We start from the raw sequence: 230,686 nt of genomic DNA, 5'->3' as shown, positions 1-230,686 counted from the left end.
CGCATACTAAAAGGTGGCAAAAGGACATCCCCGCACATCACAGTGCTTCAAGGGATGTCCTTTTTTGTTACTTGTCTTTATTTGAATCGATATAGCTGTCACCTTTATGATAGGGGATATCGCCTAATGGAGATTCCATTCCGGCTTCATCCAGTTCGTCTTCATATTCGGCGACTTCTTCATTGTGGACAATGCCGGCCGGTTCACCTGTGATATCGGTTACTGCAAATTCCTCATATTCTTCCGCACCATCTTCATTTTCTTCGTCGTATAGATCTTCATAATCACGATTTTCATTGCCCATGAAGTCTGAGGGCGTTTCGGAAGTTCCTGATTTTGCGATTTCCTGGAAGCTGTCTTCATAATCCCTGGCCTCGCCTTGTCTTCTGGCAGCGAACGAATTAGGCTCCGCCATGATTAACAGATCATCTTCTGCCGGCCTGTCATCAGGGACATCTTTTTGCGCATCCTCGATACACACCGTAGTGTAGGGGATGGCTTCTAACCGCTCCGCCTGTATTTCCTTGCCGCATACCTCGCAAGTTCCGTACGTGCCATCCTTGATAGCCTGGAGCGCTTTCTGGACCTTTTCCAGCTCGCCTTCCGCATGTGTATTGAGTGCGATATCTTTTTCACGTTCATATAATTCTGTTCCCATATCTGCGGGATGATTGTCATACATGGACAATTCGCCCACGTCTTCCTGCGCAGTTTTTACAATATTTGTTTCGCTTTCAGTTTCAGTCAAACGTTCCTCCATATCACGTAATTCTTTTTCTAGTTGCTGTAATTGTTTGGTAGTCAACAAAGTCGTCACGGTCCTTTCTGTATGTCTTTCTTATTTCAGTCATTCCCTTTTTAGGAGGAAGAGTAAACCTTTCCAATAAAAAAACGCCTACCTTTTGAAGTGTAGACGTTTCTATTACAGTTTATTCAGATGAAGTGTGCGATGAGGATACCGATTCCAAGAAGCAGGCCGAACAGTGTATTGGTGACGCCTGTATCTTTCATGGCAGGCATTACCTGTAATGGCTGCTCATATTTTCTGAACGTTTTCACTGCATGTAGCGGTTTGGGTATGCTGATCAGTACGAGTAATGCCCAGGCAGATACATGGTCTGTCAATACAAGTGCAATGATCCAGACATAAGAAACGATGAAGAATGCGGCCAAAATCGTCACGGCATTATTTCGCCCCGTCAGGATCGCCATTGTTTTTCTGCCGCCTCTAGTGTCCTGAACGATATCCCGGATGTTATTCGCCAGCATAATAGCGCCGACTAAGAGCATACTTGGCACGGATAAAAGAATTGCATTCCCTGTAACTGTTCCCGTCTGAATGTAGAATGCAATCAGAATCAGCAGCATGCCCATAACGAATCCTGAAACCAGTTCACCGAAAGGCGTATAGGCGATTGGATAAGGGCCGCCTGTATACAAATAGCCAATCAGCATCGCAACAGAACCTACCGCGGCAAGCCACCAGGAGGTTCCCATACAAATATAAATTCCAAGAAGAACGGCTAAGCCATACAGCAAAAGCGCCAGATTCAATACCGTTTTCGGCTGAACACCATTGCGTACGATAGTACCGCCGATGCCGATAGAATGCTCATCGTCCAAGCCTCTTTTAAAGTCATAGTATTCGTTGAACATATTGGTCGCCATCTGTAAAAACAGGCTGGCGACAAGCATCGCAAGGAATAACGGAAAATGAAGCGGACCGTATTGCAGTGCAATCATAGTGCCTAAAAAGACGGGGGCAAACGCAGCGGTCAATGTGTGGGGCCTTGTCAGCTGCCACCAGATTCGCCAGCCGGTATCTGTTTCTATTGTGTGTTGCACGGGTAATCTCTCCTTATATAAAGTCATCATTAGTTATTATACAACAAAAGCAAGCAGTTAGGTATGAAGAGGCAGCAGCTTAAGATAATTGTCGAATGACCCTAAACTTAACAAGTCAATATCATATAAAGTAAAGGCTTCAATGTGCTAGAATAGAGGTACTTATTGTTCAGTGAACGTATGTCTGAACGTAAAATGTCGAAAAACATATGCTTGATGATAAGGAGAGAGTGGGATGAATCGGAAATTGACCGATCGAGAGAGGACGGTTCCGGCAACAGGCACTGATTCTCGTTTTTTTACGGAAACAATTGAAGTGGAGACGCTCAGTCCGCTGGCTTTTTTTGAAGCGGGTCTGTCACATTACGGCGGCCATCGTTTCTTTTGGCAAAATGCAGATAAAACAGTGAAGCTTGTCGGATTGGGACAGGCAACTGTTCTCACCGCAGAGAACGATCGTTTTCAATCCATTTCTGCACAATGGAAATCATTATGCGAAGGATTGATTAAAGAAGAGAAAGACATAGATCCGGTTTTATTCGGAGGATTTTCTTTTGATCCCGGCACACGTCAGGATGATGAGTGGAATGCGTTTCCTGCCGCTTATTTCACAGTGCCTTTAATTCAATTAAAAATTGAAAAAGGAAAAACGTACGTGTCCATTAATTACATCACAGAAGAACCGCAAGCGGCTGCTGATTTCGAAGCGCTGCGTCAAGAGCGTGACCGGCTGATTCACATTGCCCAAGTAGATGAATTCATATTTCATGGAAAGCCGGCTCTGCTGGAACAAACGGAGCTGGCCACTGATCGCTATATGAAAGCAGTGGAGCAGGCAACATCACAAATCAAAGCACAGGCCGCAGAAAAAGTCGTCATTGCCCGCAAGATAAAATTGACATTTGAAGAGGAATTCCAAAAGGCCGCAGCTTTGCATACGATTACGAATGAACAATCAGCGAGCTATCATTTCGGTCTGCAGATTGGCGATGACATGTTCTTTGGAGCCACACCTGAACGCTTGGTGGAGATTTCAAAAGGACATGCCTATTCTGCCTGTGTAGCGGGTTCCATTAAACGCGGAAAAACGTCGCAGGAAGACCAGCAGTTAGGGGAAACTCTGCTGCGCGATAAAAAGAACCGGGAAGAGCATCAATATGTTGTCGATATGATTACTCATGTCTTTTCGGAATTCTGTACTTCACTTCAAGTGAGCAAAACCCCTAAGCTGCTGAAGGTGCGGGACATTCAGCATTTATTCACGCCTGTCGAAGGAGACCTTGCGGAAGATATGGATATTTTCCGTCTCGTGGAGGCACTCCACCCGACACCTGCCCTTGGAGGGGTTCCGCGTCAGAAAGCGCTGGAAATCATTCGGGAAGAAGAGCAGATGGACCGCGGCTTTTACGCAGGACCGATCGGCTGGGTAGATTCAGCGGGCAACGGGGAGTTTGCAGTAGCCATCCGGTCTGGTCTATTGACCGGCAAAGATGCGTATTTGTACGCCGGCGGGGGGATCGTAGCCGATTCTGCACCTGCAGAAGAATATGCGGAAACATGGGTGAAGTTCCGCCCTGTGTTACGCGCGCTCGGAGGACGTTTACATGAATGATCATGAAACAGGGTTAACCAATTATGTGCTTCGTTTAACGAGTGTTCTGCTGCGTCAAGGAGCGAATAAAGCGGTGATCAGTCCGGGTTCCAGATCGACACCGCTTGCTTATGCCCTGACGGCGTCCAAGGACATGCAGACATATATCCATACAGATGAACGATCAGCTGCTTTTTATGCGCTGGGCTTAGTAAAAGCAACAGGAAAGCCTGTTGTGCTGTTATGTACATCAGGAACAGCTGCCTCGAATTATCACCCGGCGGTTACTGAAGCATTTTACGCACGTCTGCCGCTGATTGTCATCACAGCGGATCGTCCGCACGAATTACGTGAAGTGGGTGCTCCGCAGGCGATCGATCAAATTCGTATGTTTGGGGAGCATGTAAAAGAAAGCGTGGACTTTCCTATACCGGAGCACCGCGAAGATATTTTACGTTATATGGAACAGCGGGCTTTTCGGCTTCTTTCTGTGGCAAAAACTGCGCCGAAGGGACCTGTTCATATGAATATACCGTTCCGCGAACCGCTGCTGATAGATTTAGAAGCCGCTTTGCCTGAAACCCGGGTTCAGCAGCAGCTCGCTGCAGAACTGGCAGTTACTGATGAAATGAAACAACTGCTTCATCAGGCCATTACAAGTTCTGTCAAGGGGATTATCGTAGTGGGCGAACAGCCGCCGACACTCTGCAAAGACCTCTTCTGGAAGTTCGCCAAAGCTCTCCAGTGGCCAGTTTTATGTGATCCGTTATCTAATTTGCGTTCACAAGTGCCGGAGGATTGCCTGGATTTATGCATCGATCAATATGATGCCTTGCTGAAGAGTGAAGTGTTCAGTGCGCGCGTTCAGCCGGATTGTGTCATTCGTTTTGGTCCGCAGCCTGTATCGAAACCATTGCTGTTATTTCTGCAGAAGAGCTGTCCCAAAACGTATATTGTCGTCGATGATTCACCCAACTACCGGGATCCGATTGGCCTAACGACACATCATCTGCAGGCAAGTGATGCGAGTGTCTGGCAACAAGCCCTTATGGAACGTGAACGTACAAGCTACACGCAACGGTGGGTTGAAGCCAATCACATTTCCGCTGAAGTGATGAATGAAGACAAGCAATTTGCCGGAGACGAAGGCCATTTTGTTCGTCAGTTCATTGCCAATCTGCCTGATGGCTCAGATGTCGTATGCAGCAGCAGTATGCCGATCCGGGATCTGGATACCCATTTTCAAAAGACAGGCAGGGACATTTCATTGTTCTGCAATAGAGGAACGAATGGCATTGACGGCGTTGTGTCGACTGCGCTTGGCATTCAGGAAGGCCGGAAACGCAAAACCTATTTATTAATTGGTGATCTGGCATTTTTGCATGATATCAACGGTCTGATCATCTCCAGGCTGCAGCAGACAGATCTGACAATTGTCCTGATTAATAATAATGGAGGCGGCATCTTTTCTTATTTACCGCAGGCCTCTGTGGAAATGCACTATGAGCAATTATTCGGCACGCCAACTAATTTGAAGTTTGGTCATCTCGCCGCGATGTATGAAGCGCAATACGACGAAGTGAATACAATCGAAGCATTTGAACGAACGATGCAAGCCGAAAAAAATGCTGCATTGCGGATGATTGAAGTGGAGACCGTCCGGGCGGATAACGTCGAAGCACACCGCGCTGTATGGCGTGAAATTGCAAGGAGAGTGGAACGCGTTGGCAACTGAATGGCTGAATGTCAGAGGGGTAGAAACGCACATTGCGCGATTTGGCGATGAACGGCTGCCTGCTCTTGTCATGCTGCACGGTTTCACGGGATCAACCGCCACGTGGGAGGAAACTATCGGGGATCTGAAGGAAGAATACCATGTAATTACAGTCGACTTGATCGGCCACGGTAAGACGGAAGCACCTTTGTCAGCTGAACGTTACCGTATGGAAGAACAGGTCGCTGATCTCCGCGAAGTGCTGCAGACGCTTAAAGTGAATCGGCCTGTCTTTCTTGGCTATTCCATGGGCGGACGCATCGCTCTTGGTTACACAGTCAGCCATCCTGAAGACGTGGCATGCCTTATCCTCGAAAGCAGTTCACCGGGCTTGCGGACAGCGGATGAACGGCTTGCCAGGATTTCCGCAGACAGCAAGCTTGCAGACCGTGTGGAAAGTGAAGGAATCGAAAAGTTTACTGACTTCTGGCAGGATATTCCCCTGTTTCATTCCCAGAAAAAACTGTCAGAGAGCCGTCAGCTGGCGGTACGGAATGAACGGCTGAATCAGCGGGCAATGGGTCTTGCGAACAGTTTGCGGGGCGTTGGCACGGGCAGTCAGCCTTCTTACTGGCAACAGCTTGAGCAATTGACACTTCCTGTTTTATTGATCACTGGCAGTAAAGACGAGAAATTTGAAACTATTGCTCGGGAAATGATGAACATCTTGCCGAATGCGCAGCATGAAACGATAAAAGACGCAGGCCATGCAATTCACGTGGAAAAACCGCGACAATTTGCTACAATGGTAAAGAGTTATTTGAAAACAATATAAAGACTGAGGAGGAATTAACTATGACCCGTCAATGGGAAACGCTTCGTACATATGATGATATCAAGTACGAAATGTACAATGGTATCGCAAAAATCACAATCAATCGTCCGGAAGTGCGCAATGCATTCCGTCCAAAAACTGTAATGGAAATGATCGATGCATTCTCACGTGCAAGAGATGATGAGCGGATCGGCGTTATCGTACTCACTGGAGAAGGGGAGAAAGCTTTCTGTTCAGGAGGCGATCAATCCGTTCGCGGTCACGGCGGATATGTTGGAGATGACGAAATTCCGCGTTTGAATGTATTGGATCTGCAGCGTTTAATTCGTGTAATTCCAAAGCCAGTAGTCGCAATGGTTGCAGGGTATGCTATCGGCGGCGGTCACGTACTGCATGTAGTATGTGATTTGACAATCGCAGCTGACAATGCACGTTTCGGACAGACAGGACCTACTGTCGGTTCATTCGACGCAGGCTATGGCTCAGGATACCTCGCACGTATCGTCGGACATAAGAAAGCGCGTGAAATCTGGTACTTGTGCCGTCAGTATGATGCGCAGGAAGCACTTGACATGGGCTTAGTCAACACAGTAGTCCCGTACGAGCAGCTTGAAGATGAAACGGTTCAGTGGTGTGAAGAAATGCTTGGCAAGAGCCCGACTGCACTCCGCTTCCTAAAAGCAGCAATGAACGCAGACACAGACGGCTTGGCTGGACTTCAGCAATTAGCCGGAGACGCAACATTGCTTTATTACACAACGGAAGAAGCGAAAGAGGGACGCGATGCGTTTAAAGAAAAGCGCAAGCCGGACTTCGATCAATTCCCGCGCTTCCCTTAAACAACAAAGCTGCCTGCTACAGGCAGCTTTTTCATTACGTCATTTTTTATTGGAGGGTACATCATGATGATTCCAAATTGGCTTCTGCAACGGGCAAAATTGACACCGGATGCATCTGCATTGGTTACCGGTGAAGTACACTGGTCGTACCGGGAGCTGTATGATCAAGCATTGGAAATTGCACAGCAGCTGCATCATCTGGGTGTCGAGCCTGAAAGCCGGGTGGCACTTCTCAGTCAGTCCAATGAACAAACGGTACTGTTTATCCATGCGTGCTGGCTGTTGAGTGCGGAAGTCGTCTGTCTGAACAACCGGTTGACGGAAGAGGAGCTGCGCTGGCAAGTAAACGATTCGGAAGCGAAGATGGTGCTGATTGACGATCGCATTCATTCTGCGCCTGAATTACTTCGTGCGCCATGCCTGCTTTATTCAACAGTGCGTCAGTCAAATACGGCCGAATTCGCTGTGAAGGAATTATGGATGGAAGATCAGACGCTATCCATTATGTACACGTCAGGCACAACAGGTGTTCCAAAAGGAGTGCGACAGACTGCGGGAAATCATACGGCCAGTGCATTGGCTTCTGCACTCAATCTAGGGCTGACTGACCGGGATTCCTGGCTGTGCATGATGCCTCTGTTTCATATTAGCGGTCTGTCGATCATTATTCGTTCAGTGATTTACGGGATGGAAATGCGGCTGTATGAAAAATTTGATGCAGAGGAAGCTGCGGCACAAATTATCGCGGGACATGTAACCGCCATGTCAGTTGTTGCGCTGACATTGGATCAGATTGTTCGTGTGATGGAAAAGCAAGAGTGTAAAGCACATCCTGTATTCCGGACGATGCTGGTCGGTGGCGGGCCGGTGCCGCTCGATTATCTGGAGCGTGCGGCTGACTGCGGCTTGCCAATTCTCCAGACGTACGGCATGACTGAAACGTCTTCTCAGACAACTGCACTCGGGAAAGCGGATGCGGCCCGTAAACTCGGTTCTGCCGGCAAACCGCTGTTCTTTAATCAAATTGCAATTAAAGATACCGATCATCCAGGAGAAGTTGGGGAAGTGCTGATTAAAGGGCCTCATGTTACGCCTGGATACATTGGCAGTCAACAGGCGAGGAAGGCTTTGACTGAAGACGGCTGGCTTGCGACAGGCGATATGGGCTATCTGGATGAAGAAGGGTATTTGTTCATCGTGGACAGACGGGCAGATTTGATCATTTCAGGAGGAGAAAATATTTATCCTGCCGAAGTGGAAAATATTCTGCTCGCACACCCGTCCGTCAGTGAGGCAGGAGTATGCGGCAAAGAAGATCCGGCGTGGGGACAAGTGCCTGTTGCGTTCATTGTCGGTTCAGCGAATGAAGAAGAACTGCTGAAGTTCTGTGAGCTGCGTCTGGCTCGTTATAAACTGCCGAAAGAATTTCACTTTGTCGAGCAGCTGCCGCGCAATGCGTCCAACAAGCTGATGCGTTTTGAATTGAAAAAATGGCTGTAAAAAAACAGTGGAGGCGAACTCCACTGTTAATTAGTTAACGCTTTTTTCAATACATCCAAATTATATTCCATAAGTGTAAAGTATGTTTCTTCATTTTGGATGTCCTCTTCTGTGAGCACACTCAAATTATGCAGCGTCAATGCTTCGGCATTCAGTTCTTTTTTGATGACTTCAGCTAATTTTGAGCTGACGTTCTGTTCAAATAAGATATACTGAATGTCTTTTTCTTTTGCTTCTTTTACTAGCGCCGCGAGCTGTTTTTGCGATGGTTCATTTTGTGTGTCCAGACCTGAAACTGCCAGCTGCTGTAAACCGTAGGCGTCTGCCAAGTAGCCGAATGCCTGGTGAGAAACAAAGAATGTTTTGTTTGGTGCGGCATCCGCCATCGTTTTATATTTTCGGTCCAGCTCTTCCAGTTCATCATAAAGCGCATCAAAGTTCTGTTTGAAAAAATCAGCATGCTCGGGAAGTTCATCTGAAAGCTCCTGCGTAATTTTTTCTGCAAGCTTCGTGCTGAGGTAAGGAGAAATCCAAACGTGAGGGTCAACTGTATCTTCATGCTGATGTCCCTCATGTTCTTCTTCAGATTCATCTTCATGTGAATGTCCTTCTTCGAGTTCTTCAGGATCAATAGAATCTGCGATCGGAACGAACTGGATATCTTCATTCTGCAAGGTTTTTTCTGTCTTTTGTACAAAGCCTTCTAAACCTAATCCGATATAAAAGAATAAATCACCTTTTGCAAGTGACATCATATCTTTTTGTGTAGGCTCAAACACATGCTCGTCTGTTCCCGGCGGATAGATGGATTTCACATCCACAAATTCCCCGCCGATGCGTTCAGTGAAGTATTGCAATGGATAGACAGTTGTATAAACCAGTAACTTGTCGGACGTCTTCGTATCTTGTTCATTGGTTTTGTTCTGGGTGCATCCGCTTAAAACGAGCAATAAAGCCGCCAGCAGCAGAAAACGTATTTTCATTATAAAGCCTCCGTGACGTAATCGGAATGATTACTATTTAGATTGTTTTCTCATCATACAAGATATGATTTATGATTGCAACCTAGTTATCATTATTTCTTATGAGACTTTTTGGGAGGCACCGGATCAAATCCGCCTTTGTGAAGAGGATGACATTTTAAAATCCTTTTTACCGCAAGCCAAGTGCCCTTAAGCGCACCATGCGTTTCGATAGCCTCGACACCGTAGTGGGAGCAAGTCGGATAAAAACGGCAAGAAGGGGCAGATAATGGCGAAATAAACTTTTGATAGAAACGGATCAGTGCTACTAAGACTTTTTTCAACAAAGAGATCACCTTCCGATATAAGTAGGTTTAGTTTACCGGCTAACGTGGTAAATTAACAGAGAGAAGCTTAAAACAATCAGAGGAGTGTTTTTTTATGTCTAAAGAATTAATTCAAGAGTTAAACAAGCAAGTATCCACGTGGTCAGTGCTGTATGCGAAACTTCATAACTATCACTGGTATGTAAAAGGAAATCAATTCTTCACACTGCATGCGAAATTTGAAGAACTATACAATGAAGCAACTGTGCATATGGATGAAATTGCAGAACGTGTGCTGACATTAGGCGGCGAACCGACTGCGACATTAGCCCAGCATTTGAATGAGTCCGTTGTCGATGAAGCAAAAGGGACGGAAAAGGCGAATGATATGGTCCAAACATTAGTAGACGATTTCGATAAAACGATGAAGTCGCTGAAAAAAGCAATGGAATTTGCATCGAAAGATTCGGATGACAGGACAGAAGATATGCTGAACGCTATTTATCAGAGTGTAGAGAAGCATCAATGGATGCTGAATGCATTCCTGGGTGAAACAAACGAGTAATATTCTTCATTCAGCAAGAAATTGACCGATACTAAGAAGTGAACATGAGAAAGGGGTTGAACGAAATGGATATTAGTTCAATTATGTCCAGTCAGTTGAGAAGTCTGCAGTCAACCGTTCAAATGAGTATTATGAATAAAGCTCTTTCAATGGATGCTTCTGCTGTGTCAGAAATGCTGAATGGCCTTGAAAGTCAGCCTGCGGCACATCCTACCAAAGGTGTGTCCATTGATATCAGGGCTTGATTGGCAAACACACATCTCATGTATGATTTGAGATGTGTGTTTTTTGATGGAAGTAATCAGAAACACTGGTAGAATACATATATGAAACTAAGCAGGAGGTGGGCTGACTATGGCTCAAGGTCAATTTTTGCGTAATGTAATTATCGAAACACCTTCCAAACCGGGAAATTTAGGTAAAGTCACGATGGCAATCGGACAGCTTAACGGTGACATCGGAGATATACAGACAATCAAAGTGGGAACTGTTTCCACAATCCGGGAAATTGCGCTTCAATGTAATGATAAAGAGCATTTAGCAGAAATCGTGGAAGCGATCGAAAACTTGAAGCATGGGATTAAAGTGCATGCCGTGACGGATGATGTGCTTCAGGTGCATGAAGGCGGAAAAATTCATATGAAGGCAGCACATGAGATTCGTTCACTGGCAGATTTGCGCAGAGTCTATACACCGGGTGTTGCGAGTGTCTGCAAAACAATCGAGGAAGATCCGGAACAGGCAAATTATTTTACAGGCATATCGAATACAGTCGCCATCGTTACGGACGGAACGGCAATTTTAGGGCTTGGTAATATTGGTCCGGTTGCAGGCATGCCGGTCATGGAAGGAAAAGCTGTATTGTTTGACCAATTCGTCGGCATCAGCGGGATTCCAATCCTGCTGAATACGAGTGATCCTGATGAAGTGGTAGAGACAATAAAGCATATCCATCAAGGATTTGGTGCGATTTTGTTGGAAGACATCGGCTCCCCGCATTGTTTCGAGATTGAACAGCGCTTAAAAAAAGAACTGCCGATTCCTGTTATGCATGATGATCAGCACGGCACTGCGGTTGTCGCACTTGCGGCGGCACTCACGGCTTGTAAACATGTCGGTGTAGATTTGGAAAACTCCTCAGTCGGTCAGATTGGTTTAGGCGCAGCAGGTCTGGCAATCAGCCGGATGCTTATGGCGTACGGCGTCGCAGAAATGAAAGGCTCCGATCCAAACCCGCGAGCGGCGGACATGCTGGCCGAGTGCGGCGGAACTGTGGTTGACTCAATGGAGGAAATCATGGCAACTTGTGATTTAGTCATCGCGACAACAGGAGTTGCCAATCTGATTAAACCGGAGATGGTGCGCAAAGGACAGATCATTTTAGCTTTGTCGAATCCAAATGCTGAAATTGCGCCGGATGCGGCACTCGAAGCAGGTGCAGCCTATGCAGCAGACGGCCGTCTGGTCAATAACATCCTTGGTTTCCCGGGAATTTTCCGCGGCGCATTAAATGCGAACGCAAAAGAGATCACATACCCGATGCTGATTGCAGCAGCTGAGGCAATTGTGGAAAGTACAAAGCGCGATGATCTCGTGCCGCATCCGCTCGATCCCAACGTGCATATTAATGTGGCGCTGGCAGTGGAAAAAGTCGTGTATGAAGAACGTGGCATGTAATAATACGGAACCTATTAACGTAACAGTTAATAGGTTTTTTAATGCAGAATAATATGTACAAAACAAGCCATGCTACGTTAAAAAAGAAAGTAGGATGATTATGAACGAAGAAAAATACACGATGTATATATCGCTGAACCATAAACAAGTACTTCTTGATCCGCATTCTTCTACGTGGGAATATAAAGTAGAAGTTACGAAAGAAGCATACCCGATTTTCGAAAAGTTATTTGAACAGATTGACCGGCTCGAATTCAGGAACTTTCTGCGCTCGCATTTGCCCTATGTGCCGTATCACTACGACAGGGACAATGATGATATCGATCTTCGCATGAAAAAGGTCTTTGCATTAATCCATGAATATACAGACAATGAATCAAAACGCTTTATAGAGCAGTTACCACTCTTTCGTTGATTCACGACGTCCTTTTCCGCTACACTGAAGAAAAGGACGTGACGTAAATTGCTGAAATTTGAAGATTTGCAAGGGGCTGGCGTTGAATTGACTTTCGGCCCGAATCAACATCATATTGAATCGCGGCACGTGCTGGTCGTCATTAAGCACGACGGCCGCTGGCTGCTGACAAAACATCGCGTACGGGGAATCGAATTCCCGGGCGGAAAAGCTGAGCCTGGAGAGACAATCGAACAAGCGGCTATTCGGGAGACATTGGAAGAAACGGGAGTAACTATTAAAAACGTCCATTCCTTTGCCGAATACGTCGTTTTTACTGATCCTCCATTCTGTAAGGCAGTATTCTCCGGCGATATTACACATGTGGAAAATGAATTTACATTGCTGGAGACGGAAGGGGCCGTCTGGATGACAGACGCCGAACTCGATGCCTGCACAAATCTCAGCTTCCATATGAAAGACCGCGGCATGGCGGAGCTTAGGAAGTGGGTGGAAGCACATGGTCGAACAGACTGACGGCCAGATCATTCGCCGTAAAGAATATCCTTCACCGAATCCCCACGTAACATTAGAGGAAGTTACGTATTACTCAGATGGTTTGCTGGTAAAAGGGATGCTGGCATCACCTAAGGCAGAAGGTTTGTATGACGGGCTGCTGTATTTACGTGGCGGTATTCAGCATGTGGGAATGGTGCGCCCGGCGCGGATTGCACAATTCGCTTCTCATGGGCTTGTGGTATTTGCACCTTATTATCGGGGGAACCGCGGCGGGGAAGGGAAAGATGAGTTTGCAGGAGAGGACCGTAATGATGCGATTACGGGAGTAGAGGTACTTAAGCAGCAACAGGCTGTCAATTCGGACAGAATCCATTTGTTTTCCTTTTCGAGAGGCGGCATCATGGCGTTATGGACGGCTATTTTGCGAGAAGATTTGACGTCCATGGTGACGTGGGCAGGCGTCTCAGACGTCGTGTTTACGTATAAGGAGCGTAAAGATATGCGCCGCATGATGAAGCGCGTGATCGGCGGCACACCGAATAATCATCCCGACGCATATAGAGAACGTACGGCATTGTTCCGGGTGCAGGATATTGATATTCCAATATTGATTATTCATGGAACATTGGATACGAATGTGTCGTTTGAGCAGGCGGTAATGCTGGAAGATGCGTTGCGTGAGGCAGATAAGGAATATGAAACGTGGTATTTGGAGGGCTTTACTCATTATATCCCTCCAGAGATGAACCGGCAGCTGGTGAAGGATGCAGTGAATTGGATGCGGCAGCAGGGTTTTTAAGTGTGCATGGGAGCAGGCAGGGGCCGATTGGTTGTTGAAGTTGGCGAGTTCAATGCTGTTCTGGCTTTGGTGTCTGGGTCGTCGCTCGATCGGTTGTTGGGCATTGAAGGTAGCGAGTGTCCGCTTTTAGGACCCGCGCAGGCACGTGGGGGATTGCCTTACGTCATGAGCCAGCTGGCGAAGAGCGCGCCAGTTGTCTCATGACTTCGGCCGACCCCGCAGTTGTGCCTGCGCTGCTGAGCAGGAGCAATCTAGGTTACTTTTTTAAAAGGGAAGCAGGCCAGTGAGTTCAAGGCTGTTCTGGCTCTGGTGTTGGGATCGTTGCTCGACTAGTTGTGGGGTGTTGAAGTTAGTGAGTGTCCACTCTTAGGACCCGCGCCGGCACGTGGGGGATTGCCTTACGTCATGAGCCAGCTGGCGAAGAGCGTGCCAGTTGTCTCATGACTTCGGCCGACCCCGCAGTTGTGCCTGCGCTGCTGAGTGGATGCAATCCAAGTACTCTTTTAAAAGAGATGAAGTTCAGTGACTACTAGACGACTGGCGTATGCTTTGGCAAATGAAGTGTCATGATCTGCTTCCCCCTAACTAAACGCGGAAGCCATCCGCCAGCGCCGCAGTGAGTTCAATGCCGTTCTGTCTCTGGTTTTGTGGTCGTTGCTCGATCGGTTGTCAGGGATTGAAGTCAGCGAGTGTCTGCTCTTAGGACCCGCGCAGGCACGTGGGGGATTGCCTTTCGTCATGAGCCAGCTGGCGAAGAGCGCGCCAGTTGTCTCATGACTTCGGCCGACCCCGCAGTTGTGCCTGCGCTGCTGAGTGGGAGCAATCCAAGTACCCTTTTAAAGAGTAGAAGTTCAGTGACTGGCAGACGACTAGCGTATGCTTTGGCAAATGACGTGTCATGATCTGCTTTCCACTTATTAAACGGAGGCGCCTTACAAGCGGTCGGCGTAGCGATGAGACAGCCAGGCGCACTTCCTGTCTGGCTCATTGCGGAAGCCATCCGCCAGCGCCGCAGTGAGTTCAATGCCGTTCTGGCTCTAGTTTTGTGGTCGTTGCTCGATCGGTTGTCAGGGATTGAAGTCAGCGAGTGTCTGCTCTTAGGACCCGCGCAGGCACGTGGGGGATTGCCTTTCGTCATGAGCCAGCTGGCGAAGAGCGCGCCAGTTGTCTCATGACTTCGGCCGACCCCGCAGTTGTGCCTGCGCTGCTTAGAGGGGGCAATCCAGGTTGCTTTTTTAATGAAGATGAAGACCAGTGACTGGCAGACGACTAGCGTATGCTTTGGCAAATGACGTGTCATGTTCTGCTTCCCCCTAACTGAACGGAGGCGCCTTACAAGCGGTCGGCGAAGTGATGAGACAGCCAGGCGTTCTTCCTGTCTGGCTCATTGCGTAGCCATCCGCCAGCGCCGCAGTGGGTCCAAGGACGTTATGCTTCTCTTATAACAATGACGGCAACTGGTGTATTCCATTTTCGATGCAAAAAGCAGAAAAACATCTGCACAGCACTTGCTCGTCACATTTCAAAAATCAGTAGCCAAAGTGATTTCCGCTCACTAAACGAAGGCGCCTTACAAGCGGTAGGCGTAGCGATGAGACTGACAGGCGTACTTCCTGTCTGGCTCATTGATGAAGCCATCCGCCAGCGCCGCAGTGAGTTCAATGCCGTTCTGGTTCTAGTGTTAGGGTCGTTGCTCGACTCATTGTCGGGTGATGTAGTTAGCAACAGTCCACTCTTAGGACCCGCGCAGGCACGTGGGGGATTGCCTTACGTCATGAGCCAGCTGGCAAAGAACACGCCAGTTGTCTCATGACTTCGGCCGACCCCGCAGTTGTGCCTGCGCTGCTGAGTGGATGCAATCCAAGTACTCTTTTAAAAGAGATGAAGTTCAGTGACTACTAGACGACTAGCGTATGCTTTGGCAAATGACGTGTCATGTTCTGCTTCCCCCTAACTGAACGGAGGCGCCTTACAAGCGGTCGGCGAAGTGATGAGACAGTCAGGCGTTCTTCCTGTCTGGCTCATTGCGTAGCCATCCGCCAGCGCCGCAGTGGGTCCAAGGACGTTATGCTTCTCTTATAACAATGACGGCAACTGGTGTATTCCATTTTCGATGCAAAAAGCAGAAAACCATCTGCACAGCACTTGCTCGTCACATTTCAAAAATCAGTAGCCAAAGTGATTTCCGCTCACTAAACGAAGGCGCCTTACAAGCGGTAGGCGTAGCGATGAGACTGACAGGCGTACTTCCTGTCTGGCTCATTGCGGAAGCCATCCGCCAGCGCCGCAGTGAGTTCAATGCCGTTTTGCTTCTCTTATCACAAAGACGTCAGATTATGTAATCCATTCATGATGCAAAGGAGCAGAACGCAGGCTGCACAGCCATTCGCCCCCAGCACTGCAGTGAGTTCATAGCCGTTATCCATGCCAAAAAGAGGCTATCGCATGAAGGTCTGATGACTTCATGGATAGCCTCTTTTATTATGGTATTAGTTTCTTACTGGCGGTCCGCCTTTGATTGCGATATCTTCTGACACGTGGTCGAACTTCTTGAAGTTCTCACGGAACGCATCGGCTAAGCGATTTGCTTCTTTATCGTATTCATTCGGATCTTCCCATGCATAACGAGGGTGCAGTACATTGTTTGGCACGCCTTCGATTTCCACAGGCATATTTAATCCGAAGATTTCGTTCTTTTTCGTTTCTACATTATCCAATTTACCGGCGATAGCAGCGCGCACCATTGTGCGTGTGTAGCCTAAGTTCATGCGTGAACCTACACCGTAAATTCCGCCTGTCCAGCCTGTGTTGACCAGGAATACTTTCGCGCCGTGCTCTTCGATTTTCTTCCCAAGCATCTCTGCATATGTCGCAGCAGGAAGCGGCAGGAACGGTGAACCGAAGCAAGTAGAGAATGTTGGTTCAGGTGTAGTAATTCCACGCTCAGTTCCAGCAAGCTTGGAAGTGAAGCCGCTCAGGAAGTGGTACATAGCCTGTTCCTTAGTAAGAATCGAGATTGGAGGCAATACGCCGGAAGCATCAGCAGTCAAGAAGATGATGTTTTTCGGGTGACCTGCAACAGATGGTGTAACAATATTATCGATATATTCGATAGGGTATGCAGCACGTGTGTTTTCAGTCAGCGCGTTATCATCATAGTCAGGAATGCGGGTATCTTCATCCAGCACTACGTTTTCCAATACGGAACCAAAACGGATGGCGCCAAAGATTTCTGGTTCTTTTTCTTCTGAGAGGTTGATGCATTTCGCATAGCAGCCGCCTTCAATATTAAATACGCCGTTGTCGGACCAGCCGTGCTCGTCGTCTCCGATCAGCTTGCGGTTAGCGTCTGCTGAAAGTGTAGTTTTACCTGTTCCGGAAAGACCGAAGAACAATGTTACATCACCTTCATCGCCAACGTTGGCTGAACAGTGCATAGAAAGAATTCCTTGTTCAGGAAGCAAGAAGTTCATAACAGAGAAAATGGACTTTTTCATTTCTCCCGCATATTCAGTACCGCCGATTAAGACAATTCGCTTCTCAAGAGATACAATGATAAATGTCTCGGAATTTGTTCCATCCACTTTGGGATCTGCTTTAAAAGAAGGAGCAGCCAAAATAGTGAATTGTGCTTCGTGTGATTTCAATTCCTCGGCAGTCGGACGGATGAACAGCTGGTGAACGAACAAGTTCTGCCAAGCCAGTTCATTGATGACTTGAATCGACAGCTGGGAGTCTTTATCTGCACCCGCAAATCCTTTAAATACGAAAAGTTCTTCTTTTTTCCCTAAATGTTCAATCACTTTCGTGTATAATGAATCAAAGACTTCTTCAGAAATCGGACGGTTAACGTTGCCCCAGTCTACTTTATCCTTAGACACTGCATCTTCTACGATGAATTTGTCCTTAGGAGAGCGTCCTGTATATTTACCAGTACGCGCAGCGACTGCACCGTCTGCTGAAAGCTGTGCTTCATTTCTTGCTGCTGCTTTTTCTGTCAACTCTGCCACAGACGCTTGGATCGTCACGTTGCTTCCACTTAGAAGACTTTTTAAACTATCATCAATTTTTGCAGATATCATGTTTACATACCGTCCTTTGCGTAGTCGTTTAATTTTTATTTAGATGAGAATATCCTAATTCGTAAATAGTATAACACATTAAGAATAATAATCTATACTAATTGAAAACTCAAGTGATTCAGGGGAAAAAGTTTGACAAAATGCAAACTTTTTAATACGATGTGACATGAACGGATACTCTTATCCCGAGTTGGTGGAGGGTACAGGCCCTGTGAAACCCGGCAACCTGCAAAAGACGTATGTCTCGCGCGAAGGTGCCAAACCTGAAGCAAGGTTTAATTCCTTGGACGATAAGAGTGAAAGGTGCAGCGCGTGAAATTTTGCCTTTTACTCATGGATTGAATATGAGTGAAGGGCTTTTTATATTTTCCGGCCCTGAATCCTTATGGTATATGCTTGACGTCTAGGCGTGGAACTTTACCAGGGACTTATGAGAGTACCGTATCAAGTTGCTTAATAGGGGGAAACATACATGACAAATCGTCGACTGTTTACATCAGAATCAGTGACAGAAGGCCATCCTGACAAGATGTGCGACCAAATTTCAGATGCAATTCTGGATGCAATTTTGCTGGAAGATCCAAATGCACGTGTAGCGTGTGAAACGAGCATCACTACAGGTCTCGTATTAGTAATGGGGGAAATCACTACATCAACGTATGTAGATATCCCGAAAGTCGTTCGTGATACAGTGAAGGAAATCGGCTATGTGCGTGCGAAATACGGCTTTGATTATGAAACTTCAGCTGTGCTGACATCCATTGATGAACAATCACCTGAAATTGCAGCAAGTGTCAATGTGGCGCTGGAAGCACGCGAAGGCTCGATGTCAGATGAAGAGCTCGATGCAATCGGAGCGGGTGACCAGGGGCTGATGTTCGGTTATGCTTGTAATGAAACGCCGGAATTAATGCCTTTACCAATCAGTCTTTCACATAAATTAGCACGCCGATTGGCTGAAGCGCGTAAAGAGGAACTGATTCCTTATTTGCGTCCTGACGGTAAAACACAGGTGACAGTGGAGTATGATAAAGATAATAATCCTGTACGCATCGACACCATTGTTATTTCGACTCAGCATCACCCGGAAGCGACGCTCGATCAAATCGAGAAGGATATAAAAAGAGTAGTCATCGATGCAGTAGTGCCTAAAAACTTGCTCGATGAACAGACGAAATACTTCATCAACCCGACAGGAAGCTTCGTAGTCGGCGGCCCTCAAGGTGATTCCGGTCTGACTGGACGTAAGATTATCGTGGATACGTACGGCGGTTATGCCCGTCACGGCGGCGGTGCATTCTCTGGTAAAGACGCGACAAAAGTTGACCGTTCTGCTTCTTATGCAGCCCGTTATGTTGCAAAGAATATCGTAGCAGCAGGCTTGGCAGAGCACTGTGAAGTTCAGCTGGCTTATGCAATTGGTGTGGCAAGCCCGGTTTCCATTTCCATCAATACGTTTGATACAGGTAAACTGTCTGAAACACAATTGGTCGAGTTCGTCCGTGAGCTGTTCGACCTCCGTCCTGCAGGCATTATCAAAATGCTGGATCTTCGTCGTCCGATCTATAAGCAGACAGCAGCATATGGCCACTTTGGCCGCACTGATATCGAATTGCCATGGGAGCAGACTGATAAAGTAGATGCACTGAAAGAACTGGCTGGTCAAGTCAGCGTAGAACAATAATATCGATTCATGCAGAAAGGGGAGTCAATTTCCTCTTTCTGCATTTTTTTATTTGTCTTCAGCTGCAATGCGCAATGTAATCGTTTCGTACATTGCATGAGCATAAGCAGATTGGAAACCTTGATCCGCTATATCTTTTTTTAGAACAGTTTTTTGTTTCACTTTCACGTCAAAGGTTTCACGGAACGGAAATTCTTCAATCCGAATTGTATGTGGATCAGTATAGCGGATGCCGATCTTTTCCTTCGGCAGTGAAGGGAAAATAAATGGCGATGGAATACCCTGCTGAAAGAACGGATGTTCATTCATTTTATCGGCGCCCGGATCATTCAGGCAGCAGTATAAAGAAAAATTATCGCCAAGCTGCAGCAATGCAAAATGTTTTTCAAATAAAACGGCATCAAATCCTTCTATCTTTTCGGACAATCGCTCCCTGCGCAGGCGTTCATCGTGTATAAACTCTCTGGCTTCTTTTTCTCCACTGCCTTCGATGAACTGTTCGTAATGAACACTGCATAACATAGCTGCATATGCATCAATTTTTTCCACCCTGTCAATACCGCTGCGGTAAAGCAGAATTTTCGGCAGGAGGGGGAAATCCGTAAAGCCGAACGGAACATCCTTTGCATCATTCCAAAAAGGCTGTTCATCAAATGAATGCCAGCCGATGTCATGGTTCGTAATCGCAGTCAGCACAGAATTTTTCCATTTATCATCCGGAAACATATCTTCTCGAAAGTTTTGCATCAAATACCCCGCCAGCTGTCCGTGATGATGCTGTGCAACCAGACTGAATGACTTATCATGTTCTCTTACTATCATGAACCTTCATCCTTTCTTATCTGTATAAAAGGTTTCTTCTTCCTCGACTTCTTTCCATTTAATTTCTTTCATCTTTTCCACTTCTTTTTGATATTCTTCTTCTGCTTCTGTAGTACCGGGAATAATTGGATCTTCATTATAATCTATTCGCTTCCCGTAGCGCAGAAGTTCATAAATAATCATGCCGTTATTCGGTTTGCCATTGACGGTCTTCATGGGAATGGCATCAAACAGCACAAAATAGAAAACGTAAAATATAAAACGGTTCCAGAACGTTTTGGAGTCTTCAAAAAAGTCATTTGCCAACAGGGCGTTAATCACTAATGCCACCGCGGCGTTAATCAGAATCGGACCGGCATAAATACTAATGTATGCGAATTTGCTTTTAGCTTTTATGGAATCAAAAGAGAACCAGCTGTACACGTGATAATATCTGCGTATATCGATAAATTTGAATTTAAAAAACCTGGGGCCTGATCCAATGGTAAGTCTGGGGTTCTTTGCGCCTAACAGACCGCTGATAATGAAATAACCTGTTTCGCGAATGAACGTAACGACAGGCAGAATGATAAAACAAGAAATGATTAAGCCGATGAGATCTTTTAATCCGAACATATACTGTCCGCTCCTTATAGGTTTTTCAGGCCGTGCATAAATTATGGTCTGTAATAGTAAACTACCCCCTTTTCATAAAACAAATCGCTGCGCAAGTCTGCCGAAGCTAATTGTACAACTGTGCACATGTTTAATTACGTGAAGAGCGGGAACGTATAAAACACGAAGCAATAAAGAAATTCTATGAGGAGGAATACACTATGGCTAAAATTGCAGTAGAAAATCCTTTTGATGATGTAAAACAGGCTTTGGAAGAAAAAGGCCATGAAGTGAAAATGTTTGAAAGTGATGAAAATCTGACCGGCTATGATATAGGCGTGGTGCGGGCATTAAGTGATGTCAACATCGACCAGTTTGACTTCCCGGTAGTAAGTATTGAAGGAAACTCCGTGCAGGATATTGTAGAAGACGTTGAAAAAAGACTGCACCGCTAATTACTGAATAAATAATGCGGAACGCTGAAGAACCAATCTGCCGATAGATTCGTTCTTCAGCTTTTTCAATGCTCATTACAGCGGAACTGCTCACTTATGGCAGGCAAGTATATCTGACCGAAAATCAGTTATTGGGTCATATCATTTATAAAAGGTTGACAATACCTGCCAACTGACAGTACACTTGTCGACATTGACTGATGAGTCAATCAATAAAAAAAGTGAGTTGAAATTCATTTTTGTCACATGGTTCCATTGAAAGATTAAAAGAAATACGCGACACACGGCAGCAGCAATTGAAAGATGCGGCCATCGAACTGTTCGGCATGAAAGGGTATGCTGCCACCAAAATCAGCGAATTTACCGACAAAGCCAAACTGAGTCATGGGCTGTTTTACCACTACTTCAAATCAAAAGAAGATCTGTACGTTCAATTGTTTCATGAGTTAGTAGACATTGTTCTCGATACAATTGATGATGCGGAACAAAAGCACAAAAGTCCGCTGAAACAACTGGAACGTCTCACCGAAGTTACTCACTCAGGCTCACTGAGAGATGGTGTGCATCGTCATATTTTGATAATGCAGGCGCTGTATTCCGACCATTTGCCGCAAGAAGTAAAACTGGGGATTGTCAACAAATATCGTACGATTATGGATCGTATTGCGGTGATTATTGAAAAAGGACAAATTGCAGGAGAGTTTATCGACGGCGATCCGGAAGAATTGGCGGTGTACCATGTATCACTAGTACATGGTCTGCTGTTATCGAATGCCCGTAAACTGGTCCCCATTGATGTATCAGCAAGCAAAGTGCTGCGCCAATTGATGCGCTCTCCTGAACAGGGGGCTGAACAATGAGACGTATGCTAAAACCAACTATTATTTCTATTTCAATGGCTACAGTTATGGCGGGGGCGGCCATTTCGCCTGCACTTGGGCTAATTGCAGCAAATTTTCCGGATGCAAGCCCTACGATAATTAAACTGATTTTGACTGCACCTTCATTAATTATTATCCCTTTCACTTTCATTTCCAGTTACTTAACGTCCAGGATATCCAAACGGACGATAGTGCTGATTGGTTTGACTATTTATGTATTAGCAGGGGTCGGTGCTCAATTTACGAATACCATCGGGATGCTGCTGGCATTCCGCTTCATTCTCGGTGCGGGCGTCGGTTTAGTCATGCCGCTGGCCATCACGCTGATCAGTGATTATTTTAAAGGCAGAGAGCAAGTAAAGATGATGGGTTATAACTCAGCATTCAGTAACTTCGGCGGGATTTTAACTATGATGCTTGCGGGGTATTTGGCAACCATCAGCTGGAAAGCGCCGTTTAATGTGTATTTGATGGGTATTGTCATCATGATGTTAGTATTTTTATTTCTGCCGAAAGATAAGCCGGTCCAGCGCGACAGCAATGCACCGAAAAGCAAATTGCCGTTTGCGGTTTTCGGATTCGCTCTCGCTTCGGGAGGGATCATGCTGGTTTATTATTCTGTAGCGACGAATATGGCATTATACCTTGAACAAAGTGCAATCGGAGGTTCCGGTTTGGCGGGAATGGTTATTTCCTTTACGACAGTGGGTGGGATGATTACCAGTCTGACATTGATTCAGCTGCAGGATGTGCTGAAAACGTATATTATCCCCGTCACTTAGCGGTGATGGGTGCGGCATTCACAGGATTGGCATTGAGCCATTCAGTTCCGGTTATTCTGGCCTGTACATGCCTTGTAGGCTTCGGACAAGGAATTTTATTCCCGATTATTAACGTGAAAGCACTTGAACTGGTTGATCCACTGCACAGTGACCGCGTGATAGCGATGGTGTCCAGCATGATTTTCGTCGGACAGTTCAGCTCTCCGTTACTATTGGATGGAATTGCGAGATTAGCAGGCTTCCCTGAGATCCGGTTCCAGTATTTTGTGATAGGCGCAGCACTTGGCGCAGCAGTTGTCCTGATGGTCTTGTATAAGGTCCTCAGGACGTCTAAAGTTTCAGTAAAAGAAGCATAAATATAAAAGAGACGCTGCCAATAAATGGCCCGTCTCTTTTTCATTACATTTGAACATCTGTTTGGCTGAATGCTTCGTATTCCTGCATTAATGATTGAATCGGCAGCTCATACAGTTGTTTCCCATCAATTTTAAATACCCCATTTGAAACGAGCTTTTCAATTATTTCGTCTCGTTTCGACATACCTGACTTCACCTTTTTGTTTGTTTTCATCGTGCATATCCTCCTTGATTCCCCCTCTAAATATAGCCGATTTTACTTCCGATTAAACCGTATAAAACATAGTTGGAACTTTCGGACCCTTCTGAAAATGCAGTCGTTTTATTTTGATAGTCTGCTAGGAGTTTGTGCTTTATTATCGATTCAAATGCAAACGCATCTAAGGAAATGGAACGTTTGCCGGCATCGCCGGCAGGCAAAAGAACAGCTGTAGATGTAACATTTCTTTTTTACAGGTTTTAAGACTAAGGGGTACCATTATGCGGAAAGAATAGATATAATCTAGTTCGTGCATAAATTAGTTTTTCATCATAGGAGGTTGCTATGTTTTTTATCGAGGCGAAGCGTGTCGCAGTTGTATTATTGGGTTCATTTTTAATGGCTTTATCACTAAATTTCTTTCTTATTAACGCCAATGTCTATGCGAGCGGGTTTGCCGGCGCAGCCCAATTAGTTTCCAGTGTCCTGACAGATCAGTTGAATATTACAGTCAGTACAGGGATCCTGCTGCTGTTGTTTAATATTCCTGTGTTTATTCTCGGGTGGTTTAAAGTCGGAAAAGGGTTTACGATTTACAGTATGCTGTCAGTGGCGTTTGCTACCATTTTTCTTGAACTTCTGCCGCTCCGATCGGTATCGGATGATATTATGCTGAATGCGGTATTCGGCGGAGTCCTAGCCGGTGTCGGCGTAGGGATTTCCTTAAAGTTAGGAGCGTCCACAGGGGGAATGGACATCGTCGCGATGATTCTTTCTCGCATGCAGGATAAACCGATAGGCGTATATTTTCTGATTTTAAATGGTATCCTGATTGTATTCGCCGGTATTCTGTATGAACCGGAAAATGCATTGTATACAATGATTGCACTGTACGTTACCACATCCGTCATTGATATGATTCATACGCGCCATGAAAAAGTGACTGCGATGATTATTACAAGAAAAGCGGATGATCTTCAGCAGGCGATCCACCGCCAAATGGTACGCGGAATCACGATTATCCCCGCAAAAGGCGCTTATTCGAAAGAGGACAAAAATATGTTGTATGTCGTCATTACACGATATGAACTGTACGATATGGAACGCATCATCAATGAAACAGATCCTGAAGCTTTCACAAATATCGTACAAACAGTGGGGATTTTCGGCTTCTTCCGAAAAGAAGGCGAAAAACTGGCGTAAGGCCCCGATATATACTTTTAGCTGAAACTAAAGACGAACTCTGAAAAATAGGGAGTTTGTCTTTAGTTTTTTATTTGCCGCCGCTTGAACACTGCGCTTTTCAAAGGCAAGAGTTTTGACGTATAAATTTCATAAATGCGCACGATTTGTTGAATTCTTGTGAAAACGTTGGAAAGTGAGCAGATTTTGTATATACTTGAGAATGACTTTCATTATAATAAAGATAATGAACTGCTTGTCATCATAACCGCCATCGTGCGTAGTAAAGTTGGTTGTAGTATATGAAAACATCTGTATGGTTGAGAGAGATTAGACGCCGCACGAACAGTTGGTTTATTATTACCATGCTCGGTGCGCTCGTTATTATTATGCCGGTTGCTTATGTCATTCTGAGCTTTTTTCAGCCGACGAGTGAAAACTGGCAGCATATAAAGGAATTTTTACTGGCTGATTATATTAAAGGATCGATCCTATTGGTGGGTTCGGTCGGATTTCTTTCCACCGCGATTGGATTACTGCTTGCCTGGATCGTTTCGGTATATGAATTTCCGTTTCGAAAACAATTTAAATGGCTGCTCATTATACCTTTGGCGATACCGCCGTACATTGCAGCCTATACGTACAGTACAATGACAAGCTATACCGGTATTATTCAGTCCTTCTTCCGTAATCAATTTGATTATCATTTTACACCGGGGACGATTGAAATTATGTCGCTTCGCGGGGCTATCTTTGTACTGACGTTATTTTTATATCCGTATGTGTATATGATTGCGCTTAACTATTTTGAGAAGCAGAGCGCCACGTATATCGAAAGTGCGAAAACGCTGGGGCTGAATGGATTTCAGATGTTTTTCCGACTGGCATTGCCAATCGCGCGGCCTGCCATTATAGCGGGTTCGATGCTCATTATTTTCGAAGTGCTGAGCGACTATGGGGTGGCAAGTTTCTTCGGAGTACGGACCATTTCGACGGCCATTTTCCAAACATGGTTCGGTATGTATGATATTCATGCCGCGATGCGTTTAGCTGCCTGGCTGCTTATTATTATATTAGGGATATTTATGCTGGAACGCTTTTTGCGAAAAGGACGGAAGTATGACACGAACGTCACGCAAAGCCGTCCGCTCGCACGGAAAAAGCTGCGCGGCTGGACGGCCTTGGCTGCATTTATTTCATGTGCCGGCATTTTCCTTATCGCCTTTTTACTGCCGTTCGTTCAGCTGATTTATTGGTCAGTCAAAACGTATGAAAAAGTTTGGCGTGCAGATTTCTTAAGTTTGATGACCAATAGCCTCACTGCCGCACTAATCGCAGCATTGATCATCAGCTTCTTTGCGATATTAGCTGCACGTACGATTAATTTGTATCCATCAGTATCATCGAATTTCCTGGCGCGTATCATGACTTCAGGTTATGCCGTACCGGGAGCGGTTGTTGCGATTGGCGTACTGGCCTTGTTTATTACACTGGATGAAAAACTGGCATTTATTTATCCTAAGCTGCTGGGAGCAGAGCCCGGAACGCTCGTGCTCAGCATGTCAATCGGCATGTTGATCACAGGGTACGTCATTCGTTTTATGGCGCAGGGATTCAATGCCATTGAGTCCGGCTATACGAAAATTCCGCCATCCTACCGGGAAGCTTCCTTTTTGCTCGGCCGCGGGTTGACGTATACGTTTTGGAAAGTGGAGTTTCCGCTATTGCGCGGTTCAATTCTCATCGGATTTGCACTGGCTTTCCTTGAGATCATGAAAGAACTGCCGCTGACTTTACTGTTGCGTCCGTTTAACTTTGACACACTTGCTACAAGAACATATCAATATGCCATTGATGAACGCATTTATGAAGCTGCACCATCTTCCTTAGTATTAATTTGTTTAAGCATCCTGTCAGTGATTATTATTTTGCGATTTGAGGAGAAGTGAGAGACATGTTTGTAGAAATTCAAAACTTATCATTTCAATATTCAAAGAAACAGCCGCCAGTCATTGACCGCTTTTCATTTACGATTGAAAAAGGGGAGATTGTCGGAATCATAGGAGCAAGCGGCAGCGGAAAAAGCACACTTCTGCGTTTGCTGGCTGGGCTGGAGGATCCGACGGCAGGCAGTATTGAACTGGATGGAAGAGTTATTGTAGGAGAAAAAACGTATATAGAAGCCGAGAAGCGGGGCGTCGGTATGGTGTTTCAGAACTATGCGCTGTTTCCTCATCTGACAGTCAGTGAAAATATTTGCTTCGGTTTACATAAGATGAAGCGGCCGGAACGTAAACAACGTTTGGATGAGATGCTGGAGCTGGTTCAGCTGCAGGACTTCGCAAAACGCTATCCTCATGAACTGAGCGGGGGACAGCAGCAGCGTGTTGCACTGGCAAGAGCATTGGCGCCTTCTCCGTCGATTCTGCTGATGGATGAGCCGTTCAGTAATCTGGATACGAATCTGAAATCATTAATTCGCATGGAGGTACGGGACATCTTACAGAAAGCGAATATTACCTGTTTATTTGTTTCCCATGATCAGGCGGATGTCGATGCGATTTGTGACCGGACAATTTATATTGACTGCGCAACCTATGTAGGTTCAGATAAAGAGCCGATAACGGTATAATACTATCATTATGAGTGCCGGATATCTTTCCGGCACTCATTTTTTGGTAACAGAAGAAAAGTACAAATAATCACTAGACTTACACTAGGAAGTGTATTACAATCTCTGTAGTAATGAAAATGATTCTCATTATCGCAGTCTGGCATTGGCTGGAATGAGAGACAAGGGAGAGAAACTGATGAAGAAGAATTTATTATGGGCATTTGCTTTATTGCTGGCGGCAGCAGTGTTAGGCGCCTGCAGTTCGAGTTCCGACAAAGGGAAACAAACGGATGAGCCTGCAAAGGAAGAAGCACCTGCCGGGGATGCAACAGACGCAAACAAAGATGAAAAGACCGGCGGAGAAGTAAACATTTATACAGCACGCCACTATGACGTGGATGCCATTTTATATGAAGACTTCACAGAGAAGACAGGAATTAAAGTAAATGTGATCGAAGCCAAAGCACCGGAATTGATAGAGCGCCTAAAGCGTGAAGGTAAAAATACACCGGCTGACTTATTCGTTACAGTCGATGGCGGAATCTTGCACTCAGCAAAAGAAGAAGATCTTTTGCAGGCGGTTGAATCAGAAGTGATTGAAGAAAATGTTCCGGCTGAACTTCGCGATCCGGATAACCAATGGATCGGCTTGTCAACACGTGCACGTGTCATTGTCTATTCAAAAGATCGTGTGAAGCCTGAAGAATTATCAACTTATGAAGACTTGGCGACAGACAAGTGGAAAGACAAATTGCTTGTTCGTTCATCTGACAGCTTATATAACCAATCGTTACTGGCATCGCTTATCGCCATTGACGGGGAAGACAAAGCAAAAGAGTGGGCACAGGGCATTGTAAATAACTTGGCGCGCGAACCTGAAGGCGGAGACCGCGACCAGGCACGTGCAATCGTTGCAGGTGTCGGTGATGTGGCCATCATGAACAGTTACTATGTTGGACGCATGTCCGTTTCAGACGAAGGGGAAGATGTAAAAGTGTTTGATCAGATCGGTGTATTCTTCCCGAATCAGGAAACTACAGGAACACATATTAATATCAGTGGTGCAGGGTTGGTCAAGCACAGTAAAAATAAAGAAAATGCTGTGAAATTGATTGAATACTTAACATCTGTAGAAGCGCAAGAAGAAGTTTCCAAAGAAAACTTCGAATTCCCGGTAAACGAAGAAGCGAAGCTGCCGGAAGTAATGGCTGAGTGGGGAACATTCACACCGCAAAAAGTGGAATTTGCAGACTACGGAAAGTATAATCCGAAAGCTGTAGAATTGATGAATGAAGTAGGCTGGAAATAAAACAGACAAAAAAGCAGCTTTCGGGCTGTTTTTTTGTTGCCTGTAATGTAAATTTGCTGCGAAAAAATTCATAGAAAATTAAACGGGCTGAAACGGGTGTTTGGACAGTTAATTATCCAAACACCCGTCAGTAAAATTATTCAATTGTGCCTATTTTTTGTTGGATTCGTTGCAGACTTTTTTGCCAATTGATTTTGACTGCTTTCAGCAAAGATTCCTTATCTCTTTTTCTCAACGATCCAATGATTTGTTTATGTTCTTTGACTGACTCATGAGAGTGATTGTTTTGGCCGAAATAGTATATCTCCATTCGTTGAACTTTTACTTTCAAGTTATCAAGGATGCTGGCAAGTTCAGTATTCTTCGATAGAAGGACTAAATATTTATGAAAATCATTGTCCAGTTGGAAAGCTGAGGCACTATCATTTTCTTCAAGTTTGGATTGGAATCTGGCATTTAGCAGCTCTAACTCCTTAATATCCTTATCTCTTACATTAGGAAACCCTTGCTCAATCGCTAAAGACTCCAACGTTTCTACAATAGAGTAAATATTAGATGCTTCCTTCAGATCAATGGGAGCAACAGTAGTGGAACTATTTGCTTTTGTTATAACAAGCCCCATGTTTTCCAAACGCAGAAGAGCTTCGCGAATGGGTGTCCTGCTAATCCCGAGCATTTCAGAAAGCTCTTGGTCTTTTAATTTAGTTTCAGGCTCTAACTTACCGGATATGATCAACTCCTGTAAGATATTAAATGCCTGATCCCGCATGAAAGTACGTTTAATCCGTAACGTAGGTTTCGATTCCACGGGATTATCCCCTCATTTCTTTTGATCATTTTTATTCTGAAGATCTACAGATGGTCTTTCATATTCAAATTCCCAGAAATCAGCGTTCTTGATGCCGACTTTTACAGGATCAAATACAGGGTCCAAACCTTGCTTCTTTTGGGATTCATAGTCTTTTAACACCTTCAGCACAGGTTTAGTCAGGAAAAGAACGACTATTATATTAATCCAAGCCATAGACCCGTATCCTAAATCACCTAAAGCCCAGGCAAACGATGCGGATTTCACACTGCCGATATAAACGGATATAAGGAAACCGAGCTTTAATGCATACTCAGGCCATATCCATTTAATATTTAGGCCTCTCTTCACATATGCCAAGCCAGTCTCTGCCATGTAAGAATAGAACATAATACTCGTAAATGCGAAGAATAATATTGCTATCGCCAGGAAAGAAACACCGTAGCCTGGCACAAGTGTATCAATAGCACGTTGTGTATAAACAGCCCCAGGTTCCACGTCGCCTATATTATTTACAATGGCCGCTCCATTTTCCGGTGTAACATTATACATCCCAGTTACTAGAATCATGAAAGCCGTCATCGAACAGACAACTACTGTATCGATATAAGTAGATAAAGCTTGTACAAGGCCTTGTTTAGCTGGGTGGGAAACTTCGGCAGCAGCAGGTGCATACGTTTCACTGCCAAAACCAGCTCCGTTGGAGAATGCTCCCCGCTTTACACCCCATGCGATCGCGGAACCGATAATTCCGCCAAAGCTTGCATTAGCTCCAAATGCACTTGATAGAATCAATGATAACACATTTGGGAATTCAGTAATATTTAGAATGACCATTGTAATGGCTAAGACGATATAAACCATTGCCATTACTGGTACAACTAATTCTGCTACTCTTGCAATACGTTTTACCCCGCCAATAATTATACAGCCCAAAAGAACTGCAAGTACAATTCCTGTAACCGAAGGGGAAATATTGAATGCTTCATTCATAGAAGCCGAGATCGTATTCACTTGAATATTAGGCAGAAGGAATGCACCTGTAATCATAGTGAAAATTGCGAAAATTATAGCTAGCCATTTTAAATTCAAAGCTTTTTCTATATAGTATGGAGTACCGCCACGAAATTGTCCATCTTGCTTACTTTTGTACACTTGGGCAAGTGTTGTTTCTATAAAGGAAATAGCAACGCCGAGAAAGCCCATGATCCACATCCAGAAAACCGCGCCTGGACCGCCATAGGCAATAGCAGTTGCTACACCTGCAATATTTCCTACGCCAATTTTATCCCCTAATGAAAGAGCAAGCGACTGGAACGAAGAAATACCTGCATCGGAACTTTTACTTTGGAATATTAAGCGGAACATTTCAAATAGATGTCTAATCTGTACAAAACGAGTTGCTATCGTAAAGAAAATGCCAGCGCAAAGTAAAATAATAACCAACACGGGACTCCATACATAACCATTTAACCAATCCACTATATTTTGCATGATATCATCCTCTCGAAAAAACAGTTTAATTAAAGTTCATTAATAGTGGATCATAACATTTGAAAGCGTCATATCCATATTTTCTCAGTGGTTGTAAGCAATTCAATACCGGTTTCTGTTACCAGCAAGTTCTGTTCGAAAAACACTGTACCTACATCCTGTCTGTATAATGCTTTCTCAATTGCTATACACATACCAGCCTGAATAATTACTTCTTCTTCTGAAGTAAAATAGGGCTGCTCCCACGTCATGCCTAAACCGTGTCCCCAGTGTGGCGGGTAAGCGGCATACGTCACATTTGGGTCAGTTTGAACCGAAGAAAAGCCTACACCGTGGTCTAGTAAAAATTGATCTCCTGACTGACAAAGGTTTTTAACCAGTCTTCCCGGTTCGATTTGTTTGATTACATGTTCACATGCTGCTGTTACTAGATTCAACATGTCTCGTTGAATAGCTGTAGCTTCTCCGCCAACGACAGTCGTTCTGCCGAAGTCGCTTAGATATCCCTCGTATGCGATTATTAGATCCACTTTAAATAAATCACCATTTTCCAATTTATTTACATGATCATAGCCAGGGAAATCGGAACTATGTGCGAAATACGCCTTTGAACCTGAATTTGTTACCACGAAATAGAGTACAGCACCTTGTGAAATTATATATTCGATTGCTGGTGCAATGACTTCGCTTTCAGTCTTGTCAGCGCTTACATTACGCATCAAAATATCCATTGCCTTGCTTCCTATACGTGCTGCTTCCCGTATACTCTCTTGTTCGCGCTCTGTTTTTACACTTCTAATAGTAGATAGAAGAAAATCCATTGGCGTAAGTGTTAGCTCAGGCAAGTATTCATTTAATCGTGTACTCAATGAATAGGGAAGCACATCGCCGCCAATTAAGCCGATATTACCGTCAGCCATACCGAGCTCCTTTAAAGTTTCAAAACATAGCCTTGGCAAATCAGGACTGAAGCGTACATCTTTCACAGTAATTAAATGTTCCTGATATTCAGGTGAAGATACGAGCAGGACAGGAGCAGATGTAGGAGGTATGAGTAGTACACAATGAGACCGTCCGCTCCAAAATGGCGGATTATCAGGTAAATAGCATCTTTGCTGATAGTAGTTGGCAAGATAATCGACATCAGCATAGCGGTCGAATGCTCCCCCGCCGCGTGACCATACCATTAGACCAGATAACCCTCTTGCTGCAGCTTCTTGCTGGCAATAAGCTATACGATTTGCGAAATCTTCAACTGGTATATTGTTTGCAAACATATTAAGATCGCTCCTTCAAATGGGGTAAAGCATGAGTCGTGCTCATGCTTTAGGTAAATTAGTTAGGTAGTTAGCTAAAGAGACAAAACCTTCCGCCGCTTCGGTTAATTGTTCGATTTCGATATATTCATCGACGATATGCACTAAGCTCGCATTGGAAGGTCCGTAACCGAGTGTAGGTATTTTCGCGACACCAGCGCTGTAACTTCCATTCGTACAAAATTTATAAGTCGTAAGAGAAGGCGATTGCCCAACAGATTCTAAAGCTCTTAAAGCCTGTGGAACAGCAGGGTGGCTGCTATCCAGAAGCCACCCTGGGAAGAAACGCTTCCCGCTTAAGATCTCACCAGTAAAACATGGTAAGTTTACTTCTGCTACTTCAAATGAATAGTTTTCATTTAAAGAAATAAGTTGTTGGTAGGATGCTAGTACGTCTTCTTCTGTCTCGCCAACAAGTAATCTTCGATCTATAGTAATCGTACAAAGATCTGGCACGATTGACACGCCTGGATAGGGTGATGATTTGATATCAGTCACTACTGTAATACCTTTGCCGAGTTTTTCATGGAAAGGTGCAGTGGAGGACTGCAATGCTTCGAGCATAGGCAATAGCTCGTAAATTGCATTAACACCACTTTCGGGTTGTGATGAATGAGCCGATTTTCCATGTGAAGATATAATGATTTCGGCTCTGCCAAGTTGTCCTATACTTAACTGAAGTGCGGATGGTTCCATAATAATTACAATGTCAGGATGTACCTGGTCAATTACTTTACCAAGCGCTCCACCTTCAAAAATTTCTTCATAAACGGAACAAGAGACATAAATATCACCTTTAGGGCGGATACCATTTTGCTTAATTTGCCGGGCGATTGTGCCGCCAGCAATAACAGCAGCACAGATCGCACCTTTCATATCACTCGTCCCACGTCCATACATTTTGCCATCGGCTATTTCAGCACCAAAAGGATCATATGTCCATTTCTCAGGGCTATTGATAGGAACTGTATCCATGTGTCCATCAAACAAGACAGACTGACCCTCTCCTGAACCGTTGATTTTGCCGATGACGTTTCCATATGCATCTATCCAACACTCGTCATAGCCCATGTCTTGCATTTTATTGTAAAGAAGCTCCGCAACTGCGTGCTCTTCACCCGAGTAACTTTGTATTTGAACAGCTTGTTGTGTCAGCTGAATTAATTCGTCATATACTATCATTTGTTTTTATGCCTCCTATTACTCGGTAGGGTATAGCCCGCGCCACACGATGTTTTGATAATGTTCTGGATCTGTGTCGCCTTCTGTGCTGATTACGGCTACTCTTGATGTCTGATCAAGTCCTATGGCTTTTGCAACTTCTGGATCAGCTAATATTTTCAAATAGTAAACAAGGCCAAGTGGTGCTGCACCTGATTCACCTGATATTACGCGATGGTCATTTTCTAACGGGTTTCCAAGTACTCTCATACCTAGAGCAGCAATGCTGTCATCACAAGAAAAGGCTGCTTTCGCATATTGCCCCAAAATTCTGTAAGCACGTGTATTAGGTTCCCCGCAAGCTAGTCCAGCCATGATTGTATTCATATCTCCAGTCACAATCTCCATATCGCCAGTCCCGCTTTCAAATGAACGGTAATAGCAATTTGCCTGATGAGGTTCAACAATAATTACTGTAGGGGCATTTTCTTTATAACGCACTTTAAAGTAAGCGGCTATTCCAGCTGCGAATGAACCTACTCCTGCTTGAAGGAACAAGTGTGTAGGTGGAGCCATTTGTTGTTCTTCAAAGGTTTCAATCATTTCATGAGCTAAAGCGGAATAACCTTGCATGATCCAAAGTGGTATTTCATCATAACCTTCCCACGCTGTGTCTTGCACCATTACCCAGTTATTCTTCTCTGCTAAATCTGCGCAAATGCGAACCGTTTCATCGTAATTCACATCGGTGATTTTGGCGTAGGCACCTTCATGTTTTAGAGCATCGAGACGAACAGGTAAAGACCCTTTTGGCATGTAAATAACCGATTTCTGTCCAAGTTCTCGAGCGGCCCAAGCAATTCCGCGTCCATGATTCCCGTCTGTAGCTGAAATAAATGTAATGTCGCCAATCTGTTTCCGCACTTCTTGTGATTGCAATTCTTCAAATGATAAGTCGTTCACATCGCGGTCTAACTTGTCTGCTAAATACTTAGCAATCGCGTAAATACCTCCCATCACTTTAAAAGCGTTCAAGCCAAAACGATAAGATTCGTCTTTTACATGAATGGATTCAATATCCAAATGTTTTGCTAAAGCAGATAAATTTCTCATTGGAGTATTCGTATATAATCGATGTGTTTTCTGAAAGTTGAGAACGTTTTCAATTTCATCTGCCGTAAAGAAGGCCAACTCCTCTTCATTCATTTCAGTGTTGAACTTTATGTTTTTTGCCCATTGAAACTTATTTTTATTAATTGACAATAAAATCACTCCTGTATCTTTCATATTTAATATCTCAAATGTAATATATCACATTTACTATTGATGTCAATGAGTATATTTAGAAAAAACAAATAGTTGTATATATTTCATACCTTTAGATATTTCGAACATGTAAATTGGGTGTAAGTAATTAAAATTGCCGTCAAGGAACATTTTAACTTTTATTTTAGTCCTATTTGTAAATACATTACTTCGTCAATGAGTGATATAGATGGGAGAAGGTTGGGGTGTATGTTGGTTTCCTGCATTATAACGCAGGATGGGATCCTCCTAAGGAATGAAGACTTTGCTAGTGATAAGGTAAAGTCACACTCCTGAGAGCTTGTATGAACAGCTAGCGGATTTTAGATATGTTGGTGGGGAATGTATCTGATTAAGAAGACTTGCAGCGCATAGTATTCATAGACGGGCAAAGGAGTATGTGAAGCTCATGTACATTGAAGAAGTTTATAAACGCTGCGCCGCCTACAGAGGTTTGCAAAAGTCCAGTCATTACAAAAAGAAGCACCCGCTGAATACGGGCACTTCGATTATTTTTCTTCCTGCAGCGCTTTATACAGCTGTCCTTTTCGTGCGTACTCATTCACAATCCTAGTCATATCCGCACGGTCTTCATCCGTCAATTCGCGTACGACACGGGCGGGCGAACCTATAGCCAATGTGTTTGGCGGAATCTTTTTCCCTGGCGTTACCAGACTGCCAGCTCCGATAAATGCACCTTCTCCGACCTCCGCGCCATCGAGAACAGTGGCCCCCATCCCGACCAATGCGCCGGTTTTAATTGTACAGCTATGGAGCATGACTTTGTGGCCGATCGTCACATTATCCTCTAGGATTAATGGGAAACGCGGGCTTTGGTGAAGGCAGCAGAAATCCTGTATATTTACTTTTCTTCCGATAATCGTTGGTGACACATCTCCGCGGATGACCGTGTTAAACCAAATGGATGATTCGGGGCCAATCGTTACGTCACCTGAAATGGTTACGTAATCTGCAATGTAGACGGATGGGTCAATTTCTGGTAATTTACCTTCGTATGGATAAATCAATCAAATCTCCTCTTTTCTAAAATTTCATGTATAATTTATCCTAACAAACATTAGCGGTTTCGGAAACATAAGAATGAAACAGATAGAATAAGCTAGTCAGATAAGGAGTGATATCTGTGTGGAAGTGGGAAGCAGAAGGTAAGGCAAAAGGTGTTATCGTCATTGTACATAATGCCTATGAACATCATAGAAGATATGCGTGGCTCATTCAAAAGTTTCGTAATGACGGGTTTCATGTCGTATCAGGGGATCTTCCGGGGCATGGCAAAGAAGGGGTAGAGGTTCATGCTGAAGCATTTAGGGATTACCGGAGATTTATCAAGAAAATGATCCGCACCGGTTTGGATGATAATTTGCCGGTATTTTTATTTGGGCATGGTCTGGGTGCAACATTCATTCTTCGTTTACTGCAGATGGAACGCATCGAATGTGCTGGTGTCATTTGTACATCCCCATGGCTGCATTTGGAACACCATCCGCCAATCCGTGCGAAGATGTTTACGAAGTGGTCTCAGACGATGACATTAGACCATGAAATCACACCTGAATTGTTATCACGAAATGAAGAATTTCTAAAGGAGTATGCGGAAGATCCAATGTATGTGCCGATTGTAACTGGCGGCTGGTATAGGGAGCTGCAAACACTTATGAAATCTGTCATGCAGCCTGATTTAATTATCCAGGACGTACCGCTGTTGTTGCATACAGGCGAAGCAGATGAAATCACAAATATTGAACATACGCGTAAGTGGGCATTTGCCCAAAATTTATCCGAACTTCAGCTGAAGCGGTGGAAAGACGTGCAGCATGATATTATTCAGGCGCCTGAACAAGAAGGGATCTATTTGTATACGCAATCGTTTATCAATAATGTCCTTCATTCGCTCGGATATATTATTGAATGAAGTGAGGTCGCAGTGATATGAGAGAACGTCTGTACATAGGTGTAGCCGGAGCATTCGGGGCTGTAACCCGTCTTTTGTCAGGACAGCTGCTGCCGGTCAGCGGCTCTTTTCCTGCCGCAACATTCACGGTGAATATGCTGGGAACATTTATGCTGTGCTATCTGACAGAAGCAGCCCGCCTGCGCGGCCGGTTGAGTTCAGTGGCTGTTACTGGTGTAACAACGGGCTTTCTTGGCGCATTCACTACGTTTTCCGCAGTCAGTTTTGAAACGGTCGGGTTGGTTGATGACGGATTGCTGTGGATGGCGGGGATCTATGTAGCTGCCAGTCTGCTCGGGGGACTGGCCATGGCAGCTCTTGGCTTTCTGTCTGCAAGGAGGATAGGTTCATGATCTGGCATATTTTGGCGGTGGGATGCGGCGGGTTTATTGGAGCGCTGTTGCGTTTTGAAGTGTCAGCCCGCCTGAATCGGAGCTGCTTGCCGTACGGGACATTGCTTGTAAACAGTATCGGCAGCTTTTTCATCGGCTGGATCATTGGGATGGAGCTATCCGTTCAATGGACATTGTTTTGGGCGACGGGTACAGCGGGTGCGTTAACGACCTATTCCACATTGATGAAAGAGATCTGGACGTATTGGACAGAAGGCAGCAAAGGGCGTGCAGCGGGCTATGCTTTGCTGACGTTCGCAGCAGGTACAGGCTTAGCCTATTTTGGCTACAGCATGTAGAAAAGAGGTTCAAATGAATACAAATACGAAACAAGGAACTAAAAAGAACAAACAAAAAAAGTGGATGACTTCATTTTTGATTGCTGTGGTCATTGCCATAGCCGCAGTTTACTTTCCTGAACTGTTCGAGGATGAAGAAAAAACACCTAGCCGCTCAGGATTAATTCCTGTTGAATTGGTCAAAACAATCGACGGCGATACAATTAAGATTATGTATGAAGGCAAAGAGGAAAATGTCCGGTACTTATTGATTGATACACCGGAGACAAATCATCCGCGCCTCGGTAAGCAGCCTTACGGACAGCAGGCAAAAGTACGTAATCAGGAACTGCTGCAAAAGGGGAAGCTGGAAATTGAGTTTGATATTGGCGACAAGTATGATAAGTACGGCAGGTTACTGGCGTATATCTACATAGACGGAAAAAGTGTCCAGGAACAATTGCTGAAAGAGGGCCTGGCACGGGTGGCGTATGTATATCCGCCAAATACCCGTCATCTGGATGCATTTGAAAAAGCCGAACAACAAGCCAAGAAATCAGGCATCGGCATTTGGACACTGGAAGATTACACGACCGACAGGGGCTTTGACAGTGAAAAATATCCTGCCGACTCCGTAAAAATTCCAGTATACGGCGAAACACAGGATTTCAAAAACTGTACGGAACTTCGTAAAGTATATCCTGAAGGGGTGAAGAAGGGCCATCCTGCGTATGCTGACCATTTGGACCGTAACAGGGATGGTCGTGCATGCGAGTAAGCACTGAACCATATACGTAGTAATTTCAGGCTCCCAATCCGCCGGTATAGTGCGGTTGAGTGGATTTGCGCACGCTGTTCAAATTCTGATGCAAAAGACTGAAGCCGTTTCCTTTATAGGGAACAGCCTCAGTCTTTTTTATTTTCATTAAAACACTTCATTATAATTTGTTAATTCCCGCAGCGCTTTTTCCTCCGCGGGAATCCGTACGGACAGCATCCAAATATTTAATAGAAAAAAGAGTCCTGCTGTGAAGTAGGCGCTGAATAATAATGGCAATACAATGAGTTCGGTTGTAACGATGACATAGTTAGGATGACGGATCCAGCGGTACGGGCCTCTCTTCTGTACATTCGCTCCAGGCAAGATCAGGATTTTGGTATTCCAGAACTTGCCGAGTGATGACAGACACCAGACGCGCAGCACTTGCATCAGTAAAAAGATTACGAGCAGCATGCCAGAGACAGGTGATAATGGACGATTGAATATAACAACTTCAGCCAGCAGGGAAACGAAAAACGCCGCATGCATTAATACCATCCACTTATAATGTGAGGCCCCCGCTTCAATTGCCCCTTCGCTGCGCATCCATTGTTCGTTGCGTTTGGCGATAAGGAGTTCGACGAGCCGCTGCATGACAACAATAATGAAGACGAACAGGAACAGCTTGCCCATCTTACTGCCACTCCAGCAGCAGCAGTTCGCCGCAGAAGCCTGGACCGAGTGCTGCCATCAAGCCGTACTCGCCTTCAGCAGGCTGCTGTTCGATAAAATCTTTCAGCACATACAGTACGGTCGGTGAAGACATGTTTCCGTGATGCTGCAGAATCTTTTTAGAAGCGGCGGTTTGTCCTTGATCCAGCTGAAGTGCTTTCTGATACGCGTCCAGCACTTTCTTGCCGCCGGGATGTGCGACAAAATGCAGAATGTCTTTCATCGTCAGGTCATGCTCTCCCACGAACTGATGGACAAACGGACCAAGCCAGCTTTTAATGACAGCAGGAATACTTTTTGAAAACACTACATGCAATCCGTCGCTTTTTATATCCCAGCCCATCACATCTTCAGAGTCCGGCATGAATCGGGACGACGTGGCACGGATTTTCGGCATCGGCCGTGTGCTCTTGACTGTTGACTGCTCGCCTGACACCAGTGCGCAGGCCACGCCGTCCGAGAACAGCGACATGCCGACCAGATTACTCTTCGTCACATCATCACGCTGGAACGTTAAGCTGCACAGTTCTACAGCGAGCACAAGAACATTGGAATCAGGGTACGCTTTGCAGTAATCAAAAGCCCGGCTCATTCCGGAAGCGCCGCCCGCGCAGCCTAGCCCCCATATCGGAACACGTTTGATGTCATGGCGGAACGGCAATTGATTAATCAGGCGAGCATCAATACTGGGAGTGGCGAGTCCGCTGCTCGATACGAAGAAAATCGCATCAATCTCGGCAGGGTCTACCGCGCGTACGAGCGTTGCTGTATTGCTCAGGCATTGTTCGACAGCCTGTTTGCCCAGTGTGACGGCATGCTGAATGTACAAATCGTTTTTCGTTTCAAAATCATGCGCTTGTGCATACCATTCCAGGGGCATGCACACTTGACGTGTGTCGATTTCGCCGTTTTGGAACACTTTTAATAAACGGTCAATGTCTTTAAAGGAATCCGAAAATAAAGAACGGGCAAATGACACAGCTTCTTCCTGCGGCAAATCCACGGGGGGTCTGACTGTGCTGACAGATTGAATGATAGGCATAATTAGTAACCTCCGTTAGAGTAAGTAATGATGAGCATGAGCGGTGTGTTATGCCGCGGCATCTAGTACACTATATGCACTGAACGAGGAGGACTTGTCTTGAAGATAAAATTAAGTATATTAGATCAATCTCCTGTTACATCAGGCAGCAATGCGCAGGAAGCTCTCCGGCAAACAGCTTTTTTGGCGAAGAAAGCGGATGAATGGGGATATCTCCGCTTCTGGGTGTCTGAACATCATGACGCGGTGACGCTTGCAGGCTCATCACCTGAAATTCTGATGGCACATCTGGCAACTGTCACATCAGCTATCCGCATCGGGTCTGGCGGTGTCATGCTACCTCACTATTCCCCTTATAAGGTGGCTGAAAACTTTAAAGTGCTCGAAGCTTTGTTTCCGGGGCGTATTGATGCGGGTGTAGGACGTGCATCGGCCGGAATGCCGCGCGCGACATATGCATTGAACAATGGCCGTTATCAAAATAAAGAACAGTTTCCGCAACAAATTGACGATTTACTGATGTATCTCCATGACGACTTGCCGGCAGATCACCCATACGAAGGTCTGAAAGCTGTACCGCTGACAGACAGCGCCCCGCCTGTCTGGGTGCTCGGCACAAGTGAAGGGGCGGCGGCTTTAGCTGCACAAAAAGGTCTGCCGTATATGTTTGCACAGTTTATTAACAGTGAAGGGGGTGCAGAGGCGGCAAAGTATTACCGGAATCATTTCAAAACTTCTCGATTTGCCGGAGCACCTCAGCAAGCTGTGGCTGTCTTTCTGATTTGTGCCGAGACAGAGGAAGAAGCAGATCGTGTTGCTTCATCATTGGATCTGCTGTTCATTATGCGGCAGCAAGGAATGAAAATTGATGGCACGCCTTCCCCAGAAAAAGCTGCAGCTTATTCATACAGCCAGCTGGAGCGGGAACTCGTGCAGCTCAATCGGGAGCGGATGATAGTGGGTACTCCTGAATCGGCCTATAAACAACTGGTACAATTAGCGGAAGAATTTCAGGCGGAGGAAATTATGCTAGTTTCGATAACGTATGATTTTCAAGATAAACTAAAATCGTATAAACTGATTATGAATGAGTTTTTGAAAGGAGAGAAGAATAATGAAACTGATTGACACAGACTATCGATTAGCAGAAAAGGAAAAGCATGTGCTGAAAGTCGCGAATGTAGAAAATGCGGTCATCATGAATCTTCAGCTGCGCGCAGGCGAAGAAATTGCGGAACATGACGCGGATAAAGAGGTATTCATCATCGTACGTAAAGGAAAAGTGCGGTTTGATGTGGAAGGGGCACCGGTAGAAGTAACGCCGGGAAATGTGCTGCATATGGAGCCGCTGGAAAAGCACAGCTTACATGCACTCGAAGACTCAGATATTCTGGTCATTCAAGTAAAACAGTAAAATAAAAACAGGCCGCCGTTATTTTTGCGGGAGGCCTATTTTTTTACAGTGAGCCAAAACCATCAGGGAGAATGTTACTTATTGCTGAATGGATTGGCACAGCTTTCGTAAACTTGCGATAAAACCTTCTGTCTGTTCAACTGTCCGTTTTTTCGGACCGCGTAAACGTCCGCCTGCACGACGGATCTTCTGTGCTTTATGACGCGCAGCGAGCAATTGATCAATATTGTCATTTGTATACCACCGGCCGTTTTGATCGATAGGTAATCCCTGTTTTGCCAGCGCCATTGCTGCCAGGCCATAATCCTGTGTAACGACAATGTCACCTTTTTTGATGCGGTTCACCAGAACGAAATCCACGGCATCCGCTCCTTTAGAAACCATAATCGTTTCCGCACCTTCCCGATGCATTTCATGTGCTGTATCACAGATCAGCACGCATGGCAAGGTAAATTCTTTGGCGACCTCTATCGTTTCATTAATCACTGGACAGCCGTCTGCATCCACTAAAATCGATGTCAATCACTTCCGCTCCTTTCATTTATCTCAGCAGGTTTAGTATAGCAAATATCGGGAAAAATAAGTGAAAACAGAAAATTGGGGTGACGTAATGGCTGATTTATCAAAAGATCAACGCACTACTGTGGAACAGCGCGAGCAATACGGACGGGAAATGAATGCCAAAAATGCTGCAACAGAAAATGTAGAAGTTCCGCCTGAAACGGCAGCGCTGGCGGAACATGAAATACCGCCGCCGCTGACTGAAGAGGAAATCCGGGCGAAAGTCGGCAATCAAAATTATGAAAATGCGAATGATGACAGCGCACCTACATCTATCAACAGCTGATGAAGCGCGCCAAACAAAAGGGACATGCCAAATGTTCCTTTTTTTGCGTGAAAAAGACAATGAAACCAATCCTGCACGCAATTCGTATACATATTATACAATCAGACTATGGAGTGATCATCTATGAACGAAGGATATTTTGTCGGATGGGGCACATTAGCTTTAATTAATGCAGTATTGGCACAAGGGAAAAACCGAAGCGGATTAAACTGGTTTATTCTTTCGTTATTTCTGGGACCATTAGCAACGCTCTTCTTAGCGCTGTCAGGCAAAAAGTGATAAACTATTTAGGAAACCGAAATAGTGAAGGGAGTAATTAACACCATGCAAATTCATGCAGAAATTTTATTCGCAAATGACGGACGAGTAACTAAAAATCAATTGGTAAAACAATTCGTAGACAATCAGACGGGAGGATTTTCTACATTTGTTCATGACGGAAAACAGCTTGTTGTCATAAAAGATAAAGAGTGGAAGTCGTTAGAAGCGATTCGCAATGTTGCAGGGGAGATGTCCCGGAGTCTTGCCGCACAAAAAGTGGCGTCTGCTTCCATACGTGCAGATCAGCTCGGGCAAAAGTGGTCAGCAGTTGATGATGCAGTCACTGCGTTTGTGGAAGGATGGCACTTGGGGGCATATAATTTCGATCGTTATCAGTCCAAGAAAGCGGATCCAGTAACGAAACTGCAAGTAAATGGAGCAGACTCGGCCGCAGTGAAATCAGGGGAAGTGCGGGCAGCAGCCATGGCATTTTCTCGTGATTTAATGAATGAACTTTCTGATGTCTTAAATCCGGAGACATATCCTGAGATATTGAAAGACCATTTCAAGGATACGAAAGTGAAAATTGACGTACTGACCAAAAAAGAAATCGAAGAGCGTGAAATGAACGGCGTATTGACAGTGTGCCGGGGCAGTAAATATGACCCTTCATTCGTCGAAATGACATTGCAGACAGATGCATCGAAGCCGCTTGTCGCTCTTGTCGGAAAAGGCGTAACGTACGATTCAGGCGGCATCAGCTTAAAAGGCGGCCGTGATGACAGTGATATGCGCATGGATATGGGCGGCTCGGCAGCGGTTAGCGGCGCCTTATCGCTTCTTGCACACTCTGACGCTAAAGTGAATGTCGCAGTGCTTATTCCAATGGTGGAAAACACACCGGGGCCGGATGCAGTGATGCCGGGCGAAGTCATTCAATTTAAAAACGGCACCAGTGTCCAAGTCGGTAACACCGATGCAGAAGGCCGGCTCATTTTAGCGGACGGATTAATCCGTGCAGGAGAACTTGGCGCAGACTACACGGTGGACATTGCGACATTGACAGGTGCAGTTGTCAGCGCACTCGGCACGGAAATAGGCGGGGTCTTCGGTGATGAAGAACTGTCTTATCAAATGAAGAAAATTGGCGACCAAAACGGCGACTTCATCTGGCCGCTTCCGTTGGTGGATGAGTACGAAGAATCGCTGGACAGTGCGTACGCGGATATTAATAATATCAGTTCGTTATCCGTTGCAGGATCGATCACGGCAGCTCTATTCCTGCGTAAGTTTGCTCCGGAAACGAATTGGCTGCACGTGGATATGGCGGGTGTCATGGATAAGCAGAAGCCAAAAGGATACTACACTAAATCCGCAACAGGCTACGGTGCCAGATTGCTCGCAGATTTTACAGCTTCACTGTCTAAATAACCATGTAAAGAATGAGACTGGGACATAATATGAAAAAAGCGTAAAGGAGTTTATATTATTCCCTTACGCTTTTTTTATGTCTATTTTTTAATAAATACTTTGCAAAGCATTTGAGTGGACCGGAGCGGAAAAAGGCCGACTCCTGCGGGATTTAGCGCGAATGTTGAGACCCCGCAGGAGCGCCAGCGACGAGGAGGCTCAAGCGCGCCCCGCGGAAAGCGTGCCTTTTGGAGCGCAGGGGAACCAACTTTATTTTTAATTTTGTCCCAGCGGCATTTTTGTAAGTTTTACTGACATTTCTAATGGAATCCGCTGGCGGATATTTATTGAGATGTGCAAGAAATTGCGGCCTGGCGGCTGTCGTTTTGTGAAAAGAAGCAGTCAGCGAGGAGGCTGTATGATCCCTTGGACGGTGCTTGCGGATCAGATCATGAAAATAATGACGGAGAAGAAATTCCGGCCAGAATGATTAATAAAGCTACAGATGCAATGATAGCCGGTTTCATAAAGACAGGTTCTTCTTTTACTAATGCTTTAATCGCGTAAATTATAGAGATGACAAATATGAAAGGCCAGACGAACCACGTCCATAGATAAAGAATACTAAAAAGCTTCATGAGGCTGATAAACATAGACTTCACTCCTTCGATAATAATAAAACTCCGCAGAAAACTATTCAAAACATACATAGGATACATGCTTTGTTACTTTTATTTCCCCCGTTTTACAAAGTTCACACAGTTCGTAAAATAGAAGGCTATACTGAAATGTCTGAAAAGAAGGAAGATATTTGTAGTATATAGTATAAAATTGTTTTATAAAAGAATTATTTCAAAGGGGAAGTGTCTGCGTGAAAGGTATTTTTCAATTGTTTTGCAGCTTGGCGCTTTGTCTGGCCTATTCACCGGTGAATTTGATGAAATCTATAGGCACCATAGTATTCATAACAGAAGATTAAAGAGCTGAAAATCCTATGCAGGCATCTCGGAATTACCAATACATGGCTGGCATTATCGAAGTGAAATGAAAAAGACGGAGGGAAGAAAAGTTTCCCGTCCGTCTTCCATTATGTACATAAGATGACTTCGCGAGAAAATGTTCCTTTGCGTGCAAGGCACCGGTCCGTAATTTCAAAACCGGCGATTTCAAGCATTTCATCCATGTTCTCAATAGTAATAATCAAACAGCGTTTGGCGATGCGCCGTGCTTCTTTTAATATTTCAAGTTGCCCTTCAGCTGTAATATGCGTAAACAGATTATACGGCATGTCGATAATTGCAACATCGTACATTTCGTTCACTTCCGCAATCGGTCCGATCGTAACGCTGCCTTCTAAACCAAAGTGGGCTATATTTTTGCGCGATCCGTAGACTACAAGCGGATTAATATCCCGGCCTTCAATTGGAATTCCCATCGACAAGGCTTCGACTAATACCGTGCCAATTCCGCAGCATGGATCGATTACCCGTATGTCTTCCGGGTGAGGTACTGCAATATTAACTGCAGTTCTTGCCAATCGTGTGCCAAGTGCAGTGGAGTACATATGCGGCTTCTGCTGATGAACATGCCAGTCGGAAGAACTGTAGAGTAATTCACCCGCATACCAGCGTTCATCGATGTGCATAATTCCAATCAGCAATTCCGGGTCATCCAGTTCGGGTTCACCTGTAATCTGAAGCCCGATTTTACGTTCGATTTCCCTCCGTCTCGCATGGCCAATTCTGGATGTTCCGCTGAGTTCCATATCATTCAGGCAGACGGTTTTAAATAGCGGAGCCACATCCAGACGGGAAGATTTCTCTTCTAATTGTTCTATACTATCCGCTTCCAGCCACACTTCAAGCCGGGCCTGCATAAATGGGCTTCGGGAAGGGTCAACTGCAATATCGCTTTTCAGCACATTGCCGCTGACATCCTTCCCGAAGAAAGCCCGCATTTCCATCCGGCATAATTCTTGCTCATCGCGATGCCGGATATACGTATACAAAAATTGAGAAGTCATTGGTTTTCCGTTCTCATTTCATTCAGGCCGCCAAGTGCGTCATGAAGCAGCTGCAGGGCATCTTGAATCGGCATGCTTTCGTTAAACCCTTCGATTGGATCAAGCGGCATATTCACTTCCCAGAAACCTTCATTGTCTGAAAATGACATGCTAAAACCGGTCAGCTGATGCTGAAGCTTTTCTTCAATATATGAACGGATTGCTTCGCCTTCTTTTTTTCTGCCCTGTAAGCCGAACAGTGCCATATATGTCTTAAACATATCATCTACTTCCAGTACAAGCGAATCGACTTGAATGTTGTCGAAATCAGGAGAATCAATAAAAAGGAATTCAGTGATCTCTGACTTCAAATAAGAAATCGGCTGCTGTAAAAAACGCTCATCTGGGGTACGCTGGATTTCTTCTGTTTCTTTCACACAAATTTCTATCGTGTTGATTGTTAATGGATTCATTTCATTCACTCCTCGATAGTAAGTATAACGGATTATTTTTCGGGATACCACGGATTTAAGTGAATTAACACTTCATCGACATCTTCATTTTCAGCCATAATTAAATTGCGCAATCTGCTGGAGATGATATGTCCTTCCTGAATTGTCAAATCACCAGCGACACCGATGCGAATATCGACCAATACATAGTGGCCATGCTCTCTTGCGCGAAGACGGTCAATTCGTTTCACTTCAGGAATTGAGCAGATCAGCTCTTCAAAGGAGAGAAGACGGTCATCGCAAACACTTTTCTCCATTAAAATGTCGACGCTTTCTTTACCAATTTCCATGGCAATCTTGAATACAAGAATGGATACAATGATCCCCGCTATTGGATCACCATAAGCCAGCAGCGGCCAATCGTAGGCATCACCGAGTAACGCGAGTCCGATTCCGACAACTGCTGCAAGCGAGGCGTAAACATCCGCTAAATGATCATAGGCCGTCGCGATGAGTCCTTTACTGTTTTCAGCCTTTCCGACGCGTATTGTATACACATACAATACATATTTCCACACAAGTGATAAGACTGCCGTGAGCAATGCAATTGTACTCGCAGCTGCCGGTTCTTCAAATAACGCCAGTACGGCTTCAAATGCAATATAAATGGAAGCTAAACCTAAAATAATCGCTACGATACTGGAACCGATGACTTCCGCTTTACCGTGACCGTACGGATGATCTTCATCAGCAGGCCGTTTTGAAATCCGCATGGATGTCAGCGCAGCCGCTGAAGCGACCACATCTCCTGCGTTGTGGAAACCGTCTGCGAGCAGAACGGGGCTCTTGAAAATGAAACCAACGATGAGTTTTAAAACAGTTAACACAATATTACTAATTAGGCTGATCCAGATAGCCAGGACCGAAGAAAAAGAATGTTCCTGTGTACGGGTAGTCATAATAGTTTCTCTCCTCTGCTAGTGTTTCCTTTAAGCAACAAAAAAACCTCGCCTAGTGCAGGCGAGGTTTGGATACATTTTAATTGTTGGTTTGGGACAAAGTTTCTCATTGCCATCACTCATTCATTTGTAGTGCATCTATTATCGCATGACTCCGCTGTTTATGCAACTTTTTGCTGTATAACTGAAAGTAGAAAAATGTCTGTCACTGTGTCATTATAAAAGAATAGAACCGTTACAACTGTGTAACGTCGATATGATTCATACATGAATTCGCATAAAAATACAATTGGAGAGGTTTGATGAACAATGAAACTTTGGGGCGGACGTTTTAGCAGTAAAGCAGATGAAATTATGGAGAAGTTCAACAGCTCCCTGCCCGTTGATTACCGGCTGTACAAAGAGGATATCGCGGGGAGTCTCGCGCATGTCACGATGCAAGTTCATTCAGATCTATTATCACCTGAAGAAGGCGAATTGCTCGTTAACGGATTACAGTCTATTTTAGCAGATATTGAATCAGGCGCATTACCGATCGAAGGCAACTATGAAGATATCCATTCATTCGTTGAAATGCACTTGACCGAACGGGTGGGGGAAGCCGGCAAAAAATTACATACAGCGCGCAGCCGAAACGACCAGGTAGCGGTCGATATGAGACAGTATGCAAGGAATCAAACAGCTGTCGTTATGGATGCATTACAGGTGCTGATCGATTCGCTTGAAGCGAAAGGCAAAGCAAATAATGTCATCATGCCAGGCTATACACATTTGCAGCGCGCACAAGTTGTGACATTCGGACATCATTTGGGCGCTTACGCGGAAATGTTCAAACGCGATAAAAAGCGTGTGCAAAATGCCGCAGAGATACTGAATGAAAATCCGCTGGGCTGCGGCGCACTTGCGGGTACGACGCATGATATTGACCGTCAGGTGACAACGGACTTGCTCGGTTTTGATAAGCCTGTTGATAATTTCCTCGACGGCGTCAGCGACCGCGACTATCTGTTGGAACTACTGTCTGATTTCTCACTGATCATGATGCACATGAGCCGTCTGAGTGAAGAGCTGATTCTTTGGAGCAGCCAGGAATTCCGCTTCGTCACGATCTCGGATGCATATTCCACAGGAAGCAGCATCATGCCGCAAAAGAAAAATCCGGATGCGGCTGAACTGATCCGCGGGAAGACAGGACGTGTATATGGCTCGCTGTTTGCACTGCTGACGACATTGAAAGGTTTACCGCTGACATATAATAAGGACATGCAGGAAGATAAAGAACAATTCTTTGATGCGCTTGATACGGTATTGGATTGCCTGGAAGTGATGTCCAAAATGATAGATACATTACAAGTGAATGCTGATCAAATGAAAGCAGCCATCAAAGGCGGATTTCTGAATGCAACGGAAGTGGCCGATTATTTGGTCGCTAAAGGCACACCATTCCGTGATGCCCACGAAATCGTCGGTAAAATGATCATCTATTGCGAGCAGGAAAACAAAGCGATCGAAGACTTGACAGTTGGGGAGCTTCAGCAATTCAGTGAGCAAATTGAAAATGATATCTACGATTATATTGACTATGAAACAATTATTACAAAGGGTAACAAAGGATTGATGAAAGGCGAGTAAGAGGCAGATGAAGCAGCTTTCTTCATCAACCCGCACCCGCATAATCGGGCAACTTGACCGATCCGCAGTTTCAGGGAACCACTAGGCAAAGCTGCACTTCCAATTTATAGGTATCAAAAAAGCCTGCGGAAATCCGCAGGCTTTTCATCATCAGTAATTATTCATTTGATTATTCAACTAGCGGTTTCCGCTGGGCATAGGCAACGATAAAGCCGATCAGACCGAATACGAGTGCGGGAATGATCCAGCCAAGGCCTTGTTCATATAAAGGCAGAAACTTCAAAAAATATGTAACCGGTCCCAGATTGATTTTGAATGCACTCAGCAGATCAAAGAACCCGATAATACCGGCAGCAAGCAATCCGAGGATATACACTTCGTGATAGCCTTTAAATAACGGGTGAAACAGCCGGAATGAAATCAGCACAATTGCCAGCGGATAAACGCCGATTAATACCGGCAGCGTAATTTCAAGCAATTTTGTTAAGCCGATATTCGCCACGATAGTAGTAAATGTACAAATTACGAATACGAGCATTTTGTATGAAATCCCGGGTATCATCTTGGATAGATAGGTAGAACTCGCGGAGACCAGCCCGACAGCTGTTGTCAAACAGGCAAGTGTAACAGCGAGACCGAGCAGATACAATCCGCTGTTTCCCATCAGCGCATATGCAAGCTTCGCTAAAATATCGCCTCCGTTATCCGCACCTTCCGCCACAATACGGCTTGTCGATCCCAAATACGCAAGGCCTGCATAGACCAGACTTAAGCCCACCACAGCAATGGTTCCGGCTTTCATCGTAATCGAAGTGATTGCTTTGCGGTCTGTAATGCCTTTTGCCTTCACAGCGTTAATGACTATAATCGCAAAAACGAGTGCGGCAATCGCATCCATAGTTCCATATCCTTCAATAAATCCCTTTGCAAAAGGCGCTTCTGTGAATGGCTCCATGGCGGGGCCGGCTTGACCAACAGGCTTTATAATTCCTGTCACGATAATCAATGTAACGATAGCCAGCAGGGCAGGGGTCAGAATACTGCCGAAACGGTCCACAATTTTATTCGGCTTTAATGCCAGCCAAATCGTAATTGCAAAGAAGGTAATGGAGAAAATTGCCAAAGCCAATGTTTCAGCTGAAGCGGGCACAAATGGCGATACCGCAATTTCAAATGATACCGTTGCAGTTCTTGGCATACCAAAGAAAGGACCGATGGAGAGATAGACAATAAGAGGGAAGATCATGGCGAATAAAGGAGATGCTTTACTTGCCAAATCGCTTAATTGATTTCCGCTCATTGTCACAGCGACGACGCCGAGGTAAGGCAGGCCGACACCTGTAATTAAAAATCCAGCCAGTGTGATCCACGTCTGTGTACCGGCCTGCTGACCGAGAAGAGGCGGAAAAATCATATTTCCCGCGCCAAAAAAGAGGGCAAACATCGTTAGCCCTAACTTTATCGTATCGAATTTTCTAAAACTTTTCATTTGGAATTCCTCCTGATGTACTCTGAGAAGCGTATGTATCTTGAAAATGATAAATCGCACAGGTATTCATTATGTCGCTGTAATACTATATGATAAGTGATAATGTTCTGTCAAGTTTGCTGAAAGAGATTCTCAATTAACAGCAATGATGGAAAAAAGACCCTGAAAAAAGGACTCCCCGAAGAGAATCCTTCATCTATTTACCCCATAATGTGATAGCCGGCATCCACATAGATGACCTCACCCGTCACACCGCTTGATAAATTACTGAGCATCGCTATCGTCATATCCGAAACTTCTTCCGGTTTTACGTTTCGTTTCAATGGTGCACGTTCTTCAATCTGGCCGAGAATTGTATTAAAGGAAGGAACACCTTTTGCGGATAATGTACGGACCGCACCGGCAGAGATTGCATTGACACGAATATTTTGTTCACCAAGCTCAGAAGCCAGGTAGCGCACAGACGCTTCAAGAGCTGCCTTCGCCACACCCATTACGTTATAACCTTCGAGAACACGTTCAGCTCCTAAATAACTCATCGTAACGATTGCGCCGCCTTCCGTCATATAATGACGTGCTTCACGTGCTGCCGCCACCAGTGAATACGAACTGGAATCTTGCGCGAATGCATAGCCCTCACGTGTAGTTTCAACGAATGGATTATGCAGATCTTGCTGATGCGCGAATGCGATAGAGTGAACCACACCATGGATGACACCGACCTGTTCTCCGATGGTTTTGAAAGCGTGTTCGATGCTTTCATCACTATTTACATCACACTGCACAATTTGTGCTGCGGTAAATTCATTTTTCTCCAATGCCTTTTCTAGCTTTTCACGTGAACGGTCTTTACGGTAAGTGAAAATGACATTCGCCCCGACTGAAAACAATGCTTTTGCCACGCCCCAGCCTATGCTGCGTTCATTCGCGACACCCATAATTACAATATTTTTCCCTGATAATTTTAATAAATCTACCATAATAGCCTCCTGAAATTCCTGTATTCATTTGATCTTATTATACTCTCCATAATAATAACATATAGTGAAGGGAAAGACGCACCTTTTCTGCAGGACTGGAAAAGAAGTGAGTAAATTAACTGTCAATAAATAAAAATACAGTTGACTTTATAATTATACATCCGTATACTTATCAGTAATGAATAATGAGGTGATGACGTTGAAGGTAGGAATCATAGGAGCGTCCGGGTATGGTGGCCTCGAATTGATTCGGTTGCTGCAAAACCACCCGGAAATCGAACAGATTGATTTATTCACATCCTCTGAAGAGGGGACCATTTTTTCTGAAAAATATCCGCATCTCGTGAGTGTTCACGATCAGCCGATGCAGGCAATAGAACCGGAGTATATCAGCGGGCTGGATACCGTATTTTTCAGTACACCGGCTGGCGTTACGACAGCACTGCTTCCGCCGTTAGTGGGAACAGGTCCAAAGTTAATTGATTTGTCAGGAGATTTTCGATTGAAGGATCCGGCAGTGTTTGAACAATGGTATCAAAAAGACGCGCCCGCACGTGAATTTCTGGAGAGAAGTGTGTATGGGCTTCCCGAATGGAATAAAAGTGAAATCGCTGAAGCAGAATTCATTGCGAATCCAGGATGTTACCCAACGGCAGTACTCCTTTCGCTGTTGCCGCTGCTTAAGAATAAATTGATTGATGGAAGTCAATTAATTATCGATGCGAAAAGCGGGATCTCCGGCGCAGGCAACAAGCCGAGCCAAGCGACACATTTTAGTGAAACGAATGAGAACTTCTCTATTTATAAAATACATCAGCACCAGCATATACCGGAAATCGAGCAGGCGATGAATCTGTTCGCTGATCAGCCGGAACCTGTTACATTCACCACTCATCTTGTGCCAATGACAAGAGGAATCATGGCAACAAGCTATGCAAAAGTGAACGGGCAAGTGACGGAAGAGCAGCTAGTAAACTGCCTGCAAGAAACATATAAGGATAGTCCGTTCGTTCGGGTTTTGACGGGAATCCAAAAAATCGGCACGAAACAGGTCTACGGCTCCAATTATTGCGATATACATGTCAAGGTGGATCCGCGGACGAATCAGGCTACAGTTATAGCAGTGATTGATAATGTGGTAAAAGGTGCTGCGGGACAGGCAATTCAAAATATGAATATCCAATATGGTCTGGATGAAACGACTGGAATTATGAACATTCCATTATGGATTTAATCGGCAGATAATAAGAAACAGAGAATTGAGGGGAGCACTTATATGGAAACCATCGAAAGCATGAAGCGCATCTCGCGTAAAAATATCATTTCACCAAAAGGATATAAAGCAGTCGGTATTCACTGCGGACTGAAGCATAAGAAGAATGATCTGGCTTTATTGGTCAGCGAAGTGCCGGCGAGTGTAGCGGGTGTCTTCACAACGAATGCAATCCAGGCAGCTCCGCTTCAGGTCACAAAGCAAGTTGTGTATGAGACACAAAAAATGCAGGCGATTGTCATTAATTCGGGCAATGCGAATGCATGCACAGGCAAACAAGGCATGAAAGATGCAATTACGATGCAGCAAAAAACGGCTGAACACTTAGGTATTGATCAGCACTTGGTCGGGGTTGCTTCAACAGGCGTCATTGGTGAACAAATGAAAATGGAACCTTTGCTGGCCGGAATTGAAAAACTGAATCCTATGGATACTTTAGAAGGCTCGATTCAGTTTTCGCAGGCGATCTTGACAACGGATACCGTAACAAAAAATACAGCGTATGCAACAGTGATTGATGACCGCGAAGTCATCGTGGCGGGAGTAGCGAAAGGTTCAGGTATGATTGAGCCGAATATGGCGACTATGCTTGGATTCATCACGACCGACGCAAACGTCGAATCAGAACATCTGCAGCTTGCTTTAAAAAATGTTACTGATGTGACGTTCAACTCCATTACAGTTGACGGGGATACTTCAACAAACGATATGGTGCTGGTTATGGCAAACGGCATGGCAGGAAATAAAACGTTGACGCCTGACCATCCTGAATGGCAATCTTTTGTTGACGCAGTACACGCTGTCTCGCGTGACTTAGCGAAAATGATTGCGAAAGACGGCGAAGGTGCAACGAAGCTGATTGAAACAAAAGTAACGGGTGCGGCAACTGATGAAGAAGCACGAAAGATTGCAAAATCCGTTGTAGGTTCACCGCTTGTCAAAACAGCAGTATTCGGTTGCGACGCCAATTGGGGCCGAATTATTGCGGCGGTCGGCTACAGCGGCGCGACAGTTAACCCGGAAGACATCAAAATTTATATCGGTGATACGCTTGTAGTAGACGGCGGCGAACCGATTCCATTTTCAGAAGAAAAACTTCTGGTTTATTTAAAGCAGCATGAAGTGAAATTTGCGATTGAGTTAAACGAGGGAACTGGCCAGGGAAAAGCATGGGGGTGCGATCTGACATATGACTACGTTCAAATCAATGCAACCTACCGTACCTAAACGGCAGGTTATCAAACTCGGCGGCAGCATGCTGGACGAGCTGAGCGAATCATTTTTCCATCGCGTGAAAGAAATGCAGGCAGATGGCATACAATTACTTATCGTCCATGGAGGCGGCCCGAATATTAATCAGGAACTGGCAGAGCGGGAAATCGCTTCAACAGTAGTGAACGGTTTTCGTGTCACGTCTGCAGAAGCAATTGGAATCGTGCAATCTATTTTGATTGGTCAAGTCAACCCCGCGCTGGTCCACCGCTTCAATCAAGAAGGGATACAGGCAGTTGGTTTAAGCGGATTCGATGCAAATTTATTCACATGTGATCTGCTGGATTTCGAAACATACGGCTATGTAGGGGAAATCCGGGAAGTGAAGACGGACATTTTGGATACATTGCTGGATGCAGGTGTGATTCCTGTCATTTCCTGTATCGGCGCGACTGCTTCAGGAGAGGCCTTGAATGTCAATGCGGACACTGTCGCAAGTCAGATTGCATTGGCTGTGAATGCGGAAAGTTTACTGCTGGTGACCGATACACCGGGAATCAGAATTCATGATGAACCGCAGGCAGAAGTAAGACCCGAAGCTATTCGCGGCTGGATTAAGACCGAGGAGATATACGGCGGAATGATTCCGAAAGTAATGGCGGCGATTGACTGTCTTGAAGCGGGGATTCCGTCGGTACAGATTGTTGGTCAGCAGTTAAACGGCACGGTCATTACCAATGAGGAGGCAATTGTGTGACTTCTTTATTTAATAACTACGCAAGACGCGCGGTACATCTCGTCAAAGGACAGGGTACCATCGTGACAGACGACAAAGGGAAAGAGTACCTGGACTTTACGAGCGGCATAGCTGTCGTCAGCTTAGGTCATGCTCACCCTGCGATTGTCAAAGCGCTGCAGGAACAGAGTGAAAAACTATGGCATATTTCAAATCTATTTGAAAGTCCTGAGCAGGAAAAGCTTGCAGAATCATTAACGAAACATACTGACCTGTCCTATGCGTTATTTTGCAACAGCGGTGCGGAAGCGAATGAAGCTGCAATCAAGCTGGCAAGAAAACATACAGGGAAGCATCTGATCCTTACTTTCAAACAGTCATTCCACGGCCGGACGTTCGGCGCAATGTCAGCAACCGGACAGGATAAGATTCAGGCAGGTTTTGGCCCGATGCTCGAGAGCTTTGAAGCGTTGCCTTTTAATGACGTGACTGCACTGAAGCAGGCGGTGAATGGAAATGTTGCCGCAATCATGCTTGAAGTCATTCAGGCTGAGGGCGGTGTCAACTCCGTCGAACCGGCTTTTGCAGAGGAAATCATGGAAGCGTGCAGAGAACACGGCATTCTTCTGATCATCGACGAAGTGCAGACTGGAATTGGCCGCACAGGCACCCGCTATGCGTACGAACAGACTGCATTGAAACCGGATATCATTTCTCTTGCAAAAGGGCTTGGCGGCGGTTTCCCGATCGGTGCATTGCTGACAGGGGAAAAGTTTTTCGATACATTCGGACCGGGTTCACACGGTACAACATTCGGCGGCAATCCGCTGGCTGTCTCTGTGGCACAAACCGTAGTTGATCATGTATTTGATCCCGCTTTCCTGAAAAACGTTCAAGAACATGCAGCCTACCTCAAGAAACAGCTTCAGGCTGAATTGCCCGGCGGAAAATATACCGTTCGGGGCAACGGTTTATTGATAGGTATCCATTCCAGCAAAGAGATTGGGCCGTATATTCAAGAAGCCGAAAAACAAGGCCTGCTGCTTGTGCCTGCAGGAACCCATGTCATCCGTCTGTTGCCTCCGCTGACAGTTTCTAAAGAAGAAATTGATCAGGCGGTAGCCATTTTGAAAAACGTCTTAACGTAACCAATACATGAATTAAGGCAGTCGGTGAACTGCTATTCATATTGTTTACAGATGCCCCGTGAAGTTACAAAACTTCACGGGGCATCTTTTTTGCGTGATTGGTCATGCGAGGGCATAAGCGGGGCACATAGCATCTTCAGCGTTATAACGTACGGATGCCAGCATTGCCTGCAGCATCCGCCTCGCTCAGGAGAAAGTGCCACTTTTTAGAATTATTTCTATACAAAGAAATATTGCTCAGGTATAGTTAAGGCAAATCAATTTAATAGAATGGAAGTGTCTTCACTTGAAAAAAATTTGCGGGCTATTGCTGGCAATCCTGTTGGCCGTATCTGCTTTTCCTGATTCATCCGTCGCTGCAGCCTTCCAGGACGTCAGCTCACAGCACTCAGCAGCTGCTGAAATTCAATACTTGGCCGACCGTGGCGTCATCATTGAACAGCCGAACACCAAGTTTCGTGCCAATGAACCGATTACACGTCTGGAAGCATCGGGAATGATTCAGCGTGCACTAAAGCTGCCGTTAACTAACCGGCCTGATGTAAAATTTTCTGACGTCAGCAAGTCACATCCGCAATATGCATTGATCGCGGCCATGGCCGATGAAGAGATTTTCATGGGCAATGAGAAAAAAGAATTTCAGCCGAATGGGTACTTGAAACGCGGACAAATGGCTGCAGTATTTATTCGGGCGTTTGATCTGACAGGCAAGTCGGCATACAGATTCCGTGACGTGCCTGCTGCTTATTGGGCGCTTCGGGATATCCAGGTGTTATTTGCGAATGCAATCACGACTGGATTTCTAGATAATACATTTAAACCGAATCAAACTTTGACCCGTGCGCACTTCGCAGTGTTTCTTGCCCGTATTCTGGAGCCTGCATTCAGAGAGCAGCCCGCTTGCTATAAGCCGGACAACACATCTGAGCAAATTGTCAATGTGCCTGTCGCGACACTTTGGAAAGAACCGGGAAAGACTCGTCCCGCAGATGCGTTTGCTGTCGCGAAAACACCTGACATTACAAAATGGGTCGCTGCCATGAGCTTGCGCGAAAAGCAGTGGCTCGTCGGGAAATTAGAAACACAGGCACTTTACGGACAAAAAGTAAAAGTTTTGCAGACAAAAGGGGACTGGGTGAAAGTGGCGGTGCCCGATCAAAGCTCGCCGAAGCATGCCGCGGGTTATCCGGGCTGGATGCCCAAGAACCATCTGGCCGCAGTGTATCCCAATTATGCAACATGCGATACGGCCATGGTCAATGCGAAATCAGCGGACCTAACGTATGATGAGAACGGTAAAAAACCATTCCGGACAATCAGCTTCAATACGGCACTGCCCGTTGTGAAAGTGACAGATACCCGGTTTGCTGTGCAGACGCCCGCTGACGGTGTGAAGTATATCGACAGGAATGCAGCAAAACTGGCTGGTGCTGACGGCAGTATGCCAAAGCCGACATCGAAGCAGATCCTTGATACAGCCAAACTGTTTGACGGGCTGACCTATCTATGGGCAGGAACTTCCGGCTTTGGGCTGGATTGCTCAGGATTCACTTACTCTGTTTACAGACAGCACGGCATCAGCTTACCAAGAGATGCTTCTGTACAGGCGGCAAATGGCATAAAAGTGCTGAAAAAAGACTTGCAGCCGGGAGATTTACTGTTCTTTGCCTATAATCAAGGCAAAGGAGCCATCCACCACGTAGGAATGTATGCCGGCAACGGTCAAATGATCCATGCGCCGAATCCGAAACGCACAGTGGAAATCATTCCTATCACAACAGAGCCATATAAGTCCGAATACATTTCGGCGAGAAGATATCTTCAATGAGAAAAGTGCACAGATCCGTTCTGTGCACTTTTTAATAATTCTATAGTTAATAAATTTTAGGGAACGGTAAATATAACCATCGCTACTAGAGCGGTAAAATGCAGATTTACATAGCGCTTATTTTGCGATGGAACAAATGACTGATAATAAAATAAATTGTGACCTTTCTCTTATTCTGTGATATATTCGAGATATAGTATATAAGAACTGAATGAGGTGAAGTCATTGGATAAACTGTTAAAAACACCCTCCGCGAGAAAAGCACTAAGCAAAGTGCAGCAAGTTACGAAACGTATTCAGCCATTAATTGAAAATGAGCAGTCTTTTTCCGTAAATTATCAGCGTCTCCATCAGCTGCTTGATGATCATCTGGGCGATGATGAATATTTCGTCATTGTAGATGAAACAGGACGCAGCTATATTCACACCAACCGCCTATGGGAAGGCACTGTGTTTTCTGATGCCATCGGTTTAAAAGCAGCGAACACGCAGACTCCATTGCTCCAAGTATACGATCGGCAATCAGGGGAGCGGCTTATCGATGCTTCGGCGCCCATCGTAAGGGCGGACGGCAAACAATTTACCTTGCGCCTCGGCAGGATCAACCATCAGAAATATATTCTGTTTGGCACGGTAGCGGCGATTCTGTTGCCTGCCGCCGCCATGGCGTTTATTGCGAATATGTATGGTTTATCGCTGAAACAAGGGGCGGTATTCGCAGTCACTTCACTCATTCTGTCGGGAATTTTCACGATGGGATTATACAGCATTGTCATGAAAGGGATTCGTTCGTGGCGCAGAGTGACCAGAAGAATTTCTGCAGGTGATCTGACGGCGGAAGTTACAGAGCGATCCAGATCTGAATTTAATCAAATCGGCTTTGAAATCAATAAAATCGTAATCGGCACAAAAAATATCGTCACTGAACTCGATCATTCATCAGGAGTCGTGGATCGTATCAGTGAAGTGCAGGCATCGGAAGCAAATCGGCTGTCCGATGTGTTTACTTCCTATGGACAAACATTGCAAAACTTCCAAGGGGGAACCGAACAGCAATTATCCTCTCTACAATCAGCCAATGCCATGGTACAAACAATGATGCAGGGTATTCGTGAAATGGAGGCACGAATTCAGCGGACGCTTGCTGTGTCAGAAAATGCCTCCGCCGCTGCTTCGGAAGGGAATCAGGCCATTGAAGAAACAGAAGAGAAAATGCAGCAAATCAATGATGCTGTCCATATGTCTTCACAAAAAATCATGCGGGTGGCGGATGATATTAATCAAGTGATCCAAAAAGTGTCCCTCATTACCAAGATTGCGGAACAAACAAATTTATTGGCGTTAAACGCCTCCATAGAAGCTGCGCGTGCCGGAGAAGCCGGAAGTGGTTTTTCGGTCGTTGCCAATGAAGTTAGGAAACTCGCGGAAGAAACGAACGACTTTGCAAATGATGTAGTACGGACACTTGAACATACCAATCATGAAGTCAAGAATGCAGTAGAGCAAGTTGAATCCAATACAGCGACTATCCAAGAAGGTGTGGAAATCGTCAAAGTGGCGGGGCAGTCCATCAATCTAATGAATGAAGCCGTAGTTGAGACGAAATCAGCGGTCAGCAGCAACAGCCGCCACGCGGAAGAACTAATGCGGGACGGCGAACAGATTGAAAAGATCATAGAACAAATTACTAAAATCTCTGAACAGTTTACGGAAAGTGTCACAGAGACAGTAGCCGGCATGGACGAACAAGTAGAAGGCATTCAGCAGCTGGCAAGCGATGCTGTGAGACTGACGGACCAGGCAGCAGCTCTGAACCGCATCGTTCACCGGTTTAAATTCTAGCGTCATCATAAAAAAAGGGCAGCTGACTGATCGGTCACCTGCCCGGGCTGAAGACGTATCCTTAGTCAGGACGTTGTCTTCAGTTTTTTTATTGCATGATTCCCTCAAATCTTCTGATGGAACTGATTTTCTATTCCGAATGTATTCGTTACAAACTTGGCTGAACTTTATGTTTTTTATATTGCAGCTCTTCCGCCTTCCGCTTATCCTGAAGACGCAGAAAGATATTGTTTCCAAGAAGCGATGCAATAATAAACACCGTGCCGATATAATCAAAGACAGTCAGCTGATACCCTTGCACAAACGAAATAACCAGCGTTGTTACCGGCACAAAATTAATGAACAGCAAACCGTTTAATGGAGATAAAATACGTACTCCGACATTCCATCCGAGCAATGCAATAATACCGGGGAAAGCAATCATAAACAGCATATGCGGCGTCACAGTCTGCAGCGTCTCAGCAGTCGGAACTGAAATATAGCCTGTCAGTGTAACAAAGAACACTACCACGACAGCTGTTACTGTACCGAGCAGGCAGCTCAGCGTAGAATACCGCAGTGCGGACCATTCACTAAAATGATTGCCGCCCATCGTATAAATCACCCAGCCGACTACAGCGATGAATATGAGCAGTGAAGGAATAATATCGTCAGTCGCCGTCAAAAACGTCCGGAGATCACCTTTCGTAATAACAAGCATGACACCGACAAATGCTGTGAATACGCAAGTAAGTGTAAAACCATGCGGCTTGTGCCGGCTCAGCATCCAGACAATGACAATGGAGATCATCGGCATCATTGCCTCAGAAATCGATGCCACCATCACACCCGGTTCACCCATCAAGTCCTGGCCCCAAAATATAAATAGATTATAAACAACGAATGCCATCGTTCCGAAGAACCAAAGCGAAAGTCCTTTTTTCTCGAAACGAAAAGCCTGTTTCCCTTCCTTCCACAGCAATAAAATTACTAATAGAACAGTTACCGATACATAGCGGATCAATGTAAAATAAAATGGATCAATGGCGTTAAATGCGCTATTGGCAACAGGGAACATCGCACCCCATGACGCGGCTGCAATAAAACAGAGAAATGCACCCCAGATAATTTTGTTTTTCATCAAAGTAAGCCTCCTTGAAGTACTACCTCTAGTTAACTACACTTTCGACATCACGTAAAACGAATTATAATGATGACTACTATCGATTTTAATGATATCATGGAGATAACAGACTATGCAGGAGGGTGACTATGGAATTTAAAGACTTGGAAATATTCCAGATGGTAGCAGAAAAAGGGACTATCACCGCCGCTGCGAAAGAACTTCGCTATGTGCAATCTAATATTACGTCGCGTATACAGAAGCTTGAAACCGAATTGAAAACACCTTTATTCAACCGGCATAACCGGGGAATGATTCTGACGCCCGAAGGCAAGCGCTTGCTCATATACAGCGAGAAAATCCTATCTCTTACCAACGAAATGAGAAAAGTCGTGCAAAACGACAAGGAACCATCTGGGAAATTGGAACTTGGTTCTGTCGAAACCGTCATCAAATTACCGATTATTCTGTCCAGATACAATAAAAAATACAAACAGGTCGATATCTCTTTACTGACAGGCGTAACAGAGCGGCTCCAGTATAAAGTTCTGAATCATCAGCTCGATGGAGCATTTATTTCTGAAGGAACTACCCATCCTGATCTTGCCGTACATGATGTGCTGGAAGAAGAACTGGTGTTATTGTCGAATAAACCGTTCCAATCCATTGAGGGTATTAAAGATGAACCAATTCTATGTTTCAGAAAAGGCTGCGGTTACAGGGCGCGTTTGGAATTATGGCTGGAGGACGAAAAGTTTAAAGCGACGAAAATGATGGAGTTTGGAACGCTTGAGACAATTCTAGGAAGTGTCGCCGCAGGACTTGGTGTGACATTTGTTCCGATGTCGACGGTTTCGCATCTCGTTGAACAGGGGCTGGTCTATTGTTATCATCTGCCGCCAAAATACAGCCGGATTAAAACAGTGTTCGTTCGGCGCGCCGATTCATATTTGACACCTACCATTAAAAAGTTTATTAAAGTAATAGATGAATTCAGAGATGAAAATGAAATGGAATTTCATAAATCGACACAATTATCAACTGAATGATGCGTTACGTATGGTACGATGTAGGGTAGTTATGAATATAGGAGTAGGAGTGTCAATAGATGAATTACAGTAATCAGACAAATGTATCCGGAACGTTCAGGAAACGCAATTACCGTCCGGCGATCATCATTATCTCGGTCATTCTCATCGGTGCAATCGGTGTTTTGGCGGGTATGCCGGGCGTAGACAATTTCACTGCGTTCGATATTACAATTCTGCCTTTATTGAATGCAATATTTAACAGCTTCACTTTCATCTTTCTCGTATGCGCACTGATTGCCATCTTGAAGAAGAATGTCAAAGTGCATCAGCGTTTTATCTACGCAGCTTTTGGAACTACAGCTTTGTTTTTGGTCACTTATGTAACCTATCATTTTTTATCAGAGTCCACTCCGTTTGGCGGAAGCGGCTTTATGGCGGGCTTCTATTATTTCATACTGTTCTCGCATATTGTTCTCGCTGCGGCAATTGTTCCGCTCGCATTAACAAGCGTTGCAAGGGCATGGAATATGGAAAACGACCGTCACCGCAAAATCGCCCGCTGGACTATGCCGATCTGGCTGTATGTCAGTTTCACGGGAGTGCTTGTGTATATCCTAATTTCGCCTTATTATTAAGTCAGCTGGAAATAAGCAAGAGCATCGGTCAGAAGAAGGTGATGACTGATGCTCTTTTTCACAACCTCTTAATCTGAATAGTCAAATTACACGACAGGAAGTGATACAATGAAAACACCGAACTTTATGTCAGACGAATCATTTGATGAAATCTTTAAACAGGAATCCGACCTCATTAACGACCAATTAAAGAAGGAAATACTGATTGCCATGATTGGAGATGTCAATGCAGGGAAATCATCCACACTGAATCGTCTCATGCAAAAAGACGTGGCGGAAGTAGGGGCGCAGCCAGGGGAAACGACGGAAGTGAAAAAGTTTTATTACCGGGAGAATATTTTGTTCGTCGATACGCCCGGACTCGATGATATCAATCAGGAGCATTCTCAGGAAACATTGAAGTTTTATCATCAGGCAGATGTCATTCTGTTCTTTTTGAATGCAGCAGGCACAGTATTGTCAGATACCGAATTGAAATCACTAAATAAGATAGCCACACTCAATAAGAAAATCATCTTAGTATTAAATAAAATCGACGCAGCAGATGACGTGCCAAGTTTAGTGAACTATATTTTGGAGCATACTGGGTTTGCCTATCCTGTCATTCCGATCTCCTCAAAAACAGGGGAACAGATGGAGTTTTTACAAAAGGAAATCTTGCAGCAATTGAAAATGGCTAATAAAGATCTATTGCTGGCAGCCAATATGGCAGATAAGTCTTCCGTAGCTAAACGCTGGATTTTGGCTGCGGGTGCATCCGCGGCTGCGATCGGTGCAGCGCCTATTCCGGGAGCTGATTTTGTGCCGCTGACGACGCTGCAGGTAGGGCTTATGCTTAAATTATCCGCATTATACGGCAAGCCGATTACGAAAGATCATGCGAAAGAACTGATCATTGCAACGATCGTCGGCAATATCGGTAAAACTGCGTTCCGGCAGATTGTCAAAGTGATTCCCGGTGCGGGTATGATTGCGGCGGCAAGCGTGGCGGGTTCCATGACGGTAGCGCTCGGTTATGCGGTCAAATACATGTATGAAAATGATATGGAACTCACACCCGACACATTAAAGAAAGTGTATAAAACGTTTTTGAAAAAACAAAAGTAAAAAGGGGCGGGCTGTATGGAGTGGTTTAACTATGCAACATTTGTGGTCGCATTACTCGCAGGGCTGTATTCCATGGAAAGCATGAAACGAAATAAAGAACTGGAAGAACGTGTGGAGAAATTAGAAAAAAAACAAACGGCCGAGCTGGACAAGCACCGTCTGTAAAACAAGGGGAGATACTATGCAGGACACCTGTCCAATCTGCCAGGGGAATAATGACTGCGGCAGCGGGTTTAAGGAAACAGGAACCTGCTGGTGTACGGAGAAAGCATTCCCGCAAGAAGTGTTTCGCCAAATACCAGAAGAATACCTGTATAAGAACTGTATTTGTGAACGCTGTCTGCACAGAATCACAGAGATGGAACAGGCAAGCAAGGGGTCAGCAGACCGCTAGCTTGCCTGTTTTTTATTCTGCCTCAAATGTTCGTGCTGCCAATTCTTTCTCATAAATAAATAACGCATTTTTATCTTCACGAATCCGCTTTAAGTACTCAATATGTCTGTCGAATGTAGCTTCTTCTTCAACTTGTTCATCAAGGAACCAGTTCAGGAATGAAATGGTGGCATGCTCTTTTTCTTCCCATGCCAAATCCATAATCCTATAAAATGATTTTGTCACTTCTTTTTCTTGTAATAAAGCCACTTCAAATGTATGCACCAAATTGTCAAATGAAGTTTCCGGAGCCGGGGTTGCTGTAATAATTGCACGAATTCCGCGGTCATTCAAATAGGAATAGATTTTCATCGCATGATGGCGCTCTTCTTCTACCTGCTGAAGATAAAAATGTGCGAATCCGCTATAATTGCGGTATTCACAGTAAGATGCCATTGATAAATACGTCTGTGCCGCTGCAAACTCGTTATTCATCTGTTCGTTCAATGCCTGTGCCAGATTTTCGCTGATCATGTGTATCGCCCCTTTTACCAGTAATTTTACTTAGCGCAGTATAAATCAGTGCGCTGCTTATAGTATACTTGGAAACGACATTTTTTGCATACTGATTCTTTAGTTAGATAGTTTATAGTATCTATTGATATACTGATAAATGAACTAAGATCAATGGATGTTCAACACATGAAAGAAGGTAATGAAATGAAGCAGTTTACACTATCACCGCTCGATGCGCAGGCGGGAGCGGAAGCGAAAGCTTATCTGGATACGCTGACAAAGCCGGTTGGAAGCTTGGGCAAACTCGAAGAAATCGTCATTGCATTAGCTGAAATACAAGGCCGGAAGAAACCAGTATTAAATCAGCTCGGCATTCTCGTTTTTGCTGCCGATCACGGAATTACAGCGGAAGGGATTTCAGCATTTCCGCAGCAAGTCACTCGTCAAATGGTCAGTAATATGGCAGGAGGCGGTGCAGCAATCAATGTTTTCGGCAGACAGCAGCAAGCTGAATTTACTTTAGTGGACGTAGGCGTCATGGGAGCTGCATTTACGGAGCCGGTGCTTGACCGCAAGATCCGCCAGGGGACGGATAATTTTCTGCATAGGGAAGCAATGACGCAAGAAGAAGTGGAAAAGGCAATATCAACGGGCTTTGAAGAGGCGCTTGTCCTGTTCGAAAAAGGTGTGGATTGCCTGGTTGTCGGAGAAGTCGGAATCGGCAATACGACGACAAGCAGTGCCGTTGTAGCGGCCATCACAGGAATTGATCCGGCAGAACTTGTCGGCTACGGTACAGGAATTTCATCCGAACAGCATCTGCACAAAATTACCGTTGTCCGGGAGGCGTTAAACCGTCATCAGCCTGTCGCTTCTGACGGCTATGATGTCCTGCGTAAGGTGGGCGGGCTGGAACTTGCAGCTATGTCAGGGGCAATGCTCGCGGCGGCGTCTAAGCGTATACCCGTCATTCTGGACGGCTTTATCTCTACTGCAGCGGCTTGTGCGGCGGAGACGATCAGTGAAGGTGCGGCGGGGTATATGCTGCTTGGCCATCAATCAATGGAGCCGGGCCACCAAAAGGCTTTTGAATATTTGGGTAAGAAACCGGTTCTTTCGCTCGATATGCGGTTAGGTGAAGGGACGGGGGCGGCGGTTGCGTACAGTGTTATTCAGTCAGCAGTCCGAATGGTCAACGAAATGGCGACATTTGAAAGTGCGGGCGTTTCGGGAAAGAACGAATAAAAAAACAGGGAAGAGCGGATTGTCATCCATTCTTCCCTGTTTTTTATTCAGATACAGTTGCTGTGTCTTCCGCTTCCATCGGATCAGCGTGATCATTAGCTGGATTGCTGATAATGCTCGAAAGTACATGAACGCGTAAAATGATACCTTCAATTCGATTCGTTTCATCTACTACGACGAGCGGATACTTAGAACCCAATACCCTCGGAATAATGTCCTGTACATATTCTTCTGGTTTTGCGGTTAAGACGTCTGTCGTCATGACCTCATCCAATGTTTTTTTCATTCTCACACCTTCGATGGCAGCGTCAATCGTCACTAGCCCAAGCAGCTGCCGTTCGCGGTTTGTGATGAAGACACTGGAAATACCGTGTTCTTCCATGTTTTTAATCGCTACATGCAAACCGTCTTTTCCGTTCATGACACTTAACGGTTTAGACATGATATTTTCAGCCTGAAGAACTTTTGAACGGTCAATTTCACGTGTGAAATCGATAATATAATCATTCGCCGGCGTTTCCAATAACTCTTCGGGAGTGCCGACCTGCTCTACGTTGCCGTCTTTCATTACCGCTACACGGTCTCCAATGCGGAATGCTTCGTTGACATCGTGTGTAATAAAGATGATGGTCTTTTGCAGTCGCGTTTGAATATCAAGAAGCTCCATCTGCATTTCTCTGCGAATGAGCGGATCGAGCGCGCTGAAAGGCTCGTCCATCAGCAGGATATCGGGATCATTCGTCAATGCACGCGCAATCCCTACACGCTGGCGCATACCGCCCGACAATTCATCAGGATATTGATTTTCATAGCCTTTCAAACCGACTGTATCAATATGCTTTTGCGCTATAGCCCGTCGTTCATTTTTCGACAAACCGCGAATTTCCAGACCGTATTCAATATTCTCCATTACCGTTCTATGGCTGAATAAACCGAAATGCTGGAAAACCATCGCAATTTTTTTCTGACGGAAGAACTTCAGCTGTTCTTTATTGTATTTAACAATATTTTCTCCATCTACATAAATTGCACCTGATGTCGGCCTGTTCAGCATGTTGAAGCACCGGATCAGGGTAGACTTACCGCTGCCTGACAAGCCCATAATAACGAACGTTTCGCCTTCCATAATTTCCATATTGGCGTTGTAGACACCTACTGTATGTCCAGTTTTATCAAGGATTTCCCGTTTGGAAGCACCTTTTTCAATTAAAGGTACAACTCTCTTGGGGCGGGGACCAAAAATCTTGGTGACATTCTCTACTTTGATTTTAACGGTCATGCTGATCTCCTCCCTGTACTTTGTAGGCGTTCAGCCACTCCGTTTGTCAGACGGTCAATAATAATCGCCAGGAATACGATACTGATTCCTGCTTCAAATCCTAATGAAATATTAATTTGGTTAATTGAGTACAGTACGCGCTCCCCTAAACCGTGAGCTCCGACCATGGAACCGACAACAGCCATGGACAAAGCCATCATAGTGGTTTGGTTAATCCCTGCCATCATAGTCGGCAGTGCTTGCGGCAGCTGTACTTTGACTAACATTTGATTTCTGGAAGATCCGAAAGACTCTGCTGATTCAATGACTTCGGAGTCTACATTTCGGATTCCGAGTTCTGTTAAACGAATAACAGGCGGCAATGCGTAAATGATAGTCGCGATAATTGCGGGTACGTTCCCGAGCGGGAAGAAGAAAATAACGGGAATTAAATAAACGAACGTTGGCATCGTCTGCATAGCATCCAACAACGGACGCATTATGACAGAAAATGTTTTGCTGAACGCCATCAGAATCCCGACCGGAATACCGATAGCAAGGGAAAGGACAACAGAGATTACGATAATCGCAACAGTTGTCATCGTATCGGCCCATAAATCGAAGGAGCCAATCAAAAAGATAAATGCAGCAAACATGAGTCCGCTGAGAATAGTGTTAAAATACCAGCCGAGTAGGAACACCACAATCATGATGACCCACCAAGGTGTAGCCAGTAAAGTTGTTTCAATAGTACGGATCGTCGTGGAAGCAATAGTGAAGATAAAATCAAACAGCCAGCCGAAGTTCATCGCAAGAAAATCGATAAACTTTTCCACGTAATCTCCTACAGGTATTCTAATATTGGGGAATTCATTCATAGGCAATAAGCTAGGCCGTACTAGCTTGTCCCTCTCTTTCTCTGCTTATAATTTTCTAAAATAAAAAAGGGGCGGAGCGGATTGCTGCCACCCCGAATTCTATGATTCTTACAGTGCTGCTTTTACTTTCTCTGCAATATCTTCAGGCACCCATGAAGTCCAGAGATCTTCATGTTCTTTCATAAACCATTTTGCAGTGTCAGCAGGGTTCGCTTCATGTTCGCCCATATAATTTAATGCTTCTTCTGTTAAGTCGTTGCTCGTTTCATAATGTTTGAAGAACTCGACGACTTCAGGAGCTTGTGTTTCTAAATCTTTATGGACAGCGACCACGACATCATTTGGAGGGAATTCAGTGCCTTTATTTTCTTCCCAGACAGCTTCATCAAAAGGCTCGTCTTCCAGTAATGTTAAGTCGTAGGAAGCAGTGACCCAAGTAGGGGACCAATAGTAGCCGACCCATGGCTCACCCTTTTTGTATGCGCTTGCCAAATCCGCCACGATAGATGAGTCTGAACCTGGAGCCAAGTACGTAAATGTTTTGTCCAGGCCGTATGTTTTTATCTTTTCCTCTAAGTGTTTGCTGACTACCCAGCTTGAAGGTGCGCCGATAATCCGGCCCTTTTTAGGATCTTCAGGATCTTTGAACAGTTCAGGATACTTCTCCAAATCTTTCACAGTTTTCAAATCGGGTGCAGTTGCTTCGATTCCGCGCTCGGTATCACCTTTTATGACGTATGTCGGAACATATAAACCTTGCGCATTATCGTCGAAGTTTGTTGCAACGTCTACAATGTCGCCGTTATCAATAGCTTTTGTATACGCTTCACCAAGGTTTTCAGACCAGACCTCCGTCATGACTTGAATATCCCCTTGCTGTAATGCCTGAAACACAGCAGTAGATGTACCATTTACTATTTCAGTATCGTATCCGTAGCCTTCTTCTAAGATGATTTGTGCAATGCTGTTATGCACACGCATACTGTCCCATCCTGCATCTGCCAGTTTGATTACGCTGATAGAATCTTTGCTGGCGCTATTACCGCAGGCTGTTAAAAGCAGTAATGTGAAAATGGAGAAAAACATCATAAATTTTCTCAAAAAATCAAACCCCTTCTACTATATATTTTTTCATCACGAAATGCTGTTTTTTTCGTGGATCTCTTAAAAACCGCCACAAGTAAAAGAATAGGGCGAATGAAGAGATCAAGGAAAAACCATCATTCTTTTTTCGCGATACCATTACACAAGTTTACAGGATAATTAAATTAATATCAATTTAATTATTTAGAAAACTACTGATTCTATGGGCTTTTGAAAGCGTTTTTTATATGATTTTGTGATGAATACAGTAAGCTGGGTGCACCTTTCACAGGTGTATACATGAAGGCGTTATCCTATAAGGGGTATAGGATTTCCTTATGTCGAATAATAGGGGAAGTTGACGTACTGATGTTCAGTCATTTACTGACAAAAAGAGCAAGTAAATTTGTCAGTGCTTTCATGGTATACTGCTGTACAGACAAAGTTCTGTAACAGTTTGTAAGGAATTATCATGTTTTTTTGATTTTGTATTTAAGAAAATGATATAGTTAGAAGTACCAATAGAAACATAAATGAAATGTAACGTAAAAGGAGAACGGAACTCTATGACGAAAGAAGCTCATATTGTATCGGGCACTTCAGAAAGCCGCTCGGCGTCTACCTTCTTCTCGGATATTAAATTTTTAGTCAAAGGACCTGTACTTATTGCAAATATTTTGCCGGTTTTTGCGGGGTTTTGGCTGGCGCTGCATTTTTCGGGCATGACACTCACGGGGAACTGGAGTGTGTTCTGGCTGACTATGATCGGCAGCACGCTGCTGGTTGCCGGTGCGCTTGTAATGAATAACTGGTTTGATTCCGATATAGACAAGGTAATGGAAAGAACGAAACAGCGTCCGACTGTAACTGGAAGCTTCGCTTTAAAAACTGTATTGAATATCGGCTTGGTGTTGTCGGCGATTGGAATGGTATTGCTGTTATTCACTACATTTGAAGCTGCGATTTATGCATTCATCGGATGGTTTACGTATGTAATACCCTATACGATGTGGTCTAAACGTAAATATACATTAAATACGGTAATTGGCAGTGTGTCGGGGGCGGTAACGCCATTGATTGGCTGGGCTGCAATTACGCCGGCGAATCATGTAGTGCCGATTGTATTATGTGTGATCTTGTTCATTTGGCAAATGCCGCATACTTTTGCGATTGCCATGAAGAAGTATAAAGATTACAGTGCGGCAAATGTCGCTATGCTGCCCGTTATCTACGGTTTTGAATTCACGAAACGCCAAATGCTTGTATATGTTATGTGCTTATTGCCTTTGCCGTTTTTATTGACGATGTTCGGCACGGCATTTATTGCGATTGCGACACTCATGAATATCGGCTATATTGCGGCAAGCGTCTATGGTTTTTATGCAAAAGATGACTACAAGTGGGCCAATTTCATGTTTTTATACTCAGTAAACTACATGACGTTATTATTCGGCATGATGATTCTCTGGACATTTTAATTGAATAGCGCATAAGACTTCCCTTCACGCGATGTGATAGGGGAGTCTTTTTTATGTTAGAATTGTTGGGTAGTAACAGTCGGCACTGCATAACCTGAAAGTTACTGAGGGGGTATTTGGATGAGAGAACAGATACAGCTGCTGAAACCGAAATTAGATCAAGTGTTTACATATTTGCACAGTCATCCTGAAGTCAGCTGGCAGGAAACTGGGACAACAAGATATTTGCAGGAGTTTTTGGAAGGTGAAGGATTTACGGTTTCTTTATTTGACGGTATGACGGGGCTGTCGGTAACGCTTGGCGAAGGCAGTCCGGTAGTTGGCTTACGCACAGATATTGATGCGCTGTGGCAGGAAGTGGATGGCGTCTATCAGGCGAATCATTCATGCGGCCATGATGGTCATATGACGATGGGAATCGGCGCACTATTGCTGGCGAAAGAGCGAGGCATTCCAAAGAAGGGAACGCTGAAAGTATTCTTCCAGCCGGCGGAGGAGAAGGGCAAAGGCGCATTGGCGGTTCTTGACCAAGGTATTATAGATGATATGGATTATCTGTTTGGAGTGCACGTACGGGCGGCGGATGAACTCGATGACGGCTCCTCTGCCGCATCTTTGCGTCATGGCGCGGCGAAAATGATCAGCGGAACAATAAAAGGAACGGACGCACATGGCGCGCGGCCTCATCAAGGGAAAAATGCCATTGAAGTCGGGGCTTCATTAGTCAGCGGTCTGCAGTCCATTCATTGTAATCCGGTGATTTCCCATACTGCAAAGATGACGATGTTTCAGGCGGGAGGCGACTCTGCGAATATTATTCCGGGGAACGCAAAGTTCAGTCTGGATTTACGTGCGCAAGAAAACAGTGTGATGGAAGAACTGTATGAAAAGGTGGAGCGGGTCATCCGCGCTGTCGCCGGACAGTATGATGTGCAAATTGATTATGAAGTGATGGCCGAAATGGTGGCGGCGGAAGTAGATTCAGATGCCGAAGAGCTGATGGCGCAGGCGATCACCAAAGTAGTTGGCGAAGAGCGGATGATTCGCACGATCGTTACGCCGGGGGGAGAAGATTTTCATTTTTACTCGGTGCACCGTCCGTCGGTCAAAAGTACAATGCTGGGGCTTGGCTGCGGCTTAACGCCGGGGCTTCATCATCCGCAAATGACCTTTAATCAGGATGCGCTGGCAACGGGTGTTGAAATCCTGACTGCAGCCATTGAATTAGCATTCCAATCCAGAAAATAGGGGGTGACGTTATGACGACCGGCATACAGATCAGAAAAGTGACGGCTGTTGAAGAGATTCTCAAAATGCAGAAACTGGAAAGGCAAATCTGGGGTATGGAGCCGATCCCTGTCCACCAAACCATTACGGCAGTGAAAAACGGCGGGCTGATTGTTGGTGCATTCCTTAAAGAGCGGATGATCGGTTATTCATACAGCTTCGCAGGGTTTACAGATGGGCAAGTATATTTGTGCTCTCATATGCTGGCGGTGGATCGGGAGTTTCAGCTGATGGGAATTGGCAAGCAGCTGAAAGATGAACAGCTCCGTCTGGCGAGGGAAATGGGCTATCAATTGATCGTCTGGACATTCGATCCGCTGGAAAGCCGCAATGCCTATTTAAATACTTCCAAACTGTACGGCGTGTGCTATGACTATATTGTTAATTGTTATGGTGAAATGGATGACGGTCTGAATAAAGGCCTGCCCACTGACCGTTTTCAAGTGGCGTGGTGGATTGACAGTCCGCGTGTTTTGGATCAGTGGCAGCCTGTGAATGTTGTGTACAGCTGTCCTTTTTATACGGACTTACACAGTGACTCGCATCCTGTTCTCCATATGCCGCAATCAGATGAATGGTTAGTGGCAGACGCGATCGAAGTTCCTGTTCCTAAACATATTCAATTAATAAAAAATGAAGATCCTGAACTGGCTTATGAATGGCGGATGCATACGAGAAAAGTATTTCAGCAGCTGTGTGCGGAAGGATTCGCACTAATCGATGTGCGCAGAACGGAAGAATCTGTGCAATATTACCGTTTCTGCAAGCGGTCAATTATTCCATTGCAGAATGAAAGGAGCGTATCCAATGAAAATTAATACAATTACAATTCGCAGAATGAATATGACGATGAAACATCCCTTCACCACGAGTTTTGGAACGATTCAGCAGAAGGACTTCCTGCTGGCGACAGTGGAAGATCTTGACGGACATGAAGGATGGGGAGAGTCGGTTGCATTTACTGCACCGTGGTACAGTGAAGAAACGACAGAAACGACCATTCATATGCTTCGTGATTTTTTGATACCGGCAATTCTTGGGAAGACCATCGGACATCCTGATGAGGTGAGCAGTTATTTTGCATCTGTCCGGAAAAACAATATGGCCAAAGCAACGATTGAAGGGGCTGTATGGGATTTGTACGCCAAACATCACCAGATGACACTTGCTGCGGCGCTTGGCGGAAAGCAGGAACGGATAGAAGTGGGGATCAGCATCGGCATTGAAGAGAATGTGGAAGATCTGCTGGAAACTATCAAAGGGTTTATTAAAGAAGGATATAAGCGCATTAAAGTCAAAATTAAACCGGGCTATGATGTGGAAGTCATTCGTGCGATACGGGAAGTATTTCCAGACATTCCGCTCATGGCAGATGCGAACTCAGCCTATACACTTGATGATACGGAAATGCTGAAAGAACTGGATCAATTCAACCTGATGATGATTGAACAGCCGCTTGCATCAGATGACATTATTGACCACGCCAAATTGCAGCAACAAATACAGACGCCGATCTGTCTCGATGAAAGTATCCATTCATTGGAAGACGCGCGCAAAGCGGTGGAGCTTGGCAGCTGTAAAATCATCAATGTTAAAATCGGCAGGGTAGGCGGTCTGACGGAAGCGAAGAAGATCCACGATTACTGTGCGTCAAAAGGTATAGATGTGTGGTGCGGCGGCATGCTGGAATCGGGAATTGGACGGGCGCAAAACGTAGCCCTTACCACGCTGCCGAATTTCACGCTCCCGGGCGATACGGCAGGCTCTTCACGCTACTGGGAACAGGATATTATCCTCCCCGAGGTCGTAGCGGAAGATGGGTATATTACTGTCCCGGAACAAGATGGCATCGGTTATCAACCAGATATGGACGCAATCGACCGTTTTACAGTGGACAAATGGGTATTTTCAGCTGAATAAATATTCAGTATTGTTATTTTATAATGATTTGTGCTAGACTCTTAGTAATCGAATATGTTTCCTTCGGGGCAGGGTGTAACTCCCTACCGGCGGTGATGAGCTGAAAAGCTCTTAGTCCGTGACCCGGACGCTTTGTGAAAAGCGGAAGGTGGATTTGGTGAAACTCCAAAGCCGACAGTTAAAGTCTGGATGAGAGAAGGAACAATGCGTTTATACTGCACGTGATGATTTTTCATCACTGTTTATAACGTTTATTTTGTCATGACTTCAAGCCCCGCATAATTAGTTTGCGGGGCTTTTTGTATGCGGAATTGTCACTAGAGGAATACAGCAGTTGGAGTGTTGTGCAGTGGGTCAAAAATATATGGAAATCGCTTTGTCGCTCGCAGAAAACGTGGTGGGTCAGACTTCGCCCAACCCTCCGGTAGGCTCTGTCGTTGTAAAAGACGGCCGAATTATCGGAATGGGTGCGCATCTGCAGGCGGGAGAGCGTCATGCAGAGCGGGTGGCACTTGATATGGCAGGTGCGAAGGCGCAAGGAGCAGATTTATACGTAACGCTCGAGCCTTGTTCGCATACCGGCAAGACATCACCATGTGCTGACGCTGTGATTCAGGCGGGTATCCGCCATGTCTATATAGCCATAACGGATCCAAACCCGCTCGTTGCAGGACAGGGCATCGCAAAATTGCGTACAGCCGGAGTAGAAGTAACAACGGACCTTTGTCTGGAACAGGCACAAAGATTATATGAACCATTTTTTCATTTTATTCGAACAAAAACACCTCATGTGACAATGAAAACAGCTATGACAGCAGACGGTAAGATTGCAACTTCAACAGGTGACAGCAAATGGGTGACGAGTGAGCAGGCACGGCTCGACGTTCATCGGCTTCGCCATACGCAAGACGCAATTTTAGTAGGTATTCAAACGCTTCTTCACGATAACCCCCTTCTCACCACCAGACTGCCCCAAGGTGGAAAACATCCTATTCGAGTTATTTTAGATACATCTTTACGAACACCCGAACATAGTCAGGTTATTCAAAACGACGAGGCACCTACATGGATTTTTTGCGGGAGCCACGCGGAAAGCACGCGTGAAGCACTTCTTGCTAAGCCGCATGTCGAAATCATTCGTATGTCCGGCCCGAAACTGACAGTAGAAGAAGTTTTGCTGGAACTGGGAAAACACGGCATCATGACACTGCTTGTAGAAGGCGGTGCGGCAATTAATTCTTCATTCGTTACAGCGCGTGCAATTCAGAAAGTCATTTGCTATATTGCACCGAAATTGCTTGGCGGCATCAGTTCGCTGACTCCTATCGGCGGATTGGATCCAAAGCTGATGAATGATGCATTTCCGCTGCAATTCGAAAGTGTGGAAATGGTCGGTCCTGACATTAAAATCATAGCGGTACCGAAAGAGAGTGATTGAGCAATGTTCACAGGAATTATCGAAGAGATTGGCACTGTCAAACATATACAGCCTGGTGCCCAATCGATGACGCTGACGATCGGTGCATCGACCGTACTGACAGATGTGCAGCTAGGTGACAGTATTGCGGTCAACGGCGTTTGCCTGACAGTCAAACACTTTACTAAAGACCAGTTTGCAGCAGACGTTATGCCGGAAACTATGGCATCCACATCATTGCGGCAATTGTCCGCAGGAAGTCCGGTCAATCTGGAGCGTGCACTTGCAGCGAACGGGAGATTAGGCGGTCATTTTGTGACGGGCCACGTAGACGGCGTCGCCATCATTCGGGAAAAACGCACGGTCGATAATGCGTTATATATACGATTGGCGCTGCCGGAACAATACGGGCAGTACCTATTGACTAAAGGCTCCATTGCGTTGGATGGGACGTCATTGACAATTTTTGAAGTAAAAGATACGGACATCACAATTTCTTTAATTCCGCACTCACAGGAAATGACTGTCATCGCGAAAAAACAGGCAGGGGACACGGTTAATTTTGAATGCGATATGCTTGCGAAGTATGTGGAGAACATGCTGCAGAAAAGACAGGACAGCGGTCAGACGATGACGAAAGATTTTTTACAACAGCACGGATTCATGTAAAGGAGTGAAAGAGGATGTTTCATACAATTGAAGAAGCGTTAGAAGATTTACGGCAGGGGAAAGTGGTTATTGTAGTAGATGATGAAGACCGTGAGAACGAAGGGGACTTTGTGGCACTGGCTGACGGGGTCACTCCTGAAATCATTAATTTCATGGCAACGAAGGGCCGCGGATTGATTTGTGTGCCGGTGACAGAACAAAAAGCTGCACAACTTGGTTTACAGATGATGACTGATCATAATACGGATTCACACGGCACGGCGTTCACGATCAGTATCGATCACTGCACTACACATACGGGCATCAGTGCATTTGAACGGGCGGATACCATTGTAAAAATGATGGAACCTGATGCAGCAGCCGGTGAATTCAAGCGTCCGGGACATATTTTCCCGCTCGTTGCAAAGTCAGGCGGCGTGCTTGAACGTACAGGGCATACGGAAGCTGCGGTAGACTTGGCAAGGCTTGCAGGCAGTGCGCCGGCGGGTGTAATTTGTGAAATTATGAGTGAAGACGGAACGATGGCAAGAGTTCCCGAACTGCGTAAGATGGCTGAAGAGCTTGATGTAAAATTAATTACAATTCAGGATTTGATCCATTATCGTCTGCAGCGGGAACAGCTGGTTATGCGTGAAGCGGAGATTAAGCTGCCGACGGACTTCGGAGAGTTTCGCATGGCGGGCTATACAGAAACGCTTACCGGCAAGGAACATGTGGCGCTGGTCAAAGGTGACGTCACGACGGATGAACCGGTTTTAGTAAGAGTTCATTCAGAATGTCTGACGGGTGATGTGTTTGGCTCTTGCCGCTGTGACTGCGGACCGCAGCTTCAGGCGGCGCTATCGCAGATCGAACAGGAAGGGCGCGGCGTTTTATTGTATATGCGCCAAGAGGGCAGAGGGATCGGTTTAATCAATAAACTGAAAGCCTATGAACTGCAAGAACAAGGGTATGATACGGTCGAAGCCAATGAAAAGCTCGGCTTTGCGGCAGATTTACGGGATTATGGCATTGGCGCACAGATACTTCGGGAACTCGGTATTCGTCAGATGCGCTTATTGACGAATAATCCGAAGAAAATCGCGGGCTTGAAAGGGTATGAACTCGAAGTGGTGGAACGAGTGCCGATTCAGCTGCCTTTTAATGAAGCAAATGAAAAATATTTGCATACAAAAGCGGAGAAACTTGGTCATTTACTAACGATATGAGGAGAGATGGAACGTGGGTAATTTATTTGAGGGACATTTAGTAGGTACAGGGCTAAAAGTAGGGATTGTTGTAGGACGGTTTAATGAATTCATCACGGGAAAGTTGCTGTCAGGCGCACAGGATGCATTTAAACGTCATGGTGTGATTGAAGCGGATGTGGACATCGCATGGGTGCCCGGCGCATTTGAAATCCCGCTGATCGCGAAGAAAATGGCAGACTCTAAAAAGTATGACGCGGTTATCACGCTTGGCACAGTCATCCGGGGCGCGACTCCGCATTTCGACTTTGTCTGTAGTGAAGCGGCAAAAGGGGTAGCGCAGGCAAGCATGCAATCCGGTATACCGGTAATTTTCGGTGTTCTGACAACAGATACAATTGAGCAATCCATCGAGCGTGCAGGCACGAAAGCTGGCAACAAAGGCTGGGATGCGGCGGTGTCCGCTATTGAGATGGCGAACCTGACGAAGCAGTTCAGCTGATAAGTAAATAGAAAAGGCAGCCCGAGAAGTAATTTGACTTCAAAGGGCTGCCTTTTTACTGGTTATGCGTACAAAAAAACTGTCCGGGAAATCACGCTGATTCCCCGGACAGTCCTATTATTTCACTGCTGCTGCAGCTAAACGCTCGCGTGCCTGTTCCGTCGCAATGACCATATGCTTCAATGCTGCGACCGTCTCTTCACGTTTTCTGGTTTTCAGTCCGCAGTCGGGATTGATCCAGAACTGTGAAGGCTCGAGTACTTCAAGTCCTTTGTTGATGATCTCCGTCATCTCTTCGACGGCAGGAACCCGCGGGCTGTGGATGTCGTAAACACCAAGACCGATGCCTTTGTCATAGTGATAGTCAGTAAATGCTTCCACCAAGTCACCGTGGCTGCGTGAAGTTTCAATCGATATGACGTCTGCGTCAAGTGCGCTGATGGCTTCGATGAAATGGTTGAAATCACAGTAGCACATATGCGTATGAATTTGCGTCGTATCTTCTACAGAAGCAGTGGATACACGGAATGCATTGACAGCCCAGTCTAGGTAATGTTTCCACTCGGATTGCTTTAGTGGAAGACCTTCACGAAGTGCCGGTTCATCCACCTGGATCATATGAATGCCTGCTGCTTCAAGTGATTCGATTTCTTTTCGCAGGGCAAGGGCAATTTGATTTGCCACTTCCTCGCGCGATAAATCATCGCGAACGAATGACCAGTTCAAGATCGTGACAGGTCCGGTCAGCATTCCTTTCACCTCGTGGTCCGTCAGAGATTTTGCATAGACAGATTCCTCAACCGTCATAGGGGCAGTGAAAGCGACGTCTCCAAAAATGATCGGCGGTTTGACGCAGCGGGAACCGTACGACTGCACCCATGCCTTTTCTGTGAAAACGAAGCCATCGAGCTTTTCACCGAAATATTCGACCATGTCCGTACGCTCGAATTCACCGTGAACCAAAACATCCAGCCCCAGATCCTCCTGAATATCAATCCACTCTTTAATCTCTGCATTCACGAAGTCTTTGTATTGCTGATCCGTAATTTCACCTTTTCTCCACTTATTGCGTGTTGCACGAACTTCTTGTGTCTGAGGGAAACTGCCGATGGTTGTAGTTGGCAATAGCGGCAATTGGAATTTCTTCTGCTGCTTCACTTTGCGTTCGGCATATGGCAAATTACGCCTGCTGTCGGATAAAATACTGCCTGACGACGCGTCACGGACTTCTTTTCGGTTTCGTGCAGGAAGTGCATTGAAAGCTGTTAACGCTGCCTGACTTGCCTTGAAATCTCCCGTGACTTGTTCTTTGCCTCGTTGTAATGCTTCCTGAAGAATCTTGATTTCATTGACTTTCTCATCTGCAAACGCCAGTGCATGCAAGATAACAGCATCCAGATTTTGTTCAGAACGAGTTGTAACAGGCGAGTGGAGCAAACTGCAGGAAGGCTGAATCCACAAGTTTGCGGATGGAACATGTTGTTGAATCGTTTCCGTCAGCGTCAATTTTGCCTGCAAATCAGAGCGCCAGACATTCCGGCCGTCTATAATACCCGCGGCCAGTACTTTATTTTCAGGAAAACCGTACTGTTTGATGTTCTGCAGATTTTTTTCACAGCCATGGACAAAATCAAGTCCAATTCCTGCTACCGGCAGAGCGATTGTTTCTTCATAATGTTCCACGGAATCAAAGTACGTTTGCAATAAAATGTTCATTCCGTCGAGGTCTTTCGTGAGTTGTGAATAAATCTCGGTCACAGCTTTCATTTCATCACCTGAAATGGAAGTGCACAGAATAGGTTCGTCAATTTGTACCCATTGCACGCCTTCATCCTGAAGCTCCTTCAATACTTTTTGATAAAGTGGAAGTAACTGCAGAATAATTGAAGGTACGTCTTTGTCTTCATACCCTTTAGACAATTTCAGCAATGTGTAAGGTCCAAGAAGAACTGGTTTGCCGTCGATGCCGAGTTCCTTCTTTGCTTCGATGTAGGCGGCAAGCGGTTTGTTTTCTGTCAGTTCAAAGCGCTGTCCTTCATATTCCGGCACGATGTAGTGATAGTTCGTATTGAACCACTTTGTCATTTCAGAAGCGACAGCTTCGTCGTTGCCGCGCGCTATTGAGAAATACGTAGAAGTGGATACAGGTCCGCCTTTCCAATGAAAGCGGGAAGGGATAATTCCGAACATGGCTGATGTATCCAGTACGCGGTCATACAATGTGAAATCACCAACGGCGATCCAATCAATGCCCGCATCTTTCTGCTTCTTTAAATTTGCCAGACGGATTTCCTTTGTTGTACGAAGAAGTTCCTCTTCTGAAATTTTCTTCGCCCAAAATGCTTCGAGTGCACGTTTCCACTCGCGATTATCACCTATGACGGGATATCCCGTGATACTGCTTTTGACCATTTGTTAATTCCCCCTTGAAGTTTTTTTCAATAAAAAAAACATTTCTCGGGGAAATGTTAGATTGTCACGCAAGTGTAAAATACAGGCATAAAAAAGCCTGCATTCCTAGACTGCGTGTGTCTAACACTTCCCTATTCACCGTAGGATGAAGCGTCATGAAAACGGGCAGGTATCTGGCTGGACGCAATAGCGTCTTCACAGTGGCGGGACCGCTCCAAAAGTAAGGATTCCCTTTTAAGAAATGAAATTGCTTCCATTTCACCCGGTTTTCAAACTATTCAATTTAGATGATTGCCTCTAAAGCTATCACAGAGAAAATAGGGTGTCAACTTTCATTTTTCATAAAATAAACAATTCTTATTTATTAACTTGGATAAAAGTGTGATTCAGCAAGATGCAAAGATGTCCAAGAGGAACTGTTATATAACTGATAAATATTGAAAAACGATTCCTTTCTTCGAGATGTGAAAATTTTCACAATTCAGTTGAAAGTTTTCTAGACTTTAGGTATGATAAGTACTAACACATCTTCGAATAGGAAGATCACTCATCATTCATACTTCAGAAATTGAAGATCGGCTATGGGGTACCGCCGGAAACTAATGATGAACAGTGTTCACCGCTGCATGTTATACAACAGAGTGGCGCAAAAAATCTTAAGGGGTGGCTTTATTCCATGACAAACTATGAAAAAGTAGGTAAATTGCAAGTCGCAACAGAACTAGTTAACTTCGTAAATGAAGAAGTTCTACCGGGCTTAGAAATCCAAAAAGATCAATTTTGGACAAACTTTGATTCGCTCATTCATGAACTTGCTCCTGAAAACAAAGCGCTGTTAGAGAAACGCAGTGAACTGCAAAATGCCATCAGCGAATGGCACCAGCAGAATAAGGGGCAAATTGATGCTGCTAAATATAAAGAATTTCTCGAAGAAATCGGCTATCTCGAGCCGGTTGCAGAAGATTTTCAAGTGACAACGTCTAATGTTGATAATGAAATTGCCAATCAGGCCGGCTCACAGCTCGTTGTTCCAATCGATAATGCACGTTATGCATTAAACGCAGCAAATGCAAGATGGGGAAGCTTGTATGATGCGCTGTACGGAACAGACGTAATCAGTGACGAAGACGGAGCACAGGCTGGAGCTGAATACAATCCAAAACGAGGCCAAAAAGTAATCGCTTTCGCGAAAAACTTACTTGACCAGGCGGCACCGCTTGCTGAAGGTTCTCATGCGGATGCAGCAGCTTATAAAATCGCAGACGGAACACTTCAAGTGACACTTGAAAACGGCAAGACAACTGCATTGCAGGATGAGTCCAAGCTGGCAGGCTATAATGGTTCAGAAGATGCGCCCGAAGCGGTATTGCTCGTAAACAATGGACTTCACATTGAAATTGCAATCGACCGTAACCATCCAATCGGAAAAGACGATAAAGCAGGCGTGAAAGATTTAGTTCTGGAAGCAGCTCTTTCTACGTTAATGGACTGCGAAGATTCCATTGCAGCGGTAGATGCTGAAGATAAAGTCGGTGTATACCGAAACTGGCTGGGACTGATGAAGGGTGATCTGGAAGCGTCATTTAAACGCGGAAATAAAACAGTTACCCGAAGAATGAATGCTGACCGAAAATATAAGACTGCAGATGGCAAAGAATTCACATTGCACGGCCGTTCATTAATGTTCGTGCGTAATGTTGGCCACTTAATGACAAACAATGCCATATTGGATGAAAACGGCAATGAAGTGCCTGAAGGAATTCTCGACGGCGTCATTACTTCACTAATTGCTACACACAATTTCAAGAGCGATACGGAATTCAAAAACTCCCGTCATGGCTCAATTTATATCGTTAAGCCAAAAATGCACAGCCCGGCAGAAGCGGCATTTGCCAACAAGTTATTCGACCGCATTGAAGATCTGTTAGGTCTTGAGCGCAACACAATCAAAATAGGTTTGATGGATGAAGAGCGCAGAATGTCTTTGAACCTGAAGTCTGCAATCAATGAAGTAAAAGAACGTATTGCATTCATCAATACAGGTTTCCTTGACCGTACAGGCGATGAAATTCATACATCGATGGAAGCTGGTCCGGTTATCCGAAAAGCAGATATGAAAGCTTCTAATTGGCTGTCTTCATATGAAGCTTCCAACGTGGCAGTAGGAATTAAAGCGGGTCTTCCGGGACATGCGCAAATCGGTAAAGGAATGTGGGCAATGCCGGATATGATGGCTGCTATGCTTGAGCAAAAAGTTGCTCATCCAAAAGCGGGGGCAAGCACAGCGTGGGTTCCGTCTCCGACAGCTGCAACTTTGCACGCTCTGCATTATCATGAAGTAAATGTAAAAGACGTACAGGCAGGAATCGACAGCTCCGTTGATTACCGTGATGGAATCCTTGAAATTCCATTAGCTCCTTCTGTTGACTGGACTCCGGAAGAAGTGCAGTCTGAACTGGATAACAACGCACAAGGGATTCTTGGCTACGTTGTACGCTGGATCGATCAGGGAGTAGGATGCTCTAAAGTTCCGGATATCAATGATGTGGGATTGATGGAAGACCGTGCAACATTGCGTATTTCCAGTCAGCATATTGCAAACTGGCTGCGTCATGGGATCTGTACAAAAGAGCAAGTTCAAGAAACGTTGGAACGTATGGCAAAAGTAGTTGACGGGCAAAATGCTGACGATGAGCTGTATCAGCCAATGGCACCAAACTATGATGATTCCATCGCTTTCCAGGCAGCTTGTGATCTGATTTTCAAAGGGGCAGAACAGCCGAGCGGATACACAGAGCCAATCTTGCACGCGCGCCGTATCGAAGCAAAAGCGAAAGCGAAACAAAAAGCAACAGTTCAAAACTAATGTATTTACAGACAGCCTCACTTCCTGACGGGAAGAGGGGCTGTCTTTTAGTCAGTATCAACTATCGTTTTCTCTAAAGAATCTGTAAATATGCTATACTAGCGGCAATGAGCGAAAGGGGAGGAAGGGCGATGCTAAAAAGAGATCAAACTGTATTTGTTTTGGTGGATGTACAAGGGAAACTCGCACAAATTGTAGAAGACAGTGAAGTGCTGCATGACAATCTGGAGAAACTGATCAAAGGTCTGCAAGTGATGAACATCCCAATTCTTTGGCTTGAACAATACCCGGATGGCCTGGGACCGACAACTGAATCCTTGGCAAGTCTTCTTGAAGGCCAGAAGCCGATTGCGAAAATGACATTCAGCGGGGCGCGCAATGAAGAGTTCATGAAACAATTAAAAGACTTGGACCGCAAACAAATATTGATTGCGGGAATTGAAACGCATATTTGTGTTTATATGACCGCGGCAGATTTGGCAAAGCAGGACTATGAAGTAGAAGTTGTGACGGATGCAGTTACTTCCCGGACCGAAGATAATAAACGGATCGGCCTGCAGAAAATGAATGCGCTCGGGATTGCGGGAACATGCGTGGAAACCGCATTATACGAACTTCTCGGTGAAGCAGGCACGGAAGAGTTTAAGCAAGTATTAAAGGTGATTAAGTAAAAAACATCAAACCGAAAGTAAGTGTTACAGCAGTATACAGCATCGCATACAGCGGTGCTTTTTCTTTTTATTAAAGTTTTTTGTATATTATTGGTATAATACTGTTAAGAAGAAAGAGTGTAATGATTCTAAAATCAGACAACATTGTAAAATGATGCTGCCAGGCGTGATTGCCAACGGATACAACAGCTAGTAATGAAATTCAATCTAAATACACAAAGTTCACATTAATAAACTGTACAGGAGAGGAAATTTAGAGTTTGAAAGGAAGGATACGTTGGGAAAGGAGAATACATGCAAAAGAAGGACAATTCAAAAAGTCTCTTTCGCTGTAATAATGGGTTCCATGGCAATCCTGCTTTTATTACATGTGACAGGATTAGCGACCAAATTTTCTGTAGAAAGTTTGGAAGCATTTCAATTGGGAGGTATTATAATTTCGACTTTACTCCTTATCTCTTCATTTTTCTTTAAAGGGAAATGAAGAGGCAAAGCTGCCATTGTGTTAATCGTCAGCGGCTTTTCCTTTTCGGTAAATAAAAAGTGAGACAACCTGGTTAATAAACGTTCAACCAATGATTATATCTGAGTAAAGTAAATTGTTCCTGAATTGGGTGTGTTTGTGTGATAAGGACAATTCCGCAAACGGGCCATTTTGCGGAATTAAGGCTATATCTTGAAAGTACCTTCTAATGAAAAAGGGGGATGGGTATGAAAAGGATAGGTGTATTTACATTATTTATCGTATTGTGTTTTGCATTAGTTGGTTGTAATCAAGAAGAAACAATAAAAGCACCACAAGAAATACAATCAGTGATTCCACAAACTGAAGATGTTGAAGTAAAACCGTTTACAGTTGAGAAACGCGAAAGTGAAGACTATAAAAATATAAAAGAAGTTGTTAAACCTGATGAAATAAAGACTGTTGCAGAAATAATTGAAAACGCTGAATGGGAAGAGAACGTTGAAGTGGATATGGCATCTCCTCCTGAATATCGTTTTAGCTTGGGTTCGATTAACTATGCTATATGGGTGACTCCAAATAGAGATAGATTAGAGATAGATTAGAGATAATTGCTGAAAGTCAAGCAAAATATATCAAACTTCCAATAAAGGACTCAGAGATTTTATATAAGATAATTACTGAAAAAGAACTTTGAGATAGAAAGTAGAACTACCTTACGAAACGTATGATTTTAGAAGTGGAGTGGATTAATTTGGACTACTTACTAGAAATTCTCCTGTTTTTAATTGGCTTTTCTTTGTTGATAATGATTGTACAAAGCTTAATTGACCGTACATTAAAGCAAAATGGATATCTGCATAAATATAGATTTGACGGAGGTAAAAGATGCGAAAAGTTTATCTAGATAGAACAGAATTAACTGGGGCCATAACTGTATTTTTAAAAGAAACTGAGATTATATCAGCAGGTACAACAATTTATTCTATGAGTGTTTATGATAGAAATGAGGAGTATCAAAAATATGCTAACGATTATATTCCACATTTAGAATTTTATACGGTTCCACATGTAGATATTATGGCAAAAGATAGTAAAGGTGGATTTATCGGAACCGTTGGACAACAATGTGACCTAGAAAGTGACGCACCACTCTGTTATATCAATAAGGATTTAGAATGCTTGCTAATCTCTGAAAACGGAGAAGGTTTTCTGAGTAATATAGAATCATGGCAAGACAACTTGAAACCCTATGATAAAATTACCGTTTATCGTTCGAAAGCAGAAGCAGAAATGGAACTAGAATTTATCGATTTGTCTGAGATAGAAATAGATGAAGTTAATCTATAAATTTTAATGAGCAATATAAATAAAATAGTATCTCTGGAATTGAACCTACACTAATGTCAGTAATTGAATATCCTTCTATAACCTCCATAAAGATACGCCTTGCGTTAGGTGCTTCAATTTCGTCAGGTTCTAATCGTAGAGTCTCCTTGTTCATTTTGTAGCCATAAGGCGGTACGCCAACCCACTTACCTTCTCTGGCACTTTGCAAGCGTCCTAAGTGCATTTTCTTAGACGTTTCTTTATACGCTGATTGGTTAAACATGCCTTTGATAACGGACATCATTTCACCCATGCTATCTGATGGGTTAATGATTCCGTCTAATCGGCTGTGAACAATCATATTATATTTCTCAAGTAGTTCAAATAACTCAAGCTGTTGCTTTAAATTTCGTGTTAATCGTGATAAATCCGTTATGACCAAAACGTAATATTTAGCTGATTCAATTTCCTTGATTAACTTTAAATATTCGATTCGTTCCTCATCGACGCTGAAAGCTATTTCTTCAAAGTAAGCAAAACTAAAATTATTACGTTCACAGTAGGACAATAATTCCTTTTTGTGTTTTTGTAAGTCCTCTAATTCTCCTCTTGATTTACGATTATAGACGATTGCCGAAAGTGTTTTAATTGCTGTTGTCATACGTGTCCACCTCTTATGAGATATGATATCTTAAATGTCCTTTCAGATATGGTAAGCGTCAAATAACCCACACCTATTATTCAGGTATGGGTTTGTTTATACTTTAGTTAAGATTTTATTTTGGGCTTTGACAATGTAATGGAATACTTGCTGACCATGGCAAGAGCTGATCTAATGCCTCTTTATTTGTTGTATCAATATTTGGCAACCGTTCAAATAGATACTTCAAATATTCAAATGGACTTAGTCCATTCTCCTTTGCCGTTTCTACAATACTATAAATAATAGCGCTCGACTTTGCACCTTTCGGTGAATGCCATTCCCTACATTTTTATAGTGCCATAAACAACTCTTATTGACGTTTAATTTAGTTTTATACTAGTGAAATGAACAGGTGACGCGTATGAATTGAGTTTCTTGTCAACACTAATCTGTATATAGAAAAAGAGATTGGGACGAAAAGTTGTTAACGATCTGTCCCCACCCAATTTTCCGACCATTTCTCCATTTCTCTCATAACGGGTTCTAAAGCGATCCCTTTTTCAGTTAACGAATATTCGATGCGAACGGGAGTTTCTGGAAATACATCTCGCTTTATAATTCCCTCGTTTTCCAAATCCTTTAACCTCTCCGACAGGACTCTGCCACTTACACCGATCGATGATTCGATCGTGCAAAAACGTTGTGGACCAGGTAGAAGATGGTAAATAATGAGACCCGTCCACTTTTGGCTTAAATAACCTAAAGCTTTTTCAAATCTTGGACAAATCAACTTCTCCATTTTAATCAACTCCTTACTTAATAGTATACATGGTTATTAATAGTAATCAAATTACTTTTCATCTGATTTTTTCTTGACTATCATAATGTGTCGATGTATAGTTACTTACATAAGGTAACTAACTAACTACTAATTCATATTAATTAATCTACTAGGAGGAAACATAAAAATGAACTTTCATCGTGAACCGATCACATTCGTCGGTCAAGTCAATTTAAAGGTACAAAATATAGAGCGTGCATTAGCGTTTTATCAAGAAATAATCGGCTTTAAAGTATTGGAAAAAACGGAACGAAAAGTTCATTTAACTGCGGATGGAAAGACCGTTTTATTATCAATCGAACAGCCGGAAAACGTTCTTCCAAAGCAAGGAAGAACAACGGGGCTCTATCACTTTGCATTACTTCTACCTGAACGATCTGACTTAGCCAAAATCGTGCAGCATTTTATAGAAAATCGTTTCCAGATTGGATCAGCAGATCACCTTGTCAGTGAAGCTCTTTATTTATCCGATCCAGATGGGAATGGAATTGAGATCTATGTAGACCGTCATCCATCAAAATGGGATTGGGATAAAGGTGAAGTTGCAATGGCAAATGATCCAATCAATTTTCCTGAGCTATTATCTGGCGTAAAACCACATACATGGAATGGTCTTCCGGCAGGCACGGTGATGGGGCATATTCATTTACATGTATCCGAACTAAAAACGACAGAAGAGTTTTACACGAAAGGGCTGGGGTTAGAGGTAGTGAACCGCTATGGTAATCAGGCGCTATTTCTTTCGGACGGTAAGTACCACCACCATATCGCTTTAAATACGTGGAACGGTGTAGGCGCACCTAAACCGTTTCCTAATAGTGCTGGACTAGAATCATTTACTTTAATGCTTCCTAATGAAGAAAAGAAACATAAAATGATCGCTCAGTTGAAGAGCATCGGCGCAACTGTTATGGAAGAAAACGGTTCAGTGATTGCGATCGATCCTTCTGGAAATCGTATTCAATTAAGAGTCTAAAAGTAGAAGAGGAAAAATACGATTATGACTAAAAAAGAACAGTCTGAAAATCCAGGGATTGAAATTGGTCTATATACACTTGGAGATATAGGAGTAGATCCGGTTACCGGAAAAACAATTAGTGCAGGGCAAAGAACGAAGGAGATTATCGAAGCGGCCAAACTCGCTGATGAGGCCGGTTTGGACATCTTTGGTGTAGGTGAACATCATCGATTAGATTATGCTACTTCCTCGCCGGCGGTTGTCTTAGCTGCCATAGCTCAGGTGACGAAACGAATTAAATTGACAAGTGCTACGTCAGTATTAAGTACGATCGATCCTGTTCGTTTATTCGAAGACTTTGCAACTTTGGATTTACTTTCGGATGGACGTGCGGAAATTATTGCGGGTCGTGGCGCATTTATAGAATCGTTCCCACTTTTCGGTTATGACACAAATGACTATGATGCATTATTCACTGAAAACCTCGACTTACTTTTAAAGCTTAACGAAAACGAGAGAATTACTTGGAATGGTCACTTTCGTTCGCCATTAAGGAATGCTGAAATTGCACCTCGCCCTTATCAGAAGGAGTTACGGATATGGGGTGGTGTTGTGGGAACGCCAGAAAGTGCAGCCCGCGCTGGCAGGTTAGGTATTGGGATGGCATTAGTGATCCTCAGCGGTGATCCTAAACGATTTAAGCCATTAGTTGATCTGTACCGTCAAGTTGGCATCGGGGCTGGATATGCTCCAGAAGATTTAAAGGTCGGTATAACAGGTCATGGGTACTTTTCAAAGACAACTCAACAAGCAAAGGATGAGTTTTATCCTTATTATTCGAATTACTGGTCATATGTTAATGAACAACGTGGGATGAGCGGAAGAAGGTTATCGCGTGCAGATTTTGAACAAATGACAGCTCCTGATACTGCATTATTCGTAGGCAGTCCGCAACAAATCATAGAGAAAATCCTTCATCAATATGAACTTTTTGGACATCAACGTTTGATGGCACAGATTGATATAGGTGGTATACCGTTTAAAAAAGTAGCTGAAGGTATTGAGTTATTAGCTACAGAGATTGCTCCAATCGTTCGGAAAGAAACAAGAAGGTAAATTCGCACTGTAAAAAGCATAGGTGGTGTAAGTCATGGGTTTTTTAGAAAAATTATTTGGAAGAACACACAAGGAGGAAGACAAAATGACAAATGAAAAATTAAACATTGGAATTATTTTGGGGAGTACAAGACAAGGGAGAGTAAGTCCACAAGTTGGAGAGTGGGTAAAGGGTATTGCTGACTAACGTGGAGATGCAAATTATGAAATTGTAGATATTGCAGACTTTGAATTACCTTTTTTAGGAACAACTGACGGAACAGAACCAGGAATTACAGCTTGGAATGAAAAACTGGCTAGCTTGGATGGATTTGTATTCATCGTTCAAGAATACAATCATAGCATTTCAGGTGCATTAAAAAATGCTCTTGATTTTGCCAGAGAAGCATGGCATAACAAAGCTGCTGGTTTTGTCAGTTATGGTTCTACTGGCGGAGCCCGTGCAACGGAACATTTACGTGGTATATGTGGCGAGCTAAAAATTGCTGATGTCCGCACACATCCAACTTTATCTTTATTTACTGAATTTGAAAATGGCACTGATTTTAAACCTCAAGCCCTACATGATGAAAATATCTATATGATGCTTAATGAGGTTGTAGAATGGAGTAGTGCGTTAAAAACAGTAAGATCATAAACAGAAAGAGTAGAAATACGAATGTTTAGCTGAAATTCTATCCAATAAAATTTAATAAACAGAAATAAAGGAGAATATAAAATGGGAAAAAATTATGAATTGAGTTTGTTGTTACTTCGTGTCGTTCTAGGGGTTACGTTTCTTATTCATGGGATTGCTAAATTTCAAATGGGTCTTGGTAATGTAGCGGGTTGGTTTGAAAGTATTGGTATTATGGGCAGCTTAGGTTATGTTGTAGCGTTCATTGAATTAATCGGAGGAATCGCTTTAATTGTTGGGTTTGGAACGAGAATCGTATCAGGTTTAATTGCGATCGTATTACTTGGCGCTATTTTTAAAGTAAAATTATCTCTCGGTTTCATGGGTGCTGAAGCGGCAGGTTATGAATTAGATGTAGCGTTATTAACGATGGCGGTTGTACTTGTCATTAGCGGAAGTCAGTTATTATCAGTGGATCGTAAAATGTTCCAGTCTTCAAAAGACTAGATTGATCGTGACCGGTTAGATTCCTGTTGAAGGTAGATACAATTCGAATAAGGAAACGTTTCACAGCTAGCACAAAAAAAATCTGGGCGCACATACTCCAAGGCTATTTTGATGAAACGATATAAAATTTTAGATTGTTTTTAATGTGCGATGTGGACAAAATAAATTTGAAGCTGGAGGAATAAGATCATGAATATTGCAGTTATTGGAGCAAGCGGAAAAGCAGGAAATTTTATTATGGAAGAAGCAATTAATCGGGGACACCATGTCACAGCAGTTGTAAGAGATGCGTCAAAACTTAAGGGCAAGAATGTGACGGTTATTGAAAAAAACATATTGGAACTTACGACGGATGATGTCAAACCATTTGATGTTGTCGTAAATGCCTTCGGTGCTCCACTTGGCGAAGAACAACCACATGTGGATGCAGGTCATACTTTAATTGAGGCGCTTCAAGGAACAAATACAAGAGCAATCATTGTAGGTGGAGCTGGAAGCCTTTATGTTGACGAAAACAAAACCGTTCAGGTCATCGATACACCTGATTTTCCTGATTTCATTAAACCAACAGCAAAAGGACAAGCACGTAACTTGCAAGAATTACGAGAAACAACAGATATGTCATGGACATTTATTAGCCCGTCTGCCGTATTTGATCCGGAAGGGAAGAGAACGGGATCATATGAGTCAGGAAAAGACTACCTTCTCGTTAATTCGAAAGGCGAAAGTTACATCAGCTATGCTGACTACGCTATTGCCATAGTCGATGAGATTGAAAATCCGAAGCACGTGAATGAAAGATTTACTGTCGTTGGTGAATCTGAATAACAGACTAGACGTTCAGAAGAGTTAGTTGGGGAAGTGATTAAAGAAATTGATCGTACTTTCTGATAGTGAATCAACCATGGAAAGAGTGAATAGTATATTTCTAACGGGTTCACCATTCATTCTAATCTGTGCTCGCACAAGAAATAGCATAAAGAAAGGAGCGGAATCTTTCCGCTCCTTTTATAAGTATATCGCAGATTGGCACACACCATTTGCTGAGAATGATCTTAAAGCAGGTGGGAAATTCGTTTCAAGAATGGAAGCAAAAGATGGTAGTATGGGTTTCGATTTTGGTGGAATCTACGATGAAGTAAAATTACATGAGGGTATTTCTTATACCTTAGGAGATGGAAGAAAAGTAAACATTACCTTTAACGGTCAAAAAAATGAAACCGAAGTAATTGAGACGTTTGACGCTGAAACTACACATCCAATCGAGTTTCAACAACAGGGATGGCAGGCGATTTTAGATAATTTTAAACAATACGTAGAACAAACTAATAAGTAAAATGTAAGCGTCAAATAATGCCCACCTAGTTTTTCAGGTGGGCATTAGTGTATTCTTTATCTAACTTTAACAGGAATCCGGCATTCCTCCTGAATTGTCTGTGACCACGGAAGGAACTGGTCAAGTGCTTCCTGATCATCTAGGTCTATTTGTGGTAAATGTTCAAAGAGATAGGTTAAATAATTCATTGGGTTTAATTGATTCTCTTTGGCCGTTTCGACAATGCTATAGATGGTGGCACTGGCAGTTGCACCCTTCATTGATTGGGCAAATAGCCATGCTTTTCTTTCCATAACGAATGGTTTAATCGAACGTTCTGCTCGGTTATTATCGAGTTCAAGTCGCCCGTCTTTCATAAAAGCAATGAGTTTTGACCATTGGTTTAAACTATAATTGATAGCGACACCTAATTTGCTTTTAGGTGGAACTTGAGGGCGTTTGGATTTTAGCCACGCTAAATAGGCATCCAACACGGGTTGACTGCGTTTTTGACGTTCTTCTTGCCGTTGTTCGGGGCTACAGTTTTCAAATTCCTTTTCTATCTGTTTTTCAACTTTAAATAATTGCGTACAGAATTGAAGACCTTCAGCTGCGAGAGTCGTAGATTTATCTACATTGGCAGGTAAAGATTTGAGCGTTTCGTCATATTTTCTTCTAGCATGCGCCCAACAGACAACCAACTCCACGTCCTTCAAATCATGGTATCCCGCATAACCATCGACATGAAGATATCCCTCAAATCCCTTAAGAAATGCCTTCGGGTGCTTACTGTGGCGCGAAGTTTGATAGTCATATAAGATAATTGGTTCCACATTGTGACTAGATCGGTACAACCACATATAGGACTTGGAATTTGCCGCTTTTCCGGGTTCTGCTAAAACTTGAACTGTTGTTTCGTCTGCGTGCAGACGGTCAAGTTGAAGTAGTAACTCGTGCAAGCGATTGTAAAGCGGTGAGAGCCATTTCGTTGCACCATATACTACCCAGTTGGCAATCGTTTGGCGTGATAGAAAGACACCAAGACGTTCAAATTGTTTTTCAATTCGGTATAAGGGCATCCCTTCTACGTATTTTTGATTCATTATATATGCCATTGAAGAAGGTGATGCAAGACTTTTTGGAAAGACTGCCGCTGGCATTTTAGCTGTGACAATCGGTGTTTCTATTCCTTCCCGCTCACATTGACGGCAGCTGTAAATATGTTGAACGTGTTCAACGACTGTCACTTGAGCGGGAACGATTTTCAATTCGCGTCTCGTTTCTGTGCTCATTTCGTGAACTGTTTCGCCACAACACAAACAGACCTGCTCTTTATCAGGTAAACGATAATGGATCGTTTCCGTAGGCAGGTTTTCAAGTTTCGCATCTCGTTGTCCGATATACTTTTTTCGTTGATAAGTAATCGATTCAAGTGTGGGTTCTTCTATATTTTCATCTACTGACAGTTCAGCCTCGTTGAAGAGGAGAAGTTCGATTTGGTCTGGATTTGATTTTTCACTGGAAGTCCCAAATTTCTTTTGTTGGCTAAGTCGGAACTGTTCTTCCAACCATTTAATTTTTGCCTCTAGGACTTCTTTTTGTTTTTCTAAATCCACATTTTTCGCTGCGAGCTCTTCAATTGTTGCTTGTAGTTCAGTCGTATTTTTTTCCATGAGAATATATTAACACAAAGAGAGAAGACATGGGTTGTCAACTCTCTCTAAATGATAGATTTCGCATCAATCTTTGGATGGGCTTGTTTTTGTTCCATGGGAAGCCCGTCCAGTAACCAATTTAATTGCCGTTGGCTAATTTTTAGCGCACTTGCAGTTTTTTGATTAGGCCAATGGAACAGGCCTTCATCCAAACGGCGGTAGTACAACCAAAACCCATTATGATCCCAGTGCAGGATTTTTAATTTATCCCGTTTACGATTGCAGAAAACAAAGAGATTCGATGAAAAGGGATCTAGTTGAAAACTCAATTGAACAATTGCAGCTAATCCGTCAATCGATTTGCGCAAGTCCGTTGGACCGCAAGCCAAGTAAACTTGATCAATCGGGGATCTACTTAACATGATATTGGAGCATTGTAATCACTTCTTGAAAAAGTGCTCGATTAAAATCATCTTGGATCTCAATAGACACATTGCCTATATGGATACGAAGAGATGCGTTCGGCTCGGAGTGTGAGCTGGATTGATTGAGTGCAACCCATTGTGTTGTAGGTTGTTCATCGAAACTTGATTTTGAAGCAAGTTTTTTCATCCATTGATACATACTTTGAACTCCAATTTCGTTATGGTGACACCATGCTTTCACGTTTGGTTCGCCACTTGCCTTGTAGGCATCAATCCGTTGCTGCCATAGTTGTTTTCGTTCATCTGATGACATGGAAAAATAAAACCTCCTAACATTTGATGTTATTGTGATTATCGCAAAACATCGTAGATGTTAGAAGGTGTGGGTTATTTGACGCTTACAGTAAAATAATAAATGGCGGTATCTGTGGTTATTCAATACCCACAGATACCGCCATTTTTTAAATCAAATATTTATTAATTATGCTAACTACTGAATGCTGTAAATGATGGTATGTTAGAAAATGCCATCTAACTTGTAACGGGTTTGGTTCAGGAGTACAAAATATGAAAAGGTAGTATAAAAGGAATTTATCTAGGTTAAATATTTACATTCTCTGTTTTACTTGCCTGTTTTGCATGTATTTTTTTCATTGCATATCTTGCGATGGGCTGTGCAATCAGTAACTCGATCCAAATTGCCACCCCGAAGTTCCTAAACCAATTGTGAAAGAAGTTTTGAAAAGGCTCGATGCCTATTTTCCACATACCAACCCAAGGTCCTATTATTGACATGCAAACAGATAAGACTGTAACCGTCAAAAAGGTATTCAACAATATGTGGGCATTGAATCCATCCGTTCTAGTTGCGAATGTTGGCATTGCTTTACTAACTATCGGTTCAGCGACCAAAGTTACCAACAACACGATAATAACCCATAGGAGAGGGATAATCCGTAACGTTTCCAAATAATTTCCCGTGTTGAATCCTTGATCCAACATCATAATGATAGGAGCAATGGTGTTTACAGAAATAATCGATATAATCATCATAAATAGTATGCCTTCTCTTGGCGATTGAGGCAGTCGATTTTCTTTATGCATTTTGTTACCCTCCGAAATAAGTTTTCAGATGGTAGACGTATCATGTGACATATATTTTTGGTTGAATGAATTGACCAATATCTCTACACACTGTAATAATCATTTTATCGCATGTTTAGTGCAAAATAGAAGTACATAGTTTTGAAATGAAAAAGTACATAACATTGCAACGTAAGTTTCAATAAAAAAAGGCTTGCCAGCCTCTTCAAACTTCTCTACTGTATTGGTGTCGAATCAAAACCAGTGGAGGTTGAAAGGAATGCTGACAATGCCTGAAATTAATTGTATCAAACTAATGAGAAATCAGAAATCATTATCTATCAACAAGATATCTAAAACCTTAGGAATTAATTGGAGAACTGCTAAAAAGTATGCTGATGGTGATCTATTACCTAAAGAAGCAAAGAGAAAAAGATCGGGAATGATGTATAGAGAAAAATGGGGAGAAATTGTTGGAGATTGGCTTTGGGAAGATCAGAAGCTTAAAAGAAAAGATAGAAGAACTAATAAAGGAATTTTTAAGGCCTTGCAAGAGATGGGATTCGAGGGGTCCTATCGGACTGTTTCAAACTATATTCAAGAATGGCGTGAAGGAAGAGAAGACCTGGAGGATGAAACGAAAGACAAAAGCTATGAGAGACTCATCCATCCCCCTGCTGAGGCACAATTAGATTTCGGATTGATGCAAGCTGTGCAGGATGGAAAATACCGAGATGTTCATTGTTTGGTTATGACGCTTCCTTTTAGTAACAGTGCATTTGCCATCCCATTGCCAGCAGAAAATCAAGAGTGTCTTTTACACGGTATGAAACTTATCTTCGATCAACTTGGTGGTATTCCAAGAACAATCCGTATTGATAACATGAAAACTGCAGTGGTGAAACCAAGGAATAGAAATGAAGAGGCTGCTTTTACCCAAGAATTTTTACAGTTCGCCACTCATTATGGATTTGAACCACAAGCCTGTAATCCATATTCTGGTCACGAAAAAGGAAATGTAGAAAATAAGGTGGGATATGTTCGATATAACTTTATCACTCCGGCCCCTGTTATAGAGGACTTAGACCACTTGACAAAGCTACTGCAAGAGCAACTAACGACAGATCGACAACGTATTCACTATAAGAAGCAAGTTCCGTTACAAGAGTTACTGGAGGAGGAGCATCAATATCTTTTAGCATTACCTGAAGAAGAATATCCAGTATTCAAAGAGGAGAAAACAAAAGCGAATAAGTATGGAGAAATCACGTTAGATAAAACGAAGGTGTATGTTCCAAAAGGATATAATTACAGTCAATTATCCGTAGTGAAGTACTGGGATCGCTTTAAGGTGGTGTCTCCTCACGGAGAGCCGTTATATCAAGACAACCGACCCTATATGCATAAGAATCGCGAGATTCCTTGGCAATCCATCTTGAAAGCATGGTTGAGTAAACCACGGGCAGTAAGCTATTCACGTTATTCAGCTTATTTACCTGGTCGACTCTTTGAATATCTAAACATCTCTAATCTTTCGATTCGCAAAGAGCGTATTCAATGGATTATCGGGCTTTTAGCTACGTATGAAATGAATGAAATCAATAATCAATTCTACGAACTCTTAAGTGGTCAATCGGACGAGTTAAAAGAGCCAGATGCGCATCCCTATAACATTGATTGGAGCAAGTATGATCAGCTTCAGAGTGCTCCTCAGATTGAAGGTGAGGGGAAATGACCCAAGATTTACAGACCATGTGCAAAGCATTGCGCTTAGCGCACGTGCATGATGTTTATTCAGATATCCCATTTGAAAATTCTGCTCAATTTCTTGAAGCTTTATTAAAAAAAGAGCTGCAGTTACGGGAAGAAACGAAAGCCGAGAGATTGATTAAGAAAGCAAGATTTCTGCAAAAGAAGTCCCTTTCGGCATTTCAATGGAATGAACAGATTCATTTTCCCTCTCATATTGATTCGCAAGAATTATGTACGTTAAGTTTCATCAGGCGCAAAGAGAATGTCATTCTAACCGGTGCGCCCGGTACAGGAAAGACTCACTTAGCTACGGCCATTGGTTATGATGCGTGTAAAAGAGGGCTTGAAGTACGATTTTACCGGGTTTCAGATCTAGCAGAAGCATTGGAGAAATCCTGGCAGGAGGGAAAGTCAACGCAGTTTAGAGCGCGTTTTAAAAACGTAGACCTTATCATATTGGATGAAATGGGGTACATACCATTCAATAAGGAAGGGGCAGAACTCCTCTTTCAGCTGATTTCTGACTGGTACGAACAAAAAAGTTTAATCATCACATCAAACTTGGAATTTAGTCAGTGGAATCGCGTTTTTAGCGATTCTAGATTGACTGCAGCATTAGTAGATCGGGTGATACATCATGCCCATATATTGAATTTTACGGGAGATAGTTTTAGAGTAACAAACGCTTTATCACGTCAAAAATAATACTGAAATGAAGGCTGGCAAGCTTATGTATTTTACTTTGCATTCTTCTGCACTTTTATCTTGCAAAACACAATCGCATTCTTAAATGAATACCAGTCTTGTTTTTTTTAAAAATATGTGAGCAAAGTCTTAAATAGTCTTCCTCAATCGGGCGCGTTTACGGAATAATGGCTGGGCTACTATCGGGCCATTTTGTTATATAATATAAATAAGTGGTGAGGGAGAAAAGCTATGTTTAAAAGAAAAATCTACGTGGCACTTTTCACTTCGATTCTTGCCATAATTGGTTTGAATATACTGGAACCAGTGCCTTATCAAGATGGTGGGGTATTCCTTGGAATTGTAGTTTATTCGCTATACATAGTTCCCATAGTTTTCATATACGGAATTTCCCCCTCAGTTATTGCGGATAAATTAAGTGTTAAAGCAAAGAAGTTTCAAGAAGTTATCTCTCTAGGGTTCCACATTTTATTTGGTCTTTTGTTTATAATTCCTTACAGTATTTTTTATGAGTACAAACCTTTTGCAACGTTTAATTTCGTTGAGGTTGTTACGCATCCTATTCCCGTATTATGCTTTGTTTTTTCCGTTGTATTCTTTGTGATTGATAGATTTTTAAGAAAATGGGATAAGTCGGGAGAAACTGCTTACAGCTAACGGGCGCAGATTACTGAATAAATTTAGAAGCATATACTTAGTTGATCGGAGTGGAAGCCGGCGACTCCGGGAGGATCAGCGGGACAGGTGAAACACCTAGCGAGCGAAGCGAGGAGTGTGGTTCACCGCCCGCCCTCCGGAACGCGTCCGGCTGCAGCGCAGATCAACGGGTTGCAACCATTATCTCCGTTATCGGGCGCGATTGCAGCATATGATTTATTCGCACTCACTTAGTTGATCGGAGCGGAAGCCGGCGACTCTGGGAGGATCAGAGGGACAGGTGAAACACCCTGCGAGCGAAGCGAGGAGTGTGGTTCACCGCCCGCCCTCCAGAAAGCGTCCGGCTGCAGCGCAGATCAACGAGTTCCAACCGTTATCCCATCTATGGGCTATTTAACCGAATAACTCTTGGTGAAATGAATCCAATTTGTGAAAGGTGTTGTATTGGGAATGAGTAGTGCGAACACAGATGTTTTCAAGCAAGTTATTAAGAAACTCTGCGAAGTCAACAATATTTCGTCCAGAAAACCTGCATTTGAAACCATTGACAACATAGTGGTTATTAGTGTGAAAAATAATTTGAAAGATGGAGTCGAGTTAGATTGCTTTCATATTTTAAATTTAATCTACCAAATAATTACACCGTTAGGAATAAAATTTAATCAGCAATTATATCTGTATCCGAATTCAAAAAGAGTCGCTAGGATAACTGTAACTTTTAAAAAAGAGGACTATGATGTATTAAATATGAGATTGGAGAACGGTAACGTAGATGGCTGAAAAACTTTCTGCGATCTTTATCAACAAAGTCTTATAAAGCAATCGGGCGTTATTGTCGCATACGCTTTTTGTATTCACTTAGTTGATCGGAACGGAAACAGGCGACTGGGAGGATCAGAGGGACAGGTGAAACACCTTGCGAGCGAAGCGAGGGGTGTGGTCCACCGCCCTCCCTCCAGAAAGCGTCCGGCTGCAGCGCAGATCAACGGTTTCAAACCACTATCTAGCTATCGGGCGCGAAGATCACATAAGATTATCCCATAAACTGGGGATTGTATAGAACTGAGGAATGTAAATGAAGTTATTTAAACGAATGAATAAAATAGAACTATTACATAGTAAAAGAGCAGCATTACTTGGCTTCTTTACATATATGCTCATAACAGCCATTAATTATTTCTCTTACCTGTTAATCAACAAAGATTTATTCTCGCCGCCTATCATCTTCTGGAGCGGAATAGCCGTATTCTTTGGATATGATACATTTTTGAATCTAAAAGAAAAAAGGGGGGACCAAGATTCAGACGGCTGAATATATCCTTGCTGTATAAAAGATCTATAGCAGCTGTATAATTCTCGAAATAAAATTAATGAATCCATGCTGATTCAGCAATTGGCCAAGTAATGCAGAAAGAGGTTATTCCCTCACAATTGACACGATCAGCCCAATGGTATATAATTATCTCGAATTCGAGATAAAAAGGAGTAAATCATGGATACTAAAAATACAGAACTATACGAAGAGGATTTGTCCCTAAAAGCATTTATCGTATTAACCCGTGCGTTGCAATCCATTAAAGCGCGCGTGGAAGAAGATATAAAACAATTCAAGTTAAATCCTACAGAGTTCGCTGTGCTGGAATTAGTTTACAGCAAAGGCGATCAGCCGATTCAAAAAATTGGTGAGAAGGTATTGATTGCGAGCAGCAGTATCACCTATGTCGTGGATAAGTTAGAAAAGAAAAAGTTGGTAAAAAGAAAACCTTGTCCAAAAGACCGGCGTGTAACCCATGCTTCTATAACAGCAGAAGGGACCGAACTAATGGATGAAGTCTTTCCTAAGCACAAAAAAGCGATAAAAGAAATTTTTGGCGGGCTGGATATAAAAGAAAAAGAACAGCTCATTGAACAGCTGAAAAAACTGGGTTACCATGCACAAAACATGTGATTTTCGAAGATGTATGGAGTGGGCAATACGTTCAGAAGCTGTCAAAAGAGGTGTTAGCGGAAAGTCTATGGCAATTAACCGTTATCATCAAATGAAAACCGCGTAAAACCGAAGTTTTTATAACTTGGTTTTACGCGGTTTTTTTGAATTCAAGTACCGCTATTTATCTTACTGCCTGTGCTTTCAATTGAAATCCCTTCAAATATCTTGGATGAATTGAAATAGTGCAAGGCATTTTTAGTTACTCCCATTGTTCACGCTGAAGATCTTCAGCAATGAGCTGCAAATCATCCGCAGTAATTGTCAGTAATTCATAATTTGATGTGTCAGCTAATTGTTCAGCCATCTTCTTGAGGAATTTTGGCGAGCCTTCATTATCTTCGTCATACAGAAGTAATAAAGCATCGGAGTTCCGGAGCAAAAACTTGTTTTTCTCTACGAACTGCCAAGGTGCTTCATATGGTTTGTTTGTCAGACTTACTGTGTAATCAGCAAGAGCCAATATTTGTTCGTAGGTTTCCTGTTTTGTTTCGTTCCATTTTGCCTGCTGATCAAGAAACGGAGTAATGACAGCGTATTGTAAATGAGGATAATCTTCCTGCAGTTCCCAGACGCATTCAATCACCCACGTCTCCACGCCCAGCTGACCGCTGACGATGACCCATTCGAGTCCTTGATCGAGAAGCGGCAGAAGCTGGTCGGTCAATGCTTTCTTAATAATCGGAATACCCGGATGCTGGTCATTAAAAATTCCTAATTCATGGGCTTTATAACCGCTCACAAGCAGACGTTTCATCATTTCTGCCCGTCGATTGCCGCCTGCGCGAGCTTGGTGATGGTCATATCATCCATCGGGGGATTATGAAGGCCCGCACGCACATCACGATAATAACGCTGAAGCGGGTTGGATAACTCTAAACTCTTTGCACCAACAATACGCATTGCGAGATTAACGATTTCAATTGCGCTGTTCGTCACGATAGACTTAGCCACGCCCAATTCATTTTGCAAATGAACCCGGCGGGCCGGATTATCATAGATGCCGGCGATATCATACAGCAAATGGCGCGCTTTAATCAATTCCAGGTCCATTTTACCGATCTGCGTCTGGATACTGAAAAGGGATGCGATAGGTTCGTTCAGGCTGTTTGGCTGATAAGTTGAGGCAAACTGCACTGCATAATCACGCGCTGCCTGTGCGATGCCTAAGTAGCAGGAAGGGATATGTAAAATCCACCCGTTTTGCTTATCACCGCGCGGCGCGTCATTTACTTCCACCAGCTGATCAGGCGCAGCTTTTACTTGGTCCAGCACAAGTGTCTGGCTCTCTGTGCCGCGCATGGAAATCATGTGCCACGTTTCTTTAATAGAGAGACCTTCAGATTCGCGCGGGAGCAAAAAGAAGCCGACTTTCTGCTTTTCTTCAATCCAAACGGATACTAAGATATGAGTGAGAGCCGGTGCCATTGTTGTGAACGTTTTTTCACCTGTAATGACCCACCCGTCTGCTGTGCGCACTGCGTTTGTCTGCGGGCGGCCGCCGCGTGTCGGACTGCCGGTCTGTGCTTCGGTCACGGAACGGTTGACCAGAGCGCCTTGCTGAATGGCTTCACTGAATTGGGTCAATTGTTCTTCTGTCCATTTGCGGCTTTCATACAGTTCACCGACGACGCCCTGGTGCCAGCCAATCGCCAGTGCAGTGGCGCTGTCGAAACGTGCAATAGTCTCCTGAAATAAAACCATGTCCGTCACTGTAATGCCTGCCCCTCCGAATTCTTTTGGGAGTGTAAGCGCGGTATAGCCCATTTCTACAAGCTTTTTAATATTTTCTTTTGGGAATTTGGAGAGCCTGTCAGATTGTTCTGAGAAGCTGCTGAAAAACGGACCTGCCTCAGTCAATTCATTGACCCATCGGCGTTGAAAGTCCGTTGTGATAAAAAGTTCTGTCGACACGAGAAACACGTCCTAACTACTTCAGTCTTCTGTTACGTTTATATGCTGTTGCATGACAGATATATGTAAATGCGCAATAGCCCTTGAACATTTTCTTCAAGAGTCATGAAGTTCTAGTATACTAGAAAAACAATAAAATTACCATTCTGACGAAAGAAAAAAGTTATTGTAATATGCTGCTGAAAAGTATAGAAAAATGAAAAAGGAAACGGCAAGCGGTATTCGGCTTATTTTCAGGAGTTCTGTCAATACGGAGGAACAGAAGGGTCAAGACTGTCGATTTTGATCTAGAGCAAATTAGAAGAGTGTTCATTATTCTATCGTAACTTCAAAAAATAATTAAATGGACACACCTTAAAGTGGTGTCTTTGTAACCACGTAATATAATGAATTAATCGCTAGATAAGAACTATTGATCTATTTATTCGGGAGTCGATGGGAAATTCATAAAGGATATGCGTAAAGTTACATTTTTTATCTAATTGAGGAATGTCCTGTCCGAATATAAAAGTATTGGAGTATAATTGACGAGGGTTAGAAGTGTTGATATACACTTCAGTTGAATAAGGGGGATGGGCATTGTGAAGTTTACGGTAGGAAAAAAGCTGTGGCTTGGATTTATGAGTATTGTCATTATTATGATTGTCATTGGAACAGTGGGATTTTTGGCGATTAAGAAAGTTAATGAACAATACACTTTTTTAATCGAAGATCGGATGCATAAAGTGATATTACTCGAGCGGCAGAAAAGTGATCAGAATGACCTTGTGAAAAACATCAGGGGATACATGTTATATGGTTCTGAATCATACATAAATGAACTGAAGGAAATCAGTCAGCGTACGCATGAAAGATTAGACGAATTGGATATCATTCTCAATAGCAGTAAGATGAAAGAATTGCTATCTGAAACCCATGATGCTACAGAAGAATATGAAAAAGTATTGCAAAACATTATAGACGAAACAAAGGCAGGCAATGATGAACAGGCACTCAAAACGGGAACAAACGGCACTGCTTTCCAAGAAGTAATTTCCAAGAATCTTGACGCAATGATTAATTTTCAGCGTGAACAGCAAGAACAACTTGAGAAAGATGTAGCCAGTTATACAAGTTCCGCTGTCCTTATGATGGGTATATTGATTTTAATAGGAATTATTGCCAGCGTCGCGATAACAATTATCATCAGCGGTTTGATCAGACGCCCTGTCACGCAGATGACGAATGCGCTGGCAGAAGTGTCAGAAGGTAATTTTTCCATTGAGGAAGTAAAGATTAAAAATCGCGATGAAATCGGTGATATGTCTGTTGCGCTGAACCGAATGGTTGGAGATTTGCGCGGCATTATCGATCGTGCGAAACATTCCGCTTTGCAGCTTGCTGCGCAGTCAGAAGAGCTGTCAGCCAGTGCCGAAGAAAGTTTAGCTGCTTCAGAAATGGTGGCGGAAATTTCCGAGAAGAACTTGCAGACGAGTGAATCACAAGCGAATATCGTCAATCAATCCACTGTCTCAATGGGAGAGATGGTGACAGCGATTGACGTTATCACACATGACAATGAGGAAATGCTGAACTCATCTGAAGACGTCGCACGACTGGTGAAGGAAGGCTCTTCATTAATGGGTGAGACGAAGGATCAGATGACAAACATCAGTCAAACGATCGGTGATTCAATGGAAACAATCAATCAAATGGCAAAACATACGGAAAATATACGGAACGTTACATCGATGATTACTGCGATTGCTGAACAAACGAATCTGTTAGCGCTTAATGCTGCAATTGAAGCGGCTCGTGCAGGCGAGCATGGGAAAGGCTTTGCAGTTGTAGCCGAAGAAGTACGAAACCTTGCCGAACAGTCCAAACAATCTACACAAGAAATTGGCAGAATGATCGACACTATTATTGAAGATGTCACTAAAGTAGTGTCGAGCACTGGAGAAGGAAGAAAGCGTGTAGATGAAGGATTGGCTTTAACAGAAAAGACTAATTCTATTTTCATGGATATTGAACATGCGACATCAGATGTCAGTGAAAAAGTATCAACTGTTTCTGCAGCCATCGAAGAAATTCGGGCGATGACCGATGAAGTGACGGATGGAGCAAGACAAGTGGAAGAATTGGCCGTTCAGGCAGCAGCTGAAGCTCAATCTACAAGTGCGGCAACTGAACAGCAGCTGGCGGCCAACGAGGAAATTACATCCAGTTCCCAAACGCTTGCTCAACTGGCGGAAGAGCTGCAACATGATATGGGACGTTTTCAAGTGTGAGGACTAGGGAAAGAGCTGACTGCGATTATGCAGTCAGCTCTTTTTTAATGGAAAACGGGCGAACTCTTCATAGGAAGGCTGTTCATTTGGGTGAATCCTGAATAACGTAAATTCTTCTATTAACACAGGCACTGGGTCAATGAGCTTTTTTTCTAACTGCATCTTTTCTTTAGTCTTTCGTTTTTTCGCTATCGTAATATGCGGAACGAACCGGTCATCTCTTTCCAGCTCGAGTATCTTTTCCGTCCGCCTTGCAATCTGTGATTGTAAATCGCAAAGTGCGCTGGAGGATTGAACAGATAAATAGACGACGCGCGGTCCGGTAGATGATCCGAAAAATGATAGTCCTTTGACATACACTGTAAAGGATGTATGAGACTGTGAAATTTTACGCAAGGAAGACGTTAGCCATGATATTTTGGCTTCATCGAGTTCCCCAATATAGCGCATGGTCATGTGCAAATCTTTTTCGTGGGGAAGTACTTTGTATTTGTCATGCAGTTGGTATTCGCTGCGTAATTGCCTGACAACCCCGTGAATCGGATGAGAGATAGAGATGCCGATAAAATAATGTTGTGCCAATTCCAGCTCACCTCCTAATGAATAGTTTCCCTTACATTCAGAAAAATATGCCTGGAATGATAAAATAATTAACATATAGTGCATAGGACAGGGAACGGACTGACAAATCTCTTTGGTAATGTGTATAATAGAAGTGGGATATAACTGAACTATGAAAAACGAGAGAGGGGCTGTGCATATGATTAAAACGCTGATTTTTGATCTGGATGACACATTGATCTGGGATGCAAAAAGTATTTCAACAGCATTTCAGAAAACGTGCGAGTATGCAACTAAGAAAACTGGCGTCAACCCGGTTGAGCTTGAACGTGCTGTACGTCAAGAAGCAAGAGAACTGTATGCTACATATGAAACATATCCACATACGCAAAACATTGGAATCAATCCTTTTGAAGGGCTTTGGGGTGTTTTTGACGATGAGGGAGAAGAGTTTCAGAAGATGAAACAAATCGTTCCAGGTTACCAAAAAGACGCCTGGATCAGGGGTCTCAAGAAGTTGGGTATTGATGATGAAGCGTTCGGCAGGGAACTTGCAGAGGTGTTTCCGAGAGAGCGAAAGAACAGCCCGTATATATATGAAGAAACGTTTGAAGTGCTGGATCAGTTAAAAGAAAATTATCAATTGATTTTGCTGACAAACGGCTCGCCGAGTCTGCAGCAAATCAAGTTAACGATTTCACCTGAGATTCCTCTGTATTTTGATCATATCGTAGTTTCAGGCGCATTTGGAAAAGGAAAACCAGATGCAGCTATATTCCGGCATGTACTGGAATTATGCGGAATACAGGCTGATGAAGCACTGATGATCGGTGATAATCTGATGACCGATATCTTGGGATCGAGCCGTGTTGACATGAAAAATGTTTGGATAAATCGTGAAAATAAGCCGGCAAGCGACGAAGTGATACCGACATACGAAATTGATAATTTAAAAGGCCTGTTCCCGATATTGGATACATTAAAAAACCGATGAGAAAATTTCTCATCGGTTTTCATTCTGCTATACTGGATTCAGGCGGTTCATACAGACAGGAGGTGCGGCATGCTGGAGTATTGCTTGGTTTTTCTTGGGGCTGCGATTCCTTGGATTGAAATTATGATCGTCATTCCTTTAGGTATATTAAGAGGTTTGTCGCCTATGTGGGTGATGATTCTTTCGTTTGCAGGTAATATGCTGACCGTTCTTCTTTTAATTATCGGTTTCCAGCAGGTTAAAGACTGGATTGACCGCAGGAATCAGAAGAAAGGGAAAAGTGAATCGAAACGCCAATTACGCGGCGAACAAATTATGAATAAATATGGATTACCTGTTTTAGCGCTCGCCGGACCCATATTAATTGGCACGCATATAGCCGCTTTCATAGGATTGGTTTTTGGCGCAAAAAAGTTGAATACAGCCGTCTGGTCGGCAATCAGTATCGCCCTCTGGTGCCTGTTATTTGGCATTTTGACTGCGATGGGTTTCGACTTCTTTGTTAATCCCGCATAAAAATCCAGCTGATATAATCATCAGCTGGATTTTTCGTTCTTATAAATCGATTGCTTTCGCATCGTGGATATTTTGAACTTCTTTGATTCGTTTAATGGAAGCAGATTCTACATGATAATCAACCGTCAGCATCATGATTGCGTCTCCGCCTTCAGTGGAACGTCCGACCTGCATCGCTGCAATATTAATATCTTCTTCAGCGAGAAGGGTACCTACGCGTCCGATAGCGCCAGGCTGGTCAATGTGACGGATAAACAATAAGTGGCCTTTTGGAATCGCATCAACTACATAATCGTCTACTTTCACGATGCGTGGTCCAAGACCGTTCAGAAGTGTGCCTGCTACTTTACGGACACCTTTAGCAGTCACGATTTCAACAGTGATCAAGTTCATGAAACCTCTGCCAGTAGTAGTTTTCTGCTCATTCACTTTAATGCCGTAGCGGTCAGCAAGCACTTTTGCATTGACGTCATTGACAGTTTCACCGAGATTACGCTTCAAAAGACCTTTGACAGTATTACGAGTCAGTGCACGTACATCGTAGTTTGCCAATTCGCCCGCATACTGAATGTTGATCTCATCGATAACTGAATTTTGGATTTGAGATAAGAACATTCCAAGCTTCTCTGTCAAGTCGAAGAAAGGTTCGATTTTCGCCAATACATCACGGGATACAGATGGCAGGTTGACCGGGTTACGGACAGAACCGATTGTCAGGAAGTTCACAACGTCGCGGCTGACATCAACTGCTACAGATTCCTGTGCTTCAAATGTGCTTGCTCCTAGGTGAGGCGTTGCAATTACTTGAGGCAATGTAAGCAATTTATGATCCAAGAATGGCTCTTCTTCGAATACGTCCAATGCCGCTCCGGCTACTTTACCTGCAACGATTGCGTCATAAAGTGCATCTTCGTCAATGATTCCGCCGCGTGCACAGTTAATAATTTGTACGCCGTCTTTCATTTTTTCGAATGCCTCTTTATTGATCATTCTGCGGGTTTCTTTCAATAATGGTGTGTGAACTGTGATGAAGTCCGCAGCTGTCAAGACTTCATCCACTGTTCCGATTTCAATGCCAAGCTTTTTAGCAATGTCTTCGGTCAGGAATGGGTCGTAAGCTATTACATTCATGCGCTGGCCTTTTGCACGTCTGGCAACTTCAGCACCGATTCGGCCAAGTCCGATGATACCCAATGTTTTATTTTTTAATTCAACACCAAGGAAAGATTTTCTGTCCCACTTATTGTTTTTCAGTGAGTTGAATGCCTGAGGAATCTTGCGTGCCATTGACATCATCATTGCAACTGTATGTTCAGCCGCAGAGTTTGTGTTGCCGTCCGGTGCATTTACTACGATGATTCCTTTTTCAGTAGCTGCATCTAAATCGATATTATCAACACCTACACCTGCGCGACCGATGATTTTTAACTGATCAGATGCTTCCAATAATTCTTTTGTCACGGTAGTTTGACTGCGCACCAAAAGTGCATCGAAACCTTTGATGCGTTCTTTTAACTGATCTGGAGTTAAGTCTGTTTCAACTACAATTTCAAAACCTTCTGCCTGCCGTAGTGGGAAAATTCCATCCTCGCTGAGTGGGTCACTGATAAGTACTTTAAAAGCCATGTTAATCATTCTCTCCTTCGATTGTTATTGTGGTTTTTTGTTTGGTATTTCATATGATTGACCATTTATGTATGTTTCGCGCTATCCCCCCTACAGGTAAATTAAAAAAAGCCTTCCATCCCTTACTTATACGTAAGGGGCGAAAAGCTCTATAAACTAACGCGGTACCACCCTTTTTTGCTGCATAAGCAGCCTTCATTCAGCATGCGTAACGTGCATGTGACGGACCAGCCTACTATAGTTCAGCCAATCAATTCGGAAGTGCCTCCAACCTGGGAATCTGCTGATTTTCACCAATGCATCAGCTCTCTGGGAAATTCTTTTCAGGAAGGTTTATCTTCGTCGAAATTGTTTTGCATCTATTAAATTAGAACTAATCATAACACGTCAAAAACTATTGTCAATTACTTTTCAAGAAAATATGAAAAACACGTAAATACGAACGTAATTATTGAAATATTTGTGAACGTTCGGTTATGGCTGTTGTTTTATCCGAAATCATCAGTAATTAAAAAAAGTAGCGGTAAATCGCATAAGTCGTCTAATGACAAGAAGTTGCGAAAAACGTGTATAGTGAAGCCTGTACTATTCAATAAAGGAGAGTCGGAAAATGAAAAAGCTAGAATCCATGGAGCAATTTGAGCAACTTAAAACAGAAGAACGAGTGATTTTTTTGTTCACCGCTGATTGGTGCCCTGACTGCCGGGTGATTGAACCATTCTTACCTGCATTGGAAACGGAATTCGCCGAATATCAATTTATCTCTGTAGACCGCGACGACTTCATTGATCTTTGCAGCCAGCTTGATATATTCGGAATCCCGAGCTTCGTTGCATTCAGTGAAGGCAAAGAAACTGGCCGATTTGTCAGTAAAAACCGTAAAACAAAAGAAGAGATCGAAGAGTTTATTAATAGTTTAACGTAATATAGCACGGAGTTTTAACGGGCTGACACATGTCGATATGCGGTAAGACCGAAGTGCTGACAGTCTGCTCAACGCTGAAAACTCATCAAAAAACTGAAGACAAGCTCCTGATTACTGGAGTTTGTCTTCAGTCTCAAACTGTCTCATCACTGAGACGGTTTTTTATTACGTGAAATCTTTCAGCTGTTCCAAAAGGATTTTGGCGCCTTGCGGACTGATGAAAAAGCCGTTTGATAACTCTTTATTTTCGTCCAGTACTTCACCAGTAATGAAACAAGCTCTATTGACTTGGTATTTTCTCAGAATAATCCGGTCATCCTCTGCGAAAATCTCGATAGGGTCTCCCTTATCAATCAGCAAAGAATTTCGAAGTTCTTTTGGAATCACAATTCTGCCGAGATGATCAACTTTACGAACAATGCCTAAAGACTTCATAAGCTCCGCCCCCGGGAAAAGTAGTTAGTAGTATCTATTATACACTAACGGACGCTGTCTACAATTTATGAAACTCGAATGCGCAGAAAAATTTGAAAATTAAACTATACAATTTATTTATTAATGCTATAATAGTCAATAATTAAATATTTCTTATCAAGAGAAGCTGAGGGATTTGGCCTGATGAAGCTTCAGCAACCTCTGTGCAGACAGGAAGGTGCTACCTCCAACAAGATTGTTGTCTTGAGAGATAAGAACGGTGAACGGCAAACCCTGATTTCTTATCTTTAGAAAAAAGGGTTTTTTTATATGGAAATACTAATGAGAAAAGGTCAAGGAGGAATTGGAATGCCAATTAATATACCGAAACATCTGCCGGCAGGAGAGTTATTGAAGAAAGAGAAAATTTTTATTATGGACGAAGAACGTGCGGTCGCACAGGATATCCGTCCGATAAATATTCTGATATTAAATTTAATGCCTGAAAAAGAAAAAACGGAACTGCAGTTGCTCCGTTTGCTGGGAAATACTCCTTTGCAAGTAAATGTTACATTCTTGAATACAGCTACGTATGTTTCCAAAAATGTCAGCCAGAATCATCTGGAAACGTTTTATACGACATTTGAACATGTGAAACACCGCCGTTTTGACGGCATGATTATAACTGGCGCACCAGTCGAACTGATGGAATTTGAAGATGTTGTCTATTGGAAAGAGTTAGAGGAAATTATGGATTGGACGAAAACGAATGTTACTTCCGTCCTGCATATATGCTGGGGCGCACAAGCGGCACTTTATCATCACTACGGTATTAACAAGTTTGAATTGCCAAAGAAATGTTTCGGTGTGTTTTCACATGATATTACTGATGCGACGGTGAATCTCGCCCGCGGATTTAATGACGTTTACGTGGCACCGCATTCCCGTCACACAGGTGTTTCATTGGAAGAAATTAAAAAACATCCTGATTTGACTTTGCTTTCAGCTTCTGAAGATGCGGGTGCATTTATTGTGATTTCCAAGGATTCTAAACATATTATGGTGACGGGTCATTTAGAATATGATGCCCATACGCTGGCAGAAGAATATGCACGGGATGTACAAAAGGGAGCGGACATTGACGTTCCAGAAAACTATTTCCCGAATGATGACCCGACAAAAGAACCGAAAAACACATGGCGTTCACACACGCATTTATTGTTCTCAAATTGGCTCAATTATTATGTATACCAAAAAACGCCATATGTCTGGAATTAAAAGGCGCGGTGAATAGATGCTTCTAGTTTGCACATACTCCGACTAGTGGAGGTGTATGTTGTGAACATTGATGAATTTTGGGAATTGGCTTTTTGGGAGATGACGCTGCGTACAGTCATTTCATTTGTCGTGCTGCTCATTTTGGCACGATTTATGGGGAAGAAGCAAGTGTCCCAGCTGACATTTTTTCATTATGTGACAGGCATCACGATCGGTTCGATTGCAGCCGATTTGGCAGGAGAGTCTGAAACTCCATTTTTGAACGGACTGTATGGCATGATCTTATGGGCATTGCTGACAATTTTAGCTAATTTTTTATCGTTTAAATCCATTAAGCTCCGTGTGCTGCTTGACGACAAGCCGATGATTGTCATTCAAAATGGGAAAATTATCGAAGGTTCTTTGCGAAAATTACGGTTAAGTTTTAATGATTTGAATATGATGCTGCGTGAGCAATCAGTATTTTCCGTGAAAGACGTCAATTTTGCTATTTTTGAAACAAACGGCAATTTAAGCGTCCTGCTGAAAGCGGGTGAAGAACCTGCCACGAAGAAAGATGTAAAAGCAGCTGTCACGCCGCCGAAATATATTCCAACAGAAATTATTACGGACGGCAAAGTAGAAGAGAAGAATATGCGTGAATTGAAACTGACCGACGTCTGGCTGACAGAGCAGCTAAAAAAGCAAGGCATATCCAAACCTGAACATGTATTTTATGCGGAAATTCAGACAGACGGCAGTTTATATATCAATTCATTAAAGTCGCCATAATGAGAAGGGCCCTGATCTTACATCAGAGCTCTTCTTTTTTATAAAATCTCCCAGTTCCGTTTCTTTGCAACAGCTCTGAGTTTCTCGTCAGGACGAACAGCCACGGGATGCCCGACCTGCTCCAGGACGGGCAGATCCGAAATGCTGTCCCCGTAAGCGAAGCTGCCGGCCCAGTCGACGCTCTCTCCTCGCAGGGCATAATTGATTTGCTCGGTTTTTCTTGTGCCCTGAATATGTAAAAACGGCTGATCCATTGCGATATGTTCTCCAGTTGACGGGATGTCCGTACCGATGATTGTATCGAATGTCAAATGACTGGTAACTGCAGTTAAAAAAGGTGTATATGCACCTGAAACGAGTAACACGCGGTAACCTTCTTTGCGGTGTTTTGCCAGGCGGCTGACGACTTGCTCATTAAAGTCCGCCATCATGACGTCCTGCATGCCGGTGAAAAACCCTTTTAGCTCCGTAAGTGTTAATGATTCGAGTGCCTGCAGATAGAGCATCATGGAACGTTCTTTCATTTTGCTTTCAGGAAGAATATTTAATTTATACCGGATATAAAGCGGCAGGATGGAACGATAAAATTTCCCATAGTATTTTTTGTGGACCGGATGTTTTTTTAATTGATCCATCAATAATTTAAACGTTTCTTCTTTGTACAATGTACCGTCAAAATCAAAAATCGCAACTTTCATAGTAGCACCCCTTTAGCTGTATTTCTCACTACAGTATACAAATATAATGTACAGGAAAGCAAAAAAGCAGATGGAGTAATGACTCCACCTGCTGAAACAGAACGGTTATTGAAGGTTTTTGGGCATGGCTGGCTGACCTTGAAATGGGGCGAATGAATTCAATAGCATCTGCATATCATGCGTATTCAGCTGCGGCACTTGGTAATACTGATGCTTGTTTTGATAAATCGCCAATTCATAGGCCATTTCAATACAGTTCGCTACAGAATCGGCAAGTACCCGGCGGACAACAGGGTTACATACTTCCAATGAAGCGGCTGTCTTGCCTGTCGCGCCTTCCTTGGCAGCCCCAAGCAAGAACCCGGATATGATCTCATCAGTGATTTCACTTGTGGAGTGGATTGGCTTGGAAGGGGCTTTTTCCTTTATGCCGTAGACAAAGTCGCTGCCTGCCTTCATTTGGTAACGCTGGGTCGGATGAGAAGGGTCTTTGCCTGATTTGAAGCATTCGACGGTAATATTGTATTCGTCCAGCATAAACCGGTATTGGCGGTCCAGAATATCCAGAAGTTCGGGGTCCTGTACATGAGGACGCAGAATCATTGATTGATTCAAAGCTCCCACTGCTGCATTTAGAACTTCATGAACATCAAATAATTCATGACCGCCATGATTCATCGATGGGGGAACCTGTTCGCCCTGCATGTTTTGAGATGTTTCGAATTGATTTGTCAACTACATTTCCTCCTTCAATTGTCGTTTGCATCGAGGATAGTATGTGAAGCAAAGATGAACGTATACACATAATCAATCGATTGGTTAATTCATGCATAGCGGGCAGTATGTGATCATATTATTGGGGTAGAACTAGAGAAGGGTAGTGGAGTTCATGCAGATTCATGTAGTTTCACAAGGGGAGAGCTTATACAAAATCGGTAAAATATACGGCGTTCCGTACGAGCAAATTGCGGAAGCGAATGAATTAGAAAGCGACACGCGACTTGCAGTGGGACAAGCGCTTGTCATTCCGATTGTCGGCTCATATTATTGGGTGCGGCCGGGAGACAGTCTGTATTTGATTGCCCAGCGATTCGGATTAACCGTCGCACGACTAGCGGAAATTAATTCGATTAATCCTTCCTCACGATTGATGATCGGTCAGCGGCTGTACATCCCTCAGGAAGTCAAAACGCCAATTGACTCGTTACTGTATGTAGAACCGAGAACCCCGGTCAGTCAGGACATGCTGGCTGAAGTGCGCAGACGCGTGGATGGACTGACTTATTTGGCGATGTTCAGTTATGAAGTCCAGCGGGACGGCTCACTGAAGGCGCCCAGTCTGGCAGATATTCCGGCTATCGCCAGCAATGCAGGGGCTGTAAATATGATGGTGCTAAGCAATCTTGAGAATTTTTCGTTCAGTGCAGAATTGGGGCATGTCCTATTCACTGATCTTGAAGCACAGAACCGGATGATTCAAAATGCTATAAAAATCGCCAAAGAAGTCGGCTATAATGATATTCATTTCGATTTTGAATTACTGTTCCCTGAAGACAGAGAATTATATAACCAGTTATTGCGTAATGCACGGGACCAGATTCACAAAGCTGGTCTTACACTTTCTACAGCGCTGGCCCCAAAGGCAGGAGAAGTGACGACAGGAATATATGGCGCGCATGATTATAAAGCACATGGAGAGATTGTGGATTTCGTTACACTGATGACCTACGAATGGGGTTACACATACAGTGCACCGCAAGCCGTCAGCCCCATTGGACCGGTTTCAAAAGTTGTAGAATATGCAGTGAGTCAGATCCCGCGGGAGAAAATTTTTTTAGGCCAGAATTTATATGGGTATGATTGGTCTGCTCCGTTTGGTCAGCCGGACAGTAAAGCTGCCGCGGCGCTCAGTCCCAGAGCAGCGACTAACTTGGCAATCGAGGTAAACGCGGCAATAGAATATGATGCGCTGGCGCAGGCACCGCATTTTACGTACTACGATGCAGAAGGCACACAACATGAAGTATGGTTTGAAGATGCAAGGAGCATTAATGCGAAATTTAATCTGTTAAAACAATTTAGACTGCGCGGCATCATGTACTGGAAACTCGGACTTGCGTTTCCGCAAAACTGGCTGCTGCTTGAAGATCGGTTCACTGTGCGAAAACGGTAAAAACTGAGGCATTGCATCACGCATTATCTGTATGCAGTTAAAATAATGCGCTTTTGACGGATACAATGTTTTACAGAACAAGAGCCTTTCCTGAAATCAGGAAAGGCTCTGTGATACGTTTTTTATTCATTCGTTAATACTTTCATTGCGTTTTGGAACATTTCCATGTCTGGATTTACGAGTAAAGCAGGTAGGAAAGCAAATGTCATGATTAGCAGTAAGTTTGCTCCTAAAAATGAGCGGAATGTATGAGATTTCTTTGTCATGGCGCTTCGCCTCTTTCTTTTCGTAGTAGTTCCCACGCGTTCGGAAACCTATTCAAATCAATAGTTCAACACCAATTGTTTGAATAGTTTAATAATACACTATATTCAATGAAGTGTAAATGAAAATAATCAAGAGAGTACATAAAATTGACACAAAAGTTAAATGGAAATAGAGAAATTAGAAAAAAATCTTGTAACTTGCTCTGTTTTCAGTAATAATATTGAAATACAAAGAAATATTGCGAACAATTAAAATTCAATTTATTAAGCAGGATTTATTCTTTTCATAAACTAACACTAGTGTTTCTGAAGAAATAGGATAGAGAGAGTGAGCGACTAGTCGCTCATGAACGCATAACGAACAACTTGGAAAGGGATGATTGCAGATGACAAAGATTGGTGAAGTAGATTATAACAATCGTAAACGAGCAAATGATTACGTTCATGAAGTATATGAACTGGTAAAGAAAAGAAATCCAGATGAAAAGGAATTTTTACAGGCAACAAGAGAAATATTCGATTCCCTTCGTCCGGTCTTTGCCAAGCATCCCGAATTTATGTCAAACGGTATTCTTGAGCGCATTACAGAACCTGAACGAATCATTTCATTCCGCGTAGCTTGGGAAGATGATAAAGGGAAAGTTCACGTCAATAGAGGTTTCCGCGTTCAATTCAACAGCGATCTTGGACCTTATAAAGGCGGATTGCGTTTTCACCCATCCGTCAATAACAGTATTATGAAATTCCTGGCTTTCGAGCAAATATTCAAAAATGCCTTAACCGGACAGCCGATAGGCGCAGGTAAAGGCGGCTCGGACTTCGATCCAAAAGGAAAGTCAGATCGTGAAATCATGCGTTTTACACAAAGCTTCATGACGGAACTGAGCAGACATATCGGTCCGGATATTGACGTGCCGGCAGGAGATATCGGTGTGGGCAAACGTGAAATCGGCTATTTATTTGGCCAGTATAATCGTATTAAAGGCGGCTATGAGGCCGGTATCCTTACAGGAAAGAATCCGGATCACGGCGGCAGCTTGGGCCGGAAAGAAGCGACGGGCTATGGTACGGTGTATTTCGTGGATGAGATGCTGAAAGAAAACGGACTTTCATTTGAAGGCCAGACAGTTGTCGTGTCAGGTTCAGGAAATGTTTCGACGTATGCAATGGAAAAAGCTATGCAGCTTGGTGCAAAGGTCGTTGCGTGCAGTGATTCTGACGGTTATATTTATGATAAAAACGGCATTGATCTGGATCTGGTGAAAGAACTGAAAGAAGTCGGCAATAAACGGATTTGGGAATATACAAAAGAGCATTTAGAAGCAGAATACCATGCGGATTGCACAGCAATTTGGTCAATCCCTTGTGATATTGCACTTCCATGTGCGACACAAAATGAAATTGATGAAATTGCAGCGCATATGCTGATCGCTAATGGAGTTAAAGCGGTTGGGGAAGGTGCGAATATGCCTTGTACAATTGAAGCCATTGAAATATTCCAAGAGCACAATGTATTATTTGCTCCTGCAAAAGCTGCCAATGCGGGCGGTGTTGCTGTTTCAGCGATGGAAATGTCTCAAAACAGCCAGCGACTGTCGTGGTCAGAAGAGCAAGTAGATATGCACCTGAAAGAAGTCATGCAGAATATTTACAGAGACTGCAAGAATGCAGCAAATGATTACGGCAAGCCAGGCAATTTAGTCATGGGCGCCAATGTGGCGGGCTTCCTTCGTGTAGCTGACGCAATGGTTGCACACGGCATTAGATAATTGAAGAAAAACAGACACATTTTATTATCATGTGTCTGTTTTTTTTATTCTTTTCTATTGTTTTTTACATAAAATGTGGTATTATAAAAATACATCAACTTGAATAAACATACACACGCTTGCGTGAAAGGGGACGTACCCATGGAAAAGAAAAAAGTTGTTTTAGCCTATTCAGGCGGTTTAGACACATCAGTTGCGATTCAATGGTTAACGGAGCAAGGATATAACGTAGTAGCGGTTTGCCTGGATGTCGGAGAAGGTAAAGATCTCGAATTCATCAAGGAAAAAGCGCTCACGGTTGGCGCGGTCAGCAGCTATGTTATTGATGCTCGAGAAGAATTCGCACAGGATTTCGTCCTTCTTTCTTTGCAGGCTCAAACGTATTATGAAAATAAATACCCGCTCGTTTCTGCGTTATCGCGTCCGCTTATCTCTAAGAAGTTAGTCGAGATCGCACATAAAGAGCACGCAACGGCTGTTGCACATGGCTGCACAGGAAAAGGAAATGACCAAGTCCGTTTTGAAGTGGCGATTAAATCACTTGACCCTTCATTGGAAGTTATAGCGCCTGTCCGTTCATGGAGCTGGTCACGTGAGGAAGAAATTCATTATGCACAGCAGCATAATATTCCTATCCCAATTGATCTGGACAATCCATACTCAGTGGATCAAAATTTATGGGGACGTGCCAATGAATGCGGAATTCTGGAAGATCCTTGGGCTACACCGCCGGAAGATGCATTTGGTTTAACTGTATCTATTGAAAATGCGCCGGATACCGCTGATATCATTGAGATCGGTTTCGAGCAAGGTGTCCCTGTTACGATTGACGGAGAAAAGTATTCGCTCAGTGAATTGATTACGAAGCTGAATGAAATCGCAGGCAAACATGGCGTTGGACGTATTGATCATGTGGAAAATCGTCTCGTCGGTATTAAATCGCGTGAAGTGTATGAAGCGCCAGGCGCTATCACATTACTGAAAGCCCATAAAGAGCTGGAAGATTTGACGCTCGTAAAAGAATTAGCGCACTTTAAACCAATCATTTCGCAAAAGCTAGGGGAATTAATCTATAACGGATTATGGTTCTCGCCGCTCCGCAATGCACTGGAAGCGTTCATCAAAGAAACGCAGCAGTACGTTACTGGCACAGTGCGCATAAAGCTGTTTAAAGGCCATGCGCTGGTTGAAGGAAGAAAATCACCGAATTCATTATATGATGAAAAACTTGCAACATACACGTCTGATGACGAGTTCGATCAGGCCGCGGCAGTCGGCTTCATCAAACTATGGGGATTGCCGACTGAAGTTCACAGCATGGTTAATAAAAAACAACTTATCAAACAATCCTAAGAAAATAGAAAAGAGCAGCGCGGCCAAAAGCTTCGCTGCTCTTTTTGAAACTCTTTGATATTCTTTATCTTGGATAAGTATAGAAGAAAGGAGAACGAATGAAAAGAAGATGGATGATCGCACTGCTGATATTCACTGCAGCGGGAATGGGGTTGTTTTGGATGATGCCGGGAGAATGGATAAAGCAGGCACAACAAATGAAAGCAGATGGATCGTATGAATATGCGGTCATTCTTGGCGCCAAAGTAAATGGAGAAACGCCATCGCTTTCATTGCGGTATCGGCTGGAAAGTGCTTTGGATTATGCAACGCGATATCCTCATGTGAAATTAGTACTCTCCGGAGGACAGGGGAAAGATGAAGAAATTAGCGAAGCTGAAGCAATGCACCGCTATCTGACAGAGAACGGTATTGCGAAGGACCGATTATTGCTGGAAGATCAGTCCGTTTCCACTTATGAAAATCTGCAGTTCAGTCAGAAGCTCATTCCTGAAGTGTCCGGCGTGACGATTATCAGCAGTGACTACCATTTGGCGAGAGCAAGGTTTCTTGCGCGGCAGCTTGGATGGGAATCTGATGTCATTGCAGCCAAAACACCTGAATCGGTGAAAGCAAAAGTGGTAGTCAGGGAACGTCTCGCTTTGTTGAAAACGTGGCTGTTCAAAAAATAGAAAATATGCTCATCCAAAAAAGTGACGGAACGCCGAAGAAATATCCGTCACTTTTCTATTAGCTTTATAAAGCAGAGATTTTATGGAATTCTGGTTCGCCTTCTGTGAAAGTAGCCAGATAATTGAAGCCGATGGACTGAAACAGCTCCAGTGATTCTTTAAATTCATGCGCAATATCAGCAGTTTTATGTGCATCAGAACCGAGCGTAATGATTTCGCCGCCGCATTGCTTATAGAGGCGCAAAATATCTTCACTTGGCATGTTATGCGGCAGCCCGTAACGTGTGCCTGAAGTATTGAGTTCAATCCCTTTGCCTTCTGGTATAATGGTATTGAAGATCTTTTCTAAATAATCATGAAATAGATTGGCTGGCGGCTGATCGGTGTAGCGTTTGATCAAGTCCGTATGTCCCAATACATTGTACCGCTTATAGTGCTGGACACAATACAGCAGCTCCTTATAATACGTTTCAAAAGCAGCTTCCGTGGAGCGGTCTTTGAACAGTTCGCGGTAATGAAGCGATTTATTTTCTACCGTATGCAGCGAGCCGATAACAAAATCAAAGCTGTGCTCGTCCATTAATTCTTCGTAGAGATGAAGTAAATCAGGCTGCAGTCCAATTTCAACACCTTTTTTAATGGTCAATTGACCGTTGAATTGTTCATTCAACTGCCGTATTTTTTTTGCGTATTCCAGTTTGTCAAAATCGAAGTGAATAGTTTCGTCGGGATATTCATAATCAATGTGATCGGTAAAGCAAATTTCACTGAGTCCTTTGGCAATCGAAGCTTTGGCCATCTCTTCCATCGGTACTTCGCAATCTGCCGAAAATGCACTGTGCATATGATAATCAAACATAATCTCATGTCTCCTTTTCTATAGTACATATTGTAGCAGATGATGCGTGCAGCTGACAGTTGACAAGCACCTCAAAAATCTTTATAGTAGTAATTAACTTTAGCGTAGTAAAGCAGTGAAGTATAAATTAGACGGAAGGCGGTCGAAAATTCTTGTACTCTGAAATTCTAGGCAATGAACACGAGAAACATGAAAAAATCATCGGCACATTGAGCAAACGTTTCACTACATATGGCTATAAGCGCATCAAAACATCAGCGTTTGAGCAATACGATTTGTATTCCAATGTCCGTACATCCATCAATCAAAATGAAATGATTAAAGTAATCGATTATACGGGGGAAGTGCTCGTATTACGTCCAGATGTGACAATCCCGCTGACACAGCAGCTTGTTCAAATGCACGACAGCCTTCCGGAAGAAATGCGGTATTATTACGTTCAGGAAGTTTTCCGACAGACATTCCAGGAAAATGAACGGATCGGTAAGACGCAGGCAGGAGTCGAGTACTATTGCAAGAGTACGCCCGCAGCAGATGCTGAAACGATTATGCTGGCGTGCCACTCATTGCGCGACGTCGGTTTCACGGATGTAAAAATTGAAATCGGCTATGCGGGATTCTTCAATGAATTAATTGCGGATTCGGACATGACAGCTGAACAGACAGCAGAACTGAAAACATTAATTCAAGCAAAGAATGTGGTAGAGATCGGACCGTTTTTGCAGCGGCTTCCGATCGCTTCAGATATTAAAGAAGTGCTGGAGCAGCTGCCGCTATTATATGGAGCACCCGAAGCCGTTTTTGACAGGCTGAAAAACTTACACGTCAGTGAATCTGCACAGCAGGCGATCGATTATTTGCAGCAAACATGCAATATTGTGGAGCTGTACGGCTTGAAAAAGCATATTGTCATCGATCTTGGATTGATTAACCATATGGGCTATTATTCGGGCATCATTTTCCAAGGATATGTAGAGAATTTCGGGAAACCGGTACTGATGGGCGGCCGTTACGATGCGCTTAGCGAAGAGTTCGGCAAGGCACTTCCGGCGATCGGCTTCGCTTGTGAAATCGAGTCATTAGTGAAAGCCTCGTCCAATAAAGAACTGAAAGAACGTTATAGTATGGACATAACCGTCTTGTATGAAGAGAGCCGCATTAAATATGCAATTGATATAACAAATGAGTTAAGAGAACGTGACTACCGTGTGATATCGAAGCCTATGAATGAGCCTGTGCCTGCAGAAGACAGCCTGTATACAATCCGGCTGACCGAGCAGCAAAATAAATTAGCGGATCAGGAAGAAGAGAAGGAGTTCATCGACTTCAAACAACTGCTCGATTTTATCGCAAGCAAGAAAGGGGTGCCTGAATGGATTATTTAACAGTCGCAATGGCAAAGGGACGGACAGCGGAACGTGCGATGAAGTTCCTCGAGAAATCGGACGTACGGTTTTCCGAATTCACTGATGAAAGCCGGAAGCTCGTTATTTATGATGATGAGCAGAAAATAAAACTTATATTTGTCAAAGCGGTGGATGTGCCGGTGTATGTGGAAAAAGGTGCAGCTGATGTCGGGATTGTAGGCAAAGATGTCATGATGGAAGACCCCCGCGATGTATATGAACTGCTGGACTTGGGGATTGGACGATGTAAACTGGCTGTAGCAGGTTTCCCTGATACACAGGTTGACAATATTCCGTTTTTAACCGTTGCATCGAAATATCCGTTAGTGGCAAAAGAGTATTTCGACAAAAAGGGAATACGTACAGAAGTTATTAAGCTGAACGGCTCCATCGAACTTGCGCCATTAATCGGCATGTCGGACGTTATTGTCGACATCGTGGAAACGGGAACTACCTTAAAAGAGAATGGTCTGGTTGTGCTGCAGGAGATGGCAGATATCAGTGCGCGCCTGATTGTGAATAAAGCAAGTTACGCGACGAAAACAGATAGTATCCAACAATTCATCAAAGATATGAAGGAAGGACTGGAGGTGCGCTCATGAAGAAAATGTACGGGGCAGAATTCATTGAAGAACTTCGTAATCGTGATGATTCCAGTCAGACGGACCTTGAATTCGACCGAAATGTTCTGTCCATTATTGACAGGGTGCGTTCAGAGGGAGACAAAGCCGTTTTTGATTTCACTGAACGTTTTGACGGCGTAAAACTGGAAAGCCTGATCGTCACGGAAGAGGAAATTGCCGAAGCGGAACAAACCGTGACAGAAGATTTCCGCCGCGCATTGCGTTCGGCGAAGCAGCGCATCACTGCGTATCACGAAGCACAAAAAGAGCAATCTTGGTTTCTGAATCAAAATGACGGAATTATGCTTGGCCAAAAAGTTACTCCAATCGACAGTGTGGGCATTTACGTGCCGGGCGGAAAAGCAGCTTATCCATCCACTGTCCTGATGAATGCATTGCCAGCCGCCATTGCAGGAGTTGGCAGGATTTCCATGGTGACTCCGCCCCAGCGTGACGGCAAGATTAATCCGCACGTCCTGGTTGCAGCAAAAGAAGCCGGCGTCGGCCGTATCTTTAAAGTAGGCGGTGCACAAGCAGTAGCGGCACTTGCATATGGAACGGAATCGATTGAAAAGGTCGTGAAAATCACAGGTCCGGGAAATGCTTATGTCGCACGTGCCAAAAAATGGGTGTTTGGTGACGTGGCAATTGATATGATTGCGGGACCCAGTGAAATTTGTGTCGTAGCGGACGCCAATACGAACGCAGTTTATGCAGCGGCAGACTTATTGTCGCAGGCAGAACATGATGAACGGGCAGCGGCAGTGTGTATTACGACAAGTGAGGATTTTGCAGAGAAACTATCAAGTGAAATAGAGCGTCAATTAGCAGAACTGGATCGTAAAGAAATCGCAGAACAATCGATCAGGCAATTTGGCCGCATCATTATTGTTGATACAGTGGAGGATGCATTTGATGTCGTGAATCGTCTGGCACCCGAACATTTGGAGCTGATGATCGACAATCCGATGGAACACCTGGCAGCGATACGCAATGCCGGTGCAATCTTCCTCGGCCAGCACTCACCTGAAGCATTGGGTGACTATATGGCAGGACCGAATCATACATTGCCGACGAGCGGAACTGCGGCATTCTCATCTCCATTGGGCGTGTATGACTTCATGAAGAAGTCGAGCATCATCTATTATTCCGAGGGCGCGTTGGCAGAGGTGGCGGACGATGTCATCACTCTTGCAGAATCCGAGCAATTAACAGGGCATGCCAACTCCATCAAGGTACGAAAGGCAGGATATTCATGCGCAGACAGCAACTAACACGTAAAACAGGTGAAACATCGATTGAAATGGATTTTTCATTGGATGGAACAGGCAAGACAGATATTAACACAGGCATCGGGTTCTTCGATCATATGCTGACGGCTTTTGCAAAACACGGACGCTTTGACCTGTCAGTAACATGCGACGGCGATCTCGAAGTCGACCAGCACCACTCAGTAGAAGACATCGGCATTGTCCTTGGACAAGCTTTCAGCCAATGCATCGGCAATAAAGAAGGAATCGAACGTTTTGCTCTCGTCTCTACACCAATGGACGAAGCACTGTCAACCGCCTCTATTGACATCAGCGGCCGCTCCTTCCTAGTATTCAATGTGGATGGAATGAAAGACAAAGTAGGCGAATTCGACACTGAACTGGTAGAAGAATTCTTCCTGGCCTTCACCAGCAACGCAAAAATCACATTACACATCAACTTGAACTACGGAAAAAACACGCACCACATCATCGAATCCGTATTCAAAAGTTTCGGACGCACACTGCGCGACGCGAGCACCGTCAATCCGGACATAAAAGGCGTTCCTTCTACTAAAGGAACTTTGTAAAAAAGCTTACAATCTTGTGTTCTATAAGATTTTGATTCTATGACAGTACATTAGTTGATCGGAGTGAAAGGCGACTCGGGGAGGGTCAGCCCGACAAGTGAGACAACCAAAGGAAGCGTCAGCGGCCTGGCGGGCCCTCCCGAACGCGTCCGCCTGGAACGCAGATCAACGGCTCCAAAGCAAGCTCAATGCACACTTCATTTATTAGGAGGACTAGTTGATGATTTTATTCCCAGCAATCGATATTAGAGGCGGCAAATGCGTACGCCTCATCCAAGGTGACTACGCACAGGAAATTATCTATAACGACTCACCGACAGACATGGCACAAGAATGGCAGAGCCAAGGCGCCGAGTACATACACGTCGTAGATCTGGACGGTGCCAAAACAGGCGATTCTGCCAACAAAAAAGCAATCGAAGCCATTGCTAAAGCAGTCAGCATACCTGTACAAGTAGGCGGCGGAATCCGCAGCATGGAAATTGTCGACTCGCATATCGCAAGCGGCGTCGCGCGCGTCATCATCGGTACAGCAGCCATTCAGAATCCTGAATTCCTGAAAGAGGCTGTGAAAAAATACGGCGATCAGATTGCTGTGTCCATTGATGCGCGTAATGGGTTAGTTGCAACAGACGGCTGGACGGAAACAAGCGATGTGAAAGCAGTGGATCTGCTGCAGGACCTGGCGAAAATCGGCGTCAAAACAGTCGTCTATACAGACATTATGAAAGACGGCATGCTGCAAGGTCCAAATTTTGAAGAACTGAACATAATGAATGAAGCATCTTCCATCGATATTATCGCATCAGGCGGTGTATCGACAGAAGAAGACATTGAGAAATTAGCGGCAGACAATTTGTATGGTGCCATTATTGGAAAAGCGCTTTATGAAGGCAAATTATCCTTAAAAAAATTATTGGGGGACGACAGTCATGTCAGTAACTAAAAAAATTATTCCGTGTTTGGACGTTGACAACCGTAAAGTCGTAAAAGGAAAGAAATTTTTGGACGTGCAGGAAGTGGCAGATCCCCTGACTTTGGCAAAAAAATATGTAGCCGATGGTGCGGATGAACTCGTATTCTATGATATCTCTGCATCGACGAAAAACCGCGGCATGTTTCTGGATTTAATTGAAGAGATTGCAAAAGAAGTTCCAGTGCCATTTATCGTAGGCGGCGGAATCCGTACACTGGAAGATGTCGACAAATTATTCGAGCTCGGCGGCAATAAAGTTTCCATTAACAGTGCGGCACTGACGAATCCGCAACTGATTAAAGAAGTAGCTGATAAGTATGGCTCTGAACGTGTTATGCTTTCTATGGATGTCCGTCAAACAGGTGAAGGCACATGGTCTGTATTTGCAAAAGGCGGTATGGAAGAGACAGGCATCGATGCAATCGAATGGGCAAAGAAAATGGAAAATCTGGGCGCTGGCGAACTCGTCGTGAACAGTATCGACGAAGACGGCGTAAAAGACGGATACAATCTGGAACTGAACCGTGCGATGGCGGAAGCAGTCAATATTCCAATCATCGCGAGCGGCGGTGCCGGGAAGCCTGAACACTTTAAAGCTGTACTGACAGAAGGAAAAGCAGATGCGGCACTGGCAGCGTCTGTGTTCCACTTCAATGAAATCAATATTCGCGAGTTGAAAAACTACTTGTCAGAAGAAAATATCTCAGTTAGGAATGACTAAAATGACACTAGACATCAAGGCACTGAAGTTCGACGATAAAGGTCTTATTCCTGCAGTCGTGCAAGACGACCGCACTGGGGAAGTCCTAATGCTTGCTTACATGAACGAAGAGTCTATCGAAAAAACAATAGAAACAAATGAAACGTGGTTTTACAGCCGCTCACGACAGGAGCTGTGGAATAAAGGCGCGACTTCGGGAAACACGCAGCAAGTACAGCGTATTTCCGTGGACTGTGATCAGGATACATTACTAATCCAGGTCACTCCAAAGGGGCCGGCTTGTCACACGGGTGAAAAAACATGCTTCTTTACAACGGCTGTGGAAAAAGAAGAATCCTTGCGCGAAGTAGTTTATGAAGTCATTGATGAAATTGCAGACCGCAAAGCGAATCCGGTCGACGGTTCATACACCACATACTTATTCAAGGAAGGCATTGACAAAGTGTTGAAGAAAGTTGGAGAGGAATCTACGGAAGTCGTAATCGGCGCAAAAAATGCGGACAAAGAAGAAGTATCCAATGAAATCGCTGACCTTGTATATCACACACTCGTATTGATGAATATTTTGGACGTTGATCTGAAAGATGTTCAGCAAGTGCTGCGCGAAAGACGCCCGAAAAAGGAAGTGCCGCGAAATGAGTAGATTTCTGAGCACAGTTGCACGCCGTACAGAACCTTATGTTCCCGGAGAGCAATTGAATCAGCCGGACATCATCAAATTGAATACGAATGAAAGCCCGTATCCTCCAAGCCCGAAAGTGCTCGAGGCGATACAAACAGCAGTAAACGGGAATACATTGCAGCGCTATCCGTCGCCGACAGCGGATCCGCTTCGGCACGCTATTGCAGAAACATACGGTCTGACAAAAGAGAACGTATTCGTAGGGAACGGCTCTGACGAAGTATTAGCCTTTTCTTTTATGGCATTTTTCGAGCCGGGTAAAACGATTAAATTCCCTGCAATCAGTTACAGCTTCTATCCGGTTTATGCGAAGTTATTCAATATTCCTTTTGACAAAGTGCCGCTGAATGAAGATTTCACTCTTCCAAAGAAGAAATTCTTCCATTCGCCGGGCGGGGTCATTTTACCGAATCCAAATGCACCGACAAGTATATATGCAAAACTGGATGTAATCGAAGAAATTCTTCAGCAGAATCCTGATCAAATCGTCATTATCGATGAAGCCTATATCGATTTTGCCGGCCCGTCTGCGATGAAGCTGATTGGACGCTACGATAACTTGCTGGTCATTCAGACGACATCGAAATCGCGCGCGCTTGCAGGATTGCGAGTCGGATTTGCACTTGGGCAGCCTGAATTGATTGCTGGTTTGACACGCATCAAAGATTCATTTAACTCCTATACAGTCGACCGCCTCGCTATGGCAGGCGCGACGGCAGCGTTTGAAGACCATGCGTATTTTACTGAAAGTATAAATAAGGTCATTCGAACGCGTGAATCAGCCGTGCAAACTCTGCGAGAAATCGGATTTGACGTTTTGCCTTCCGATGCGAACTTCGTCTTTGCTAAGCCTTTACACAAGGATGCGAAAGCATTATATGAAAAACTGAAAAGCCGCGGGATCTTAGTCCGCCACTTTGACCAGGAAGGTATTCGTGACTATTTGCGAATATCTATTGGCACCGATGAGCAGATGAATACACTGTATTCAGTGCTTAGACAATTGAATAGATGAATAAATCGATAAAAAGCCATTCATGCGTGAATGGTTTTTTATTTGAATAAAGATGTATAAAGCGTCCTAAACCGCTGATATAACGGCCTTTACGTCAATGTTTGACAGTGTTCCCTGGTGTATATGTATACGAATTGATGTATTTTAAAACTTTTCTATTGTATTTTTATACATTCTGTCTTATAATAATAAAAAGAAGCTCGATTGGAGAGATAAATTTATGAAAACAAAAAATATAATCATCATTGGTGCAGCAGGCAGAGACTTTCACAATTTCAATACATACTACCGTAATAAGGAAGAGTACAATGTAGTAGCGTTTACAGCGACACAGATTCCAGACATCGACGGACGTAAATATCCGGCTGAATTAGCCGGCGAACTATATCCTGAAGGGATTCCGATTTATTCACAGGATCAGCTTCCTGAATTAATTAAAGAACTGAAAGTTGATGAATGTGTATTCTCATACAGTGACCTAAGCTATGACAAAGTTATGGGAATTGGTGCAATTGTCAACTCAGCGGGTGCAAACTTCACACTGCTTGGTTCAAAAGCAACGATGATCAAGAGCAACAAGCCGGTTATTTCTGTTTGTGCAGTCAGAACAGGTACAGGGAAGAGCCAGACTTCACGTAAAATTATTGAAACATTACTGGAGCATGACTTGAAGGTAGTGGCAATCCGTCACCCAATGCCATATGGCAACTTGGCTGAGCAGCGTGTTCAACGTTATGCAACAGTGGGAGATTTCAAGAAGCATAAGTGCACCATTGAAGAAATGGAAGAATACGAGCCGCACGTGGACCGCGGAAACATTATTTATGCGGGCGTTGATTATCAGGATATCCTTGACGCCGCTGAAAATGACCCGGACGGCTGTGACGTAATCCTTTGGGATGGCGGAAACAATGACTTTTCATTCTATGAGCCGGACTTGGCGATCACAGTTCTTGACCCGCACCGTCCTGGCCATGAATTGAAATATTATCCAGGCGAAGTTTGCCTGCGTACGACAGATGTATCAATTATTAATAAAATCGACAGCGCATCAGAGGAAGCAATCGAGACTGTCGAAAACAATATTAAATTCGCAGCGCCGGACAGCACCATCATTAAGGCAGAATCTAAAATCACAGTGGACAATCCTGAAATCATCAAAGGAAAGCGCGTCTTGATAGTAGAAGACGGCCCGACGCTGACGCACGGAGAGATGAAACTGGGTGCAGGTGTGATTGCAGCACAGCGTCTTGGTGCAGCTGAAATCGTTGACCCGCGTCCATATGCAGTAGGCAGCCTGATAACAACGTTCGATAAGTATCAGCATATCGAAAATATCTTGCCGGCAATGGGATACGGCGACCAACAGCTGAAAGATCTCGAAGCTACGATTAATGCAGCGGATGTAGATGCAGTGATCATCGGAACGCCGATGGATTTATCACGTGTCATTACTATTAATAAGCCATGCACACGTGTGTATTATGATCTGAAAGAAGTAGGCAGTCCGAATCTTGAAACGGTTCTTGCTGATTTTATCGAAAAGCATAATCTTTCTGCAACAAATGTGTAAATAAATCATTATAACTATGCACCTGTCGGGATGAAACTTCCGCTGCAGGTGCATTTTTCTGCTATACTGTGGAGAGAATCAGTAAGGGGGAAGCATCTTGTTTAATTCAAAAATCATCGATCTTGTCATCGGTCTTGTCATGGCGTATTTTGCCTATGACCGCATCGCTGCGGGACATACGGGAATGGGAATTTTTTTCGCTGTCCTGGCAGCATTGAACCTTCTGGCGTTTTTCTTAAAACTCAGAACTGACAAAAACGTCAGAAATGAACAATCATAAAACGTATCAGTTGTTCCATTTTGCAGCATCTTGTAGTATAATTACAAGATTGCAATTTTGAAAAGAGGCTGGAAACTACATGAAGAAATCCATATACGGTTTGACAATCGAACAATTGACAAACTTCTTTATAGAAAACGGACAACAGAAGTTCCGCGCTGCACAAGTGTGGGACTGGCTTTACAAAAAACGCGTACTGTCATTTGATGAGATGAAAAACATCAGTCAAGAGACGCGCAACTTATTGGATGAGAACTTCTCCATCCAAACGCTGGAACAAACAGTGAAGCAAGTATCGCAAGACGGCACAGTGAAATTTCTTTTTAAAATGACCGACGGCAATTTGATTGAAACGGTCCTGATGAAATTTCCGTATGGTTACTCTGTCTGTGTGACAACACAAGTCGGCTGTAATATCGGCTGCAGTTTCTGCGCAAGCGGGCTGCTGCGCAAAAATCGCGACTTGGATGCAGGAGAAATCGTGGGGCAAATCATGAAAGTGCAAGAGCATCTGGATGGTAAAGGTGAAGAGGAGCGTGTCAGCCACATCGTCGTAATGGGGATCGGTGAACCGTTCGATAACTATAAAAATCTGATGAACTTCCTTCATATCGTTAACGATCAAAAAGGCCTGTCAATCGGTGCACGTCATATCACTGTTTCAACAAGCGGTTTGACAGAAAAGATTAAGGAATTCGCGGATGAAAATATCCAGATCAATCTGGCGGTATCATTACACGCGCCGAATAATGAATTGCGTTCATCTATCATGAAGATCAACAAGGCATTCCCGATTGAAAAGCTGATGGATTCCATTAATTACTACTTGGAAAAGACTAACCGCCGAATTACGTTTGAATATATTTTATTGCGCGATGTCAATGACCATGTCAAAGAAGCGGAAGAACTTGGCCGGCTGCTGGCAGATAAACGCCATCTCTCGTATGTGAATCTGATTCCATATAATCCTGTTGATGAGCATGGACAGTATCAGCGCAGTGAACCGCAGGCAATCAAATCGTTTTATGAGGCACTTAAACGCAAGGGGATCAATTGCGGTGTGCGCCTGGAGAATGGAACGGATATTGATGCAGCATGCGGTCAGTTACGCAGCAAGCAAATTAAAACAGCAAAAAAACAACCGGTCGGAGAATAATCTCCAACCGGTTTTTACTTTTTGCGCAACAATTTAACGATAAATTGAACAATTACGGAAATGGCCAGTCCAAATGATGAAATGATAAACAATGATAATATACCAATTGCTTCAGAGAATTCATTATCCATCATGAGGAAGCTGCGGAACATTTCTGCAAATGCCAAAACGAGTGTCACCATAAACATCTTAAATGCGATCGGCAGCTGATAAAAGAGCAAGAGCGAACTTACTATGCCGACAATCAGGCCGAATACGGCAAATGTTAAGTAGTTATTGACGACCAGGTCATGTCCCAAGATCGTGCGAACGCCCAAAATGAGCAGCACGAATGAAATCAATGACGCAAAAAAACCGACTTTCCAATAACGAGAATCCAACACGTACACCTGCTTTCATTACATAGTATAGCGGAATCAGCGAAATTCGTCACGCAACCCGATCAATGTTTCAGCCGCTTCAAATCAGCTGCCAACTCCTCTTTAAATGACTCGTTTGAGAAGTTATATTCCTTGATAATATAGCCCTCACCATCCAATAAATAAAAATTTGTGCCATGGACTACTTGTGTGGAAGATTCATGCTTCAAAACAAACGACTGAAACTCTTCACGCGCAAACGCTTCGATTTCCTGCTGCGAGTAGCCGGTGAGCAAGTGCCAGTTAGATTCATCCTCTGTGAAATTAGCAATATAGTCTTTCAGTGCTCTCGGTGTGTCATTCTCAGGATCTACTGAAAAGGAAACGAAATTCACGTCAATGCCGCGGTCTTTCAAGTCCTTCTGCACATCCGCCATTTCACTTGTCAGTGTGGAACAAATAGTAGTGCAGTTTGTGAAAATGAAATCTGCAATCCATGGTGTGCCGTTGAGTGACTCTGAATGGAATGGCTTTCCGTCCTGATCGGTGAAAGAGAATTCACGGACATGTTTTCCGCGTTCCAGAGGCTCACTGCAGCCGCCGATCAGCAAGGTGAGCAGCAGCATAAAGGGGACCAGTCGTTTCATCAGCTTTCACTCCTTTGATTTTGCTCCGCCAATTCGATGGTGACCGTTGTTTCATTCATTTTATTAGAAATCGTGAACGACCCTTTATGCAGGCGAACGATTTCTTTCACGATCGATAACCCGAGTCCTGTCCCGCCCGTCGTCCTGTTCCGTGCTTTATCTGTACGGAAAAACCGTTCCCCGATCCGTTCTACATCTTCGTCTTCGATTGTAATTCCGTCATTTGTAATCCGATATTGCACGCCTGATTTAGTGGCTGTCAGATCAATAGAAATCGAGTGCTCCGCGTACTTCGCCGCATTATCAATCGTATTATAAAATACCTGCTGCAGCCGTTTCGGATCACCTTCTACAATACACTCTTCATCAATCGCGGTCTGTAACTGAATCCCTTTATCACGCAGCCGGACTGTAAATAACTCCAGTGTATCGAGCAGCAGCTGGGCAATGGCAATTGGCTCATGCTCTAATGTATACAGATCCTGTTCCAGGTGATTTAATTCGACTAAGTCATGAATGAGCTTTTTTAAGCGTTCTGTTTCTTTTTCGATCGTCGATAAATATTGTTTTACCTCTTCAGGTGATGCATCGATCTTGTCGCGTGAAAGTTGTGCATAGCCGCTAATATACGTTAAAGGCGTCCGCAGCTCGTGGACAATATTAGAAGTGAAATCTTTCTTGCGCTGATCCTGTTCTTCCAGAGAACGGCTCATCGAATCAAATGCGGCTGAAAGCTTGCCGATTTCATCCGTCCGGTCTGTATTGAGCCGGTTAGAATAATCGCCTTTAGACACTTCTTCTGAATATGTCTGCAATGTCTGCAGCGGCTCAAACAGTGAGCGCCAGACACGCTGCAAAATGTAAAACAGGATGAGAAAAAATGCACTGCCTACAAGCAGCATAATCGGCAGACTGTCATGAAACACATCTTGGATGGCAGCAAGCGGAACATAAATATAAATAAAGCCAATCAGCCCGTTTTCCCCTTTGATCGGGAAAATTCCGCCGAAGATTTCTCGGTTCAGCTCTTCAACAAAACCTTCCTTCATGACGGGCTGTCCCATTTCCAATGATTTCTCGTCGCTGTCATTGATCAGTGATTGGTAATCCAGCTGATAGGGGAAGTAAGACGTTAAATCATCAAGACGGTCGACTACGATAATTTCATATTCCGAAACAATGTTATACCATTGAATTTTTTCTATAATGGAATCACTGAGTTCGCCGTAATGATAATGCGCTGCCGTTCTGCTGCCCTGATACATGATCGATTCCTTGATTTGTTCTTTGTACAAATCGGTATATAAATAATGAATGAAAAAAAATGAAAATAAAATCGTACAGGTGATGCTTCCGAGAAAGACAATCATCATTTTTTTGCTTAAATTGAGATTATTCATCGGGATCCTCTAATTTATAGCCGATCCCCCATACCGTCTCAATCATTTCGCCGGCATCGCCAAGTTTTAAGCGCAGTGTTTTAATATGTGTATCAATTGTCCGCTCACTGCTTTGATGATCGTCCCCCCAAATTAATTCAAGTAATTGCTCACGGGAATACGCACGCCCTTTATGTTTGACAAGCAATAGCAGCAGGCCGAATTCTTTCAATGTTAAATTAAGGGGTTTTCCGTCCAGATGTGCTGTGTAGGAATCTTCATTGATTGTCAAAGGGCCTGCCTGCATGATCAGCGGGTCTGGATTACGGCGATACGTTCTGCGCAATACAGCTTCAATGCGGGCAACCAGTTCACGCGGCAAGAACGGTTTCACGATGTAATCGTCTCCGCCCAGTTTCAAACCTTGCACTTTATCCCATTCCTCACCCCTCGCAGAAAGGAATATCAATGGAATGGAAGAAGAGCGCTTCAATTCCTCGGCGAACGTGAATCCATCCATGTAAGGCATCATCACATCCACGATACATAAATCCACATCATGCTGTTTGATGACGGATAATGCGTGAATGCCATCGCTTGCTTCGAGTACACTGTATCCCGCATCTTCTAAAATCATGCGAATTAAATCCCGCATTTGCGGTTCATCATCAATGACTAGTAATTGGTAACTCATGGGAACTCCTCATTTCATTAAATCGTTATAGGTTAATTTTCCGTAAAAGATGTGAAATTCACATGAAGTTTCAAAAAGTTGTTGAAACTTCATAGAAATTTCGCAATCATATCTTATAATCATAACAGCTAAACGAACAGATAGGAGAATGAAAATATGAAACGTTTCGGAATGTTAGTAATGAGCACGGCCATGATTACCGCGCTTGCGGGATGCGGCCAAAAGGAAGAAGTGCCGACGGAGGCTGCATTGCCTGAACCAATCGAAGTGGAACTGACGGTGCCGGAGCAGGCAAATGCCAATGAACCGGTGACACTGACGACGCTTGTGACCCAGGGTGATGAAAAAGTGGAAGACGCATCAGAAGTAGAGTATGAAATCTGGGAAGAAGGCAAAAAAGAAGACAGTATTCATGTGGAAACGACGAATGACAAAGAAGGCATCTATTCGGCAGAGACCACGTTTGAAACAGACGGAATGTATCATGTTCAAGTACACGTAACGGCACGCGATATGCATGTCATGCCTGAAAAACAAATTCAGATCGGTGAATCCGCTCAACATTCGGATGGTCATGAAAGCGCCCAGGAAGGTCAGCATAATGAGCACAGCCATGGCGCAGAAGGTCTCTCACTTCACTTCGTGCAACCTAAAGATGCAACGGCAACAGCTGAGACGGAACTGATGACACATGCTCAACTTGAAGGCACAGCACTTGAAAATACACAAGTCCGCTATGAAGTAATCGATGCAGATAAAAAAACGAAGTGGGTAGACACGGATGAAACGAAGCCGGGCGAATATACCGGTAAATATCAATTTCCGAAAGCAGGCAGCTATCAAGTAATTATCCATGTGGAAAACGAGGATATTCATGAACATGAAGAATATACGGTGGAAGTAAAATAAAGTAATTTAACCCCCTTGCCGCGCTTGCGGCAAGGGGGTTTTTTATGCTTTGTAATGTGTATTCTCTATTTTCGCGGCGGGCGCTCAATGAGGCGGGGGGAAGCGCTCAAAGCACATGGCAAGCGCTCATACCATCTTCGTGAGCGCTCAATGCATCCGGGCAAGCGCTCATACATCTTCGCCAGCGTTCAATGCACGTGTCCAAGCGCTCATACATCTCCGCCAGCGCTCAATGCACGTGTCCAAGCGCTCATACATCTTCGCCAGCGCTCAATGCACATGTCCAAGTGATCATACCACCTTCACAACCGCTCAGTGCACATGTCCACCCGCTCATACCATCGCCGCAACCGCTCAATGCACATGTCCAACCGATCATACCATCTCCGCCAGCGCTCAATGCACCCGGGCAAGCGCTCATACATCTTCGCCAGCGCTCAATGCACGTGTCCAAGTGATCATACATCTTCGTGAGCGCTCAATGCACCCGGGCAAGCGCTCATACATCTTCGCCAGCGCTCAATGCACGTGTCCAAGTGATCATACATCTTCGTGAGCGCTCAATGCACCCGGGCAAGCGCTCATACATCTTCGCCAGCGCTCAATGCACGTGTCCAAGTGATCATACCATCTTCACAACCGCTCAATGCACATGTCCACCCGCTCATACCATCTCCGCAACCGCTCAAAGCCCCCGTCCAACCGCTCAATCCGCCCCGCACTCACTTTACTCAATGTAAAAACTCGATATCACAGGGAAAAAGAGTTACACTAGTAGGGGTGAAAGATTAACATAGGCAGAGGAGTGTTAGCATGACAAATTATCCAAAAAAGACTTGCTCAATCGAAAGACTGGTGACAATTCCTGAAGACGTACAAAAAGTACTGAACGGTGAAAAATGGGCTACAAGACGTAATGGCGTCTACGCTTATCCCGGTGAGACGATGATTTTAGAAGGACAAGAGTTTAGAATCGAAAAGTTATATGAGCAGACACTCGGAGAACTGACAGATGAGGATGCGAAATCAGAAGGCCATGACACAGTGGAGGAATATAAACAGGCTATGCTGTCTATCCATGATAAAATGCCTTGGCTGCCTAAAATGAAAGTATGGGTGCACGAATACAGCCCAATTCAGAAATGATGTAATAGATGAACCTCTATTATGGAGCGATCGTATTTATGCACGTCGTATCGGCTGTCATTGCAGTGGGACCGTTATTTCTCCTGCTGCCTTTGATCCGCCGGCTGCGTACTGCCAAAGCAGAAGCGGAAGACATCTATCTGGCATTCATTCGAGTCATCATCCGGCTGGTTATGCATTCAGGCCATGTTCTGGTCGTGTCGGGCATACTGCTGATTTTATTCGGTCCATGGCCGTGGCACACATCCTGGATTATCCTCACAATCGGTATTATGCTGCTGTCCGGCATATTCCTGGCGACGGGTTTTTCATCTGTATTAAAGCGATTCCACGAGTCCGGGAACGACAGGGAGGCAGTCATCAATAAATTGCAGCGCACCGCCTGGATCTATATCGGATTACTTCTGATCATGCTTTGGCTTATGGTGCAAAAACCGGCAGTTTGGTAAAATTACATAACGGACTAAAAAGATGTGTACAATGCTGCACATCTTTTTAGTTGCAAGACACAGTTTGACAGTGAAAAACAGAGCGCATATGATGAAGACAGCAGTTTTTTGAAAGGACGATTTGAAGATGAAAATGAAAGCATTCAGTCTGCTGATGATTCTGGGCTTATTCCTGACAGCCTGCAGTCCGTCTGACAGCAAAGAAACGATTACATTCGGCACAACAGCTGGCATTTATGCAAAAGTTATCGATCAGGCATTGAAACCCGCTTTAGAAAAACAGGGATACAGCGTGGAAGTGAAAACGTATGTAGATTTGATTGAACCGAATCAGGATCTGGCAGACGGTGAAATTGATGCGAATCTCAGCCAGCAAAAAATCAGTCTGACTCAATTTAATGAACAATTCAACTTGCCAATCACTGCATTGACTGAAGTGCCGAGTGTGGGGCTTGGTTTGTATTCAAACTCGCTGACGTCTATGGATGATATACCAAACGGCGCCTGGATCACGATCCCGAATGACGACCTTGGCACGGCAAGAGCATTGCGTTTTCTTGAACAGCAAGGATTACTCTCATTGGATGCAGAAGCATCTGCATATGGCGTCACCGAAAAACAAATCGACAGCAATCCGAAAGACCTGACAATCCAGCCTGTCCTGACAGCTCAGCTGATCGCATCGATGGCCAGCGGGGATTTGGCGGTCATCCCTGATAACTTCATTATGGCCAATGAAATGGAATTGACAGAGGCGTTGGCTCATGAGGAAATAAGTGAAGAGCTGCAGTACATCGTGGCAGTGAGAGAAGAAGACCAGGATAAAGACTTTGCCCAGGCAATTAAAAAAGCGGCAGCGTCTGAATCATTCAAACAAGTGATTGAAGAGAAATTTCAGAGCTTTGGCAAATAAAAAACACGTATGGACTCAAAAGCTGAGCCATACGTGTTTTTTTCTGTCAATGTTGCTGACGCTTCAAAAAGTCGACATCGGGATAATAAGCATCCTTAACTAATAAGTTTGGCCCGAGACAGCGAACTGCCGGACAATGACAGCTGACACTTTTTGCCAGCGGGTGCTGTTGCCATTTCTCGTAAAGATCCGGCAGTTTATCCGTTTGAATATTTCCAAGCGGCGGCACATCGCCGAAATCAGTCACGATGACGTCACCTGTAAATATATTGACATTCAAGCGGGAACGGCCATCGGGGTCATTACGCACTGTAACGTTTTCACTTGCGGCAAGCTTTGCGAATAATTCCTGATCCCGGTCGTCCTGACTGCAATTGTAAAAAGGTAATGTACCGAACAGCATCCACGTTCGCGGATCGCGATACGACAGCAAGTCAAGCATTGCAGTACGTGTTTCATCCAAAGACAGCACATCCAATGAAGAAGCGAAATCACTCGGATACATCGGGTGTACTTCATGACGGCTGCATTTCATTTCGTGGACAATCTGTTCGTGAATCGTCTGTAAATGAGGCAGTGTCCGGCGGTTGAGCATCGTCTCTGCTGATACCATGACGCCCATCTCAGACAAGGCCCTGCTGTTTTCAATCATGCGCGTAAACTGCGAAGCCCGGCGTTCGCGTGACGGCTGGCGTTCCATACGGGCAAATCCGCCATCGATGAAATCATCGGCAGTTCCCCAGTTATGCGATATATGCAGTACGTTTAAATAGGGGGCAATCCATTCGTAACGCTCAAATGGCATGGTCAAGTTTGAATTCACCTGTGTCTGGATGCCCCGCTCATGTGCATACTGCAATAACGGCACCACATACTGCTCTACAGATTTTTTGGAAAACATCGGCTCGCCGCCTGTCAGACTGATTGTCCGCAAATGCGGAAACTCATCCAGCTTCTGCAGCAATAACTCAATCGGCAAGGCCTGCGGATCTTTCGGCTGCAGCATATAACCGACAGCGCAATGTTCGCAGCGCATATTACATAAATAGGTCGTCGTGAACTCTATGCTGGATAATACCTGCTTCCCATGCAAATCAATATCCTGATAGGCTTCCCAAGCATCTGACAGGCGGGATTGTGATAGTACCATGTCCGTAACTCCTTACATCAATTAATTTTCATCACGTGCGTACTCTGTAAGATCTTTTGCATACTTACTCATCGAAGAAGTTGAAACATCAAAAGCTTCCGCAATTTCTTTGAGTGTCATATTAAGCGGTTCGAAAAATTTATTTTCTTGTCCGTAACGAATGGCACCGGCAGCGATTGCCAGCATCTTACGGGCTTTCGGCTGCTCATCCACTAAAAAGTCTTCCAATACTTCAAGCAGAGCACTCGATTCCCGGTCATGCTGTTTCAAAAATTCTTCCGCCGATTCTATAACACCAGACTCGAATTCTGTAAACTCATCACCGGTATAGCCGTTTTCGCCAAGGGCGATCCAGAATTTCATTACGGAGTCTTTTAATGATGGGTTCTCTGAATCAGCCAGCGTCTTAGCAAACTGTCTGACGGCTTCCGAATGATTTGTCGGAATGAAAATCAAGCTCGATACTGCTAAATAATTCCCTTCAGACGTCCCGTCAGAAAGAATGAAGCAATAGAAGTGTACGCCAATCGGAACAGGCTTATCACTTTCTTTCCAAAGCTCTATCGTTTCATCACCAATAATACTTTTAGCTGTTAAATATGTATTCCCCACAGCAGTCACTTTTCCGACAAATACGCGGGGTTCTGACCAGCGATCCAGTAATTCAAGAATAGAAGGGCGCACTTGCTTTTTCTTCTGCCTTGCCACATAATCTGCCCAAATATCCGTCCGCTCGTGGAAGAAAAATTCATCCAGTGCAATCGCTTCAATCATTTCTTCTGGCAGATAACTATTTAATGAGGCTTTCCATTTATTTGCGAATTCCACGAATGCCGGCACATCGGCACGATGCGGATGAACATCATAAAAAGTCTGCAATAAATGTTCCATTTCATCTGTCAACAGATCTTCAACGGTGACTGCCTGCTTTCGCTCGCAGCACTTCTTATATTTTTTGCCACTGCCACATGGACATGGATCATTACGTCCAACCATAAAAACACTTCCCTTTAGTAAATTCCTACATAGCCTAGTGTACCAAACGAATGAAGAGTTCGCATGAAATTTATCTAATCGAACAAAGCAGAAAATAGAAAAAACACTCTCTGAATCAACTGAAGTCAAAGAGTGGAATGCAACCTGAGATCAACTGTCCAAACCTTTAATATATTGCAGACTACTAATCAGAAAAGGTTAGGAAAAGGGGGATTTATCTTAAAAAATTCTTGTTTTGTCAATGTACACGAGGTATGCAAGGGTCGACGCGTTTCTAACGTCTGCCCTCTACTATTCAACCCCCGATGGACATGATAAACTATTTGGACTGCATGCTTTTGCATGGAAGTGTAATTACCGTCATAAAATAAGAGAGAATTTCCGCGCGTGTTGTATACAAACTAAATTGGACAGGGGAATGATTACATGGGATTGTTTGATGCTCTTTTAGGAAATGCTTCCGTTGTAAATAAGGAAGAAGTAAAGAAAGAACTGAACGTAATTTTGGCAGAAGGCGAAGAAGTGGAAGCGGCATTTAAACTGGTGCGGGACTTAATTGTGTTCACGCAGACGCGATTAATTTTAGTTGACAAGCAAGGAGTTACAGGAAAGAAAGCAGAATACCATTCAGTGCCATTCAAAAGCATCTCTCATTACAGTGTAGAAACTGCGGGTACATTCGATATGGACGCAGAATTAAAAATCTGGATATCCAGCTCACTGACACCGCATATTGAAAAAAAATTCCGGAAAGATAAAAGTATTTACGATATCCAAAAAATATTGGCAACCGTTTGTGTGTGATGGCAGTCTGAATGAAAGACGCGGTATTTTCCATAATAGAAAATACCGCGTCCCCGTCATTTTGTATTGGACGAATTCACATTTTCATACGCGACGAGAGTCACACCCAATTTTTCTTCCAGATGATTCAGTGCATGTAAATCCTCAGCACTTAATGTCGCAATCGATGCTTCTTTATTGGCCATATAAAAGACATCCTTTCCCGGTTTCCCTATAAGATGGCTGAATCATATCAAATTATACATACAAGTAAGGAGGCCGCACTATGTATGATCCGACTGTATTTGAAAACTTGAAAGTTGCGTTTGAAAATCATATGTATGACATGGATAATCTGGAACAGGCGATTCATATAACCAACCGCACCGATCAGCTCGATTTGGCTGTGATGGCCAGATCATTTACTGTGCAATTTTCAAAAGTCGGCTATCCGTCGGTTCTCGTCGATCTTACGCTGGATTCATCACTGAGAGAATTGGCAGATGAAATACTGGAAACAGAAGGCGCGAATCCAGGCTGTATGCTGTCATTGCTGGTGCACACAACAGTTCAAGATGTCGACGCGGAGTGCAAGAAAATCAAAAATATTGTTTTCGAGGTCTGGGAAAATGATATCGACTGCACACAGACACTCAGCTTTGGTCATGAGCAAACAGAGCCGGGATTCCTGAACCGCGTGCATATACGTTTTAAACCGAAAGTAACAGAAGAGCATATGGGGGAAATTGGACTGTTTTTAGAAAGTGTCTTAGAAATGATGGAGCGGATTGGGGAAGTATCATAAAAGCAAGTAAAAAAACGCCCGAAAAGGAGCGTTTTTTACTTGCTGCACAAGAATATGTAACAGAGCTTATTTTTTAAATCGGTTACCCGTATTCGAGTAGACAATAGCAAACACGATCAACCCAATGAACAGAATAAGTCCCGCTATAAAATACTTATCATCTTCCAGCAGTTCACTCACTGCGAATAATCCCACACAAAAACTAAGGGCGAACATGATCTTCGCCATGAATTTGCATAGCGCCCGTTCATTAATTCGCAGCTTTTTCTCGATCGGCATCGTATTATAGCCCGAAAGCAAAGACGCACCTTTACCATTCCATAGTGCAATACCATACACAATAAATGCTGTCATCACCACCACATCCAGTAACAAGCCAAGCATAACATTCCCTCATTTCCTGACATAGAGTCAAATACCAATAAAAAATGGAGTCAGCTCTATGACGAGTTAACTCCATTCTACCTCATTATACAGCCGGCTGCTTAGCCTTTACGGCGATTGACAATGAAATTGCCGCACAAATGAACGCAATAATGACGATGATGCCTCCAACAGCCGGCATGCTTGTGACACTTCCTGTCTGACTGTAGACCATGCCGCCGATACCCGAACCGAGCGCAATACCGACTTGCAGTGCGGAGTTATTGAAACTCTGATGCACATCGGAAGTCACCGGATCACTTTGAATGATATAATCCTGCTGGGCAGGTGCTAATGCCCAGCTCAAGCCGCCCCATACCATCATGAAAATGATGAATAAAGGAATCGAAAAAGTTGAATAGGGCAGTGCGAATAAGCTGAGTGCAAATGCTCCTAAAATGAGTAAAATGCTTTTCTTTGAACCGAGGCGTGATGCCAGGCCGCCGCCGAACGCCCCGCCGGAAACTGCGGCAAGTCCAAAGATAAAGTAGAACACGCTGATCCAATACGGGCTCAATTGCATCGTTGTCTCAAGAAAAGGCGTGAAGTACGCGTACACCGTATAATGGCCTGCCAGCATAAACATAGTGGCCAAATGAGCGAAAAAGATTTTTTTATTTGCCAATGCTTTAATTTGAACAGAAAGCGGCTGCACGTTGCCGTTTGGTATCTTATCCAGGAACGTTGCTATCAAAACAATCGAACCAAGCGTCATGATCGCAATGCCCAAAAATACTGAACGCCAGCCGAACGCATTCGTGACGACAATACCGATCGGGACACCAAGTACGAGTGATGAACTGATCCCCATATAAATATAGCCAAGCGATTTTGCCCTGACACGCGGTTCGACCATTCGTGCGGTAATCGTCAGGGACAATACAATAACGAGCGCGGCACTTGCAGCCGTCAGTACACGTGCCGCCATCATTAACCCAAACGTCGGGCTCAAGTATGTCAGTATGTTGCCCACTAAAAATACGCCGAGCGTAATCAGATACAGTTTCTTGCGTTCTATTTTTGCAGTCAGCGACAATAATACAGGTCCTGCCACTGCATATACCAGCGCAAAAATGGTGATCAGCTGACCCGCTGTCGCAATTGATACATTCAAGTCATCAGCAATCACCGGTAAAATACCGCCGACCACTAATTCCACAAGTCCTACCGTAATAGCGGAAACCGCCAATAATAATACACGCACATCCACAATAATTCCTCCTGCCAGTGTATACACACCCGTATATAAATAAAAATCCCGATTACAAAAATGACTTTGTAATCAGGATTTAACGGTTCCTGGTAGAGACCCCCGAACCATATTATCGGGGTTATACATGTTGATTCCGTAATGAGATTTTCTATTGTACAATTTATCATGGAATCGGGGAACGGGCAAGCAAGAAGGCGTCTGATCTATGAAATCCGACAGCATTTCTTGCGGAAAAGCAATAGAAACAGACATATGAAGACAGCAGGCAGCGGCTTTTAGAATATAATCCCGAAAGTTGTAAAATCCGCCGCAATCAAGTATACTTTTCCCGATAAACCGCGTGAATAGTAACAAATATAAAGGATGGATAAACATGACATTTGAAGAAGTGCTGCCTCGTTTGAAGGCTGGCGAAAAAGTAATCCGCAGTAATTGGGGCGGAGCTGAATTATATGTGAAGCTCGTTGGTGAAAGTGAGCATGACGGCAAAAAACTGAATCCGTATTTCCTGATCAATGTAACAGGAGAAGGGTACACGATGTTTACACCGACAGTCTGTGATCTGCTGGCGGAAGACTGGGTAATTGTAGAGTAAGATGATGGAGTAAAGCTCATGAGCGTTCATGAGCTTTTTTATATAGGAGGCTGCTATGAAATTTGAAGAATATAAAAAGAAATCCGTACTGGTGACAGGTGCCGCTTCAGGTATTGGTCAGGCTCAGGCACTTGCGTTTTTAGAAAATGGTGCAAATGTCTTCGCCTTTGATCTGAGCGAAGGTGATATGCAAAGTGTGAAAAAGGCGTATCCTTCCAAGTTTGATTACACCACTGGCAATGTCAGTTCAAAAGCCGATGTAAACCGGGCTGTTGAACGTGCGCTTCAGGCATTTGGTGCGGTGGATATATTATTGAATACAGCGGGAATACTTGATGGTTTTGCAAAAACACTGGACACCGATGAAGCACTGTGGGATCGGATTATGGATACGAATGTGAAAGGCACCTATTTTATGACGAATGCGGTTTTGCCTCACATGACGGCGCGGAAGTCCGGTGTCATTGTCAATATGGCATCCATTGCCGGGCTTGTAGCCGGAGGCGGCGGTGCAGCTTATACAGCGTCTAAGCACGCCATTGTCGGCTATACGAAGCAGCTGGATATGGATTATTGCCGCGAAGGGATCCGGGCGAATGCCATTGCGCCGGGAGCAATCCGAACGCCTATGAATCAGGCAGATTTTGAAGGAGACGGGGCCATCGCTGAGTGGGTGGCGGAAGAAACGCCGGCCGGACGATGGGCACAGCCTGAGGAAGTGGCTGCGCTGACATTGTATCTGGCAAGTTCGGCTGCTGATTATATTCACGGGGCAGTCGTGCCGATTGACGGAGGCTGGACTGCAAAATAAGGCTTTTGTAATCGATGAAACTCTGTTATACTACGCAAGCAGGCAAATTCTGTTTGCACTACGGCACTTTTGAATGAGCGGCAGGCTCTTTCTTCCTTTGGCCGTAGTTATTACTGGAATAGCCATTGGGCTGTTTCACAAAGGAGAAAATAATATGAGTATGTCTTATGTGAAAGATTCACCGAAGAGTACGGTGAACGAACTCACGAAAACAGCGCTCGTTGCAGCATTGTATGTAACGGTGACGTTCATGTTTTCAGTAATCAGTTTTGGCGCAGTTCAGCTGCGATTGTCAGAGATGTTCAACTATCTGGCTCTGTACAATAAACGGTATGTGATCGGCGTCACGCTAGGTGTAATGTTTGCGAACTTTATGTCGCCAACCTGGCTGCTGGATGTGCCGGTCGGTTCTATGGCTACGCTTCTTGCATTATTGCTATGCCGTGCACTGACAAAGAATATCAAAAACGATATTCTGAAAATGGTAATTACCGCAATTGTATTTGCGTTGTCGATGTTCACAATCGCCGGACAACTGACGATCCTGCTAGGCCTTCCATTCTGGGCAACTTGGCTGACAGTCGGAATCGGTGAGTTATTGTCCATGACAATCGGCGGAATGATTATATATGCGCTGAATAAAAAAATAGATCTGTCCAAATAAGAAAAGCACATCCGTAACGTCGCGGATGTGCTTTTCTGTGTTTTCTAGAAGTAACTGTCAGGATACGCTGCAGCACAGCAATTTAAATCCAGGAAAGCATGCAGCGATTAAGCTTTCGCTTTCCGTTCATTTCTTCTTGGATCTTTAATTACAATTGATACAATCAAACCGGCAATAGAAATAAATCCTGCCACAAGGAACGCTGTATTCACTCCTTGGATTTGACCCGCAACGGTCCCGTTATTGAGCTCCGCTGTAACCATTACGGTAACGAGGACTGCAGTTCCGACGGATCCTGAAATCTGACGGAATGTGTTGTTCATGGCGGTTCCATGAGGGATTAAGTGATTAGGCAGCTGATTCAGCCCGAGTGTAGTAGAAGGCATCATGACCATTGCAATTCCTGACATACGAATCGCATTCAGAACTGCCAAATACGCGAAAGACGTTTCCTCAGTCAAGTTAGAAAACATGAATGTAGTGACCGTCAGAATTGAAAATCCGGTGAGCAACAAATATTTCGCGCCATATTTATCAAACAGTGTTCCTGTGACGGGATTCATGATTCCCATGATGATCGCACCCGGCAGGAGCATGAGACCGGAATGAAATGCACTGAACCCGAGCATCGTCTGCATGAACAGAGGTAAAATGACGGTCGTTGCAATCATCGAACCAAACACAATCATTCCGAGACTCGTTGCCAATGTGAATACACGGTATTTGAACACCCTGAATTCAAGAATAGGCTCCTTCAATTTCAGCTGTCTGCTAATAAACCAGACCAGTGAAATAACACCGACAAGTATGGAAATCATGACATTGGCATGCAGCCAGCCAGTATTGCCCGCAATACTAAAACCGTAGAGAAGGCCGCCGAAACCGAATGTGGAAAGTACAATCGATAAATAATCCATTTTGGGATCCGTCAGTTTCGTCACATTCTTCAGGAGGAAGAAGGCCGCAATGATGTTTAATAAAGTGAACGGCAGCACGACGTAGAACACGCTGCGCCATGGGAATTGATCAACAAGATATCCTGACAGGCTGGGTCCGATTGCCGGCGCAAACGCAATCACGAGACCGTAATAGCCCATCGCCTTTCCGCGCTGCTCCACAGGAAACAGCAAAAACATAATTGTCTGGAGAAGCGGCATCATAATCCCTGCACCGGCTCCCTGAAGCACGCGCCCTGCCAAAAGCATGGAGAAATTTGGAGATACAGCAGCCACCAATGTGCCGGCAGCGAAAATGCTCATTGCTGTCAGAAATAATCGGCGGGTCGTAAACTTTCCGATTAAGAATGCCGTAACCGGAATCATAATCCCGTTTACGAGCATGAAAATTGACTGCAGCCACTGTACCGTACTTTCGCCGATAGAAAGGTCTTTCATAATGGGGGGAAGAGCTGTGGCAAGCAGTGTTTGATTCAGAATGGTAATAAACGCCCCTGATAATAGAACAATCATCAGCGGGAGATTCTTTTTAAAGTCAAATGTCTGCGAATTTTCCATAGGGATGCATCACCTCATAGTTTATTTATAAGTTATTGAATAATTCGAAGTCCGTTATAATCATGTATATGCCATGTTAGTAGTTATTCAGTCAGAGCTCAATGATATTGCCTAACTGAACTGCTGAAATCAGCAATAGCAGAGTGATGCTTTGTATAAAACAGTACAGTCAGGATATCATGACAACAAGTCATGTAAAGGAGTGGAACGTCTATGAAGAAAGCAGTGTTTCTTGACCGGGACGGTGTCATCAACGAAGTACTGACGGATAGAGTGAAATTTGTCAATGAACCCGATCAGCTATACTTTTTACCCGGTGTGCCGGAAGCGATTACACAATTGAATTCAGTATTTGATTATATTTTTGTTGTAACAAACCAAGGCGGTGTAGGGCTTGGTTTTATGAAGGAAGAAAAGCTGATTGCGATTCATGATCATATGGTGGCGGAACTCGCAAGGCAAGGAGCCGTTATTGATGAAGTTACGTATTGCCCGCATAAGCCTAAAGCGGGCTGCGGCTGCCGCAAACCCCACAGTCGACTGATCGAGAATCTGGCGCAGCGGTATGATGTGGATTTGTCAGCGTCGTATATGGTCGGTGATACTGATACAGATATTGTGGCCGGTAAGCGGGCCGGAACAAAAACCGTATTTCTCGGCACATCTGATCCATTGGCAGATGCAGTATTTCCAGATTTGCTTCAGGCAGTGCCTTGGATTATCAAAGATGCCACATAAAACTGCAAGAAGCTAAAGCCGCCATGATTAGGCGGCTTTAACGTTACATTTTTCCTTGCAGAGAGATATGCTAGTGATAAAGTTTTATATTGTGATATAATTAATACAAATAAATCATTCTATGTTACTAATTACCCTAATGCGAATGAAATTTATAAATGGGCACTAGTCTGTTTCCGCTAATCTCGTATAAGGTGAGAGTCTCATAGTTGAAGGGGGTCGAAAAATGAAAAAAGTAATATTGTTGTTTTTTGTCGTTGCATTCATAGTATGTATTCCTGTTGGATTATGGCTAATGCAAAGCAATCAGCCTGTCAGAGTAGCCATTATCGATAAATCACCAGTGGAAGATTCGCATCGTCAGCATCTGGGAATCAACTGGGTCCTGAATTATGCCAAAGTGAAAGCGCAGCATAACAAGCCATTCGACCCCGCCCGTGATTATTATGGCGGATTCACTGCAGTGGAAGACAAAGGAATCTCCGAATTGCGTCCGCTGCCTGAAGAGTATGCAGACACCGATATTATTTACATAGCCAATACAGCAAGCACCAATGAAACGATACAAGATCCACAAGATCCGTTGCTCGCTTCCTACGAAAAAACGCACGGCGGACTCGGGGAAGTGGAATGGCAGCGGATTGTAAAGCGCCTTAACACGAATAAGCCTTCTATGGTTGTAGCGGAGTTTGATTCATTCTCTTCACCAACCTCTGAAAAAGTGCGGACACAAGCAGCTGATCGCTTCGGTATTAATTTCTCCGGCTGGAAGGGCCGGTATATGGAAGAGTTGGATCCGCAAAAAAATGAAGAGTTACAGCAGATGCTTTCGGGACGCACAGCTGACTGGGGCTACAGCGGATCTGGTTTTCTATTAGTAAATGACAAGAATGAAGAATATGTTGTGTTGCAGCAGGATCAGGAAATTTCAGCTGAAGGGATTCAGATGGAATACACAGAAAAAGGAACAAAGCGACTCGGCGTAGCTGGCTCACACCGTTTTCATTCATGGTTTGATATTGTGACCGTCAACCAGGGAGAGTCATTAGCAAAATATCAATGGGAACTGACAGCTAAAGGGAAAAGTTTGCTGGCTGAGAAAGGGATACCGGCACAGTTTGATGCGGTGATCCGAAACATATCAGGTGTTTCGGAAAGCTTTTATTTCGCAGGAAATTTTAACAGTGTATCTGATGTTCCGCGTATCTATCAAGCCAAGGGCGTCGTAAACGTCTATAAAACGCTCCAGAGATCTTCTGAGAAATCGTTCTTTTGGTCAGCTTACGTGCCTATGATGCAGGAAGTCCTCGCAAAGTTTGGGCAAGTGAAAGAAAAGCAAGTGAAAAATCCGGTACGGGACGGAATTCAGATGAATGCCCGGATGAATGGAAAGTATCTTGAAGTTTTGCAGGACGGCAAATGGACACCGATGACAGTCAAAGGGGTGAATATCGGGATGGGGAAGCCAGGAGCATTCCCCGGTGAAGCGGCTATTACTGAAGAAGTATTACCGATGGTTTGAAGCAATAGGGGAAATGAACGCCAATACGATACGAGTTTATACACTCCATCCGCCTGATTTTTATCATGCATTGAAGGCGTATAACGAAGCGCATGATACTCCTATTTATGTGATGCATGGCGTCTGGATCAATGAGGAAAGTCTGGAGGAGTCATTGGATGCATTTGAGAAAGTGAATCTCAAAGACTTCCGAAAAGAAATGATCCAACTGGTGGATGTCATTCATGGAAATGTGACTGTGCCGGCACGGCCTGGCCATGCATCCGGTGTATACGATGCAGATATTTCGCAGTGGGTCACTGCCTGGATGATTGGAATCGAATGGTACCCGTTCATGGTAGAGAATACCAATAAGATTCATCCGGATTTGGGTGAATATAAAGGAAAGTATTTTGAAACAAAAGGTGCGGCCGCATTTGAATATTGGCTGGCGGAGCAGATGGATATTCTTGTTTCACATGAAGTGAGCAGCTACCAACAAATCCGGCCAATGAGTTTTGTTAACTGGGTGACGACGGATCTGCTGACACACCCGTCTGATTCTTCCGGTCAGGAGGATATTGTTTCGGTAAATCCGAATTTGATATATACAAAAGACGAGATGAATAAGCCTGGGCAGTTCGCTTCATACCATGTATATTCATACTATCCGGACTTTTTGAACTATGAGAAAAAGTACCGTGAATTCATTGATTTCAGAGGCGCCAAAAATAACTATGCCGGCTATTTGAAAGATTTGCACGAAGCGCACCGCCTGCCTATCCTGGTAGCAGAATTCGGAATTCCAGCATCAAGAGGGAAAACACATGATAATCCATTTGGCTGGAATCAAGGGTTTATATCAGAAGATCAGCAGGGAGAAATCCTGACACATTTATATGAGGATATCTTACAGGAAGGTTTAATGGGAGGACTCGTATTTTCCTGGCAGGATGAATGGTTCAAACGGACATGGAACACGGCTGATTACGACAATCCGGACAGACGGCCATACTGGTCCAATATACAGACGAATGAACAAAAATTTGGCTTAGTCAGCTTTGATCCATTAAAGATCAAAGTGGCGGGTTATGAAGAGGAATGGCCGACAGATCCATTGTATGAGAAAAAGAACGGTTTGCTCAAAAAAATGTATGCAGATCATGACGAAACATATCTGTATGTACGAGTGGATTACGATGAATCGGTATTTAATGAAACAGATGCATTGAATATAGTGTTCGACACCGTACCTGGCAGAGGAAATAACCGTGCAAGCCGTATGCAAGATATTCGATTTACAAATGGCTTAGAGTTCATTGCGAAAATTAATGGCGCAAAATCACGGATGCTGATCGATCCCCATTATGACTTGTTTCATCATGACTATGGGAAAGATGCAGGCTTTGTGCCCGATAAAGCTGTGAAAGATCAGACGGACCAATTTATCCCAATGAATTATGCGCTTAATAAAAAATACTTGGTGAAGAATGAAAAGCGTTATATTCCATTCAGCTACTATGAAACCGGCAAACTGCGTGAAGGCAACGGAGATCCCGCTTCAGCGGAGTATGATTCGTTAGCGGATTATCATATGCGCGACGGAATGCTGGAACTGCGGCTTCCTTGGCTGCTGCTGCAGGCAACAGATCCAAGCAAAAAAGAGTTCATCGAAAACTTGCTGGATGATAGAACGAGGACGAGAATAAACGTCGATGAAATATTCATAGGCGCTGTTCTGACGTCAGCGAATGGAGAAGTACTAGATTCATTTCCGGCAGTAAAAAAAGGAAAAGTGGATCTGCTTGAGAGTTATACATGGGATAATTGGCAAGTCCCTATGTATGAAGAGCGGCTGAAAAAGTCATACTATTACTTGCAGGAAGCATTTAAGACAGAATAATAGGCAGAACACAAGAGCAAAAGTCCTTTCTTACAGGGGCTTTTGCTTTTTGCATATAGCGAGTGCATGGATTCGTCAGATCGTAAATGTATTGTAAACTAAGAAAAGATTTATGATATAGTAGACAGTAAGCCCGTAATCAAACAACGCATATATTTTCAAAGCGCCTCCCGGTAAGATCAAATTATTATTTGATTTGGGAGGTGCTTTTCATGCCAACAATAAAACCGTTAACGATTGTCCCCGTGACTTTACATCCGATTTCCTCTCCCAGCCTTCCGGCTGCCCCTGCTAGCAGTTCGCCGGGCACTTGCTCCGTCAAGATAGCGAACGCGGAAATCCATTTCCATAACGGCGTAGAAGAGCGCATCATCCGAGCCGTCATGAAGGAGCTGATGCATCCATGAAACAGGATTATACGGATGTGCAGAATATATATATTGTCTGCGGAAAGACCGATATGCGAAAAGGCATTGATGGACTGGCGACATTAGTCCAAGACTCTTTTGAACTTGACCCTTACAGCGACTCCATCTTTTTGTTCGCCGGTTGGAAAAAAGACCGCTATAAATGTCTCTACTTTGATGGGGATGGATTTGCGATGTTGTATAAGCGGCTAGACACAGGCAAACTGCAATGGCCACGGAGTGAAACGGAGGTCAAGAACCTGACACAACAGGAACTGCGCTGGCTGCTCGAAGGGTTGTCCATCCAACAGCCAAAAGCGATTCCCCCTTCTGCAAGAGGTGTGTTTTAAAAATAGCTATTCACGTCCTGTGAAATCCGGTATACTACTCACAACGAGAAGGAAAGCGGTGAAGGAAATGGCCAAGCGTTCAGCAGAAGAATCATTGGAAAAAGTCATTGCGCTATTGGAAGAACAACTGGCGTATTCCAATGAACAAAATGAAAAGCTGTCCCGACAGGTGGAGACATTGACTCAACAGGTACAGTATTTGACCAAGCAATTATTTGGTTCCAAAACAGAGAAATCCAAGTATCAAGTGCCCGACGGGCAAGGATCCTTATTCGATGAGGACGAGAACCCTTTTCCCGATTCTGAGCAGACAGAAGAACAAAGCCAACAGATGATTTCTTACACTGTTGTCCGAAAACGTCCGAAGAAACGAAATGATCTATTTGATGAGGGGATCCCCACAGAAGTCATTCATCATCATCCCGAGCAGTTGGAATGCAACTGCTGCCTGCATCCATTGACAGAGATGGGTGAGGGTCAAGTCGTTCGGGAAGAGGCAGAATTCATCCCAGCTAGCCTGAAACGTATTCAGCACGTAGAACATACCTACGAATGTACACACTGCAAGACAGATTCGAACACTTCCTCCATGATTGTCAGAGGAAAGGCCCCGCAGCCCGCCATTCAAAGAAGCGTCGCTGGACCGAGTGTCTTGGCCCACGTCATTTACCAGAAGTTCATGCAATATCTTCCCCTTTACCGACAGGTAAAGGAATGGGCACGTCATGGGCTCAAAGCTAATGACAAAAATTTGTCTAACTGGGTCATCCGTGCAACCGAAGACTGGTTAGCTCCTCTCTACGAGCGAATGAAAGAACTGTTGACTTGTCGGAACGTCCTGCATGTGGATGAAACCTCAGCTCAGGTACTCTTTCGCACAGACGGTAAACCGGCTCAAAGCAAGGCTTATAATTGGGTGTGCAAAACGATTCCTTGCCAAGGTCCTGTCATGGTGCTGTTCCATAGTTCCCTGTCGCGTTCTCGTGCCGTTTTGGAATCTTTCATCCAAGGATTTCGGGGAACCGTCATTTGTGACGGATATTCTGCTTACGGTAATCTGCCGGATATACAATTCGCCAACTGTTGGGCGCACGTCCGTAGGTATTGGCTGAAAGCCAACTCCAAGAATGGACAAATCGGCGTGGATTTCTGTAACCAACTATATGCGTTAGAACGAGAGTTTCGCCAACTACGGCCAGGGAAACGCCGACGGATGCGGAAAAAGTATTCCAAGCCGATCGTGAAAAAATTCTTCGCATGGATAGAAGAGAGTCCTTTTTACGGAACGAATGCGCTGGCAACAGCCGCAGACTATACGTTGAAGCGGAAAAAAGAGCTTCAGCTATTCTTAACAGATGGTCGTCTGGAAATCGATAACAATCCGGCAGAAAACGCTATCCGTCCGAACGTGATCGGTCGAAAAAATTGGCTATTCTCTGTCAGCGAAGCGGGCGCGAAAGCGAACGCCATCTGTCTCAGCCTAGCAGAGACCGCCAAATTACATGGGATTGATTTCTATATGTATTTGAAAAAGGTCTTTTCGGAACTTCCGAATCTGGAATTCGGCCAGAATCCTTCACGACTGGATGACTATCTGCCGTGGTCGCCACAAATCCAACTGGAATGTAAAAAATAACAGCCCGCTGCTTCAAAAACAGGAAGCAATCGGGCTATTTGTGATGACGTACCAAATAGGTACGTTTTTTTATATTACGGGCTTACAGTAGACAATGCATTTATACTTAAAAGAGATGGTTTAATTGGGGGAAGTTTATGAAAGATCTGAAGTTGCCTAAAAAAAGATTTCGCCCTGAAATTGAAGGTGTACGAACCATCGCGACATTACTGATTGCTGTGTATCATATATGGTTCGGCAAAGTATCAGGCGGCATCGATGTATTCTTCGTGTTATCAGGATACCTGATGACACTTTCCATTTTGTCGCGAATTGAAAAAAACGGCAGTGTGAATTTTGCCGATTATTTTCTGCATTTAACGAGAAGGTTGTTCCCGCAGGCTATCATCATCATCATTTTCACTGGAGTTTGTGCAGTCATTTTTCTTCCGCAGTTTGAGTGGGGAGAAATTATAGCACATATGATGGCTTCTACTTTCTATTATGAAAACTGGCGGCTGGCTCTGGATTCAGTCGATTATTTGGCCCGGGACAATTCAGCCAGTCCGTTTCAGCATTTTTGGTCATTGAGTGTTCAGGGTCAATTTTATATTATCTGGCCAATCTTGCTTGCTGCCGTTTACGGTCTTGCGCGTAAAGTTTGGAAAACACCTGTGCGCAAAACATTGCTCGGCTCATTGATTGTCGTATTCGTCTGTTCGATAGCCTATTCAATTTATCAGACGAACATCAATCAGCCATTTGCGTATTTTCATTCATTCACCAGGATGTGGGAATTTAGTGTCGGCGGGATCTTCGCTTTACTGTCTCCGTATTTATTTTTTACTAAACGAATCAGTATTGCACTGGGATGGCTCGGATTGCTGATTATTTGTTTCACGGGAATTATCGTGCCTGTATCGACGGTGTTTCCGGGATACTTGGCCCTGCTTCCTATCAGCGGTGTGCTGCTCATACTGATTGCTTCTGAAAGTATTACGGTAATTGGAGTCAATCGATTCCTTGCGGTCAAACCATTACTTTATTTAGGGAGTCTGACGTATGGAATTTATTTATGGCATTGGCCGCTGCTGATTTTCTATCGTTCGTATATGGAAATAGAAACGGTTCCTGTGATGGATGGTATTCTTCTGTTACTTGTTACCATTTTACTCTCTATCGTTACGACTAAGCTAGTGGAGAAACCGGTGCTTGAGATGGACAGAGGACAGAATAAAGGGAATTTAGTCGTTGTGCTGACTGCCATGTTTGTGCTTGCATGTACTTCAATTTTCACGATTTCCGCTTATATTGAAAAGGCTACAGCAAACTCGGAATTCATCTCCGGCACTGACTATCCGGGCGCTCAGTCTGTGCTCTATGAGATCAATACGGCGACGGATGTTGATCCAATACCGCCGCCGTCAATCATTAAAACAGATTTGCCTGCCTTTTATGAGGATTTAGAATGTCAGTCGGTTAATCGGACAGAAGTCAGAAAGTGCTCTTATGGCGTTTTGGAAGATGCTGATTTCACCATAGCACTTGTGGGCGGATCTCATTCCGGTCATTGGTTTCCGGCATTAGAAGAACTGGCGGAAGAGATGAACTTCACCATTGATTTGTACAGCCATGACGGATGCCGCTTTACTGATGAAGACCCAAGCGGAAGTTTAACGGAAGAGTGTTTGCCATGGAATGAAAATTTAATCGAAGTGCTGACAGAAAATCCGCCTGATCTCGTCTTTACCACGTCGACAGTGAATAAACACCCGGAAGTGCCGCAAGGGTTCATTAATCAATGGAAAAAGCTTGAAGGAATTACGACTGTGTTTGCAATCCGGGATAATCCGCGGATGAAAAAAGTAGTTCCAGTTTGTTTGGAACAGGCGGAAGATCCGCTGGAATGCGCGGTAACGCGAGATCAGGGTGTCTCCAAAGAAGTGCCATGGGAAGTCACTGAAGGCATTCCGTCGAATGTGTTTTTTGCTGACCTAACCGATTATTTCTGTGATGACACGACTTGTTATCCGGTAATAGGAAACGTTATCGTATATCGTGATGATAACCATCTTACGGCTGAATATTCAAAGACGCTTGCTCCCGCATTAAAAATTCCGCTGCAGCAAGCATTAGACAGTTTAGATAAAACATCAGCGCGTTAACTCGATAGTTAGTCATGGATGGTTCCGTATAGTTGAACACGTTTTGGGAAAGCTATCTTACAGAAGCAAAATACTCATAAAGGAGTGTCTGTGATGGCGAAAAATTATCCGAAACCGAATGATCCTGCTGATAATAAAAAGAGATTGAAAAAAACGATCAGCAATATGGAAGCCGCGGAGGATGCGATGAAGTTTGCTGAAGGCAAAGAGCTGGAGCGGATCCAAAAGAAAAATGAACGCAGAGCTGAAAGTATTGAGGATTTAAAAGAAGAAATCAGTGAAGAAGATAAATCCAGAATTAATGGCTACCTGTAAACTATTCACTTAAATTAGCAGTTCGGCCCTCGCTTTGAAAGCGAGGGTTTTTTCTGTTTATTGCGGTTTATAAGTAAAAAAGGGACTGAAGGCCGTCTGCTGTACAGATAGAGAAGTATCTGTGTAACTAACGTTTGTGCATTATAAGGAGGAATGCTTCATCCGAATACGGTACAATATATATAATCCTCCTGAATTCCTTATTTTGTATGAAATACTATACTGATAGGAAACAGTGCTGCAGCGGACAGCAAGTGTTTTAGAAAAAAAGTATCGGTGAAGAAGTTCATAGGTGCGTAGTCATTCCATAAAACAATCCACTGACAGAATGAACGAACCAAAAGGAGTCCTGATGATGAGTTATTTGTTTCCAAGAATTTACGATATCGCGATGAAGCCGCTGGAAGCGACACGCTTTAAAAAATACGTACAGACCTGGTGCGGAATGCTGAAGGCACGGTCCTTGAAATTGGGTCGGGTACAGGCATTAATTTTCCGTACTATCAAAAAGCAAAACAAGTGGCGGCTGTTGAACCGAATCCGCAAATGAGCCGAAGAGGTGTCAGCCGCGGACGAAATGCCCGGGTTCCGATTACATTATATGAAGCATCGGCAGAATCATTGCCATTTGCAGATGATACGTTTGATACAGTCATTGCCACATTAGTTTTTTGTACAATTCCTGATCCAGTCCGTGCACTAGAAGAAATTCAGCGGGTCAGCAAACGGGATGCCGCGGTTTTATTTTTTGAACATGTACAATTGAAGCAGAAAACACTGGCAAAATTCCAGGATATTCTGAACCCGTTTTGGGAAAAGATTTGTGATGGATGCCAAATAAACCGGGATACGTTATCTATTATTTCTGATTCTGGACTTTATACAGAACATGTGGAATCACTATATTCCGGTTTGTTTTTATCTATTGAATGCAGAAACAGGAAGTGAAAGTACGTCTATACCGTCCAGCAATTTGCCGGTTATGAAATAATACAAAGACTAAGCGGGATCAGATGATGAAGGATGGGGGAAAATCGAAATGGCAGGATATATATTCTCATGTATTATAACGATCGGACTGCCGTTGTTACTGTGTATATATGCAGTCTATACACGACGATGGATTCCTTTTTTACTGGGCGTTCTGGCATTTACTGTTTCACAGCTCTTCCTTCGGCTCCCGCTTTTAGGCTATCTGGAGAAAAACAGCATCGATTATCTGTTTTTCAGCAGTCAGCATCCAATCTGGTATGCAATCGGCCTTGGGCTTTCTGCTGCCTTAGCGGAAGAGGCGGCACGTTATGCAGCCATCAGATATTTCATGAAACAAAGAGACTGGCTGTCCGGATTTTTATTTGGAGCGGGGCATGGGGGGATTGAATCCGTCATACTGGTCGGCATTCCCATCGCGACGATGTACTTGACGGCAGGTGATGCTGGAATGCCGGCAATAGCAGGAGTCGAGCGATTTTTTGCGATATTGTTACATATCGGCCTGTCTATCTTAGTTTTGCAGGCCGTGACGCGTAATCGTTTACTCTATTTAATCCTAGCTATTGCTGTACATACCGGCATTAATGCTATGATTGGCATATTGCCATTGTTTATTCCAAGAGAGTATATGATACTATCAGTGGAGAGCATTCTTGCGATAGTATCTGTCAGTTTGTTTATCTGGTGCATCTTGATTAAAAGGAAGGAAGTCATCGAATGAAGAAATTTGCAGCGCTTATACTGTCTGCGATCTTTCTGCTCGCTGCATGCGGCGCAGCTAAAGTGGATGAATCAGCAGCCGAAGAGTATATTGAAAAATCAAAAGAAGTTATCACATTATTAAATGAAGAGAAATTTGAGGAAATGCGCACGATGTTTGATGCAACCATGAAAGAGGCTTTGTCTGTCGGACAGCTGCAGGAAGTGGCGGATATCGTGAAGGAATCAGGGGAATTCGTCAGTTTTGAAAAGGAATCTGTTGCTAAGAAAGAACAGTATTTCGTTGCGACTATCGCTGCACAATACAGTGAGGACAATAGAGTCTACACGATTACATTTGACGACAAGCAACAAGTGGCCGGTTTCTTCGTTAAATAAATCCATTGTTATAAGTGAGCTCTGACAGAAGGATGTCCCTTCCTGTTGGAGCTTTTTCTATAGTTTCATTCATAGAATCATCTGATCAGATAAGATAATAGCTAAATATAAAGACTTTATAAAATTGAAAGAAATGAAATTATTGCGTGATATATTATGAATACAGGAGGAGTTCAACATGTCAGCACATCTGTTACTTGTAGAAGACGATCCTGAAATTGCCCGCGTAATCCAAGACATGCTGCGTGCGGAAGATCATGAAGTAACATGGGCCACCACGGGTCTGGAAGGATGGGAAGATTTCCAGCAAGGAAGTTATGATCTCGTTCTGGTAGATTTGATGCTTCCTGAGATGGATGGTTTTACACTCTGCCAAAATATTCGGTGGGAAAGTGACGTGCCGATCATTATTATCAGCGCCAGAACGGAAGATGGTGACAAAGTGGAAGGTTTGCAGCTCGGAGCAGATGATTATGTAGAAAAGCCTTTCAGTTTAACAGAATTAAGCGCACGCATTCAGTCACAGCTTAGAAGATGGAAGCGGTATAACGGAGAGGATGCCACAATTGAGAATAAAACATGTTACACTCACGGGCTGACCATCTTTTGGGATCAGCATAAAGTGCTGAAAGCAACCGAGGAAATAAAGCTGACGGTTACCGAATTTGATTTATTAAAAGTGCTTGCACGAAATTCCGAGCGTGTTTTCTCCAAAAAAGAATTGTATGAGCATGTATGGAATCAAGTAGACGCTGAAGATGCGCATACTGTGACCGTTCATATTAAGTCGCTCCGCAGAAAACTTGGCGATCCTGTAAAAGCGCCGCTATTCATTCAGACGGTATGGGGTTCAGGCTATCGCTTCATTGGAGAACGTCTATGAAGCTGAAAACATGGCTGCTGTCTTCTTATTTACTTGTAATGGCGCTGCCGCTGCTTCTCGCTTACCTATTGTTCGCATGGATCAATGACTACAATGAAGATCAAAAAGTGAAGGAGTTTTTCACCACCACTGTGGAGATGAAAGACATCCAACGGGTACTGGATGACCCCGGCCTGTATCAAACAGGCAGAACGTATCACGAAGTGGCACGTCTTTCCAATGACAAGCTGTCGATTCAGCTTTTTAATCATAATGGCCTGACACTCTATTCATCCAGCCCTGTGCAAACTTTAGCGGTGCCGGTGAATCGGGAAAACCTGTACGAAGATTTGTTTTCACTGCAGCAAAATTTCCGGTCGCACCGTTACAAAGCCCCCGTATTCGACAAAGGCAAGCTGGCCGGTTTTTATCAAATTGAGTTGGCGCGCGAAGGATGGGTGGAAGCGGTCAGTAAGAGAACGAAATGGATGATGATTCTGTTTTCAGTTCTGTTTATTCTCCTTTATGCATCGGTGGCGCTATTCGTCAATCGAAAAGTAAACCGCAGACTGACGAATTTACAAAATGAAATGACAGCTTTTGCACGAGGTCATCAACCTTCGCATGAAAAAGTCACCGCACAAGATGAAATCGGACAGTTGCAGCAACATTTTTATGATATGCAGAAAAAAATAGTGGAAGCCAGAAGATTGATAGAAAAAGATCAGCAAGAGAGAGAGTATATGATTGCGGCCATATCACATGACTTGAAAACACCGTTGACATCCATTCGGGCCTATGCTGAATCCCTTGAATTAAATGAAAAGCTCACAGATGAAGAAAAAGGTGAGTACCGGCAAATCATTATTGAAAAGTCGAATTTTATGAAACAAATGCTCGACGATCTATTGATGTTCACATTGCTTCAGTCACCTTCCTATGAAATGGAGCGGACTGCAGTAGACGGCAGTGAGTTTTTTGATATGCTCGTTTCGGACTATGAACCGTTATGCCGAAACAAACAAATTCAGCTCTGCTCTTCAGCCAACGTAACAGGGGACTGCGCGGTGAATCCGAAACAACTGATGCGGGTCGCAGACAATTTGATGACGAACGCGATTCATCATACGGAAACAGGCGGCAAGATTTGGATTGCTGCAATATCCGAGCAATCAGCAGACTGGCTGTATGAATTTGTGAAAGCCGCTTATACGTTTGATTTCGGGGAGAATATCTACGTAATTGTTCAAAATGAAGGAATAGGGATTGCTGAGGATCAGGTTGAATATATTTTCAACCCGCTCTATCAGGCAGATAGGTCAAGGAGCAAAAGAAATGCACACGGAACAGGATTAGGGCTGAGTATTGCGAAGCAGATGATGGAAAAACATAACGGGGATATACAGCTGTTTTCTAAAGAATCGGTCGGTACATGTGTAATTTGCAGGCTTCCAAAATACGTTGAGAATGAAAAGGAGTAGAGTGATATGAAAATTGTAAAGAAACTGCTGGGCGGAGCAGCTGCAGCCGTCTTGGTGTTAGGGCTGGCTGCTTGTTCATTTGAAGACAATCAGTATTCGCCTGAGCAAGTGATTAACAATGCGATGAAAGAAAACAAAGAGCCTTTATCTTATTACGGAGAAGCTACAATGCGCATGACCGCGGAAAAAGAAAAAATTCAATTGAAAGAATGGCGCAGTAAAGACGGAAAATTCAAAGTGGAAACCGAAGGAGCTGCCCCAGATGAACATGCTGTGACAGTGAACGACGGAAAGACCATTACGATGTATCAAGAAAGTTTGCATCAGGCAATGATCAGTAAAGATGGAGAAGCGGTAACCGCTTTGGCTCCTTCCCCAAAAGATCAAGCACATCAATTATTAAAAATGATCGGCGATACTCATACGATTTCCATTGATGGAGAAGAAAAAATTGCCGGGCGCGACGCCTATCACCTCGTAGCAAAAGCCAATGAAAAAGACACGTTATTCGGTGATCAGGAGCTGTGGGTGGATAAAGAGAATTGGTTTGTCTTAAAATCGATCTCACATTCAGGAGACAATCAAATAGATTTGGAGTATACGAAAATTGAATTCGATAAGGAATTCCAAGATGATATTTTTTCAATTGAACTCCCCGAAGGAATTACTATCCAAAACATTGACGAAATGAACGAAACGGAAGAAGTTTCACTAGAAGAAGCCGCACAACATGTAGGTCAGCCGGTACTCTATTTCCCTGAAGAGGATGGCAGAAAAATAGAGCAGATTGGAATGGATGACTTAACAGCTGAACTGAACAGAGTGGAAATCAATATAAATTATGTCAAAGATGACACGCCATTGCTGTCTCTTTCATTATTTAAAACCCCCGAAAATCTTGAAGGCGATGATCTGAAGATGCCGGGCCAAGAAGTGGTGAAAGTTCGGGGCATCGAAGGAACGATGATAGACATGGAAGGATTTCGCAATGTTTTCTGGAAAGAAGACGGAGTCAGCTACTCTATAATACTGAATAATCCTGATGTTACAATTGAAGAAGTGATTGAATGGGCACAGGATATGGAATGGTCAGAATAAAATGAATGCCGCAGAAATATGGCGGAAGCAAAAGTCATTCAGCGGAGCGAGAAGGCGGGAGAGAACCTATGAAGAAAGCAGTTTGGCTGATCGCCGCGGTTTTACTGCTGGCGGCTTGCGGGAACGCAAGTGAAACGAAGAAGGACAGTTTTACGACAGTTGATTTAGCGGATATTCCAGTGCTTCAAAATGACGGAGCGATCGTGTTGGATGTACGGGAAGTAGATGAATACGAGGGTGGTCATCTCATTGGCGCCGTCAATATGCCGTTATCCAAATTGCAAAAAGGCGAACGGTACGAACTGGATAAAGATCAGAAATATGTTGTAGTATGCCGCAGCGGAAATCGCTCAAAAACGGCCAGTGAGATTCTGTTTAAGGAAGGCTATGAAGTTACCAATGTTTCAGAAGGCATGTCAAAATGGCAAGGTGAAACAGAATAAATAAAAATGAAGGATATCCGGAAAAAGAGTCATTTCCATGGATATCCTTTTTCAGTTGTTCGAATCAGAAATGAAACTGCGTATTTACACAGCAGGCGGACCAATCAGCTGGGAAGGGGGAATATTCTGAACCGCGGCCTTCCATTGTTCTGCATCGAGGCCATAGGAATAAGCAAAGACATCAGCGGGTGTGGCAGTTAAGATATCGGAACCTACTACGACTTCGGGTGTGCCGGTATTGAAAATTCCCTGCAGGTGCGTGTCATCCGAATGTGCGATTTGGTAATGCCACCAGCCCTGGGGGATATTGACTACCTGGCCGGGAGTAATTCGGTAGTGCTGGAATTCTTTCGTTGAGATATTCATTATAGAGATCGTCGCAGCGCCTGATACACAATAGGTCAGCTCATCACCATTTGGATGATAATGAGGTTCGATTATATGGTCTTTGGCGAGAAATATATCCAGCATGGATACATTGTCCAGTGTATTCAGCTGTTTCACATTCACAATGTTTATATAGTTTTTGTCGTCTTGTTTGAAAAAGGGGCTTTTATTCAAATCCGCTGCGTACTGGGCTTCGTGTGAGATCAGATTCATCAAACCTTTCCTCTGTATTATTGATACAGTATGCGGCCGCAAATAAAATGTGCAGCGGACGGTATGATTCTTGGCACGTGTAAAAAAGGAGAATAGAGGGTACTTCATAACAGAATACAAAAACAACGTATGTATTTACATTTGAAGGAGGTAATGGAGTATGTTGAAAGAATATGACTTGATTGTAATTGGAACAGGAAATGCAGGGTCCATCACTGCGGTGAAATGCAGGAAAGCAGGCTGGAGTGTGGCAATGATCGATGACCGTCCGTTTGGAGGCACCTGTTCTCAGCGCGGCTGTGATCCGAAAAAAATACTGGGGGGTGCTGCTGAACTGATTGATTGGAATAAACGGATGCGCGGAAAAGGTATCGACGGGGACAGTAAAATTAATTGGCCGGAATTAATGACATTTAAGCGGACATTCACAAAATCTGTCCCGGAAGATACAGAAGAAAAGTTCAAGAAATTGGGCATGGATGTGTACCACGGAAAAGCAGTCTTCCAAAGTGAAACGGAACTGAAAGTCTGTTCGGATGTGCTAAAAGGAAAGCATATTTTGATTGCTTCAGGTGCTAAACCCGTGAAACTTAACATTCCCGGAGAAGAATACCTGACTGCAAGCGACGAATTTATGGAGCTGGATCACTTGCCTAAACGCATCGTATTTATAGGCGGCGGGTTTATTTCATTTGAATTCGCGCATATCGCCGCAAGGGCGGGGTCAGAAGTGCATATTCTTCACAGAAGTGAGAAACCGCTGAAGCATTTTGACCAAGACTTAGTGAAACTGCTGATTAAACGCTCCGAAGAAATTGGAATTCATGTGCATTTGAATACGCCTGTCAATGGAGTGGAGAAGTGCGGGAGCTCATTAATTGTAAAAGGTGAACAAGATGACCGTGAAGTGGAGTGGAAAGCCGATCTTGTTGTGCACGGGGCAGGCCGGGTGCCTGCTTTAGATATGGATTTGGAAGCAGCGAGTATTCAGCGCGACAAACAGGGGATCAGTGTCAATAAATTCATGCAGAGCATTAGTAATCCGCATGTATACGCGGCGGGGGATGCAGCTTCCACAGATGCACCGCCATTGACACCGGTTGCGACGACAGAGTCCCATGTCGTGGCGGCCAATTTATTAAAAGGTAATCATAAAACTGCGGATTATCCTGTAGTGCCATCTGTTGTTTTCACTGTGCCGAAATTGGCGTCAGTAGGGATGAGCGAACAGGAAGCGAAGGAATCGGGATTAAAAGTGTACGTTAAGTCACAGGATGCAACAGAGTGGTTTACGTATAAGCATACCAATGAAGGGGCGGCTGCATTTAAAGTAATTATCGATCAGGAAAAAGACGTAATACTTGGCGCGCATTTATTGAGCGGTGAAGCAGATGAATTAATTAATCATTTTGCACTTGCGATACGTTTGCAGATTCCGACGATTGAATTGAAAAAAATGCCTTTTGCATATCCGACGTCTGCCTCAGATATACCGTATATGCTGTAACTGGGCGAAGCGGAATCTCTCTGTCTGCCGGGCAGAGAGGTTTTTTGCGGCAGTCAGCATCTGACAGTGCAGCATAACAAAAAAGACGGGGAGTATAATCCGCTCCCCGTCTCTTCTTTTACATATATGTCGTAATCGCATCAATCGGCAGCCGGGTGGAACCGTAAGCAGGGGCTGCAGCTTTACCTAATGCAATCAGCACCAGCGGTTCATAGCGGGATTCCAATTCAAATGATTCCGCGAACTGCTTCTTGTCGAATCCGCCCATAGGCACAGTGTCATATCCTCTGTCCTTTGCAATAAGCATGAGCTGCATGGATACTAAACCGGCATCGAATGCCGCAATCCCGCGTCTCGTTTCCAGCGGGGCATTCGGATATGCGCCTTTGGCATTTTGAATTTGAATCTTTACATGTTCTTCATCAATATTTCCTGCGGCTAAATTAGACAGATAAATCTCATCGATATTATGATACATCTCTGTATCGCCAATCACTGCGATGATGGCAGATGCAGTTTCAATCTGTTCTTGATTGAATGAAAACCGGTTGATTTTCTTTTTCAGATCCTGGTCCGAAATGACAAGAAATCTCCATGGCTGCAAGTTGCTTGAAGAAGGGGCAAGTGTCGCTTCCTCGAGCATGGATGTAATTTCCTCTTGCCCGATTTTATAATTCGGGTCAAATTTTCTGACCGATTTTCTTGCACGGATCAACTCTGAAAAATCTGTGTAGTTTTGTGACATGCTGTAAACTCCCTCGCTGAATAGTGTTCATTTACTTACTAAAAGTAAGTTCTTATTAAGATTACTATTAGTAAGCTTGTTTGTCAAACGCAGGTGTGATAAAGTGAAAGAAGTACAGGATTGGGGTTTTGCTAATGAAGAAGAATGAAGAGTTTGTTCAGTCGGTAAATCCTAAAGGTCAAAAAAGTTGTGACAGTTTCCATAACACTATCGAGTTTATCGGAAAGCGCTGGATGGGAATTATCATTTATCATTTATTAGACGGACCGAAACGGTTCTTTGAATTATCATCGGAAATCGACGGAATATCAGACCGGCTTTTAACGGAGCGATTGCGTGACTTGGAAGCGCATGGTCTGGTAGTCAAAAATCAGTCCGATCCGACAGTCAGAAAAGTGGAGTATGAACTCACGTCAAAAGGAAGAGAATTAGAAGGCATTATTCAGGCCGTTTTCGAGTGGGTGAAGAAAAACGGCTGCTGTTATAAGGAGTGAATGAATTGATTAGAGAACAAGCAAAACAATGCAGCGGAATTCCGTTATCGATATTAGATTTAGCCATGATCAATGAAGGGAGTCATGCAGGTCAGTCATTTAAAAATAGTGTGGATCTCGCGCAGCATGCAGAAGAATGGGGATTTAACCGCTACTGGCTAGCAGAGCATCATAATATGCCGGGTGTTGCAAGCTCCGCCACTTCCGTCATTATTGGCCATGTGGCACAGATGACAAAGGACATTCGTGTCGGGTCAGGCGGCATTATGCTGCCGAATCATGCATCGCTTGTTATAGCGGAACAGTTCGGAACACTCGATGCCATGTATCCGGGGCGTATTGATCTGGGGTTAGGCCGTGCGCCGGGAAGCGATCAGGCGACAGCATATGCTCTTCGCCGGACACTGCAAAGCGGAGGAGAAGATTTCCCGCAGCAACTGGAAGAGCTGCGCAACTATTTCACCGGCAACCCAACAGACCGGGTTCGTGCATTTCCGGGGGCAGGTCAGGATATTCCTATTTGGCTGCTTGGTTCTAGCGGCTTCAGTGCACAGCTGGCCGCGCAGCTTGGACTGCCATTTTCGTTTGCCAGTCATTTTGCGCCGCAGTATATGATGCAGGCGCTGCAGCTTTATCATCAGAACTTCCGTCCGTCGAAAGTTCTTCAGGAGCCTTATGCGATGATGGGTGTGAATCTGATTGCTGCAGATACTGATGAACACGCACACTATTTGGCCACGTCGATGCAGCAGCAGTTCCTGAATATCCGTCAGGGGAAGATGACTCAGTTCCAGCCGCCGATCGAAGACGTCGATGCTGTGTGGTCGCCGTTTGAGAAAGAAGCGGTTGCGCAGCAGAGTGAAGCGCCTTCTGTCATTATCGGGGGGCCTGACACTGTAAAACGCCAGCTCGAAGACTTCATCGAAATGACAAAGGCGGATGAGCTGATTATCAGTTCCGGCATCTTCGACCATGAAGCCCGTCTCCGTTCGTATGAGATTTTAAGCAACTTGATGAACTAAATGAAAAAGCATCTGTCAGTCAGGAGACGTTCCTGAACGGTAGATGCTTTTTGTTTAGTTATTGTGCGTCAATTTCTTCTGTCAGTTTTTCAATTTGATCAATCAGTTCGCCGATGTAGGAAATCGTATCGCGCAGCGGTTTTTCTGTCGTAATATCGATTCCTGCCATCTTTGCAAGTTCCGCCGGTTTTTTGGAGCCGCCTGCACGCAGCGCCTGGATCCAGTCTTTAACGGCAGGTTCACCTTCATGAAGGACGCGCTTTGCCATTTCAGTGGAGATGGTCAGTCCGGCACTGTAGGTATACGGATATAAGCCCATATAATAATGCGGCTGCCGCATCCACGTCAATTCCGCACCTTTATTGAGCGTAATACTGTCACCCCAGAACTCTTCCAGCACGCCGCGTTTTAATTCATTTAAAATAGAGGCGTTGACGTTGCCGCCTGCATCTGCCAGCTCATACACTTTACGCTGGAATGCGGCTTCAAGCAAATGCGTGACGAAGTTATGATAGTACGTCCGGGATACGATTGATGACAGCACCCAGCGCTTAAATTTCGGGTCGTTAGAGTTCTTCAGTAAATGATTGGCCATCAGCATTTCATTCATCGTAGACGGTGCTTCGATAAAATACAGTGAGGATTCGGAGTTGAAAAGGTTTTGCGCCTCGTTCGCATGATGGAAGTGTCCGGCATGACCCAGTTCATGCGCCAGCACAAAGACGTCTTCCATGCTACCTGTCCATGATATTAAAATGAACGACCCGCTGCCATAAGGACTGGCACAAAATGCCCCCGTAGATTTCCCTTCATTCTGCGCAAAGTCAATCCAGCGCTCTGAATACGCACGGTTGACCATGTCGAGGTAATCCTCTCCCATCACAGAAAGGGCGCCGGTCATATACTGTTTCGACTCTTCCACTGTGATGGATGGCTCATACGATGGATCAACCGGTATTTTTAAGTCGGCAAATGTCATTTCGTCAAGTCCATATATTTTCTGAAGAAGCTTCGCATACTTTCGCATATGCGGCGCCAGATCTTTCATAATGACGTCGATTTGCCGATTATACATGGAACGGTCTACGTCCTGTTCCATCAATAGATAGTCAATAACCGAGTCATAGCCGCGCAGGTCAGCGGTCGTTTTTTCCATCTGCACATGCATATCATATGTTTTTGCAGTCGTGTGCTGATAGTTTCGTAACGTGTCGGAGAAGGTTTCGAAAGCTGCCCGTCTGACTGCTGTCTCAGGTTCAGACTCCCATTTTCCTTCAAATGAAACATAGCTCAGCGGATAATTTTTTCCGTCGGCTGTAAAGTCAGGGAAACGGATATCCGCCATTTTCGTTGTATTGTAAAGCGAATACGGAGCCTGGAAGGAAGAAGAGAGGGCAGCGAGTGTTTTCTCTACTTCGGGATGCAGCTGATATGGTTTTTCACGTATGATTTTTTCAAACAAAGCCGCATAATCATCCGACTGCTCACTCGCCTGCTTCAGTGTTTCCTCAGACAGTTCCGTTAATTCGCTCATAACGAAAGAAGTCTGGCTGGCAATTTTTGCAGCAATGGAGCCGAATTGACTTTCTCTCATTTGCGCTGCATCATCTGTCAAATCGACACTTGCCGCCAACTCTGCATAACTCGAAATTTTCACGAGTTTCTCTTGCAGGCTGCGGTATGCATCCAGCGCGCGAATGGCCGAATTCGCATCGGTGATAGTTCCTTTATAGTCCCGGCTAAAAGCAGCCGCCTGACTTTCTGCATCTTTTACGGCCTGCTGATAAGCCCGTTCATCTTCAAATAACGTGTTCAGATTCCACGTTTCTTGTTCGTTTACAGCTGTTCGTTTAGGCAAGCTTTTGACCACTGTGAATCTCTCCTTCAAGTCAATTATTCGATTATCGAATTAATTACAGTATAATATACCAACTCGCCGCAATACAAAATTATGGTTTATTGGAAAGGATGAATTCCATCAGCCAATCCACTTGCATAGGACCATTGACGACTTGATAATAAAGGCGGTCATTTTGGATTAAAATCCCTTCCTCAATCAGAATGGTCATACGGTTGCCCGTTTCATCAAGCAGATCAATGGTGAAGAGCGGCTGATCATCAAATAATTGCAGTGTATCCGGATCTACACGCTCATAATCATAGGCTTGAAGAAATTGAAGCAAACGGTCGGCTTCATCGATTTGTTCCACTTTCCAGGTGACGACAGTCTGCCCGTGAATGCCAGGCTGTTTAAAAATAATAGTTGAATAAGGCGACGCGCCATCTAATTGTTGTTTCTGTAATTGATCAAAAGGACGGGAGGCAGATTCGTTAACTGTCTGAATCATGACATAGAAACCGCCAGCCACTAATAAAGCCAATAAAACCGCACGAAATTTCATTGGATGTTCCCCCTTCCTTAACAATATGTTTCTCACTAGTATATGAAAGGGTATGACTGAATAGGCACTCTGCAGACGTTTAGCAGACAGATATTTTGTTTTAGGTCGATATTTCAATATTCGGAATGTATAATAGAGAGACTTCAACGAAAAGGGAGGCAGTTTATTTGAAAGAATATGTGACGCATGCGATTCAAGATGATTATCCGGACGACTTTTCGTGGTGCTATGGCTGCGGCAGCCTGAATGAGAAGGGAAACCATTTCAGGACGGGCTGGGAAGGTGAACACACGGTAACGTATACGCTGCCGCCTGAAAAATATACAGCAATACCCGGCTTCGTGTACGGCGGATTCCTTGCCTCGTTTTTGGATTGCCACGGAACGGGGTCATGTTCGCTGGCCTTACACCGAAAAAATGGCCATGAGCCCGGTGACGGTTCTGTACCGCCGCGATTTGTAACGGCTTCATTGCAAATTACATACAATAAGCCGACTCCGCAAGGGAAACTATTGAAAGCAGTCGGACGGGTGACGGAAATTCATCCGAAAAAGTGGAAAGCAGAAATAGAGATTTTTGCAGAAGATGAATTATGCGCCGCTGGAGAAGTCATTGGCGTAGTGATGCCTGCTACATTCACGAAGTAGAACAGACAACTAGAGAAGGTGTGAATAGATCGTATGAACAAATCTCCGCAAGCCGCCGCAGCAAATCCTGTGTTTCCGATTATGATCGCCATTGCAGTGTGTCATTTATTCAATGACACATTGCAGGCAGTCATTCCGGCGATGTTGCCGATTTTGGAGAAAGAATTTCAATTTAGTTATAAACAATTAGGTTTCATCGTGTTTTCTCTGAATATCGTGGCCTCATTACTGCAGCCGGTTGTCGGATATCTCAGCGACCGCAAACCAAAACCATTTGCTCTGCCTATTGGCATGACGTTTTCTTTGATCGGAATGGCGGGACTGGCACTGGCTCCAAGCTACTGGCTGATTATTCTGTCCGTAATGCTGCTCGGGCTCGGCTCAGCAGTCTTTCATCCGGAAGGTTCACGTGTGTCATTTTTAGCAGCGGGAGATAAGCGGGGGCTTTCACAATCCATTTATCAAGTCGGAGGGAATACGGGACAGGCACTCGCTCCATTGATCAGTGCTTTTGTGCTCGTGCCTCTCGGTCAAATCGGGGCAGCAGTTTTCGTGCTGGTTGCAGCCGCAGGAATTGCTTTATTAACACGTATCTCTTTCTGGTATAAGAGACAGTTGGACGAAGAAAGACTGGGTAAGCGCAAGAAAGCATTACTGACAACTATGGAAAGCCTGACAAAGAACCAAGTGATGATTGCACTTATACTATTAATGATTATCATTTTTGCCCGTTCATTCTATGTAACGAATATTACGAGCTTCTATATCTTTCATCTGATGGACAATTATGGCATGACGATTCAGCACGGGCAGCTGTATGTCTTTATATTCCTCGTGCTTGGCGCAGTCGGAACATTTTTCGGCGGGCCTATGGCGGACCGGATCGGGCGAAAGAAAGTAATTGTTCTGTCGCTGCTTGTTCCATTGCCGCTCAGTCTTTTGCTGCCTTATGCACCGGTGTGGGCGATTATTGTCTTGCTGATCACTATTGGGTTTTTCATTATGCTCAGCTTTTCGGTCACCGTAATTTATGCGCAGGAACTGGTGCCTTCTAAAATTGGTACGATGGCCGGACTGACAGTAGGACTCGCATTTGGAATGGGTGCAATAGGTGCTGTTGCCATCGGGTCATTAATGGATGTAATCGGTGTATATGAGACGATGATTATCACTTCATTCCTGCCGTTCATTGGTTTGGTCGGCCTGGCTTTGCCGCGTGATCAAAAAATCACTTCAGCTTCGTAACAGCAAAACTGCAGTTGTTTTGCAGGCAAAAGCACGAATGGAGTGAAAAAACCGTATGTTCTTTGACGTATGGAACGTGATATTCTTCATTTTTTAGCAGATAGAGTAAAATCATTAAGAAAAGCAGGTGTGCGAAATGAAAGTAGTTAATAATATGGCAGAATTAATTGGTGATACGCCGCTCGTGAAAGTGCGGACGCTCGGAGAAGCTGCCGGTGCAGCAGTCTATGTGAAACTGGAGTATTTTAATCCGAGCCGCAGCGTGAAAGACCGTGCGGCATATGAAATGCTTGCGAAAGCTGAACAAACGGGGCTATTGAAGCCTGGCGCAACGATTATCGAGCCGACGTCAGGCAATACAGGCATCGGATTGGCGATGAATGCGGCCGCGAAAGGCTATCCTGCGATATTCGTTATGCCGGACAATTCGACCATCGAGCGCATAAACCTGATGAAGGCTTACGGAGCTAAAGTCGTGCTGACGCCAAGTGCGGAACGTATGCCGGGAGCCATCGCCAAAGCAAATGAAATCGCCGAATCGATCGGCAACAGCTTTATCCCGATGCAATTTGAAAACGAAGCGAATCCGGACAGTCACCGAGAGACAACGGCAGTAGAAATTATTAAAGCGATGGAATCTGCCGGCCGAAAATTAACGGCCTTCGTCTGTACGTCAGGGACAGGCGGCACGGTGACTGGAACCGGCGAATCATTGAAGCAGCACGACCCTGCAATTACTGTTCACGTCGTGGAGCCGGCGGGATCGCCGGTATTATCGGGCGGTAAACCAGGCAAACACAAACTGGTCGGGACAAGCCCAGGTTTTATTCCTCCGGTGTTAAACACGAAAGTGTATGATGAAATTTTCCGTATTGAAGATGAAGATGCCTATAATACGGTCAGACAATTCGCAAGACAAGAAGGGGTCTTACTCGGACCTTCTGGCGGCGCTTCTCTGTTTGCGGCACTGGAAGTAGCTAAGCGTCTGACACCTGAAGATACAGTGGTCTGTATCGCACCTGATTCCGGAGAAAGATATTTATCCGGGGATTTATTTCAATAAGAAATTACAAAAACACTTCTGCTCAGATGCGCAGAAGTGTTTTTTTATGTCCAGGAACTGGTGATGCACAGAAAAAAGCTTCAGTAATCAGGTAGATGAAGGGTGTTCTGCGGAGAATGAAATTGATTGAAAAATAAAACGATAAATACTATTGACAAATCCTACGACAATGGTAGATTATATATATACAAAACATATAAAGTTAGTAGGGATTGAAAGTTGCAAGCAAGTAAAGGGAAAATCTTTGCAAGGGGGAATCGGCATGTACTTAACAATTAAAGGGATTGAGAAGAGCTTTCCCCATAAAGAAAAAGGTACGGTCAAAGTATTGGACAATATTGATCTGGAAGTGGAAAAAGGTCAGTTCGTTTCCATCGTGGGTCCGTCAGGCTGCGGCAAGTCCACTATGCTTTATTTGATCGCGGGTCTTGAGAAAGCAGATCAGGGGAAAATTAGTATTAATGGCAAAGAAATTAAAGGCTCCGGTTCCGACCGGGTAGTAGTCTTTCAGGAAGCAGGACTATTCCCATGGCTGACAGTACTCGATAACGTCACGTACGGGCTGCTTTTAAAGAAGATGCCAAAGAAGGAAGCTGAAGAAAAAGCGATTGAAATGCTGAAGATGGTCCACTTGGGAAATTATATTAACTCCTATCCGCACCAGCTGTCAGGCGGGATGAAGCAGCGGGTATCCATTGCACGGGCATTGGTGATGGAGCCAGATATCCTGCTGATGGATGAACCGTTTGCAGCGCTTGACGAACAGACGCGTATGGTGCTTCACAGAGAGCTGCTTGATGTTTGGAAGAAAACGAAAGTAACCATTTTCTTCATTACACATAATATCCGTGAAGCCGTGCTGCTTTCACAGAAGATTGTAGTGTTTGCGACACGGCCGGGGAAAATTAAAGCAGTCTTTACATCGAATGACTCGAAGGACGGCGTGGAACCGAATGATATAACGCTGCAACTGGAAAAGCAGATATTAGCTGAGCTGCAAGATGAAATCGAAAAAGTGCTGAAGGAGGAGATGGGCGATGACTACAGCTTTAAGACGAATAGTGTTTCTCGGGATACTAGTGGCGATATGGGAAATCACATCTAGAGTATCGGATTTGCCAGAATTCATGTTTCCAAGTTTCACACAAGTCATGGCGACGCTCTTTTCGGGCCTCTTCTCCGGTCAGATTTTGACTGCAATCGGTGCCAGTCTTAGCCGGCTGCTGATCGGCTTCACCATTGCATCCATTCTCGGTCTTGTACTTGGTTATCTGATTTGGCGCTATAAGCTGGTGGAAGACACACTTGGTTTTCTCGTAACAGCATTACAGTCGATTCCAAGCATCGTTTGGTTTCCGCTTGCGATCATCTGGTTTGGCCTCAATGATTTTGCTATTTTATTTATTGTTACATTAGGGGCTACTTGGACGATGATCGTTAATGCGACAAGCGGATTTAAAAATGTGCCCGTCCTCTATCAGCGGGTAGCGAAATCACTGGGATCAGGCGGATTTCACTTTTTGCGGACAGTGATTCTGCCGGCATCTGTCCCGCAGCTGATTTCGGGTCTCAGAATAGCCTGGGCGTTCTCCTGGCGGGCGCTGATGGCAGGGGAGCTGCTCGGTGCAAGTGTCGGTCTCGGCCAACTTCTTGAAGCAGGACGCGCACTTGGTCAGATGGATCTGGTTATTTCCGTCATGATTATTATCGGTGTTATCGGTACGATTATGGACAATGTTTTATTTTTACGTTTAGAACGCAGTGTGGAAAGAAAATGGGGAATTCGGGCGTAATTTGCGCTTAGAGAAAAGGGGAAAACATATGAAGAAAAAACTTTTGGGTATATTGCTTTCAGCAGTGGCAGTTGCAGGAATTTTATCCGGATGCGGAAAAACTGATGCAGGCAGTGAAGAAAAAAATGAAGTGAAAATCGGGTACTTCCCGAACCTGACGCATATCGCTACGATCATTGGGCTGGAGAATAATTATTTCGCTGAAGAATTTGGTGAAGATATCAAGATTACGACAAAGACGGTCAGCAACGGCGGATTATTCATGGAAGCAATGGCATCGAATTCAATTGATATAGGAACAGTAGGACCGGGCCCTATCATCAACTACTACGTAAAAGACCCGAAATACCATATTGTTTCCGGAGCAGTAAACGGCGGCGCTGTGCTAGTGGCAGACGGTGAGAGTGGAGTTAATGAACTGGCGGATCTAGACGGCAAGCGCGTGGCGATTCCCGTAATCGGCAGTACGCAGGATGTCATGCTGCGCAAAGCATTGAAAGACGTCGATCTGAAAGCAAAAACAAACGGCGGAACTGTAGAATTATTCGCGGCAGCTCCGGCGGATACTGCAACACTGTTCATTCAGGATTCAGTTGACGGCGCGGCGACTCAGGAGCCGTGGGGATATATTTTACAAAATCAGGCAAACGGCAAATTGATTCTTGACTGGGAAGACTTTGCGTGGGGGAAGGAATCCACAAATACAGTAGTCGCAACGAGTGAGGCGTTTCTTGGCAATGAGAAATTATTGAACGCGTATTTGGCAGCACATGCCAAGGCAGTTCAGTTCGTTCGTGATGAGCCGGAAAAAGCGCAGGAATTGGTTGTAAAACATATTAAAGATTTGACTGGTAAAGAGCTGAACAGTGACGAACTGGAAGCCGCGTTCAGCCGAATCGAAGTGACGACGGAAGTGAATGAAGACGTCCTGCAGGAAATGGCTGATATCAGTCAGGAAGCCGAATATATTAAGACGAATGAAATTGACGGATTAATTAAATTGGATGCAGTGAAGAAAATTACAGGAAACTAATAGGTAACGGGTGTCCATTGCGGACGCCCGTTTTTTGAATGGACACCGCGCAGTTATTACAGCTAATTTAAATATGCTACTATATAGAGGGAACATAATTTCGCTAATTGAAAGGATGAGTACAGTGCTGGCAGATTTATTGAAAGAATCGAAACGTACAATTGTCTATACAGGAGCAGGCATGTCAACGGAAAGCGGATTGCCCGATTTCCGGTCCGCCAAAACGGGCTTGTGGGAAATGGAAGATCCGGCAAAAGTGGCGAGCGTAACGGCTCTGAATCAGCAGGTCGAACAGTTTTTCCAGTTTTATAAACAGCGCGTCTTAGCCGCAAAAGAAACAGGTCCGCACGCAGGACATGAGCTATTGGCGAAATGGGAAAAGCAAGGCCTGGTAAATGGTATTATTACACAGAATGTAGATGGTTTTCATACATTGGCCGGATCAAAAAATGTGATGGAACTTCATGGCACACTGCGCAGCGTGCATTGTGAAACATGCGGAAACGTCTACGGAAATGAACGGTACGAGCAGGATGAATTTTACTGTGACTGTGGCGGGAAACTGCGTCCGTCTGTCGTGCTGTTCGGCGAGATGCTGCCTGAAGAGGCGTTTATTCAGGCGATATTCGAGAGTGAGAAAGCAGATCTCTTCATCGTGCTCGGATCATCGTTAACAGTATCACCGGCTAACCAATTTCCGCTGATGGCTAAGGAGCAGGGAGCGAAACTTGTCATTATCAATATGGAACCTACTGAAATGGATCATTTTGCAGACTTGGTCATCAATGAACGTAAAATCGGTGAAGTGCTGAAAGAGGCGGATAACGCATTGGGGAGCAAGTAATTCGAGGATAGAAGGATTGGGCGTAAAACAGGAAGATGCTGCATAACTTTCATCTGCTGCGCCCTTCTTTTTGTCTCTAATTTTCTAACAGAGAAAGGGGAATGGATTTGAAATTTTTCCATACAGCTGACTGGCATTTGGGCAAGCTCGTGCAAGGAACCTATATGACAGAAGATCAGCGATATATATTACAGAAATTTATAGAAGATATTAAACAGGAAAAACCGGATGCTGTCATCATCGCAGGTGATTTATATGACCGGGCGATTCCGCCGACTGAAGCGGTAGCTTTATTAAACGATGTCTTGCAGGAAATTGTCATCGATCTGCAAACCCCTGTTATCGCTATTGCAGGAAATCACGACAGCCCGGGCCGCCTTCATTTTGGCAGTACGTTTATGAAAGAACAAGGACTTTACATAACTGGAGAATTATCAGCTGATCTTTCGCCGGTGAAACTGAATGATGAATTTGGCGATGTGTATTTTCATTTGATTCCTTACGCAGATCCGTCTGTGGTCAGTCACTTGCTTAAAGACGACAGTATTTCAAGTCATCAGCAAGCGATGAAACAAATTATTGAGCGTATCACACAGTCAATGGATGAAAATGCGCGGCATGTTTTTGTCGGACATGCATTTATTACTCCGCACGGAGAGAAAGAGGATAATACGAGCGATGCCGAACGGCCGTTATCGATCGGCGGAGCGGAGTATGTCTCTGCTGATCTATTTGAACCGTTTCATTACACGGCACTCGGTCATTTGCATCAGGCACATTTTGTAGGCAATGAAACGATCCGCTACTCAGGCTCTCCATTGAAATATTCCATTTCCGAAGAGAAACATCAAAAAGGCTATGTCATTGTGGAGCTGGATGGAAACGGCAACACAAAAATTGAGAAAAAGCTTCTTACTCCGCTTCATGATGTGCGGACTGTCGAAAGTACGATGGATGAATTATTACGGATGGAAACGAATGATGATTATGTATTTGTGAAGCTTCTCGATACTGTGCCTGTTATTCAGCCGATGGAAAAAATTCGTTCGGTCTTTCCGAATGCCATGCATGTGGAACGTAAATTATTCGTTTCCTCCACTGAAGGGCTCGGCGCAACAGCAGCCGTTGAGAAAAGAGAAGACGACCATGCCATGTTCGCATCATTCTTTAAAGAGCTGCAAGGGGAAGAGGCAGATGAAGAGACAAAAGAATTATTCGCGCAAGTTCTGTGGGATGTCATGAAGGAGGAGGACTGAGCATGAAGCCGATTACACTGACTATGACTGCGTTTGGACCGTATAAAGACAAAGAAACGATTGATTTTCGCGACTTGAAAGATCATCGTTTATTTGTCATCTCTGGAAAAACAGGTGCCGGAAAAACAACGATTTTCGATGGCATTTGTTTTGCGCTCTACGGGCAGGCAAGCGGGGAAGACCGCACCGAAACTAAAGCCTTGCGCAGCCAATTTGCCGATGACGATGTACAGACGACCGTCGAATTGACTTTTGACATCCATAACCGCAGATTCCGCGTTTTGCGTCAGATCCCGTATAGAAAGAAAGGGAATAAATCGGATACCCTCGGGCGCTGTGAACTGTTTGAAGAGAAAGATCAGCAATTCATTCCCGCGGTCGACCGTCAAATCGTCACAGAAGTCAATGAGAAAATTGAACAATTACTGGGGTTTACCCATGCACAGTTCAGTCAGATTATGATGTTGCCGCAAGGGGAGTTCCGCAAGTTTCTGACTTCTGATACGGGCAATAAAGAAGCCATTATGCGCAAAATATTTAAAACGGAACCGTACCAGAAAATCGTCGATCGCCTGAAAGTGAAAAAAGATGAAGCGAATGCAGAATATCTTCGGGAGAAACAGCTGAGCGATGCAATCCTTCACCAGATTCCTGCAAAATTGCCAGAACGTGATTCATTATTATTCAATGAACTCCAGTCCGAATACCCGAATTATCATCAATTGGTGTTAGGACTTCAGCAAGAATACGAACACCATACCGCACAATCTGCCGAAACACATAAAGAATACACCCGGTTATACGGCGCTCACAATGAAAAGCAACAGGAACTGCACAGCGCCCGATTAATCAATGACCAATTTATCAGGCTGCAGCAGCGCGAGCAGGAACTGCAAGTTTTACTGGCAAAAGAAGCAGAGATGAACAAGCTCGAAATGCAATTGCAGCAAGCAGAACGCGCCGCCCGGTTGGAAGATCTCGAACAGCAGGTACAGTCGAATGAGTCCGAATGGAAAAAGAGAGACAAGAGCTATTCAGAAGCGGTAATCTCTCTTTCGCATGCCGAAAAAGAGCTGAAAGCAGCGAAATTGTCTTTCGATCAGGAACAGGCGAGAGAAGACGAACGCAAAGAAGTGAAAGAAGGATTGCTGAAGCTGCAAAATCTTCTTCCGGCTGTTTCGGGACTGGCAGATCAGCGTCAGAAGCTGGATTCACTGCAGCAAAAAGTAGACCAGCTGGAGAAAGCTCTGGCAGAAAAACTTCATATGTCTCACGTGCAGCAGCAGTCCATCACGGCGCAGAAAAATGAAATGAAAGAATTAGAAACATCACTGGAACAATATGAACAGCTCGTAGATGAATTGGCGAATACTCGAGAGATTACTAAACAACTGAATTCCTATCAGCAGCAATTGACACAACGAAATGAGCTGAAGATTCAATGTGAAGCAGCTAAACAGACAGCTGAAGATGTTGCAGCGTCTTATCAGGCGCTTGAAAACAGATGGATCAGCAATCAGGCGGTCATTCTTGCTGCATCGCTTCATGACGGAGAGTCTTGTCCTGTCTGCGGCAGTAAAGATCACCCTGAAAAAGCGGCAGGCTCAGAAAAAGAACATATTACGAAAGAGCAACTTGATGCAGCCAAACTGGAATTGACGGAAAAAGAACGGATTTACCATACAAAACAAGCAGGAATGCAACAGTTGCAGCGGGATATAGAAGCGGCTGAAGCCGAACTTCGACAGCGGCAAGTGGAACCTGACCGCGATTATCAGAAAGAACTCGCCGCACTGACTGAACAAACGGCGGTCCTCAGAAACAAAAGAGACATGCTGAAACAGAAAAAACAACAGCAAAATCAGGCGGAAGCTGCCATGGAGGAACAGCATGCAGAAATTAAGGAACTTGAACAACGATTAAATGAATTAACAGGCGAGAGAGAGACAAAACAGGCTCTGTATCAGCATGCGCTTTCAACTATTCCGGAAGAGCTGCGTGAACTTTCCGCACTGCAGCAGCAAATCAAGTCAAAACAGTCGTTGAGTGAGCAGCTTGAAAGCACATGGAAAGCCATACAGCAGAAACTGCAGGATTCTTCTACAGAAAAAACGAAATGGGAATTGCGTGAACAGCTGGAAAAGGAATCTCTGGCGGAAATAAAAGAAAAAATGGATCAAAGCCAAGCTTTATTTGCGAAACGATTATCAGAAGAAGGCTTTGTTTCAGAAAAAAGCTATACTCAGGTGAAACTGCCGGCCACGCAGCGCCAGGCAATACAGCATCAATTGCGAGAATATGCACAGACTCTTCATACGCTTAAATCTTCCCTGGAAGAACTGAAGCAATCTGTAAAAGGCAAGGAGCCGGCTGACTTGGCTGTGATAGAGCATCAGGTGGATACTCTAAAAACGCAGTATGAAGAAGCCTTTGCTTCATATAACCAATGCAAAGCCTGGGAACAAGCTGCACAGGGACTGTCTGCCGAATTGGAAACAAGTAAATCACGTGAAGCTGAGCTTGAGAAAACATATGGAAAAATAACTAATCTTTACGATATCATGCGCGGCCAAAATCACTTAAAGATTTCGTTTGAACGCTATATTCAAATTGAGTATTTGGAACGCATTATCCAGGCCGCCAACATTCGGCTGCGGGATCTTTCAAATGGCCAATACGAACTGGTCCGAAGTGATCGCCAGGAAGCCAGAGGCAAACAAAGCGGGCTGGGCATCGATGTCCATGATGCGTATACAGGGCAAACAAGAGACGTCAAGACGTTATCCGGGGGTGAGAAATTCAATGCCTCCTTATGTCTTGCACTCGGCATGGCGGATGTTATTCAAAGTTTCCAGGGCGCAGTCCGGATGGAGACGATGTTTATAGATGAAGGGTTTGGCGCGCTGGATGAAGAAGCGATTCAGAAAGCCATCGATACACTGATAGCACTTCAGCAGTCAGGAAGAATGATCGGTATAATTTCTCATATCGATGAAATGAAAGAAGCGATTCCAGCAACACTGCAAGTGACGAAGCAGAAAGAAGGATACAGTAAAACAAAATTTATTCTGAACTGATTCGATTGACTGCACACATCATCCCGGCAATGTCCTTTCGGCTTGCGGAACAGTAAACGGGATGATGCAGCATGATTGTAAATTGCTGGCCATTTACGTTTGAAGGGTTCTTCGTGAGCCTTTCAAGCGATTTTTTTTGCAGCGCGTTGCCTGTGTACCCTAAAACTTCATGCGCCTAATCGAGTAGTCAGTAAGTTGGCAATACACGCAAAAGTTAAATGATTTACCGGACTGTTGATTTTCTGAATAGACAGGCGTAATATGAGGGAACGCAATATATTGCATACATAATTGTACTGTTGTTCATGGGAGGATTTCATTCGTATGGAGAAGAAATTATCGTTTTCGTCAAGCCTAGTTATAGGGGTTATGTTATTCGCACTCTTTTTTGGAGCCGGCAATTTAATCTTTCCCGCGGAGCTTGGGCAGCTCGCTGGAGATCAAACGTGGAAAGCGATGCTCGGCTTTTTATTCACCGGAGTAGGATTGCCTTTCTTAGGTATATTGGCCATTGGTTTTTCAGGGAAGAAAGATTTGCAGGACCTGGCAAGCCGTATTCATCCGGTCTATGCCGTGCTGTTCACAGCGACACTTTATTTAACAATCGGACCGTTCTTTGCTGCTCCTCGAACGGGAGCTGTAGCATTTGACATTGGTGTAGCACCTTTCCTGAACGGAATATCCATTGATTTGGCGCGCTTTCTGTTTACACTTGCCTTTTTTGGAATCAGTATGTGGCTGTCATTGAACCCGGCGAAAATCGTGGATCGGGTAGGGAAGTATTTATCACCGCTTATCATAATTATCCTAATTGGCTTAATTGTTATGACAGTCTTTAATCCGATGGGAACGATACAGGCACCCCGCGAACCATACAATGAAATGCCATTCTTCACCGGTTTCTTTGAAGGATATAACACGATGGATGCGCTGGCCTCACTTGTATTTGGAATCATCGTAATTAACGCATTGCATGCAATGGGGATTACAAATAAAAAACAAATTTTGGCTTCTACTGCCAAAACGGGATGTGTGGCAGCCGGATTTTTAGCGATCATTTATCTTGGAATTGCTTATCTGGGTGCAACGTCTGTCGGTTTATTTGGGCAGCTGAATGGAGGAGGTCCTGTTTTAAGTGAAACAGCTTCGTATCTGTTTGGTTCTGCCGGTCTGGTACTGCTGGGCGTTGTCATCATGCTTGCCTGTCTCACAACAGCGATTGGATTGCTGACTGCATGTGCAGAGTATTTTCATGCAATTATTCCGCGGATCAGTTATAAAGTTTTTGTGATTTTCTTTTCTGCGTTCTGCCTGATGGTGGCAAACTTCGGATTGGAGAATATCATTAATTTTTCCTTGCCTGTTCTCGTCCTGCTCTATCCGCTGGCAATGGTATTGATACTGCTGACGTTCGCCGGACCGTTATTCCGGCAATCCAGCATGGTGTACCGGACTGCAACAATGACTGCGTTCGTAATCAGTTTCGTCGAAGCGCTTGTAAAGTTCTATACTTTAGTGGAACGGCAAATGCCAAATTGGCTAATTGCTGCGGATGAATTGTATGAAACGTACATTCCGTATTATTCAGAGGGCATCGGCTGGCTGATACCTGTCTTACTCGTAACAGCGGCAACAGGCTTTGCAGCTGTGCTGTCCAATAAAGGAATGGGAAATACCGGTGTTATTGCTTCTAATAAAAAAGGCTGAAAGATGACTGAAGACGGACTCTGCTGATCAGGAGCCTGTCTTCAGTCATTTCAGCGCACGGATTGATTCTATTATCTGCAGAACGCAAAAGAGACTGGGACATAATATGAAAAAAGCGTAAAGGAGTTTTCCCTTACGCTTTTTTATGTCTATTTTTTAATAAATACTTTGCAAAGCATTTGAGTGGACCGGAGCGGAAAAAGGCCGACTCCTGCGGGATTTAGCGCGAATGTTGAGACCCCGCAGGAGCGCCAGCGACGAGGAGGCTCAAGCGCGCCCCGCGGAAAGCGTGCCTTTTGGGCGCAGGGGAACGGACTTTATTTTTAGTTTTGTCCCAGCCTCTTAACTCATCTAATCAGGAATCTGCTTTCTTAATTGAATGAAATTCCTCAATTGCGCGGAGCCAGTTTTCCCGCATGACACTGGTTACTTCTTCTCCGTTTCGCTGATTCATTAAATCAATAATCTGTTCATGTTCAGCAATCGATTTTTCCGTCAGTATAATAGAGTTATGGAAAAACAATCTGCGCACATGCGCCTGCAAAGAGACGAGCATAGAAGAAATATACTGGTTATCAGCAGTGTCCACTATAATCTGATGGAATTTCTCATCGATCTTCAGCGCTTGGAAATAATCTTCTTTTTCTACTGCCTGCGCAAAGCGTTTATTTGTATCGCGCAGTTTCTTTATGATAGCATCTGTCAAATTCGGGATGGACAATTCTGCCGACAAAGCCTGTAAAGCAGCTAGAGGGGGGAGCAGATCTGAAATGGATTCAGGATTAACTTCCGTTACCTGTGTCGCTTTACCGGGGAACATCTGAACGAATCCTTGTACTTCCAGCAGCTGAAGCGACTCCCGAATTGGTGTGCGGCTCACACCGAGCGCTTCTGCCAGTTCAACATCATTCAATTTTTCGCCCGGCTGCAGAGTTCCATCAATAATCCATTTTTGCAATTGACTAAACGCATTTTCTTTGGCTGTTTTACGAACAGGCTGCGCATGATTTGTTGGTATAGGCAATATATCACACCGTCTTTCTTCTAAAGTTGTTTTTTAGTAAGGCTAATCTCACTGTGCCCGATATACAATATACTACATCTTTTTACTGTTAAATAACAGTGAAATTTGAAATTTACAAAAATAATTGGAAATTACCATCGGGATATTTAGACGTTTCAGAAAATAATGTTGAATTAAATTCAAATAGTTCTTGTAGTTTCCGCGTGTATTTGTTAGATTAATTCTATACATAATTTGCTTTATACCAGTAGATTAAATTTTACAAATCTTCAAAAAAAGGTATTGCAAATTTAGTAAACATTTGTTATTGTTTACATGTGTACTATAACAAAAGACCAACTAAAATCGCTGTAACATATTATCTAGTAAGCTTGATGATGAAAGCGGTTTCAGAGAGAAGGGGGAAATACGAACCAGTTTACTAAAGTAACTTGCTACATAAAAGAGAAAGGGGATTACTAAATGAGCAATCACGGGGCGCGTGGAAAATCCACATTAGATTATGAAAAGATTGTTGAAACTGAAGACTTTAAAGGTCTTGTAAAAAGAAAGAAGACTTTCGCCACACCTTTTGTTGTTTTCTTCTTCGCAGCGTACTTTATTCTTCCTTTATTAACGGGCTACACAAAAGTTTTAGAAAAACCTGCAATTGGTGCAATGACTTGGACTTGGGTCTATGCATTCTCCATGTTCGTAATGGTATGGATCTTCACTTCCATCTACATGAACAAAGCAAGACATTTTGATGTTGAAGTAGACGAAATTATAGAGAAAAACGTTCTTAAATAAGGGGGCAGTGTTCATGAGTTGGATTTCCTACGTTATATTCTTCGCAGTAATCGCGCTGACGCTCTATATTACATACTGGGCGGCGAAACAGACAACTACAGCAAGTGATTTCTATACTGCCGGCGGATCATTAACTGGCTGGCAAAATGGTATGGCCATCGCGGGTGACTATTTATCGGCAGCATCTTTCCTGGGTATCGCCGGTGCGATTTCACTTAACGGTTTCGATGGTTTCTATTATAGTATTGGCTGGTTAACAGCTTATCTGGTTGTATTATTCTTAATTGCTGAACCACTTCGTAACCTTGGTAAATTTACGATGGCAGATATGATCGGTGCCCGATTCGGCGCAAAGAAAGTGCGAGGAGCTGCAGCATTAAATACGATCACTATTGTAATGTTCTACATGCTTGCACAGCTGGTCGGTGCGGGTGCGCTTATTAAATTACTATTCGGTATTGAGTATTGGATCGCAGTTCTAATCGTTGGAACAATGATGTTAATCTATGTTCTATTCGGCGGAATGACTGCAACAAGCTGGGTACAAATTGTTAAAGCTATTCTTTTGATGGCGGGTACAGTTATTATCTCCTTCCTTGTGCTTATGAAGTTCAATTTCAACTTCATCGGTATGTTCGAGACAATGAAAACCGCTACTCCTCATGGTGAAGCGTTCCTTCACTCAGGGGTTGTTTATAAAGACACAATTGGACTAATTTCAGTATTGATTGCCTTAGTTTTGGGTACTGCTGGTCTTCCGCACATCTTAATGCGTTTCTTCACAGTAAAGGATGCGAAAACAGCACGTTCTTCCGTTATCTATTCTGTATGGATTATCGGTATTTTCTATGTATTGACGATCTTCCTTGGATTTGGCGCAGCTAAATTCGTTGGATCAGACGCAATCATTGCAGAAAACGCTGCAGGAAACATGGCGGCACCAATGCTTGCCGGAGTTCTCGGCGGAGATGCACTTGAATCGTTCGTTGCAGCTGTAGCATTCGCTACAATTCTTGCAGTTGTTGCTGGTCTTGTACTTTCTGGCGCATCTGCAATCGCTCACGATATTTACGGACAAATCTTCAAAAATGGTAAGGTAACAGAGAAGGAGCAAGTAAATGCAGCTCGATGGGCTTCTATTGCAATCGGTGTATTCTCTATCCTTCTGGCTCTTGGTTCTGAAAAGCTGAACGTTGCGTTCTTGGTATCACTTGCATTCTGTGTTGCTGCTTCCGCAAACGTACCAACGATTCTGTTAACTATTTACTGGAAGCGTTTCAACACAACAGGTGCTGTTGCATCCATGTTGACAGGTCTAATCGTTGCACTTGTTCTAGTTGCGATCAGCCCATCTGTATTGAATCCGGTTGAAGGGGCTACTCTTATCACTGGAAATCCGATCTTCCCATATTCTAACCCGGCTATTGTTTCTGTGCCAGCAGGTTTCCTTGCTGCATGGATCGGTACAATTGTTAGCTCTAAGCGTCACGAAAAAGACGAAGTCGCTTATGCAGAAGTTCGATTCAAAGCAGAAACTGGTTACAAAGAACTTGATCTGTAATAACTTCTAGAAATTCAACTGATCGCCCCCTCTTCTACAAGCTCGCAGAAGAGGGGGCTATTTTTTTGGAATATAAAATTTAACTGAACATATGCAATGAGTACTGCCAGATAGAGTGTCTGAATAATAGTTATATGGATATCGTCACACTTAATTGAAACGGGAGGTTTTGGAATGCTGCAGACAATAAAAGACCGTAAGTTGTATGATAGAGTCCATAAAAATCCGCTGTTTGCCAATACAACAGAAGAGGAATTTGACAGGCTGTTACTCGCTTGTAAACTAAAGATATACGAAGAAGCAGAGAAATCAAATTACTTCAAAACACCGCAAGAAGGTTTGCTGATCGTATTAGAAGGTTCAGCAGAAGTAATGATTGAAGGACAGGACGGAAGCTCCGTGATGCTTGAAGTAATACAGGAAAATGAAATTATCGGCTTCTCGAATTTTGCTTATTACTTAGGTGAGATGGCAATGCCGCTCGATAAACATCATATCGATATGGAAGTAGCCAAAAATTCCATCTGTCTTCAAGTGCCCTATGATGTAATTAAGCAGCGGATGGACGATCAGGAAGTGCGTGATTATGTTCTGCGTAAGATGTCGCTCCGTCTGGCCAATGTTTATACTTCGCTGGGAGAACAAGTCCGGCTGGCAGATGAGTATGGAGAAAGCGAGCCGTACGTACGCCGGGTTCAAGATTTTATGAGCAGTCCGGTCATCACGATTCATGCGGATGCAGAAGCCCGGGAAATTGCGGAGCTGATGATTAAAAACTCCATCAGTTCTATTATTGTGACGGATCAGGCAGGAAGACTTCTGGGGATCGTGACAGAAAAAGACTTAGTGGAACGGGTAATAGCGGGCGGCGGTTCTCCTGCCGTACTCCGTGCGAAGGACATCATGACAAAGAAACCGCACACTGTGAAAATGACTGATTACTATTACGAAGCGCTGTCGAAATTCTATAAGCATGGAATCAAACATTTACCTGTTGTGAAAGCAGGAAAACCTGTTGGCATTGTGACATTTGCCACGCTTATGACGAAGCGCGACCGTAATTCAATGAATATCCTAAAAACTATTGAAGAAGCGTCATTTGAAAATCTGCCGGTTGTCAAAGAAGCAATATATGATGTGCTGTCAAATTTGATTCAAGACGAAATATCGACCATTCATACGCTGGAGATCATTACGAAGTTCTATGATCGTCTGGCAAAACATTGCGTCATGCTGGCTGTGCAGTCTCTGGAAGACCAGGGAAAAGGTGCGCCGCCCGTCCAGTTTGCCTGGTATCAGATGGGCAGCGGTGCGCGTGGAGAGCAGTTTATGCTGACGGATCAAGATCATTTTCTAGTCTATGAAGACGTTTCAAGGGAAGAAGCCGTGCAAGTGGAGAAGTACTTTGAGCTTCTCGGCAATGAAATAGTGGTTCATCTTGAACAGGCAGGATATACAAGATGCATCGGTTTCATGATGGCCAGCGAGACACAATGGCGGGGCACAATGTCTATCTGGCACGCCCGTCTCCGTCAGTGGGCTCTGCAGTCTACACCTGAACAAATCTTATTAGGCTATAATTTTCTTTCATTCCGGTTCCTTTACGGTGAAACAGCGGTAAATGACCGGTTTATTGAAATGGTACAGCGTCTGCTCGAAAAATCAGCGACATTTATTTACTATATGGCGCAGCAGGAAAAAGAAAAGCCGATTCCGCATTTGCAGCAGAATTTCCTAAATATTTTCCGCGGCCGCAGTAAAGCGGATGTGATTGACATCAAGAAACACGCGCTGTTCCCGCTGCACCACTGCCTGCAAATTTTAGGTGTCAGCAATGGAATTATTAACGCGACACCGCTGGAAATCATTTCAGCGTTGCAGAAAAAGAAAAAGATTACGAAAGACTTCGCGGAAGAAATAAGGCATGCGTATGAAATTTCTTTGAGCATCCGAATTTCCATGTCGTGGGAAAAGCATTTGCGTAATGAAAAAATCTCGACAGAAATTGATTTGCACTCGTTAAGAAGATGGGAATTGAATGAATTGCGCACCACTTTAGATACGGTCCGGGCATTGCAATCACATTTATTATCAAAATTATGAGATATCAACGGCGATAGTCCCTGTACAAAATCCGCGCATAATGTACTATATAAGTAGGGGGCGACATCATGTTTTGGAAAAAGAAAAAATTAACGTATGAACTGCAGCAGTCTCTTCAGCTAAATACACCACTTCAAGAAATGAATTTTACGGTATTTGATACGGAAACGACAGGTTTTGCCATCGGGGCAGATGATCGGATGATAGAAATCGGTGCGGTGCAGGTAGAAGGATTCGAAGTGACAGACCGCGTCTTTCAGACATTCGTCAACCCGTCTAGAGAAATTCCCCCTGTCATCAGCAAGCTGACCAATATACAACAATCACAAGTTGATCAAGCGCCTATGCCTTTGCCGGCCATTGAAGAATATTTTGCCTTTATTGAAAAAAATAAAAGTGCAGGCTGGGTGGGGCACCACGTCAGTTTCGATGAACTGGTCATCAAGAAAGAACTGAGCCGGCAGAAATGCACGTTTCAAAATCCTACTTCATTTGATACGATGCATTTAATCCGTTATTTGGATCCTACGGGTGAACAGCAGGATTTGGAAGACTATGCAAAGCTTTTCGGAACAGAGGTTTTTGAACGTCACCGTGCACTAGGGGATGCTTTAACTACTGCTCATGTCTTCACGGCATTGCTAAAAAAACTCGATCGTCAAGGCGTAAAGACGCTGGCAGACTTACTGCGCATTAAAAATGGCGGGGCACATAAATTCGCTTCCCAGACATAAACCTGCGGGCCGGCCATTCAAAGAAACTGGAATGGCCGGCCTGTTCGTTTATTGTGATATAGTGGAAATAAGAAGTTGAACAAATATCAAGGGACGTGAACGAATGAATAAACGTCAGTCGATTTTACTTGCCGTCATTATCCTGGCTGTCATCGTCTATTGCTGGATATTATTTTTTGAGCTGCCGGATAAGACTGGACATAGTACAGCAGCATACATAGACTTGCTGAAAAATTAGTTCATCTGGAGAGGGAGCGGATATATATGGAGATTGTGATCATTACAGGTGCTTCAAAAGGAATTGGCCGTCAATTGCTTAGTCAATTCAGCGATACAGGCGCTACAGTGTACGGAATGGCGCGGACAAACCCGGAGTCATTACATACGATGTATGAAGTGGATGTTGCTGATTATGGGAAATCTTCCGCGATTTTAGAGGGGATAATCAGTCAGCATAAAGATGAAGCGAACTCTTTCACTTTAATTAATAATGCGGGGATGATTGATCCGATCAGTTTGGCCGGCTCTTTGGATTCTCTGAAAATCGAGCAGGCAATTCAAGTGAACTTAACGGCACCGATTCAATTAATCAATACGTTTATTGATGCTTTAAAAGATTTCAGAGGCACGAAGAAAGTTTTAAATATATCATCGGGTGCTGGCCGCCATGCATATGAAGGATGGAGTATTTATTGCACGACGAAAGCTGGACTCGACCATTTTTCACGGGTTGTTGCATTAGAGCAGGAAAAGGCAGACTATCCGACAGGCATTGTTTCGATTGCGCCGGGTATTATTGACACCGGCATGCAGGAAACTATCCGTGCGTCTTCTGAAAAACAATTCCCGCATCTGAAGCGATTTATCGCGTACAAGCAGGAAGGCCAATTAAGTTCAGCACAAAAGACCGCAGAAAAATTAGTGCGATTTGTGAAGGAAACAAATTTTCTCGAATCAGAGCCTATTGCCGACATCCGTCAATTTGACTGAAAGGAAAGCCGCAGCCGTATGTAACGTGGCTGCGGCTTGTTTTATTCCCCGGCTTCTACTGTGCGTACCTCTTTGAACTCTTTCATTTTTTCGAGTGCCAGTAAAAATGGAGGGTTTCTTCTTTGATTCAAAAGTTCATAGCGTATGGCATGCACATCTCCCTGATGGAGTGTGGAGACATAGTCGAGCAGTGCATCGCGCTCTTCGCTGCCGCCTTCGTGTCCGTCGTATACAGTAATCGTAATGATTCCCGACTTTTTCAATAATCCAAGCATGGCATGGATTGCCGCAATAGTTGAAGAGGGGGTCGTAATAATACTGAGATCATCACTGTACGGCAAATAGCCTAAGTTGAACATGGCGCCGCTAATTTCACTTTGCACATATTCTCTGACGTTTGCATGACTGTCGTGAATCAAAGTTGCGCGGCCTGCCAGTTCACCGAGATGCCGGTTTGTTGTTTCAAGTGCCTGCTGCTGTATATCAAATGCCACTACATGTCCTGTTTCGCCGATTAATTCGGCCAAAAATAGTGTATCATTGCCGTTTCCTGCCGTCGCATCCACCACAGTGTCGCCCGGCTGCACGCGTTCTGAAATCATCCGTTTCGCCATCGGCAGTACACGGTGCAGTAGTATGTCCGTCACGTTATTTCACCTCTTGCAGATGTTTTTTACCTTGCCAGCTATTGCGCCGCTCGAGTTCCCGGTCAATGCCGTTCAGAACTTCCCACTTGGTGACGCTCCACATCGGTCCAATCAATAAGTCAATCGGACCGTCGCCTGTAATACGGTGCACAATCATTTCAGGCGGGATAATTTCCAGCTGATCCACCACCAGATTAATATAAGCTTCCTTCGTCAGGAATTTGAGCTTGCCTTTTTCATATTGCTTTACCATAGGCGTGCCTTTTAATAAGTGAAGCAAATGTATTTTGATGCCCTGTACATCGAGCTTTGCTACCGCACGGGCAGTTTCCATCATCATTTCTTCTGTCTCACCGGGCAGTCCGTTGATGATATGGCTGCAAATATTAATATTATGTTTGCGCAGCTTGTCGACGCCTTCTTTATAACATTCGAAATCATGTGCCCGGTTAACGAGTTTGGCTGTAGACTCATGGACGGTTTGCAGGCCGAGTTCCACCCAAAGATAGGTGCGTTCGTTCAGCTCAGCCAAATATTCCACAACGTCATCCGGCAGGCAGTCAGGACGCGTGGCAATTGACAACGCGACTACGCCTTCCTGTGCCAACGCAGCTTCAAACTTTTCTTTCAGAACAGGGAGGGGGGCATGCGTATTCGTATATGCCTGGAAATATGCCATGTATTTCGCGTCTTTCCATTTGCGCTGGGACCGTTCTTTGATTTCAGCGAATTGGACCTCTATCGTATCGACGCGGTCTCCGGCAAAATCGCCTGAACCCGCCACGCTGCAAAACGTACAGCCGCCATGCGCAACTGTGCCGTCACGGTTCGGGCAGTCAAAGCCAGCGTCTAATGCCACTTTCGCGATTTTACAGCCGAATGTATCCTTTAGATGTCTTGACCATGTATGGTATCGTTTCCCTTCGCTCGGAAACGGAAAATTGATTGTATTCATTATGTACAGCTCCTTTACAAAAGACATTGTACCATGGAATATACAGCGATATCACACCACAAATCGCACGAATTGTTTGCTTTGCGACAAAAAGCAACAGAGAAGGCTTGTAATCAGCCGTTGTTTCGGGTAAACTGAAGAAAATAATGAAGGCTTTGATGAGGAATAGTACTTCTACCGCTACATTTTAGAGAGCAGACGGTCAGTGCAAGTCTGTAATAGCGTCGAACGAACTCGCCTTTGAGCCTGTATTGGTGAATACTTGTAGCTGATACCGTACTCCGCGTTAAGGAATCAAGTTGGACGGCGCAGTCCGTCAATTTGGGTGGTACCGCGGGAAATTATACAGACTCTCGTCCCTTTTCACAGGGACGGGAGTCTTTTTTATCTGTATACACTAATACAAGAAGCTGAATTCGCATGACAATGGAGGAGTTTTTCAAATGAGTTATAAGCACACGCAAATTGAAAAGAAATGGCAACAATATTGGCAGGATCATGGCACGTACAAGATGGTTGATGATCCATCGAAGCCGAAGTTTTATGCATTGGATATGTTCCCGTATCCTTCCGGCGCAGGTCTGCACGTAGGACATCCGCTCGGCTATATCGCGACGGATATTCTAAGTGCTTTCAAACGCAAGCAAGGATACAACGTGCTGCATCCAATGGGATGGGATGCATTCGGATTGCCTGCTGAACAGTATGCAATCGATACAGGGAATGACCCGGCTGAATTCACAGCGAAAAATATCGCGACGTTCAAGCGTCAAATGCAGGACCTTGGATTTTCTTACGACTGGGACCGGGAAATCAACACGACAGACCCTAGCTATTATAAGTGGACACAGTGGATTTTCATTCAATTGTATAAGCGCGGTCTTGCGTATATTGATGAAGTGCCTGTTAACTGGTGTCCGGCACTCGGAACAGTGCTTGCGAATGAAGAGGTGATCGACGGATTGTCCGAGCGCGGAAATCACCCGGTAGAACGCCGTCCGATGCGCCAGTGGGTGCTTCGTATTACAGAATATGCAGACCGTCTGCTGGAAGACTTGGATGACCTTGACTGGCCAGAAAGCCTGAAAGATATGCAGCGAAATTGGATTGGCCGTTCAGAAGGTGCGCAACTGACATTTGACATCGCGGATACGGATCATTCATTCGAAGCATTCACTACACGTCCTGACACGATTTTCGGTGCAACGTATGCGGTATTGGCACCTGAACATAAATTGGTTAGCGAAATTACAACGGATGCTCAGCGTGAAGCGGTTGAAAATTATATTAGCGCAGTGAAATCAAAGAGTGATCTTGAGCGTACAGACTTAGCGAAAGAAAAAACAGGTGTATTCACTGGTGCATATGCCATTAACCCGGCAAGCGGAGAGAAAATGCCGATCTGGATTGCGGATTATGTTTTGGCGACATATGGGACAGGTGCCATCATGGCGGTTCCGGCACATGATGAACGGGACTATGAATTTGCAAAAACATTTGATCTGCCGATTATCGAAGTCGTAGCAGGCGGGAATATTGAAGAGGAAGCCTATGCAGGAGAAGGGGAGCATGTGAATTCGGACTTCCTGAATGGATTAGGCAAAGAAGAAGCGATCACAAAAGCGATCGAATGGTTTGAAGAAAAAGGCACAGGCGAACGCAAAATCACGTATCGTTTGCGTGACTGGTTATTCTCCCGTCAGAGATACTGGGGCGAGCCGATTCCTGTAATTCACTGGGAAGACGGCACGATGACAACTGTCGACGAATCTGAATTGCCGTTGATGCTGCCGGTAACGGATAATATTAAGCCGAGCGGAACGGGTGAATCACCGCTTGCGAATATTACAGAGTGGGTGAATGTTGTCGATCCTGAAACGGGAATGAAAGGACGCCGTGAAACGAATACGATGCCGCAATGGGCGGGAAGCTGCTGGTATTATCTGCGTTATATCGACCCGAAAAATGATGAAATGATCATTGACCCGAAATTGGCCGAGCGCTGGCTGCCGGTAGATATTTACGTAGGCGGTGCAGAGCATGCGGTACTTCACTTATTGTATGCGCGTTTCTGGCACAAAGTATTGTATGACATTGGTGTCGTTCAAACGAAAGAGCCGTTCCAGAAGCTCTTCAATCAGGGAATGATCTTAGGTGAAGGTCATGTGAAAATGTCCAAATCACTCGGAAATGTCATCAACCCGGATGATATCGTTCATTCACACGGTGCAGATACATTGCGTATTTATGAAATGTTCATGGGTCCGCTTGATGCATCGAAAGAATGGTCAACGAACGGGCTGGACGGGTCACGCCGTTTCCTTGACCGCATTTGGCGTTTGCTCGTCAATGAGGATGACACACTGACCGGCAAATTGACTGATGAAACTGGCGGATCGCTTGAGAAAGTGTATAACCAGACTGTTAAAAAAGTTACGGAAGATTTCGAGAGCATGCGCAATAATACCGCCATCTCTCAGCTGATGGTATTCATCAATGAATGCTATAAAGCAGAGAAATTGCCGAAAGCGTATATCGAAGGATTCATTTTATTAATTTCACCGGTCACGCCGCACTTGGCAGAAGAACTGTGGTCCAAACTCGGACATACAGAATCGATCGCGTATGCACAGTGGCCGACATTTGATGAATCGAAGCTGTCGGATGATACGGTAGAAGTTGCAGTGCAAATCAACGGAAAAATCCGTGCAAAAATTACTGTACCAAAAGATTCTGCGAAAGAAGAGCTGGAACAGGCGGCTCTGGAAAATGAAGATGTGAAACAGTGGATGGAAGGCAAGGAATTGAAGAAAATCATAGCGATTCCTGGACGCCTGGTAAATATTGTAGCTGGTTAATAACATAACGAAAGCCGGCCGAAGATAAAATCCTTCGGCCGGCTTTTTTTTGTGTGTGAAGTGCAGGAACATCATTTGGGCGGGGAGGCGCTCAATAAATCCTGCAAGTGATCATACTTGTTGGTCAAGCGCTCATAGCCGACGGCCAAGTGATCATACCAGCCTGTCAAGCGCTCATACCTAAAAACTCAATTCATCAAACCTGCATTCATTCCTGCAAGGCGTCCCGTGACGAGCGCGGCAGTAATATTATAGCCGCCCGTGTAGCCGTGGATATCCAAAATCTCGCCGCAGAAAAACAGTCCGGACTTCTTCCGTGAAGCCATTGTTTTCGGTTCGACTTCTTTCACAGACACACCGCCCCCTGTGACGAATGCTTTCTCGATCGGCTGCGTCCCGGTGATATAGACAGGAAATGTTTTAAACAGGCTTGCGAGCGTCCGAATTGAATCTCGCCTGATGTCTGCTCCGATTGCCGTTTCATCGATTCCGGCTTGCTTTAGCAGAAACAGCAGCCACCGTTCCGGAACGAGTCCTTTCAATGACGTCTTTACTTGTTTTTTGGACTCCTCTTTTAAAATCTTAGTGATCATTTGCGTGACTTGCTCTTCATGCTGATCAGGCATGGAATCAATTTGCAGCAGGACGGGCTGTCTGCCGTTTTTCATCTGTTCTTTGACGACGAACTGGCTGCACCGCAATATCGCAGGGCCGCTTACACCAAAGTGGGTAAACAGCATATCCATCTGATGTGTGACGAGTGTTTTCCCTTTCTTGTTCAAAACGGATACTTTCACATCGCGCAGTGCGAGACCCTGCAGTTCCTTCGAAGCAATGAAAGGTTCTTTTGACAGCAAAGGAACTTCCGTCGGATACAGCGGTGTGACGGTATGTCCTGCACGTTTCGCCCACGGGTAGCCGTCGCCGGTGCTGCCCGTTTGGGGAACTGCCTTGCCGCCGACCGCCACGACTACTGCATGTGCACGCAGTTCTTCCCCGTCATCCAGCTGGACACCCAGAATTTTTTCATCGTCCATCAGCAGTTTTTGTACACGGCTTTCCAAACGGATTTCCACACCGAGTTCATCCAGTTGATTCAAGAGGGCATTGACAACGTCTTTGGATTTATTGGAAACAGGAAACATTCGGCCGTGATCTTCCTCTTTTAATGGGACGCCGAGTCCTTCGAAGTACTGGATGATATCCTGATTGTTGAAAACAGAGAACGGACCGTACAAGAATTTTCCGTTGCCTGGAATATGTTTAATGATTTCTTCATGGGACAGCCGATTTGTGACGTTACACCGGCCGCCGCCTGAAATGGCTAATTTATTGCCGAGCTTTCGGCCTTTTTCCAGCAGCAAGACACGCTTTTTTTGTTCGGCTGCCGCAATGGAGGCCATTAAGCCTGAAGGTCCGCCGCCGATTACGATTACATCATACATTGTAGAACCACGCTTTCTTCTCATTTTGTCTATCATTATACACCATATACGCCGGGTTGCTTTTTGATTTTGAATTCAGTTAAAGATTGTGCAAAAGCGTGCCGAGGGGTAAACTATACAAGTATCTCTTTAGGAATGGAAGGAATCAATTATGGCATCGAATTTACTGAAAGGCACAGCCATTTTAACGATTGGCTTATTTTTATCGAAGGCACTTGGTCTGCTTTATGTAATACCGTTTTATGCAATTGTCGGTGAAAAAAGTGTCGGACTCTATCAATATGCATACATACCTTATAATTTAGCGCTTGCGGTCGCAGTATCAGGAGCACCGCTAGCTATTTCCAAATTTGTTTCAAAGTACAATGCGCTCGGTGATTATGCGACCGGACGGAAACTGATGAAATCGGGTATGGTGATCATGTCTGCAACAGGCCTGCTGTCATTTCTGGCATTGTTTTTCCTTGCGAATCCTATTGCGGAGCTTGTCATTAAAGATGAAGAACAGATATTTACTGTACAGGATATTGCGACAGTCATTCGCTGGGTCAGCTTTGCGTTGCTTGCCGTGCCGCTGCTCAGTATCGGACGGGGGTTTCTGCAAGGCTATCAGAAGTTTGAACCGACATCGGTGTCTCAATTAATCGAGCAGATTGTGCGCATCATCGTCGTGCTCGCTGGGGCATTTGTAGTCGTCAATGTGCTCGATCTGTCGCCGAGAATCGCTGTGCAGTTTGCCGTGTTTGCCGCATTTATCGGCGCGCTTGCTGGGTTATGGAGCCTGTATCATTACTGGAAGAAGTATCAGGAGGAATTTGATTATTTATTGTCGAACAGCCCGCCTGCAAGCTCTGTATCGCTGAAGCAAATCTATACAGAAGTATTCGCTTATGTATTGCCGTTTGTGCTGGTGGGAACGATTAATCCAATCTATCAATTCGTCGATATGGTTACGTTCAACGGTGCGATGAAATCTATTGGGCTCGCCAGTGTGTCTGACTTATATTTAACGAAGCTTAATTTTTTAACACATAAAATTGTTATGATTCCTGTAATGGTCGCAACGGGTTTTTCGATGGCGCTCATTTCGATCATTACGAAAGATTATACGATGAAAAATCAAAAAGGCGTCACGCGTTCACTTGATCAGACGTATCAAATTATGTTGTTTCTGACCATTCCGATGGTGATTGGTTTGATTGTGCTCAATAGTGAAGTCTATCAGTTTTTGTATGAGTATGATGTGGCGGGGGCAAGTGTCTTGGCTTCCTATGCACCGGTTGCGATTCTGTTTGCGATGTTCACGGTAACGGCGGCAATTTTGCAGGGAATTGATCATCACAAATGGATCGTATTCACTTCATTGCTTGGGCTGCTGGTGAAAATGCTCATCAATATTCCGCTGATTAAGCTGTTTGAGGTAAATGGTGCGATTGCAGCCACTGCGATTGGCTATTCAGTAGCTGTAGGCATTAACTTGTATGTCATCAAGAAAGCGTTGAATTACAAATCCGAAATGGTCATCAGACGCCTGTTCCTGATCCTGGTTTTTAACGCGGTCATGTTCCTGGGAGTTTGGCTGACAAATAAAGGGCTGAATATGGTGCATATCCCGATAGGACGCTGGCAAGCTTTGCTGTATGTTATGATCGGCTCAGTCGTCGGCATGGTGATCTATGGATTCCTGGCTTTCAAATCTGGACTTGCACAACAATTATTCGGAGACCGGCTGACACGTATTATGCAGCGCTTCGGGTTCGGAGGGTAATGAATGAGACTGGATAAATTATTATCAAATACTGGATATGGTTCACGTAAAGAAGTGCGGCAGCTGCTGAAAAAAGGAATGATCCGGGTGAATGGGGCGGTGATGAAAGATCCTGCCCAGCATGTGGATCCTGAACAAGATGCGATTTCATTATTGGGTGAAGAAGTGATCTATCGGGAGTTTATTTATCTGATGATGCATAAGCCGCCCGGCGTGCTGTCTGCAACAGAAGATAACCGGGATCAAACGGTCATCGATTTGCTCGGAAGCGAAGAGCGGCATTTTGAACCGTTTCCGGTAGGCAGACTGGATAAAGATACGGAAGGGTTATTACTGCTGACAAATGACGGCAAGCTCGCGCATAATTTATTGTCGCCTAAAAAAGAAGTGCCAAAGACGTATTATGCAAAGGTGGCCGGCCGTGTGACAAATGAAGACGCAGAAGCTTTTGCACACGGCGTAGTGCTGGACGATGCGTACGAAACGAAACCTGGAATGCTGAACATCTTGCGTTCGGATGAGTTGTCGGAGATTGAACTGACGATAACGGAAGGAAAGTTCCATCAGGTAAAGCGGATGTTTGAAGCGGTAGGCAAAAAAGTAGTGTATTTAAAACGTTTGACGATGGGCCCGCTGACGCTGGATGCGGACCTGGAACTCGGGGACTATCGGGAGCTGACGGAAGAGGAAGTACAGGAGTTAATAGATGCAGATTATTCCAAGCAAAAAGGCTGATGCAAAAGCGTCAGCCTTTTTGCTTGTTAAACTTGTATATAGGATGCTGAATCAGGAAGGTAATTTCACTTTCTTGGAAGTCGTCGTCCATTCGCCGCGGACTGAGTTTTTAATCAATTCATTGTACTCGAGAACGTGTAAGTCACGCTGGGCAGTTCGAGGGGAAATGTTAAATTCCTCCGCCACGTCCTCTGTCGTTACTTTTCCGTTATCCCGAATGAACAGATAGACATCTTTGATACGAATTAACATGCGATCGGTAGCTGGGTTCATCTAAGAAACCACTCCTTCATCTTCATATTTTCACTCCAACACTTCAAAAGAAGACTGCTGGTGTATTCTTTGAGACTACCTTTCCTGATCCGCTCCTTCTAAAAAGTTATGCCAGAATAGTTAGAAATTGATCCTGACAACAACAGTATAACGTATTTTCGCGTAAATCGCACATATTTTCGCTTATCTATTCCATTTAGTTAGAATAGACAGTTAATAGATTGCTGCATGTTTAGTATATTGATAAATCTGTCTGCCAGTCTCATAAGGTGTAATTGATTTTATTCATCAAACATGTAAAAATAGGAACAGAAGAAACCGGCGGCATGACAGCCTGAGTTTCATAACAGAAGGGGTGGCGGTTGTATGATCTATTTTAAAGATGGGGAATTTCTGAATGAGGATCAAATACAAGTATCAGCGGATGATCGCGGCTATGCATTTGGCGATGGAGTCTACGAAGTAATCAAAGTCTATGACGGTAAATTGTATACAGCGAAGGAACACTTGGAGCGATTAGTGGAAAGTGCTGAAAAGATTCGCATAAACCTTCCTTATACAATGGAAGAGCTGACAGAAATCGTTGAATCGCTTCAGTCAGAAAATCAACTGACACTCGGCCATATTTATTTGCAGGTGACACGGGGAGTCGCTCCGCGCGCGCATCAATTTCCTGAAAACAGTGTGCCTGTAGTAATGGGCTATGCCGTAGAGAGTCAGCGCCCGCTGCAAAATCTTGAAATGGGTGCGGCGATGAAATCAGTAGAAGATATGCGCTGGCTTCGCTGTGATATCAAAAGTTTAAATCTGCTCGGAAATGTGCTGGCTAAACAGGATGCAATTGAAGCCGGCTGCCAGGAAGCGCTGTTCGTGCGCGACGGGCTAGTGACAGAAGGCGCGTCATCCAATGTGTTCGGCATTAAAGACGGTGTGCTTCACACTCATCCCGCCAATCATTTCATTCTAAATGGCATAACACGCCGAGTCGTGCTGCGGTTGGCAAACGAGCTGGAAATACCTGTTTTGGAGAAAGAATTTACGCTGGCAGAAGCGCTTGATATGGATGAACTCTTCTTCACTTCGACTAATGCGGAAATAACGCCCGTTGTCATGATGGATCAGCAACCGATTGGCCAAGGAGTTCCTGGTCCGCTGACGAGAAAGCTGCAGTCCGCGTTCAACCGGCAAATTCCTCAGTTAACGGCGGCAGGTCATGCTGAGGAAAGAGAGTCAAATGGCCCAGCTAGTTAAACTGGCGGATTATATTTCCCGCTACGAGAATGATTTAACCCGTTATCCGACGCAGTTTATCCGCTTAAAACGCTATCAATGGAAACGGATTAAAAATCAGTGGGAATATGGGCTGGATCTGTATGCAGAGCAGGCAGTCACTGTATCTGAAGATGTGAAAGGGAATGAAAAATGGTATTCCTCACTATTCGGAAAATGGCGCAGACGCAAAGAAGGGGATCTTGCAGAACAATCGGCCGAAACAGTCGCTGAAACAGACCTTGAGGAACATGATCTGGAATTTCAGGCATCTATTCCAGGACGTCCTTCAAGTAAAGAGCAGCTGAAAAAAGAATACCGCGATCAATTGTTTCAATTTCAATTGAAGTGGGCCAGTTCTACATTGTATGACCGGTCCCGTGTAGATCCAAAATATTATTCGGATTTATTATTGAAGCAATTGACACTGCGTTTGCCGGATAGTTTTCTGTTGTTTTACTACCCGATTGTCAAAGTGAATAAAGCGCCTGTTGAACTGGATATTATCCTGCTGGCACCGACTGCATGCTACTGCATTACCGTGCTCGAAGATGAGCGCATGGCGGCTTACATTGGCAGCGGGGAAAGATTTTGGCTGAAGAAGTTCGGAGAAGAAGAAGTGAAAGTGCTCAATCCAACAATTGCGCTCAGCCGGATGGAAAAAGTCCTGTCTTCATTTTTTAAAGCGTCAAAAGTCGAACTGCCTATCAAGAAGCTTATCATTTCACGTAATGGCTATATTGATTATCCAGGTACGCCGTTTGAAATCACGACAATTGACCGCAAAAACTATGAGCAATGGCTCGAGAAATTAAGCAGCAATCCAAGTCCTATGAAACATACGCAATTTAAAGCGGCACAGGCAATTTTAGATCATGCGCAAACGACGGCAATGAGCCGCCTGTTTGAAGCAGAAGAAACAGCAGAAGAATAACAGAGTAGATATTACTGAAAAAGAGAGAGTGTACTGATTATGCGTTTACGAAATAAGCCATGGGCAAAGGATTTCATGGCAGAACACCCGGACGTGCTGATTTTAGATCCGGAAAGCAAGAAGCATCACTGGTCGGAAGAGTTCGGTAACGATGCACCGATACATATTGAAGTCGGTACGGGCAAAGGACAGTTTATCATTGGGATGGCAATAGCAAACCCTTCTATTAATTATATTGGAATTGAACATTTTGATAATGTCATCGTATCCGCGCTGGAGAAAGCAATCGAGGCGGAAAAACCATCCAATCTTCGGCTGCTGCGGATGAATGGAGAAGAACTGGACTCGATTTTTACAGAGTCAGAGATTGACCGGGTGTATTTAAACTTTTCCGACCCATGGCCAAAAACACGCCATGAAAAGCGCCGTCTTACGCATGCAAATTTCTTGGCGAAATATGAAAAGGTTTTAAAAGAACACGGAGAAATTCATTTCAAGACAGATAATCGTTCGCTCTTTGAATATTCACTTGTCTCCATGACCGATTACGGCATGAAATTACTTTCCGTCTCCTTAGATTTACATGCGAATATGCCGGAAGATAATATACTGACAGAGTATGAGGAGAAATTTTCGAGTAAAGGCCAGCCGATTTACCGTTTGGAAGCACAATATCAAAGCTGACTGTGAGCAGAAAGACAGATGCCGGACGTTGTTCTTTTCCGCTGGGACTGTATGGATCAGTGGAAAAGTATAACGTCAGTTACGGCAAATATTTAGGATTGCAGGGAGGAATTAATTTGGATCAATTAACTTTTCATGACATGAAACTCACGTGGCTGGACGGCGGCGTAAACTATCTGGACGGCGGTGCCATGTTCGGCGTCGTGCCAAAAGCATTGTGGTCAAGACGCTATGAAGCAGATGAGAACAATTTAATTGAACTGCGGACAGACCCTATACTGATTCAATATCAAAATAAGAATTATTTAATTGATTCAGGTATCGGAAAAGGAAAGCTGGACGAGAAGAAAAAGCGCAATCTTGGTGTCAGAGCAGAGACGCGTGTGGAGGAAAGTCTGGCGGAGCTTGGTTTAACGCCGGCGGATATCGATGCAGTGTTAATGACTCACTTGCACAATGACCATGCAGCAGGTTTGACGCAGTGGGAAGGCGATCAGCTCATTTCGGTATTTAAGAATGCAGTCATCTATACATCTAAAGTAGAGTGGGATGAGATGCGGGAGCCGAATATCCGTTCACGCAATACGTATTGGCCGGAAAACTGGGAGCCGATTCAGGATCAGGTGGAAACGTTTGAAGGGGAGTTTGAAGTAGTTCCGGGTATTACGATGCTTCATACCGGCGGCCATAGTGACGGCCACAGTGTGATTAAGCTGGAGCAAGGCGGCGAGACGCTGATTCATATGGCGGACATCATGCCGACGCATGCGCATTCAAATCCGCTATGGGTGCTTGCGTACGATGACTATCCAATGGATTCTATTTACGCAAAAGAGCGCTTGATGAAGGAAGCGCTTCCAAATAATTATGGGTTTATTTTCTATCATGACGCGGTGTATCGTATGGCGAAGTTCAGCGAAGACGGGAAGTCAATTGTGGACAGCCTGCCGCGTACTCGGTAAGGGAAGGTACAGCGCTTTATCCGCTGACTAAATGAATGCGCTTTCGGGGCGGCTGGTGTTGGGGATTAGAGTTAGTGAGTGACCATTGTTAGGAACTGTGCCGCAGTGAGTTCAATGCCGTTCAGGCTTTGGTGATGGGACGTGGCTCGACTGGTTGTTGGAGTTTGAAGTGGGAGAGGGTCAGCTTTTAGGACCCGCGCCGGCACGTGGGGGATTGCCTTTCGTCATGAGCCAGCTGGCGAAGTGCGTGCCAGTTGTCTCATGACTTCGGCCGACCCCGCAGTTGTGCCTGCGTTGCTGAGTGGAAGCAATCCGGGTCGTGTTTTATAGGAGAAGAAGTGCAGTGACACGTTGCCGACTGGCGTATGCCTTGGCAAAAGACGTGTCATTTTTTGCTTTCCCCTAACTGAACGGAGGCGCCTTCCAAGCGGTCGGCGAAGTGATGAGACAGCCAGGCGATCTTCCTGTCTGGCTCATCGCGTAGCCATCCGCAAGCGCCGCAGTGAGTTTAATGCCGTTCTGGCTCTGGTTTTGCGGCGTTGCTCGACTAGGTGTTGGGGATTAGAGTTAGCAAGTGTCCGCCGTTAAGACCCGCGCCGGCACGTGGGGGATTGCCTTACGTCATGAGCCAGCTGGCGAAGAGCGTGCCAGTTGTCTCATGACTTCGGCCGACCCCGCAGTTGTGCCTGCGCTGCTTAGTGGAGGCAATCCAGGTTGTGGTTTATAGGAGAAGAAGTGCAGTGACACGTTGCCGACTGGGGTATGCCTTAGCAAAAGACGTGTCATTTTTGCTTTCCCCCTAACTGAACGGAGGCGCCTTACAAGCGGTGGGCGAAGCGATGAGACAGCCAGGCGATCTTCCTGTCTGGCTCATTGCGTAGCCATCCGCCAGCGCCGCAGTGAGTTTAATGCCGTTCTGTCTCTGGTTTTGGGGCGTTGCTCGACTAGGTGTTGGGGATTAGAGTTAGCAAGTGTCAGCTTTTAGGACCCGCGCCGGCACGTGGGGGATTGCCTTTCGTCATGAGCCAGCTGGCGAAAGTGCGCGCCAGTTGTCTCATGACTTCGGCCGACCCCGCAGTTGTGCCTGCGCTGCTTAGTGGAGGCAATCCGGGTCGTGGTTTATAGGAGAAGAAGTTCAGTGACACGTTGCCGACTGGGGTATGCCTTAGCAAAAGACGTGTCATTTTTTGCTACCCCCTAACTGAACGGAGGCGCCTTCCAAGCGGTGGGCGAAGTGATGAGACAGCCAGGGGGTCTTCCTGTCTGGCTCATCGCGTAGCCATCCGCCAGCGCCGCAGTGGGTTCAAAGCCGTTTCGCGTCTCTTTTCACAAAGGCGTCAGACTATGTAATGCAGTCGTGATGCTAAAGAGCAAAATCCGTCTGCACAGCACTTGCCCGTCACTTTTCAAAAATCAGTAGCCAAAGTGATTTCCGCTTACTGAACGGAGGCGCCTTCCAAGCGGTGGGCGAAGTGATGAGACAGCCAGGCGATCTTCCTGTCCGGCTCATTGCGTAGCCATCCGCAAGCGCCGCAGTGAGTTCAATGCCGTGTCGCTTCCCTTATTACCATGACGTCACCCTGCATAAACCAGTTATCCTGCAGAAGAGCTGCACAAAAAAGGCTGTCGCAAGAAGTTGGTTCACTTCTTGCGACAGCCCATTTTTATTGGGTTTGTATAGGATTACTGACGAACTAATTCTACGACAGTGCCGGTTTTCGCGTCAGCTGCGAACTCGTATTGCTCGAGCTTGCCATCTTTCATTCGTGAAACGCCACCGCGGTAAACGTCCATTGTAATCACGTGATTTGTGTAAGGTTCAGGCTTCATAACAATCCAAGAACCATCGATGGGACCTTCTTCTTTGAATGCGTCTTTTACTTTTTTCAGTACGTTGTCAGCAGGTACTTCTTCATTATAACGGTTAAATGCCTCATTCACTACTACGCCTGCAGCAACTCCAGTTAATATTCCGGCTAAAAATTCTTTTACTCTCATGGCTAATTGCAGCCTCCTTCGCAAATCGTTTCTTATAGTGTAACATAGTTTAAAAGAGCATGGCGATTCAAAAGCCTTTCTCGAATGCCCCATTTATTCAGTATGGCACTTAGGGTAAAGCAGATTCCTTACCTAATTAGTTTTCATCTGTTTGGGATGTGGATATAATACGAATAGACAGTATAAGAAGTGAGGGATTCAGATGAAAAAAGAGACGTTGGATTTATTTCGTACATTGACTGAACTTCCGGGCGCACCGGGTAATGAGTACCGCGTCCGGGCTTTTATGCGTGAACAGCTGGCACAAAATGCGGATGAAATTGTTCAGGACGGTCTGGGCGGCGTCTTTGGCGTTCGCCGGGGTAAAGAAGACCAGCCTACGATCATGGTTGCCGGCCATATGGATGAAGTCGGCTTCATGGTAACAGGCATTACGGATAACGGGATGCTTCGTTTTCAGCCTTTAGGCGGCTGGTGGAACCAAGTCTTGCTTGCACAGCGGGTGCAGATTATCACAGAAGATGCAGATATTCCAGGTGTCATCGGATCGATTCCGCCGCACTTGCTGAGCGAAGCCGAACGCAGCAAGCCGATGGACATTAAAAATATGCTCATTGATGTGGGTGCAGACGATAAAGCAGATGCAGAAAGTTTTGGAATTCGTCCGGGACAGCAGATTCTTCCGATATGTCCGTTCACGCCGATGGCAAATCCGAAAAAGATTATGGCCAAAGCATGGGATAATCGATATGGCTGCGGCCTTGCCGTCGAACTCCTTAAAGAAGTGAAGAATGAAACATTGCCGAATACATTATATTCAGGTGCCACTGTTATGGAAGAAGTCGGTTTGCGCGGTGCACAGACAGCGGCGCGCATGATTGATCCGGATTTATTCTTCGCACTTGACGCCAGTCCAGCTAATGACGCAAGCGGCAATAAGCAAGAATTCGGTCAGTTAGGTCAAGGAACATTATTGCGAATTATGGACCGTTCCATGGTGACTCACCGCGGAATGCGTGAATTTATTCTGGATACGGCGGAAACGCATAACATTCCCTATCAATACTTTGTTTCCCAGGGCGGTACGGATGCAGGGCAAGTGCATATTGCGAATAACGGCGTGCCAAGTGCCGTCATCGGTATTTGTTCACGCTACATCCATACTGCGGCTTCGATCATCCACACAGATGATTATGCAGCAGCGAAGGAATTAATTACACAATTAGTAAAAACATGCGATAAAACAACCGTAGAAACCATTAAACAGAACTGCTGACAAGTTCCAAGTGAGGAGGTATGCTGAATGAAATTTGTTCTCGGCTCAAAAAATCAGGCGAAGAAGCGTGCTGCCGTGCGGGTTATTGAACACTGCATGGAAAATAGTACAATTTCATCAGTTTCCGTTCCTTCGGGCGTCAGTGACCAGCCGATGAGCGATGCGGAAACAAGGCGGGGCGCGATCAACCGTGCAATGGCAGCGGCACAGGGAGCGTACGGCATCGGCTTGGAAGGCGGGGTCCACATGCTGGAAGGTGTCATGTATTTGTGCAACTGGGGTGCGCTTGCCACACCTGAAGGCGAAGTATATACAGCGGCAGGCGCTCAAATTCCGCTGCCGGAAGAGCTGGCGGATGAAATACGAAACGGCAAGGAATTGGGAGATGCCGTTGACCGCTATTTTAATAAGAAACAAATTCGCATGTCTGAAGGGGCTATGGGCATGCTGACAGCACAGCTTGTGCCAAGGGATGCGTTATTTGAACATATTATGCGGCTATTGATCGGTCAGCTCTTATATCGCCACCGCTCCACGCCTGCTGATTGCAATAGCGGCAGTATGCGATTAGAATAGGACTGATAGAAAATTGAACGAAGTAGAGAAGGGGGGAACCTGGATGTTGCGAAGTGGAAAGGTTTTCTTACTGCTGCTGCTGGCTGTCGTACTGGCCGGATGTAGTCAGAAAGTGGAAGTTCGAACCGATGCTGCGTTTGTTTCAGCGAAAAAGGTATTTGAATTGAATGCCGAAAAAACGAATCAGACGGTAGGCGATATTGAATTCTATAAACCGCCGACGATGCGGATGGATAAAGAATCAACTTCACAGAAAATAGTCTTAACAAAAAGAAATGACTCCTTTTACGTAACAGTCAATCCGAACGAGAAGAAAAACAGCCACGTTTACTATGACGTGCTGCTGACTGACGAACCGGATCACCTGATTGGTGCAAAGACATTCTCTAAAGATGAAGCATTCGGTTTTGTGGCTGTCGTGCAAAAAGGTGAAAAGTTAGTGGAATTGATTGCCAGCGTGGGCGGTGCAAAAGTGGAAACAGTGACGAATGAAGAAAACACCAGCGCCTATTTGAAGAAGATGATGGAGATTGCCCGTTCCGTCCAGCATGACGATAAGTGATCGAAGATTTTGAGCACGGAAGGAGAGGGACGACAATGAAAGCGAAAGATTTGGTGGAAGAACTTAAGAAACGCTTGCCTAAAGAGAAATTTGAGTGGCAGTTTGACCGGAAAGCAGACAAGTTGCGGATTGTACACCATACTCTTCATAAAGGAATCGACATTTCGCTGCCTGAGATTTTATCAAAGTATGAGCAAAAAAAAGAACGCGCGATTGATGAAGTGGTCTACACGGTTTTAGAAACGTTCAATGCGATGGAGAAGGAACAGGAAGTAGGATTCGCGGGTGAAAGTACGATTTATCCGGTCATTCGTTCCACGTCATTCCCGGTTAAAAGTTCTGCAGGACAACCGTTCCTTACGAAGGATCATACGGCAGAAACGAGGATTTTCTATGCACTCGACTTGGGAAGCACATACCGCCTGATTGATGAAGGTATGCTGGCTGATATGAAGATGACTGAGCAAGAAGTGCAGGAAGTCGCTATGTTTACGGTGAAATCCTTGCCGACTGCTTATAAACAGGATGTAGTATCTGATAACATTTTTTACTTCATCAATAATAATGACGGCTACGATGCAAGCAGAATATTGAATCAGCCGTTTCTGAAGGAAATGGAGCAAAAAATTGAAGGACATATGGTGGTGTCGGTTCCTCATCAGGACGTATTAATCATTGGGGATATTCGTAATGACACCGGCTATGACGTCATTGCACAAATTGCTATGCAGTTTTTCACGACAGGTGCTGTGCCTGTTACGTCGCTGTCTTTCATTTACGAAGACGGCAAGCTTGAACCCATATTTATTATGGCAAAAAACAGAGTGGCTAGAAGGGAAAAGAAAAAATGAATATATTTTATAATCCAGAAGGTGTCGGCGATGTTCTGTTCGTACAGCTTACAACAGAAAAACCGGCTTCCATTACATCTGAAAGAAAAAATGATGTGGCATTGATTAACGATGAAAAAACGGGGAAAACGGTGGCATTCAATTTGTTTGAGGCTTCCCGCTATGTCTCTGCAGATGCAAAAGGCCAGGTAGAATTAACAGAAGAACTTGGCGGGCAGCTGCAAAAAGCGCTGAGCGAAAATGGTGTTGAAATGGAATTGGACTTAGATTTCACACCTAAATTTGTAGTAGGATATGTAACAGAGAAAGAAAAACATCCAAATGCTGATAAATTAAACATTTGTCAGGTGGACGTGGGAGAAGAAACACTTCAAATCGTCTGCGGCGCGCCGAACGTAGAGGCCGGACAGAAAGTTGTCGTTGCGAAAGTAGGGGCTGTCATGCCTTCAGGAATGATTATTCGTGATGCAGAACTTCGCGGAGTGGCATCATCCGGAATGATTTGTTCAGCGAAAGAACTCGATCTCAAAGATGCTCCTGATGCCAAAGGAATTCTCGTACTCGAAGATGATAGAAAAACAGGAGAAGCTTTTGAAGCGTAACTGGTAAAGATACCCATTGAAATCAGCTTTTGCTGCAAGCTTCGACAAGCTTGTGGCAAAAGCTTTTTTATTTTCATGTTACAAAGGTTACAATTCGTCAAAATCTGCGTAAAACGCGCAGAACTGTTTGATTTCCGGATAGGTAACCTGTTAAAATGAAATGATTGATATGAAAAGAGTGATATATTTGAGCTGGCTACGGAATATGAAAAGACGCCTTCAGCAAATGGAAGAAGGCCATAAAAAGTCAAACGTACTATTTGAACAATCAAACATTGAAAATACAAATGAAAATCTTGAAGAAAACCACGATGAGAATAAAAAATCTAACTTTAGATTTCCAATAGTTTCTGACCATGAAATATACGGATGGGAGCCTGCTGCCGACCGTGATGAATATACAAAAGAGTATTTACAAAATGACGCGGCGGCGGAAGAGTATGAAATTATCCCTCTCCACCAAAATGAACTTTGGCCGGGTAAATATGAGCGGAGCGGCAAAATCTATCGCGCAGAAACGAAACGTGAAATTGCCAGAATTATACCGCCGACCGACAACCCGCTGCCTTTACCGTTTTCCGGTCAACCAAGACGGCGTCCTGAAACTGTGGAACCTGAGCAAATTCAGCCGCAAAGAACGCCGCGGCCGCAGGAAGAAACAGTAAAACAAGAAAAGCCGAAGAAAATGAAAAGACCTTTTACGCCAACGCATGTGCCGTCGCCTGTTTACGGTCTGAAGAATAGTTCGCCGATCAGTGAGGCTATGCAGGCAGTCATAGATAAGAAGAATGCCGATGATAAAGAATCGCACGATAGGCTTGAAGCGCAAGTGGCCCAACTGTCGAAATATGAAACTTCTATGCAGCAGCCGAAGAAAAAGCCGATATTTGCTAGTTCAACAGAAAAGAGTCTATCAGAGCAGAAAAGTGCAAGTGACTCTGTTCCCGCTGCAAACGAACCGGTTGCGCAAAAGCCTGTTGAAATTGCGGAAGCAGAGGCAGCATCCCGGCAGAAAGACCTGGAAATAGAAGCAGCTGAAAAACCGAAAGCTATTCAGCCTGAAATAGCAGAACCTAAGGCAGAAGAGCCTGCAGCAGAACCGGCAGCGGTGACTGAAGAACCAACTCCGATCGAAGCAACGGAACAGCTGCAGGAAGCAGTAACGGAATCAGCAGCAGAACACCCGCAAACCGAATTCCTGGAAACAGAAGAACCGCTGATTGAAGAAGATGAAAGAATTATTGTGACAGCAGAAGCAGCAGAAGCAGACCAAACAGAACAAACACAAGAATTACAATCAGAAACACAAGAGTCGCTATCAGAAACAGACATTGAAACAGAAAATGATCACATCAATGAAGAAACCGAACAAAAAAAGAAAGAGAAAGTAGTGCCGTTTAATGTTTTGATGCTTAAATCTGACAAAGAGAAGTTAGCGGCAAGGGTAGAACAGCTGATAGCAGAGAATGCTGCAAAAAAACAACGGGAAGAAGAGAAATCCCCAGAAACAGAAACTGCAGCTGCAGAGCAAACTATAATAGAAGAACCGGAAACTATTGCAGTTGAACCTGCTGTATCTGCAACAGCGACTGCACCGGCAGAAGCTGAAACAAGCGCTGCAGAAACCAAAGCCATCGCAGAAGAACCGGAAGAAGAGGTGCTTGAAGAACTGCCGCCGACTTACGGATTTCCGACAGTGGATTATTTGGCGCCGCCCGAAGAAGAAGTAATCGACGAGGAATGGCTTGCATCGCAGTCCGCTGCGCTCGTTGAAACTTTATCTCACTTCTCCGTCCAGGCAACAGTCGTTGCAGCAGTGCAAGGGCCTGCTGTAACTATGTTTGAACTGACTGTGGAGCAAGGAACGAAAGTGAGTAAGATCCGTAATCTGACGGATGATTTAAAACTGTCACTGGCGGCTAGGGATATCCGGATCCAAGCGCCCATCCCGGGGACAAGAATGATTGGAATCGAAATTCCAAACCGTAAGACGCGTGCGGTGCGTATATCAGAAGTCATTGAAAGCGAACCTTTCAAAAGTTCACGTTCCCCTTTAGAAGCGGTGCTGGGCCTCAGCTTGACAGGGGAGCCGCAAACAATAGATCTGCGGAAGATGCCGCATGGAATGATTGCTGGTGCCACAGGCTCCGGTAAATCAGTGTGTATTAATTCATTGCTGATCAGTTTGCTCTATAAAGCTTCCTATCATGACTTAAAACTATTATTGATTGATCCGAAAATGGTGGAATTGGCACCTTACAATGGCATTCCGCATTTATTGAGTCCGGTTATCACCGATGTGAAAGCAGCAACTGCTGCACTGAAATGGGCAGTGAACGAAATGGAGCGGCGCTATGAGCTGTTCGCACATTCCGGTGTCCGTAATATTGAGCGCTACAATGAAATGGTCATGGAATCACGACGTTTCTCTTTAAAAATGCCATATATTCTTGTCGTAATTGACGAATTAGCTGATTTGATGATGATGGCGCCTGCTGATGTAGAAGTGTCGATCAGCCGGATTACGCAAAAAGCAAGAGCTTGCGGTATTCATTTAATTATCGCCACTCAGCGGCCTTCCGTCGATGTCATCACGGGTACGATTAAAGCGAATATTCCGACACGTATTGCATTTGCAGTCTCATCTCAAGTAGATTCGAGAACGATATTGGATACGGTAGGTGCGGATCGTCTGCTTGGTAAAGGCGACATGCTCTATTTGGGCAACGGTCAGTCAGCGCCTGTGCGTCTTCAGGGGACATTTGTCACGGATGATGAAATCGAGCGTATAATAGAACATGTTCGCAGCGAAGCAGAACCGGACTATTTATTCGGGCAGGATGACTTGCTGGCAGCAGCTGTTCAAGAAGAGGAAACGGATCCGTTATTTGAGCAGGCCTGCAGTTTTGTGATTGAGCAGGGGAGTGCCTCAACCTCTTCATTACAGCGCCATTTCAGCATAGGCTATAACCGGGCGGCAAAACTAATTGACCGTATGGAAGCAAACCAATTCATTTCCGAGCAGCGGGGAAGCAGACCGAGGGATGTCTTTTTAACTGAGCAGGCTTTTGAAAGCTTTATGAAATAAAAAATACCTGGTTAGCACGTAAAACTTTTTTTCAACACGTGGTATACTATGACAAGAAATAATCTTCCAGGCTATTATTAGACAGCTGGAGATAAAAAGAGGGATGAAAGAATTCCCGGGAGGTTTCAATATGACATTGTTTCACTTTACAGGCATAAAAGGTTCAGGAATGAGTGCCCTTGCCCAGTTACTGCACGATTCATCTTATGCCGTTCAAGGTTCGGACGTGGAAAAATACTTTTTTACAGAAGATCCTTTACATGAAAGAAATATAAAAGTACTTCCATTTGATGAAAACAATATTCAGCCCGGCATGAAAGTGATTGCAGGGAACGCATTTAAAGATGATCATCCTGAATTACTGAAAGCGGAAGAACTTGGATTGGAAGTCATTCGATATCATGACTTTCTTGGCTCGTATATGGAACAGTTTACGTCCATCGGTGTTACCGGAACACATGGCAAGACTTCCACGACAGGTCTGCTTTCGCACGTCCTGGGAGGCTTCGCGCCCACTTCATATTTGATTGGGGACGGAACAGGCAAAGGTGTCGAGAATACCGAGTGTTTTGTATTTGAAGCCTGCGAATACAAACGCCATTTTTTAGCCTATCATCCGGACTACGCGATCATGACAAATATTGATTTTGACCATCCCGATTACTTTACAAGTCTGGATGATATTTTGGACGCATTCGGGCAGATGGCGAACCAGGTGAAGAAAGCGCTGATTGCTTGCGGAGATGACGAAAATCTTCAGAAGCTTCAAAGTCAGGTTCCTATCGTTTATTATGGAATGGACCCTTCCAATGACTTTTATGCGGCAAACATTGAAAAGGATCAAAACGGCTGTTCATTTGACGTCTTTATCCGAAATGAATTTTATCACCGCTTTACGATTACATTAACAGGCGATCACGCTATTAAAAACGCATTGGCAGTCATTACACTCTGTCACTATGAAAATATTCCGGCAGAAATCGTCAATGAACGTTTTGCATCATTTTCGGGCGTCAAAAGACGTTTTTCCATAACGGAAGCAGAAGGCCGGATAATTGTAGACGATTATGCTCATCACCCGACGGAGATTCGTGCAACGCTTGATTCGGCCCGCCAAAAATATCCGGACCGGGAAGTGGTTGCGGTATTCCAGCCGCATACGTTCAGCAGGACAGCTGCGATGCTGGACCAATTTGCCGAAAGCCTTTCAGAAGCAGATTACGTGTATTTATGTGATATTTTTGGGTCGGCAAGGGAAACAGAAGGAAATTTAACGATTCAAGATCTGATTGCTAAAATCCCGAATTCCCGCCATCTAACGTTAGACGATATGTCAGACTTGGCCGCCCATCAGAATCCAGTGATCCTGTTCATGGGTGCCGGAGATATTCAGCAGTATCTCAAACAATTTACACATGCTATAACAAAAGAAGAAACAGCCTAATCATATGAGAAGGCTGTTTTCTCATTTTTATAAGAAGTAAATGGAATTTGTAAAAGGATTTCACTCGGTTATGTCGAAAAGGAGTGTAAGACGAAAAGTTTAGAAGCCCCCGAATAGGGGTAAAGTTTTCGTAAGAATATGCTCTAGGAGGATTACATCGGTGATCAATTTACTTTACATTGCCGCAGTGGTGGCGGCAATAGCATTTCTTATTCTTTGTGTCAGTCTCGCCATGACGCTGGGGTCGTTAAAAACCTCATTGCAAAGCGTCACGCATACGGTTGATGACTTAACAAAGCAATTGGAAGGAGTGACCACGGAAACGACACAGCTCCTTCAAAAAACAAATCAGCTGGCCGAGGATCTGCAAGGAAAAGCGGATAAGCTGAACACTGTGGTGGATGCGGTGAAGGGTGTAGGCGAATCAGTGAATTCTCTTAATCAATCAGTCCATAGAGTTTCCAATTCTGTGACTGCCCAAGCCGAGCAGCACAGTGACAAAATTGCGCAAGTATTACAATGGGGAACCGTTGCAGTTGGTCTGTACGATCAAGTGAAGGAACGGCAACCTGTGAAGTCCCAAGGATGGACGGTATACAAAGCGCGCTCCTAGTACAGGCATTTTCCTTTGAAATATACCAAAATAGTAAACTCACAGGAGGAAGAAAAAATGACAGAAAACAAACCAAACTATAACGAAAATCAAGGTAACTATGCAAATACTTACGGACAGCCGCAATATCCTGCAAATTACACATACCGCTCCACTAACGATTTATATGACGAAGACAGCAGCGGTACAGGCAGCTTTATCGCCGGAGCAATCATCGGCGGCGTAATCGGTGCAGCTACAGCATTATTCCTGGCGCCGAAAACAGGCCGTGAAATGCGCGAAGATTTAACAATCCAAGCTTCGCAATTAAAAGATAAAAGTATTGAATTGAGCGCGACAGCGAAAGACAAAGCAGTAGAACTGTCAAGCACGGCAAAAGACAAAGCATCTGAATTCTCAAGTGCGGCGAAAGACAAAACATCGGACTTTACAGAGACAGCGAAAGAAAAGACGGCAGCTTTCACATCAGCAGCGAAAGACAAAACAGCCGGATTCTCCCAGACGCTTCAGGAGCAGTCAGGCCAGCTGGTGGACAAAGTGAAGTCTGCAGCTTCTAAAACAAGCATTCCTATGGATGACGGAACAGCTTCATCTGAAGGAGAAGAAGCAACAGAATATAAAAGCGCAAATGAAAACAACGCGGAATCCGGCGATCTGACTAAAGCATCAGAAGCATCCGCTAAAAAAGAAGTTCAAAACGCGAAATCAGAAAAGCCATCTGCTAACAGCAATAACAACAAAGCTCCTAAAGCGGATGCAAACACTGCTAAAAAAGAAGATAAGCAGACTAAAGGAAATAACACCGCATCAAATAAAGTCAGCTCTAAGTAATACGTAAAGCCTTCCGGTTTCGGAAGGCTTTTTGTATATACGTGTAAAAAACGACACTGTGCCTACGGACACAGTGTCGTTTTTTAATCAAATTGTATTTCCAGTCTGTCTCCGCCGAAAATAGGTTCGTTGAAACGGATCGATTCGCCATTACGGAGCAGCCGATATGCAGCGGCGGATTGAGAAGGCAAAGAAAAATCAGTGAATGAAAAAACATCGCTGAAAATAATAGGAGTCCCCGCCAGCGATTTGAATTCCACCTGATCATCCGGGTGCACGCAATAATCGGGAGTTGCCGACTGACCATTTACGTATACTGCTGTCCGCTGTTTCTTAATAACTACCGGCTTTCCGTTAAAGGTAACGTCTGCACGTGATTCACACACGATATTTAAATCATTCGCAATCTCTCTCAATGAAAAAGGTGCTGGCTGCTCTGTTTCAATCACATCGCCTTCTTGTATGTGATAATCTTCGGCAGGCTTCTCACCGTTCACGGTATAGACTGCCGTCCGTGTTTTTAGGCGGTGAGTAACACCGTCCCACACGACAGAAAACGGATCTGCCGCAGGAGCCGCACATGACGCCAGTACCGTATGAATACTCCCCGCTGGATTGACTGTCAGCTCGTCACGGTCCGCCACCGGTGCATCGATTGCGGCGGGCAGTCCATTGAGTAGAATTTCATCCGTAACAGCTGCCGGACGTCCGTTCAGCTGAAATGTGACCGGTTTCGGTTCATCCAGCAAGTCTCCAACAGAAGCGGAAGCATCTGCTCCGTCTTTGCCGAATACCAGCTCGATGACGTCATGATCATGAATGAAGTCTTTCGTGCCGGCTTCTTTGCCGTTTTGCAAGATGGTTGTCGATGTGCCGTGTCCGCCGGGAATCGTCTGCCACTGTCCGTTTACTTTTACGGTCAGCGCAAGCCCGGGTCTGCCGTACAACTGTCGTGCGGAAACACGCGCCGCAAGCAATGCATCCCCTACTGTAAGTTCTTTCAGCTCAAACAGCCGGATAGTTTGGCCGTTGACTGTCAATGATATATAGTGAATCGGTGCCCGCTGTGCAGCAATCGCAATTCCAATCGGCGTCACCAGTGCGGGAGAAGGCGCGATATGGTCAGCCAGAGAGACACCCGACAGCGCGTCGAGGCTGCGGATAGCCACACGGTTTTCCGGAAGCTCTAACCGCAGACTGACTTCTTTTGTCAGTGTAGGGGTCAGCCCGCCTCCTCCTACGATCATCACAGCCTGTGGAGGGGCATCATGATTGAGCCGCATGATTTCATCCGCAATCGATGCTGCCAGCCGCTTAACGGAAGGGCTGATGACTCCGATGACTTCTTCTGCGGATACTTCCTGTTCAAAGCCTAAAATATCCTGAACCGTCAAGCTATCATTCGCTGCGATTTGGCGTTTCATCTGTTCGGCGGGAGGGAAGTCAAGCAGGTAATGTGTGCTCAGGGCTTCCGTTATTTCATCCCCGGCCACAGGAACCATTCCGTAGGCCGTCACCGTATTTTCACTGACGATGGCGATATCTGATGTTCCTGCACCTATATCCACCAATGCGATATTTAATCTTCTCATGGAAGGAGGGACGAGGACGTTAATCGCCGCAATCGGTTCTAATGTTAAGGCATCCATCTCAAGATCTGCACGCTTTAACGCCGCGAGTAATGATTCTACGACAACACGCGGCAAAAATGTGGCGATGACTTCCACGGTCGCCTGTTTGCCTGTCTGATCGATTAAGCTGCCGATCTTTTCACCGTGCAGTTTATAATGCAGAACAGAATAGCCCACACAATAATAGTGGTCTTCCTCTTCAGATTGATTAGCGGAAAGCAGCTTTTCCTGGGCATTTTGTACAGCGGACAACTCCAGCCGGTTAATGTCTTCTTTGGAAATCAATGTCCGCTCTGAAATATCCACCGTTACAGAACCTTCCGATGTTTTGAGTGAACGTCCGGCCGCTGCGACACTTACACGCTGCAAGGGACCGTGCGTCTGTTCCATTTCATCTTTGATTTCCTGAATAATAGACGCCACGCTTACAATATTATGTATCTGTCCGTCAATCATTGAGCGTTCTTTATGTTCTTTTGAAATCAGGTCCACGATGTGAAAGGAATCATCTTGCTCTTCCAGCACAATCCCCACAACCGAACGGGTTCCGATATCAAGAGCGAATAACTTTGTAACCAGGATTTTCAACCTCTTTTCCGATATTTTCTATGTGAAAATAGTGAATATGTATTAAATTCGGTGAAATTGCGTGACTTTTCAAGAAGTATTCATTATACTTGGTCTAATATATAAAAATGTAACATAGATTCCGTTGTTAGAAAAGGAAGATATGTGCGGGGAGGAGACAGAATGATGAGCAATCAAGATTTAGGTGAGTTGAGAGGTCGTATTGATCATTTGAACTTAGATATTCTTAAATTGATCAATGAACGTACAGGCATCATCCAAGAAATTGGAAAGTTAAAAGAAAAGCAAGGTGTAAATAGATATGATCCAATCCGCGAACGGGAGATGCTGAATGTCTTAAAGAACGCAAACGATGGTCCTTTACCAGACGGTATCCTGGAACAAGTGTTTAAATCTATTTTCATGTCTGCGCTTGAAGTGCAGCAGGACGAGCAGAAGAATGCATTGCTCGTATCCCGCACGAAAAAAGCTGAAGACACGATTGTCGATATAAATGGACATAAGATTGGAGACGGAAATCCATCTTTCGTTTTCGGTCCTTGCGCAGTAGAATCTTACGAGCAAGTATTGGCTGTTGCAAAATCGATCAAAGCAAAAGGATTAACGATGATCCGCGGAGGAGCATACAAGCCGCGTACATCTCCATATGATTTCCAGGGCCTTGGACTGGAAGGACTGAAAATTCTAAAACGGGTTGCAGATGAAACTGGACTTTCCATTGTCACAGAGATCATTACACCAGCACATTTGGAAGAAGCGCTTGAGTACATCGACGTGATCCAGATTGGTGCACGTAATATGCAGAACTTTGAATTGCTGAAGGAAGCGGGAATGGTGAATAAGCCTGTGCTTCTAAAGCGTGGAATGTCTGCAACGATTTCTGAGTTTGTCAATGCAGCTGAATATATTATTTCAAAAGGCAATACGGAGATTATGCTGTGTGAACGAGGAATCCGTACGTATGAGACGGCTACACGCAATACACTAGACATCTCTGCTGTTCCTATTTTGAAGCAGGAAACACACTTGCCGGTATTCGTGGATGTTACACACTCCACTGGCCGTAAAGATTTGTTGCTTCCGACCGCAAAAGCTGCAATTGCAGTTGGGGCGGACGGTGTCATGGCGGAAGTTCATCCGGATCCAGCTGTTGCGTTGTCGGATTCAGCACAGCAAATGGATATCAAGCAGTTTGACCAGTTCTACGAAGAAATTACACGCTTCATGAACACACACCAAACGATCTAATCATCCGGCACCGATCCTTTATTACGAGGGGTCGGTGTTTTTCTGTATTGAAAGACGGATTTCTACATAGAAACACTCCAATAATAGACAAGAACACGGTATACTAATAAAGAATAAGGATAGGGGGAGCAAAAATGGCGATCACGATTTACGATGTAGCAAGAGAAGCGAACGTATCGATGGCAACGGTTTCACGAGTAGTGAACGGTAATCAAAATGTGAAGCCCGCGACTCGAAAAAAAGTATTGGATTGTATTGAACGTTTAGGATACAGACCGAACGCCGTCGCTCGGGGACTTGCCAGTAAACGTACTACAACAATAGGTGTTATCGTACCGGATATGTCCAAGAGCTACTATGCAGAGCTGTCCAGAGGCATTGCGGACGTAGCCACGATGTATGAGTACAACATTATCATCTCCAATTCAGATAAAAGTACATCGCGTGAAGTGGAATTACTTGAAGATCATCTCGGGAAGCAGGTAGACGGCCTGATCTTTATGAGTGACTCTATTTCACCAGAAGTGCGGACTGAAATGAAAACGGCAAACGTTCCGATTGTGCTGGCGGGCACACTGGATTTCGAAAGCAATTTACCTTCTGTTAATATTGATCACGAACAGGCGGCCTATGAAGCAACGAAGAAATTGATCGATAACGGCCATACGCGGATAGCGTTTGTATCGGGGCCGTTTACACGGGATATAAACCGCGTGTGCAAACGTGTCGGCTACATCCGGGCATTGGAAGAAGCAGGCCTGTCGATTGATGAGTCTTTGATTATTGAGACTGACAATACGTACGATGATGCTTATGAGAGCTGGAATACACTGCGCAGCCTGCCAAACACTCCAACTGCTGTTATGACGAGCAGTGATGAAGTGGCGGTAGGCATTATGAACGGCGTGCGCGATCAAAACTTCAGAATCCCTGAAGATTTGGAGATCATTTGTTTCCAGCACTCCATCCTTGCGCGCATCGTGCGTCCGCAGCTGACGGCTGTGGTGGTGCCTTTATATGACTTGGGTGCAGTATCGATGCGGTTACTGACGAAGCTCATCAATGAAGAAGAGGTAGAAGAAACAGAAGTCGTCTTGCCGTATTATCTGGAAGATCGGCAGTCGGTAAAATAAAAAAACAACTTATCTGAGTGATAAGCTGCTGATACTGAAGACATTTCCCAAACCGGGAACTGTCTTCAGTTTTTTTATAGTACTGCTCTATGGCAGAGTAATCTATCAATTTTGTAAAATGCAAGACTGCCTTCCCGTCAGCCTTTTCGAATGACGTGAAGTGCTCTGGTCAGCATCTGTTCATTCTTTTCATTGATATCGCTTTTACGCGGCACGGGCTCGTACAAGTCAGCCGGGTCTTGCCACGTCTCGATCAGTGTGACGGGGGACTCAGGCTGATATTTATCGAGCCATGCCTGAGGAAGCCGCCCGGTTGGCACGGGAATGGATTTCATCGTCAGCCAGAGAAGAGACCAGGCTCGTGGGACGACACGCCAGATGTCATAACCCCCGCCGCCTATCGCTATCCATTTACCGTCACAATATTCGTCAGCGATTTCTTTAGCCAGCTTCGGAATCTCTTCATAAATCTTCATTGTGCTGTACAGATGAGTGAGCGGATCTAAATAGTGCGCGTCTGCGCCGTTTTGGGTCAAAATGACATCTGGTTTGAAATATTCCGCCACTTCCCGCAATGCGGTACGGTAAATATGCAGGAAGGATTCGTCTTCTGTAAAAGCATCGATCGGGAAGTTGAAAGAAGTGCCGTAGCCTTTGCCGTTGCCCCGTTCCGTCACATTTCCTGTACCAGGGAATAAGTAGCGCCCCGTTTCATGAATCGAAAATGTGCAGACATCAGGATCATCGTAAAATGTCCATTGCACACCGTCGCCATGATGTGCATCGGTATCCACATACAGCACGCGCGCCCCATATTTCTTCTGTAAGTATTTAATAGCGACCGAACTGTCGTTGTAAATACAAAAACCTGAAGCTTTACCCTGGAATCCGTGGTGTAATCCGCCGCCAAGATTTAACGCATATCTGGAACGGCCTTCCATCACTTCGTCGATCGCGGTGAGTGTTCCGCCAACGAGCAATGCGCTGGCATCATGCATACCGGTAAAGAATGGTGTATCTTCCGTACCAATTCCATAAATACTTCCAATATTTTCACTTACTTCACCTTTGCTTGCCTTTTTCACGATTTCAATATATTTCGCATCGTGCGCCAGCAGCAGTTCTTCGTCAGTCGCTGTTCTCGGCGTGACAATCTCGTCGGGATCGATTGTATGTAATTCGTTCAATAAATCCATTGTCAAAATGATGCGTTTCTGATTGAAAGGGTGGGTATCCGAGAATTCGTAGTTCAGCTGGTCCGGTGAAAAGATAAAACTGGCTTGTTTTTTCATACGCCCATCTCCGGCTGGCCTGGCCAAAGAACCTCAAACCCTTGTGCTTTTAGGTCGTCGATAATCGGCAGGGGATTCATTCGTTTAACCCGGAACGCCAGAATTTTGTATTCTTCACTATCTTGATAAGGGTAAACGAGTACACTGAGCACATTGCTGTTATGGTCATGGAATACTTTGGATACTTCATACAGAATGCCCGGTTTGTTTGGCACTCGGATTTGGAGATGGGAGCTTGGCTGATTGGCACCGGTCAATTCAATATAATTATAAAGCAGATCGGTTTTTGTCAATATGCCGACGAGCTGATAATTGGAAACAATGGGCAGGCAACCGATTTCATATGTATAGAACATCAGCGCGGCTTCTTCTACAAAGTCCCGCGGATGTCCGATTAATAAATCGGTTTTCATAATTTTATCAAGCGGTGTTTCATACAGTGCAGGTTCGAGCCTCTCTGAAATGCTTGAAGGAGAAGCTTCTTTGACATCGCGGTCTGTGATAAGTCCTTTTAATTGCCCGTCTTCTACAATAGGGATGTGCCGAATGCGTTTTTCCTTCATCAATTGTACGGCATCTGCAATCGTGTCAGTGGAATTAAGTGTAATGACATCTGTTTTCATAATATCTTGTACGAGCATGGCCATTCCTCACTTTCAGTAATTTACACGGTTTTTGAAGCGAACACGATCAAACTGTTGAACAGATTCCTGGTCAACACGTTTGCCGATTCTCGCCATTAAACAATTGGCAGGGTGAGACGATATTTCCGGGTCATCAGTAGAGAAAAATTCCATGCCGCCAGCACGCATCATTTTCTCCATCACTTTGCGATACTCCCATACAGTTAAGCCGGTCCCTTTTAAATCCCAGTGCCAATAATACTCGGTCGTAATAATAATATAATCTTCCATCGCATCATCAAGCATCGATAATTCCAATAAAGACTTTCCAATGCGTGCTCCGCGATACTCAGCAGCGACTTCGACCGCGCCCAATTCTATTAAATTCGGCAGGTCTGCTTCATACCAGCGTTCCAGCGGATCTGGATAGAGAAATGTCACGTATCCGACGATCAAATTTCCGATTCTCGCCACGTTGATGCGGCCTTCCGGGAACGAGGCGATTTTTACTAACGCCTCCTGCTGCTGTTTAGGAGGACGAAACGCTTTCAGTCCTTCATGAAAATCGAATGAAGCCAGCCGCTCGGATGTTACGGGTCCTTCAATGACCAATTCGCCTTCAGCGTGCGGAAACGTCCTCGAAAAGTAAGTCTTTTTATGTTCCAAGCAGTTCACCCTTTCCTAATAAATCTACCCTAAGTTTGATTGCGTAATCGTTGTATGTGCTGTTTGTACTGTTCTTATTTCAGTATACATTTTCTGAGGATGAAAAGTATAATATTTCGGTAAAATCACTGAATTGCCGGTAATTCATGGAAAGTAAGTGGAAAAAGCGTGTGGGAGTCATATGTGAAGGGTGGGTTTGATCGGTTGTGGAGGGATATAGAGCGGTGGGGCGTTGAGTATGATCGGTTGCGGGAGGGTATAGAGCGGTGGGGCGTTGAGTATGATCGGTTGCGGGGCTATATAGAGCGGTGGGGCGTAGGGTATGATCGGTTGCCGGTCGATATAGAGCGGTGGTGCGTAGGGTATGATCGGTTGCGGGAGGGTATAGAGCGGTTGGGCGTTGAGTATGATCGGTCGCGGGTCGATATAGAGCGGTGGAGCGTAGGGTATGATCGGTTGCGGGTTGATATAGAGCGGTGTGGCGTAGGGTTTGATCGGTTGCGGGTTGATATAGAGCGGTAGGGCGTTGAGTATGATCGGTTGCGGATGCAGATTGAGCGGCTGGACATCGGATATGTTCGGCTGCAATATATAAAACAGTCGCACATCCGCCTTGCATAGTCAAAAAAACCGGATTACAATGCTGCATTGTAATCCGGTTTTGCAGTTATTCTTTTTCTGCAGGAGCTGCGTCCGGTTTTGTTTCCGGCTTCGCTTCTGGCTTTGTTTCTGGTTTGGCTTCCGGTTTTGTCTCTGGTTTCGCGTCCGGCTTTGTTTCCGGTTTCGCCTCAGATTCTTTGTTCGGTGTTGCATCCGGTTTCGATTCAGGAGACTGGCCTGAATTTGTTTCCGGTTTCGGCTGTGGTGCAGGTGCCGCATTTGTTACGGTATTGGAAGCACCTGATAACAGGCCGGTAATGTCAACAGCGCGTACATAGTACGAACCGTATCCAACATTATACGAACGGGATGCTCCGTCACGGACAGTACCGATTCGGACGCCGTTCTGATAGATGTAATAACCGATTACATCGTTGGAAGAAGATGCAGTCCATGTAAGAACAGAACCGTTAAGTCCTGATGAAACTGCTGCTGGCGCCACATTGTCTGCAGGGAATGCTGATCCTGCCACGACGCTGTTTGAATATCCGCCGCGTCCTGCAAGTAATTTAGAAGCGTCTCCGCCTAAACGTCCAAGCATCCGTTTACCATATTCAGCAGTCACGCCGACTCCGCCCGATGTAACAAACTCACGCGGTGTAGACGCCAAAGCCTGATACATTCTGCCATTCACTCGAACTGCTGCGGATGAAACGATGCTGTCATCCACTTTTGTCGGTACCATTACTTTCGAGTTGAATAAATCCGACCGGACCAATCCTGCCGATGCACACGCCTTGGAAGGAGCCAGCCCCGAGATGGAACAGAAAGAACGGGTAACGACACCGTTAGGGCGCTTAAATGTATCTCGCGCTTTAATAGTATCCGGAATTACAGTGTTTGCTGTATTCATCAATTGACCGAACAATCTCGCTGTCCGTTCTGAAGGATGCATTTGACCGCTGCCATATCCATTATATAACGGTGTTTTTTGATTTTTATACCCCATCCATACACCGAGCGATACGTTCGGATTATAGCCGACGAGCCAAGCGTCACCGTAATGCTGGGAGGTACCGGTCTTCGCAGCTAAATCCGGGCGGAAATTCATTAATCCCGGCAATCTTGCAGCTGTACCGTTTCCTCTTAAAACATCCCGCATCATATCGGTGATGATATATGATGTTTCTGGACTGAACACTTCCACCGGTTTGGCTTTATGTTCATATACAATATTGCCTTTCATGTCTTCAATTCGTTCAATCATATACGATTCGATAAACTGTCCGCCGTTGGCAAATGTAGCAAACGCATTCGTATTTTCTTCCACTGTTACACCGTACTTTAAACCGCCGAGTGATGCAGCAGGGATTTGCGCATCTTCATCAGTAACCTTAGAAAAATTCATTTTCTTCAAAAACTCAATAGGTTTGCGGTCAAAGATTTGATTGTACAGTCTGCCGGTAGACAAGTTTTGTGAACGAGCCAATGATTCTCGGGCTGACAGGACTCCAAGCTCACGGTCGAAATAGTTACCTGGTTTCCATCCATGCCAATTATATTTCACATCGACCAGCGGGCTTCCCGCGCCGATTACACCGTATTCAATAGCCGGTGCATAAACCAGCAAAGGTTTAATGGAAGAACCGTTTTGCCGGAAAGCTTGTGTTGAGTGATTCAGTGCTTCGATTTCGTAATCGCGGCCTCCGATGAATGAGAGTACTTTTCCAGTATGGTTCTCGATCATCGTTGCGCCGACTTGAACAGGATTTTGTGTTGTAATCGTTTTACCTGATTCTTCGTCCACTGTTTCGGAAGTATACGTAAATCCATAGTGCCGGAAATTTTTTGCGACTTCGTTCATTTTATCGTATAGATCTTTGTCAATCGTAGAGAAAATCCGATAGCCGTCTGTACGCATGGAACGGTCCGCCATGATTTCGTACTTTTCCTTTACTTTGGAATCTTCTTCGAAACGTTCTGCGCTGATGCCGTCTTTTTCAGCAAGAACTTCTGCTAAAATTTCAATTGTCCGATTTTGAATTTCTTGTGTGACATACGGATAGCGTTCAGTCGCCCTTCTGGAAGGCTGTCTGAAGTCTTTCGTCACATCATACGCAAGTGCTTCCTGATATTCCGCTTCCGAAATATAGCCTGCATCGCGCATACGGAATAAAACGGTTTTCATGCGGTTAACCCCGTACATCAATTTTTCCCGTTCTTTAATTCCCTGATTCTTACTGTAAAACGGTGTGTACGTGTAAGGGGCCTGTGGAATACCCGCGATGTACGCGGCTTGCGGCAAGGTCAAATCGATTGCCTTAATACCGAAAATCCCGCGGGCAGCTGTCTCGATTCCAGCGATATTTTGTCCCATGACATCCCGGCCGTATGGAATAATGTTTAAGTAGGCCTCTAAAATTTCATCTTTTGTCATGAAGTGCTCCAAGCGCATCGCAAGCAGAATTTCTTTTGCTTTTCGCTCGTAGGATACTTCATTCGTCAGGATCTGGTTTTTGACTAACTGCTGTGTCAGTGTGGAACCGCCTGTCTGACTGTCGGAGTTGGTAACGTCCTGGAAAACTCCCCGGAATATTGCTTTCGGTACGATGCCTTTATGTTCTTCGAAGTATTCATCTTCTGTAGCAAGCACTGCGTCGATCGCATATTGGGATACTTTATCCAGAGTGATTTGCCGGCGTTCGATATCCGAGTTGATTTTTCCTAAATAGACATTTTTCGCAAAAAACATTTCAGAAGTCTCTTCGTAATTAAATATTTGGTCGCGAAGCTCTTCTTTTGAACGCAGCGGCTCATTCGCGACAAGGGAAGCGAAGTAACCTGCTCCGACTGAACCTGCAAATACCGCGCCGATTACAGCAAAGATAATGAGTATGACGAACAAGTTCCAGAGAACGCCGGTGCCAATGCGAAGTTTTTTGGCCCATGGTTCTTTTTTCGCCTGTTCAAACTTATCTTCCAGTTGTTTAATTCTATTATTCTTTTCGCTATTCAATATTATTCTCCCCCCAAAATCTTACTTATTATATCACAGATTCGACCGAAGTTATGCAATAAATGTTGACTTTCATTGGAAGTTCGGTAAAATTGAACTCATACGAAATTACATGTTGAAAAAACCGGAGTAGTGATAGCGAGTTCCGTCTTAGAGAGACAGCGGTTGGTGGAAGCTGTTCGGTGCGCTATGCATGAATTACAGTTTTGGAGTGTACGTGTTGCGCTACGTTACCAGCGCCTCAAAGCCGGAGAGTATATCTCTCAAGCCGGGTGGTACCGCGTTATTAATTAATCAACTAACGTCCCTGCATGATCATCATAGATCGTGTGGGGACTTTTTGCGTTGATTTTAGGAGGAAACGAACAATGTCGAATGAATTAATGGATGATTTACGCTGGAGAGGGCTGCTGTACCAGCAGACAAATGAAGAAGGGCTGGAGAAGCTCCTGACAGAGGAGAAGATTTCTTTATACTGCGGAGTGGACCCGACTGCAGACAGTATGCATATCGGCCACATCGTGCCGTTATTGACACTCCGCCGCTTCCAAATGCATGGACACCGGCCGATTTTATTGATCGGCGGAGCAACAGGAATGATCGGGGATCCGTCAGGGCGCTCTGAAGAACGTCAGTTGCAGACGACGGATCAAGTGGCGGACAATGTGCGCGGCATTAAAAAACAGCTGGAAATGATTTTCGATTTCCAATCTGAAAATGGTGCGAAGCTCGTAAACAATAACGACTGGATCGGTTCGATGACATTAATCGAATTTTTGCGTGACTACGGGAAATTATTAAGCGTCAACTATATGCTCGCAAAAGATAACGTTGCGTCCCGCTTGGATCAGGGGATTTCATTCACGGAATTCTCATATATGCTCATGCAGGGTGCTGACTTCAACCATTTATATGATCACCATAACTGCCGTGTGCAAATTGGCGGATCAGATCAGTGGGGGAATATTACGACGGGTCTGGAAGTCATTCGCAAGATGCATGACGAAGAAGTAAAGGCATACGGATTCACAATTCCGCTAGTTACAAAAGCGGACGGCACGAAGTTCGGTAAATCTGCAGGGGGTGCTGTATGGCTCGACGCGGAAAAAACTTCGCCATACGAATTCTACCAGTTCTGGATCAATGCTGCAGACGCAGATGTTGTGAAATACTTGAAAATCTTCACATTCCTCAGCCGGGAGGAAATTGAAGCGCTAGAGACATCAGTTTTGGAAGAGCCGCATTTGCGTAAAGCACAGAAGACGCTAGCGGAAGAAATGACACGTCTCGTTCACGGCCAAGAGTCACTTGATCAGGCATTGCGTATTTCTGCCGCATTATTCAGCGGTGATTTAAAAGCACTGACTGCGGCTGAAATGAAAGATGCATTTAAAGATGTACCGACTGTGGAGATGGAAAAAGAAGACATGAACATTGTTGATTTCATCATGCAGGCGGGTGTATCGCCTTCAAAACGCCAGGCGCGTGAAGATGTGACGAACGGCGCGATTTCGTTTAACGGGGAGCGCATCACGGATACGGCGTTTACGGTAGGGGCAGAGCAGCGTTTGGAAGATGCCTTTACCATTGTCAGACGCGGCAAGAAAAAGTACAGCATGGTGAAGTTTGTTTAATGGACAATGATTTTTCCGGGCATCCGCGATCAATGAAACCCGGGAAGCGATCAATAATCGCGGCAGGCGCTCATAGTCGTGCGGTGTCCGCTCATAAATTTTCGCAAGCGCTCTATGCTGCCTGATCACCGCTCATAGACAGGTGACATGCGATCATAAGAATGTCTGCTCTGCTTGCCATAACAGAGTTTGCACAAAATAAAACACCGCACGCGTTAGGATTTCTAACGTTTGCGGTGTAATTTATTTTAACAGCATGTGTATTTATTGAGTCAGCATTTTTTTGATCATTCGAATGTCCGTATCGTGGTCAGTTACCAGGCGCTGGGTCACGTATATTTTATCTATTTTCTGTGTATTGAGTGAAACCTGTTCCGATAATGCATCGATTTTCTTATCTGTAACAATAGAGCGTGCATCAAGTTCAAAAATAGCCTGCTTCATAAATCGTTGTTCTTCTTTAAGAGTAGATACATCTTCTTTAAGAGTAGACACATCTTCTTTAAGAGAAGACACATCTTCTTTAAGAGAAGACACACCCTCTTTTACCGAAGATAAATCTTGTTCCATGTTTGTCATCTTGTCAGCTATTAGCTGAAGAAGTTCCCGATCTGTCATGTCATACCTCCTTGGAATTTTTTATATGTGTTTTTCAATAGTTGTATGGGAAAGTATTATTTCTTTTGGTTTATCTAATTATAACAGCTTTAAAATATTTTGTACAGAACGTACTTTCTCGTTTTTAATTATTCGTCCGCCTGTCTACCTTTCCCCCTTTCCTTCTATATAGAGGAAAAAGGGGTTTTTCCTATGACTTATTATCTATCCAAATACGCAAAATGCAGAACGAAAGAAGAACTGGACGCTGCGGCGCGCCGTCACGGGGACATTCATTTTAAAGCGATGAATAAAACAGATCGCGCGGTGCTCGACATGATCCGCTGTTACTCAGTAAAGTATTTGGCGGCCCACTTAAAGCATGAAACGATAGAAAAGAAAGTAGGTGTGTCGAATTCCACGGTGAGACGTTCGCTGCGAAAGCTGGAGAAGCTGCAGATAATAGAGCGAATTGCATTTATTCGTCCGGTGATGAATGGACTGGGGGCAAATATTTATAGTATTTTGCCTGTCGCTGACCAGTCGGAAATGAACAGTCCGGAGAAGTCGGATGCACGCTGTAATAAAGGGGTTTATGACGAGTTTGCCGCTGGCGAATCTTCTTTCTTAAAAACTAAAAAAACTGCCAAAAAAATAAAGACGTCTCATCTTGCAGATGAAAAGTTGTCTTCCTCATTGTTCAGCCGTATGAAGAATTTGCTTGCGTTAACAGGGGATACATCTAAAGCGAGGGAGCTGTTTATCATTCATCGTTCACTGTCGGGCCGGATGCTGCGTTTTGACATTCATCGGGGGAAGAAACTGCTGTTTGAAGAACTGGCGTATCGTGCGGCGAAGATCAGTGTGATGGCAACGAAGACGAAGAACATTCGTAATGTGGCGGGCTATTATAGCGGCGTGCTGCGTCAATTACTATCCGATGCGTTATTCAAGGAGATTCATGAGGAATACTCGGTGCCGGTGGAGGAGTTGTACCGTCTGACGCATTGAAGTATATGCAGAAGGCTTTTATTCAATCAAAGGCTGACAGTTGAATGCACTTTTTCGCTGTGCAATGATTACTGTTGACGTAACTAAAATGTCAGGGGGCTGCTATGTTTAGTAAACACAAACTGCTGAGAGCTGATTACGAAAAACTGCAGACAATGTATGCGGAAGCCGAATGTGAACTGCTGCGCTTGCGTGAAATGGAAAAAGAACACCAATTTATTGACCGGATTTTAACGAAAGATCAAATTACAGGAGTTGTTTTTAACCGTAAAGGCATCAAACAATATATCTGCCTGAGAACGTATGATGCTTCCATAGACATCATGTTGAGAAGTATTCATTCCAGACCCCCGCATCCGAGACTGTATGCAAAGATTCAGGAAGACTACAGTACTGGACGGCAGTATGGTGAACTGATTGATATTTTTGCCGAAGGGGAGAACGCAGGCAACGGCACGGTGTTATTGCAGTCGCTGTTCAGCTATTTAAATCAGCTGGGTATTTCTGAGGTGAGGGGAATGCTGTCAAGTGCAGACAAAGACAGTTTCGATAAACTGGAATATTTTTATAAGAAAAATGGGTTTGATGTTATGTTTAATGAACATCGGACAAGCGGCAGAATCCTATTAAATTTATGATAGTGTTTCGTCCGATTGTTTGTATGAAGAGTTTGACCGGCAATAGGGAGGGAAAATAAGGTTCAACGTCAAATGTTGGGGTGATGTATAATTCACGTCACCCTAAATGAACCCCGATTTCTCGATACTTAATGTTTAATAAAATCTTTGCCTTAAAGTGATCGAAACGCCGAAAGCCATACGCGTTGCGTTTCATCACTTTTGTTTTATTATTAATCCCCTCTAAAAAGCCATTTGAATACGGAAAAATAAAACTGTTCAAAACCTCTGGCTGCCAGTTCTTGAATGTCTTGATTGCCTTTAGAAATGCTGGAATACCTGCTGCCTCTATGTTCCGATAGAACTCTTCTAACCGCTCTTTTACTTCTTTTATGTCTTCTGATGTCTTGGCCCAGTCAAACCATTCACAGTATGCCTCTTTCAATTCATATGCCCGGCGAAGTTCTTCTGACATTCCTAAATAACGTTCTAGATACCAACGTTCCCAATCGTGTAATTTGTTTTTTCTCTTATACAATATATGTCTCATACGTTTGCACTTTTTTCGGTCGTAGGCATGCCATTCCTTCTGCACTCTCCGACGCACTTCATCTAGCGCCCAGTAGATGTACCGACAATAATGAAAACGGTCCGCGACGATCACGGGACGACCCAATACTTTTCTGACAGCGGCTTTAAAACTATGATTCATGTCCATTACGACCAATTCCACATCCTGTCCATATTGACGTAGATAGTCCTGTATTGTCTCTTTCCGGCGGTTCGGCAAGATATCGAGCGGCTCACGCGTTTTGGCATCCGCTATGATCAGCTGAAACTTTCCGGCGTCTGTATCGCCTTTATATTCATCTATCGCAATGGCTTTCGGAAGTCGCACCCCTTCTACCATCTGCGCCTCCGCTACGGACTGAAAACGGCGGATGATCGTAGAACTTGAAGAGCCCAACACTTCAGCTGCCTCTTTAAACGTCTTTGCTTTGACGGAGCGCACTTGAGCTACCTGATTCCATTCCTTGGTGTAGCGCTGATACTTGTCGACAAATGGAGCATGTTCTGAAAATCTTTTTCCACACGCACACACATATCGGCGTCGCTTGTAAAACAGGCAAGTTAGCCGTTCAAACCACTTTAAGTGTTTAATCTTCTGCATGCGGTAATCATGGACTTTCTTCGTAAATTCACCGCATTTTGGGCAACGATGGGGCTTTTTCGGAAGTGAAACATAGAGCACTGTCCGATCGCCATGCTCCTCCACCTTTTCAACGATCACATCTTTTAATCCTGGAATATTCATGGTAAAATTCATATGCACGTGTATCACCTTTCTCTTACTTGTTTCTCGTCAATTCAAGTATAAAAGAAATCGGTGATCACGTGTCTTTTTTTATCCAAATTGTGCGGAAACCCCAATAAATATTATAGAACCGAAAATAAAAAACCGGCCGAGATAAATATCTCAGCCGGCATGGTTGCCTTGTTATTAACGAGAGTAGAATTCAACGATAAGTGCTTCGTTGATTTCAGCAGCTAATTCGCCGCGCTCAGGAAGGCGTACGAATGTGCCTTTTTTCGTTTCTTTATCGAAAGTAACGAAATCTGGAACAAAGTTGTTTACTTCAAGTGCTTCTTCAACAGCAGATAGGTTTTGGGATTTCTCACGAAGAGAGATTTCAGAACCAGGCTTTACTGCGAATGAAGGGATGTCTACGCGCTTGCCGTCAACTAGGATGTGACCGTGGTTGACTAACTGACGAGCTGCACGGCGAGTGCGTGCAAGACCCATGCGGTATACAACGTTATCCAAGCGAGCTTCAAGAAGGATCATGAAGTTTTCACCGTGAATACCTTGCATTTTACCAGCTTTGTTGAAAAGAGTGCGGAATTGACGTTCGTTCACTCCGTACATAAAGCGAAGTTTTTGTTTTTCCTGTAATTGCATTCCGTATTCGGAAAGTTTTTTACGTTGGTTTGGACCGTGCTGGCCAGGTGCGTAAGGACGCTTTTCAATTTCTTTACCTGTACCTGTTAATGAAATGCCTAAACGGCGTGACAGTTTCCATGATGGACCTGTATATCGAGCCATGAGAGACTCCTCCTCTGTTGGTTTTATTTTGTTGTAAAATAAGACCAGATATGTTCAATCCATCTGCCATTCTATAATCTTGCAACTTCGCCCCTGCAGCCTCGAGGTTACGTGTTGCACCTTTGATCAAAGGAATAGACTGGACAAAATAGAACACATAACTGCTGCAACTATTTTACACAAAGCCTAGCATACCAATTTATCGCTTGCGGGTCAAGCGTTTCATATAAATGTAAGAGGGAATATATTGTACTTTCGTTTTTTTCATAATCGATGTACACTGAAATTGAGAAGGTTAAAGCGCTTTCATCCAATTTCGAATAAAGTAGAAGAAGAGGGAGGAATCAATATGCAGAAGAATAACAACTGGCATAAAGAGACGGCAGTGATTCACGAAGGATATAACAGTAAAGAACATCAGGGAAGTCTGGCTGTGCCGCTGTATCAAACGTCAACGTATGTATTTGATTCGGCTGAGCAGGGAGAACGGCGTTTTGCGGGAGAAGAGACAGGTAATATTTATTCGCGTTTAGGGAATCCGACGGTTGCTGTGCTTGAAGAGCGCATTGCCGCAATGGAAGAAGGTGCTGCAGGTCTTGCTTTTGCATCCGGCATGGCAGCTGTCAGTGCGGTGCTTGTTCATCTGACGAAAGCGAATGATCATATCATTTGCTCCCGCGGCATCTACGGCTGCACGTTCGGCCTGCTGAAAATTTTGGAAGAGAAATATCAGATCACGCATGATTTGATTCCCATGAAAACAGAAGAGGAAATCGAAAAAGCCGTGAAGCCGGAAACGACATGTATATATATAGAAACTCCAATCAATCCGACGATGGAGCTTGTTGATCTGGAGGCTGTAGTGAATGTGGCGAAGCGGCATAATCTGAAGGTGGTGGTGGACAATACATTCTGTTCACCGTATATTCAAACTCCGTTGACATTTGGCGTGGATTACGTGCTTCACAGTGCGACGAAATATATTAATGGCCACGGAGATGTTATTGCCGGACTGCTGGTCGGCCGGGATGCGGAAGAGATGGCGAAACTTCGCGGTACGGTGCAAAAAGACTTTGGCGGTGTAATTTCACCATTTGACGCGTGGCTGCTATTGCGCGGAATGAAGACATTGCCGGTTCGAATGGATCGACATTCTGCCAATGCCAAAATTCTTTTTGATTATTTGCAGAAGCATCCGAAAGTGGATGAAGTATTTTATCCGTTTGATGAACAGCACCCGCAGTATGAAATTGCGAAAAAGCAAATGACAACAGGCGGCGGATTAATTTCCTTTACGATTAAAGGAGGAAAAGAAGATGCGCAGAACTTACTGAATCATTTATCGCTGATTAAGCTGGCGGTCAGTCTCGGAGATGCGGAAACGCTGATGCAGCATCCAGCGACTATGACACATTCTGCCGTGCCGAAAGAGGATCGGGAAAAGATGGGCGTGTCAGACACGTTACTGCGTTTGTCGGTCGGACTGGAACATATGGATGATATAATGGCGGATTTGGATCAGGCATTTCAAGCTGTATGAATTGAAAAAAGCGGGCGTCCCGGATTTCGGGAGCCCGCTTTTTATATAGGATAATAAATGTTACGTTTGACAACAATTATATGTGCTGATTTATATAGCATGTAGATTCTGATTGGACCTAATTTGCCGCGGTCATTGTTCTACTGGTTGTTTCCCTTAAGCAACGCAAACCCTGCCTACTTTTGCGTCCTTGCGACCCTGTAGTCGCGCCAGTGATGAATAAGTGTTCCGAATAAACATCTGCAGAACGCCATTGTTAATTTCAGATCTGTTATCAATCCCAATCAATAACTATACTAGTTTTTTTAAGAAAAGTCAAGTGCTTTTTCCATCACTGAAAAACGGTTGGTTTATAAGCAACCGGACAGGGAACAGGTAAAATATGGCCTGCCTAACACGCAGGGAAAATATTTATTGGAGGGATTAGGATGAATGTAGAGATTGTAAACGAATTTCCTCATGACTTTCTGATGGAGCAGGCAGAGATATGTATCTCCATCTATCAGCCGACCCACCGTTACCGACCTGAAAATCAGCAAGATCCGATACGATTTAAAAATTTATTACAAAAAGCGCAAGAAAAATTATCTGAGAAACTGTCAGCAGCAGAAATGAAAAATCTGCTGACTCCGCTTGAGAAACTGCAAAGTGAACGTCCTTTCTGGGCGCACGCAGGAGACGGGCTCGCATTATTCGCTACAAAAGACCGCATCATCGTGTACCGGCTGCAGCGTTCGGTGCCTGAGCTGGTAATAGTATCAGACAGTTTTCATATAAAACCGCTTATTCGTGTATTTCAATCTGCAGACCGCTATCATTTACTCGGTGTGAATCGGCAGAAGTTCAAACTGTTTGAAGGAAACCGCTATGGGGTGGAAGAAGTGGAGATTCCCGAAGAATTAGCGAAAACAAAAGCAGAGGCTATTGGCGACCAAGTAACCGAGTCTTATTTGGGGACAGGCAACTCAGGCGGTGCTGCCGGAACAGCCATGATGCATGGCCACGGCGCAAAGAAAGATGAAATTGATATCGACATCGAGCGGTATTTCAGATATGTGGACCGGACGATAGCGGAAAATTACTCTAAGCCGACAGGACTCCCGTTATATTTAGTTACACTTGCTGAATACCAGACACAGTTTAAAGAGTTGAGTCATAATCCGCATCTGCAGGATAAAGGGATTACATCTGATTTTGAAGCGCTCACTCTGGAGCAGCTGCGGGAAATGGCGTGGCAATGCATAGAGCCTGTGTACTTGCAGAAAACAAAAGATCTGGTGGAGAACTTTGAAAATGCCAAGGCGAGTGATCAAGGTTCTGAAAAGATAGAAGAAATTGTACAGGCTGCGAGCGAAGACCGTATTAAACGGCTCGTATTGGAAGACGGTTATTTGTATCCGGGTACAATTAATTTAGATACAGGAGCGATACAAGCAGAAAACCTGGAAGATGCCGCAGTAGATGACGTGCTGGATGATTTAGCGGAAGCCGTCTTTAAAACAGGCGGAGAAGTAGTCGTACTTCCAAAAGAACGTATGCCTGTTGAAACAGGTGCAGCAGCAATTTTCAGGTGGTAAAAGAAACCGGTCAAGTTTCCGCTTGGCCGGTTTTTTCTTTGATTAATTTTCTTCTGATAATAATTCTTTCACGACTGTCAGTGCGTTTTGTACACGGGGAAAACCGGCATATGGAATGAGCTGCATCATGCTCTCGATGATCTCCGTTTTCGTCAAGCCCACAGTCAATGCGCGGGAGACGTGCGTGCGGATCTGTGCAGTCGCACCTTGTGTGACAAGTGAAGAGAGTGTTACCAATTGACGTTGTTTGCTGTCGAGTCCCGGTCTGGAATAAATCTCACCGTACGCAAATTCAACGATATACTTCCTCAGGTCAGGCGCCAGTTCTTTTAAAGCATCTGCCGTCATCATTCGTTCTGCCTCTTCTTCGCTGACGTATTCTCTAATCTTCTTCAAACCGGCTTCCAATCGTTCTGCTGACATAAAAACCCCTCCAAATACTCTGTTGCTGCACTATGAAAAGTATAGCATATTTTGAATATTATGCATATTTTCACCCGGTAAATCAGATACTTTCTACCAGTTTAAAAAGATGCAATGATTCAAAAGGTGTAAAAGTCCTGTGAAACGTTTAGAGAACGTAAAGAGTAGGTATAGTTGAGTAGAACGAAAAACAAATAGTTGGAGGTTATGACAAATGGAAAAGTTTTTCTTAGAGAATGCGGTGCAAGCGAAAAAGAAAGTAGAGGAATTAGTAACGCAAGGATACACGCATGATGACATTTATATCTTTGCTCACAGTGAAGATCGAGAAGATAAAATTGCGGATGCTCTTGATTCCGAACAAGTCGGCATGAGCGAGCAAGGCTTCCTCAACGCGATGAAGAACATGTTCACATCCCGCGGAGATAAACTGCGCTCGCAAATGCAGGCAGTGGGTATGACAGAAGCGGAAGCTGAAGAAGGCGAAAGTGAATTGGATAAAGGCAGACTCTTACTCGTTGCCAAACGATAAGATATGCAAGAAAGCCGGTGAAGGAATCCTTCACCGGCTTTTTCTATTCGTTTGCCGCCGCGTCATAATATGCGTCCACCGGTATGAACAGGCCGACTTTGCCATGTGTTTCTTCATCCAATGTGGCGAATACGATGC

At 44.4% G+C, this 230,686-nt stretch carries 232 protein-coding genes, 2 pseudogenes, 5 riboswitches and 2 other annotated features (1 of these 241 running past the window's edge); of the genes and pseudogenes, 156 read left to right on the top strand and 78 right to left on the bottom strand.

The annotated features are described in order from the left end of the window. Positions 1–67 precede the first annotated feature (67 nt). Positions 68–817 (bottom strand): TraR/DksA C4-type zinc finger protein, encoded by a 750-nt coding sequence (locus tag SporoP37_RS04215; RefSeq protein ID WP_231293292.1) that lies wholly within the window; start codon positions 815–817, stop codon positions 68–70. A gap of 116 nt (positions 818–933) precedes the next feature. Further along, positions 934–1,845, bottom strand: a complete 912-nt coding sequence (locus tag SporoP37_RS04210) for a 1,4-dihydroxy-2-naphthoate polyprenyltransferase (protein WP_099662800.1) — start codon at positions 1,843–1,845, stop codon at positions 934–936. Between the two features lie 235 nt (positions 1,846–2,080). On the opposite strand from SporoP37_RS04210, the gene SporoP37_RS04205 reads away from it, so the two are divergent. The 5 genes from SporoP37_RS04205 to SporoP37_RS04185 all read left to right on the top strand — a co-directional run bounded on the left by SporoP37_RS04205 (position 2,081) and on the right by SporoP37_RS04185 (position 8,324). Then, positions 2,081–3,457: an isochorismate synthase gene (locus SporoP37_RS04205; RefSeq protein WP_085430337.1), complete on the top strand. Its 1,377-nt coding sequence runs from the start codon at positions 2,081–2,083 to the stop codon at positions 3,455–3,457. After that, entirely contained in the window at positions 3,450–5,171 is a 1,722-nt protein-coding gene (gene menD / locus SporoP37_RS04200) for a 2-succinyl-5-enolpyruvyl-6-hydroxy-3-cyclohexene-1-carboxylic-acid synthase (protein ID WP_081242473.1), read from the top strand. The genes SporoP37_RS04205 and menD overlap by 8 nt, the downstream gene beginning before the upstream one ends. Then, positions 5,161–5,985, top strand: a complete 825-nt coding sequence (gene menH / locus SporoP37_RS04195) for a 2-succinyl-6-hydroxy-2,4-cyclohexadiene-1-carboxylate synthase (RefSeq protein WP_196796842.1) — start codon at positions 5,161–5,163, stop codon at positions 5,983–5,985. The genes menD and menH overlap by 11 nt, the downstream gene beginning before the upstream one ends. A gap of 20 nt (positions 5,986–6,005) precedes the next feature. After that, entirely contained in the window at positions 6,006–6,824 is an 819-nt protein-coding gene (gene menB, locus SporoP37_RS04190; RefSeq protein ID WP_081242472.1) for a 1,4-dihydroxy-2-naphthoyl-CoA synthase, read from the top strand. 63 nt (positions 6,825–6,887) lie between these two features. Further along, a complete protein-coding gene (locus tag SporoP37_RS04185) occupies positions 6,888–8,324 on the top strand; it encodes an o-succinylbenzoate--CoA ligase (RefSeq protein ID WP_198160049.1) in 1,437 nt (478 codons plus the stop codon). Positions 8,325–8,350: 26 nt separating this feature from the next. Here SporoP37_RS04185 and SporoP37_RS04180 read toward each other — a convergent pair whose 3' ends face one another. Both SporoP37_RS04180 and yidD read right to left on the bottom strand, forming a co-directional pair. Further along, complete coding sequence (locus SporoP37_RS04180; RefSeq protein ID WP_081242471.1) at positions 8,351–9,307, bottom strand: metal ABC transporter solute-binding protein, Zn/Mn family; 957 nt, start codon at positions 9,305–9,307, stop codon at positions 8,351–8,353. 92 nt (positions 9,308–9,399) lie between these two features. Further along, positions 9,400–9,633: a membrane protein insertion efficiency factor YidD gene (yidD, locus tag SporoP37_RS04175; RefSeq protein ID WP_369821954.1), complete on the bottom strand. Its 234-nt coding sequence runs from the start codon at positions 9,631–9,633 to the stop codon at positions 9,400–9,402. Between the two features lie 94 nt (positions 9,634–9,727). Between yidD and SporoP37_RS04170 the strand changes: the two genes are divergently transcribed. From SporoP37_RS04170 to SporoP37_RS04125, 9 genes are all read left to right on the top strand, one after another. Continuing rightward, on the top strand, positions 9,728–10,177 hold the full coding sequence (locus tag SporoP37_RS04170) for a Dps family protein (protein WP_081242469.1): 450 nt from the start codon (positions 9,728–9,730) through the stop codon (positions 10,175–10,177). Between the two features lie 65 nt (positions 10,178–10,242). Then, positions 10,243–10,422 (top strand): putative motility protein, encoded by a 180-nt coding sequence (locus SporoP37_RS04165; RefSeq protein WP_081242468.1) that lies wholly within the window; start codon positions 10,243–10,245, stop codon positions 10,420–10,422. A gap of 109 nt (positions 10,423–10,531) precedes the next feature. Then, positions 10,532–11,854, top strand: a complete 1,323-nt coding sequence (locus SporoP37_RS04160; protein WP_085430336.1) for an NAD-dependent malic enzyme — start codon at positions 10,532–10,534, stop codon at positions 11,852–11,854. A 100-nt stretch (positions 11,855–11,954) separates the two neighbouring features. After that, a complete protein-coding gene (locus SporoP37_RS04155) occupies positions 11,955–12,269 on the top strand; it encodes a transposase (RefSeq protein WP_231293291.1) in 315 nt (104 codons plus the stop codon). Positions 12,270–12,317: 48 nt separating this feature from the next. Beyond that, positions 12,318–12,785 carry an NUDIX hydrolase gene (locus SporoP37_RS04150; RefSeq protein WP_081242465.1) on the top strand — a complete coding sequence of 156 codons (468 nt, stop codon included), beginning with the start codon at positions 12,318–12,320 and terminating at the stop codon, positions 12,783–12,785. Then, a complete protein-coding gene (locus SporoP37_RS04145) occupies positions 12,769–13,566 on the top strand; it encodes an alpha/beta hydrolase family protein (protein WP_081242464.1) in 798 nt (265 codons plus the stop codon). Before SporoP37_RS04150 ends, SporoP37_RS04145 begins: the two co-directional genes overlap by 17 nt. 953 nt (positions 13,567–14,519) lie before the next feature. Next, positions 14,520–14,741, top strand: a complete 222-nt coding sequence (locus tag SporoP37_RS16850; protein WP_155961297.1) for a hypothetical protein — start codon at positions 14,520–14,522, stop codon at positions 14,739–14,741. A 272-nt stretch (positions 14,742–15,013) separates the two neighbouring features. Then, positions 15,014–15,379: a hypothetical protein gene (locus SporoP37_RS04130; protein WP_085430334.1), complete on the top strand. Its 366-nt coding sequence runs from the start codon at positions 15,014–15,016 to the stop codon at positions 15,377–15,379. A gap of 271 nt (positions 15,380–15,650) precedes the next feature. Further along, positions 15,651–15,908 carry a hypothetical protein gene (locus tag SporoP37_RS04125; protein ID WP_081242459.1) on the top strand — a complete coding sequence of 86 codons (258 nt, stop codon included), beginning with the start codon at positions 15,651–15,653 and terminating at the stop codon, positions 15,906–15,908. Between the two features lie 147 nt (positions 15,909–16,055). Here SporoP37_RS04125 and pckA read toward each other — a convergent pair whose 3' ends face one another. Beyond that, the gene (pckA, locus tag SporoP37_RS04120; RefSeq protein ID WP_081242458.1) at positions 16,056–17,648 is read right to left on the bottom strand and encodes a phosphoenolpyruvate carboxykinase (ATP); all 1,593 of its coding nucleotides are present in this window, start codon (positions 17,646–17,648) and stop codon (positions 16,056–16,058) included. A 177-nt stretch (positions 17,649–17,825) separates the two neighbouring features. Then, positions 17,826–17,945: riboswitch (SAM riboswitch) on the top strand. 175 nt (positions 17,946–18,120) lie between these two features. On the opposite strand from pckA, the gene metK reads away from it, so the two are divergent. After that, on the top strand, positions 18,121–19,332 hold the full coding sequence (gene metK / locus SporoP37_RS04115) for a methionine adenosyltransferase (RefSeq protein ID WP_081242457.1): 1,212 nt from the start codon (positions 18,121–18,123) through the stop codon (positions 19,330–19,332). A gap of 48 nt (positions 19,333–19,380) precedes the next feature. Here the strand turns inward: metK and SporoP37_RS04110 are convergent, their stop codons facing one another. Then, positions 19,381–20,154: a DUF3891 family protein gene (locus SporoP37_RS04110; protein ID WP_085430333.1), complete on the bottom strand. Its 774-nt coding sequence runs from the start codon at positions 20,152–20,154 to the stop codon at positions 19,381–19,383. A 6-nt stretch (positions 20,155–20,160) separates the two neighbouring features. Next, a complete protein-coding gene (locus SporoP37_RS04105) occupies positions 20,161–20,769 on the bottom strand; it encodes a hypothetical protein (protein WP_085430332.1) in 609 nt (202 codons plus the stop codon). A gap of 200 nt (positions 20,770–20,969) precedes the next feature. Here SporoP37_RS04105 and SporoP37_RS04100 point away from each other — a divergent pair, with 200 nt between their 5' ends. The 4 genes from SporoP37_RS04100 (at position 20,970) to SporoP37_RS17395 (ending at position 23,222) form a co-directional block, all read left to right on the top strand. Further along, entirely contained in the window at positions 20,970–21,203 is a 234-nt protein-coding gene (locus SporoP37_RS04100) for a YkuS family protein (protein WP_081242454.1), read from the top strand. Between the two features lie 239 nt (positions 21,204–21,442). After that, positions 21,443–22,063 (top strand): TetR/AcrR family transcriptional regulator, encoded by a 621-nt coding sequence (locus SporoP37_RS04095; protein WP_085430331.1) that lies wholly within the window; start codon positions 21,443–21,445, stop codon positions 22,061–22,063. Then, complete coding sequence (locus SporoP37_RS04090) at positions 22,060–22,866, top strand: MFS transporter (RefSeq protein ID WP_231293290.1); 807 nt, start codon at positions 22,060–22,062, stop codon at positions 22,864–22,866. Before SporoP37_RS04095 ends, SporoP37_RS04090 begins: the two co-directional genes overlap by 4 nt. Positions 22,867–22,871: 5 nt before the next feature. Further along, positions 22,872–23,222: an MFS transporter gene (locus tag SporoP37_RS17395; RefSeq protein ID WP_232329835.1), complete on the top strand. Its 351-nt coding sequence runs from the start codon at positions 22,872–22,874 to the stop codon at positions 23,220–23,222. 43 nt (positions 23,223–23,265) lie between these two features. Here the strand turns inward: SporoP37_RS17395 and SporoP37_RS04085 are convergent, their stop codons facing one another. Beyond that, positions 23,266–23,436: a Fur-regulated basic protein FbpA gene (locus tag SporoP37_RS04085; RefSeq protein WP_081242452.1), complete on the bottom strand. Its 171-nt coding sequence runs from the start codon at positions 23,434–23,436 to the stop codon at positions 23,266–23,268. 330 nt (positions 23,437–23,766) lie between these two features. Here SporoP37_RS04085 and SporoP37_RS04075 point away from each other — a divergent pair, with 330 nt between their 5' ends. From SporoP37_RS04075 to SporoP37_RS04060, 4 genes are all read left to right on the top strand, one after another. Further along, the gene (locus SporoP37_RS04075) at positions 23,767–24,624 is read left to right on the top strand and encodes a YitT family protein (RefSeq protein WP_081242450.1); all 858 of its coding nucleotides are present in this window, start codon (positions 23,767–23,769) and stop codon (positions 24,622–24,624) included. A gap of 281 nt (positions 24,625–24,905) precedes the next feature. Continuing rightward, positions 24,906–26,552: an ABC transporter permease gene (locus SporoP37_RS04070; protein ID WP_085430329.1), complete on the top strand. Its 1,647-nt coding sequence runs from the start codon at positions 24,906–24,908 to the stop codon at positions 26,550–26,552. Positions 26,553–26,557: 5 nt separating this feature from the next. Further along, complete coding sequence (locus SporoP37_RS04065) at positions 26,558–27,235, top strand: ABC transporter ATP-binding protein (protein ID WP_085430328.1); 678 nt, start codon at positions 26,558–26,560, stop codon at positions 27,233–27,235. A gap of 178 nt (positions 27,236–27,413) precedes the next feature. Then, positions 27,414–28,526: a Fe(3+) ABC transporter substrate-binding protein gene (locus SporoP37_RS04060; protein WP_085430327.1), complete on the top strand. Its 1,113-nt coding sequence runs from the start codon at positions 27,414–27,416 to the stop codon at positions 28,524–28,526. A gap of 136 nt (positions 28,527–28,662) precedes the next feature. On the opposite strand, the gene SporoP37_RS04055 is transcribed toward SporoP37_RS04060, so the two are convergent. The 6 genes from SporoP37_RS04055 to SporoP37_RS04030 all read right to left on the bottom strand — a co-directional run bounded on the left by SporoP37_RS04055 (position 28,663) and on the right by SporoP37_RS04030 (position 35,638). Continuing rightward, a complete protein-coding gene (locus SporoP37_RS04055) occupies positions 28,663–29,295 on the bottom strand; it encodes a GntR family transcriptional regulator (protein WP_081244736.1) in 633 nt (210 codons plus the stop codon). A 51-nt stretch (positions 29,296–29,346) separates the two neighbouring features. Further along, positions 29,347–30,828, bottom strand: coding sequence for an alanine/glycine:cation symporter family protein (locus SporoP37_RS04050; RefSeq protein ID WP_081242446.1), 1,482 nt, complete (start codon positions 30,826–30,828; stop codon positions 29,347–29,349). A gap of 68 nt (positions 30,829–30,896) precedes the next feature. Next, positions 30,897–32,105: a M24 family metallopeptidase gene (locus SporoP37_RS04045; protein ID WP_085430326.1), complete on the bottom strand. Its 1,209-nt coding sequence runs from the start codon at positions 32,103–32,105 to the stop codon at positions 30,897–30,899. A 42-nt stretch (positions 32,106–32,147) separates the two neighbouring features. Continuing rightward, complete coding sequence (locus SporoP37_RS04040) at positions 32,148–33,326, bottom strand: YgeY family selenium metabolism-linked hydrolase (protein ID WP_081242444.1); 1,179 nt, start codon at positions 33,324–33,326, stop codon at positions 32,148–32,150. Positions 33,327–33,344: 18 nt separating this feature from the next. Then, positions 33,345–34,592, bottom strand: coding sequence for a diaminopropionate ammonia-lyase (dpaL, locus tag SporoP37_RS04035; protein WP_081242443.1), 1,248 nt, complete (start codon positions 34,590–34,592; stop codon positions 33,345–33,347). A 527-nt stretch (positions 34,593–35,119) separates the two neighbouring features. After that, positions 35,120–35,638 (bottom strand): gamma carbonic anhydrase, encoded by a 519-nt coding sequence (locus SporoP37_RS04030; RefSeq protein WP_081242442.1) that lies wholly within the window; start codon positions 35,636–35,638, stop codon positions 35,120–35,122. Between the two features lie 116 nt (positions 35,639–35,754). On the opposite strand from SporoP37_RS04030, the gene SporoP37_RS04025 reads away from it, so the two are divergent. Genes SporoP37_RS04025 through SporoP37_RS04010 form a run of 4 tightly spaced genes read left to right on the top strand, consistent with a single transcriptional unit; the run spans position 35,755 to position 38,030 of the window. Further along, positions 35,755–36,543 (top strand): alpha/beta hydrolase, encoded by a 789-nt coding sequence (locus SporoP37_RS04025; RefSeq protein ID WP_231293288.1) that lies wholly within the window; start codon positions 35,755–35,757, stop codon positions 36,541–36,543. A gap of 17 nt (positions 36,544–36,560) precedes the next feature. Next, positions 36,561–36,935 carry a fluoride efflux transporter FluC gene (locus SporoP37_RS04020; protein ID WP_085430325.1) on the top strand — a complete coding sequence of 125 codons (375 nt, stop codon included), beginning with the start codon at positions 36,561–36,563 and terminating at the stop codon, positions 36,933–36,935. Continuing rightward, on the top strand, positions 36,932–37,273 hold the full coding sequence (locus tag SporoP37_RS04015) for a fluoride efflux transporter FluC (RefSeq protein WP_085430324.1): 342 nt from the start codon (positions 36,932–36,934) through the stop codon (positions 37,271–37,273). The genes SporoP37_RS04020 and SporoP37_RS04015 overlap by 4 nt, the downstream gene beginning before the upstream one ends. 13 nt (positions 37,274–37,286) lie before the next feature. After that, complete coding sequence (locus SporoP37_RS04010) at positions 37,287–38,030, top strand: thermonuclease family protein (RefSeq protein WP_081242439.1); 744 nt, start codon at positions 37,287–37,289, stop codon at positions 38,028–38,030. A gap of 147 nt (positions 38,031–38,177) precedes the next feature. Here the strand turns inward: SporoP37_RS04010 and SporoP37_RS04005 are convergent, their stop codons facing one another. Continuing rightward, a complete protein-coding gene (locus tag SporoP37_RS04005) occupies positions 38,178–38,705 on the bottom strand; it encodes an isoprenylcysteine carboxyl methyltransferase family protein (RefSeq protein ID WP_081242438.1) in 528 nt (175 codons plus the stop codon). Between the two features lies 1 nt (position 38,706). Continuing rightward, positions 38,707–39,786 carry a type III polyketide synthase gene (locus SporoP37_RS04000; RefSeq protein ID WP_081242437.1) on the bottom strand — a complete coding sequence of 360 codons (1,080 nt, stop codon included), beginning with the start codon at positions 39,784–39,786 and terminating at the stop codon, positions 38,707–38,709. A 99-nt stretch (positions 39,787–39,885) separates the two neighbouring features. Between SporoP37_RS04000 and SporoP37_RS03995 the strand changes: the two genes are divergently transcribed. Beyond that, positions 39,886–40,914 (top strand): LLM class flavin-dependent oxidoreductase, encoded by a 1,029-nt coding sequence (locus tag SporoP37_RS03995; protein WP_085430323.1) that lies wholly within the window; start codon positions 39,886–39,888, stop codon positions 40,912–40,914. Beyond that, positions 40,901–41,200 (top strand): cupin domain-containing protein, encoded by a 300-nt coding sequence (locus SporoP37_RS03990; RefSeq protein ID WP_081242435.1) that lies wholly within the window; start codon positions 40,901–40,903, stop codon positions 41,198–41,200. Before SporoP37_RS03995 ends, SporoP37_RS03990 begins: the two co-directional genes overlap by 14 nt. Positions 41,201–41,278: 78 nt before the next feature. On the opposite strand, the gene SporoP37_RS03985 is transcribed toward SporoP37_RS03990, so the two are convergent. Then, positions 41,279–41,722: a YaiI/YqxD family protein gene (locus SporoP37_RS03985; RefSeq protein WP_081242434.1), complete on the bottom strand. Its 444-nt coding sequence runs from the start codon at positions 41,720–41,722 to the stop codon at positions 41,279–41,281. A gap of 61 nt (positions 41,723–41,783) precedes the next feature. On the opposite strand from SporoP37_RS03985, the gene SporoP37_RS03980 reads away from it, so the two are divergent. The 3 genes from SporoP37_RS03980 to SporoP37_RS03975 all read left to right on the top strand — a co-directional run bounded on the left by SporoP37_RS03980 (position 41,784) and on the right by SporoP37_RS03975 (position 43,739). Beyond that, complete coding sequence (locus SporoP37_RS03980) at positions 41,784–42,047, top strand: hypothetical protein (protein WP_143565484.1); 264 nt, start codon at positions 41,784–41,786, stop codon at positions 42,045–42,047. A 123-nt stretch (positions 42,048–42,170) separates the two neighbouring features. Next, positions 42,171–42,326 carry a hypothetical protein gene (locus SporoP37_RS17225; protein ID WP_169535198.1) on the top strand — a complete coding sequence of 52 codons (156 nt, stop codon included), beginning with the start codon at positions 42,171–42,173 and terminating at the stop codon, positions 42,324–42,326. 45 nt (positions 42,327–42,371) lie between these two features. Then, positions 42,372–43,739, top strand: coding sequence for a leucyl aminopeptidase family protein (locus SporoP37_RS03975; protein WP_085430322.1), 1,368 nt, complete (start codon positions 42,372–42,374; stop codon positions 43,737–43,739). 428 nt (positions 43,740–44,167) lie between these two features. On the opposite strand, the gene SporoP37_RS03970 is transcribed toward SporoP37_RS03975, so the two are convergent. The 4 genes from SporoP37_RS03970 to SporoP37_RS03955 form a co-directional block, all read right to left on the bottom strand. Continuing rightward, entirely contained in the window at positions 44,168–44,371 is a 204-nt protein-coding gene (locus tag SporoP37_RS03970; RefSeq protein WP_081242431.1) for a hypothetical protein, read from the bottom strand. Between the two features lie 434 nt (positions 44,372–44,805). Next, positions 44,806–45,741 (bottom strand): TRM11 family SAM-dependent methyltransferase, encoded by a 936-nt coding sequence (locus SporoP37_RS03965; RefSeq protein ID WP_085430321.1) that lies wholly within the window; start codon positions 45,739–45,741, stop codon positions 44,806–44,808. Further along, complete coding sequence (locus SporoP37_RS03960) at positions 45,738–46,193, bottom strand: hypothetical protein (protein WP_081242429.1); 456 nt, start codon at positions 46,191–46,193, stop codon at positions 45,738–45,740. The genes SporoP37_RS03965 and SporoP37_RS03960 overlap by 4 nt, the downstream gene beginning before the upstream one ends. Before the next feature lie 32 nt (positions 46,194–46,225). Next, positions 46,226–47,131: a cation diffusion facilitator family transporter gene (locus SporoP37_RS03955; protein ID WP_081242428.1), complete on the bottom strand. Its 906-nt coding sequence runs from the start codon at positions 47,129–47,131 to the stop codon at positions 46,226–46,228. Between the two features lie 309 nt (positions 47,132–47,440). Here SporoP37_RS03955 and argH point away from each other — a divergent pair, with 309 nt between their 5' ends. Further along, entirely contained in the window at positions 47,441–48,763 is a 1,323-nt protein-coding gene (gene argH / locus SporoP37_RS03950; RefSeq protein WP_081242427.1) for an argininosuccinate lyase, read from the top strand. A gap of 169 nt (positions 48,764–48,932) precedes the next feature. Here the strand turns inward: argH and brnQ (SporoP37_RS03945) are convergent, their stop codons facing one another. Together brnQ (SporoP37_RS03945) and SporoP37_RS03940 are read right to left on the bottom strand one after the other, a co-directional pair. Further along, complete coding sequence (gene brnQ / locus SporoP37_RS03945; protein ID WP_085430320.1) at positions 48,933–50,252, bottom strand: branched-chain amino acid transport system II carrier protein; 1,320 nt, start codon at positions 50,250–50,252, stop codon at positions 48,933–48,935. Between the two features lie 200 nt (positions 50,253–50,452). Then, positions 50,453–51,232: an enoyl-ACP reductase FabI gene (locus SporoP37_RS03940; protein ID WP_081242425.1), complete on the bottom strand. Its 780-nt coding sequence runs from the start codon at positions 51,230–51,232 to the stop codon at positions 50,453–50,455. A gap of 199 nt (positions 51,233–51,431) precedes the next feature. On the opposite strand from SporoP37_RS03940, the gene argC reads away from it, so the two are divergent. The 6 genes from argC (at position 51,432) to SporoP37_RS03910 (ending at position 59,271) form a co-directional block, all read left to right on the top strand. Continuing rightward, positions 51,432–52,466, top strand: a complete 1,035-nt coding sequence (gene argC / locus SporoP37_RS03935; RefSeq protein WP_196796840.1) for an N-acetyl-gamma-glutamyl-phosphate reductase — start codon at positions 51,432–51,434, stop codon at positions 52,464–52,466. A gap of 42 nt (positions 52,467–52,508) precedes the next feature. After that, positions 52,509–53,732, top strand: a complete 1,224-nt coding sequence (argJ, locus tag SporoP37_RS03930) for a bifunctional ornithine acetyltransferase/N-acetylglutamate synthase (RefSeq protein ID WP_081242423.1) — start codon at positions 52,509–52,511, stop codon at positions 53,730–53,732. Continuing rightward, positions 53,713–54,474 (top strand): acetylglutamate kinase, encoded by a 762-nt coding sequence (gene argB / locus SporoP37_RS03925; protein WP_232329802.1) that lies wholly within the window; start codon positions 53,713–53,715, stop codon positions 54,472–54,474. The genes argJ and argB overlap by 20 nt, the downstream gene beginning before the upstream one ends. After that, complete coding sequence (locus tag SporoP37_RS03920) at positions 54,471–55,601, top strand: acetylornithine transaminase (protein WP_085430318.1); 1,131 nt, start codon at positions 54,471–54,473, stop codon at positions 55,599–55,601. Before argB ends, SporoP37_RS03920 begins: the two co-directional genes overlap by 4 nt. A gap of 286 nt (positions 55,602–55,887) precedes the next feature. Then, the gene (locus SporoP37_RS03915; protein ID WP_081242420.1) at positions 55,888–57,429 is read left to right on the top strand and encodes an S-layer homology domain-containing protein; all 1,542 of its coding nucleotides are present in this window, start codon (positions 55,888–55,890) and stop codon (positions 57,427–57,429) included. A 225-nt stretch (positions 57,430–57,654) separates the two neighbouring features. Next, positions 57,655–59,271: a methyl-accepting chemotaxis protein gene (locus SporoP37_RS03910; RefSeq protein ID WP_085430317.1), complete on the top strand. Its 1,617-nt coding sequence runs from the start codon at positions 57,655–57,657 to the stop codon at positions 59,269–59,271. 148 nt (positions 59,272–59,419) lie between these two features. Here the strand turns inward: SporoP37_RS03910 and SporoP37_RS03905 are convergent, their stop codons facing one another. Further along, positions 59,420–60,391, bottom strand: a complete 972-nt coding sequence (locus SporoP37_RS03905; RefSeq protein ID WP_081242418.1) for a DMT family transporter — start codon at positions 60,389–60,391, stop codon at positions 59,420–59,422. Between the two features lie 131 nt (positions 60,392–60,522). Here SporoP37_RS03905 and SporoP37_RS03900 point away from each other — a divergent pair, with 131 nt between their 5' ends. From SporoP37_RS03900 to SporoP37_RS03885, 5 genes are all read left to right on the top strand, one after another. Then, positions 60,523–61,422, top strand: a complete 900-nt coding sequence (locus SporoP37_RS03900; protein ID WP_085430316.1) for a LysR family transcriptional regulator — start codon at positions 60,523–60,525, stop codon at positions 61,420–61,422. 59 nt (positions 61,423–61,481) lie between these two features. Then, positions 61,482–62,039 carry a DUF420 domain-containing protein gene (locus SporoP37_RS03895; protein WP_085430315.1) on the top strand — a complete coding sequence of 186 codons (558 nt, stop codon included), beginning with the start codon at positions 61,482–61,484 and terminating at the stop codon, positions 62,037–62,039. A 108-nt stretch (positions 62,040–62,147) separates the two neighbouring features. After that, positions 62,148–63,146, top strand: a complete 999-nt coding sequence (locus tag SporoP37_RS03890) for an Era-like GTP-binding protein (RefSeq protein WP_099662773.1) — start codon at positions 62,148–62,150, stop codon at positions 63,144–63,146. Between the two features lie 15 nt (positions 63,147–63,161). Beyond that, positions 63,162–63,311: a hypothetical protein gene (locus SporoP37_RS16845; RefSeq protein ID WP_153721827.1), complete on the top strand. Its 150-nt coding sequence runs from the start codon at positions 63,162–63,164 to the stop codon at positions 63,309–63,311. 16 nt (positions 63,312–63,327) lie between these two features. Beyond that, positions 63,328–63,540, top strand: coding sequence for a cysteine-rich CWC family protein (locus tag SporoP37_RS03885; protein ID WP_081242415.1), 213 nt, complete (start codon positions 63,328–63,330; stop codon positions 63,538–63,540). Between the two features lie 12 nt (positions 63,541–63,552). On the opposite strand, the gene SporoP37_RS03880 is transcribed toward SporoP37_RS03885, so the two are convergent. Further along, positions 63,553–64,053, bottom strand: a complete 501-nt coding sequence (locus SporoP37_RS03880) for a ferritin (protein WP_081242414.1) — start codon at positions 64,051–64,053, stop codon at positions 63,553–63,555. Positions 64,054–64,221: 168 nt separating this feature from the next. Here SporoP37_RS03880 and cobT point away from each other — a divergent pair, with 168 nt between their 5' ends. Beyond that, positions 64,222–65,280: a nicotinate-nucleotide--dimethylbenzimidazole phosphoribosyltransferase gene (gene cobT, locus SporoP37_RS03875; protein ID WP_232329801.1), complete on the top strand. Its 1,059-nt coding sequence runs from the start codon at positions 64,222–64,224 to the stop codon at positions 65,278–65,280. A gap of 43 nt (positions 65,281–65,323) precedes the next feature. Here cobT and SporoP37_RS03870 read toward each other — a convergent pair whose 3' ends face one another. From SporoP37_RS03870 to SporoP37_RS03860, 3 genes are all read right to left on the bottom strand, one after another. After that, positions 65,324–66,559 carry a quaternary amine ABC transporter ATP-binding protein gene (locus SporoP37_RS03870; RefSeq protein ID WP_085430314.1) on the bottom strand — a complete coding sequence of 412 codons (1,236 nt, stop codon included), beginning with the start codon at positions 66,557–66,559 and terminating at the stop codon, positions 65,324–65,326. Further along, on the bottom strand, positions 66,556–67,416 hold the full coding sequence (locus SporoP37_RS03865) for an ABC transporter permease (protein ID WP_081242412.1): 861 nt from the start codon (positions 67,414–67,416) through the stop codon (positions 66,556–66,558). The genes SporoP37_RS03870 and SporoP37_RS03865 overlap by 4 nt, the downstream gene beginning before the upstream one ends. 108 nt (positions 67,417–67,524) lie before the next feature. Then, on the bottom strand, positions 67,525–68,517 hold the full coding sequence (locus SporoP37_RS03860; RefSeq protein ID WP_081242411.1) for an ABC transporter substrate-binding protein: 993 nt from the start codon (positions 68,515–68,517) through the stop codon (positions 67,525–67,527). A 548-nt stretch (positions 68,518–69,065) separates the two neighbouring features. Between SporoP37_RS03860 and cyoE the strand changes: the two genes are divergently transcribed. The 8 genes from cyoE (at position 69,066) to ribH (ending at position 76,959) form a co-directional block, all read left to right on the top strand. Beyond that, positions 69,066–69,977 carry a heme o synthase gene (gene cyoE / locus SporoP37_RS03855; protein WP_085430313.1) on the top strand — a complete coding sequence of 304 codons (912 nt, stop codon included), beginning with the start codon at positions 69,066–69,068 and terminating at the stop codon, positions 69,975–69,977. Between the two features lie 120 nt (positions 69,978–70,097). Next, on the top strand, positions 70,098–71,225 hold the full coding sequence (locus SporoP37_RS03850; protein ID WP_085430312.1) for a M20 peptidase aminoacylase family protein: 1,128 nt from the start codon (positions 70,098–70,100) through the stop codon (positions 71,223–71,225). An 11-nt stretch (positions 71,226–71,236) separates the two neighbouring features. Continuing rightward, positions 71,237–72,082, top strand: coding sequence for a GNAT family N-acetyltransferase (locus tag SporoP37_RS03845; RefSeq protein ID WP_081242408.1), 846 nt, complete (start codon positions 71,237–71,239; stop codon positions 72,080–72,082). After that, a complete protein-coding gene (menC, locus tag SporoP37_RS03840) occupies positions 72,072–73,184 on the top strand; it encodes an o-succinylbenzoate synthase (RefSeq protein WP_085430311.1) in 1,113 nt (370 codons plus the stop codon). The genes SporoP37_RS03845 and menC overlap by 11 nt, the downstream gene beginning before the upstream one ends. Positions 73,185–73,239: 55 nt before the next feature. Beyond that, positions 73,240–73,389, top strand: a riboswitch (FMN riboswitch). Between the two features lie 144 nt (positions 73,390–73,533). Next, complete coding sequence (ribD, locus tag SporoP37_RS03835) at positions 73,534–74,622, top strand: bifunctional diaminohydroxyphosphoribosylaminopyrimidine deaminase/5-amino-6-(5-phosphoribosylamino)uracil reductase RibD (protein WP_085430310.1); 1,089 nt, start codon at positions 73,534–73,536, stop codon at positions 74,620–74,622. Between the two features lie 3 nt (positions 74,623–74,625). Continuing rightward, the gene (gene ribE, locus SporoP37_RS03830) at positions 74,626–75,270 is read left to right on the top strand and encodes a riboflavin synthase (protein WP_085430309.1); all 645 of its coding nucleotides are present in this window, start codon (positions 74,626–74,628) and stop codon (positions 75,268–75,270) included. A gap of 14 nt (positions 75,271–75,284) precedes the next feature. Then, the gene (locus SporoP37_RS03825) at positions 75,285–76,478 is read left to right on the top strand and encodes a bifunctional 3,4-dihydroxy-2-butanone-4-phosphate synthase/GTP cyclohydrolase II (RefSeq protein WP_085430308.1); all 1,194 of its coding nucleotides are present in this window, start codon (positions 75,285–75,287) and stop codon (positions 76,476–76,478) included. 13 nt (positions 76,479–76,491) lie between these two features. After that, the gene (gene ribH, locus SporoP37_RS03820) at positions 76,492–76,959 is read left to right on the top strand and encodes a 6,7-dimethyl-8-ribityllumazine synthase (RefSeq protein ID WP_085430307.1); all 468 of its coding nucleotides are present in this window, start codon (positions 76,492–76,494) and stop codon (positions 76,957–76,959) included. A 117-nt stretch (positions 76,960–77,076) separates the two neighbouring features. Here ribH and metE read toward each other — a convergent pair whose 3' ends face one another. Further along, complete coding sequence (metE, locus tag SporoP37_RS03815; protein WP_085430306.1) at positions 77,077–79,371, bottom strand: 5-methyltetrahydropteroyltriglutamate--homocysteine S-methyltransferase; 2,295 nt, start codon at positions 79,369–79,371, stop codon at positions 77,077–77,079. A gap of 147 nt (positions 79,372–79,518) precedes the next feature. Continuing rightward, positions 79,519–79,653: riboswitch (cobalamin riboswitch) on the bottom strand. A gap of 394 nt (positions 79,654–80,047) precedes the next feature. Here metE and SporoP37_RS03810 point away from each other — a divergent pair. The 4 genes from SporoP37_RS03810 (at position 80,048) to SporoP37_RS03790 (ending at position 84,721) form a co-directional block, all read left to right on the top strand. After that, a complete protein-coding gene (locus tag SporoP37_RS03810) occupies positions 80,048–82,237 on the top strand; it encodes a malate synthase G (RefSeq protein ID WP_085431679.1) in 2,190 nt (729 codons plus the stop codon). 131 nt (positions 82,238–82,368) lie between these two features. Beyond that, entirely contained in the window at positions 82,369–82,908 is a 540-nt protein-coding gene (locus tag SporoP37_RS03805; RefSeq protein WP_081242401.1) for an isochorismatase family protein, read from the top strand. 711 nt (positions 82,909–83,619) lie between these two features. Next, positions 83,620–83,976 carry a hypothetical protein gene (locus SporoP37_RS03795; protein ID WP_081242399.1) on the top strand — a complete coding sequence of 119 codons (357 nt, stop codon included), beginning with the start codon at positions 83,620–83,622 and terminating at the stop codon, positions 83,974–83,976. 283 nt (positions 83,977–84,259) lie between these two features. After that, positions 84,260–84,721 carry a hypothetical protein gene (locus SporoP37_RS03790; protein WP_196796839.1) on the top strand — a complete coding sequence of 154 codons (462 nt, stop codon included), beginning with the start codon at positions 84,260–84,262 and terminating at the stop codon, positions 84,719–84,721. Here the strand turns inward: SporoP37_RS03790 and SporoP37_RS03785 are convergent. The 3 genes and pseudogenes from SporoP37_RS03785 to SporoP37_RS03775 form a co-directional block, all read right to left on the bottom strand. After that, on the bottom strand, positions 84,711–85,361 hold the full coding sequence (locus tag SporoP37_RS03785; protein ID WP_081242398.1) for a recombinase family protein: 651 nt from the start codon (positions 85,359–85,361) through the stop codon (positions 84,711–84,713). The two genes, SporoP37_RS03790 and SporoP37_RS03785, sit on opposite strands and share 11 nt — an antisense overlap. 115 nt (positions 85,362–85,476) lie before the next feature. Further along, a pseudogene (locus SporoP37_RS03780) lies at positions 85,477–85,677 on the bottom strand (transposase domain-containing protein); the annotation flags it as partial. A gap of 150 nt (positions 85,678–85,827) precedes the next feature. Continuing rightward, positions 85,828–86,142: a winged helix-turn-helix transcriptional regulator gene (locus SporoP37_RS03775; RefSeq protein ID WP_081242396.1), complete on the bottom strand. Its 315-nt coding sequence runs from the start codon at positions 86,140–86,142 to the stop codon at positions 85,828–85,830. 169 nt (positions 86,143–86,311) lie between these two features. Here SporoP37_RS03775 and SporoP37_RS03770 point away from each other — a divergent pair, with 169 nt between their 5' ends. From SporoP37_RS03770 to SporoP37_RS03745, 6 genes and pseudogenes are all read left to right on the top strand, one after another. Next, a complete protein-coding gene (locus SporoP37_RS03770) occupies positions 86,312–87,160 on the top strand; it encodes a VOC family protein (protein ID WP_081242395.1) in 849 nt (282 codons plus the stop codon). Positions 87,161–87,184: 24 nt separating this feature from the next. Next, the gene (locus SporoP37_RS03765) at positions 87,185–88,258 is read left to right on the top strand and encodes an LLM class flavin-dependent oxidoreductase (protein WP_081242394.1); all 1,074 of its coding nucleotides are present in this window, start codon (positions 87,185–87,187) and stop codon (positions 88,256–88,258) included. 34 nt (positions 88,259–88,292) lie between these two features. Continuing rightward, positions 88,293–88,895, top strand: a pseudogene (locus SporoP37_RS03760) (NADPH-dependent FMN reductase). Positions 88,896–88,976: 81 nt separating this feature from the next. Then, positions 88,977–89,381, top strand: coding sequence for a DoxX family protein (locus SporoP37_RS03755; protein ID WP_081242392.1), 405 nt, complete (start codon positions 88,977–88,979; stop codon positions 89,379–89,381). A 189-nt stretch (positions 89,382–89,570) separates the two neighbouring features. Beyond that, positions 89,571–90,209 carry an NAD(P)-dependent oxidoreductase gene (locus SporoP37_RS03750; protein WP_081242391.1) on the top strand — a complete coding sequence of 213 codons (639 nt, stop codon included), beginning with the start codon at positions 89,571–89,573 and terminating at the stop codon, positions 90,207–90,209. 46 nt (positions 90,210–90,255) lie between these two features. Next, positions 90,256–90,717, top strand: a complete 462-nt coding sequence (locus SporoP37_RS03745; protein WP_231293286.1) for an SRPBCC domain-containing protein — start codon at positions 90,256–90,258, stop codon at positions 90,715–90,717. Positions 90,718–90,773: 56 nt separating this feature from the next. Here SporoP37_RS03745 and tnpC (SporoP37_RS03740) read toward each other — a convergent pair whose 3' ends face one another. From tnpC (SporoP37_RS03740) to SporoP37_RS03725, 4 genes are all read right to left on the bottom strand, one after another. Then, positions 90,774–92,369: an IS66 family transposase gene (tnpC, locus tag SporoP37_RS03740; RefSeq protein ID WP_085430304.1), complete on the bottom strand. Its 1,596-nt coding sequence runs from the start codon at positions 92,367–92,369 to the stop codon at positions 90,774–90,776. Positions 92,370–92,416: 47 nt separating this feature from the next. Continuing rightward, a complete protein-coding gene (gene tnpB, locus SporoP37_RS03735; RefSeq protein ID WP_081242389.1) occupies positions 92,417–92,773 on the bottom strand; it encodes an IS66 family insertion sequence element accessory protein TnpB in 357 nt (118 codons plus the stop codon). Next, positions 92,763–93,089: an IS66 family insertion sequence element accessory protein TnpA gene (tnpA, locus tag SporoP37_RS03730; protein WP_081242388.1), complete on the bottom strand. Its 327-nt coding sequence runs from the start codon at positions 93,087–93,089 to the stop codon at positions 92,763–92,765. The genes tnpB (SporoP37_RS03735) and tnpA overlap by 11 nt, the downstream gene beginning before the upstream one ends. A 287-nt stretch (positions 93,090–93,376) precedes the next feature. Next, entirely contained in the window at positions 93,377–93,880 is a 504-nt protein-coding gene (locus tag SporoP37_RS03725) for a DUF2798 domain-containing protein (protein WP_085430303.1), read from the bottom strand. Between the two features lie 295 nt (positions 93,881–94,175). Here SporoP37_RS03725 and istA point away from each other — a divergent pair, with 295 nt between their 5' ends. From istA to SporoP37_RS03695, 6 genes are all read left to right on the top strand, one after another. Continuing rightward, a complete protein-coding gene (gene istA, locus SporoP37_RS03720; protein WP_335696860.1) occupies positions 94,176–95,594 on the top strand; it encodes an IS21 family transposase in 1,419 nt (472 codons plus the stop codon). Next, positions 95,591–96,316 (top strand): IS21-like element helper ATPase IstB, encoded by a 726-nt coding sequence (gene istB / locus SporoP37_RS03715; RefSeq protein WP_085430033.1) that lies wholly within the window; start codon positions 95,591–95,593, stop codon positions 96,314–96,316. Before istA ends, istB begins: the two co-directional genes overlap by 4 nt. A 231-nt stretch (positions 96,317–96,547) precedes the next feature. After that, the gene (locus tag SporoP37_RS03710; RefSeq protein WP_085430302.1) at positions 96,548–96,973 is read left to right on the top strand and encodes a hypothetical protein; all 426 of its coding nucleotides are present in this window, start codon (positions 96,548–96,550) and stop codon (positions 96,971–96,973) included. A gap of 429 nt (positions 96,974–97,402) precedes the next feature. Continuing rightward, complete coding sequence (locus tag SporoP37_RS03705; RefSeq protein ID WP_157118614.1) at positions 97,403–97,753, top strand: hypothetical protein; 351 nt, start codon at positions 97,403–97,405, stop codon at positions 97,751–97,753. Positions 97,754–98,066: 313 nt separating this feature from the next. Further along, on the top strand, positions 98,067–98,285 hold the full coding sequence (locus tag SporoP37_RS03700; protein ID WP_232329800.1) for a hypothetical protein: 219 nt from the start codon (positions 98,067–98,069) through the stop codon (positions 98,283–98,285). Between the two features lie 180 nt (positions 98,286–98,465). Beyond that, complete coding sequence (locus tag SporoP37_RS03695; protein ID WP_081242383.1) at positions 98,466–98,921, top strand: MarR family winged helix-turn-helix transcriptional regulator; 456 nt, start codon at positions 98,466–98,468, stop codon at positions 98,919–98,921. 241 nt (positions 98,922–99,162) lie between these two features. Here SporoP37_RS03695 and SporoP37_RS03690 read toward each other — a convergent pair whose 3' ends face one another. Together SporoP37_RS03690 and SporoP37_RS03685 are read right to left on the bottom strand one after the other, a co-directional pair. Next, positions 99,163–99,720, bottom strand: coding sequence for an SLOG family protein (locus SporoP37_RS03690; RefSeq protein WP_081242382.1), 558 nt, complete (start codon positions 99,718–99,720; stop codon positions 99,163–99,165). Further along, positions 99,717–100,874 carry an acyl-CoA dehydrogenase family protein gene (locus SporoP37_RS03685; RefSeq protein ID WP_081242381.1) on the bottom strand — a complete coding sequence of 386 codons (1,158 nt, stop codon included), beginning with the start codon at positions 100,872–100,874 and terminating at the stop codon, positions 99,717–99,719. Before SporoP37_RS03685 ends, SporoP37_RS03690 begins: the two co-directional genes overlap by 4 nt. A 581-nt stretch (positions 100,875–101,455) precedes the next feature. Here SporoP37_RS03685 and SporoP37_RS03680 point away from each other — a divergent pair. Next, positions 101,456–103,144, top strand: a complete 1,689-nt coding sequence (locus SporoP37_RS03680) for a methyl-accepting chemotaxis protein (RefSeq protein ID WP_158233640.1) — start codon at positions 101,456–101,458, stop codon at positions 103,142–103,144. A gap of 33 nt (positions 103,145–103,177) precedes the next feature. Here SporoP37_RS03680 and thpR read toward each other — a convergent pair whose 3' ends face one another. Continuing rightward, entirely contained in the window at positions 103,178–103,726 is a 549-nt protein-coding gene (thpR, locus tag SporoP37_RS03675; protein ID WP_158233641.1) for an RNA 2',3'-cyclic phosphodiesterase, read from the bottom strand. 178 nt (positions 103,727–103,904) lie between these two features. On the opposite strand from thpR, the gene SporoP37_RS03670 reads away from it, so the two are divergent. After that, a complete protein-coding gene (locus SporoP37_RS03670) occupies positions 103,905–104,699 on the top strand; it encodes an HAD family hydrolase (protein ID WP_081242378.1) in 795 nt (264 codons plus the stop codon). A 69-nt stretch (positions 104,700–104,768) separates the two neighbouring features. Further along, positions 104,769–105,215 carry a small multi-drug export protein gene (locus SporoP37_RS03665; RefSeq protein ID WP_081242377.1) on the top strand — a complete coding sequence of 149 codons (447 nt, stop codon included), beginning with the start codon at positions 104,769–104,771 and terminating at the stop codon, positions 105,213–105,215. 39 nt (positions 105,216–105,254) lie between these two features. Here SporoP37_RS03665 and serA read toward each other — a convergent pair whose 3' ends face one another. Further along, positions 105,255–106,841 (bottom strand): phosphoglycerate dehydrogenase, encoded by a 1,587-nt coding sequence (serA, locus tag SporoP37_RS03660; RefSeq protein WP_081242376.1) that lies wholly within the window; start codon positions 106,839–106,841, stop codon positions 105,255–105,257. A gap of 132 nt (positions 106,842–106,973) precedes the next feature. Further along, positions 106,974–107,196, bottom strand: a binding site (T-box leader). Between the two features lie 255 nt (positions 107,197–107,451). On the opposite strand from serA, the gene SporoP37_RS03655 reads away from it, so the two are divergent. Continuing rightward, positions 107,452–107,766 (top strand): thioredoxin family protein, encoded by a 315-nt coding sequence (locus SporoP37_RS03655; RefSeq protein WP_081242375.1) that lies wholly within the window; start codon positions 107,452–107,454, stop codon positions 107,764–107,766. A 165-nt stretch (positions 107,767–107,931) separates the two neighbouring features. On the opposite strand, the gene SporoP37_RS03650 is transcribed toward SporoP37_RS03655, so the two are convergent. After that, the gene (locus SporoP37_RS03650) at positions 107,932–108,201 is read right to left on the bottom strand and encodes an AbrB/MazE/SpoVT family DNA-binding domain-containing protein (protein WP_085430299.1); all 270 of its coding nucleotides are present in this window, start codon (positions 108,199–108,201) and stop codon (positions 107,932–107,934) included. A gap of 150 nt (positions 108,202–108,351) precedes the next feature. Further along, a riboswitch (SAM riboswitch) is annotated at positions 108,352–108,458 on the top strand. A 91-nt stretch (positions 108,459–108,549) separates the two neighbouring features. Between SporoP37_RS03650 and metA the strand changes: the two genes are divergently transcribed. Together metA and SporoP37_RS03640 are read left to right on the top strand one after the other, a co-directional pair. After that, positions 108,550–109,458: a homoserine O-acetyltransferase MetA gene (gene metA / locus SporoP37_RS03645; protein ID WP_085430298.1), complete on the top strand. Its 909-nt coding sequence runs from the start codon at positions 108,550–108,552 to the stop codon at positions 109,456–109,458. 66 nt (positions 109,459–109,524) lie between these two features. Beyond that, on the top strand, positions 109,525–110,229 hold the full coding sequence (locus SporoP37_RS03640; RefSeq protein ID WP_369821963.1) for a YetF domain-containing protein: 705 nt from the start codon (positions 109,525–109,527) through the stop codon (positions 110,227–110,229). Positions 110,230–110,267: 38 nt separating this feature from the next. Here the strand turns inward: SporoP37_RS03640 and SporoP37_RS03635 are convergent, their stop codons facing one another. Beyond that, positions 110,268–110,927 carry an HAD family hydrolase gene (locus SporoP37_RS03635; protein ID WP_085430297.1) on the bottom strand — a complete coding sequence of 220 codons (660 nt, stop codon included), beginning with the start codon at positions 110,925–110,927 and terminating at the stop codon, positions 110,268–110,270. A gap of 105 nt (positions 110,928–111,032) precedes the next feature. Next, a complete protein-coding gene (locus tag SporoP37_RS03630; RefSeq protein ID WP_099662771.1) occupies positions 111,033–111,632 on the bottom strand; it encodes a spore coat protein in 600 nt (199 codons plus the stop codon). A gap of 184 nt (positions 111,633–111,816) precedes the next feature. On the opposite strand from SporoP37_RS03630, the gene SporoP37_RS03625 reads away from it, so the two are divergent. Then, the gene (locus SporoP37_RS03625; RefSeq protein ID WP_081242371.1) at positions 111,817–113,100 is read left to right on the top strand and encodes a glycoside hydrolase family 18 protein; all 1,284 of its coding nucleotides are present in this window, start codon (positions 111,817–111,819) and stop codon (positions 113,098–113,100) included. A gap of 122 nt (positions 113,101–113,222) precedes the next feature. Here the strand turns inward: SporoP37_RS03625 and SporoP37_RS17220 are convergent, their stop codons facing one another. Then, positions 113,223–113,366: a hypothetical protein gene (locus SporoP37_RS17220; RefSeq protein ID WP_196796838.1), complete on the bottom strand. Its 144-nt coding sequence runs from the start codon at positions 113,364–113,366 to the stop codon at positions 113,223–113,225. Positions 113,367–113,752: 386 nt separating this feature from the next. Between SporoP37_RS17220 and gdhA the strand changes: the two genes are divergently transcribed. From gdhA to SporoP37_RS03610, 3 genes are all read left to right on the top strand, one after another. Then, a complete protein-coding gene (gene gdhA, locus SporoP37_RS03620) occupies positions 113,753–115,135 on the top strand; it encodes an NADP-specific glutamate dehydrogenase (RefSeq protein ID WP_081242370.1) in 1,383 nt (460 codons plus the stop codon). A 141-nt stretch (positions 115,136–115,276) separates the two neighbouring features. Beyond that, entirely contained in the window at positions 115,277–116,488 is a 1,212-nt protein-coding gene (locus SporoP37_RS03615; protein WP_085430296.1) for an argininosuccinate synthase, read from the top strand. 98 nt (positions 116,489–116,586) lie between these two features. Beyond that, a complete protein-coding gene (locus SporoP37_RS03610; protein ID WP_099662770.1) occupies positions 116,587–117,159 on the top strand; it encodes a YdcF family protein in 573 nt (190 codons plus the stop codon). Between the two features lie 64 nt (positions 117,160–117,223). Here SporoP37_RS03610 and SporoP37_RS03605 read toward each other — a convergent pair whose 3' ends face one another. Continuing rightward, positions 117,224–118,018: a histidinol-phosphatase HisJ family protein gene (locus tag SporoP37_RS03605; protein WP_085430295.1), complete on the bottom strand. Its 795-nt coding sequence runs from the start codon at positions 118,016–118,018 to the stop codon at positions 117,224–117,226. A 152-nt stretch (positions 118,019–118,170) separates the two neighbouring features. Here SporoP37_RS03605 and hisZ point away from each other — a divergent pair, with 152 nt between their 5' ends. The 11 genes from hisZ (at position 118,171) to rlmN (ending at position 128,290) form a co-directional block, all read left to right on the top strand. Then, positions 118,171–119,403: an ATP phosphoribosyltransferase regulatory subunit gene (gene hisZ / locus SporoP37_RS03600; RefSeq protein WP_081242367.1), complete on the top strand. Its 1,233-nt coding sequence runs from the start codon at positions 118,171–118,173 to the stop codon at positions 119,401–119,403. Beyond that, entirely contained in the window at positions 119,391–120,026 is a 636-nt protein-coding gene (gene hisG, locus SporoP37_RS03595; RefSeq protein ID WP_081242366.1) for an ATP phosphoribosyltransferase, read from the top strand. Before hisZ ends, hisG begins: the two co-directional genes overlap by 13 nt. Further along, positions 120,023–121,321: a histidinol dehydrogenase gene (gene hisD, locus SporoP37_RS03590; RefSeq protein WP_085430294.1), complete on the top strand. Its 1,299-nt coding sequence runs from the start codon at positions 120,023–120,025 to the stop codon at positions 121,319–121,321. The genes hisG and hisD overlap by 4 nt, the downstream gene beginning before the upstream one ends. After that, entirely contained in the window at positions 121,303–121,887 is a 585-nt protein-coding gene (gene hisB, locus SporoP37_RS03585) for an imidazoleglycerol-phosphate dehydratase HisB (protein ID WP_085430293.1), read from the top strand. The genes hisD and hisB overlap by 19 nt, the downstream gene beginning before the upstream one ends. A gap of 220 nt (positions 121,888–122,107) precedes the next feature. Beyond that, positions 122,108–122,833: a 1-(5-phosphoribosyl)-5-[(5-phosphoribosylamino)methylideneamino]imidazole-4-carboxamide isomerase gene (gene hisA, locus SporoP37_RS03580; protein WP_081242363.1), complete on the top strand. Its 726-nt coding sequence runs from the start codon at positions 122,108–122,110 to the stop codon at positions 122,831–122,833. Next, positions 122,820–123,584 (top strand): imidazole glycerol phosphate synthase subunit HisF, encoded by a 765-nt coding sequence (hisF, locus tag SporoP37_RS03575; RefSeq protein ID WP_085430292.1) that lies wholly within the window; start codon positions 122,820–122,822, stop codon positions 123,582–123,584. The genes hisA and hisF overlap by 14 nt, the downstream gene beginning before the upstream one ends. Continuing rightward, positions 123,577–124,227, top strand: coding sequence for a bifunctional phosphoribosyl-AMP cyclohydrolase/phosphoribosyl-ATP diphosphatase HisIE (hisIE, locus tag SporoP37_RS03570; protein ID WP_085430291.1), 651 nt, complete (start codon positions 123,577–123,579; stop codon positions 124,225–124,227). The genes hisF and hisIE overlap by 8 nt, the downstream gene beginning before the upstream one ends. Further along, complete coding sequence (gene hisC / locus SporoP37_RS03565; RefSeq protein ID WP_085430290.1) at positions 124,220–125,281, top strand: histidinol-phosphate transaminase; 1,062 nt, start codon at positions 124,220–124,222, stop codon at positions 125,279–125,281. Before hisIE ends, hisC begins: the two co-directional genes overlap by 8 nt. 220 nt (positions 125,282–125,501) lie before the next feature. Continuing rightward, positions 125,502–126,854 carry a cyclic 2,3-diphosphoglycerate synthase gene (locus tag SporoP37_RS03560; RefSeq protein ID WP_085430289.1) on the top strand — a complete coding sequence of 451 codons (1,353 nt, stop codon included), beginning with the start codon at positions 125,502–125,504 and terminating at the stop codon, positions 126,852–126,854. A 97-nt stretch (positions 126,855–126,951) separates the two neighbouring features. Further along, positions 126,952–127,134, top strand: coding sequence for a hypothetical protein (locus SporoP37_RS03555; protein WP_081242358.1), 183 nt, complete (start codon positions 126,952–126,954; stop codon positions 127,132–127,134). 79 nt (positions 127,135–127,213) lie between these two features. Continuing rightward, entirely contained in the window at positions 127,214–128,290 is a 1,077-nt protein-coding gene (rlmN, locus tag SporoP37_RS03550) for a dual-specificity RNA methyltransferase RlmN (protein WP_085430288.1), read from the top strand. Positions 128,291–128,304: 14 nt separating this feature from the next. On the opposite strand, the gene SporoP37_RS03545 is transcribed toward rlmN, so the two are convergent. From SporoP37_RS03545 to SporoP37_RS03530, 4 genes are all read right to left on the bottom strand, one after another. Continuing rightward, positions 128,305–128,670 carry a hypothetical protein gene (locus SporoP37_RS03545; protein ID WP_081242356.1) on the bottom strand — a complete coding sequence of 122 codons (366 nt, stop codon included), beginning with the start codon at positions 128,668–128,670 and terminating at the stop codon, positions 128,305–128,307. 62 nt (positions 128,671–128,732) lie between these two features. Then, positions 128,733–129,296, bottom strand: coding sequence for an SCO family protein (locus tag SporoP37_RS03540; protein ID WP_081242355.1), 564 nt, complete (start codon positions 129,294–129,296; stop codon positions 128,733–128,735). Beyond that, positions 129,296–130,696, bottom strand: coding sequence for a sensor histidine kinase (locus SporoP37_RS03535; protein WP_085430287.1), 1,401 nt, complete (start codon positions 130,694–130,696; stop codon positions 129,296–129,298). The genes SporoP37_RS03540 and SporoP37_RS03535 overlap by 1 nt, the downstream gene beginning before the upstream one ends. Further along, the gene (locus tag SporoP37_RS03530) at positions 130,689–131,369 is read right to left on the bottom strand and encodes a response regulator transcription factor (protein WP_085430286.1); all 681 of its coding nucleotides are present in this window, start codon (positions 131,367–131,369) and stop codon (positions 130,689–130,691) included. Before SporoP37_RS03530 ends, SporoP37_RS03535 begins: the two co-directional genes overlap by 8 nt. 156 nt (positions 131,370–131,525) lie before the next feature. Here SporoP37_RS03530 and SporoP37_RS03525 point away from each other — a divergent pair, with 156 nt between their 5' ends. Continuing rightward, a complete protein-coding gene (locus SporoP37_RS03525; protein ID WP_081242352.1) occupies positions 131,526–132,278 on the top strand; it encodes a FixH family protein in 753 nt (250 codons plus the stop codon). 250 nt (positions 132,279–132,528) lie between these two features. On the opposite strand, the gene SporoP37_RS16840 is transcribed toward SporoP37_RS03525, so the two are convergent. Continuing rightward, complete coding sequence (locus SporoP37_RS16840) at positions 132,529–132,699, bottom strand: hypothetical protein (protein WP_198160048.1); 171 nt, start codon at positions 132,697–132,699, stop codon at positions 132,529–132,531. A gap of 392 nt (positions 132,700–133,091) precedes the next feature. Here SporoP37_RS16840 and SporoP37_RS03520 point away from each other — a divergent pair, with 392 nt between their 5' ends. The 3 genes from SporoP37_RS03520 (at position 133,092) to SporoP37_RS03510 (ending at position 134,786) form a co-directional block, all read left to right on the top strand. Next, entirely contained in the window at positions 133,092–133,424 is a 333-nt protein-coding gene (locus SporoP37_RS03520; protein ID WP_081242350.1) for an ASCH domain-containing protein, read from the top strand. Between the two features lie 8 nt (positions 133,425–133,432). Further along, positions 133,433–133,873, top strand: a complete 441-nt coding sequence (locus SporoP37_RS03515; RefSeq protein ID WP_085430285.1) for a DUF2269 family protein — start codon at positions 133,433–133,435, stop codon at positions 133,871–133,873. Positions 133,874–134,000: 127 nt separating this feature from the next. Next, the gene (locus SporoP37_RS03510; protein ID WP_085430284.1) at positions 134,001–134,786 is read left to right on the top strand and encodes a MetQ/NlpA family ABC transporter substrate-binding protein; all 786 of its coding nucleotides are present in this window, start codon (positions 134,001–134,003) and stop codon (positions 134,784–134,786) included. A gap of 46 nt (positions 134,787–134,832) precedes the next feature. On the opposite strand, the gene yfkAB is transcribed toward SporoP37_RS03510, so the two are convergent. Together yfkAB and SporoP37_RS03500 are read right to left on the bottom strand one after the other, a co-directional pair. Continuing rightward, the gene (gene yfkAB, locus SporoP37_RS03505; protein ID WP_085430283.1) at positions 134,833–135,936 is read right to left on the bottom strand and encodes a radical SAM/CxCxxxxC motif protein YfkAB; all 1,104 of its coding nucleotides are present in this window, start codon (positions 135,934–135,936) and stop codon (positions 134,833–134,835) included. A gap of 21 nt (positions 135,937–135,957) precedes the next feature. Continuing rightward, a complete protein-coding gene (locus SporoP37_RS03500; RefSeq protein WP_085430282.1) occupies positions 135,958–136,932 on the bottom strand; it encodes an SEC-C metal-binding domain-containing protein in 975 nt (324 codons plus the stop codon). 426 nt (positions 136,933–137,358) lie between these two features. On the opposite strand from SporoP37_RS03500, the gene SporoP37_RS03495 reads away from it, so the two are divergent. Beyond that, positions 137,359–137,736, top strand: a complete 378-nt coding sequence (locus SporoP37_RS03495) for a PH domain-containing protein (protein WP_085430281.1) — start codon at positions 137,359–137,361, stop codon at positions 137,734–137,736. Between the two features lie 56 nt (positions 137,737–137,792). Here SporoP37_RS03495 and SporoP37_RS17540 read toward each other — a convergent pair whose 3' ends face one another. Further along, on the bottom strand, positions 137,793–137,921 hold the full coding sequence (locus tag SporoP37_RS17540) for a hypothetical protein (RefSeq protein WP_255363023.1): 129 nt from the start codon (positions 137,919–137,921) through the stop codon (positions 137,793–137,795). 80 nt (positions 137,922–138,001) lie between these two features. On the opposite strand from SporoP37_RS17540, the gene SporoP37_RS03490 reads away from it, so the two are divergent. Then, on the top strand, positions 138,002–138,520 hold the full coding sequence (locus SporoP37_RS03490; protein ID WP_085430280.1) for a hypothetical protein: 519 nt from the start codon (positions 138,002–138,004) through the stop codon (positions 138,518–138,520). 66 nt (positions 138,521–138,586) lie between these two features. Here the strand turns inward: SporoP37_RS03490 and SporoP37_RS03485 are convergent, their stop codons facing one another. Further along, entirely contained in the window at positions 138,587–138,904 is a 318-nt protein-coding gene (locus tag SporoP37_RS03485; protein WP_085430279.1) for a DUF3784 domain-containing protein, read from the bottom strand. Between the two features lie 85 nt (positions 138,905–138,989). Next, entirely contained in the window at positions 138,990–140,153 is a 1,164-nt protein-coding gene (locus SporoP37_RS03480) for an MFS transporter (RefSeq protein ID WP_081242343.1), read from the bottom strand. Between the two features lie 49 nt (positions 140,154–140,202). After that, positions 140,203–140,302, bottom strand: a riboswitch (purine riboswitch). 227 nt (positions 140,303–140,529) lie between these two features. Here SporoP37_RS03480 and SporoP37_RS03475 point away from each other — a divergent pair. The 3 genes from SporoP37_RS03475 (at position 140,530) to SporoP37_RS03465 (ending at position 142,226) form a co-directional block, all read left to right on the top strand. Further along, positions 140,530–140,751, top strand: coding sequence for a DUF2829 domain-containing protein (locus SporoP37_RS03475; RefSeq protein ID WP_081242342.1), 222 nt, complete (start codon positions 140,530–140,532; stop codon positions 140,749–140,751). 55 nt (positions 140,752–140,806) lie between these two features. Next, positions 140,807–141,562, top strand: a complete 756-nt coding sequence (locus SporoP37_RS03470; protein ID WP_085430278.1) for a 3-oxoacyl-ACP reductase — start codon at positions 140,807–140,809, stop codon at positions 141,560–141,562. A 154-nt stretch (positions 141,563–141,716) separates the two neighbouring features. Then, positions 141,717–142,226 carry a QueT transporter family protein gene (locus SporoP37_RS03465; protein ID WP_081242340.1) on the top strand — a complete coding sequence of 170 codons (510 nt, stop codon included), beginning with the start codon at positions 141,717–141,719 and terminating at the stop codon, positions 142,224–142,226. 107 nt (positions 142,227–142,333) lie between these two features. On the opposite strand, the gene SporoP37_RS03460 is transcribed toward SporoP37_RS03465, so the two are convergent. Then, positions 142,334–143,740, bottom strand: a complete 1,407-nt coding sequence (locus tag SporoP37_RS03460; RefSeq protein ID WP_085430277.1) for an MDR family MFS transporter — start codon at positions 143,738–143,740, stop codon at positions 142,334–142,336. Positions 143,741–143,953: 213 nt separating this feature from the next. Between SporoP37_RS03460 and SporoP37_RS03455 the strand changes: the two genes are divergently transcribed. From SporoP37_RS03455 to SporoP37_RS17385, 3 genes are all read left to right on the top strand, one after another. Next, positions 143,954–144,478 (top strand): D-glycero-alpha-D-manno-heptose-1,7-bisphosphate 7-phosphatase, encoded by a 525-nt coding sequence (locus tag SporoP37_RS03455; RefSeq protein ID WP_085430276.1) that lies wholly within the window; start codon positions 143,954–143,956, stop codon positions 144,476–144,478. Positions 144,479–144,704: 226 nt separating this feature from the next. After that, complete coding sequence (locus SporoP37_RS17390; RefSeq protein ID WP_232329799.1) at positions 144,705–146,000, top strand: hypothetical protein; 1,296 nt, start codon at positions 144,705–144,707, stop codon at positions 145,998–146,000. Further along, positions 145,960–147,882 carry a hypothetical protein gene (locus SporoP37_RS17385; RefSeq protein WP_232329798.1) on the top strand — a complete coding sequence of 641 codons (1,923 nt, stop codon included), beginning with the start codon at positions 145,960–145,962 and terminating at the stop codon, positions 147,880–147,882. The genes SporoP37_RS17390 and SporoP37_RS17385 overlap by 41 nt, the downstream gene beginning before the upstream one ends. A gap of 187 nt (positions 147,883–148,069) precedes the next feature. On the opposite strand, the gene SporoP37_RS16835 is transcribed toward SporoP37_RS17385, so the two are convergent. Next, positions 148,070–148,267, bottom strand: coding sequence for a hypothetical protein (locus SporoP37_RS16835; RefSeq protein WP_157118611.1), 198 nt, complete (start codon positions 148,265–148,267; stop codon positions 148,070–148,072). A gap of 18 nt (positions 148,268–148,285) precedes the next feature. On the opposite strand from SporoP37_RS16835, the gene tnpB (SporoP37_RS03440) reads away from it, so the two are divergent. From tnpB (SporoP37_RS03440) to SporoP37_RS03390, 11 genes are all read left to right on the top strand, one after another. Beyond that, entirely contained in the window at positions 148,286–148,639 is a 354-nt protein-coding gene (gene tnpB, locus SporoP37_RS03440; RefSeq protein ID WP_085430172.1) for an IS66 family insertion sequence element accessory protein TnpB, read from the top strand. 67 nt (positions 148,640–148,706) lie between these two features. Further along, positions 148,707–150,275: an IS66 family transposase gene (gene tnpC, locus SporoP37_RS03435; RefSeq protein WP_085431677.1), complete on the top strand. Its 1,569-nt coding sequence runs from the start codon at positions 148,707–148,709 to the stop codon at positions 150,273–150,275. A 137-nt stretch (positions 150,276–150,412) separates the two neighbouring features. Then, a complete protein-coding gene (locus tag SporoP37_RS03430; protein WP_085430275.1) occupies positions 150,413–152,419 on the top strand; it encodes an acyltransferase family protein in 2,007 nt (668 codons plus the stop codon). A gap of 93 nt (positions 152,420–152,512) precedes the next feature. Beyond that, on the top strand, positions 152,513–152,734 hold the full coding sequence (locus SporoP37_RS03425; protein WP_081242335.1) for a small, acid-soluble spore protein tlp: 222 nt from the start codon (positions 152,513–152,515) through the stop codon (positions 152,732–152,734). A gap of 438 nt (positions 152,735–153,172) precedes the next feature. After that, positions 153,173–153,682 (top strand): class I SAM-dependent methyltransferase, encoded by a 510-nt coding sequence (locus SporoP37_RS03420; protein ID WP_335697707.1) that lies wholly within the window; start codon positions 153,173–153,175, stop codon positions 153,680–153,682. 91 nt (positions 153,683–153,773) lie between these two features. Beyond that, complete coding sequence (locus SporoP37_RS03415) at positions 153,774–154,448, top strand: YhfC family glutamic-type intramembrane protease (protein ID WP_085430274.1); 675 nt, start codon at positions 153,774–153,776, stop codon at positions 154,446–154,448. Continuing rightward, on the top strand, positions 154,445–154,825 hold the full coding sequence (locus SporoP37_RS03410) for a DUF3887 domain-containing protein (protein WP_085430273.1): 381 nt from the start codon (positions 154,445–154,447) through the stop codon (positions 154,823–154,825). The genes SporoP37_RS03415 and SporoP37_RS03410 overlap by 4 nt, the downstream gene beginning before the upstream one ends. 178 nt (positions 154,826–155,003) lie before the next feature. Next, on the top strand, positions 155,004–155,708 hold the full coding sequence (locus SporoP37_RS03405) for a response regulator transcription factor (protein ID WP_081242331.1): 705 nt from the start codon (positions 155,004–155,006) through the stop codon (positions 155,706–155,708). Beyond that, positions 155,705–157,168, top strand: a complete 1,464-nt coding sequence (locus tag SporoP37_RS03400; RefSeq protein WP_085430272.1) for a sensor histidine kinase — start codon at positions 155,705–155,707, stop codon at positions 157,166–157,168. The genes SporoP37_RS03405 and SporoP37_RS03400 overlap by 4 nt, the downstream gene beginning before the upstream one ends. 6 nt (positions 157,169–157,174) lie before the next feature. After that, the gene (locus SporoP37_RS03395) at positions 157,175–158,266 is read left to right on the top strand and encodes a LolA family protein (protein ID WP_085430271.1); all 1,092 of its coding nucleotides are present in this window, start codon (positions 157,175–157,177) and stop codon (positions 158,264–158,266) included. A gap of 68 nt (positions 158,267–158,334) precedes the next feature. After that, the gene (locus SporoP37_RS03390; protein ID WP_085430270.1) at positions 158,335–158,709 is read left to right on the top strand and encodes a rhodanese-like domain-containing protein; all 375 of its coding nucleotides are present in this window, start codon (positions 158,335–158,337) and stop codon (positions 158,707–158,709) included. An 84-nt stretch (positions 158,710–158,793) separates the two neighbouring features. Here SporoP37_RS03390 and SporoP37_RS03385 read toward each other — a convergent pair whose 3' ends face one another. Next, positions 158,794–159,309: a cupin domain-containing protein gene (locus SporoP37_RS03385; protein WP_085430269.1), complete on the bottom strand. Its 516-nt coding sequence runs from the start codon at positions 159,307–159,309 to the stop codon at positions 158,794–158,796. A 160-nt stretch (positions 159,310–159,469) separates the two neighbouring features. Here SporoP37_RS03385 and SporoP37_RS03380 point away from each other — a divergent pair, with 160 nt between their 5' ends. Next, positions 159,470–160,816 (top strand): dihydrolipoyl dehydrogenase family protein, encoded by a 1,347-nt coding sequence (locus SporoP37_RS03380; protein WP_085430268.1) that lies wholly within the window; start codon positions 159,470–159,472, stop codon positions 160,814–160,816. 118 nt (positions 160,817–160,934) lie between these two features. Here SporoP37_RS03380 and SporoP37_RS03375 read toward each other — a convergent pair whose 3' ends face one another. Further along, positions 160,935–161,561 carry a nitroreductase family protein gene (locus SporoP37_RS03375; protein WP_085430267.1) on the bottom strand — a complete coding sequence of 209 codons (627 nt, stop codon included), beginning with the start codon at positions 161,559–161,561 and terminating at the stop codon, positions 160,935–160,937. A 134-nt stretch (positions 161,562–161,695) separates the two neighbouring features. Here SporoP37_RS03375 and SporoP37_RS03370 point away from each other — a divergent pair, with 134 nt between their 5' ends. Continuing rightward, positions 161,696–162,055 (top strand): winged helix-turn-helix transcriptional regulator, encoded by a 360-nt coding sequence (locus SporoP37_RS03370; RefSeq protein WP_081242323.1) that lies wholly within the window; start codon positions 161,696–161,698, stop codon positions 162,053–162,055. After that, the gene (locus tag SporoP37_RS03365) at positions 162,052–163,077 is read left to right on the top strand and encodes an LLM class flavin-dependent oxidoreductase (RefSeq protein ID WP_085430266.1); all 1,026 of its coding nucleotides are present in this window, start codon (positions 162,052–162,054) and stop codon (positions 163,075–163,077) included. Before SporoP37_RS03370 ends, SporoP37_RS03365 begins: the two co-directional genes overlap by 4 nt. 58 nt (positions 163,078–163,135) lie before the next feature. Here SporoP37_RS03365 and pepF read toward each other — a convergent pair whose 3' ends face one another. Both pepF and SporoP37_RS03355 read right to left on the bottom strand, forming a co-directional pair. Beyond that, positions 163,136–164,947 carry an oligoendopeptidase F gene (pepF, locus tag SporoP37_RS03360; protein WP_085430265.1) on the bottom strand — a complete coding sequence of 604 codons (1,812 nt, stop codon included), beginning with the start codon at positions 164,945–164,947 and terminating at the stop codon, positions 163,136–163,138. A 79-nt stretch (positions 164,948–165,026) separates the two neighbouring features. After that, positions 165,027–165,479: a hypothetical protein gene (locus tag SporoP37_RS03355; protein WP_085430264.1), complete on the bottom strand. Its 453-nt coding sequence runs from the start codon at positions 165,477–165,479 to the stop codon at positions 165,027–165,029. Positions 165,480–165,604: 125 nt separating this feature from the next. Here SporoP37_RS03355 and SporoP37_RS03350 point away from each other — a divergent pair, with 125 nt between their 5' ends. The 10 genes from SporoP37_RS03350 (at position 165,605) to brnQ (SporoP37_RS03305) (ending at position 178,144) form a co-directional block, all read left to right on the top strand. Then, the gene (locus SporoP37_RS03350; protein WP_369821951.1) at positions 165,605–166,126 is read left to right on the top strand and encodes a PaaI family thioesterase; all 522 of its coding nucleotides are present in this window, start codon (positions 165,605–165,607) and stop codon (positions 166,124–166,126) included. A 33-nt stretch (positions 166,127–166,159) separates the two neighbouring features. Further along, entirely contained in the window at positions 166,160–167,371 is a 1,212-nt protein-coding gene (locus SporoP37_RS03345; protein WP_085430263.1) for an MFS transporter, read from the top strand. A 136-nt stretch (positions 167,372–167,507) separates the two neighbouring features. Further along, the gene (gene cysK / locus SporoP37_RS03340) at positions 167,508–168,434 is read left to right on the top strand and encodes a cysteine synthase A (protein ID WP_081242317.1); all 927 of its coding nucleotides are present in this window, start codon (positions 167,508–167,510) and stop codon (positions 168,432–168,434) included. A gap of 262 nt (positions 168,435–168,696) precedes the next feature. Continuing rightward, positions 168,697–169,539 (top strand): ABC transporter ATP-binding protein, encoded by an 843-nt coding sequence (locus SporoP37_RS03335; protein WP_085430262.1) that lies wholly within the window; start codon positions 168,697–168,699, stop codon positions 169,537–169,539. Continuing rightward, positions 169,472–170,227: an ABC transporter permease gene (locus SporoP37_RS03330; protein ID WP_085430261.1), complete on the top strand. Its 756-nt coding sequence runs from the start codon at positions 169,472–169,474 to the stop codon at positions 170,225–170,227. The genes SporoP37_RS03335 and SporoP37_RS03330 overlap by 68 nt, the downstream gene beginning before the upstream one ends. Before the next feature lie 28 nt (positions 170,228–170,255). After that, on the top strand, positions 170,256–171,260 hold the full coding sequence (locus SporoP37_RS03325; RefSeq protein ID WP_085430260.1) for an aliphatic sulfonate ABC transporter substrate-binding protein: 1,005 nt from the start codon (positions 170,256–170,258) through the stop codon (positions 171,258–171,260). 124 nt (positions 171,261–171,384) lie between these two features. Beyond that, positions 171,385–172,104: an NAD-dependent deacylase gene (locus tag SporoP37_RS03320; RefSeq protein ID WP_081242313.1), complete on the top strand. Its 720-nt coding sequence runs from the start codon at positions 171,385–171,387 to the stop codon at positions 172,102–172,104. 107 nt (positions 172,105–172,211) lie between these two features. Next, a complete protein-coding gene (locus tag SporoP37_RS03315; protein ID WP_085430259.1) occupies positions 172,212–173,360 on the top strand; it encodes an exonuclease SbcCD subunit D in 1,149 nt (382 codons plus the stop codon). Between the two features lie 2 nt (positions 173,361–173,362). Then, a complete protein-coding gene (locus SporoP37_RS03310) occupies positions 173,363–176,437 on the top strand; it encodes an AAA family ATPase (protein ID WP_085430258.1) in 3,075 nt (1,024 codons plus the stop codon). Positions 176,438–176,761: 324 nt separating this feature from the next. Beyond that, a complete protein-coding gene (brnQ, locus tag SporoP37_RS03305) occupies positions 176,762–178,144 on the top strand; it encodes a branched-chain amino acid transport system II carrier protein (RefSeq protein ID WP_085430257.1) in 1,383 nt (460 codons plus the stop codon). Positions 178,145–178,499: 355 nt separating this feature from the next. Here the strand turns inward: brnQ (SporoP37_RS03305) and SporoP37_RS03300 are convergent, their stop codons facing one another. Next, on the bottom strand, positions 178,500–179,168 hold the full coding sequence (locus SporoP37_RS03300; protein ID WP_081242309.1) for a GntR family transcriptional regulator: 669 nt from the start codon (positions 179,166–179,168) through the stop codon (positions 178,500–178,502). A 462-nt stretch (positions 179,169–179,630) separates the two neighbouring features. Between SporoP37_RS03300 and SporoP37_RS03295 the strand changes: the two genes are divergently transcribed. The 6 genes from SporoP37_RS03295 (at position 179,631) to SporoP37_RS03275 (ending at position 185,345) form a co-directional block, all read left to right on the top strand. Then, a complete protein-coding gene (locus SporoP37_RS03295) occupies positions 179,631–179,957 on the top strand; it encodes a DUF485 domain-containing protein (protein ID WP_081242308.1) in 327 nt (108 codons plus the stop codon). A gap of 13 nt (positions 179,958–179,970) precedes the next feature. Then, the gene (locus tag SporoP37_RS03290) at positions 179,971–181,518 is read left to right on the top strand and encodes a solute symporter family protein (protein ID WP_081242307.1); all 1,548 of its coding nucleotides are present in this window, start codon (positions 179,971–179,973) and stop codon (positions 181,516–181,518) included. 174 nt (positions 181,519–181,692) lie between these two features. Further along, positions 181,693–183,621, top strand: a complete 1,929-nt coding sequence (locus SporoP37_RS03285) for a DUF294 nucleotidyltransferase-like domain-containing protein (protein WP_085430256.1) — start codon at positions 181,693–181,695, stop codon at positions 183,619–183,621. A 68-nt stretch (positions 183,622–183,689) separates the two neighbouring features. Continuing rightward, complete coding sequence (locus SporoP37_RS03280) at positions 183,690–184,355, top strand: 3'-5' exonuclease (protein WP_081242305.1); 666 nt, start codon at positions 183,690–183,692, stop codon at positions 184,353–184,355. A gap of 103 nt (positions 184,356–184,458) precedes the next feature. Beyond that, positions 184,459–184,593, top strand: coding sequence for a hypothetical protein (locus SporoP37_RS17535; protein ID WP_255414215.1), 135 nt, complete (start codon positions 184,459–184,461; stop codon positions 184,591–184,593). Positions 184,594–184,619: 26 nt separating this feature from the next. Continuing rightward, complete coding sequence (locus SporoP37_RS03275; protein WP_085430255.1) at positions 184,620–185,345, top strand: SDR family NAD(P)-dependent oxidoreductase; 726 nt, start codon at positions 184,620–184,622, stop codon at positions 185,343–185,345. Positions 185,346–185,386: 41 nt separating this feature from the next. On the opposite strand, the gene SporoP37_RS03270 is transcribed toward SporoP37_RS03275, so the two are convergent. Together SporoP37_RS03270 and SporoP37_RS03265 are read right to left on the bottom strand one after the other, a co-directional pair. Further along, positions 185,387–185,992, bottom strand: a complete 606-nt coding sequence (locus SporoP37_RS03270) for a tRNA 5-(aminomethyl)-2-thiouridylate-methyltransferase MnmM (protein ID WP_085430254.1) — start codon at positions 185,990–185,992, stop codon at positions 185,387–185,389. A 1-nt stretch (position 185,993) separates the two neighbouring features. Then, positions 185,994–186,947, bottom strand: coding sequence for a tRNA modification radical SAM protein MnmL/YtqA (locus SporoP37_RS03265; RefSeq protein ID WP_085430253.1), 954 nt, complete (start codon positions 186,945–186,947; stop codon positions 185,994–185,996). Between the two features lie 146 nt (positions 186,948–187,093). After that, positions 187,094–187,311: a binding site (T-box leader), on the top strand. Positions 187,312–187,390: 79 nt separating this feature from the next. Here SporoP37_RS03265 and leuS point away from each other — a divergent pair. Then, positions 187,391–189,805 carry a leucine--tRNA ligase gene (gene leuS / locus SporoP37_RS03260; protein WP_085430252.1) on the top strand — a complete coding sequence of 805 codons (2,415 nt, stop codon included), beginning with the start codon at positions 187,391–187,393 and terminating at the stop codon, positions 189,803–189,805. Positions 189,806–189,993: 188 nt separating this feature from the next. Here leuS and SporoP37_RS03255 read toward each other — a convergent pair whose 3' ends face one another. After that, positions 189,994–191,250, bottom strand: a complete 1,257-nt coding sequence (locus tag SporoP37_RS03255) for a BaiN/RdsA family NAD(P)/FAD-dependent oxidoreductase (RefSeq protein WP_099662728.1) — start codon at positions 191,248–191,250, stop codon at positions 189,994–189,996. A gap of 151 nt (positions 191,251–191,401) precedes the next feature. Between SporoP37_RS03255 and SporoP37_RS03250 the strand changes: the two genes are divergently transcribed. Together SporoP37_RS03250 and SporoP37_RS03245 are read left to right on the top strand one after the other, a co-directional pair. Continuing rightward, a complete protein-coding gene (locus SporoP37_RS03250; protein WP_081242298.1) occupies positions 191,402–193,018 on the top strand; it encodes a putative polysaccharide biosynthesis protein in 1,617 nt (538 codons plus the stop codon). Positions 193,019–193,021: 3 nt separating this feature from the next. Continuing rightward, entirely contained in the window at positions 193,022–193,753 is a 732-nt protein-coding gene (locus SporoP37_RS03245; protein ID WP_085430250.1) for a pseudouridine synthase, read from the top strand. A gap of 51 nt (positions 193,754–193,804) precedes the next feature. Here the strand turns inward: SporoP37_RS03245 and SporoP37_RS03240 are convergent, their stop codons facing one another. Beyond that, positions 193,805–194,026 (bottom strand): DeoR family transcriptional regulator, encoded by a 222-nt coding sequence (locus SporoP37_RS03240; RefSeq protein WP_081242296.1) that lies wholly within the window; start codon positions 194,024–194,026, stop codon positions 193,805–193,807. Between the two features lie 366 nt (positions 194,027–194,392). Here SporoP37_RS03240 and dat point away from each other — a divergent pair, with 366 nt between their 5' ends. From dat to SporoP37_RS03220, 4 genes are all read left to right on the top strand, one after another. Then, complete coding sequence (gene dat, locus SporoP37_RS03235; protein ID WP_085430249.1) at positions 194,393–195,277, top strand: D-amino-acid transaminase; 885 nt, start codon at positions 194,393–194,395, stop codon at positions 195,275–195,277. Next, positions 195,261–196,229, top strand: coding sequence for an NERD domain-containing protein (locus SporoP37_RS03230; protein ID WP_085430248.1), 969 nt, complete (start codon positions 195,261–195,263; stop codon positions 196,227–196,229). The genes dat and SporoP37_RS03230 overlap by 17 nt, the downstream gene beginning before the upstream one ends. 39 nt (positions 196,230–196,268) lie before the next feature. After that, positions 196,269–196,913, top strand: coding sequence for a tRNA (guanosine(46)-N7)-methyltransferase TrmB (gene trmB / locus SporoP37_RS03225; RefSeq protein ID WP_085430247.1), 645 nt, complete (start codon positions 196,269–196,271; stop codon positions 196,911–196,913). Between the two features lie 116 nt (positions 196,914–197,029). Further along, a complete protein-coding gene (locus tag SporoP37_RS03220) occupies positions 197,030–197,875 on the top strand; it encodes a YtnP family quorum-quenching lactonase (protein ID WP_081244729.1) in 846 nt (281 codons plus the stop codon). A gap of 224 nt (positions 197,876–198,099) precedes the next feature. Here SporoP37_RS03220 and SporoP37_RS16830 read toward each other — a convergent pair whose 3' ends face one another. Together SporoP37_RS16830 and SporoP37_RS03210 are read right to left on the bottom strand one after the other, a co-directional pair. Then, positions 198,100–198,264, bottom strand: coding sequence for a hypothetical protein (locus tag SporoP37_RS16830; protein WP_157118612.1), 165 nt, complete (start codon positions 198,262–198,264; stop codon positions 198,100–198,102). A 1,294-nt stretch (positions 198,265–199,558) separates the two neighbouring features. Continuing rightward, the gene (locus SporoP37_RS03210) at positions 199,559–199,873 is read right to left on the bottom strand and encodes a peptidase M4 (protein WP_081242292.1); all 315 of its coding nucleotides are present in this window, start codon (positions 199,871–199,873) and stop codon (positions 199,559–199,561) included. A 202-nt stretch (positions 199,874–200,075) separates the two neighbouring features. On the opposite strand from SporoP37_RS03210, the gene SporoP37_RS03205 reads away from it, so the two are divergent. The 9 genes from SporoP37_RS03205 to SporoP37_RS03165 all read left to right on the top strand — a co-directional run bounded on the left by SporoP37_RS03205 (position 200,076) and on the right by SporoP37_RS03165 (position 209,716). Then, complete coding sequence (locus SporoP37_RS03205; protein ID WP_085430245.1) at positions 200,076–201,149, top strand: M42 family metallopeptidase; 1,074 nt, start codon at positions 200,076–200,078, stop codon at positions 201,147–201,149. A gap of 27 nt (positions 201,150–201,176) precedes the next feature. After that, positions 201,177–201,725: a DUF84 family protein gene (locus tag SporoP37_RS03200; RefSeq protein ID WP_085430244.1), complete on the top strand. Its 549-nt coding sequence runs from the start codon at positions 201,177–201,179 to the stop codon at positions 201,723–201,725. 43 nt (positions 201,726–201,768) lie between these two features. Continuing rightward, the gene (locus SporoP37_RS03195) at positions 201,769–202,287 is read left to right on the top strand and encodes a hypothetical protein (RefSeq protein ID WP_085430243.1); all 519 of its coding nucleotides are present in this window, start codon (positions 201,769–201,771) and stop codon (positions 202,285–202,287) included. Between the two features lie 35 nt (positions 202,288–202,322). Further along, a complete protein-coding gene (locus SporoP37_RS03190) occupies positions 202,323–203,138 on the top strand; it encodes a DUF1444 domain-containing protein (RefSeq protein WP_081242288.1) in 816 nt (271 codons plus the stop codon). Further along, complete coding sequence (ytpR, locus tag SporoP37_RS03185) at positions 203,135–203,740, top strand: YtpR family tRNA-binding protein (RefSeq protein WP_085430242.1); 606 nt, start codon at positions 203,135–203,137, stop codon at positions 203,738–203,740. The genes SporoP37_RS03190 and ytpR overlap by 4 nt, the downstream gene beginning before the upstream one ends. A 205-nt stretch (positions 203,741–203,945) precedes the next feature. Further along, a complete protein-coding gene (locus SporoP37_RS03180; protein WP_232329797.1) occupies positions 203,946–206,828 on the top strand; it encodes a DNA translocase FtsK in 2,883 nt (960 codons plus the stop codon). Positions 206,829–206,958: 130 nt separating this feature from the next. Continuing rightward, the gene (gene murC, locus SporoP37_RS03175) at positions 206,959–208,272 is read left to right on the top strand and encodes a UDP-N-acetylmuramate--L-alanine ligase (RefSeq protein WP_081244727.1); all 1,314 of its coding nucleotides are present in this window, start codon (positions 206,959–206,961) and stop codon (positions 208,270–208,272) included. A gap of 160 nt (positions 208,273–208,432) precedes the next feature. Next, positions 208,433–208,885, top strand: coding sequence for a DUF948 domain-containing protein (locus SporoP37_RS03170; protein ID WP_081242286.1), 453 nt, complete (start codon positions 208,433–208,435; stop codon positions 208,883–208,885). Between the two features lie 57 nt (positions 208,886–208,942). Next, entirely contained in the window at positions 208,943–209,716 is a 774-nt protein-coding gene (locus SporoP37_RS03165; protein WP_081242285.1) for a YtxH domain-containing protein, read from the top strand. A gap of 83 nt (positions 209,717–209,799) precedes the next feature. Here SporoP37_RS03165 and SporoP37_RS03160 read toward each other — a convergent pair whose 3' ends face one another. Then, positions 209,800–211,935 carry a cell division protein FtsA gene (locus SporoP37_RS03160; RefSeq protein ID WP_335697686.1) on the bottom strand — a complete coding sequence of 712 codons (2,136 nt, stop codon included), beginning with the start codon at positions 211,933–211,935 and terminating at the stop codon, positions 209,800–209,802. 165 nt (positions 211,936–212,100) lie between these two features. Here SporoP37_RS03160 and SporoP37_RS03155 point away from each other — a divergent pair, with 165 nt between their 5' ends. Further along, the gene (locus tag SporoP37_RS03155; RefSeq protein WP_085430241.1) at positions 212,101–213,183 is read left to right on the top strand and encodes a bifunctional 3-deoxy-7-phosphoheptulonate synthase/chorismate mutase; all 1,083 of its coding nucleotides are present in this window, start codon (positions 212,101–212,103) and stop codon (positions 213,181–213,183) included. A 134-nt stretch (positions 213,184–213,317) separates the two neighbouring features. Continuing rightward, positions 213,318–214,316, top strand: a complete 999-nt coding sequence (gene ccpA / locus SporoP37_RS03150; protein ID WP_081242283.1) for a catabolite control protein A — start codon at positions 213,318–213,320, stop codon at positions 214,314–214,316. 137 nt (positions 214,317–214,453) lie between these two features. On the opposite strand, the gene SporoP37_RS03145 is transcribed toward ccpA, so the two are convergent. The 4 genes from SporoP37_RS03145 to SporoP37_RS03125 form a co-directional block, all read right to left on the bottom strand. Further along, positions 214,454–215,608: an acetoin utilization protein AcuC gene (locus tag SporoP37_RS03145; RefSeq protein ID WP_081242282.1), complete on the bottom strand. Its 1,155-nt coding sequence runs from the start codon at positions 215,606–215,608 to the stop codon at positions 214,454–214,456. Beyond that, positions 215,605–216,249, bottom strand: a complete 645-nt coding sequence (locus SporoP37_RS03140) for an acetoin utilization AcuB family protein (RefSeq protein ID WP_085430240.1) — start codon at positions 216,247–216,249, stop codon at positions 215,605–215,607. Before SporoP37_RS03140 ends, SporoP37_RS03145 begins: the two co-directional genes overlap by 4 nt. Before the next feature lie 15 nt (positions 216,250–216,264). Further along, positions 216,265–216,897, bottom strand: coding sequence for a GNAT family N-acetyltransferase (locus SporoP37_RS03135; protein ID WP_081242280.1), 633 nt, complete (start codon positions 216,895–216,897; stop codon positions 216,265–216,267). A gap of 667 nt (positions 216,898–217,564) precedes the next feature. Continuing rightward, positions 217,565–220,513 carry a transglycosylase domain-containing protein gene (locus tag SporoP37_RS03125; RefSeq protein ID WP_085430238.1) on the bottom strand — a complete coding sequence of 983 codons (2,949 nt, stop codon included), beginning with the start codon at positions 220,511–220,513 and terminating at the stop codon, positions 217,565–217,567. 368 nt (positions 220,514–220,881) lie between these two features. Here SporoP37_RS03125 and tyrS point away from each other — a divergent pair, with 368 nt between their 5' ends. Further along, a complete protein-coding gene (tyrS, locus tag SporoP37_RS03120; protein ID WP_085430237.1) occupies positions 220,882–222,147 on the top strand; it encodes a tyrosine--tRNA ligase in 1,266 nt (421 codons plus the stop codon). Between the two features lie 264 nt (positions 222,148–222,411). On the opposite strand, the gene SporoP37_RS03115 is transcribed toward tyrS, so the two are convergent. Beyond that, positions 222,412–222,765 carry a hypothetical protein gene (locus SporoP37_RS03115; protein WP_085430236.1) on the bottom strand — a complete coding sequence of 118 codons (354 nt, stop codon included), beginning with the start codon at positions 222,763–222,765 and terminating at the stop codon, positions 222,412–222,414. A 192-nt stretch (positions 222,766–222,957) separates the two neighbouring features. On the opposite strand from SporoP37_RS03115, the gene SporoP37_RS03110 reads away from it, so the two are divergent. Together SporoP37_RS03110 and SporoP37_RS03105 are read left to right on the top strand one after the other, a co-directional pair. Further along, a complete protein-coding gene (locus tag SporoP37_RS03110; RefSeq protein ID WP_085430235.1) occupies positions 222,958–223,755 on the top strand; it encodes a hypothetical protein in 798 nt (265 codons plus the stop codon). A 104-nt stretch (positions 223,756–223,859) separates the two neighbouring features. Further along, complete coding sequence (locus tag SporoP37_RS03105; protein WP_085430234.1) at positions 223,860–224,393, top strand: hypothetical protein; 534 nt, start codon at positions 223,860–223,862, stop codon at positions 224,391–224,393. Between the two features lie 97 nt (positions 224,394–224,490). On the opposite strand, the gene SporoP37_RS03100 is transcribed toward SporoP37_RS03105, so the two are convergent. After that, complete coding sequence (locus tag SporoP37_RS03100; protein ID WP_369922536.1) at positions 224,491–225,705, bottom strand: ISL3 family transposase; 1,215 nt, start codon at positions 225,703–225,705, stop codon at positions 224,491–224,493. A 168-nt stretch (positions 225,706–225,873) separates the two neighbouring features. Continuing rightward, on the bottom strand, positions 225,874–226,476 hold the full coding sequence (gene rpsD / locus SporoP37_RS03095; protein WP_081242273.1) for a 30S ribosomal protein S4: 603 nt from the start codon (positions 226,474–226,476) through the stop codon (positions 225,874–225,876). Positions 226,477–226,825: 349 nt separating this feature from the next. On the opposite strand from rpsD, the gene megL reads away from it, so the two are divergent. Together megL and SporoP37_RS03085 are read left to right on the top strand one after the other, a co-directional pair. After that, the gene (gene megL / locus SporoP37_RS03090; RefSeq protein ID WP_081242272.1) at positions 226,826–228,016 is read left to right on the top strand and encodes a methionine gamma-lyase; all 1,191 of its coding nucleotides are present in this window, start codon (positions 226,826–226,828) and stop codon (positions 228,014–228,016) included. Positions 228,017–228,444: 428 nt separating this feature from the next. Beyond that, positions 228,445–229,593 (top strand): baeRF3 domain-containing protein, encoded by a 1,149-nt coding sequence (locus SporoP37_RS03085; protein ID WP_081242271.1) that lies wholly within the window; start codon positions 228,445–228,447, stop codon positions 229,591–229,593. 42 nt (positions 229,594–229,635) lie between these two features. Here the strand turns inward: SporoP37_RS03085 and SporoP37_RS03080 are convergent, their stop codons facing one another. After that, positions 229,636–230,016 carry a carboxymuconolactone decarboxylase family protein gene (locus tag SporoP37_RS03080; protein WP_081242270.1) on the bottom strand — a complete coding sequence of 127 codons (381 nt, stop codon included), beginning with the start codon at positions 230,014–230,016 and terminating at the stop codon, positions 229,636–229,638. A gap of 214 nt (positions 230,017–230,230) precedes the next feature. Here SporoP37_RS03080 and SporoP37_RS03075 point away from each other — a divergent pair, with 214 nt between their 5' ends. Then, complete coding sequence (locus tag SporoP37_RS03075; protein ID WP_081242269.1) at positions 230,231–230,548, top strand: YflT domain-containing protein; 318 nt, start codon at positions 230,231–230,233, stop codon at positions 230,546–230,548. A gap of 43 nt (positions 230,549–230,591) precedes the next feature. Here the strand turns inward: SporoP37_RS03075 and SporoP37_RS03070 are convergent, their stop codons facing one another. Continuing rightward, positions 230,592–230,686, bottom strand: the 3' portion of a protein-coding gene (locus SporoP37_RS03070; protein ID WP_085430233.1) for a S1C family serine protease. 703 nt of this gene lie beyond the right edge of the window; the window shows 95 of its 798 coding nt (coding positions 704–798); its start codon lies beyond the right edge, outside the window; its stop codon occupies positions 230,592–230,594.

It is taken from the genome of Sporosarcina sp. P37 (assembly GCF_002109365.1).
Taxonomy (GTDB): Bacteria; Bacillota; Bacilli; order Bacillales_A; family Planococcaceae; genus Sporosarcina.
Note: the sequence above shows the minus strand (reverse complement) of the source record. Positions and strands in the feature narration are given on the sequence as shown.

Bases quoted from the DNA above. Each gene is read 5' to 3' on its own strand.
- SporoP37_RS04205 (WP_085430337.1), top strand. From the start codon at position 2,081: ATGAATCGGAAATTGACCGATCGAGAGAGGACGGTTCCGGCAACAGGC.
- menD (WP_081242473.1), top strand. From the start codon at position 3,450: ATGAATGATCATGAAACAGGGTTAACCAATTATGTGCTTCGTTTAACG.
- menB (WP_081242472.1), top strand. From the start codon at position 6,006: ATGACCCGTCAATGGGAAACGCTTCGTACATATGATGATATCAAGTAC.
- SporoP37_RS04185 (WP_198160049.1), top strand. From the start codon at position 6,888: ATGATGATTCCAAATTGGCTTCTGCAACGGGCAAAATTGACACCGGAT.
- SporoP37_RS04180 (WP_081242471.1), bottom strand. From the start codon at position 9,307: ATGAAAATACGTTTTCTGCTGCTGGCGGCTTTATTGCTCGTTTTAAGC.
- SporoP37_RS04170 (WP_081242469.1), top strand. From the start codon at position 9,728: ATGTCTAAAGAATTAATTCAAGAGTTAAACAAGCAAGTATCCACGTGG.
- SporoP37_RS04165 (WP_081242468.1), top strand. From the start codon at position 10,243: ATGGATATTAGTTCAATTATGTCCAGTCAGTTGAGAAGTCTGCAGTCA.
- SporoP37_RS04160 (WP_085430336.1), top strand. From the start codon at position 10,532: ATGGCTCAAGGTCAATTTTTGCGTAATGTAATTATCGAAACACCTTCC.
- SporoP37_RS04155 (WP_231293291.1), top strand. From the start codon at position 11,955: ATGAACGAAGAAAAATACACGATGTATATATCGCTGAACCATAAACAA.
- SporoP37_RS04145 (WP_081242464.1), top strand. From the start codon at position 12,769: ATGGTCGAACAGACTGACGGCCAGATCATTCGCCGTAAAGAATATCCT.
- SporoP37_RS16850 (WP_155961297.1), top strand. From the start codon at position 14,520: ATGAGACAGCCAGGCGCACTTCCTGTCTGGCTCATTGCGGAAGCCATC.
- SporoP37_RS04130 (WP_085430334.1), top strand. From the start codon at position 15,014: ATGACGGCAACTGGTGTATTCCATTTTCGATGCAAAAAGCAGAAAAAC.
- SporoP37_RS04125 (WP_081242459.1), top strand. From the start codon at position 15,651: ATGACGGCAACTGGTGTATTCCATTTTCGATGCAAAAAGCAGAAAACC.
- pckA (WP_081242458.1), bottom strand. From the start codon at position 17,648: ATGATATCTGCAAAAATTGATGATAGTTTAAAAAGTCTTCTAAGTGGA.
- metK (WP_081242457.1), top strand. From the start codon at position 18,121: ATGACAAATCGTCGACTGTTTACATCAGAATCAGTGACAGAAGGCCAT.
- SporoP37_RS04110 (WP_085430333.1), bottom strand. From the start codon at position 20,154: ATGATAGTAAGAGAACATGATAAGTCATTCAGTCTGGTTGCACAGCAT.
- SporoP37_RS04105 (WP_085430332.1), bottom strand. From the start codon at position 20,769: ATGTTCGGATTAAAAGATCTCATCGGCTTAATCATTTCTTGTTTTATC.
- SporoP37_RS04100 (WP_081242454.1), top strand. From the start codon at position 20,970: ATGGCTAAAATTGCAGTAGAAAATCCTTTTGATGATGTAAAACAGGCT.
- SporoP37_RS04090 (WP_231293290.1), top strand. From the start codon at position 22,060: ATGAGACGTATGCTAAAACCAACTATTATTTCTATTTCAATGGCTACA.
- SporoP37_RS17395 (WP_232329835.1), top strand. From the start codon at position 22,872: ATGGGTGCGGCATTCACAGGATTGGCATTGAGCCATTCAGTTCCGGTT.
- SporoP37_RS04085 (WP_081242452.1), bottom strand. From the start codon at position 23,436: ATGAAAACAAACAAAAAGGTGAAGTCAGGTATGTCGAAACGAGACGAA.
- SporoP37_RS04075 (WP_081242450.1), top strand. From the start codon at position 23,767: ATGTTTTTTATCGAGGCGAAGCGTGTCGCAGTTGTATTATTGGGTTCA.
- SporoP37_RS04070 (WP_085430329.1), top strand. From the start codon at position 24,906: ATGAAAACATCTGTATGGTTGAGAGAGATTAGACGCCGCACGAACAGT.
- SporoP37_RS04065 (WP_085430328.1), top strand. From the start codon at position 26,558: ATGTTTGTAGAAATTCAAAACTTATCATTTCAATATTCAAAGAAACAG.
- SporoP37_RS04060 (WP_085430327.1), top strand. From the start codon at position 27,414: ATGAAGAAGAATTTATTATGGGCATTTGCTTTATTGCTGGCGGCAGCA.
- SporoP37_RS04055 (WP_081244736.1), bottom strand. From the start codon at position 29,295: ATGCGGGATCAGGCATTTAATATCTTACAGGAGTTGATCATATCCGGT.
- SporoP37_RS04050 (WP_081242446.1), bottom strand. From the start codon at position 30,828: ATGCAAAATATAGTGGATTGGTTAAATGGTTATGTATGGAGTCCCGTG.
- SporoP37_RS04045 (WP_085430326.1), bottom strand. From the start codon at position 32,105: ATGTTTGCAAACAATATACCAGTTGAAGATTTCGCAAATCGTATAGCT.
- SporoP37_RS04040 (WP_081242444.1), bottom strand. From the start codon at position 33,326: ATGATAGTATATGACGAATTAATTCAGCTGACACAACAAGCTGTTCAA.
- dpaL (WP_081242443.1), bottom strand. From the start codon at position 34,592: ATGAAAGATACAGGAGTGATTTTATTGTCAATTAATAAAAATAAGTTT.
- SporoP37_RS04020 (WP_085430325.1), top strand. From the start codon at position 36,561: ATGAGAGAACGTCTGTACATAGGTGTAGCCGGAGCATTCGGGGCTGTA.
- SporoP37_RS04015 (WP_085430324.1), top strand. From the start codon at position 36,932: ATGATCTGGCATATTTTGGCGGTGGGATGCGGCGGGTTTATTGGAGCG.
- SporoP37_RS04010 (WP_081242439.1), top strand. From the start codon at position 37,287: ATGAATACAAATACGAAACAAGGAACTAAAAAGAACAAACAAAAAAAG.
- SporoP37_RS04005 (WP_081242438.1), bottom strand. From the start codon at position 38,705: ATGGGCAAGCTGTTCCTGTTCGTCTTCATTATTGTTGTCATGCAGCGG.
- SporoP37_RS04000 (WP_081242437.1), bottom strand. From the start codon at position 39,786: ATGCCTATCATTCAATCTGTCAGCACAGTCAGACCCCCCGTGGATTTG.
- SporoP37_RS03990 (WP_081242435.1), top strand. From the start codon at position 40,901: ATGAAACTGATTGACACAGACTATCGATTAGCAGAAAAGGAAAAGCAT.
- SporoP37_RS17225 (WP_169535198.1), top strand. From the start codon at position 42,171: ATGAACGAAGGATATTTTGTCGGATGGGGCACATTAGCTTTAATTAAT.
- SporoP37_RS03975 (WP_085430322.1), top strand. From the start codon at position 42,372: ATGCAAATTCATGCAGAAATTTTATTCGCAAATGACGGACGAGTAACT.
- SporoP37_RS03970 (WP_081242431.1), bottom strand. From the start codon at position 44,371: ATGTTTATCAGCCTCATGAAGCTTTTTAGTATTCTTTATCTATGGACG.
- SporoP37_RS03965 (WP_085430321.1), bottom strand. From the start codon at position 45,741: ATGACTTCTCAATTTTTGTATACGTATATCCGGCATCGCGATGAGCAA.
- SporoP37_RS03960 (WP_081242429.1), bottom strand. From the start codon at position 46,193: ATGAATCCATTAACAATCAACACGATAGAAATTTGTGTGAAAGAAACA.
- SporoP37_RS03955 (WP_081242428.1), bottom strand. From the start codon at position 47,131: ATGACTACCCGTACACAGGAACATTCTTTTTCTTCGGTCCTGGCTATC.
- argH (WP_081242427.1), top strand. From the start codon at position 47,441: ATGAAACTTTGGGGCGGACGTTTTAGCAGTAAAGCAGATGAAATTATG.
- brnQ (WP_085430320.1), bottom strand. From the start codon at position 50,252: ATGAAAAGTTTTAGAAAATTCGATACGATAAAGTTAGGGCTAACGATG.
- SporoP37_RS03940 (WP_081242425.1), bottom strand. From the start codon at position 51,232: ATGGTAGATTTATTAAAATTATCAGGGAAAAATATTGTAATTATGGGT.
- argJ (WP_081242423.1), top strand. From the start codon at position 52,509: ATGGAAACCATCGAAAGCATGAAGCGCATCTCGCGTAAAAATATCATT.
- argB (WP_232329802.1), top strand. From the start codon at position 53,713: ATGCAACCTACCGTACCTAAACGGCAGGTTATCAAACTCGGCGGCAGC.
- SporoP37_RS03905 (WP_081242418.1), bottom strand. From the start codon at position 60,391: ATGAAAAACAAAATTATCTGGGGTGCATTTCTCTGTTTTATTGCAGCC.
- SporoP37_RS03900 (WP_085430316.1), top strand. From the start codon at position 60,523: ATGGAATTTAAAGACTTGGAAATATTCCAGATGGTAGCAGAAAAAGGG.
- SporoP37_RS03895 (WP_085430315.1), top strand. From the start codon at position 61,482: ATGAATTACAGTAATCAGACAAATGTATCCGGAACGTTCAGGAAACGC.
- SporoP37_RS03890 (WP_099662773.1), top strand. From the start codon at position 62,148: ATGAAAACACCGAACTTTATGTCAGACGAATCATTTGATGAAATCTTT.
- SporoP37_RS16845 (WP_153721827.1), top strand. From the start codon at position 63,162: ATGGAGTGGTTTAACTATGCAACATTTGTGGTCGCATTACTCGCAGGG.
- SporoP37_RS03885 (WP_081242415.1), top strand. From the start codon at position 63,328: ATGCAGGACACCTGTCCAATCTGCCAGGGGAATAATGACTGCGGCAGC.
- SporoP37_RS03880 (WP_081242414.1), bottom strand. From the start codon at position 64,053: ATGATCAGCGAAAATCTGGCACAGGCATTGAACGAACAGATGAATAAC.
- cobT (WP_232329801.1), top strand. From the start codon at position 64,222: ATGAAAGAAGGTAATGAAATGAAGCAGTTTACACTATCACCGCTCGAT.
- SporoP37_RS03870 (WP_085430314.1), bottom strand. From the start codon at position 66,559: ATGACCGTTAAAATCAAAGTAGAGAATGTCACCAAGATTTTTGGTCCC.
- SporoP37_RS03865 (WP_081242412.1), bottom strand. From the start codon at position 67,416: ATGAATGAATTCCCCAATATTAGAATACCTGTAGGAGATTACGTGGAA.
- cyoE (WP_085430313.1), top strand. From the start codon at position 69,066: ATGACGAAAGAAGCTCATATTGTATCGGGCACTTCAGAAAGCCGCTCG.
- SporoP37_RS03850 (WP_085430312.1), top strand. From the start codon at position 70,098: ATGAGAGAACAGATACAGCTGCTGAAACCGAAATTAGATCAAGTGTTT.
- SporoP37_RS03845 (WP_081242408.1), top strand. From the start codon at position 71,237: ATGACGACCGGCATACAGATCAGAAAAGTGACGGCTGTTGAAGAGATT.
- menC (WP_085430311.1), top strand. From the start codon at position 72,072: ATGAAAATTAATACAATTACAATTCGCAGAATGAATATGACGATGAAA.
- ribE (WP_085430309.1), top strand. From the start codon at position 74,626: ATGTTCACAGGAATTATCGAAGAGATTGGCACTGTCAAACATATACAG.
- SporoP37_RS03825 (WP_085430308.1), top strand. From the start codon at position 75,285: ATGTTTCATACAATTGAAGAAGCGTTAGAAGATTTACGGCAGGGGAAA.
- metE (WP_085430306.1), bottom strand. From the start codon at position 79,371: ATGGTCAAAAGCAGTATCACGGGATATCCCGTCATAGGTGATAATCGC.
- SporoP37_RS03810 (WP_085431679.1), top strand. From the start codon at position 80,048: ATGACAAACTATGAAAAAGTAGGTAAATTGCAAGTCGCAACAGAACTA.
- SporoP37_RS03805 (WP_081242401.1), top strand. From the start codon at position 82,369: ATGCTAAAAAGAGATCAAACTGTATTTGTTTTGGTGGATGTACAAGGG.
- SporoP37_RS03795 (WP_081242399.1), top strand. From the start codon at position 83,620: ATGAAAAGGATAGGTGTATTTACATTATTTATCGTATTGTGTTTTGCA.
- SporoP37_RS03790 (WP_196796839.1), top strand. From the start codon at position 84,260: ATGCGAAAAGTTTATCTAGATAGAACAGAATTAACTGGGGCCATAACT.
- SporoP37_RS03785 (WP_081242398.1), bottom strand. From the start codon at position 85,361: ATGACAACAGCAATTAAAACACTTTCGGCAATCGTCTATAATCGTAAA.
- SporoP37_RS03775 (WP_081242396.1), bottom strand. From the start codon at position 86,142: ATGGAGAAGTTGATTTGTCCAAGATTTGAAAAAGCTTTAGGTTATTTA.
- SporoP37_RS03770 (WP_081242395.1), top strand. From the start codon at position 86,312: ATGAACTTTCATCGTGAACCGATCACATTCGTCGGTCAAGTCAATTTA.
- SporoP37_RS03765 (WP_081242394.1), top strand. From the start codon at position 87,185: ATGACTAAAAAAGAACAGTCTGAAAATCCAGGGATTGAAATTGGTCTA.
- SporoP37_RS03755 (WP_081242392.1), top strand. From the start codon at position 88,977: ATGGGAAAAAATTATGAATTGAGTTTGTTGTTACTTCGTGTCGTTCTA.
- SporoP37_RS03750 (WP_081242391.1), top strand. From the start codon at position 89,571: ATGAATATTGCAGTTATTGGAGCAAGCGGAAAAGCAGGAAATTTTATT.
- tnpC (WP_085430304.1), bottom strand. From the start codon at position 92,369: ATGGAAAAAAATACGACTGAACTACAAGCAACAATTGAAGAGCTCGCA.
- tnpB (WP_081242389.1), bottom strand. From the start codon at position 92,773: ATGTTAAGTAGATCCCCGATTGATCAAGTTTACTTGGCTTGCGGTCCA.
- tnpA (WP_081242388.1), bottom strand. From the start codon at position 93,089: ATGTCATCAGATGAACGAAAACAACTATGGCAGCAACGGATTGATGCC.
- SporoP37_RS03725 (WP_085430303.1), bottom strand. From the start codon at position 93,880: ATGCATAAAGAAAATCGACTGCCTCAATCGCCAAGAGAAGGCATACTA.
- istA (WP_335696860.1), top strand. From the start codon at position 94,176: ATGAGAAATCAGAAATCATTATCTATCAACAAGATATCTAAAACCTTA.
- istB (WP_085430033.1), top strand. From the start codon at position 95,591: ATGACCCAAGATTTACAGACCATGTGCAAAGCATTGCGCTTAGCGCAC.
- SporoP37_RS03710 (WP_085430302.1), top strand. From the start codon at position 96,548: ATGTTTAAAAGAAAAATCTACGTGGCACTTTTCACTTCGATTCTTGCC.
- SporoP37_RS03700 (WP_232329800.1), top strand. From the start codon at position 98,067: ATGAATAAAATAGAACTATTACATAGTAAAAGAGCAGCATTACTTGGC.
- SporoP37_RS03695 (WP_081242383.1), top strand. From the start codon at position 98,466: ATGGATACTAAAAATACAGAACTATACGAAGAGGATTTGTCCCTAAAA.
- SporoP37_RS03690 (WP_081242382.1), bottom strand. From the start codon at position 99,720: ATGATGAAACGTCTGCTTGTGAGCGGTTATAAAGCCCATGAATTAGGA.
- SporoP37_RS03670 (WP_081242378.1), top strand. From the start codon at position 103,905: ATGATTAAAACGCTGATTTTTGATCTGGATGACACATTGATCTGGGAT.
- SporoP37_RS03665 (WP_081242377.1), top strand. From the start codon at position 104,769: ATGCTGGAGTATTGCTTGGTTTTTCTTGGGGCTGCGATTCCTTGGATT.
- serA (WP_081242376.1), bottom strand. From the start codon at position 106,841: ATGGCTTTTAAAGTACTTATCAGTGACCCACTCAGCGAGGATGGAATT.
- SporoP37_RS03655 (WP_081242375.1), top strand. From the start codon at position 107,452: ATGAAAAAGCTAGAATCCATGGAGCAATTTGAGCAACTTAAAACAGAA.
- SporoP37_RS03650 (WP_085430299.1), bottom strand. From the start codon at position 108,201: ATGAAGTCTTTAGGCATTGTTCGTAAAGTTGATCATCTCGGCAGAATT.
- metA (WP_085430298.1), top strand. From the start codon at position 108,550: ATGCCAATTAATATACCGAAACATCTGCCGGCAGGAGAGTTATTGAAG.
- SporoP37_RS03635 (WP_085430297.1), bottom strand. From the start codon at position 110,927: ATGAAAGTTGCGATTTTTGATTTTGACGGTACATTGTACAAAGAAGAA.
- SporoP37_RS03630 (WP_099662771.1), bottom strand. From the start codon at position 111,632: ATGCAGGGCGAACAGGTTCCCCCATCGATGAATCATGGCGGTCATGAA.
- SporoP37_RS03625 (WP_081242371.1), top strand. From the start codon at position 111,817: ATGCAGATTCATGTAGTTTCACAAGGGGAGAGCTTATACAAAATCGGT.
- SporoP37_RS17220 (WP_196796838.1), bottom strand. From the start codon at position 113,366: ATGACAAAGAAATCTCATACATTCCGCTCATTTTTAGGAGCAAACTTA.
- gdhA (WP_081242370.1), top strand. From the start codon at position 113,753: ATGACAAAGATTGGTGAAGTAGATTATAACAATCGTAAACGAGCAAAT.
- SporoP37_RS03615 (WP_085430296.1), top strand. From the start codon at position 115,277: ATGGAAAAGAAAAAAGTTGTTTTAGCCTATTCAGGCGGTTTAGACACA.
- SporoP37_RS03610 (WP_099662770.1), top strand. From the start codon at position 116,587: ATGAAAAGAAGATGGATGATCGCACTGCTGATATTCACTGCAGCGGGA.
- SporoP37_RS03605 (WP_085430295.1), bottom strand. From the start codon at position 118,018: ATGTTTGATTATCATATGCACAGTGCATTTTCGGCAGATTGCGAAGTA.
- hisG (WP_081242366.1), top strand. From the start codon at position 119,391: ATGGATTATTTAACAGTCGCAATGGCAAAGGGACGGACAGCGGAACGT.
- hisD (WP_085430294.1), top strand. From the start codon at position 120,023: ATGAAGAAAATGTACGGGGCAGAATTCATTGAAGAACTTCGTAATCGT.
- hisB (WP_085430293.1), top strand. From the start codon at position 121,303: ATGCGCAGACAGCAACTAACACGTAAAACAGGTGAAACATCGATTGAA.
- hisA (WP_081242363.1), top strand. From the start codon at position 122,108: ATGATTTTATTCCCAGCAATCGATATTAGAGGCGGCAAATGCGTACGC.
- hisF (WP_085430292.1), top strand. From the start codon at position 122,820: ATGTCAGTAACTAAAAAAATTATTCCGTGTTTGGACGTTGACAACCGT.
- hisIE (WP_085430291.1), top strand. From the start codon at position 123,577: ATGACTAAAATGACACTAGACATCAAGGCACTGAAGTTCGACGATAAA.
- hisC (WP_085430290.1), top strand. From the start codon at position 124,220: ATGAGTAGATTTCTGAGCACAGTTGCACGCCGTACAGAACCTTATGTT.
- SporoP37_RS03560 (WP_085430289.1), top strand. From the start codon at position 125,502: ATGAAAACAAAAAATATAATCATCATTGGTGCAGCAGGCAGAGACTTT.
- rlmN (WP_085430288.1), top strand. From the start codon at position 127,214: ATGAAGAAATCCATATACGGTTTGACAATCGAACAATTGACAAACTTC.
- SporoP37_RS03540 (WP_081242355.1), bottom strand. From the start codon at position 129,296: ATGAAACGACTGGTCCCCTTTATGCTGCTGCTCACCTTGCTGATCGGC.
- SporoP37_RS03535 (WP_085430287.1), bottom strand. From the start codon at position 130,696: ATGAATAATCTCAATTTAAGCAAAAAAATGATGATTGTCTTTCTCGGA.
- SporoP37_RS03530 (WP_085430286.1), bottom strand. From the start codon at position 131,369: ATGAGTTACCAATTACTAGTCATTGATGATGAACCGCAAATGCGGGAT.
- SporoP37_RS03525 (WP_081242352.1), top strand. From the start codon at position 131,526: ATGAAACGTTTCGGAATGTTAGTAATGAGCACGGCCATGATTACCGCG.
- SporoP37_RS16840 (WP_198160048.1), bottom strand. From the start codon at position 132,699: ATGAGCGCTTGCCCGGGTGCATTGAGCGCTGGCGGAGATGGTATGATC.
- SporoP37_RS03520 (WP_081242350.1), top strand. From the start codon at position 133,092: ATGACAAATTATCCAAAAAAGACTTGCTCAATCGAAAGACTGGTGACA.
- SporoP37_RS03515 (WP_085430285.1), top strand. From the start codon at position 133,433: ATGAACCTCTATTATGGAGCGATCGTATTTATGCACGTCGTATCGGCT.
- SporoP37_RS03510 (WP_085430284.1), top strand. From the start codon at position 134,001: ATGAAAATGAAAGCATTCAGTCTGCTGATGATTCTGGGCTTATTCCTG.
- yfkAB (WP_085430283.1), bottom strand. From the start codon at position 135,936: ATGGTACTATCACAATCCCGCCTGTCAGATGCTTGGGAAGCCTATCAG.
- SporoP37_RS03500 (WP_085430282.1), bottom strand. From the start codon at position 136,932: ATGGTTGGACGTAATGATCCATGTCCATGTGGCAGTGGCAAAAAATAT.
- SporoP37_RS03495 (WP_085430281.1), top strand. From the start codon at position 137,359: ATGGGATTGTTTGATGCTCTTTTAGGAAATGCTTCCGTTGTAAATAAG.
- SporoP37_RS17540 (WP_255363023.1), bottom strand. From the start codon at position 137,921: ATGGCCAATAAAGAAGCATCGATTGCGACATTAAGTGCTGAGGATTTA.
- SporoP37_RS03490 (WP_085430280.1), top strand. From the start codon at position 138,002: ATGTATGATCCGACTGTATTTGAAAACTTGAAAGTTGCGTTTGAAAAT.
- SporoP37_RS03485 (WP_085430279.1), bottom strand. From the start codon at position 138,904: ATGCTTGGCTTGTTACTGGATGTGGTGGTGATGACAGCATTTATTGTG.
- SporoP37_RS03475 (WP_081242342.1), top strand. From the start codon at position 140,530: ATGACATTTGAAGAAGTGCTGCCTCGTTTGAAGGCTGGCGAAAAAGTA.
- SporoP37_RS03470 (WP_085430278.1), top strand. From the start codon at position 140,807: ATGAAATTTGAAGAATATAAAAAGAAATCCGTACTGGTGACAGGTGCC.
- SporoP37_RS03465 (WP_081242340.1), top strand. From the start codon at position 141,717: ATGAGTATGTCTTATGTGAAAGATTCACCGAAGAGTACGGTGAACGAA.
- SporoP37_RS03460 (WP_085430277.1), bottom strand. From the start codon at position 143,740: ATGGAAAATTCGCAGACATTTGACTTTAAAAAGAATCTCCCGCTGATG.
- SporoP37_RS03455 (WP_085430276.1), top strand. From the start codon at position 143,954: ATGAAGAAAGCAGTGTTTCTTGACCGGGACGGTGTCATCAACGAAGTA.
- SporoP37_RS17390 (WP_232329799.1), top strand. From the start codon at position 144,705: ATGAAAAAAGTAATATTGTTGTTTTTTGTCGTTGCATTCATAGTATGT.
- SporoP37_RS16835 (WP_157118611.1), bottom strand. From the start codon at position 148,267: ATGACGGCTCGGATGATGCGCTCTTCTACGCCGTTATGGAAATGGATT.
- tnpB (WP_085430172.1), top strand. From the start codon at position 148,286: ATGAAACAGGATTATACGGATGTGCAGAATATATATATTGTCTGCGGA.
- tnpC (WP_085431677.1), top strand. From the start codon at position 148,707: ATGGCCAAGCGTTCAGCAGAAGAATCATTGGAAAAAGTCATTGCGCTA.
- SporoP37_RS03430 (WP_085430275.1), top strand. From the start codon at position 150,413: ATGAAAGATCTGAAGTTGCCTAAAAAAAGATTTCGCCCTGAAATTGAA.
- SporoP37_RS03425 (WP_081242335.1), top strand. From the start codon at position 152,513: ATGGCGAAAAATTATCCGAAACCGAATGATCCTGCTGATAATAAAAAG.
- SporoP37_RS03415 (WP_085430274.1), top strand. From the start codon at position 153,774: ATGGCAGGATATATATTCTCATGTATTATAACGATCGGACTGCCGTTG.
- SporoP37_RS03410 (WP_085430273.1), top strand. From the start codon at position 154,445: ATGAAGAAATTTGCAGCGCTTATACTGTCTGCGATCTTTCTGCTCGCT.
- SporoP37_RS03405 (WP_081242331.1), top strand. From the start codon at position 155,004: ATGTCAGCACATCTGTTACTTGTAGAAGACGATCCTGAAATTGCCCGC.
- SporoP37_RS03400 (WP_085430272.1), top strand. From the start codon at position 155,705: ATGAAGCTGAAAACATGGCTGCTGTCTTCTTATTTACTTGTAATGGCG.
- SporoP37_RS03395 (WP_085430271.1), top strand. From the start codon at position 157,175: ATGAAAATTGTAAAGAAACTGCTGGGCGGAGCAGCTGCAGCCGTCTTG.
- SporoP37_RS03390 (WP_085430270.1), top strand. From the start codon at position 158,335: ATGAAGAAAGCAGTTTGGCTGATCGCCGCGGTTTTACTGCTGGCGGCT.
- SporoP37_RS03385 (WP_085430269.1), bottom strand. From the start codon at position 159,309: ATGAATCTGATCTCACACGAAGCCCAGTACGCAGCGGATTTGAATAAA.
- SporoP37_RS03380 (WP_085430268.1), top strand. From the start codon at position 159,470: ATGTTGAAAGAATATGACTTGATTGTAATTGGAACAGGAAATGCAGGG.
- SporoP37_RS03375 (WP_085430267.1), bottom strand. From the start codon at position 161,561: ATGTCACAAAACTACACAGATTTTTCAGAGTTGATCCGTGCAAGAAAA.
- SporoP37_RS03370 (WP_081242323.1), top strand. From the start codon at position 161,696: ATGAAGAAGAATGAAGAGTTTGTTCAGTCGGTAAATCCTAAAGGTCAA.
- SporoP37_RS03355 (WP_085430264.1), bottom strand. From the start codon at position 165,479: ATGAAATTTCGTGCGGTTTTATTGGCTTTATTAGTGGCTGGCGGTTTC.
- SporoP37_RS03350 (WP_369821951.1), top strand. From the start codon at position 165,605: ATGTATAATAGAGAGACTTCAACGAAAAGGGAGGCAGTTTATTTGAAA.
- SporoP37_RS03345 (WP_085430263.1), top strand. From the start codon at position 166,160: ATGAACAAATCTCCGCAAGCCGCCGCAGCAAATCCTGTGTTTCCGATT.
- cysK (WP_081242317.1), top strand. From the start codon at position 167,508: ATGAAAGTAGTTAATAATATGGCAGAATTAATTGGTGATACGCCGCTC.
- SporoP37_RS03335 (WP_085430262.1), top strand. From the start codon at position 168,697: ATGTACTTAACAATTAAAGGGATTGAGAAGAGCTTTCCCCATAAAGAA.
- SporoP37_RS03330 (WP_085430261.1), top strand. From the start codon at position 169,472: ATGACTACAGCTTTAAGACGAATAGTGTTTCTCGGGATACTAGTGGCG.
- SporoP37_RS03325 (WP_085430260.1), top strand. From the start codon at position 170,256: ATGAAGAAAAAACTTTTGGGTATATTGCTTTCAGCAGTGGCAGTTGCA.
- SporoP37_RS03310 (WP_085430258.1), top strand. From the start codon at position 173,363: ATGAAGCCGATTACACTGACTATGACTGCGTTTGGACCGTATAAAGAC.
- brnQ (WP_085430257.1), top strand. From the start codon at position 176,762: ATGGAGAAGAAATTATCGTTTTCGTCAAGCCTAGTTATAGGGGTTATG.
- SporoP37_RS03295 (WP_081242308.1), top strand. From the start codon at position 179,631: ATGAGCAATCACGGGGCGCGTGGAAAATCCACATTAGATTATGAAAAG.
- SporoP37_RS03290 (WP_081242307.1), top strand. From the start codon at position 179,971: ATGAGTTGGATTTCCTACGTTATATTCTTCGCAGTAATCGCGCTGACG.
- SporoP37_RS03285 (WP_085430256.1), top strand. From the start codon at position 181,693: ATGCTGCAGACAATAAAAGACCGTAAGTTGTATGATAGAGTCCATAAA.
- SporoP37_RS03280 (WP_081242305.1), top strand. From the start codon at position 183,690: ATGTTTTGGAAAAAGAAAAAATTAACGTATGAACTGCAGCAGTCTCTT.
- SporoP37_RS17535 (WP_255414215.1), top strand. From the start codon at position 184,459: ATGAATAAACGTCAGTCGATTTTACTTGCCGTCATTATCCTGGCTGTC.
- SporoP37_RS03275 (WP_085430255.1), top strand. From the start codon at position 184,620: ATGGAGATTGTGATCATTACAGGTGCTTCAAAAGGAATTGGCCGTCAA.
- SporoP37_RS03265 (WP_085430253.1), bottom strand. From the start codon at position 186,947: ATGAATACAATCAATTTTCCGTTTCCGAGCGAAGGGAAACGATACCAT.
- leuS (WP_085430252.1), top strand. From the start codon at position 187,391: ATGAGTTATAAGCACACGCAAATTGAAAAGAAATGGCAACAATATTGG.
- SporoP37_RS03255 (WP_099662728.1), bottom strand. From the start codon at position 191,250: ATGTATGATGTAATCGTAATCGGCGGCGGACCTTCAGGCTTAATGGCC.
- SporoP37_RS03250 (WP_081242298.1), top strand. From the start codon at position 191,402: ATGGCATCGAATTTACTGAAAGGCACAGCCATTTTAACGATTGGCTTA.
- SporoP37_RS03245 (WP_085430250.1), top strand. From the start codon at position 193,022: ATGAGACTGGATAAATTATTATCAAATACTGGATATGGTTCACGTAAA.
- SporoP37_RS03240 (WP_081242296.1), bottom strand. From the start codon at position 194,026: ATGAACCCAGCTACCGATCGCATGTTAATTCGTATCAAAGATGTCTAT.
- dat (WP_085430249.1), top strand. From the start codon at position 194,393: ATGATCTATTTTAAAGATGGGGAATTTCTGAATGAGGATCAAATACAA.
- SporoP37_RS03230 (WP_085430248.1), top strand. From the start codon at position 195,261: ATGGCCCAGCTAGTTAAACTGGCGGATTATATTTCCCGCTACGAGAAT.
- trmB (WP_085430247.1), top strand. From the start codon at position 196,269: ATGCGTTTACGAAATAAGCCATGGGCAAAGGATTTCATGGCAGAACAC.
- SporoP37_RS16830 (WP_157118612.1), bottom strand. From the start codon at position 198,264: ATGACACGTCTTTTGCCAAGGCATACGCCAGTCGGCAACGTGTCACTG.
- SporoP37_RS03210 (WP_081242292.1), bottom strand. From the start codon at position 199,873: ATGAGAGTAAAAGAATTTTTAGCCGGAATATTAACTGGAGTTGCTGCA.
- SporoP37_RS03205 (WP_085430245.1), top strand. From the start codon at position 200,076: ATGAAAAAAGAGACGTTGGATTTATTTCGTACATTGACTGAACTTCCG.
- SporoP37_RS03200 (WP_085430244.1), top strand. From the start codon at position 201,177: ATGAAATTTGTTCTCGGCTCAAAAAATCAGGCGAAGAAGCGTGCTGCC.
- SporoP37_RS03195 (WP_085430243.1), top strand. From the start codon at position 201,769: ATGTTGCGAAGTGGAAAGGTTTTCTTACTGCTGCTGCTGGCTGTCGTA.
- SporoP37_RS03190 (WP_081242288.1), top strand. From the start codon at position 202,323: ATGAAAGCGAAAGATTTGGTGGAAGAACTTAAGAAACGCTTGCCTAAA.
- ytpR (WP_085430242.1), top strand. From the start codon at position 203,135: ATGAATATATTTTATAATCCAGAAGGTGTCGGCGATGTTCTGTTCGTA.
- SporoP37_RS03180 (WP_232329797.1), top strand. From the start codon at position 203,946: ATGAAAAGACGCCTTCAGCAAATGGAAGAAGGCCATAAAAAGTCAAAC.
- murC (WP_081244727.1), top strand. From the start codon at position 206,959: ATGACATTGTTTCACTTTACAGGCATAAAAGGTTCAGGAATGAGTGCC.
- SporoP37_RS03165 (WP_081242285.1), top strand. From the start codon at position 208,943: ATGACAGAAAACAAACCAAACTATAACGAAAATCAAGGTAACTATGCA.
- SporoP37_RS03155 (WP_085430241.1), top strand. From the start codon at position 212,101: ATGAGCAATCAAGATTTAGGTGAGTTGAGAGGTCGTATTGATCATTTG.
- ccpA (WP_081242283.1), top strand. From the start codon at position 213,318: ATGGCGATCACGATTTACGATGTAGCAAGAGAAGCGAACGTATCGATG.
- SporoP37_RS03145 (WP_081242282.1), bottom strand. From the start codon at position 215,608: ATGAAAAAACAAGCCAGTTTTATCTTTTCACCGGACCAGCTGAACTAC.
- SporoP37_RS03140 (WP_085430240.1), bottom strand. From the start codon at position 216,249: ATGCTCGTACAAGATATTATGAAAACAGATGTCATTACACTTAATTCC.
- tyrS (WP_085430237.1), top strand. From the start codon at position 220,882: ATGTCGAATGAATTAATGGATGATTTACGCTGGAGAGGGCTGCTGTAC.
- SporoP37_RS03115 (WP_085430236.1), bottom strand. From the start codon at position 222,765: ATGACAGATCGGGAACTTCTTCAGCTAATAGCTGACAAGATGACAAAC.
- SporoP37_RS03110 (WP_085430235.1), top strand. From the start codon at position 222,958: ATGACTTATTATCTATCCAAATACGCAAAATGCAGAACGAAAGAAGAA.
- SporoP37_RS03105 (WP_085430234.1), top strand. From the start codon at position 223,860: ATGTTTAGTAAACACAAACTGCTGAGAGCTGATTACGAAAAACTGCAG.
- rpsD (WP_081242273.1), bottom strand. From the start codon at position 226,476: ATGGCTCGATATACAGGTCCATCATGGAAACTGTCACGCCGTTTAGGC.
- megL (WP_081242272.1), top strand. From the start codon at position 226,826: ATGCAGAAGAATAACAACTGGCATAAAGAGACGGCAGTGATTCACGAA.
- SporoP37_RS03085 (WP_081242271.1), top strand. From the start codon at position 228,445: ATGAATGTAGAGATTGTAAACGAATTTCCTCATGACTTTCTGATGGAG.
- SporoP37_RS03080 (WP_081242270.1), bottom strand. From the start codon at position 230,016: ATGTCAGCAGAACGATTGGAAGCCGGTTTGAAGAAGATTAGAGAATAC.
- SporoP37_RS03075 (WP_081242269.1), top strand. From the start codon at position 230,231: ATGGAAAAGTTTTTCTTAGAGAATGCGGTGCAAGCGAAAAAGAAAGTA.